Source organism: Stenotrophomonas rhizophila (assembly GCF_003651185.1).
Taxonomy (GTDB): domain Bacteria; phylum Pseudomonadota; class Gammaproteobacteria; order Xanthomonadales; family Xanthomonadaceae; genus Stenotrophomonas; species Stenotrophomonas maltophilia_Z.
On the sequence record NZ_RCDC01000007.1, the window covers coordinates 166149 to 387785 of the forward strand.

Genomic DNA, 221637 nt, shown 5'->3' on the forward strand with positions numbered 1-221637 from the left:
GCGCCCAAGGGCGCTGCGGGTCCAGGGAGGTCGGCACCACGAAGCCGTGTTGTGGATCCCGCCGCAGCATGTCCACCTGCGTGTACAGACCGGTGCCGCCGCTGTAGGCGCTCTGCACCAGGTCACGCTGGCCGTCGCCATCCAGATCGAGCAGGGAGAGCGACAGCTCGCCCATCTCCACCGGCACGGTGTGCTGGGCATCCGTCTCGCGCAGGTAGCGGGTCACCGCGTCCCACTCCGCCGGGGTGACGTTGGCAGGGCGCACCAGCGCGGGCAGCGGCGCATCGCTGTCGCCGGCCACCGGAATCTGCAGGTCGATCCCCGTCTCGTCGCGGTAGCGGGCCAGCACGGTATCGATCGGGGCCGGATCATCGGCGGGCAATGCGGCGATCTCCGCGCGCAGGCGCTCCAGCACGCCGTCCAGATCGCTTGCTGCAGCCAGCGGGGGCAGGCTCAGGGCAGCGAGCAGCGCAGCCCGCACTACCGGGTGCGTCACTTCCGGCGCCAGGCCGGCTTGAGCGTGTCGATGCGCTTGAACACCGGGCAGTCCGGGCGGTGCGCGCCGGGCAGGTAGCCCAGGCTCATGAGGAACTCGCCGGTGATCTCCCCGCCGGTAAAGCGGAAGGTCTTCTTGAACAGCTTCACCCAGCCGGCCTTGTCCAGCGGATGGTGGGCATCCAGCCAGCCGGCGAAACTGCCGTGGCTGGCCCGCAGCTGCTGGATCACCTGGGCGTTGTGGACCGCCGCGTGCACCTTGAGCCGGTTGCGGATGATCCGGGCATCGTTGAGCAGGCGCTCGATGTCGCGCTCGCCATAGGCGGCTACCGTGTCCACGTCGAAACCGTCGTAGGCCGCGCGGAAGCCCTCGCGCTTCTTCAGTATGGTCTCCCAGCTCAGGCCGGCCTGGTTGATCTCCAGGATCAGGCGCTCGAACAGTTCGCGCTCCTCGCGCTGCGGGAAGCCGTACTCGTGGTCATGGTAGTGGCCGTGGACCGGATGGCCGGGGGCGATGAGGCAGTAACCGGACACGTGCAGCTCCTTGCGATGGCGGATCAGGCATGCGGGCCGGAGCGCGCGTGCAGGCCTGCATTATGTCAGCGCGAAAGCGCACATCACGGCCAGCGGCTAGAATGGGGCCATGTCTGAACTGTCCACTTCGCTTGCCCACCACCTGCTGGTCGCGCTGCCGTCGCTGACCGACCCCACCTTTGCCCGTACCGTGGCGCTGATCTGCCAGCACGACGAGAACGGCGCCATGGGCGTGCTGGTCAACCAGCCCTCCGAGTACACCCTCGGCGAAGTGCTGGCCCAGATGGAGATCACCACCACCAGCGACACGCTGCCTGCCCAGATCGTGCTCAACGGCGGCCCGGTGCATCCCGAGCGCGGCTTCGTGATCCATGACGATGCGCGCAGCTGGGATTCCAGCCTGGCCGTGGGCGAGGGCGTGTTCCTCACCACCTCGCGCGACATCCTTGAAGCCATGGCCCGTGGCGAGGGCCCGCGCAACGCGCTGGTCACCCTGGGCTGCGCCGGCTGGAGCGAGGGGCAGCTGGAATCCGAGCTGGCCGAGAACAGCTGGCTGGCCGTGCCGGCCGACGCCGAGCTGTTGTTCAGCACCCCGTTCGAACAGCGTTGGCAGGGTGCGGCGGCACGTATCGGCGTGGACCTGTTCCGCCTCACCGATTACAGCGGTCATGTCTGAGCCGGCCACGCCAGCGCCCGCCGCGCCCGCGCCGCCGACCATCCGCCGTGATGGCACGGTGCTCGGCTTCGACGTCGGTTCGCGCCGCATCGGCGTGGCCATCGGCAGTTCGTTCGGCACCCATGCGCGTGCGATCGCCGTGGTCGATGTCCACGGCAACGGCCCGGACTGGACCGCGGTGGAGCGCCTGATCAAAGAGTGGCGGCCGGACGGCCTGGTGGTCGGCGACCCGCTGACCCTGGACGGCCAGGACCAGCCCAACCGCAAGCGTGCGCAGGGCTTTGCCCGCCAGCTGCGGGAACGTTTCAAACTGCCGGTGGTGCTGGTCGATGAGCGTTCCAGCTCGGTCGAGGCGGCACGCCGGTTCGCGGTCGAGCGCGCCGAAGGCCGCAAACGCCGCCGCGATGCCGCTGCACTCGATGCAGTGGCCGCGGCGGTGATCATCGAACGCTGGCTCTCCTGCCCGGATGACGCCACCCCCGTTTCCTGACCCTCAGACCCTGCCCATGACCGCCTCGCAACTCGATTCCGATGGACGCCTGCGTCACCTGCTGACCCTGGAAGGTCTGCCCCGCGAAACCCTGCTGCAGCTGCTCGACCGCGCCGGCCAGATCCGCGATGCGGCCGTCGGCCGGGTCGGCAACAAGCGTCACGTGCTCGGTGGCTCGGCGGTCTGCACGCTGTTCTTCGAACCGTCCACGCGCACCCGCAGCTCGTTCCAGTTGGCCGCGCAGCGCTTGGGCGCGGACGTGCTGAACTTCGACGCCTCCACGTCCTCCACCCGCAAGGGCGAGACCGCCTGCGACACGCTGAAGAACCTGGAGGCGATGGGCGTGCGCGGCTTCGTGGTGCGGCATCCCGATGATGGCGCGGTGGCGGCGCTGGCCGCGGCGGCGGGCGAGGGCACCGCCCTGGTCAACGCCGGTGATGGCCGCAGTTCGCATCCCACCCAGGGCCTGCTGGACATGCTGACCCTGCGCCAGGCCAAGGGCAGTGATTTCTCGAAGATGAAGGTGATCATCGTCGGCGACGTGAAGCACTCGCGCGTGGCCCGCACCGACCTGCATGCCTTGCGCACGCTGGGCGTCGGCGAGATCCGCGTGTGCGGCCCGCAGTCGCTGCTGCCGGATGATGACACCCTCAAGGGCTGCATCGTTGGTCAGGATTTCGACGCCATGCTGGAAGGCGCCGACGCGCTGATGATGCTGCGCCTGCAGCGCGAGCGCATGGAGGAAGGCCTGGTGCCCTCGCTGGAGCAGTACCACGCGCAGTACGGCCTGGATGCCCCGCGCTTGAAGCGTGCCGGCACCGATGCCGCCGTGTTGCACCCGGGCCCGATCAACCGCGGCGTGGAAGTCACCGACGAAGTGGCCGATGGCCCGCAGTCGTGGGTGCTGCGCCAGGTCGCCAACGGCGTCGCCGTGCGCATGGCGGTGCTGGAGACGTTGTTGGGATAAGACGTCTCGGCCCACGGTAGGCATCGACCGTTGGTCGATGCGCATGACCGGTAGTGCCGGCCGCTGGCCGGCTCCGCAGAAATCCCAACAGCACGCCGGTAGTGCCGGCCGCTGGCCGGCTCCGCAGAAGTCCCAACAGCACGCAGGTAGTGCCGGCCGCTGGCCGGCTCCGCAGAAATCCCAACAGCACGCAGAGTAGTGCCGGCCGCTGGCCGGCTCCCGATGTCTGTTGCGGAGCCGGCCAGCGGCCGGCACTACCGGTCATGAGGCCATAGGGTCCATGCGTACGGGTAGTCTCCGATCTGCTCTGAAAGCCCTGCACGGATCGGATTGCCGAGGATGTAAAGGGCATGCCGATGCAGCGACTCGTCGCAACGCACGGCGTGATCGTGGTAACCGGCTTGCCAGAACGAACCACCACGACCCAGCGATCGATTGATCGCCAACGCAGTCGATGATTTCAAGCGTCGAGCGATATCGGCAAGTGGCTTAGCTTCCAGTTCCACCAACCAGTGCAGATGGTCGGGCATGACGACCCAGGCAAGGGATCGTGCATATCCACGTTCGTCCATTTCCTTCAGGCCGAACATCGCGATCGCGGAAACGTCGGGATCATCAAACCAACGCCGACGGTTGTGGCAGACCATCGTAAGGACGTAGGTCTGCCCTGGAATCGAACAGCGCCCTGCGCGTAGCCGAGAAGAACTCATGGTGCATCGTCATTGATTCCGCAGGCCCGCGGTGTCGGGCAAGGCCGCAAGCGCTTATCGCGGAATACCACGAGAGCGTAGTGCCGGCCGCTGGCCGGCTCTGCATGACCCACAACGTGACGGGGTAGTGCCGGCCGCTGGCCGGCTCCACGGAGCGTCTGCGATCACGAACAGCATGGCGCGATGACGGAATGTTGCAGAGCCGGCCAGCGGCCGGCACTACCTGAAGCTGCGAGGATTTCTGCAGAGCCGGCCAGCGGCCGGCACTACTTGACGCTGTCAGAATTTCTGCGGAGCCGGCCAGCGGCCGGCACTACCGAAAATGCCCATCATCGCTTCTGCGCGAACAGCCACGCCCACATCGCCGCATCGGCATAGGTGGCGTCCCAGGCGTTGTGGTTTCCTTCGGGGTACTCGGTGTAACGCACATCCTTCGCGCCGGCCTGCTGGAACGCGGCGTGCAGCTTGCGGTCGTCGTCCGGCGGCACCACGTCGTCCAGCGCGCCATGGAACATCCAGATCGGGACGTCGCGCAGGCGCTGGGCAATGGCGGCGTACGGATCGGCCTCGTGGGCGACATCCTCGACGAACAGGGTGGGGCGCACCGCGCGCGGGGCCAGCACCGCGCCGCACACCGGCACGATCGCGGCGAAGCGCTGTGGCGCGTCCAGCGCGATGTTCCAGCTGCCGTAGCCGCCCATCGACATGCCGGTCAGGTACTGCCGCCGCGGATCAGCGCCGAATTCGGCGATGGCGGCATCCAGTGCGGCCAGCGCGATGCGGTTGTTCTCGCCCGACCATTCCTGGTCATCCGGCGTCTGCGGCAGCACGACCAGCGCGGGGAAGGTGGCGGCGTGCTGGCGCAGGTACGGCCCCAGCCCGGCCTGGGTCTGGCGGCGGCCGTCGCGGCCACGCTCACCGGAGCCATGCAGGAACAGCACCACAGGCAATTCGCCGCGTGAGGCGGCGGCGTTGCGCGGCACGAATACCTGGTAATACGCGGTCTGCCCATCCACTTTCACCGCACGGCCGACGAACTGGCCACCGGAGCCAGCCGGGGTGCTCGCACAGCCGGCCACCGTCATCATCGCCACCGCCCACAGCAGCCATCCACCCCAGCGTCGTGCCATTGTCGTGCCCTGATTGAAATCGTTTTCAGTCTAGGCCCGGTGGTGCGCCGGAGCATCTTGCAGTGCATCAGTGCGGGCGCGGTGCCGCGGCGAGGATGTCCAGCTGTTCGATCGCCTCGGGGTGACCGTCGGCGGCGGCCGCCTGCACCTGCGCCAGGCTGGGGTGGACCACCAGCAGGATCAGGTTCTCGCACTGCGGGCAGTCGAACTGGGCTTCGTCTTCGTGCAGTTCCATCGGCATCTGCCGCGCGCTGCCCTGCCATTCGCAGGCGGCGCAGGTATAGGTCGCGTCGCGCCAGCCGGGCTGGAAGTATTTGTCGAGGGTCAGGGCCATGCGGGGTCCAGGGTCAATGCAGCAGGATCAGGCTGGCCAGGCCGAGGAAGCTGAAGAAGCCCATGACGTCGGTGACGGCGGTGACCACCACGGTACCGGCCACGGCCGGATCGACGTTCATGCGCTTGAGCAGCAGCGGCAGCAGGACGCCGGCCAGGGCCGCGGCGCAGAAGTTGATGATCAGCGCCATCGTGATCACCAGCGAGAGCAGGAAACTGTGGAACCAGAGGTAGGCGATGATGCCGACCACGGTGCCGATCAGGGTGCCGTTGATCAGCGCGACCCGCGATTCCTTCCACAGCAGGATGCGTGCGTTGCTCTGGCCGACCTGGCCCAGCGCGATGCCACGCACCATCAGGGTCAGCACCTGCACGGCGGCATTGCCGCCCACGCCGGCCACGATCGGCATCAGCACGGCCAGCGCCACCACTTTCTGCAGGGTCAGCTCGAACTGGCCGATCACGCTGGCCGCCAGGAACGCGGTACACAGGTTGATGCCCAGCCAGACCACGCGGCCGCGCACGGCGCGCTTGATCGGCGAGAACAGATCTTCTTCTTCGTCCAGGCCGGCGGCGCCCAGCGCCTGGTGCTCGGCCTGCGAGCGGATGATGTCGACCACGTCATCGATGGTGATGCGGCCGAGCAGGATGTTGTTGTCGTCCACCACCGGGGCGGAGACCCAGTCATGATCGGAGAACTGGCGCGCGACTTCATCGGCGCTCTCGCCGACATCGATCGCCGGCTGCTCGTCATCGATCAGGCGGTTGATCGGGGTGTTGTCCTCGTGCGTCACCAGCGCGGCCAGCGACAGGCGGCCCAGGTATTGATGGCGGCGGCTGACCACGAACAGGTGATCGGTGTGGTCGGGCAGTTCGCCGCGCAGGCGCAGGTAGCGCAGCACCACATCGACATTGACGTCGGCGCGCACGGTCACCACGTCCGGGTTCATGAGGCGGCCGGCGCTGTCCTCGGGATACGACAGCACCTGCTCGAGCCGCTCGCGGTTCTCGCGGTCCATCGACTTGAGCACTTCATCGATGACCGTGTCCGGCAGGTCTTCGACCAGATCGGCAAGGTCATCGATGTCCAGGTCTTCGACCGCGGCGATGATCTCGTCCGGGTCCATGTCGGCCAGCAGGCTTTCGCGCACTTCCTCGCCGACGTGGACCAGCACCTCGCCGTCGTCTTCCGGATCGACCAGGCCCCAGACAATCTCGCGCTTGCCCGGGGGCAGCGATTCGAGCAGGTTGCCGATTTCCGCCGGCGCCAGGGTGTTGACCAATCGACGGACCGGACCCAACCGCCCGCTGTCCAGTGCATCGGACAACAGCCGCAGCTGGCGCGCCGTCTTGTCGTGGCGTACGGCTTCGGCCATGCGCAGCTCCTGCGGAAAAAGAAAAGGCCGCTATCCGGTAGAGGATGCGGCATGGGCGGTGGTCACCGCGTCATTATCGCGCGCTTACATGTCAATCCGGTAGGCCATCACCGTAGGCGATGGCAACCGTCATGCCGTCGCCAGGCTCGCCTTCTCGATCCAGCGTTCGATACCGCGGCGGTCGCGTGCCTGCAGCAGCTTGGGCGCCATTGCCTGCAGCACCGACAGATCGCTCTCGCGCACCGCGCGGCGCACTTCCAGCAGGGTGCCCGGGTGCAGGCTGAATTCCGTCAGGCCCAGGGCCAGCAGCAGGCGGGTCATCAACGGGTCGCCGGCGATCTCGCCGCAGACCGCCACCGGAATGTTGTACGCCTGGCCGGTGCGCAGGATGTGCGCGAGCAGGCGCACTACCGCCGGGTGCAGCGGCGAGTACAGCTCGCCGACCGCCTCGTTGTTGCGGTCGGCGGCGAGCAGGTACTGGACCAGATCGTTGGTGCCGATCGAGAGGAAGTCGACCAGATCGATGAAACTCTCCAGCGCGATCGCCGCGGCCGGCACTTCGATCATCGCGCCGAACGGGATGTGCTCGGCCACTTCGTGGCCTTCCGCGCGCAGCAGCTCGGCCTGCTTGGCCAGGCGCCGGCGGACCGCAAGGATTTCCTCGCGGGTGCTCACCATCGGGATCAGGATGCGCAGCTTGCCGTAAGCCGAGGCGCGCAGGATCGCGCGCAGCTGGGTGTCGGCCACCTTCGGCCGCGCCAGCGACAGGCGCACGCCACGCAGGCCCAGCGCCGGGTTTTCTTCGTTGCTCAGGGTCAGCCCGGTGCGGTCGGCCTTGTCCGCGCCCAGATCCAGGGTGCGGATGGTGACCGGCCGCCCGCTCATGCCGAGGGCGGCATCGCGGTAGGTTTCGAACTGCTCCTGCTCGTCCGGCAGCTCGTTGCGCTGCAGGAACAGGAATTCGGTGCGGTACAGGCCCAGCCCGTGCGCGCCCAGCGCATGCGCCTGGGTGACGTCTTCGCTGGACTCGGCATTGGCGAGCAGGGCGATATCGACGTTGTCGCGGGTGCGGCTGGGTTTGGTGCGCAGGCGCCCGAGTTCGCGCTGCTCGCGCGCGTGCTCGCGCAGGCGCACGCGGTAGTCACGCAGGTCCTGTGCGTGGGGGTTGATGGTGACCGTGCCATCGCTGCCGTCCATGATCAGCACGTCGCCATCGGCCACCTTCTGCAGCACGTTGGGGACGTTGACGATCAACGGCAGGTGCAGGCTGCGCGCCAGGATCGCGCTGTGCGAGAGCGCGCTGCCCCCGGCGGTGACGATGCCGACCACGCCGTGGGCCTGCAGCTGGGCCAGCTCGGAGGGGGCGATGTTGTCGCAGATCAGGATCTCGCCGGCCATGCCTTTGACGTCCGGCGGGCGCTTCTGCAGGAACGCATGGATGCGCCCGATCACATGGTCCAGATCGTCCATGCGGCTCTTCAGGTAGGCATCGTCCATGCCATCGAAGACCTTGGCCAGCCGATCGCGCTGCACGCGCAAGGCGTAGCCGGCGCTGTAGGGGCCACTGCGGATCAGTTCGTCCAGGCCGAACAGCAGCTCGGGGTCATCCAGCAGCAGGGCATGCAGATCGAGGAATTCGCCGACCTCCTGGTTGAGCGCGCCATGCAGGCGCTGGCGCAGCTCGTGCATTTCGCCACGGGCCGCTTCCACGGCCACGTGCAGGCGCTCCAGCTCAGCCTCGATCTTGGCCGGCGCAATGCGCTGCTCGGCCACTTCCAGGGCATGCGGCAGGCGCACCCGGGCACGGCCCAGGGCGTTACCGCGCGAGGCACCGTGGCCGGACAACAGCATCGCCCCGGACGCGGTCCGGGCCGGTGCGGAGGATCCCGATCGCGGCTGCCCCCCCATGCTCAGTTGTCCTCGTCGAAACGCCGCTCGAACAGGGCGACCACCGCGTCCATCGCGGCGACTTCGTCTTCGCCCTCGATGCGCACGGTGACCGGGGTGCCCTGGCCGGCGGCCAGCAGCATGACGCCCATGATGCTCTTGGCATTGATCTCACGGCCTTTGGCGGCCATGGTCACGTTGCAGCGGAAGGGCGCCAGCTCCTGCACCAGCTTGGCAGTGGCGCGGGCATGCAGGCCCAGGCGGTTGGAAACAGTGAGTTCACGTTCAAGCATCGTCGACAATCGCTCCATTGCGAGTGCCTGCCGCGGCTGTGGCAGGCAGTTGATCCAGTCCCTGTTCCGGATAATTCATCACTCGCATCAACATCGGCAGGCTCAGCGCCGAAACCCGGCGTGCCGGGGTGCCCAGACGAGCCAGTTGCCCGGCCAGATTGCTGGGGCTGGCGCCGTACAGGTCGGTCAGGATCAGCACGCCCTGGCCACTGTCCACCCGGCGCAAAGCGGCCGAGGCGAGCGGGAGCAGGACGTCCATATCTGCGTCGAACGGTACTTCGAAAGCTTCGGTCTTCAGCGGCAGGTGCCGCAGCAGACGGGTCGCCACGTCCAGCAGGGCCGTGCCGACACCGGGATGAGTTACGAGGAGAATGCCACAGGTCATTCCCGAACGTTAACAGGTCAACATGAATTGGCGATAGCACGCGTGAAAGACTGCTGTGTTCCGCGGTTCAGCGTGTCGATGCCGGCCGCCGCCGGCAGTGCCGTTTTCAGTCCAGTTCGCGGTGGAAAGTGGCCACTTCCGGCCAGCCCTGGTCACGGGCATGGCGGGCCATGCGCTCGGCCATGTACACCGAGCGGTGCTTGCCGCCGGTGCAGCCGAAGGCGACGGTGACATAGCTGCGGGTGTCATTGCCCAGCCGCGGCAGCCAGGTATCCAGGAAATCGACCAGCTGGCCGGCGTAGCGCTGCACATCGGGCTGTTCGTCCAGGTGCTCGCGCACGCCGGCATCGCGGCCGGACAGCGGGCGCAGCTCCGGGTCCCAATGCGGATTGGGCAGCACGCGCACGTCGAACACGAAGTCCGCTTCGGCCGGCACGCCGCGCTTGTAGGCGAACGATTCGAACAGCAGCGAGAGCTTGTTGCCGTGGGCCAGCGCGAACTCGGTCACCACCTTGCGGCGCAGCTGGTGCACGTTGAGGTGGCTGGTGTCGATCACCGCATCGGCGGCGGCGCGCAGCGGCGCGGTGAGTTCGCGCTCGCGGGCGATCGCTTCGGGCAGCGACAGCCCGAGCTGGCTCAGCGGATGCCGGCGGCGGGTGTCGGCGTAGCGCTTGAGCAGGGTTTCATCGGTGGCATCGAAGAACAGCAGCTGCGCATCCAGGCCGGCCGCCTTGGCATCTTCGCGCCAGTGCGAGAGCTGGGTCAGGTCACTCTGCGCGCGCACGTCGATGCCGACCGCCAGCCGGCGCGGGGCCTCGCGGCCCGGATCACCGAGCAGGCTGCGCACGAAATCGGGCAGCAGGTCGATCGGCAGATTGTCCGAGCAGTAGTAATCGAGATCTTCGAAGGTCTTCAGCGCGACCGTCTTGCCGGACCCGGACAGGCCACTGACGATGATCAGGGTGGCGGCGGTCGGGGCGGAGGCGGGGGCGGGTGTGGTCATGGCGTGCGGCGTTCCAACATGTTGCTGTGGCGGGCGATGAACATCGCGGCCGGGTCGATGCCCTTGGTCCGCAGGATGTGCAGGCGCGTGGCGGCTTCGGTCAGCACGGCCAGGTTGCGGCCGGGCATCACCGGCAGGGTGATCAGCGGCACATCCAGGTCCAGCACGTGGCGGGTACCCGAGTCGCCGGTCAGGCGTTCATAGCCGTAGGGGGTGGGTTCGGTCATCGGCTTGGTCAGGTGGACGATCAGCCGAAGGTACTTGTTCTTCTTTACCGCCGTGTCACCGAACATCTCGCGCACGTTGAGCACGCCCAGGCCGCGGACTTCCAGCAGGTCCTGCAGCAGCTCCGGGCAGGTGCCGTCGAGCACGTCCGGGGCGATCTGGGTGAACTCGGGGGCATCGTCGGCGACCAGGCGGTGGCCACGGCTGAGCAGCTCCAGCGCCAGCTCGCTCTTGCCCGAGCCGGCTTCCCCGGTGATCAGCACGCCGATGGAATAGATCTCCATGAATACGCCATGCAGGATCACCCGCGGCGCCAGCGTGCGCGCCAGGTGGTAGGACAGGTGGTTGAGCAGTTCGTGGCCGCGTTTGGGTGAAATCCACAGCGGGGTCTGCGATTCGTCCGCGGCGGCGCGCAGGTCTTCCGGGCAGGACTGGTTGCGGGTGATCACCAGCGCCAGCGGATGGGACTGCATGATCCGCTCGATGGTCTCCCAGCGCTGGCGTGAGTCCAGCGAGTCCAGCCAGGACAGTTCCTCCGTCCCCAGGATCTGCACTTTGTTGGGGTAGATCGCGTTGAGGTAGCCGGCCAGCGAGGGGCGGCGAGAGACCTTGTTGCCGGCCTCCAGCTCACGGCGCTCGCCCTGCTGGCCGGCGACCCAGCGCAGGCTCAGGCGGTCACGCTGCTGTTCGAACAGTTCGCGCGCGGTGATGCTGGTATTCATGCGGCACTCGCCGGCGGGGGGAATTCGATGACCCGGCGAAGCTCGTCGCCGTCGCGCGCTTCGCGCAGCGCCTGGCGGATGGCCGGCTCGGAGAACAGCTCGGCCAGCTCGGAGAGCAGCATCAGGTGTTGATGGGTGTAGTGCGCAGGGACGGCAATCGCGAAAACCAGGTCGACCGGTTCATCGCCGCCGAATTCCACCGGCGATTCCAGCCGCAGCAGGGCACCGCGGGGGCGTTCAAGCAGGGGGGCACGGCCGTGTGGAATGGCGATGCCGTGGCCGATGGCGGTGCTGCCCAGCGTCTCGCGCTGGCACAGGTTCTGGTAAAGCAGCTCGGCGTTGGCTTCGCGGCAGGCCAGCAGACGGGCTGCGGCCTTCAGCACGCTGTCGCGATCGGCGGCCGGCAGCACTTGCGTGCGGACGGCCGCCAGAAGATCAGTCAGAGGCATGTCGGGGTGGAAACGAGGGCATCAGCCCTCATTGTCGCCCACCGGCAGCGGTTGCGGTGCGTGCTGCTGCTTTTTCTCTTTGTGCTTGATGACCAGGCGGTCGAGCTTGTCGGCCAGGATGTCGATCGCGGCATACATGGTGGGGCCGCTGGCGTCCGCGTGCAGAGTCTGCCCGGGAACATTCACACTCGCATCGGCATGGTGCTCCGGCTTGCGGATCGACAGTTGCACGCGAACCTCGCAGTGCTGGTCGAAGTGCTTCCTCAGCCGTTCCAGCTTGGTCTCCACGTACTCGTTCAGAGCCGGGGTGATCTCAAGGTGGTCCTTGCCAAACGTCTCGATGTGCATCGGGTTTCTCCTTTGTTCGGATGTGCCAATGAACCTTCCCGCCGGGCGCGGTGGAGCGTCAGACGATTCTTACCCTTTCGTGCGAGGCGGAAATGTTCATGGCTTCACGATACTTCGCCACGGTGCGTCGCGCCACCGGTATTCCCGAGGTTTTGAGCAGGTCAGCCAGCTTGGCGTCAGAAAGCGGCTTGCGCGGGTTCTCGTCATCGATCAGCCGGCGCAGCATCGCCTGGATGGCGGTGCTGGAGGCTTCGCCGCCGCTGTCGGTATCGATGCCGGAGGCGAAGAACGCGCGCAGCGGCAGGGTGCCGCGCGGGGTGCGCACGTACTTGCGGGCGATCGCGCGTGAAATGGTGGATTCGTGCAGGCCGAGCTCACCGGCCACTTCACGCAGGGTCAGTGGGCGCAGCGCCTGTTCGCCGAACTCCAGGAAGGCGGCCTGCTGGTCGAGCAGGCAGCGCATCACCCGCAGCAGGGTCTCGCCGCGGGCCTCCAGGCCCTTGAGCAGCCAGCGTGCTTCCTGCAGGTGGGCGCGCATGTAGCCGGCGTCGGCCTCCCCGCAGCGGCGGATCAGCTGCTCGTAGCCGCGGTGGATGACAACCTTGGGCCCGGCATGGCCGGCCAGGGCGGCACGCCAGACGCCGTTCTGGCGCCAGACCACGCAGTCGGGCACCACATAGCTGTCGTGGGAGAGCTCGCCGATCTGGGCGCCCGGGCGCGGGTCCAGCGAGCGCAGCAGCTGCACCGCGACCTCGACCTCGGCCAGTGGCTCGCGCAGCTCGTGGGCGATGCCGGCCACACCGCTGCGAGGCAGGCGCTCCAGCGGGCCATCGGCGATGCGCCGGGCCAGCGCCAGTCCCGGGGTCTGCGCGGGCAGTACCAGCAACTGCAGGTCCAGGCATTCGCCCAGGGAGCGCGCACCGACCCCGACCGGGTCGAAGCGCTGGATCTGGTGCAGCACGGTGAGGATTTCAGCCTCGTCGGCCTGGATGGCCGGGCGCAGGGTCTCGGCGATGGTCGCCAAGGGCTCGCGCAGGTAACCGTCTTCTTCGAAGGCATCGATCAGGGCCGCGCCGATGCTGCGGTCACGGGCCGACAGGTGCGACAGATGCAGCTGCCAGAGCAGATGGTCAGCCAACGATTCGGTCTCGGCCACGCGTTCGGCGGCGCTGCCGTTGTCGTCATCGTCGAAGGAGCCGCCACTGCTGCCGCTGGTCCAGTCGCCTTCGCCGGGCGACCAGTCATCGCTCGCCGAGACCTGATGCTCGCCATCGGCATGGGTATCGGTGGGGGCGGGCGGGGGCGTGTCCTCGCCGGGACTGGCCTCGAGCGCCGGTTCAGCGTTCTCGGCCCAGTCCAGCAGCGGGTTGGTCTCCACCGCCTCGTTGATTTCCAGCTCCAGCTCGGCGCTGGACATCTGCAACAGCTTGATCGCCTGACGCAGCTGCGGCGTCATGACCAGGTGTTGCCCCATCGATGTCTGCAGCCGTGCTTTCATGCCTGTGCCGAACGGAAGGAAGGCGTTGCGGCGGCCGCTGGATCAGAGCTTGAAGGTTTCCCCAAGGTAGACGCGGCGGACGTCGGCGTTGGCCAGGATCTCGTCCGGCGCGCCCTGTGCCAGCACGCTGCCCTCGTTGAGGATATACGCGCGGTCGCAGATTCCCAAGGTTTCGCGGACATTGTGGTCGGTGATCAGCACCCCGATCCCGCGCTGCTTGAGATGGGTGACGATGCGCTGGATTTCACCGACCGAGATCGGGTCGACACCGGCGAACGGTTCATCGAGCAGGATCAGGCGCGGTTTGGCGGCCAGCGCGCGGGCGATTTCACAGCGGCGGCGCTCACCACCGGAGAGGCTGGCACCGAGCTGGTCGGCCACGTGGTTGATCTGCAGTTCGTCCAGCAGGCTGGCCAGTTCCTTTTCGCGGCCGGCCTTGTCCAGATCGTCGCGCAGCTCCAGCACCAGGCGCAGGTTGTCGGCCACGGTCAGCTTGCGGAACACGGAGGGTTCCTGCGGCAGGTAGCCCACGCCCTGCTTGGCGCGGGTGTACATCGGGTCGCTGGTGATGTCCTTGCCGTCCAGCACGATGCTGCCCGCATCGGTCTCGACCAGGCCGACGATCATGTAGAAGCAGGTGGTCTTGCCGGCTCCGTTGGGGCCGAGCAGGCCGACCACTTCACCGGCCTCCAGGGTCAGCCCGAAATCCTTGACGACTTCACGCTGCTTGTAGCGCTTGCGCAGGCCTTTGGCGACGAGCATTACTTCTTGCTCCCGGCGGCGGGCTTGGCCGCAGGCGCCGCCGGCTTGGCGGCCGGGGTGGCCGGTGCTGCGCCCTTGGCCTTGGGCTGGATCACCGTGCGCACGCGCGTGCCGTCACCACCGCTCTGCATGTTGCCGGTGCGCGTGTTGTAGGTCATCTTCTGGCCGCTGTTGGTGCCGCGCGGCGACTCGACCTTGTAGTTGCCGGTGAGGATGATCACTTCGCTGTTGACGTTGTAATCCATGTTGTCGGCCCAGGCATTCATCTTGGAGCCGTCATCCATTTCCTGTTCCAGCGTGGCCTGCTTGCCGGTCAGCACGACGCGTTCGATATCGCCGTTCTTGCGGAACAGATCGGCGTTGGCGGCGTGGATCACCAGGGTGCCCTGGGTGATCACCACGTTGCCGGTGAACGTGCACTTGCCCGCATCATCGGTCAGGTTGCAGTCGTTGCTGTTGGATTCCAGATTCATCGGCTGGTTGCGGTCGGATGACTTGGCCAGCGCCATGCCGGGCAGCAGCAGGGCGAGCAGCGCGAGCTTAGCGGGCAGCGTTCGGTTCATAGCGGGTCTTGACCTGTGAAAGGAGTTTGTACTGCCGGGTTTTCATGTCGGCTTCGAAGCCGACCCCTGTCTGCGACAGGCCCGGGCGGGTCATGGTGACCCGGGCATCGGTCTTGGCACGGTTCTCTTTCGGGAACACGTCCAGGTGATCGGTGCGGAAGGTGGTGGGTGGTGCACCGGCGACCTTGGGGCTGTCGCCGCTGACGTTGCCGATGAGCTTGAGCTGGTCGCCCTTGGCGCTGACCCAGCCGCTGTCGCCACGCATTTCCCAGTGATTGCCGTCCTGGTCGGGCAGCAGGAACACCGGTGTGGTCAGGGTCATCGTTTCATCGCTGCGCGCACGCTCCAGCAGCGGGGCGCGCAGGGTGGTGGATTCCTTGCCCTGTTCGTCCAACGCCACGATCTGGAAATCATGCAGCACGTAATCCTTGGTGGCATCCTCGCCTTCGGCCGCGGGGGCCTTGTCGCGATGGTGCAGGGCCAGCCAGCCGGTCAGCAGTGCGGCGACCAGCAGCAGGCCCCCGATGGCGGTACGTACGTTCATGCGCCGAACCTCTCCAGCACCGCATCCACATGTCCCTGCGCGGCCAGCAGCACGTCGCACAGCTCCCGCGCCGCGCCCTTGCCGCCGTCACTGCGGGTCTGCCAGTGCACACGCTCGGCGATCCAGGGGTGGGCATTGGCCGGCGCAACCGCCAGGCCGACCGCGCACAGCGGGCCGAGATCGGGCAGGTCGTCACCCATGAAGGCCACCTGGTCCAGTCCGATGCCGTGCTGCTCGCACAGCGCCTTGACGCTGGCCAGCTTGTCGCCAACCGCGATCTGGGTATCGATGCCCAGGTCCGCGCCACGCTTGAGCGCGGATTGGCTGTTGCGTGCGGTGATCAGCACCGGGTGGATACCGTGGTGTTGCAGCAGTTTCAGGCCGAGTCCGTCCTGCACGTAATACGCCTTGCTCTCGTTGCCGTCCTTGTCGTAGTAGAGCCGACCGTCGGTGAGCGTGCCGTCCACGTCGAAGCAGGCCAGCCGGATACGGCCGGCGGCGGCATGCAGGTGGGACGGGAAACCGGGCAACGGGGAGTAGGGCATCGTCTGGGGCAGCTCAACTGAATGGAGGAAGGCAACTGTGGTTTAAACCACCCGGGCCCGCAACAGGTCATGAATGTTGAGCGCGCCGACGAGATGTCCTTCGGCATCGACCACCATCAAGCCATTGATCTTGTGGGCTTCCATCAGCTGCGCCGCTTCGGCCGCGAGCTGATCGGCACCGATGGTGCGCGGGCCATGGGTCATCACATCGGCGATCCGCGCGCTGCGCACGTCCAGATCGGTATCCAGGGCGCGGCGCAGATCGCCGTCGGTGAACAGACCGATCAGGTGGTTGTCGGCATCCACGACGGCGGTCATGCCTAGGCGCTTGCGGCTCATCTCCACCAGGGCCTCGCTCAGGCTGGCGTTGACATCCACGCGCGGCAGTTCATCGCCGCTGTGCATCACATCGGTGATGTGCAGCAGCAGGCGGCGGCCCAGGCTGCCGGCCGGGTGCGAACGGGCGAAATCGTCGGCGGTGAAGCCGCGGGCATCGAGCAGGGCCACGGCCAGTGCGTCGCCCATGGCCAACGAGGCGGTGGTGCTGGAGGTCGGGGCCAGCGCCAGCGGGCAGGCCTCGGCCGGCACGCTGACATCCAAATGAACGTCGGCGGCGGTGGCCAGGCTGGACTGCGGGCGGCCGGTCATGGCGATCAGGCGGTTGCCCTGGCGCTTGAGCACCGGCAGCAGCATCAGCAGCTCATCGGACTCACCTGAATAGGACAGCGCCAGCACCACGTCGGCCTCGGTGATCATGCCCAGATCGCCATGCCCGGCTTCACCGGGGTGCACGTAGAAGGCCGGGGTGCCGGTCGAGGCCAGGGTGGCGGCGATCTTGCGGGCGACATGGCCGGACTTGCCCATGCCGGTGGCGACCACGCGGCCCTTGCTCTGCAGGACCAGCTGGCAGGCCTGGCTGAACGCTTCGCCCAGCCGCTCGGCGACCGCGCCCAGCGCATCGCGCTCGATCTCGAACACGCGGCGGCCGCTGGCGACCAGTGCCGCAGCGTCGGCCGGATGGGGGAGTTGGGGCGAGACAGCCATGCGAGCGCCACGTGGAAGAGTAGAATGAGCGCTCATTTTATTAGGAAAGCCCGTTGGACGCCGAGACCATCCGCAATCTGATCGAAACCGGCCTGCCTGGCGCCCGCGCGGACGTGCAGGGTGACGACGGCGTGCACTTCGAGGCCACCGTGGTCTGCGACGCCTTTGCCGGCAAAATGCCGCTGGCGCGCCACCGCATGGTCTATGCGACCCTGGGCGATCTGATGGGCGGGGCGATCCACGCGCTGGCGCTGAAGACCGTCACCCCGGCCGAAGCGGGTTAGTCAGCCCAATGATTGGATCAGCCGACCCACGGTCGGTTCTACCCCCAACATCCGCCGACCGACGGTCGGCTCTACCTCATTCCAAGTAGATTCCATGGCCAAGATCGTAGTGACCGGCGGCAAGCCGCTGCACGGTGAAGTGAACATTTCCGGCGCCAAGAACGCTGTCCTCCCCATCCTGTGCGCGACCCTGCTGGCCGATGCGCCGGTGGAGATCACCAACGTGCCGCACCTGCACGACGTGGTCACCACCGTGAAGCTGCTCGGTGAGCTGGGCGCCAAGGTCACCATCGACCAGGGCACCCTCTCGCGCGGCAGCGCGATCGTGGTCGACCCGCGTCCGGTCAATCAGCACGTCGCCCCGTACGAGCTGGTCAAGACCATGCGCGCCTCGATCCTGGTGCTCGGCCCGCTGCTGGCCCGCTTCGGTGCGGCTGAAGTGTCGCTGCCGGGCGGCTGCGCGATCGGCTCGCGTCCGGTCGACCAGCACATCAAGGGGCTGCAGGCCCTCGGGGCGGAAATCACCGTCGAGAACGGCTTCATCAAGGCCCAGGCCAAGCGCCTGAAGGGTGCCCACTTCACCTTCGACATGGTCAGCGTCACCGGCACCGAGAACGTGCTGATGGCCGCCGTGCTGGCCGAAGGCACCACCGTGCTGGACAACGCCGCAATGGAGCCGGAAGTCACCGACCTGGCGCACTGCCTGATCGCGCTCGGCGCGAAGATCGAAGGGCTGGGCACTGCCCGCCTGGTGATCGAAGGCGTGGAGAAGCTGTCCGGTGGCCGTCATGAAGTGCTGCCCGACCGCATCGAGACCGGCACCTTCCTGGTCGCCGCGGCGATGACCGGCGGCAAGGTCACGGTCAACCGTGCCCGCCCGAACACCATGGATGCGGTGCTGGCCAAGCTGGTGGAGGCCGGTGCGCACATCGAGACCACCGAAGACAGCATCACCCTGGACATGGGCGGCAAGCGCCCGCGCTCGGTCAACCTGACCACCGCGCCGTACCCGGCATTCCCCACCGACATGCAGGCGCAGTTCATGGCGCTCAACTGCGTGGCCGACGGCGTGGGCGTGATCAACGAAACGATCTTCGAGAACCGTTTCATGCACGTCAACGAACTGCTGCGCCTGGGCGCGGACATCCAGGTCGAAGGCCACACCGCGATCGTGCGTGGTGCCGAGCAGCTCAGCGGCGCGCCGGTGATGGCGACCGATCTGCGCGCGTCGGCCTCGCTGATCCTGGCCGGCCTGATGGCCGAGGGTGACACCACCATCGACCGCATCTACCACCTGGACCGCGGCTACGAGAACATCGAAGAGAAGCTGTCCTCGCTGGGCGCCATCATCCGGCGTATCGCCGCATGATCCTGCGCGGCCGGTTCACCCGCCGCCGCAAGGCGCTGCTGGTGCTGGTACTGATCGTGCTGGCGTGGCTGGGCTACGCCTGGTACGCCGGCATCGCGATCACCCAGGGCATCCAGCAGGAAGACATGGACTGGAATGCGGACGGCACCGTCAGCCGGACCGAAGTGTTCCAGTCGTCCTATGCGGTCGGCGTGGACAAGACCGTCGACGGCAACCGGCATTGCAGCACGTACTACTGGCGCGACACGCGCCAGCAGATCCGGGTGGACTGCAAGACGGTATTCGGCGACGCCAAGCCGGAATGAAAAAACGCCCGCGGAAGCGGGCGTTTTTTTGGGTCAATTCATCCCTTTGATCGTCAGATCCAGCGCATCCTTGCCGCTCTCACGCTGCAGCAGACGCGCCGGCACCGGGAACTCCGGCACGATCCAGGCGATCAGCTCCTTGTTGCCGTCCACGCGCGAGACCTTGGTCGCGTCGTAGGACTTGCCCGCCACGGTGATCTTTTCCTTGCCGACCACCTTGTAGGACATCGGCTTGATCCGGCCTTCGTCGACCATGCGGTAGTTCAGCGGCTTGCCGGCGGCCAGATCACGCGCGATCGCCAGGTTGATCAGCAGGGCATCCATGTCGCCGGGCTTGAGCGCCACCGGGCCGCGGCGGTCCGGCTTGACGTCCCCGGTCCAGGTGGCCTGGTTGCTGCTCCAGTTGTAGTTGGCATCCACGTTGCGCTTCTTGACCAGCAGCACCGAGCGGTCGTTGCTGGTCAGCGGCCGCAGGCGGCCGTTGGCTTCTTCGAACACGGTGGTCTGGCTGAGATCGGCCAGCTGGTTCTTCACGTTCAGGCTGTAGCGCCATTTGTTGGCGCCTTCGCTGGCCAGGGTCATGGTCCCGTTGGCCTGCATGCCCATGTAGCTGGCCTGGTAATCGGCCTTGAACGGCTGCAGGGCCATGGCGGGCAGGCTCACCACGGCAAGGGCGCCGGCGGCGATCCAGGTCAGCGGACGGTTCAGTGTGGTCATGCTCAGACTCCTTGATATTCGATCAGGCGCAGATCAATCCGATCTTCGCCGTCTTCGCGTTGCAGGATGCGCACCGGCGTGGGGACACCGTTGGCGATCCAGAGGATGGTTTCGTCATTGCCGCCGTTGGTGCGATACACCCGCAGCGCGTTGTAGGACAGATCGCCGACGGGCACGTTCTCGGTGTCCGGTGCGGCCTGGTAGTCGTGCTGGCGGACGCGGCCCACGTCCACGTAGCGGTAGTGCATCTGCCCGCCGGGGCGGGCGTCGCGCATGATCGCCAGGTTCAGCAGCAGCGCGCTCTGGTCGCCGGGCTGCAGCGGGATGGGCTGGCGGCGCTCCTTCTTCAGATCGCCCAGCCACTGCGCGGTGCCGGCCTGCCAGTCGTAGGTGCCGGTGACCTTCTTGCCGAGGAACAGCCCCTTGCGGACCGTGCTCTGGCTCAACGGCACATAGGTGCCGTTGCGGTTCTCGAACACCGTGCTCTGCTCCAGGTTCAGGCCAAGCACGCTGGCAAAACCGCTGCGCCCGATCACCTGCATGTCCACGCGCCACTGGTCACCGCCGGTGTGGGTGACACGCATGGTCGCGTCGCCAGCCTGTTTGCCCTTGTAGAGGGCCTGGTAGGTTGCGGTGAACGGCTGCAGCGGCGGCGCTTCCCAGCTCATGGCAGGCAACGCGGGCAGTGGTGGGGTGACCGTCTCCTGCGCGTGGGCAAGGGCGGCGGTGCACAGCAGGGATGCCATCAGCAGCACGGGCTTGAACAAAGGCGTTCTCATGCGGGCCGGTCGGTAGAGGAGGGGAAAGGATGCCAGCGCCGGGATCAGCGGCGTGTGTGCGCGGCGCTTATCGGTTCAGCTGTCCGGCGCAATCTAGGCGCAGCGGGCTAAACAGGGGGTGACCATCGAGCTGGAGCTGACCTGCCTGTTCAGTTACGCGGCCGCTGACCAGCAGCGCCAGGCTGGCGATCAGCAGCGGATGCTCCACGGCCAGCACCCGCAGGGCCAGCGCTTCGGGGGTGTCGCCGGCCTGCACCGGCACCCGGGCCTGGGCCAGCACCGTGCCGGCATCCAGTTCGGGCACCACGAAGTGCACGCTAGCGCCGTGCTCGGCATCGCCGGCCTGCAGTGCGCGCGCATGCGTGTGCAGCCCTTTGTAGAGCGGCAGCAGCGAGGGATGGATGTTGACCAGGCGGCCATCGAACCGGGCCACGAAGGCCGGGCCGAGGATGCGCATGTAACCGGCGCAGACGATCCAGTCCGGCGCGAAGGCATCCAGCGCATCGGCCATCGCTGCATCGAACGCGGCGCGGTCCGGGTAGCCCTTGGGCGAGCGTGCCCAGCGCTGTGCCGGGCTCACCTTGAGCAGGGCCGAGGCATCGGGCTTGTCCGAGAGCACGGCCACGACCTGCGCATCCAGCTGCTGCGCGGCGATGGCATCGAGGATGGCCTGCAGATTACTGCCCCGGCCAGAAGCGAGTACGGCGATACGGCTGCTCATGCGGTCTGGAAGGCCGCCTTGACCGCGGGGCGCGACAGCACCACCAGGGTGAACACCCCCAGCGCAGTACCGAACGGCATGAAGATGCAGGCGATGCCGGCCACCACCATGCACAGCAGGTAACGCCGGCGCTGCGCCAGGCACCGCCCGGCATAGGCCATGTAACCGGCCAGCACCAGCCCGGCAGCGCAGCCCAGCCCGCCGATCAGCACGAACACCCAGCCGAGCAGGCGCGGATCGAACGGGGGCGGTGCCTCACCCGGCGCCAGCGGCGCCGGCGCGGCGAAGATCACCGCCACGCCCATCAGCAGGTAGATCAGCGGGAACAGCGAGAACAGGGCGGTCAGGCCAGCCACCACGTAGTGGAAGACCGACAGCAATTGCAGCTGCGAGGTATCCACCGCCGCGGCCGGTACGACCGGCGCCGCTGCGGTGGGCAGCGACGGCGGTTGGGCAGGGAACTCCGGGCCGGGCTCCGTCACCTGGCTCAACCGATCTTGACGCGTTCGGCGCCGTCGGCGCGGGTCACTTCACCGATGGTCCAGTGCTCCAGGCCCTGCGCGGTCACCGCGGCACCGACCGAGGCGGCTTCGTTGGCAGCCACGATCAGTACGAAGCCGATGCCGCAGTTGAAGGTGCGCCACATCTCGCTGTCGGCCACGGCGCCTTCCTTCTGCAGCCACTGGAACACCGGCGGCAGGGTCCAGGCGTCGGCCTTGATGTCCAGGCCCAGGCCGTCGGGTACCACGCGGATGATGTTTTCCGTCAGGCCGCCACCGGTGATGTGGGCCATGCCGTGGATCGCCGCGCCGTGGGTCTTCAACAGCGCCAGGATCGGCTTGACGTACAGGCGGGTCGGCGCCATCAGCGCATCGACCAGCTTGACCCCGCCGTCCAGCTCCAGATCGGCCGGCTGACCGGCGCGGTCATAGATGCGGCGCACCAGCGAGTAGCCGTTGGAATGCGGGCCGGAGGAGGCGATGCCGATCAGCACGTCGCCGGCGGCCACGCTGGCGCCGTCCTTCATGTCACTCTTCTCGACACCGGCAACGGTGAAGCCGGCCAGGTCGTACTCGCCCGGGGCATACATGTCGGGCATTTCAGCGGTTTCACCGCCGATCAGCGCGCAACCGGCCTCGGTGCAGCCGTTGGCGATGCCGCCCACGACCGCCGCAGCGGTATCGATGTCCAGCTTGCCGGTGGCGAAATAATCCAGGAAGAACAGCGGCTCGGCACCCTGGACCAGCACGTCGTTCACGCACATGGCGACCAGATCGATGCCGATCGTGTCGTGGCGGCCCAGCTGTTGTGCGAGCTTCAGCTTGGTGCCCACGCCGTCCGTGCCCGAGACCAGGACCGGCTCGCGGTACTTGTTGGAGAGGTCGAACAGGGCGCCGAAGCCACCCAGTCCGCCCATGACTTCCGGGCGGAAACTGCGCTTCACCAGCGGCTTGATGCGCTCGACCAGCTCATTGCCCGCGTCGATATCGACACCGGCGTCGCGGTAGGTCAGGGGAGAGGGGTTGGACGGGGAATTGGTCACGGGCGTCGGCGCTGCGCTGGGGTGAAAGCGCGATTTTAACAGGCCACGTTGGCGCGCAGGCCCTATTCGGGCAACAATTCCCCCCGGATACGCTCAATGGAAGTCCTGATGCGCCGCAGCCTCTTTTTCATGATGTTCCTCGCGCTTTGCCTGCCGGTGGCCTCGATGGCCCAGAGCGGCCTGCGCACCGAAGGCGATGTGGCCAGTGCCAGTGGCGCTTACGAGGCCGAGGTCCCGGTCAACAGCCAGGCCGATTCGGACCGCAACGGTGCCCTGGCCAGGGCGCTGGGCAATGTGCTGGCCAAGCTCTCGGGCGACCGCAGCGTGATGAGCCGCCCCGGCGTGATGCAGGCCCTGCGCAATGCCAAGGATTACGTGGCCAGCTATGACTACCGCCAGGACCAGAGCACCTCGGCCGGTGGCGCGCCGAGCTACCGCACCATCCTGGTGGCGCGCTTCCGCGAGGATGACGTCGATGGCCTGATCTCGGCCCTCGGTCTGCCGCTGTGGCCGCAGCCCCGCCCGAAGCCGGTGATCTGGCTGGCCATCGACGATGGTTCCGGCCCGCGCCTGGTGACCGTCCAGCAGGCCAATGCGGCCCGCCCGCTGCTCAACCGCGCCATCGAACGTGGCTACAAGCTGGGCCTGCCCTCGGGCAGCGCCGCCGAGCAGGCACTGGTGGGCGCGATCTGGCGCCAGGACACGGCCGCCGTGGCGCGAGCCTCCGCGCGCTATGCCCCGCCGATGCAGCTGATCGGCAAGCTCTACCGCGATGGCAGCGGCTGGGTGGCCGATTGGGTGTTCGTCGATGGCGGCAAAGAACTGAACAAGTGGACCACCAAGGACAGCGACGCCCGCCGCGCGATGGCCAGCGGTGCCGATGGTGCCGCCGATGCGCTGGTGCGCCGGTACGCCAAGGCCGGGGCCGCCACCGGTGCCGCCGGGACCTACACGATCGTGGTGCTGGGCCTGAACAGTGCCGAGGATTACATGCGCCTGGCCGCCGGCCTGCGGGAGACTGCCGTGGTCCGCAACGTCACTCCGGTGCGTGCCTCGGGCGACCGCCTGGAGCTGTCGCTGGAGATGACTACCGGGCTGGCCGGCCTGAACCGCATGCTCGGCGACAACGGCGTGATCGCGCCGACCGCGCCGCTGGCACTGCCGGTGCCGATCGATGAAACCAACCCCTCGGCCCTCCCGCCGCCCGCCAGCAACGAGTACCGCCTGCGATGATCCTCACCCCCGAAGCGGAAATCGCACAGTTCCTCAGGCGGTTGAAATACGTCCTGGTGGCGCTCGCCGCCGGCTGGGTGATCTGGCTGCTCGGCCCGATCCTGACCCCGTTCGTGCTGGCCCTCGCACTGGCCTGGCTGGGCGACCCGCTGGTCGACCGGATCGAGGCCACCGGCCGCTCGCGCAACACCGGCGTGGTGCTGGTGTTCGTGGCGATGATCCTGCTGATCACTGCCGCGCTGTTGATCCTGGTGCCGATGATCGAGCGTCAGGTCGCCACCCTGGTGGCGGCGATCCCGCAGGCACAGCAGTGGCTGATGGAAAAAGGCATCCCGTGGTTCGAGCAGAAGACCGGGCTGGAGATCATGCAGTGGATGGACCCGGACCGCTTGATTGAATGGGTGCGCAGCCACTGGCAGCAGGCCGGCGGCTTCGCCAAGACCTTCTTCGGCTACGTGCAGCGCTCGGGCTTCACCATGGTGACCTGGGTGGTCAACATCCTGCTGCTGCCGATCCTGGCGTTCTACTTCCTGCGCGACTGGGACAAGCTGGTCGAGCGCGTGGCCTCGATGATTCCGCGCAACCACGTCGGCACCATCACCAAGCTGGCGCGTGAATCGGACGAAGTGCTCGGTGCGTTCATCCGTGGCCAGTTCCTGGTGATGATCGCGCTGGGCGTGGTGTACGCCGCCGGCCTGTCGCTGGTCGGCCTGAAGCTGGGCCTGTTGATCGGCCTGGTGGCTGGCCTGATCAGCTTCATTCCGTACCTCGGCGCGACCACCGGCATCGTCATGGCGGTCGCAGCGGCGCTGGTGCAGGCGCAGGGCTTCGATCTGAAGCTGTTGATCCTGGTCGGCATCGTGTTCACCGTGGGCCAGCTGCTGGAAAGCTACGTGCTGACCCCGCGCATCGTCGGCGACAAGATCGGCCTGCACCCGGTGGCGGTGATCTTCGCGGTGATGGCCGGTGGCCAGCTGTTCGGCTTCCTCGGCATGCTGCTGGCCCTGCCGGTGGCGGCGGTCAGCAACGTGCTGCTGCGCTATGCGCATCAGCGCTATCGCCAGAGCGACCTGTATGCCGGTGAGAAATCGGCGATCGTTCTCGATGCCTACGTCGACACGCCCGGGATCGTGGTCGTGGGCAATCCGAAGGGGCCGGACGCGCAGTGAGTGTCGTTCCGCAGTTGCCGCTTGCCCTGCGCTACCCGCAGGACGAGCGGTTGGAGACGTTCATCGGTGCGCCGGATGGCGCGCTGGCGCAGCTGCGCGCCATTGCCGTGGGCGCCGCGCACGACTGGGTGTATCTGGAGGGCGCGCCGGGCACCGGCAAGACCCATCAGGCGCTGGCGATGTGCTCGCTGGCCGAACAGGCCGGCCGCCAGCCGACCTACCTGCCGCTGAAGGCGGTGGTGGGGCGCACGCGCGCCGCGCTGGAATCGCTGGAAGGCCGCGACCTGGTCGCGCTGGATGGGCTGGACGCCGTGGCCGGGCAGCGCGAAGACGAAGTGGCGCTGTTCGATTTCCACAACCGTGCGCGCGCGGCGGGCATCACCCTGCTGTACACCGCGCAGCACGCACCGGACCAGCTCGGGCTGGTGTTGCCGGACCTGCGCTCCCGCCTGCAGCAGTGCGTGCGCGTGGTGCTGCAGCCGCTGGACGATGAAGGCCGCGCGGCGGTGCTGCGCGAACGCGCGGCGCGACGCGGCCTGGCGATCGATGAAGCGGCGATCGAATGGTTGCTGACCCGTACCGGCCGTGAGCTGGGCAATCTGGTCAGCCTGCTGGACTGGCTGGACCGCGAATCGCTGGCGGCACAGCGCCGCATCACCGTGCCGTTCCTGCGCCAGGTCCTGGAAGACGGCCCGCACCTGTTGTAACCATCCGGAAACGGACGGTAGATCCACGCCATGCGTGGATGCATCGGGTGCCGGCTCATCGTTGCCTCAGCCACGCATGGCGTGGCGCTACCCTGGCAGGGTCAGGCGTTCAGTTCCGCATCCAGCTGCGCCAGGCGTTCGGGCGTGCCCACATCGGTCCATCGCCCGCGATGGTGCTGGCCGGTCACGCGGCCCTGCGCCATCGCATGCCGCAGCAGCGGGGCGAGACCGAACTGTGGCGGTGTCGCGCTGGCACCGTCGGTTTCGCCGATCACCGCGCGCCAACCGTCGATGATCGCCGGGCGGTACACGCCGATACCGGCATAGGTGAGCCGCGCGCTGTCACCGTCATCGCTGACGCGACCATCGGCGTGCAGGATGAAATCGCCACGCGGGTGCTGCGCCGGATTGTCCACCAGCACCAGATGCGCATCGCCGGTGGGTGTGCGTGGCAGGGTAGCGACATCCGCATCCGTCCACACATCGCCGTTGATCACCAGGAACGGTGCCTCGCCAAGGATCGGCAGCGCGTTGAGAATGCCGCCGCCGGTTTCCAGCGGCACGTCGCCTTCGTGGATGAAGTGCAGCCGCAGCCCCCAGCGCGCACCGTCGCCGAGTGCGGGCGCGAACTGATCGCCGAGCCAGGCGGTGTTGATCACCACCTCATCGATACCGGCGGCGGCCAGCCGTTCCAGATGCCACACGATCAGCGGCCTGCCACCGGCCACCAGCAGCGGCTTGGGCGTGTGCAGGGTCAGCGGGCGCATGCGCTCGCCTTTGCCGGCCGAGAAAATCATCGCCTTCATGGGCGGGCCAGGACCGGTTCGGCGATACGGGCCAGGGCCGGTTTGATGCGCAGCTCGAACAGATCGTGCAGGGGGGCCAGCGCGGGATGGCGCGGCAGCACTTCATCCAGATAGCGGATGAAGCGCGGCGCATCCTCGAAGTAGTGTCCCTTGCCGTCGCGGTCGCGCAGGCGCACGAACAGGCCGAGGATTTTCAGGTGGCGCTGCACGCCCATCCAGTCCGCGTCGCGCAGGAACTGCGGCCATGGCCGTACCGGCAGACCGGCCGCCAGCGCTTGTGCGTGATAGCGCGCCAACCAGGTATCCACGCGCTCGATCGGCCAGCTCAGGAACGCATCCTTGAACAGGCTGACCGGGTCGTAGGCGATCGGTCCACGCACCAGGTCCTGGAAATCCAGCACGGCCGGCCCGCCGTCGATCGGCATCAGGTTGCGCGGCATGAAATCGCGGTGGGTCAGCACCTGCGGCTGCTGCAGTGCGTTGTCCATCAGCAGGCGATGCATGCGCTGCAGGTTCTCGATCTCGCCACAGTCCAGTTCAAGGCCGAGGTGACGTTGCAGGAACCACTCGTCGAACAGCCCGGCATCGCGCTGCAGCAGTGCCTCGCCGAAGCTGCCCATGCCTTCGGGCACCGGGATGGACTGCAGGCGGATCAGCTGCGCGAAGGCAGCGTCGAACCAGGCATCGGCGTTGTCGGTGTCGATATGGCGGGCCAAGGTCGGGCCGCCCAGGTCTTCCAGCAGCAGGAAGCCGTTGTCTTCATCGCGCGCCAGCACCTGCGGCACGCGCACGCCGTTGGGCTCGAGCAGGTCATGCATGCGCAGCCACGGCCGCACATCCTCCAGCCCGGGCGGGGAGTCCATCACGATGTGGCTGCCGCGCGCGCTGGTGGCGCGCCAGTAGCTGCGGAAACCGGCATCGACCGAGGCACGGTCGAGGGCGGTGGCCGGATCGCCGAGGGCGGCGCAGGTCCACTGCCGGCGGTGTTCGGCGCGCAGCGGATCGGAAGCAGGATCGTTCATGGACGGGTACGTCGAAGCGGCGCCGGACGGCGCGCGGGAAAGAAAAGAGCGGCGATGCTCAGCGCTTGCTGCTGAACAGCCGAAGCACGGCCAGGACCGCGACCGCACCGAGGATCGCGCCGATGAACCCCGCGGGCTCGCCGCGGGCATACCAGCCCATGTACTGGCCGAACCAGCCGGCCAGCAGGGCACCGACGATGCCGAGCACGATGGTCAGCAGACAGCCCATGCGGTTGTTGCCGGGCATGAAGAAGCGCCCGAGCAGACCGACGACGAAGCCGACCAGGATGATGTAGAGCCAGCTGGTGCTGCCAAACAGTCCGTTCATGCCAAAGACGTCAGTAGAGGGTGGACGCAGCCTAGCAAGGCCAGGCTGCGTCCGCCAACGTCAGCAGCAGCCGTGGCCGCCGTGACGGGTGCCGCTGTCGGCGGCGACCGGCGAACCGCTGGTCTCGCCGCGCAGGCTGGCGGCATAGTGCTCGCTGATCACCTTGGACACGCACGAGGTCACGCGCTTGCCCATCGGGATGTGCAGGAACTCGTTCGGGCCGTGTGCATTGGAGTGCGGGCCGAGCACGCCGGTGATCATGAACTGCGCGCCCGGGAACTTCTCGCCCAGCATGCCCATGAACGGGATCGAGCCGCCTTCGCCCATGTACATCGCCGGCTTGCCGAAGAAGGTCTGGCTGGCATCGTCGATCGCCTGGGTCAGCCACGGCGCCATCGCCGGGGCATTCCAGCCGCTGGAGGCTTTTTCCAGGTCCAGCTTCACTTCCGCACCGTTCGGCGGATCGCGCAGCAGGGCTTCCTTCAGCAGCTCGCCACAGGCTTTGCCGTCAGCGGTCGGGGGCAGGCGCAGCGACAGCTTCACCGCGGTATGCGGGCGCAGCACGTTGCCGGCCGAGGCCAGCGGCGGAAGGCCGTCCACGCCGGTGACCGACAGCGCCGGGCGCCAGGTGCGGTTGAGCACCAGTTCGGCCAGGTCGTCGTTCATCGGGCGCAGGCCGTCGACCATCGGGAATTTCTCGAAGATCGCGGTGTCCACCACTTCGGCGGCACGCTTGGCCTGCTCCTGGCGCTCGGCCGGGATCTCGACATTCATGCCGTCGATCAGGATGCGGCCGGTGTTCTCGTCCTCGATGCGCGAGATCAGCTGGCGCAGCAGGCGGAAGCTGGACGGGATCACGCCGGAGGCATCGCCGGAATGCACGCCTTCGTTGAGCACCTTGACCGAGAAGTTGCCGCCGGTCAGGCCGCGCAGCGAGGTGGTGCACCACAGCTGGTCGTAGTTGGCGCAGCCCGAATCCAAACACACCACCAGCGAGGGCTTGCCGATGCGGTCGGCCAGGTGGTCGACATAGGCGGGCAGGTCGTAGCTGCCGGATTCCTCGCAGGCTTCGATCAGGATCACGCAGCGCGCGTGCGGCAGGCCCTGTTCCTGCAGCGCCAGCACGGCGGCCAGCGAACCGAACATCGCATAGCCGTCATCGGCGCCGCCGCGGCCGTACAGCTTGTCGCCGCGCAGCACCGGGATCCACGGGCCCAGATCATCGTCCCAGCCGGTCATTTCCGGCTGCTTGTCCAGGTGGCCGTAGAGCAGGATGGTGTCGTCGCCGGTCTCGGCGCCGGAGGCCGGAACTTCCAGCAGCAGCAGCGGGGTGCGGCCCTCCAGGCGCACGACCTCGACGGTCAGGCCGGGCAGGTTCTGCGCCTTGGCCCAGGTTTCCATCAGGGTGACGGCCTGTTCCATGTAGCCGTTGGCGACCCAATCGGTGTCGAACATCGGCGATTTGTTGGGGATACGGATGTAATCGACCAATTGCGGGACGATTTCGTTGTCCCACTTTTCACTGACGAATTGGCCGAGCTTGGCGCTGTCCATCTGAACTCCGGAGTGCTTTTGACAAGTCCCGCCATTCTACGCCTGCGCTGGGGTAGGTATTTCCCTACACCACGTCGGGTGTTAGGCCTGCTGTGTGAAGGTGCCGTGGACGATAGGCTGTGTGTATGTGGCGAGGGACGCTGGAACCTTCGACAGGATTGCCGGCAGGGGCCGGTTCCGAGCCACAAGGAGTGACACAGTGGGACCTTGGTTTTCGTGCAGGGCGCTGGTGCTGGGACTGCTGTTGAGCGGAATGGCCTTCGCGGCCGATCGGATCAACATCAATACGGCGGACGCGTCGACGCTGCAGCAGGGATTGGCGAACGTGGGGCCGATGAAGGCCGAAGCGATCGTCGCGTACCGGCGACAACACGGCCCCTTCGAACACGTCGAGGATCTGGCGCGGGTGAAGGGGATAGGGACAGCTACCGTCGAACGGAATCGACAACGGATGACGACCGGGGCCAGGCAGGCGCCGGCCGAGGCACCGCCCAGGAGGGCAGCGCCGGCCTCCGTACCAAGGCGCTGAACAACAGGACAGGTCGGGACCGGCAGGAGGCCAGTCACTGGTTGCCACGGCAGGATGCCGTGGCGGCACCGACAGCTGCAGGAGGCAGCACGCACGGAAGCGGCGCGGAAGGATTGGCGCGGACCCACCAGGACGGTGGCATCCAGACCCCGGGAAGGGCTGCGATGGCGGAAGCATATACGGCCGAGTGCAGGATGCATGGCCGGCACCCAGACTGGGCAGGATGCACAGGGGGAAGGCGGGATGCCGACAAGGATGTATCGATTGCCCGGTTCGCACAGGATGTGTGGCCGGGCAATTACTTTTTGGGGCGGCCGAAAACCGGCAGCAGGGCTGCGCGTGGTTTTCGCGAACGCATGCAGGCAGTTCGTGTAGCGTGGCGGCATCTCTTCGAATGGATGCACGACATGGCAGTACGCAGCACGCTGTTGAGTCTGGCACTCGGGACGCTGCTGGCGACCGGGATGCTTCCCGCCACCGCCGCCAACAGTGCGCCGACGGCCAACAAGACGACCGAGGCTCCGCGTGGCCCGACCGATCTCAAGCCCGGTGAATTCCTCTGGCATCCGGAGATCTCCCCCTCCGGCCCGATCGTGCTGGTGGTCAGCCTCGATGAGCAGCGTGCCTACGTGTACCGCAACGGCATCGCGATCGGAATGAGCACGATCAGCTCGGGCAAGACCGGGCATGAAACACCGACCGGCGTGTTCACGATCCTGCAGAAGGACAAGGACCACAAGTCCAACCTCTACAACAGCGCGCCGATGCCCTACATGCAGCGCCTGACCTGGGACGGCATCGCGCTGCACGGCGGCAGCCTGCCCGGGCACCCGGCCTCGCACGGCTGCGTGCGGCTGCCACAGGCGTTCGCGCAGAAGCTGTTCGGCGAAACCCACCGTGGCGATACCGTGGTGGTGGCCGATGCCAAGAGCGCGCCGATGACGCTGGCCTATCCGGCCGTGCTGGCGCCGGTCAGCAGCACCGGCACGCCGCTGGTGGAGAGCACCGACGCACCCGCGCACTACTGGAATGATGCGGCGGCACCGGCCGGCCAGGTCGGCATCCTGGTCAGCCTGCACGACCAGCGCCTGTACGTGCTGCGCGATGGCGTGCTGATCGGCGAGTCGCGGTTGGAGGCCAAGGCCTTGCCGGCGTTCGAGGGCACCACGTTGTTCGTGATGGGCCAGGGCTACCAGGACAACCCCAGCCCGCTGGACCCGCACCGCCCGCTGCACCGCTGGACCGCCTACCCGCTGCTGGGCCAGACCGCCGCCAATGCCACCCCGGACCTGCTCGCCACGCCGAGCCTGCCGATGGCGCTGCCGCCGGAATTCGCCGAACAGCTGTACAGCGTGCTGGTGCCCGGCACCACGCTGCTGGTGACCAGCCTGCCGGCCGTTCGCCCGGTGGCCGATGAACAGAACCTGCAGCCTGTCTTGGAATCCGATGCCGGTGGGTCCACGTTGTAAGGGTTGCCTGCGCCTGGTGAGCTGCCCATGCCCGTTGTGAAATTGCTGCCTGCCGCGTTCTGCGGCCTGATCGCGTCCGCCACGGCGGGCGCGGCCAGCCCCGCGCCGGCCCCGGAGGCGAGTCCGGTGCAGATGGCCGAGATGCTGGCCAAAGCCGCCCCTGCGGCGGACAAGCACGTCCTGCAGCTGGCGGCCCGCGCGATGCGCTGTGCGTTGCGCCGGCCGGAGCTCGGCGTGGACCCGGGCAAGTTGAGCGTGATCGATTACTCGCGGCCGTCGACCGAACCGCGCATGTGGATTTTCGATCTCACGCGCCAGCGGCTGCTGTTCGAAGAGTGGGTCGCGCATGGGCGCAACAGCGGTGACAACCGCACCCAGCATTTCTCCAACAAGGACGGCAGCTTCATGTCCAGCCTGGGCGCGTTCACCGCCAAGGAAACCTACATGGGCGGCAACGGCTATTCGCTGCGCCTGGAAGGGCTGGAGCCGGGTTTCAACGACCATGCCCGCGACCGCGCGATCGTGATCCACGGTGCGCCCTACGTGAATCCGGCGATCGCGCGCCTGCAGGGCCGGCTGGGCCGCAGCCTGGGGTGCCCCGCCGTGCGGCTGTCCGTGGCGCGGCCCCTGATCGACAGCCTGCGCGGCGGCACGATGGTGTTCGCGTATTACCCCGACAAGGACTGGCTGGCGCGTTCGCGCCTGCTGGAACCCGATTGCGGCGGCGTGTCCTGACAGGACTGCGGTACGTCGGCTCAGGCACACTAGCGCCATGTCGACCGATACTGTCCTGAGCGCGGCCAGCCGCGTCATTCCGTCCTTCCAATACCGCCGCGAACGCTGGCGAAACGGCCTGGGCTGGACCCGCGAGATCCTGCGGCTGCCCGACAACGACGACTGGCAGGTGCGCCTGTCGATCGCCGAGATCGAGCAGGACGCCGCGTTCTCGGCCTTTCCCGGCATCGACCGCGAACTGGTGCTGCTGCGTGGCGAAGGCCTGCACCTGCGCTTCGGCGATGGCACGCTGCATACGCTGATGCCGCCGCACGACCGCCTGCGGTTTGCGGGCGAAGCGCAGGTGACCGGCGAACTGATCGACGGGGTGACCCACGATTTCAATCTGATGTGGCGGCGCGATGCCGTGCAGGCCGAGCTGCTGCACCGGCCGCTGGTGGGCAGCATGTTCTTCTTCACCGAACCCGCGGCGGCGTGGGCGATTCACCTGCTGGCCGGCCAAGCCGAGTTTGAGGGCGAGCCGTCGCTGGCACCGCTGGCCGCCGGTGATACCGCCTGGTTGGCGGCCGGTGAGCGCCGCCGGTTCGCGTTGCACGGCGGCGGCGAGTTGCTGGCGATCCGTATCAGTGCGGGTGGCCGCACCGCCTGAGGGCCTGCAGGCAACCCTCAGTACACGTCGCGCCGGTAGCGCCCGGCCACGATCAACGCTTCTTTTCCGTCGCGTCCCAGCGCCTGCTCGATCACCGCATCCACCGCCGGGGCCATCCCCTGCAGGCTGCCGCAGACCAGGATCGTGGCACCGTCGTGCACCCACTGCTGCAGCGTGTGGATCTGCGCCTGCAGCCGGTCCTGCACGTAATGGTGTTCGCCACCGTCTCGACTGAACACCGTATCCAGACGCGCGATCCAGCCGTCGCGCTGCCAGGCGCGCAGGTCGTCGCCGAAGAAGAAATCGTGCGCGGCCGTGCGCTCGCCGAACAATAGCCAGTTGCGGCGCGCGCCGGCGCTGATGCGCTCGCGCAGGTGGGCGCGCAGGCCGGCGATGCCGGTGCCGTTGCCGATCAGGATCAGCGGGGTTGCCGGCGGCACACCGTGGAAATTGGGATTGCTGCGGAAGCGCAGATCGATGCGCCCATCCAACGCAGCGTGATCGCACAGCCAACCACTGCCCAGCCCCGGGGTGCCATCAGGACGCAGCTGCCGGCGCAGCAGCAACTGTACCTGGCCTTCGGCAGGCAGGCTGGCGATGGAGTACTCGCGGTGCGGCAGCGAACGTAACGCGGCGACCAGTGCGTCTGCGTCGGCAAACGTCGGGAGTTCCCCATCACCGGGCAGATGCGCCCGCGCGAGATGTGCGCGCAGCGGCCGTCCATCGATGAGCATATCGCCCTTCCACGGGGTATTTCGCAGCCACGCCTCGACGTCGGCCGGTGCATGCTGCGGCCCGATCTCGACCACGTCGCCGGCCTGCCACGTCGGCAGCACGCCATCGGAGGGCACCAGCGTGATGCGGTACGTCGGTGCGCCCGGGCTGCCCGGGTTTTCCAGATGCCGCGCCTGCAGTTGCCACGGCAGATACTCGGCCGGGGCCCAGTCCGGCAGTTCGGTCGCTTCACCGCCCAGCTGGCCGAGCAGTTGTTGCCAGTGGCGCAGTGCGCCGGGATCGGCATTGTCCACTTCGACGGTATCGAACAGCGGGTGCGCACCGTGCTGGCGCAGCCACGCATCGAGCTGGTGGCCAAACGCGCAGAAATGCCCGTAGCTGCGATCCCCCAGCGCCAGCACGCCGTACTGCAGTTGTGGCAGTTCCAGCGCCTGTGGCATCACCTTGCGCAGGAAGGGCAGGGCATGATCCGGCGCATCGCCTTCGCCGGTGGTGCTGACCACGAACAGCACCTGCCCGCTGCGCTGCAGAAGCTCGGCGGTCACCGCATGCAGTGCGCGGAGGCGGACCGGCAGGCCGGCAGCGCGCAACGCCTGCGCACTGCGTTCGCACAGCTGCTGCGCGAAACCGGTCTGGCTCGCCCAGACCAGCAGGATCGGGGCGGGTCCGTCAGCGACGACGTGGTCTTCGCGCGCGCGCCCGCGCCACCAGATCAGCGTGCAGAACGCCGCATAGCCCACCAGGCTGCCGGTAGCCCAGCGCCACTGCCAGCCCAGCGGTGCGCTCTGCCACCACGCGTCGCCCAGATGCAGGCGCAGCAGCGCCCAGGCGATGACCGCCAGCAACAGCATGACCGCCAGGTTGCCCAGCCAGGCACGGGAAGGACGCAGGCTCATGCCGCGCCTGCGCGGTCGTCGGCGAGCAGCTGTTCGAATGTGGGGCTCATGTGTTCCTCGATACCGTGCGCACCCCGGCTGACAAAGCGTGCGGCCAGTGCATGGGTACGTGCAAATGCGATGCCCTCGCCGGGGCCCATCACCGTCAATGCAGTGGCCCAGGCATCGGCCTGCATGGCGCTGTCGGCGACCACGGTGACCGCCGCCGCAGCGCGCGTGACCGGTGCACCGATGCGCGGATCCAGCGTGTGGCTGAACTGCTCGCCGCCCTGTTCGAAGTGATGCCAGCGATCACCGGAGGTGGCCACCGCCCGATCCCTCAGCGCGAGCACGCGCGGCGGATGGGCTGCCTGTGCATCGTCTTCCGGGGCCGATTCCACCAGCACGCGCCACGGCTGACCGTCGGGCTTGTGGCCGAACCCCTGCAGCTCGCCGCCGACCTCCACCAGCGCGGCGTGCACGCCGTTTTGGCGCAGCCACGTGCTGACCTGGTCGACACCAAATCCCTTGGCAATCGCCGAGAGATCCAGCGCCAGCCCACCGGGTTGCAGCAGGCGGCCGGGCTGCCACTGCAGCCGTTCCCAGCCACACCGCGCACGGGTCGCGGCGAGGGTGGCCGGATCGGGAATGCGCCGGGCCTGTGCCTGCGCACCGAATCCCCACAGCGCCACCAACGGGCCCACGGTCGGATCGAAGGCACCGTCGCTGCGCTGTGCGATGTCCAGTGCGCACTGCATCACGGTGTCGAACAATGGCGGCAGCGCCTGCCACTCACCCGCGGGCGCACGGTTGAAGCGCGCGATATCGCTGTCGGCTTCCCACGTGCTCATCTGCGCCACGATGGCGTCCAGTTGCGCCTGGATGCCGGCATGCAGCGGGTGCAGGTCGCGGCTGCGCGCCGCGACCAGCTTTACCTGCCAGATGGTGCCCATGGTGTGGCCACCGAGGCTGGCGATGTCGAGATCCGGGTTGTTCATGGGGGTGGGCACGTCGGGCCTAGTAAGCCCGATGGCCGGACTGCGTCGGGTGAAAAGCCCCCGTCGTGTCGACGGGGGCGCGATGAGGTGGACGGCGCGTGCAGCGGCCGCGCCGAAGGCCGTTACTCGGGCAGCACTTCCAGCGTGGCCACGTAGCTCAGGCGACGCTTCTTGGCCTCCTTGATCGAGGTCCTGCTGTCTTCGGTGCCGGTTTCCAGCCAGTACATGCCCGCTTCCGGCCAGGTGACGGCGAACTCGCCCTTGGCATCGGTGCTGACCTTGATCTCGTCCTGCGCGTTGCGGTACCGGGTGCCGCCGCGGGTGATCTCGAACGCCAGGCCGGCGGTCGGCTTGCCGTCGACCAGCACGCGGAAGCGCGCGGCTTCACCGGCGACCAGATCGTTCGGGTGGGCCAGCGCGATCATCTCGATGCCCTGGTTGGTCGGCTTGAGCGCGGTGTCGTTCGGCGTGCCGTTGGTGACGAAGGTTTCCACGCGACCGACCGACTGCGAGACCTGCAGGTTCCTGGCGTTCTTCGGCACTTCGGTGGCGAAGGTGGCGGGGGTGCCGCGCCAGCGCTTGGGCTTGCCGTCTTCTTCCCAGCTGGCCGACAGGCCGTTGTTGATTGTGGCCAGGCGGTAAGTGCCCTGCTGGGTCAGCTCGACATCGAACACGCTGCGGAACTTGCCGGTCGCCGCGTTCTGCGGCTGCACGGTGCTGCCGTCCGGCGCGGTGATGACCAGGTTGTCCAGGCGCAGCGGCACGTGGTTGAAGTAGAACAGGTCGTTGGAGACCGCCGCATCGACGGTGATCCACGGGTTGGTACCCGCGATCACGGTCTGCGAGGGCTGCAGCCAGGCCTTGTGGGCCAGGGCGGAGAACGGAAGTGCGGCGGCCATGGCGGCGGCGAGGACGAGCGTGCGCTTCATCGAAAAACTCCAGGTGGATGGGGGGATCAGGGCTTGGCGGACAGGGTGACCAGACCGAGTTCGGTCGCGCCCTGGGCCTTGCCGGACTGGGCGGACGTGGCCGGCCAGGTGAAGGGGATCTTGAGCAGTTCGCGGCCGCCGACTTCGCGCACCGCTTCCACCACGAGGGTGTAGTTGCCCGGGGCGAGCGCTTTGAGCGCCGGCTGCTTGTCGCTGAAGGAGAGCGCGTGCTTGCCGACCGGGCGGGTCGGGCCGGTCACGCCGTCCACCGGCACCTCCAGCGTGCGCCCGCTCTTGCGCCACCACTGGCGCAGGTCGGGCAGCCACTTGGTGCCATGGCCTTCGGCGTTGCCGGTCTGCTGGTACCAGACGGAGAGGTTGGCGGCGACCTTCTGGTCGGCCCCTTCCAGCCACACGGCCACATACGGGCGGTGGTACTCGGCCACGTTGAGCTTGGGCACCTCGACGTTGATGTCCAGGGTGGTGGCATAGGCCGGCGAGGTGGCCAGCAGGCCGCTCAGGGCGATGGTCAGGGTGACGCGCATGGTGCGGCTCCGGAAGGGACGGTCAGTGGATGAGGATCAGGGCGATCAGCAGCGGGATCAGCAGGCCCAGGCCGACCAGCGGCCAGGTCATGCGGCGCTGGCGGGCATGCAGGTGCAGCAGGAACAGGCCGGTGATGCAGAACACCAGGCAGGCCACGGCGAAGATATCCAGGAACCAGCCCCAGGCTGGCCCGGCATTACGCCCTTTGTGCAGATCGTTGAAATAGGACACCCAGCCGCGCGCGGTGGATTCGTACTCCACGTCACCCGTTTCGCGGTCGATGCTCAGCCAGGCGTCGGCCCCCGGGCTGGGCATGGAGAGATAGATTTCGCCATCGGACCATTCGGCCGGGCGGCGGCCGATCGAGATGCCGAGCTGCGCATCCAGCCAGCGGCTGGCCACGCGGGGCAGAGGAGCATTGCCGTCGGCGCGGTCGCCGAGCTTGCCGAGCAGCTCGGCAGGCAGCGCCAGCTGGCGGCTGACCACCTCCGGCTTGGCTTCGATCCTGGCCGCGTGGTTCAAGGTGATGCCGGTCGCGGCAAACAGCAGCATGCCGATCAGGCACACCGCCGAGCTGATCCAGTGCCACTGGTGCAGCGTGCGCAGCCAGAAGCCGCGGCGTTGTTGTTGCACGCTGGAAGAGGGAGCGCTGGTGGCCACGGTCGGGAGAGAGAGTACTGAGGGGCGAATTACACCATTGATGAGAATGATTCGCAATTTGTGCAAAAAGAAGGCAGCGTTCCGTTGCCGGCGCGCTGCCCGAGGTCAAGGCCAGCGGCGGCGTCACCAGGACGCCGCCGCGGTGTGCCTCAGAACTTGGCGTTCAATGAGATCCAGTAGCTGCGGCGCTGATCCTTGGTGGAATAGTCATCCACACAGCTGTAGTCGCTCTCGCTGATCAGCACGCAGGACTGCGAGACGAAGTTCTTGTCGAACAGGTTGTTGACCCGCGCGTTGACGGTCAGCCACTTGTTGATATCCCAGCTGCCGCCGAGGTGGAAGATGGTGTAGTCCTCGTAATAGCGGGTCTGCGAGCTGCTCACGCCGCCCACGTTGCTGACCAGCGTGTCGCGGTAGCGGTCGTAGCGGCCTTCGCCGATCAGCGACAGGCTCACCGCCTCGCTGATCTGCCAGTTCAGGCTGGCATTGGCCATGTGCCTGGCCGGGTTGCCGGTGATCGGCAGGCCCTTGCCGGTGCCACTGGTCTGCTCGCTCTTGGTCCAGGTGTAGTTGCCGCGCAGTTGCAGGTTGTCCAGCAGATCCACCTGGGCCGCCGCTTCCACGCCGCGGGTCTCGGCCTTGTCGATGTTCACGCTCTGGCCGAAGGTGCTGTAGCCCAGCTCGGCCCAGCCCGGGCCGATATCCACGCAGTAGCTGCCATCGTTCGGAGCGACTTCGCAGTTGGCGAAGGTGCCGCCGCTGGCGATCTTGTCGTCGAACTTGTTGAGGAAGCCGGTGAGGTTGAAGCCCCAGCGATCACCTTCGTAGTACGCGGCGATTTCGTAGTTGGTGCTGGTCTCCGGCTTGAGATTCGGCGAGCCGACCAGCGGGATCACGCCCTGGCCGCCGAAGCCGACGATGCCGGGGAACAGCTGGTCCGGACGCGGGGTCTTGTAGCCCGTGCTGACGCCGCCCTTGACGGTCCAGGCATCGTTGGCATTCCACACCAGGTAGGCGCGCGGGCTGACGTGACTGCCGAAGATGTTGTGGTCGTCATAGCGCACGCCGACCGTGGCGGTCAGGGTGTCGGTCAGCGACCAGTTGTCCTCGGCGAACAGCGCCCACATGCGGTGCTGCTGCTTCACGTTGTTCTTGTAGCCGGCGCCGTCCATGCCGAACACGCCGTCGATCATGTCGGTATCGTTGTACTGGCCGCCGACGGTCAGCTTGTGCGCGCCGAAGGTGAGATCGAGCATGGTGTCCAGCACGTTGCCCTTCAGTTCCATCGTGCGCAGCGGGCGCGGCAGGAAGGCCTGCAGGCGCGCCATCTCGGCCGGGTTCAGCGCAGCCAGACCGTTGCGTGCGCTGGCGGCGCAGTTGGCGGCGGCGCCGGTGCGGCGGCAGACGTCGTTCCACAGGCCCTGCAGATCGGCGCGCTCATCCAGCGTCAGCGGCAGCGACCGGCCGAGGTTGTTGCTGGTGATGTGGGTCAGCGTGGTCTGCCAGGTGCCGAATTCATAGCGGCCCTGGTGGGTCAGTGCCAGCTGGTCGCGCTCATAGCGCTGGTAGGCGGTGTAACCCACGCGCGGCTGCACCACGCGGCGGGTAACGTTGCCGGTGCCGTTCGGGTTGGGGATCGTGGCATTGCCCACGCGCCACAGGCTGGCCAGGCTGTCCAGGGTGCCGGTCTGGCCTTCGCTGTTGTCGTACTTCTGGCGCGACACGTCGTAGTCCAGCCACAGCTCGTGGTCGTCATTGACGATGAAGTTCAGGCGCAGGCCGGTGTTCCAGTTGGTGTTGGCCACCGCCTTGCCGCCGGCACCGAAGCCGATGCTGCGCGACCATAGCGTGCCGTCCGGCAGCGGCAGATCGTCCCATTCCGGGTTGGAGGCTTTGGCGTCGTAGTAGCTGCCGCGCACCGACAGGCCCAGGCGGTCCTTGATCAGCGGGCCGCTCAGGTAGACATCGGTGCTGCGTGCATCACCGAACTGGTCGTCCTGCTGCACCGTGAAACCCTGGGTGACCGCGCCATGCCACTCGGTCTGGTTGCGGCGGGTGATGATGTTGATCACCCCGCCCATCGCATCGGAGCCGTACAGCGTGGACATCGGGCCGCGCACCACCTCGATGCGTTCGATCGCATCCAGTGGCGGCATGTAGGAGAACTGGCCACCGCCGAAGTTGTTCGGGTACAGGTTGCCGGCGTTGCTCTGGCGGCGACCGTCGATCAGCACCAAGGTGTAGTCCGACGGCATGCCGCGCATGGAAATGGTGGCGCGGCCGTTCTTGTCGGTCGGCTCCATGCCCACGTCGATGCCTTCCACGTCGCGCAGCGCATCCACCAGGCTGGTGTACGGGCGCTTGCTCAGCTCTTCGCGGCTGATCACGCTGATGCTGGCCGGGGCATCGGCGATCTTCTGCTCGAAGCCGGCGGCCGTGACGACCACCTTGTCCAGCGTGGTCGGGCCGGCCGCGTCGCCGTGGGCGAAGGCCGGGGCGCTCAGCGCACCGAGCAGGGCGATGGACAGGGTGCAGCGGGACAGGGACGTGCGACGACGATGGCGCTGGGCCATGGGGGTAACCTCGAAAAGGAGAACGCGGACGCGACATGGCAGGCCGCAGGGCGGCAGCACGCGCAGGAATCAGGAAGGCCCGGAACGGGCAGAACGTGCGTGACCAGGCGGGGCGCAATGGCGCCGCCGGCCGTGTGGATCAGCCCTGCGGTGGGGCTTGGCCGCGCTGGACGCGCAGGCCGGGTGCGGCAGGCAGCGGCGTGGCCGGTGCCGAATCAATGGCGGGCACGACCCGCGGCGGCTGTGCCACCAGGGTGGCCATCAGCGCATCCAGCGATTCCACGACCGGTGGCAGCGACGGCTGCGGCGGTGGCGTGGAAGCAGGGCGTGCGCTGGCGACCCGGCGCGGCTTGGCCGGGGCTTCTTCCTGCGGGGTGGTCTCGCCACCGCCGGCCGGGCGCTCGTCCATCGGCATCTGCAGGACCATCACGGTGCTGCCGGGGGCAACGCGCTCCAGTACCGGCAGGCCGGCCAGCAGCAGCGACAACAGGCCCAACCACGCCAGCACGGTCGACAACGCCTGCTGCCGCCCGCGCATGGCGGGAGCAAAGCTGCGATGGCGGTGTGGATGGCGCAAGACGAGCCCCTGTCGAAGCGGCCAGTCGATCAGCCGACCGGCAACGCGGCGGGATTGTAGGTGAGATTCGTTAGCGGACGCAAATGAGAATGATTAATGATTCTGCGCCTGCAGGTACGTCAGCCTTTGCAATCAGGCAACCAGCGCCCGGATCGAGGGATGGGGCGAGGCCGCCAAGGTGGGGCGCAGGTGAGCCAGAAACGACGGACTGCCGTGGGCAAGTGCGCGTCGCAGCCACTGCGCCGCAGCGTCGATATCCCCGGCGGCGAGCAGCAACGAGGCATGGCTGGCCTGGCCGCGGAAGTCGCCGGCCTCGGCCGCGCGCCGATACCAGGCCGGTGCCGCAGCCGGATCGGCCGCCACGCCGATCCCGTCCTCCAGGCAGCGACCGACCAGATTCATTGATTTGGCATGGCCGAGCCGCGCGGCGCGCAGATACAGCGCGAACGCAGCGCGTTCGTCGCGGGCCACACCTCGCCCGGTAGCCAGCAGGTTGGCCAGGTTGTACTGGCCCCAGTCCAATTCGGCCTGCGCGGCCTTGCGGTACCAGACCGCCGCGAGCACCGGATTGACCGGCGTGCCGCTGCCGAGTTCATGGCAACGGCCAAGCATGTTCATGGCGATCGCCAGGCCACCATTGGCGGCGCGCTCGAACCAGAGCACGGCGGCGGCGGCATCGGGCGCGATCCCGCGTCCTTCCATCCGCGCCTGGCCGAGCAGGAACTGCGCCTGCGGATCGCCGCGCTGTGCGGTAGCTTCCAGGGTGGCGAGTGCGGCGGCCGGATCGTGCCGCAGCTGCTCGGCCAGTGCCGCCACGTCGAGCGCAGCCAAGGGGGCCTCAGACATCGGCCCACTGCCGCAGCAGGTTGTGATACACGCCGGTCAGGTTCACCAGCGCGGGGTGTTCGGGGTGGTCATGGGTGAGACGGCGGATCGAGACATCCAGATCCCACATCAGGCGCCGCTGGCCGTCATCGCGCAACATGCTCTGGATCCAGAAGAACGAGGCCAGCCGCGTGCCGGCGGTGACCGGGGTGACCTGGTGCAGGCTGGTGCCCGGGTACAGCACCATGTGGCCGGCTGGCAGTTTGACCCGCTGGTTGCCGTAGGTGTCTTCGATCACCAGCTCGCCGCCCTCGTACTCGTCCGGATCGCTCAGGAACAACGTGGCTGACAGGTCGGTACGTATCGGCTGTGGTTGGCCCGCAACGGTGTAGTCGTAGCGCACCGCGTTGTCGACATGGAACCCGAAGGTCTGCCCCGGCTGATAGCAGTTGAACAGCGGCGGGAAGATGCGACGCGGCAAGGCGGCCGAGAAGAAGGTGCTGTTGCGGCCCAGCGCATCGAGGATGGCCGAGCCAACCGCTCGCGCGGCCGGGTCGGACTCGGGCAACTGCAGGTTGTGCTTGGCCTGCGCGGACTGGTAGCCCGCAGTCAGGCGGCCGTCGGTCCAGCCGGCCGTGGCCAGCTGCTGGCGGGCCTGGGTGACCTGCTCGGCGGTGAGGACGTCGGGGATGTGCAGCAGCATGGTGGGCTCCAGCCCCTCCCGCACGAGCGCGCGGGAGGGGGGTATCGCTTAGAACGTGAAATTGAAGGCCAGCGTGGCCGAACGACCCGGCGCGATGGCGGCGTAGTGCGAAGCGTACGCCTTGGTGAAGTAGGTTTTGTTGGTCAGGTTCTGCACGTTCAACTGCAGGCTGTAGCGCTCGCTGAAGGCGTAGCCGACCATCGCATCCCAACGGGTGTAGGAGGGCACCCACTTGGTGTTGTTGACGTTGCCGTAGACCTTGTCCACGTAGTTGGCACCCGCGCCCAGGCTCAGGCCCGGCACGAACGACGGCGCCCACGTGGTCCACAGGCTGGCGCTGTGCTTGGCGGTGTTGGGGAACGCGTTGCCGTTGAACGGCGAGGGCACGTAGACGCCGTTGACCAGCGCGAAGCCGTTGTCCTCGACCACCGCATCCAGGTAGGTGTAACCCCCGAAGACCTGCCAACCCTCCACGATCGTGCCGCTGAAGCCCAGCTCGGCGCCCTTGACCTTCTTGGTGCCGGCGTTCTGCGTGGTGCCTGCATCGCTGGTCACGCGCGCGTTGCTCATTTCGGTCTGGAAGATCGCACCGGTCAGCGACAGGCGGGCATCGAACAGATCCCACTTGGTGCCCAGCTCGATGTTGCGGCTGCGCTGCGGCTTGAGATCCTGGATGGTGGCACTGATGCCGTCGGCGCCGTCGCCGCCGTCCACGCCGACCGGGGTGGAGGAGGTGCCCCAGGAGACGTAGATGCTGCCGTTTTCCACCGGCTTGAACACCAGGCCGGCCTGGCCGTTCCAGAACGAGGTGTCGTTGCGCAGGTGCTGCAGGTTGGCCGCCGCAGTGGGGTTGAACTGGTGGGTGTTGTAGTCGTCCAAGCGCGCGCCCAGGTTCAGCATCCATTGCTCGCTGAAGCTGATCGTGTCGAACACATACGCCGATTTGGTGCGGGTGGTCTGGCGCACATCGCGGGCCGGATCGCTGCGGGTGACGGCATGGGTGGCCGACCACGGATCGTTCGGATTCGGATTGGTCAGATCGGTGCAGTTGTAGCCGGTGGCGGCGCCGGTGGTCGGGCAGCTCTGGTTGCCGGTCAGCGGGTTGTTGGTGCCTGCGGTGGTCTGGCCATTGGGGCGGCGCACATCGGCGATCGCATAGGTGCCGCGCACGGTCTTTTCGCTGCTGTACTCGACGCCGGCGTTGAAGCTGTGGCGCAGCGGGCCGGTTTCCAGCTCACCGGTCACGCTGGTCTGGTTGACGAAGCTGTCGGTCTGCGTGGCGCGTGCATTGGTACGGCGCCAGACGGTGCCGAACAGGTTCGGGTTGCCCTTGCTGTCGTCCGGCTGGGTCCACAGGTAATCGTTGCGGGTATCGCCGTAGCGGGTGATGTTGCGCAGCACGATGCCGCCAAAATCATGCGACAGATTCAAGGTGGTGATGTCCGCCTTGGTTTTCTGGAAGTCGCGGTCGACCAAGCCATAGAACGCATCGCGGTTGGTCACGATCGGGCTGCCGTCACCGTTGAGCGCCACGTTGGGGCCGCTGGTGAACGGGTTGTTGTACGGGAAGCCGCCGGCATCGGGCAGGTCGTCGGTTTCCATGTGGTAGTGGCTGATCACCGCCTGGGTCGGGCCGTTCAGGCCGAATGCCAGCGACGGCGCGATGCCCCAACGGCTGCTGTTCACTTCATCGCGGCCGGCCACGTCGGCATCGTGCTTCATGATGTTCAAACGGGCGGCGATGCCGTCGCCGATCACCTGGTTCGCATCCAGCGTGCCGCGGCGGTAGCTGTCGGTGCCGGCGGCCAGGCTGCCGGACACGAAGTCCTCCAGCTTGGGCGTCTTGCTGACCAGGCTGATGGTGCCGCCGGCCGAACCGCGGCCGGAGTAGGCCGAGCTCGGGCCCTTGACCACATCGATCTGCTCGATGGCGAACACTTCACGGGTCTGGCTGCCGGCATCGCGGATGCCATCCACATAGATGTCCGAGGCCGAATCGAACCCGCGGATGAAGGGCCGGTCGCCGGTCGGGTTGCCGCCTTCGCCGGCACCGAAGGTGATGCCCGGCACGGTGCGCAGCGCATCGAGCAGGGTGGTGGCCGCGGTCTGCTCGATCACCTGCTGGGAGATCACGCTGACCGACTTGGGCGTATCCAGCAGCGGTGCGGTGAACTTGGAAGACTGCGCGCGGACGCGCTCGCCGTGGACATCCACGCCGTCCAGTTCGGTGGCGCGCTGCGGATCGGCGGCAGCGTCGGTCTCTGCATGGGCGATGGCGGGGGCGGCGATGGCCAGCAGCAGGGCGGACGACAACGGAGTCGGGCGGACGGTCATGGTGATTCCTGGGAAGACGGACGAAGGCCGGACGGCACGCGGCGGTCACGGCGGAGCGGAGGCAGGTGGGGAAAACGGACAGGCGGCCGACGGCGGCGCGGTGACGCAGGCGTGGCGGGCATCGACGCGCAGCAGCGTCGACGCCGGGATCAGGCGTAGGGAGGCGCGTGGCCGGGGTTGAGCCGCAGCGAGGGTTCCAGCCGCTGCCAACGCAGCGCGTCGGCGCGCCACAGCGGCACCCGCGCGACCCACGGCCCGCGGCTCAGGCGAGGCAGCACCGCCGGGTGGCCGGCCTCGGGGTCTGGGCCGGTCTCGGCTGTCAGGCTGGGCTCGGCGAACGGCAGCTCCGGCGCAGGCGCGGTGGGCGCGGTGACCCGAAGCGTGCTGCCGGCGTCCACTATCGCCGGGGTCTGGCCCTTCGCCGGGGAGCGCCCGGCGTTACCGGAACTGCCGGCGCTCAGCCAGCCGCAGGCCAGCAGCACCACGCAGAACGTGGCCCACAGGGCGGCGATACCAAGGACGGAGCGGTTGGCGGACACGGCTTACCGGGCAGGAGCGGCCGGGTGGCCGCAATGCCTATGGTAATAGGAACAATTCGCGTTTTCAAAACGCCGGCGTTCAGCCCGGGTCAGTCGCGGTCGTCGCGGGCCCAGACGGCGTCGTGTTCCCGCTTGACCGGGAACTTCGCGACCGGCGAGTAGGCCGGGGCGCACAGCGCGGCCCCGTCGCGGATGTCGAAGCGGGCCCCGTGCAGGACGCACTCGATGCTGGCCTCGGTGGTATCGAAGGTGCCCGAGGACAGCTCGAACTCGTCGTGGGTGCACTGGTCTTCCAGCGCGTACAGCTCGCCGTCCAGGTTGAACACCACGATCGGCGTGCCGGTCACCTCATCGAAAGTGCTCTTCATCTCGCCGGGCAGCAGCTCGGCGCTGGCGCAGACGAAGGTCCAGGTGTCGCTCACGCCGGCACCGCCAGCGGCTTTTCCAGGATCTCGAAGCGCAGATCGTCGCGCTTGGGGATGCCGAAGCGTTCATCGCCATACGGGAAGGGCTTTTTGATGCCGGTGCGCTGGTAGCCGCGGCGTTCGTAGAAGGCGATCAGCTCGTCGCGGATGTCGATCACCGTCATCTGCATGACCGGCACGCCCCACTCGCGCGCGGCGTGGGCTTCGGCGGCCAGCATCACCTGCTTGCCGATGCCGCCGCCCTGCTGGGTCGGGTCCACCGAGAACATGCCGAAGTAGCCTTTGCCCTGGTCATCGGCGATATGGGCGCAGGCCAGCAGCTGGCTCCCGCGCTCGGCCAGCAGGATGGTACTGCGCGGGCGCTCGATGTCTGCCTGAAGACCCTGCGGGTCGATGCGGGCGCCATCGAGGATGTCGGCCTCGGTGGTCCAGCCGGCGCGGCTGGCATCGCCCCGATAGGCGGAGGTGACCAGGGTGACGAGGGCGGGGATGTCGGCCAACGTGGCGGCGCGGTAGGTGAGTGTGCTCATGCGGCCATTTTAGGCTGGCCGGGGCCGGGACGGAAACGACCGCAGCCGGGAACGAAAAACGCCGTGGCAGGCCACGGCGTTCCGGTGAGGCACAGACGGGGCGGGCTCAGCCCAGCAGCTTGCGCACCTTGTTCAGCGCCACGATGAAGCGCTCGATTTCGTCATGCGTGTTGTAGAACGCCAGCGAGGCGCGGCAGGTCGCGGCGACGCCGTAGTACTGCAGCAGCGGGTGCGCGCAATGCTGGCCCGAGCGGACGGCGACGCCTTCCAGGTCGAGCAGGGTGGCCAGATCGTGCGAATGCGCGCCGTCCACCAGGAAGGAGACCACCGCCGCCTTGTCCGGCGTGGTGCCGAAGATGCGCAGGCCGTCGATCTTGTTCAGCTCTTCGGTGAAGTGCGCCAACAGCTCGCCTTCGCGGGCTTCCACGTGCTCCAGGCCCAATGACTCGAGGTAATCCACCGCCACGCCCAGGCCGATGAAGCCGGCGATGTTCGGGGTGCCGGCCTCGAACTTGTGCGGGGCATCGTTGAACACGGTGCCCTCGAAGCTGACTTCCTTGATCATCTCGCCTCCGCCGAGGAACGGCGGCATGGCATCGAGATGCTCGCGCCTGGCCCACAGCGCGCCGGTGCCGGTCGGGCCGCACATCTTGTGGCCGGTGATGGCATAGAAGTCGCAGCCGATCGCGGGGATGTCGACCTTGCGGTGCGGCACCGCCTGCGAGCCGTCCACCACGGTGATGATGCCGCGCTTGCGGGCTTCGCGGCAGATCTCGCGGACCGGGTTGACCGTGCCCAGCACGTTGGAGACGTGGGCAACCGCGAGCAGCTTGACCTCGGGGGTCATGGCCGCGCGCAGCGCATCCAGATCCAATGCGCCCTCCGGGGTGATCTCGGCCACGCGGATCGTCGCGCCGGTGCGCTGGGCGACCAGCTGCCACGGCACGATGTTGGCGTGGTGTTCCATGCGCGAAACCAGGATGACATCGCCGGCCTTCAGCCGCGGCAGTGCCCACGAATAGGCGACCAGGTTGATCGCGAAGGTGGTGCCGCTGCACAGCACCAGCTCGCTGGCGCGCACGTTGAGGAAGCGCGCCAGTTTGTTGCGTGCGCCTTCGTAGGCATCGGTCGCTTCGGTGCCGAGCGCATGCACCGCACGGCTGACGTTGGCGTTGTAGCGGCGGTAGAACTCGTCCACCGCGCCGATCACCTGCACCGGCTTCTGCCCGGTGTTGGCGTTGTCGAAATACACCAGCGGCTTGCCGTGCACTTCACGCATCAACAGCGGGAAGTCCAGGCGCACGCGGTCCCAATCGGGCGCGGCGCCGGTATCGGCGACCGGGCGCGGCGTGGACAGGTTCATGCCACGCCCGCCAAGGCCAGCGCACGGTCGAGCTGGGCGGTGAGCTGCTCGGTCAGGCGTGCGTCGAGCGCGTTCAGCGGTTCATGGCAGAACGCCGCGCTCAGCAGCTGCTGCGCGCGATCGGCCGGCAGGCCACGCGAGCGCAGGTAGAACAGCGCGTTGGCATCGAGCTGACCGACCGTGGCACCGTGGGCGGCCTTCACTTCGTCGGCATCGATCACCAGCGTGGGCTGGGTATCGATCTCGGCATCGGCGGAGAGCAGCAGGTTCTTGTTGGACAGGTTGGCGTCAGTGCCATCGGCGCCTTCGCGGATGTGGATGCCACCGTGGAAGACCACGCGGCTGCGGTTGGCCGCCACGCCTCGCCAGACCATTTCCGAGGCGGTATCACGCGCGATGTGCTCGATGCCCAGGCGGGTATCGATATGGCGGCGGCCGTTGCCAAGCAGCACGCCGTTGGCGGTCAGCTGGGCGTTGTCGCCTTCCAGGCGGACGTTGAGCTCATGGCGGCTCAGCGCGGCGCCCAGCTCCAGATCGATGCGGCGGTACTGCGCGTTACGGGCCAGCACGGCGTCGGTGCGCAGCAGCGAGGTGGCGCGGGTGGCATCGGCCTGCACGCGGGCGTGCGAGAGCACCGCATCCTGCGCCAGATGGACGTGCACCAGGGTGTTGTCCAGGTGCGCGGCATCACCGACATGCAGGTGGTGCTCGACCACGCCCAGCGCAGCGCCAGCACGAAGCTCGATCAGGTGGCGGTGGTGCCAGGACAGGTCGGTATCGCCGGCCACGCTGATGAATACCAGCTGCAGCGGCGCCTCGACCTGCACGCCTGCTTCCACGCGCAGCAGCACGCCCTCATCGGCGAGCGCGGCGTTGAGGCGGGCGAACACTTCCTCGCTGCGCTCGAAGCGGCGGCCGAGGAAGCGAGCGGCTTCATCGCCGGCGGCCAGTGCCGAGGACAGGGTGGCCAGCTGCACACCGGCTGGCACGGCGGCGACATCGCTCAGCGCGCCGGACGGGCGACCATTGACGAACACCAGACGCGGCGACGGGATGTCGGCCAGCAGGGCGGCATCGACCACGGGCGGCGCGAGCGGGGCGGGCTGGAAGCTGCGACGCTCCAGCTGGCGCAGGGAGGTGTATTTCCAGGCTTCGGTGCGCGGGCCTGGCAGGCCGGCCTGCAGGGCGGCGTCCAGCTCGGCGCGACGTGCATCGCTGCCGCAGAAGCCGCTGGCGAGGGAATCGAGCAGGGCGCTCATCAGACCGCTGCCTCCGGCACCACGCGGTCCTTCAGGAAGTGGTAGCCATGGGCTTCCAGTTCCAGGGCCAGTTCCGGGCCGCCGCTCTGCACGATCTTGCCATCGGCCAGCACATGCACCACGTCCGGCTTGATGTAATCGAGCAGGCGCTGGTAATGGGTGATCACGATGAAGGAACGGTCCGGCGAACGCAGCGCGTTGACGCCGTCGGCCACGCTCTTGAGCGCGTCGATGTCCAGGCCGGAGTCGGTTTCATCCAGGATCGCCAGCTTCGGCTCGAGCACGGCCAGCTGGAAGATCTCGTTGCGCTTCTTCTCGCCACCGGAGAAGCCTTCGTTGACGCCGCGGTGCAGCAGCTCGTCCTTCAGGTGCAGCACGGCCAGCTTCTGGCGGACCAGCTTGAGGAACTGCATCGAGTCCAGTTCTTCCTCGCCGCGCGCCTTGCGCTGGGCGTTGAGCGCGGCGCGCAGGAAGTAGGTGTTGTTCACGCCCGGGATTTCCACCGGGTACTGGAAGGCCAGGAACAGGCCGGCGGCGGCGCGTTCTTCCGGCGCCAGCTCGAGCAGATCACGGCCTTCGAACTGCACGCTGCCTTCGCTCACCTCATAGCCGTCGCGGCCGGCCAGGACGTTGCCCAAGGTGGACTTGCCGGCGCCGTTGGGGCCCATGATGGCGTGCACCTGGCCGGGCTTCACGTCCAGCGAGAGGCCCTTGAGGATGTCTTTGTCGCCGATGCGTGCGTGGAGGTTGTCGATCTTCAACATGTCGATAATCGTCTTGTCAGATAGGGGAACTGGAGGCAGCGCGACTCAGAGGTCGTATTCGCTGCGCTCGAGGAATTCGTTGCGCAGGTAAGTGACCCGCGCGGTGGTCAAGGCCGCCTTGGCGCCGGAATACAGCATCGGGTACATCGAGCCGTACAGCAGGCGAGGGTTCTCGTCATCGCCCACCGGGTAGCGCGCGTCCAGATCGGCGTCGCGCAGCTGGACCCACAGGCGCTGCGCTGCTTTCATCTTTGCCAGTGCGACCGGCTCGCCGGCCAGCTTGGCCACGATCTGGCGGTACACCGCGTTCAGTTCGGCATCGGCCTGCTTGAACTCGCCGTCAGCGCAGGCATTGAGCTCGAGCTGGTTGCCACCCGGATCGCATTTCACGTCCTGCGCGGCCGCCGGCGCCACCGCGCCCAGCAGCAGACCCAGGCTGATCAGGATGCGGATCATCCGACCGAGCCTTCCAGGCTGACGTCCAGCAGCTTCTTGGCTTCCACGGCGAACTCCATCGGCAGCTCGCGGAAGACCTGCTTGCAGAAGCCGTCGACGATCATCGACACCGCATTTTCCTGATCGATGCCGCGGGCGCGGCAATAGAACAGCTGGTCGTCGGAGATCTTGGAGGTGGTCGCTTCGTGCTCGACCGTCGCGCTGGGGTTCTTCACCTCGATGTAGGGGAAGGTATGCGCGCCGGACTTCTTGCCGATCAGCAGGGAATCGCACTGGGTGTAATTGCGCGCGCCCTCGGCGCCGCGATCGATCTTCACCAGGCCACGATAGGTGTTCTGGCCATGGCCGGCGCTGATGCCCTTGCTGACGATCTTGCTCTTGGTGCGCTTGCCGATGTGGATCATCTTGGTGCCGGTGTCGGCCTGCTGACGATGGTGGGTCAGCGCAACCGAGTGGAACTCGCCGACCGAATCATCGCCAAGCAGCACGCAGGACGGGTATTTCCAGGTGATCGCCGAGCCGGTCTCGACCTGGGTCCAGGTGACCTTGCTGCGCGCACCACGGCATTCGGCACGCTTGGTGACGAAGTTGTAGATGCCGCCCACGCCGTTCTCATCGCCCGGGTACCAGTTCTGCACCGTGGAGTACTTGATCTCGGCATCGTCCAGCGCGACCAGCTCGACCACCGCGGCATGCAGCTGGTTCTCATCGCGCATCGGCGCGGTGCAGCCTTCCAGGTAGGACACGTACGCCTTGTCCTCGCAGATGATCAGCGTGCGCTCGAACTGGCCGGTGTGGCCGGCGTTGATGCGGAAGTAGGTGCTCAGTTCCATCGGGCAACGCACGCCCTTGGGGATGAACACGAAGCTGCCATCGGAGAACACCGCCGAGTTGAGCGCGGCGAAGTAGTTGTCGCCGACCGGCACCACGGTGCCCAGGTACTGCTTGACCAGTTCCGGGTGTTCCTTGATCGCTTCGGACATGGAGCAGAAGATCACGCCCTTCTCGGCCAGTTCCTTGCGGAAGGTGGTGCCGACCGAGACCGAATCGAACACCGCATCCACGGCGACGCCGGCCAGCCTGGCGCGCTCATGCAGCGGCACGCCGAGCTTGTCGTAGGTGTCCAGCAGTTCCTTGGGCACGTCGTCCAGCGAGGCGTACTTCGGGCCCTTTGGCGCGGAGTAGTAGCTCAACGCCTGCAGGTCGATCTGCGCGATCTGCAGCTTGGCCCAGTCCGGCATCGGCATGGTCAGGAAGTGGCGGTAGGCGTCCAGGCGCCACTGCGTCATCCACTCCGGCTCGTCCTTCTTGGCGGACAGGGCACGGATGGTGTCCTCGTCCAGGCCGGGCGGCAACGAGTCCGATTCGATGTCCGTGATGAAGCCTGCCGAGTACTTGCGGCCGAGCTGCTCATGGATCTCGCGGTTGGGGGTATCGCCGGTGGCGACGGTATCGAGGGTATCGGTGGCCATGGGGGCTGCCTGATCAGGAGACGACATCCGCCGCGATCGCGCGGCGGTGGGCGTCAACAAGGGGAAGAGGGGGCAGGATCTGCGCCAGGGTGACCGCGCGCAGCGCTTCGGACACCACGTCGTTGATCATCCGCCAGCTGCTGCGCGCGCCACACTGCAGCTCGCGGCCGCACTGGCTGTGGTCGTGGGCGCACTCGGTCAGGCCCAGCGGCCCTTCCATGGCTTCCACGATCTCGAACAGCGTGATCTGGTCTGCCGCGCGGGTCAGCCGGTAGCCGCCGCGGACGCCGCGCAGGCCTTCGACCAGACCGGCCTGGGCCAGCGGCTTGAGCAGCTTGCTGACGGTGGGCGGTTCCAGACGGGCGAACTCGGCCAGTTCAGTGGCACTGAGCACCTCGCCCGGGCGGGCAGCGAGCACGGTCAGCACGACGGTGGCGTAATCGGTGAGCTTGGTGACGCGGAGCATGTGGGGTGCAGAACCATAAAGCGGACTGAAATTGTACGCTTTTCTCCGGCGGCATCCAACCCGCCCGTTCAGGCGCCCGCAGGGCGGCCTTGGGCGCGTAGTGAACCGCATCGCTTTGGCAATCACAAAGATTAAGCGAGAATCGGGGCTTCCCACCGCAACGGTCAGCCAGATGCCCAAGAAGATCCAGGCCCGCAAGTCCACCATCCATGGCAATGGCGTGTTCGCGCTGGCGCCGATCAAGAAGGGCGAGCGGGTCATCCAGTACAAGGGTTTGCTGCGCAGCCACGCCGACGTGGACGCCGACGACACCGGGGATGTGGAGAGCGGTCATACCTTCCTGTTCACCCTCAACGACGACTACGTCATCGATGCTAACTACAAGGGCAACGACGCGCGCTGGCTCAACCACAGCTGCGATCCGAACTGCGAAGCAGTGATCGAGGAAGCCGAGGGTGACAACCGCCGCGAGGACAAGGTATTCATCGAGGCGATCAAGGACATCAAGCCGGGCGATGAATTGACCTACAACTACGGCATCACCCTGGCCGAGCGTCACACCGCGCGCCTGAAGAAGATCTGGGAGTGCCGCTGCGGTTCGAAGCAGTGCACCGGCACGATGCTGCAGCCCAAGCGCTGATCCCTCCGGTCGCCACCGGCCATGGGCCGGTGGCTGTCCCGACACGATGTGCACATCGTGGTCACCGCCGCCCAATGCGCCCGCGGCCACACTGAGCGCTCCTACTTACTGGAGCCGCTCCATGGCACACGCACTCAACGGCAAGCACATCGCGATCCTCGCCACCGATGGCTTCGAACAGTCCGAGCTGCAGGAACCCAAGCGCCTGCTGGAATCCTGGGGCGCCTCGGTCAAGGTGATCGCCCCCGGTGACGCCCGCACGATCCGCGGCTGGAAAGACAAGGACTGGGGCGAGGACGTCACGGTCGATGCACCGCTGAAAGGCGCGAAGGCCGGCGATTACGACGCACTGGTACTGCCCGGCGGCGTGATCAATCCCGACAAACTGCGCATCGACACCGACGCGGTCGCGCTGATCAAGGCCTTCGGCGCGGCGGGCAAGCCGGTCGCCGCGATCTGCCACGGGCCGTGGCTGCTGGTCGAGTCCGGCTTGGCCAAGGGCCGCAAGGTCACCTCGTGGCCGTCGCTGAAAACCGATCTGGGCAATGCGGGTGCCGAGTGGACCGATGCCGAAGTGGTGGTGGATGGTGGCCTGATCACCAGCCGCAAGCCGGGGGATATTCCCGCCTTCGCCGATGCGGTGGCCAAGGCATTGGCCGGTTGATCGTGTGGGCACCGACCCAGGGTCGGTGCCCACAATCGCGTTACTTGCTCAGCAACCCGGCCGGCACCAGCGCGCCGAGATCCTGGTTGAAGGTGACCACCAGCTTGCCGTTCTCCACTTGGGCCGACTGCACCTGCAGCGTGCCGAGCACCGCGGCCACGCTCGGGTCGATCTTGTAGATCGGTTCGCGCTGGGCGTAATCGGTGAGCCAGGCATTGAGCAGGCCGCGCGTACGTGAATCCAGCTTGCCGCCGTTGTTGGCCGGGGTGAAATCATCGACCGTCGGCTCCTGCAGGTGGAAGCCCTGTGTCTGCGCGTCGTAGCGCAGGCCGCTGCTCAGCTTCACTTTGCCCAGCGGCGCCGGGTTGCCGCCGGCGGTCGCCATGGCGACATCGAAGCCCAGGTCCAGCCGGCTGCCCTGCGGAAGGGTCAGCTGCGGATGGCTCATCGTCATTGCGATCAGGCCCCCCAGCGCGTTCTGCGTGCGCGGGAAGCTGCCGTCGAGGTACTGCTGCACATCGGTAGCGCCGACGGACAGCTGGCGGCCGGATACGCTGGGCGCGGCCTGCGCGCCGATGGCGGCGGCCAGCAGCACGGTGCAGGCGGCGAGGCGGGACAACAGCGGGCGAACGTTCATGGCGGCAGGCCGTGGGGAATGAGATGCCAACAATAGCGCGCGCGGCTGAATCCAGCTTTGACGTACGCGGTCAGGATGCGATGGCGCGCCCTGCGATGCAGTCAGTTCAGCACCGGCTGGATCGAGGCGCCGTGGATTTCCCACCCGCTCCCATCCGCGCGGGGTTGCAGCCGATACCAGCCCTCGAAACGCAGTGTGCGTGTGTCGGTGCTGACCCGGATCTGGACCGGCACTTCGCGCAGCCGGGAGGGCTGGGCGGTGTCGCGTGCGATGGGCGCGCCGGTCTTGATGCGCAGCCCGCGGAAGTCGGGCAGTGCGCGAAGGGCGGCATCGTCCGGGTGGCCGCCCGGGCCGCCGCCGGTCCACTGCGCGTCGGCGGTCGCGACGTCGCCCTGCGCCAATGCACTCAGGTAGCGATGCACCAGCGAAGGCTCATCCAGTGCGTCCGCGGCCACTGCGCTGAGCGCGGTCGGTGCCGCGGCGGTGGGCGGGGGCGTCGGTGCACTGTGCCGAGGCGGCACGTCATCGGCGTCCGCTGCGCCTTCGGGCGCCGCAGGTGACTCGGTCATGGGCGGCTGCTGCTGGCAGGAGCAGCCGTGCAGGAACAGCAGCGGAAGCAACAGGACGGCGCGGCGCATGCAGGACTCTCCCCGGAGAGCGCCGAGTGTAGCGCCACGCCCGGCGCTTGGCTCAGGGCGCGCCCTGGATCGACTCCAACGCGGCGAGCACCTCGTCCAGCTGCGGTTGCAGCACGGTAAGCGGGTGGCCGGGTTCGTCGGCGTGGCGCTGGGCGAGGTCGCGCAGCAGCTGGGTGGCCACGATGGCCGCGGCACGTTCGTCACCGCTGAGCCCGGTGTTGCGCCGCGCGATTTCCAGCAGGCGCATCCAATCCTGCTGCGCACGGTGCTCCAGCTCGATGGTGCAGCGCCCGCTGCACTGAAGGCCGTCCTTTTCGATCGGGGTGACGGTGATGCGGTAACGCTGGGAAGAAGAGCTGGCCATGGCTGCCTGCGCGGTGGGGGACAAGGCCACCATAGGGCGCGAGGCGTACCGCGACGACAGGCGCGGTCGCACGCAGTGTTCCACCCTGTGCGTTCCGGTCGGTTCTGCTATGCCCTGGATCACGGCAGGGCAGGCATCTGCGCAGGAAGCAGGCGGCGCGAACGTCTTTGGAAACGCTGTGTTTCGCTAGGCACGTCGAGCCCGCAGCGACCGGCACGCCCTCGGCAACTGTCCCCAGGCCGCCGCCTGGAGATGACCAAAAAAAACGGGACGGCTTATGCCGTCCCGTTTAGGTGCTGCAGGAAGCGCGCAGATTAGAGCGCGGCGTCCTTGAGCTTCTTGAGCGGACGCACCTTCAGCTTGGTCGACGCCGGCTTGGCGGCAAACCACTGCTCTTCCTTGGTGAACGGGTTGATGCCCTTGCGCTTCGGCTTGGCCGGCACGCTGACGGTGGAGATCTTCAGCAGGCCCGGCAGGGTGAAGCTGCCCGCGCCCTTCTTGTGCACCGAAGCGGCGACGGCGCCTTCCAGCGAGGCGAGCACGGCGCGCACGTCCTTGGCGACAACGCCGGACGCTTCAACGATGTGTGCAACCAGACCAGACTTGCTCAGCACTTCCTTGATCGGCTTGGGAGCGGCCGGCTTCGCGGCTGCCTTCGTAGCGACTTTCTTTACTGCCTTCTTCGGGGCAGCCTTCTTAGCGGTCTTTGCCATGGTTTCCTGTTCCGTGAACGGTTGGTTGTTTGGTCGCGCCGAACCCCGTCGGCAAGCGAAATGTAGGGCAACTATGGGGCGCCGCCAATAGGCAGACGCATAAAAATTCGTGATTTCCACGCCCTTCGTTACCGCAGTGCATCAGGTCATAGCCAAAAAACAGGGTCCGCCCTCGCGGCGGGTGCCATCGGTCATGGACCGTCGCACCCCGACTGTCGCACGAAAACCACTTGAAAACAGCATCGATCTTGAGGACCGATTCAGCTGCGAGCGCCACCTGCCATGCCGCTGACGGCAGCCAGACATGGCACTAACGCGGCACGGTCTAGGCTGGTGTGGTCATTCACGCCGCAGGAGATCTCACGATGGGTATTTCACGCCACGCCACCGCGCATTGGGAAGGTGACCTCAAGACAGGCAAGGGACAATTGAGCACGCCCCAGAGCGGCTTGATGGACAAAACACGCTATGCCTTCAGCAGCCGCTTCGGCGATGAGAAGGGCACCAACCCGGAAGAGCTGATCGCCGCTGCACATGCCGGCTGCTTCACGATGGCGCTGTCGGCCAAGCTGACCGAGGCCGGTTTCGTGCCCACCTCGCTGGATACCGAAGCCAAGGTGGACCTCTCGATGGAAGGTGGCCCGCAGCTGTCGCAGATCACGTTGAAGGTGAAGGCCGTGGTGCCGAACATCGGGGCCACCCAGTTCCGTGCCATCGCCGATGACGCCAAGCAGAACTGCCCGGTCTCCAAGGCGCTCAGTGCGGTACCGATCAGCCTTGAGGCCGAGCTGGCCGGCTGATCCGCGCCAGCGATTGGTGCACAGCAGATTGTGATGGGAAAGCGGCGGCCGCATAGTCGCCGCTTTCCTGTTGTGGGGTATCCGCATGCGTCCGACCGCTCTTGCCACCCTGATGGCCTGCCTGCTGGCCGGCACCGCGCAGGCCGATGTGCGCCTGCTGACCGCCGCGACCATCCATACCGGGGATCCCGACGCGCCCGCCGCCACTGCGCTGGCGTGGGATACCGACACCGGGCGCGTGCTCGCCGTTGGTGATCGGCAGGCACTGTTGACGCTGTATCCACTGGCGGCGCTGACCGACGTCGGCGAGGCCACCGTGATCCCGGGGCTGATCGATGCGCATGCACACCTGATGTTCCTGGGCGGCACGCTGATGCAGGCCGATCTCACCGGTGCGACCAGTACCCAGGACATCGTGGCGCGCCTGCAGCGCTTTGCGGCCGACAACCCCGAGGGCTGGCTGCTGGGCAGCGGCTGGGACCAGAACCGGTGGCCGGACAAGCAGTTCCCGACCGTGGCCGATCTCGACACGGCGTTCCCGGACCGACCGGTCTGGTTGGGTCGCATCGATGGTCACGCGGGCTGGGGCAACAGCGCGGCATTGCGCGCGGTCGCACGGCAGCCCGGCCAACGCGCGCTGAAGGGCAGCTGGCAGCCGGCCGGTGGTCGCATCGTGCGCGATGCGAAGGGGCAGCCGAGCGGGGTGTTCGTCGATGAAGCCATGACCCTGGTGCAGGCGGCGATCCCAACGCCCAGCGACGCAGCCCGCGAGCAGATGCTGACCCGCGCACTGGATAGAGCGGTCAGCCAAGGCCTGACCGGTGTGCACGACATGGGCGTATCGCGCGCCGATCTGGCTCTGATGCGCCGCTTCGCCGATGCCGGCACGCTGCCGCTGCGTATCGATGCGTATGCCGATGGTAATGGCGATGCGCTGGCTGATCTGTGTGCACAGGGCGCGTACCAGCATCCCGGTGGCCGCCTTGAAATGCGCGGGGTCAAGCTGTTCATGGATGGCGCGCTGGGCAGCCGCGGCGCCGCGCTGCTGGCCGACTACAGCGACGACCCGCACAACCGCGGCTTGCTGGTGACCTCGCCGGCCGAGTTTGAAACGGCGGTGCGCAAAGCCGATACCTGTCATGTCCAGGTCGCCACCCATGCGATCGGCGATCGAGGCAACCGGATCGCGCTGGACACCTACGCCAGGGTGCTGGGCGAGCGTCGCAGCAGCGATCATCGCTGGCGGATCGAGCATGCGCAGGTGGTGGCGCTGGAGGACATTCCGCGCTTTGCCCAGCTCGGCGTGATCGCCTCGATGCAACCTGCCCACGCCACCTCGGACATGGGCTGGGCGCAGGATCGGGTCGGTCCCGAGCGCATCCTCGGGGCCTATGCGTGGCGGCGGATGCTGGGCTCCGGTGCCCGGCTCGCGCTTGGTTCGGACTTCCCGGTGGAACAGGTGGATCCGCGCCTGGGCCTGTATGCCGCGGTCACCCGCCAGGACCGTGCGGGCCAACCGCCGGGCGGCTGGCAGCCCGATCAGCGCCTGACCGCGGCCGAAGCGCTGCGCGGGTTCACCGCCGATGCCGCGTGGGCAGGCCATGACGAGGCCCAGGTCGGCCGGTTGCAGCCCGGCCTGCACGCGGATTTCGTCGTGCTTGATCGCGATCCGCTCAGCATCGCCCCGGCCGACCTGGCCGACCTGCAGGTGCGTTCGACCTGGGTCGATGGCGCACCGGTGTACGACACGACGCGTTGACGCGCCGCCGCCGGGATCACCAGTCCAGCGTGCCGCGGATGACGGTCTGCACCTGGCCGCCGGACCAGACATCGCCATGGTCATCGATGCGCAGGGTCAGGCGCGCATCGTGGCCCACTTCACGGCCCTGGCTGACGACGTAGCCGTGCGCGGTGCCGGGCAGCGCATCGCGGCTGTCCAGCCACGCGGCCAGTACCGCATTGGCCGCACCGGAGGCGGCATCTTCAAAGCGACGGCCATTGCCGACGAACGCACGCACCGCCAGATCCCACGCCTGGCCCTGGCTGCGTGCATAGGCGAATACCCCCATGCTGTCGGTGGCCTCGGCCAAGGTGGCCACGGCATCCCAATCGGGGGTGAGCGCGCGCAGGGCGGCCTCGTCAGCGAGTTCCACCACCCACCAGCTGCGGCCACCGGCCATGCGCGCCGGCGGCAGATTGCCCAGCGGCCAGCCCGCCAGCGCGGCCTGCAGGCGCGGGTCGGCGGCAGTGGTCACTTCGGCCACCGCGGCGCGCGGGGTACGGATCGCGATGGTGCGGGCGTCACCGCTGCCATCCACCCGCAGCGGCAGGGCACCGGCGATGCCGTCCTGGACCAGCACGCCCTCGACCGGTGCGGCCACGCCCAGCTCCAGCACGGCATGCGCGGTGCCCACGCTGGGGTGGCCGGCGAACGGAACTTCCTTCTGCGGGCTGAACATCCGGATGCCGTAGCTCGCGCCCGGGGCGGTAGGCGGGAACACGAAGGTGGTCTCCGGCAGGCGGGTCCAGCGGGCGATGGCCTGCATCGCCGTCTCGTCCAGGCCCTGTGCATCGAGCACGACGGCCAGCGGGTTGCCGGCGCCGGGGTAGGGCGAGAACACATCCAGCTGCAGGAAACGACGGGAGGTCATGGCGGGGCGCTCAAGGAAAAACGGGCGGGCAGCTTACCAACCGGGGCCGCATTGCGGGCCCGGCCCCTGCAACGGGCAGGCTTGGCATAGAATCGGGGGTTCGGCCCGGCGTGCCGGGCGATCCCCCTCACTACCCAAACCTCCACCTCCATGTCAGCTTCCCCCCTTGTCGATCGCTGGATCGTACTGAAGTTCGGCGGCACCTCCGTGTCGCGTCGTCACCGCTGGGACACCATCGGCAAACTGGCGAAAAAACGGGCGGAAGAAACGGGCTCGCGCGTGCTGGTGGTGGTATCGGCGCTGTCCGGGGTGACCAACGAACTCACCGCGATCGCCGATGGCGCCGCCGACAGCCGCGACCGTGTCGCCGCGCTGGTCGCGCGCCACCGCGAATTCCTGACCGAGCTGGCGCTGGACGCCACCGCGCTGGACGTGCGTCTGGACGCGCTGGCCGGGCTGCTGGACGATCCGCGTGCCGCCGCTCGGCCGCTGGAGTGGCAGGCCGAGGTGCTGGGCCAGGGCGAACTGCTGTCCTCGACCGTCGGTGCGGCCTATCTGCGCGCCAGTGGCCTGGATTTCGGCTGGATGGATGCCCGTGAGTGGCTCGATGCACTGCCGCCGCAGCCCAGCCAGAGCGAGTGGTCGCAGCGGCTGTCGGTAAACTGCCAGTGGCGTGCCGAGGCCGATTGGGCCGCGCGTTTCCGCGCCCAGCCGACCCGCATGCTGATCACCCAGGGCTTCATCTCCCGCCATGCCGATGGGGGCACCGCCATCCTCGGTCGCGGCGGTTCGGATACCTCGGCGGCGTACTTCGGTGCGCTGCTCGGCGCCAGCCGCGTGGAGATCTGGACCGATGTGCCGGGCATGTTCAGCGCCAACCCGAAGGACGTGCCCGACGCGCGCCTGCTGACCCGCCTGGACTATTACGAAGCGCAGGAAATCGCGACGACCGGCGCCAAGGTGCTGCACCCGCGTTCGATCAAGCCGTGCCGCGATGCCGGCGTGCCGATGGCGATCCTGGATACCGAGCGCCCCGAGCTGCCGGGCACCAGCATCGATGGCAATGCCGCGGCGGTGCCGGGTGTGAAGGCGATCAGCCGCCGCAACGGCATCGTGCTGGTCTCGATGGAAGGCATCGGCATGTGGCAGCAGGTCGGCTTCCTGGCCGACGTGTTCGGGCTGTTCAAGAAGCACGGCCTCTCCGTGGACCTGATCGGTTCGGCCGAAACCAACGTGACCGTCTCGCTGGACCCGTCCGAAAACCTGGTCAGCACCGATGTGCTGGCCGCGCTGTCGGCCGACCTGTCGCAGATCTGCAAGGTCAAGATCATCGTGCCGTGCGCGGCGATCACCCTGGTCGGCCGCGGCATGCGCTCGATGCTGCACAAGCTCTCGGACGTGTGGGCCACCTTCGGCCGCGAACGCGTGCACATGATTTCGCAGTCGTCCAATGACTTGAACCTGACCTTCGTCATCGACGAGGCGGATGCGGACGGCCTGCTGCCGATCCTGCACGCCGAACTGATCGACAGCGGCGCGATGCCGGTGGAAGAGGGCGAAGTGTTCGGCCCGCGCTGGCGCGAAATCGCCGGCACCATCCGCCCGCGCGAAACCGCCTGGTGGCGGGGCCAGCGCGAGCACCTGCTGACGCTCGCCCAGGCCGGGACGCCGCGCTACGTCTACAACCTGCCAACGGTGCGGGCGCGTGCGCGCGCGCTGAACGCGATCAAGGCGATCGACCAGCGTTACTACGCGATCAAGGCCAACTCGCACCCGGCTATCCTGGAAGTGCTGGAGCAGGAAGGCTTCGGCCTGGAGTGCGTGTCGCACGGCGAGCTCAAGCATGTGTTCAACACCCTGCCGACGCTGTCGCCCAAGCGCGTGCTGTTCACCCCCAGCTTCGCGCCGCATGCTGAGTACGATGCCGCGTTCGCGCTGGGCGTGACCGTTACCCTGGACAACGTGGAAGCGCTGCAGCGCTGGCCGGAACTGTTCAGCAACCGCGAGCTGTGGCTGCGCGTGGATCTGGGCCGTGGCGAAGGCCACCATGCCAAGGTCCGCACCGGCGGCAAGGACTCCAAGTTCGGCCTGCCGATCGCCCGCGTGGGTGAATTTGTCCGCATTGCCGGCGAGCTGGGCACCCGCGTGGTCGGCCTGCATGCGCACCTGGGCAGCGGCGTGGAAACCGCGCAGCACTGGCGCCTGATGTGCGATGAACTGGCCGGGTTCGCCCGCCGCATCGGCAGCATCGAGACCATCGATATCGGCGGTGGCCTGCCGATCCCGTACAGCGCCGACGACGAGCCGTTCGATCTGGAGGCCTGGGCGATCGGCCTGGCCGAAGTGAAGGCCGTGCACCCGGCATTCCGCTTGGCGATCGAGCCGGGTCGCTACCTGGTGGCCGAGTCCGGCGTGCTGCTGGCGCGGGCCACCCAGGTGGTGGAGAAGGATGGCATCCGCCGCGTCGGTCTGGATGCGGGCATGAACACGCTGATGCGTCCGGCCCTATACGACGCCTGGCATGACATCGAGAACCTCAGCCGCCTGAGTGGCTACTCCGAAGCGATGTTCGATGTGGTCGGCCCGATCTGCGAATCCAGCGATGTGTTCGGCAAGCGCCGCCGCCTGCCGGCCTCGACCGCGCCGGACGATGTGATGCTGATCGCCGATGCCGGCGCGTATGGCTACGTCATGGCCAACACCTACAACCAGCGCGAGCTGCCGCGCGAGGACGTCATCGATGATGGCCCTTGACCGCTGCCTGTCGCCTTCCAAACCGGATACACCATGACTGCTTTTGATAAACACCAGGTTGCCGTTTTCCGCTTCGTCCGCTGCGACTTCGCCGCGGACACCGGTGTGGCGCAGCTGGTCTATGCCTTCGATGACGGCCCGGAGCTGATCGAGACGGTGACCATCCCGGGCGCGCCGTTCGTGCTCGACGGTGACCGCGCCGAGGCGGTGCAGCGCGCCCTGCGCCTGCTGCACCTGATGGCCGGGGTGAGCTACTACAAGGCCGGCGTGCCCGAGCAGGTGCGCATCGACAGCTACACCATTGACGCGGCCACCGCGGCGCTGGTCGAGACGGTGTACCTCAACGGCCTGGGCGAATTCGCCTACCGCAATGGCCTGAACCTGCGTGGCCGCTTCCGCCTGCCGGTCGAGGGCGACGCCTTCGCCGCACCGGCGCTGGGCCTGCGCGAACACGCGCTGGTCGCCATCGGCGGCGGCAAGGATTCGCTGGTCAGCATTGAAGCGCTGCGCAGCCTGGGTATCGCCGAAACGGTCACGTGGATTGGCGGTTCGCAGCTGATCCGTGCCTGCGCCGAGCGCACCGGCCTGCCGATCCTCAACATCGGCCGCACGCTGGCCCCGGAGCTGTTCGAGCTCAACCGCCAGGGCGCCTGGAACGGCCATATCCCGGTCACCGCGGTGAACTCGGCGATCCTGGTGCTGGCCGCAGTGCTGCAGGGCGTGGACCAGGTGGTGTTCTCCAACGAGCGCTCGGCCAGCTATGGCAGCCAGATTCCGGGCACCGGCGAGGTCAATCACCAGTGGTCGAAGGGCTGGGCGTTCGAACAGGCCTTCGGTGAGCATCTGGAACGCCACGTCGCCGCGGACCTGCACTATTACTCGCTGCTGCGCCCGCTCTCGGAGCTGGCGGTGGCGCGTCAGTTCGCCAAGAGCGATGTCTACGACGCGCATTTCTCCAGCTGCAACCGCAATTTCCACATCCTGGGCGAGCGACCGGTGAACCGCTGGTGCGGCGTCTGCCCGAAGTGCCACTTCGTGTTCCTGGCGCTGGCCCCGTTCATGCCCAAGATGCGCCTGGTCGGCATCTTCGGCCGCAACCTGCTCGACGATATCGAGCAGGCCCCGGGCTTTGATGCGCTGCTGGAGTTCCAGGACCACAAGCCGTTCGAGTGCGTGGGCGAAGGCCGCGAATCGCGCGCTGCGATGGCGACCCTGGCCGCGCGCCCGGAATGGAATGAAGACGCGCTGGTGAAGCGCTTCGTCCACGAGATCCGCCCGCAGCTGGATGCCACTGAACTGCAGATCGAACCGCTGCTGGCACTGGAAGGCCAGCACCGCATTCCGCCGGCGATCTGGGAGCGTCTGCGTGCGAATTTCGCAGCTTGAAGGCAAGCGCGTTGCGTTGTGGGGCTGGGGACGTGAGGGGCGCGCCGCGTTCCGCGTCCTGCAGCAGCGGTTGCCGTCGCTGCCGCTGACGTTGTTCTGCCCGGAGGCCGAGGCCGCCGGTGCGCGTGAGGAAACCCAGGGGGCGCTGACGGTTCGTTCGGATGTCACCGGCCTGGCGCTGGCCGCCTTCGAGGTGGTGATCAAATCGCCGGGTATCAGCCCGTATGGCGAGGCAGCCCTGCACGCCACCGCGCAGGGCACGCAGTTCATCGGCGGTACCTCGCTGTGGTTCGCCGAGCACGCCGCTGCCGACGGCATCGTGCACGACACCGTGTGCGTGACCGGTACCAAGGGCAAGAGCACCACCACCGCGCTGCTGGCACATCTGCTGCGTGCTTCGGGCGCGCGCACCGGGCTGATCGGCAACATCGGCCTGCCGCTGCTGGAAGTGCTGGCCCCGCAGCCGGTGCCGCAGTACTGGGCAGTGGAACTGTCCAGCTACCAGACCGGCGAGGTCGCGCGCAGTGGCGCGCACCCGCAGGTCGCCATCGTGCTGAACCTGTTCCCCGAGCACCTGGATTGGCACGGCAGCGAAGCACGCTACATCGACGACAAGCTGCAGCTGGTCACCGGGGCCGCGCCGCGGAGCGCGGTGCTCAACGCGGCCGACCCGCACCTGGCGGGGTTGTCGTTGCCGGAGAGCGAGGTCATCTGGTTCAACCAGCCGTTGGGCTGGCACATGCGCGGCGATGTCGTGCATCGCGGCGAGCAGGCCGTGTTCGACACCTCACACACGCCGCTGCCCGGCCGACACAACCGCGGCAACCTGTGCGCGGTGCTGGCGGCGATCGAGGCGCTGGGCCTGGACGCGGTGGCACTGGCCCCGGCGGTGCAGGACTTCCGCCCGCTCCCCAACCGCCTGCAGACCATCGGTACGCGCGAGGGGATCACCTTCGTCAACGATTCGATCAGCACCACGCCGCACGCAAGTCTGGCGGCGCTGGAGTGCTTCGCCGATCGCCGCATCGCGCTGCTGGTGGGCGGGCATGATCGTGGCCTGGACTGGCACGACTTCGTCGCGCACATGGCGCACGACGTGCCGCCGGTGGAGATCGTCACGATGGGCGCCAACGGCCCGCGCATCCACGCGCTGCTGCAGCCGCTGGCCGGTGCAGGCCGTTTCGGTCTGCATGCCGCCGCCGATCTGCCCGAGGCCATGCGGCTGGCGCAGTCCGCGCTCGGCGGGCAGGGCGGGGTGGTGCTGTTGTCGCCGGGTGCGCCGAGCTACGGCGTGTACCGCGACTACGTCGCCCGTGGCCGCCACTTCGCCGAACTGGCCGGCTTTGATCCGGACCAGATCACCGCGATTCCGGGCATCGGGATCGCCTGATCTGCTCTACCCTGGGGCGACGCGGGATACGTCATCCACCCTGGTTACGCCGGTGATGCAGGCATCAGGCTTCTTCTTCATCGATGAACGCGTAGTCCCCGTCGATGAGCTGCTGCAGATAAACATCGAAGCTCGGCGCGATCACCCGGTAGCTGTCCGGGTCGTGCAGGTAGCGCACCACCTGGCCGGCCGTGCCGCCCGGTGCGGGATCGAAATCCAGATACAGCACCGAGGTGCCACCGTTGTTCATGCAGTGCGAGAAGCACAGGCGCTTGCCCATCGGCAGATCCGCGTCAATGCCCTCGCCAAGAATCTCGGGGTCTTCCTCCAGCCACTCCTCGTAGATCGAGCGGATGCTGTCATCCCACTGCGCGCTGTCCTCGAATACCTGCGCTACCGAGCGCAGGTAGTAGGGGTAGTGCCCCTCCTCGACATCCGAGCCCAGCATCAGTACCACCGCCTCGCCACCCGGGTAGGTGCGGAAATGCGTGCCATCGACCCGCGTCAGCAGCGCAACCAGGCTCTCGGGCACCTGCGGCCAGCGCTCGCGCAGGCGCGCCAGATCGGCCGCGCTGGCGCCCTCGACCCAGGCCCACATCCGCGCATCGTCTTCGGGCAGGCGCGGCACCAGGCCGGAAAGGAAGCGGTCGACAAGGCTCATGAGCTGTTCCATGCACAGGGGCCGGCCAGCCTGCCATAACAGGGACGGAGGTAGTTAATTCAGATGAGGTCGGGCGTGGCCGGCCTGTCAGATCACGGGGTTGCACGTCGCGCCGGCGCGTCTACACGGTCCCGTCAGCCGACCGTCATACACTCGGGGCTCTTTCTGTCGGGAGCAGGCGCATGAACACGCAATGGCGGTGGGGTGCAGCGGTACTGTTGGGCATGACGGCGCTGCCCGCGCTGGCGGCGATGCAGGCCAAGCCGGTGGAGTGGACCCAGGATGGCACCACCTTCAGCGGGGTGCTGGTCTATGACGACAGTGACAACGACAAACGCCCGGGCCTGGTGATGGTGCCCAACTGGAAGGGCGTCAACGAGTCGGCCATCGCCAAGGCCAAGCAGCTGGCCGGCGATGACTACGTGGTGCTGGTGGCCGATGTGTACGGCAAGGGCGTGCGCCCGAAGACCGACGCCGAGGCGGGTCCGGTGGCGACCAAGCTGCGCAATGACCGTCCCGTGCTGCGGGCGCGTGCGCTCAAGGCGATCGAGGTGCTGAAGGCGCAGGCCGGCAAGGCACCGCTGGATGCCAGCCGGATCGGCGCGGTCGGGTTCTGCTTCGGCGGCACCACGGTGCTGGAGCTGGCGCGCGCTGGCGCACCGCTGGCCGGTGTGGTCAGCCTGCACGGTGGGCTGGGCTCGCCGCTGCCGGCCAAGGCCGGTGGAACCCATCCCTCCGTGCTGGTGCTCAATGGCGCCGACGACAAGAGCGTGAGCAAGGACGACATCGCCAGCTTCGAGCAGGAAATGAATGCTGCGAAGGTGGACTGGGAGTTCACCAACTACAGCGGCGCGGTGCACTGCTTTGCCGAGTCGGATGCGAACAGTCCGCCGGGGTGCCAGTACAACGAACGCGCGGCCAAGCGCGCGTGGAAGGCGCTGGACGAGTTCTTCGAGGAGCGGTTCGAGACGACACGCCGGTAGGTGCCGACCGTTGGTCGGCACGCCTCCGGTCAATGCGAGCGCTGCACCGCGTAACGGGCCAGCCCGCGAAGAGCGGCCACGGCATCGTTGTCGGCCAGGCCGTCGAGCGCACGCTCGGCGGCATCGGCGTACTCTTCGGCGCGGGCGCGGCTGTAGTCCAGCCCGCCGGTAGCGTGGATGGCCGCCAGCACCTCGGGCATCGCCTCGGCGTCACCGTTCTGCACGATCTCGCGCAGGCGCTCGCGGGTGGTGGCATCGGAATGCGCCATCGCGTGGATCAGCGGCAGGGTGGCCTTGCCCTCGGCAAGGTCGTCGCCCAGGTTCTTGCCCAGCTCCTCGGCATTGGCCGAGTAGTCCAGCACGTCGTCGGCGATCTGGAAGGCGTAGCCCAACGCCATGCCGTAGTCGTACAGCGCCTGCTGGGTGGCTTCGTCCACGCCGCTGGCCAGCGCGCCCAGACGGGTGCCGGCGGCGAACAGCACCGCGGTCTTGCGCTCGATCACGCGCAGATAGGCCGCTTCGTCCGTATCCGGGTTGTGGACATGCAGCAGCTGCAGCACCTCACCCTCGGCGATCCGGTTGGTCGTATCGGCGAGGATCCGCATGACCGGCATGCGGTCCAGTTCGACCATCAGCTGGAAGCTGCGCGAGTACAGGAAATCCCCGACCAGGACGCTGGGAGCATTGCCCCACAGCGCATTGGCGGTGCTGCGGCCGCGGCGCAGGCTGGATTCGTCCACCACGTCGTCATGCAGCAGCGTCGAGGTGTGGATGAACTCGATGATTGCCGCCAGCTGATGGTGTTCCGGGCCGGCCTGGCCGACCGCGTGGCCGGCCAGCATCACCAGCATCGGGCGCAGGCGCTTGCCGCCGGCCGAGATGATGTGGTCGGCGATCTGGTTGATCAGCACGACATCCGAGGACAGTCGGCGACGAATCAGCGCATCGACGGCGTCCATGTCGGGCGCGGCGAGCGTCTGGATCTGGGGCAGGCCCAGCGCGGGGCGGGTGTCTTCGGTGATGGTCATGCGGTCTGACTTTCAGGCTTGGGCGGAATTATAGGCGGTGCGGTCGTATTCCGCCCGCGAAGACGCGCCGGTGGTCCGGTCAAGGCGCGGGGCAGGGCGCCGGATCGTGCCGACCTTGGCCGCCGGCCCCTGCCACATGCCGGGCGCGCCGCGGCCTGACCGGGCGCCCGGAACGCCCCGCGCACCGCGATCCGGCGTGAATACGTATGCAGGCGACCCCACCGCTGGAGGCGCCCCGCTAAGCTTGTCGGGTTCGTTTCTGGCCCCCTCGCGGGTGCCGTGGAAGCCCGAAGGGGGGCCCCAATGTCGCAGTCTCCATGGTGGCGCGGTGCCGTCATCTATCAGATCTACCCGCGCAGTTTCCTGGACGCCAACGGGGATGGCGTGGGCGACCTGCCCGGCATCATCGAGCGCCTGGACTATGTCGCCGCGCTCGGCGTCGACGCGATCTGGGTCTCGCCGTTCTTCAAATCACCGATGGCCGACTTCGGCTATGACATCGCCGACCACCGCGACGTCGACCCGTTGTTCGGCACACTCGCCGATTTCGACGAGTTGCTGGCCAAGGCGCATGCGCTGGGCCTGAAGGTGATGATCGACCAGGTGTTCAGCCATACCTCGATCGACCATGCCTGGTTCCAGGAGAGCCGGCAGGACCGCACCAATCCCAAGGCGGACTGGTACGTGTGGGCCGATCCACGCGAGGACGGCACCCCGCCCAACAACTGGATGTCGATCTTCGGGGGCGTGGCCTGGCAGTGGGAGCCGCGGCGTGAGCAGTATTTCCTGCACAACTTCCTGGCCGACCAGCCCGACCTGAACTTCCATAACCCGGCAGTGCAGCAGGCCACGTTGGACTACGTGCGGTTCTGGCTCGACCGTGGCGTGGATGGCTTCCGCCTGGATTCGATCAATTTCTGTTTCCACGACGCACAGCTGCGTGACAACCCGGCCAAGCCGCTGGAAAAACGCCTCGGCCGTGGCTTCAGCGCGGACAATCCGTACGCCTACCAGTACCACTATTACAACAACACGCAGCCGGAGAACATCGGCTTCATCGAGCAGCTGCGCGTGCTGTTGGACGCGTACCCGGGATCGGTCAGCCTGGGTGAAATTTCCGCGGAAGATTCGCTGGCGACTACGGCCGAATACACCGCGCTGGGCCGCCTGCACATGGGCTACAGCTTCGAACTGCTGGTGAAGGATTTCAGCGCCGGTTACATCCGCGACACCGTGTCGCGGCTGGAAGCGACGATGACCGAAGGCTGGCCGTGCTGGGCGATCTCCAACCACGATGTGGAGCGCGCGGTAACGCGCTGGGGCGGTCATCCGGCACAGCCGCGCCTGGCGCGCATGCTGGTGGCCATGCTGTGTTCGCTGCGCGGTTCGATCTGCCTGTACCAGGGCGAGGAACTGGGACTGGGCGAGGCGGACGTGCCGTTCGAGGCGCTGCAGGATCCTTACGGCATTACGTTCTGGCCGAACTTCAAGGGCCGCGACGGTTGCCGTACGCCGATGCCGTGGCTGGATGCACCGAAGGCGGGCTTCACGACGGGTGAGCCGTGGCTGCCGATTCCGGCGGAGCATCAGGCTGCGTCGGTGGAGACGCAGGAACAGGATCCGCATTCGGTGTTGAATGCGTTCCGTCGGTTCCTGGCATGGCGGCGGACGATGCCGGCACTGTTGGTGGGCGACATCCGTTTTCTTGCGTGCGCTGAGCCGGTGCTGATGTTCGAGCGGGTGCACGGGGAGGAGACGTTGCTGTTGGCGTTCAATCTGTCGGCCGAGACTGCTCGGGTTGCGCTGCCGGTGGGTGATTGGCAGACGATGCATGTGCCTGGTCCGGACGTGGGCGAGGTTGTTGGTAATGAGCTGGTGTTGCCGGCGCAGTCGATGTATTGCGCGCGACGCGGCTGATCGGTGTTCCGGTGGTATTGAGAGGGCGGGGCCAGGTGCCTCGCCCTTTTTTTGTCTTGCGTTCGTGCGTTGGGGTACAGCCACAGCCACAGCCACAGCCACAGCCACAGCCACAGCCACAGCCACAGCCACAGCCACAGCACTCGGGGCTGTAAACGTGCTGGTTTGGGCGGGCAGGGGTGGGTCAGCGGGACCCGCTGCAAGTACGTCCATGTAAGCTCGTATGCCGCCATCCATGGCGGCATACGGTCCCGCCAACCCACCCCTGCCCACCCTTTGACAGGGTGTCGGTGTGCAATGGAAAAGCGGCGCTTGCTTGATGGCTCAGTCAACCTGCCCAGACTTCGCGGTGATCGAAACGCAAAACTGACACGGCGGTAGACGCCTTGCTGTGCCATGGCCACCAACCCACTGTCGAAGGGCGGGGGTGTGTGGGTTGGCGGGACCGTTGTGCCGCATGGATGCGGCTCACGAGCCCCCATGGATGGGTTTACGGCGCGCCCCGCGAATCCACACACCCCCGACCAGCCCACGGACAGCCGGCGCTGACGCTCTTCAGAGTCAGAGAGAAGCCAACAAAAAACCCGCTGCACAAGCAGCGGGTTCCCGATGTCGCCACTAAGTGGCTGACAAGAGCAACATCAGAACTTGTAGTTCACGCCCAGCATGTACGTGCGGCCCCACTCCACGTACTCCAGCGGACGATCCTTCGTGCCAGCGTAGGTGCGATACGGCTCGTTGGTCAGATTGCTTCCCTGCAGCAACAGCGTCAGCCCATGCAGACTGCTGCTGTCGGCGAACGTATAACTGACCTGCGCATCCGTCACGTTCTCACCGACCACATAGCGCAGCGTCCGGTTGCCGTTGAAGTTGCCGATCTCACCGATGAAATCCGAACGACGGCGCTGGCTCACGCGGGCCTCGAACCCACTGCGCTCGTAGTACGCGGTGAAGTTGTACACGCGTTCGGACAGGCCCGGCAGGCTGATCGGATCGCTGCCCACGCTGGAGGCGCTTTCCGGATCCAGGATCTTGATGTCACTGTCGTTGAACGTCGCACTGGCCTGCACGCCGAAGCCACGAAGGCTCTCCGTCAGCATCTCCAGCGGGAACGAGGCGGTCAGCTCCAGGCCCTTCAGCTTGCCACCCTGGCCGTTCTGCGGGGCCGAGAACGTGCCGGTCGGCAGGACCGGGACGATCATGCCCGGCGGCGGTACGTAGCTGGCCAGCAGGTCGCTGAAGTCGTAGTCGTCGCGCGACTGCGTGTAGACGTAGGACTTGAGATCCTTGAAGAACACCGCGGCGGCCACGTAGGCCTTTTCGCCGAAGTACTTTTCGTACGAGAGGTCGATCGCGTTGGCGCGCCACGGATCCAGCAGCGGGTTGCCACCGCTGCCACCGGGCTTGCCGGTGGCGGTGTCCACGCCGAACTCCAGGCCGGCCCGCATCTGGTCCACGCGCGGGCGTGCCACCTGCTTGGCCACGGCGAAGCGCAGCGTCTGCTGGTGCGGGAACATGAAGGCCAGGTTCAAGCTCGGCAGCCAATCGGTGTAGGTCTTGCCGTCATCGATCGGCAGGATGTTCTGGCCATCGGGACGCGAGCGGTCGAAGTAGTTGGACTGCGAGCTCTGGTCGGTGCGCACCATCTGCACGCCGATGTTGCCGCGCAGGCCTACCTCACCGAGGTCGGTGTTGATGTTGGCGCGGATCCACGCGGTGCTGGTCTTTTCCTGCACCGTCCAGGCCTTGGGAATCAGGTAGTCCAGGTTGGTGACCGGGTTGAAGACCATGTAGCGGTCCACCGCAGCCGGCACGTTCCAGGCCGGGATGTAGCCGATACCGGCGAAGCCCAGATTGACCGGTGCGTACTGCAGGTCACCGGCGATGTTGGCATCGCCCTGGTCGCCAAGCAGGATGTTGCCCTCGGCCTGGGTCTTGTCCTTGCGGCGGTCGGCGTAGTTCACGCCCACGTCCACATCGGAGAACCACGGCAGCGAGTCGGGCATCGCGAAGGTGGCCTGCAGGCGGGCGCCCTTCAGGCGGGCGCCCTTCAGGCGGTCTTCGACCATCGGCACCTTGCCGTAGCCGGAGCCGTAGATGGTGTTGGTCAGGAACAGCGCGTCCGGGTTGGAATAGTCCAGGCCCGGGCTGATCTGCGAGAACCCGTCCGGCTTGACCACCACCCCGACCGAATCCAGCTGCGGCATCGGGGTGAGCTGCAGGTTGTTCTCCAGGTTCAGTTCGTTGCGCGTGGCCTTGGAGTAGTTCACATCCGCGACGACCTTGACGCGTTCGAAGTTGAACTCGTTGTTCCAGCCGAACGCGTCGATCTTGTCCTTGCGCTTGTTGTACATGCCGCGCACCAGCGGATACACGCCGGTCGCCACGCCGCCGGCGAAGGTGCCATCGGCGTTGACCTGCGGGTTGGTGATCAGCAGGCCCGGGGTGTAACCGCCGTTGTAGTTGCTGAGGTTGACCTCGAACTGGTTGGCAGTATCGATCTGCTCGGCTTCGGTGTGGAACGCATCCAGGGTGCTGGTCCACACGTTCGACGGGCGGAACTGCACGGTGGCCATCACGCCGTCGCGCTCGTTGTTGCCGGTGCGGCGCAGCGCCTTGATGCCGTCGGAGAACACCGTGCCCGGGGCCAGGCCGGGGCGATTGCCTAGGTCGGTCTGCTCGGTGGTCCACGGTTCGTACAGGCCGACCTGGTTTTCCTGGATGGGCATGTCGCTGTGCGCGTAGCCGATCGAGATGCCCAGCGTGTTGTCGAGGAACTGGTCGATGTAGCTGGCGCTGAAGCGGTTGCCGTACGGGTCGACGTTGGCGGCCTTGCCCAGCGAGCTCTTCTGGTAGCGGCCGCTGATGGCGATCACGCGCTCGGCGAAGCTCAGCGGGCGCACGGTCTGCATGTCGATGGTGCCCGACAGGCCCTGGCCGACCAGCGCTGCATCCGGGGTCTTGTACACGGTCACGCCGTTGACCAGTTCCGAGGGGTACTGATCGAACTCGACGCTGCGGTTGTCACCGGTGCTGACCACTTCGCGCCCGTTGAGCAGGGTGGTGGCGAAGTCCGGCGACAGACCGCGCACGCTGATCACCTGGGCGCGGCCGGCCACACGCTGGGCGGCCAGACCGGGCAGGCGGCCCAGCGATTCGGCGATGCTCACGTCGGGCAGTTTGCCGATGTCCTCGGCCGAAATCGCTTCGACCACCGAGGTGGCGTCCTGCTTGATCGCGATCGCGTTCTCGATGCCGCGGCGGATGCCGGTGACCTGGACGGTGTCCAGATTGGTTGCCGCCGTGCCGGTCGGTGTGGTGGTGGTACTGGGTTCGGCGGTCTGTGCCGACGCCATCAACGGCGTCAGGGCGACGGCCAGCGCGAGACTCAGCGCGCTGCGCTTGCGGTTCAACATTTTCCCCTCCCAGGCAATGTTGCCAATCGATTTTTTGGTTGCCCGGAGGACCCCGGGAGCGTCATGGCGCGGTGGCCGTTGACTGCGTGGCTATGGTAGGCAGCGCATCGGCTGCGGGAATCACCCTGCATACGTATTCAATGACGTTTGCAGCGTTGGAAGCGATTACAGGCGCGTTATCGCAGTCGCGCTGCTGCGCCACGTTCTGCCATGCAACCGTCGATGGTAGTGCCGGCCGCTGCCCGGCATCCCCGGGATGCCATGCAGATGCAGGAGCCGGCCAGCGGCCGGCACTACACGTCATGGGGCGATGTCGAGGCCACCTCTGATCAGGTCTACAGCGGCGTAAAACGGATCGCCTGGCCGCCACCGGGCGCAAGCACCAGCGCCAGCGCGTCGGCGCTGGTGACCTCGCGGGTTTCGCGCACGAAGGCGAAGGGATTGCTGCGGAAATCGGCGCCGTCGCCATCGCGGTAGATCTCCGCGCGGTAGCGCACACCCGGCTCCAGGAAGCCCAGCGAAACGGGCAGCACGCGGCCGTGTTCGTCGGTGATGCTGCCCAGGAACCAGTCGCGGCTGTGGCGGTCCTTGCGCACGATGGTCACGTAGTCGCCCACCTCGCCGTCGAGCACGCGGGTGTCGTCCCAGTCCACCGCGACGTCTTCGATGAAGCGGAAGGCCTCACGGTGCTGCTCATAGTGCTCGGGCAGGTCGGCGGCCATCTGGATCGGGCTGTAGAGCGTCACGTACAGTGCGAGCTGGCGAGCCAGCGTGCTGGGGATCGCCTGACCGCCGCGGCCCTTCAGGCTCAGGATGCCGGGGGTGTAATCCAGCGGCCCGGACAGCATGCGGGTGAACACCAGGTTGACCTCGTGCTCGGGTGGGTTCGGCGGCTGGCCCCAGGCGTTGTATTCCATGCCACGCGCGCCTTCCCGGCTGATCCAGTTCGGGTAGGTGCGGCGCAGGCCGGTGTCCTTGATCGGCTCGTGCGGATTCACCGAGATATGCCGCTTGGCTGCTTCCTGCACCACCTTGAGGTGATGGCGGGCCATGAACTGGCCGTCGTGCCACTCGCGCCACAGCGGGCCACCGGCCGGGTTGCGGCGGTCGACCTGGCCGTCGTCGCAGACGTAGCCGCTCTTGAACGAATCCACGCCCAGCCGCGCATACAGATCCAGCGCCGCGCCGAGCTGATCTTCGTAGTGTTCGATCGCGCAGCCGGTTTCATGGTGGCCGATCAGGTGCACGCCCTTCTTCGCGCCGTAAGCCGACAGGGCCTCGATATCGAAGTCCGCGGTGGGCCGGGTGAAATCGAAGGCGTAGCCATTGCCGACCCAGTCACCGTTCCAGCCCGGATTCCAGCCTTCCACCAGTACGCCGCGGAAACCATGCCGGGCGGCGAAGTCGATCACGCGCTTGGTCTTGGCCGTGGTCGCGGCGTGCCGTGGGCCGGTGGCCCAGCTCTCCTCATCCAGGTGCATCGACCACCACACGCCCAGGTACTTGGAGGGCTTCACCCAGCTGACGTCGCCCAGCACGTTGGGCTCGTTGAGGTTGAGGATCAGGCTGGACTCAACCAGTCCGCCGGCGGTGTCGCTGATCTGCAGGGTGCGCCACGGGGTATTGAAGGGCAGGCTGCGCCGCACTTTCCAGCCTTCCGCCGAGGGCGACAGCTGCGCGCGCAGGCGCTGGCCCTCGGTGCGGCGCAGCCACATGCCGGCGTAGTCCACCAGCGCCGCTTCGTGGATGGCGACATGCAGGCCATCGCGGCTGCGCAGCGTCATCGGCGTATGTGCCAGCGGCACCTGGTCCAGCGGCGTGCGCTGGTAGAGATATTCGTAGTGAATCGGCTCACCGGCCGGAATCCACCAGGCGGTGGAGGTCGGTGCGATCGCGAACTCGGTCAGCTCATCGTCGATGATCGCCTCGCGCATACCCGGCTGCTCGGGGAAGTGGTAGCGGAAGCCCAGGCCGTCGTCATAGACCCGGAACACCAGATCGATGCGACGCTTGGCGCCACTGCGTTCGGCCAGCTGCACGACCACTTCGTTGAAGTGGTTGCGGGTAAGCCGGCGCTCGCCCCACGGCTGTTCCCAGGTTTCATCGACGCTGCGCGACTGCTGGCCAAGCACGGCAAGATCACGGTCCAGACGGCCATCGCGCAGCTGGAAGCCGAGCTTGGAGGTGTCCACCACGGCCTCGCCGAACCGTTCAACCCGGTAGCTGGGGTTCCCGCCGTCCAGTTGCAGTGACACGCGCAGCACCTTGCCGGGCGAGTCGACGCTGGCCACGGTGACCGGCTCGGCAAAGGCGGTGGCGCTGAATGCGCAGAAGATCCAGCCCAGCAGGGGCAGGCGACGACGTGCGTGATGCCCGTCCGTTGGATGCGACAGTGACGGCATTTCCCCTCCCAAGGCGGCCGAAAACACCCTCCGGACTATAGCGACGCGGTCGCGATTGCCGACCGCCCTGGCCATGAATACGTATGCAGCTCGATGCAGGCTGCGGCGTGCCGTCTACCATGGGCCCAAGGCACCCTGGGAGGGGGCCGCGAGCGCATTGCCGCGAGGCGGTGCGGACCTACAACGCGAGCAAAGGGGAGGGAGGCAACAGGCGTGAGCCGGTTCGCCACTTCGATGCTGAAGATGATCTGCCTGACCGTTGCCCTCGGGGCGGCGATGGGGTCCACCGCACGTGCGGCCGACCTGGACTTCGACGGCTGCCATACGCGCGCCGAGACCGCCGCCGAAGGTGGCTACCGTCTGCACGCGCCGCAGGGCGAGGTGCGCGTCAGTGCGCAGCCGATGCGCAGCGAAACCGGCAGTGTGCTGTTCGATGCGCTGTTCGGGTTGGCCCAGCAGGAGATGGAGGCCGACCGCGTCGATGCGATCCGCGACCCCGCCTTCAATCACGGCAAGCCGGTTCCTTGTGCCTGCTTCCAGACCGGCGAACGCTGGCCCTACGTGTGGACCCGTGATGTGAGCTTCGCCGCCGATCTGGCGCTGTCGCGTCTGGATCCCGTACGCACGCGCCAGTCGCTGCAGTTCAAACTGTCCACCGCACGCGATGGGCATACGCCCGGCCTGTTCGTCGCCCAAGACACCGGCTCCGGCGGCAGCTGGCCGATCAGCAGCGACCGCGTGGTGTGGTTCCTGGCCGCAGGTGGGCTGCTGGATGACGCGGCATTTGCCGACCAGGTCTGGCAGGCACTGCAGGCCACTCTGGCGCAGGATCGCGAGGCGGTGTTCGATGCGCGGGTCGGGCTGTATCGCGGTGAGACCTCGTTCCTGGATTGGCGCGAGCAGACCTACCCGGACTGGACCCGCGAGGATGTGCGCTTCATCGGCGAGTCCTTCGCGCTGTCCACCAACGTGCTGCATTACCAGGCGCTGCGACTGGCCGAGCAGCTGGCACGCCAGCACGGCGACGCGCGCGCCACCACCTACGGCCAATGGGCCGATGCGCTGGCCCGCCAGGTCGACACACGCTTCTGGCGCGAGGATGCCGGTCAGTACATGAGCTACATCGGCGAGGCGGCGCACCCGGTGCCGTACGCCAAGTACGACCTGCTCGCGCTCTCGCTGGGCGTGCTGGCCGATGTGTTCCCGGCCGATCGCGCACGCCGCGCGCTGGCGAACTACCCGGCCGTGGCCGGTGGCAGCCCGGTCGTCTGGCCGCAGGAAGCGCAGCAGCCGATCTACCACAACCGCGGCATCTGGCCCTTCGTCAGCGCGTACTCGCTGCGGGCAGCCCGCCGGTTGGATGATGCCCCGCGCATCGCCATGGAGATCGAGTCGCTGATGCGCGGCACCGCGCTGGCCGGCTCCAACATGGAGAACTACGAGATGCGCACGCTGGCGGTGCATGTCGATGAAGGCGTGCTCAGCGGCCCGGTGGTCAATTCGCCGCGGCAGCTGTGGTCGGTGGCCGGGTACCTCTCGATGGTGCTGGAAGGGGTGTTCGGCGTGGAAGACGATGGCCGCATCGCGCCGAAGCTGCCGGTGTCGCTGGTGCCGACGCTGTTCGGTGAGCAAGACCGCATCCGCCTGGACGACGGCAAGCAGCATTACGTGCTGGTGCGACCGAAGCAGCTTGCCGGCGAGCTGCTGGTGGCGGGTGACATCCAGCGCGATGGCAGCATCACCACGGTGCAGCTGGTGCCGTTGCATGCCACGGGCGCGACGCCATCACCAGCGATCCTGCGTCCCTCGGCGGTGTTCGCCCCGGCCACCCCCGCTGCCCCGGTGCCGCGTGAAACGACGGCAGGCTGGCAGATCACGGTGCCCGCCGGGCACGTGCTGTGGCGCGACGGCCAGACGCTGACGCCCACACGGGGTGTCGCCACGATTGCCAGGGACGGTGCCAGTCACTGCCTGAGCCTGACCCGCCGGGAGGGCACTCTGGAATCGCTGCACAGCCCGATGACCTGCATCGGCCCGCAGCAGGTGCTGGCCGGCGACAGGCACTGGCAGTGGACCGCACCGACCGCCGGCCGCTGGCGTGCACGCCTGCGCTACGACAACCCGAACGGCCCGATCAACACCGGTGTGACCGCAGCGGTGAAGGCGCTGGTGCTGCAATGCGAGGGTCAACCGGAGCAGCGCCGCCCCATCGTGATGCCGCACAGCGTGGGCGAACAGGACTCCACGGCGGTTGAATTCGAGCTACCGGCACGCGCCTGCCGCATCACGTTGGACGAGGGCTTCAACATGAGCGCGTTGACCCACTTCGCGCAGTACAACGGCGGCAAGGGCGGCAGTGAGGGCGTGCTCAATCAAGCCCGCGTGTCCGCGCTGACCCTGATGCCGGTCGCGGCCTCGACGGAGCCGCGCCGATGAGCCGGTCGCCCAAACCAACGCTGTCGTTCTGGCAGATCTGGAACATGTGCTTCGGCTTCCTCGGCATCCAGTTCGGCTTCGCCCTGCAGAACGCCAATGCCAGCCGCATCTTCGAGACGCTCGGCGCGCCGATGGATGCGGTGCCTGGGCTGTGGATCGCCGCGCCATTGACCGGCCTGCTGGTGCAGCCGGTGATCGGCTACCTGTCCGACCGCACCTGGACGCGCTGGGGCCGCCGCCGCCCGTTCTTCATGATCGGTGCGGTGCTGACCACGCTCGCCCTGCTGGTGATGCCGAACTCGCCGACGCTGTGGATCGCCGCGGGTACGCTGTGGGTACTGGATGCCTCGATCAACGTATCGATGGAGCCGTTCCGCGCGTTCGTCGGCGATCAGCTGGCTCCACGGCAACGGCCGACCGGCTTTGCGATGCAGAGCTTCTTCATCGGCATCGGTGCGATCGTCGCCAGCTTCCTGCCTTTCATCCTGGCCCAGTTCGGCGTGGCCAACACAGCGGCCGCGGGGCAGGTGCCCGATACCGTGCGCTACGCGTTCTACTTCGGGGCCGCGGTACTGCTCGCGGCGATCACCTGGACGGTGGTCAGCACCCGGGAATACTCACCGGCCGAGCTGGCCAGCTTCGATGATGCCGAGCCGTCCGCGGTGCACCAGAGTGCGCGCGTGGCCGGACCGCCGCCGTGGGCGCAGATCGGCGGCTGGGTGGCGGTGGGCATCGTGTTGGCCGCCGCCATCGCGGCGCGGCAGGGTGACCGCATGCTGTATGTGCTGGCTGGCCTGTGCATCGCCTATGGCGTACTGCTGGGGGTGGCGCGCTGTGTGCCCGGGGCGAACATGCTGGCCACCATCGTCGACGACCTGCGTGCGATGCCGCGCACCATGCGTCGCTTGGCCTGGGTGCAGTTCTTCTCGTGGTTCGCGCTGTTCGCGATGTGGATCTACACCACTGCCGCCGTCGCCGGCACCCATTTTGGCTCCACCGATACTGCGTCGGCCGCCTACAACGAGGGGGCCAACTGGGTCGGCGTGCTGTTCGGTGCCTACAACGGCTTCGCGGCGCTGGCCGCATTGCTGATCCCGGTGATGGTGCGCGCACTGGGCCTGCGCTGGAGCCACTTGGTCAATCTGTGGCTGGGCGGCCTGGGACTGATCTCGATGCTGTTCATCCGTGATCCGCACTGGCTGCTGCTGTCCATGGTCGGCGTTGGCTTCGCCTGGGCCTCGATCCTGTCGCTGCCGTATGCGCTGCTGTCGGACAGCGTGCCGGCGGCCAAGATGGGCATCTACATGGGCCTGTTCAATTTCTTCATCGTGATCCCGCAGCTGGTCGCGGCCAGTGCGCTCGGCTTCCTGCTGCGCACCTGGCTGGGCGGCGATCCGATGCACGTGCTCGCCCTCGGGGGCGGCAGCCTGCTGCTGGCCGGTCTATGCGTGCTGTATGTGCCATCCCAACAGGAGGTTGTCTGATGTTCCGGTATTCGTCGTTGTCGCTGGCCCTGTCATTCGCGCTGTCCGCCAGTCCCGCCCTGGCCATCGAACGCCCGGACTATGTCGGCACGCGTGAGCCGTTCGCCAGCCAGGCGGTCTACTTCGTGGTTACCGACCGCTTCGTCAACGGCGATCCGTCCAACGATCACCGCGATCAGGGCGGCGCGCATCCCACCTTCGATATCCCGGTGCCCTGCCCGGACAAGGTGGATGGCAACATCGGCTACCTCGGCGGTGACTTCAAGGGCGTGCTCGACAACGCCGCGTACATCCGCAATCTGGGCTTCGGCGCGGTGTGGATCACCCCGATCATCGACAACCCGGACCAGGCCTTCACCGGCAGCAAGCCGATCAGCTGCACCAGCACGCTGACCGACCGCGGCAAGACCGGCTATCACGGCTACTGGGGCGTCAACTTCTATACGCTCGACGAGCATCTACCGAGCAGGGACCTGGACTTCGCCGCGTTCACCCGCGGCCTGCATGCCGCTGACCTGAAGGTAGTGCTGGATATCGTCGGCAACCATGGCTCGCCCGCGTGGACGATGCCGGTGGCGCAGCCGCAGTTCGGCCAGATATTCGACAAGGACGGCACGTTGATCGCCGATCACCAGAACCTGCCCCCGCAGCAGTTGGATCCGGTCCATAACCCGCTGCATGCCTTCTACAACAGCATCGGCCCTGTCGACGGGAAGAACGGCTCGATCTTCGATGGCAACCTGGCCGAGCTGTCCGACTTCAACGAGCACAACCCGGCGGTGATGGACTACCTGGTGGGCGCCTACCTGCAGTGGACGGCGCAGGGTGTGGATGCGCTGCGCATCGACACCATCGGCTGGCTGCCGCACCCGTGGTGGCATGCCTTCGTCAACCGCATCCGTGCCGAGCATCCCGGCATGTTCATGTTCGGCGAAGCGTTTGACTACGACGCCAGCAAGATCGCCGAGCACACCTGGCCGGCCAACGCGAATGTCAGCGTGCTGGACTTTCCGCTGCGTGGCGCACTGTCGTCCGTGTTCGGCAAAGAACAGAAAGGCTTTGAAATCCTGGCAGAGCCGCTGCACCTGCTCGATGGGCCGTATGCGAATCCGTACGAGCTGATGAGCTTCTACGACAACCACGATATGGCCCGGCTGGACGCGAACGATGCCGGGTTCATCGACGCCCACAACTGGCTGTTCACCGCACGCGGCATTCCGGTGATCTATTACGGCTCGGAAACCGGCTTCATGCGCAGCCGCGCCGAGCATGCCGGCAACCGCGCCTACTTCGGCCAGGCGCGCGTCGACGACGCGCCGAACAGCCCGATCTACGCGCCGCTGCAGCGCATCGCCAAACTGCGTGAGGCCACACCCGCCCTGCAGCGCGGTCTGCAGGTCAACGAGCGGCTGCAGGGCGATGAAGCGGCGTTCTTCCGCGTGCTGCAGCAAGGCGATACCGCCCAGACCGCGCTGGTGCTGCTCAACAAGGGCGACACCGCCCGCACCCTTGAGGTGCGCCGCTATCTGCAGGCCGGGACTTGGCGCGACGCGCTGGACGGCGCCAACCAGACGGTCAAGGGATCACTGAAGGCCGAGGTGCCTGCGCATGGCGTGCGCGTATTCGTGCTGGATGCCCAGGTCGAACAGGCCGCGCTGCAGGCCCGGTTGAAGGCGGCGGTCGACGATCAGCAGGCACGCACCAAGCGCCTGGCGAAGTAGCCAGATGATGCCCGGCCTGCCGTTCGCGGTGGGCCGGGCACTACAATCGGGCTCGCGATCGCGCAAGGCGATCCTTTCGAGTACGTTCTCCATGTCACGCCTGTCCCTGCGCCCCGCGACGCCCGACGACGCCGAGCGCCTGTTCCACCTGATGCAGTTCTACTACTTCGAGGCGTCGGCCTGGAGCGGAGAAGAAGTTCGCCCTGATGGTCTGTTCGACTGTGACCGGCGCGATGTCGAGGCCTCGCTGCGCGACGATCCACAGTGGGCGCGGTTGTTGTTCGTCGACGAGGCACTCGCCGGCTTCGTGCTGGTGGACCGGGTGGAACGGGACGGCCACCACTATCCTGAACTGGCCGATCTCTTCGTGCTTCCCAAGTACCGGCGGCAAGGCCTGGCGGCCTACGTGGTCAACGCACTGGTGCGCCCCGGCGAGGGGCAATGGCTGCTCGCAGTGTTCCGCGGCGACGTGGCTGCGCATGCCCACTGGCTGCGGACCCTGCCGCGTCTTGGCCTGCCGCATGTCGCGCTGGCCGAGGATGACCCGCGGTTCCACCTCTACCTGATCGGCGGTCCACCGCGCCCGTAATGCCGGCCGCTGGCCGGCTCTCCACAGCCCCGGCGGTACACTAGCGGCCCCCACCCATACCCCTGCATTCCATGAACGATGCCGCCCCCCAGACCCCGATCGAAACGCTGCTCAAGACCGCGATGGATGGTCAGCTGCCGATCGGCCTGTTCATGAAGGCATTCGTGGCGTCCGAAGTGGTGCTGCTCACCGGCAGCCTGGTGACGCCGGATGGCAGCGGTTTCGATCCGCTGCTGTTCGATAAGCAGGGCGTGTTGCACGTGTCCGTGTTCACCGATATGAGCCGCGTCGGTTTCCACAGCCAGCAGGCCCCCCACACCATCCGCATGCTGATGCTGGAGGTGCTAAAGCGCGTCCCCGGCGGCTACGGCGTGGTGATCAATCCGGGGACATCGCTGGGCTTTGAAATCTCGCCGTCCGGCGTCGGCGAAATCCTCAAGGACTTCGCCGACGGCCCGCGCTGAAGCTGCGTTAAAGTGACGTCGTACGTTGCATCGGCACGCTTCTGCGCGCTCGCGGTCAGGACGCGGTTGTCGTAGAAGCTGATTCTCTCGAACAGGTCCGTCACCCGCTGCTGGCGGTCGGCCGGCGTTTCGGCGCGGATGTAGGCGAGCAGTTCGGTGGAGGTGGTGTAGGGCAGTTGCTGGAAGCCCTTGGGTGCTTCTGGACGCGTGTGCGCCAGCGACCGGCCAGCCATGACACGCCCACGCAGCCTGCGACCACCAGCAGCCAGCCGGATGCCGTTGGCCCGGCGCTCTGCTTGATCGCGCCCCACCACGCCGGGCCGAACATCGCCCCGATGGCCAGGACGGCGAGTGCCAACAAGGCAAGCAATACCCGTGACACCCAACGCTCGATACCGGCGTCATGCCGGGCAATGCGCAGCGTGACCTCACGGGCGAAGCGCATCGGCGGCCCACTCTGCGGTGCGGAGGCAATGGCCTGGGCGATGCGCAGATAGTCGGCGGCGTCCGGCGCAGCACGCTGGCCACTCAGCGCCGCGCGCAGGCCACGTTCCTGGGCCTGCCATTCCTCGGGGTCGATACGGGGATCATCTGCGGTGCTCATGCGGGCACTCCAATACGGGATTCGAGCAGCTCGCGCAGCCGTTTCCGGCTGCGGAACAGATGGCTCTTGATGGTGCCTTCGGCCAGGTCGGTCAGGATGGCGATCTCGGCGATGGAGATCTCTTCCAGATGATAGAGGGTGAGCAGCGTGCGTTGCAGCGGGGGCAGGGCATTGATCGCCGCGTGCAGGTGGGTGTTGATGTCCTGCTCGCTGGTGCGTGCTTCCAGATCGATGCCATCGCCGATCCGATCGATCAACGCGGTGCCGTCGTCGCTTACGGTGTTCTCCACCAGCGGAATGCGGCGCCGTTCCAGGTGGCGCTTGGCGATCGAATAGGCGACCTGCGCCACCCAGGATTTCAACGCGCTTTCGCCGCGGTACTGATGCAGCGTCTGATGGATGCGCAGGAAGGCTTCCTGGCACAGTTCGCGGGTGTCGTCGGGGTGGCGGACCATGCGGTCGACCACGCGCCAGCACAGCCCTTGATACTCGCGCACCAGCTGCTCGAACGCGCCGGGCTGCCGCGACAGAATAGCGGCGACCAGTGCCCGGTCGGCGTCCAGACAGTCGGCAGGGGTGGGCGGCGGGATGCGCATCCCCATAGGGATACGTCGAGTGCGCCATCGGTTGCAACCGTGATCCGTGCAACCCATTCCGCCCTGGCCGTATCTCAGTGGACAAGCCCCTCCTCAATGGAACGAACGCCCCATGGATTACAACCTGATTCTTCCCGTCGTCCTGATCCTCGGCATCGTGTATGCCATCAAGAGCGTGGTCGATGGCCACACGCGCCGCCGGATCGTTGAAGCGCGCGGCTCGGAAGAGCTGGTGCGCTCGCTGCTGGCCGGCGATACCACCAAGCGGCGGCTGGCCTCGCTGCATTGGGGCTGCGTGTTGCTGACCCTGGCGCTGGCCTTCGGCCTGGTCGATCTGCTCGGTATCGACCGGGTCACGCCCGGCGCGATCGCCCTGCTGCTCGGTGCGACCGGGCTGGGCAACGTGGTGTACTTCGTGCTGGATCGCCGTTTGAAGTAAGGTCGCCATCCTGCCGCCCGCGTCGCCAGCGGCTCCCCTGCAACAGGACCTCGAATGAAACGCATCCTGGCACTCTGTGCCGGCGTTGCCGTGGCCGTGATGTCTCCGGTGCGCGCTGCCACGCCTGTCGATTTTGCCCCACTGTCCTCCCTCATCGAACAGACCAAGGCGGCCACGGGCCTGCCTTCGGGTACCGCCGTCGTGGTGGTGAAGGGCGGCAAGGTGATCCATGAAGGCTACTACGGTCTCGCGGATATCGGGACCGGCACGCCGGTCACGGCTGACACTGTCTTCTACATCGCCTCGGCGACCAAGCCGTTCTTCGCGCTGAACGCCCTGCAGAAGCAGGGCGCCGGCGAGCTCGACATGGCGATGTCACTCCAGCAGATGTTTCCGCAAACACGCTTCGATGGCCTGGACGCCGAGGCGATCACCGTCCGCGATCTGCTCACGCACACTGCCGGCGTGGACAACACCGCCCTGGTCTGGGCCACCGCCTTCAGCGGCGTGCACGACAGCGCCTCGCGGCGGGCGCTGGTGGCGGGAACCCAACGCGATCCGGACGCGGCGCACGGCACCTTCCGCTATACCAACCTGGGCTACAACCTGCTCAGCATCTGGATGGACCAGCACAACGGCCTGCCGTGGCAGGACCAGCTCCAGCGCACGTTGTTCGAGCCGTTGGGCATGCGGCACACGAGTACCCGGATCAGCACTGCCGAAGCGGCCGGCTGGCCCATGGCCGCGCCTTACTCGCTGGCCAGTGCGCAGCCGACCACGCCCCTGTATCTGCGCAAAGCGGACGACACGATGCAGGCGGCCGGCGGCATGGTCGCCACCGCGCCGGACCTGGCGCGTTTCCTGATCGCGCAGCTACCGGGGGAGGGCAACATCGCCCTTGCCCGGGAGATAATCACCCGCTCGCAGCAGCGTCAGGTCGCGCTGGACTCGAGCTATCTGGATTTCGCGCGCGACGGCTACGCGTGGGGCTGGTACACCGGGCAGTACAAGGGCCACCCACTGTTGCACCACTTCGGTGGATTCGCCGGCTTCCACGCGCACCTGTCGTTCATGCCGGACCAGAACATCGCGCTGGTGGTGCTCAACAACGAGGACGTGCTGGGCGCGCCGCTGACCAACCTCATCGCCGATCACGTATATGGCCTGCTGTTACACGAGCCCGGGATCACGTCGAGCTCTGCCGCCCGCTTCCTGGCGCTGCAGGCCAAGGCGGCCCAGATGCAGGCGAACGTGTCGCGCCAGCGCGAGGCGATCCAGTCACGCCCCTGGCGGCGGTCGTTGCCGCGCGACCATTTCGTGGGCCGATACGTCCATCCGCTGCTCGGCGAGATGCGGGTCGAGGCGGCCGGTGAGCAGGCGCTGCGGCTGCGCTGGGGGCGGCTGGACGCCGTCGCCAGTGCAGGCGAACAGATGGATCAGGGGCGCGTTGAATTCGTCCCCGGTTGGGGGAGCTGGCTGACCTTCCAGGCGGGAGAGGGCCAGGTACGGTCGCTTACGTTCGAGACCCTGACCTTCCAGCGTATGCCCTGAGCCAGGCTCAGCCGCGCAGCGAGGAGTCCCGCAGCACCTGCTTCACCGCGATGCTCTGGCCTTCCACCGGCTGGCCTTCGATCAGCGCCAGCAGTTTTTCCACCAGCAGGTGACCGGCCTGCTTGGTGTCCTGCTGCACGGTGGACAGCGGCGGGGAGACCGAGGCGGCCAGCGGGATGTCATCGAAGCCGGTGACCGCCACGTCCTCGGGCACGCGCAGGCCATGTTCGCGCAGGGCGCGCATCGCACCGATCGCGATCAGGTCGCTGGCCGCGCACAGCCCGTCGATACGCTCGCCGCGCGCCAATAGCGCCTGGCAGGCATCGAAACCGGACTGCTCGGTGGTGATCGCATCGTGCTGCAGGGACGGCTCGGCGGTAAGGCCGCGCGCCTGCATCGCCTCCACGTGGCCGCGGTAGCGCTGCTCGAACTCGGGGTAGTGGCTGGAGGCATGACCGACGAAGGCGATCCGGCGGCAGCCCTGGTCGAGCAGGTGGACGGTGATGTCGAACCCGCCCTGGAAATTGTCGCTGCCGATCGAGACGCCGGGCTGGTCGGGCAGGGACGCGCCCCAGCGCACGAAATGGGTACCTTGTTCGACCAGCCGCTGCAGGCGTTCGCGCGACTCGTGGTAGTCGCCATAGCCCAGCAGGATGATGCCGTCGGCCTTGTTGCTGTCCTCGTAATCGGCCTGCCAGTCGGTGGACAGCTGCTGGAAGGAGACCAGCAGGTCGTAGCCGCGCAGCGCGCAGGCCCGGGTGATCGAGCCGAGCATGGCGTGGAAGAACGGGTTGATCAGCGAATCGTCGTTGGTGGGGTCTTCGAAGAACAGCAGGGCCAGCGTGCCGGCATTGCGCAGGCGCAGGCTGGAGGCGTTCTTGTCGACCTTGTAGTTCAGCTCCCGGGCGATGGCCAGGATCCGCTGGCGGGTCTCGGCATTGACCATCGGGCTGCCACGCAGCGCCCGCGACACCGTCGGCTGGGAGACGCCGGCCAGGTGGGCGATATCGAGGGAGGTGGCTTTGCCGCGGATGGTCATTTCAGCAGGGGGCGAGGCGGTGGAGGGACATCATGCCATGCGCTGCCAGGGCTGGGCCGGGCGGCGGGATGGCCCGGCGGGCCGCCGCCCGGCCGCGTCCGGTGTAACCGCCGTCACCCTTGCGGGGTATGGCTCGAGCAGGTTTCCGGTCGCTGCCGGGCGGAATTCCGACAGGGTCGGGGACGGCGGCGATGATAAGATGGTGCAATCTGGATCCCCCCAATTCTCCCGAGGGTGGCCCGGCAGATCTGCACCCCGCCCGGGGCTGTGATATGACTGCGGCCTGCCCTCGGACAACGGAAGAGCAACCCTATGGCGCGCGGCATCAATAAAGTCATCCTGGTCGGCAACCTCGGCAACGACCCGGACGTGAAGTACACCCAGGGCGGTATGGCGATCACCCGCATCAGCCTGGCCACCACCAGCGTCCGCAAGGACAAGGATGGCAACCAGCAGGAGCGTACCGAATGGCACCGCGTGGTGTTCTTCGGCAAGCTCGGCGAAATCGCCGGTGAATACCTGCGCAAGGGCAGCTCGGTCTACGTCGAAGGCAGCCTGCGTTACGACAAGTACACCGGCCAGGATGGCGTGGAGAAGTACTCCACCGACATCATCGCCGATGAAATGCAGATGCTCGGCGGCCGTGAAGGCGGCGGTGGCGGTGGTGCCGGCGGCGAACGTCCGCAGCGCCAGCAGGCCCCGCGCCAGGAGTACGGCGGTGGTGGCGGTGGTGGTGGCGGTCAGCGCGGCGGCGGTGGTGGTGGTGGTGGCTACGGCCAGCAGCGCCCGCAGCAGCAGGCCCCGCAGCAGTCGGCGCCGCCGATGGACGACTTCGCGGATGACGACATTCCGTTCTGATTTCTGATTTTTACGGGTGTAAATAGAACCCCAGCAAGCCACTGTGCTTGCTGGGGTTTTTCTTTTCTGCACGGGACGTTCTGGTTCCTGCTGGTCTGGCGCCGGTCTTCGATCTCTGGTCGTGGCACGATGGGCCACAACTCAAGGGAGGAGTGACGGCATGCGACTGACGGACCAGGAACTCAAGCACGTGCTCAATGTCGACTGGGGAATGCGGTTCTGGCGTTGGTTCCGCTGGGTGCTGCTGGTCGTCCTGGCAGTGGCCGCGACCGGTGGTTACACCGGCCTGATGAAGCAGGCACCGAATGCGTGGCTGATCGCCGGCGCGGTCTATCTGCTGGTCGCCTGGCCGGGGCTCTGCCGCGCGTACGTCTATCGCTCGCTGCGGCGCATGATCGAGGCCGATCCGGAGGCCCGCGAGCAGTTGCGCCAGGCGATGCATCGCCGGGGATGAGCGCATGCTTGCTGGGCGGCGGCGCTGTCCTGCCGCAGCCCGGTGAACGCGACTACGTGGCACGCCGCCCTCCCATCGCACGAACGCGGCGAGAGGCATCACGCGCGTTGTGCCCCGCAGCATGCGTTTTCGTGCACCGCGTCTTGCAAAAAAATCAGTTCCTCCTCTATGGTGCAATCGATTGCATTGCAGCGGATCGTCAGCGTTTGATACCGGTTGGGAGGCCGGAAGACGGATGTCCATCCATTCGATCAGACCGGCGCCGGTATCGGGGCCGGGGCTCACGCGGCGCGATGCACTGCGCCTGGCGGCCGCCGCGAGCCTTGGTTTGGGTGCTGCGGGCGTGCTGCCGGCGTTTGCCGCGGCCGCGCCGCTCAGGGGCAACCTGAAGCACTCCGTCGCCCGCTGGACCTTTCCGCAGCAGTCGGTCGCGCAACTGTGCAGGATGGTGAAGGACATCGGGTTCGCTGCCATCGATCTGGTCGGCCCGGAGGACTGGCCCACGCTGAAGGCCCATGGCGTGGACAGCTCGATGTGCAACGGTGCGGAGCTGGGCCTGACCAAGGGCTTTGCCGGCCGCGAGTTCCACGACCAACTGGTGGAGCGCTACACGCGGCACATCGATCTGGTCGCCGATGCCGGCTACCGCAACCTCATCTGCTTCTCCGGCAATCGGAACGGCATGGACCCCGAGGAAGGCATGGCCCATGCCGAAGCGGGGCTCAAGCGCCTCCTCCGGCACGCCGAGAAACGCAACGTCGTACTGGTGATGGAGCTGCTGAACTCCAGGGTCGATCATCCCGACTACCTGTGCGACACCTCCGCATGGGGCGTGGCGCTGTGCCAGCGGCTCGGCTCGGACCACTTCGGCCTGCTCTACGACATCTATCACATGCAGATCATGGAGGGCGACATCATCGCCACCATCGGCAGGGATCACGCCTGTTTCAAGCATTACCACACGGCGGGCGTGCCGGGCCGGCACGAGATCGGGGACCAGCAGGAACTCAATTACCCCGCCATCTGTCGCGCGATCCGCGACACCGGTTTCGACGGATATCTGGCGCAGGAATTCATGCCTGCGGCACCGGATCCCGTCGGCTCGCTGCGCGAGGCGATCCGCCTCTGCGACGTCTGAAACGATATCCACCAGGTGAGAGATCCATGGCAGACAATCATTACGACGCGATCGTCGTTGGCTCGGGAATCAGTGGCGGTTGGGCGGCGAAGGAACTGACCGAGAAGGGCCTCAAGGTGCTGATGCTGGAACGCGGCCGCAACATCGAGCACGTTAAGGACTACGTCAACGCGATGAAGGAACCGTGGGACTTCCCGCACCGCAACCGGCCAACCCAGGCGATGAAGGCCGCCTTCCCGGTGCTGATGCGCGACTACGCGCTGGCCGAGAACCTCCAGGGCATGTGGGCCGACGAACAGGAATCGCCCTACATCGAGACCAAGCGCTTCGACTGGTTCCGCGGCTACCACGTCGGTGGACGTTCGCTGATGTGGGGCCGGCAGAGCTATCGCTTCTCCGACCTGGATTTTGAGGCGAACCTCAAGGACGGCATCGCCACCGACTGGCCGATCCGCTACGCCGACATCGCACCCTGGTACGACCATGTGGAGAAGTTCGCCGGCATCGCTGGCACCCGTGAAGGGCTGGACGTGCTGCCGGACGGCCAGTTCCTGCCGCCGATCCCGTTGAACATCGTCGAAAAGGACGTGGCCGCGCGGATCAGGAAGGCCTTCGGCGGAACCCGGCACATGATCCACTCGCGCACCGCCAACATCACCCAGCCATTGCCCGAGCAGGGTCGGGTCAACTGCCAGTACCGCAACAAGTGCATTCTTGGCTGTCCCTTCGGTGCGTACTTTTCGACACAGGCGGCGACGCTGCCGGCGGCCATGAAGACGGGCAACCTGACGTTGCGGCCGTTCTCGATCGTCAAGGAAGTGCTCTACGACAAGGACCGCAAGCGTGCGCGCGGGGTGGAGGTCATCGATGCCGAGACGGGGCAGACCTATGAGTACACGGCCAAGGTCATCTTCCTCAATGCGTCCTCCTTCAACTCCACCTGGCTGCTGATGAACTCGGCCACCGATGTGTGGGATGGCGGGCTGGGCGCATCGTCGGGCGAGCTGGGCCACAACGTGATGGACCATCATTTCGGTGCGGGCGCCTCGGGCCGGGTCGAGGGCTATGAGGACAAGTACTACTTCGGCCGTCGTCCCTGCGGCTTCTACATTCCCCGCTTCCGCAACGTGGCTGCGGACAAGCGCCGCTACCTGCGTGGCTTCGGCTACCAGGGCGGTGCCAGCCGCACGGGATGGTCGCGCGAGATCGCCGAGCTGAACATCGGTGCCGACCTGAAGGAGGCGCTGACCGTGCCCGGTGACTGGCGCATCGGCATGACCGGCTTCGGCGAAATGCTGCCGCACCACGACAACACGATCCGCCTGGACGGCGACCGCAAGGACAAGTGGGGACTGCCGGTGCTGGCGATGGATGTCTCCATGCGCGCCAACGAACTGGCCATGCGCAAGGACATGGCCGCCGATGCTGCTGAGATGCTCGAGGCCGCGGGGGTCAAAGACGTGGAGATGCATGACAATGACTACGCGCCAGGCAAGGGCATCCACGAAATGGGGACCGCGCGCATGGGCCGTGACCGCAGGACGTCCGTGCTGAACCAGCACAACCAGGTCTGGGATGCGCCCAACGTCTATGTGACCGACGGTGCCTGCATGACGTCCAGCGCGTGCGTGAATCCTTCGCTGACCTACATGGCGCTGACGGCGCGGGCCGCCGACCATGCCGCACGCGAACTGAAAGCGGGGAATCTCTGATGGATCGTCGCGAACTGCTGAAGATGATCGTCGCCGCCACCGGTGCGGCCATGATCGGTCTGCCCGCGCTCGGTCAGGCACAGGCTCCTGCCGCAGGTGCGAAGTCGCGCTTCTCCGACGCGGATGTCGGCACGCTGGACGAGATCGCTGAGACCATCCTGCCGCGGACGACAACGCCGGGGGCGAAAGACGCAGGCGCCGGTGCGTTCATGGCGACGTTCGTCAGCGACTGCTACACCGCCCGGCAGCAGGCGACGTTCCGCGCCGGCCTGGCCGATATCGACAAACGCGCGGGCGGCCGCTTCGTCTCGCTCGCGCCGCAGGCACGCACCGAGCTGCTGCGCGCGCTGGATACAGAGGCCAGGAAACAGGCAGTCGAGGTCACCGAGACCGGTACCGCCGAGGAAGGGGAGCCGATGCCGCATTACTTCACGATGTTCAAGCAGCTGACCATCTTCGGTTTCTTCACCTCCAAAGTCGGCGCAACTGAAGTGCTGCGCTACGTCGCGGTGCCGGGGCGCTACGACGGCGACCTCGCCTATATCCCCGGTACGCCGGCGTGGGGGACCAGCTGATGGAGCGCAACAGAATGATCACGCCTGTGCTGATCGCCGTCGCCGTGCTGGTTGCCGCACCCGCGCTCGCGCAGGCCGGTGCCGATCCCGCGCACGATCCGGCGAAGACCGAGGTATGGACGCCCGTGCCTGCAACGGTGGCCACCCCGCCGGGAAAGGCGCCGTCCGACGCCATCGTGCTGTTCGATGGCAAGGACGTCTCGGCCTGGGAGTCGGAGCAGGGCGGACGCGTGCCCTGGCGCGTCGCCGATGGCGCGCTCACGGTGGTTCCGGGCAGCAAGGGCATCCGTACCCGGCAGCGCTTCTGCGACGTCCAGCTGCATGTCGAGTGGCGCACGCCCGTCGAAACCACGGGTTTCGATGGCCAGAACCGGGGCAACAGTGGCATCTTCCTGCAGGAACTGTATGAGCTGCAGGTGCTCGACAGTTACAACAACCCGACCTATGCCAATGGCCAGGCCGGCGCCATCTACAAGCAGGCCATGCCCTTGGTGAACGCCTCGCGCGCGCCGGGCGAGTGGCAGGCCTACGACATCCTCTGGAAGGCACCGCGCTTCTCAGTGGGCGGTGGGCTTGTATCGCCTGCGCGCATCACCGTCCTGCACAACGGCGTGCTGGTGCAGGACGACACCGTGCTGGCGGGCAAGACCGAGTACATCGGCGCGCCCTCGTATTCGCCCCATGCGTGCGCGCCGCTCTCCCTGCAGGAACATGATTCGAAGGTCAGCTACCGCAATATCTGGGTGCGCGAGCTGTAGTGGCACACGGCCGGCGTGGTCGCCGGCCGCTTATTTCGCCAGGTAACTGGCGAGATTGTCGATTTCCTGCTGCGACAGCTGGGAGAAGGGCGGCATCAAGCCGCCGCCCTTGCTGATCTTTTCCTTGATCTGCGCCGGCTGCAACCGCTTTGCGACATCGGTGAGTGCGGGGAACGTCGGCGGAATGCCGGCCCGATTCGCGCCGTGGCAGGCCGTGCAGTGCACGGCATAGAGTTGTGCGCCAGCGGCCGGGTCATCGTTGGACCACGCTGTGGGGGCCAGCACCGTGCCGAACAGCGTCAGGGCCAGCGTCAGGATCTTGTTCACGTGGGGCTCCTTGGCAGGCTAGCGCGGTGCGCTGGCGGGCAGCGTGGCGGTGAGGTGCTGGCGCAGGTAGTCCGCGCCCGTCTTGATGACCTTGGCCGGATCACGAGGGTGGTCGTGCTCGACGATGTACCACTGCACGCCCGCCGCCGCGGCGGCAGGCAGGATCGCGTTCCAGTCCAGAACGCCCTGGCCAACAGCGGCGAAGCCGCCCTCGTCTTCGGCCTGGCCTTTGGGTGCGTTGTCCTTGGCGTGTACCGCGAACACGTGGCCACGGAATTTGCCCAGCATCACCACCGGGTCATGGCCCGCACGGGCTACCCAGGCCAGGTCCAGCTCGGTCTGCAGGTCGGGGCCGGCCGCAGCGAACAGCAGTTCCAGGCCGGTTTTGCCGTTGAAGTCGACCAGCTCGAAGTCATGGTTGTGGTAAGCCAATCGCATCCCCTGGGTGTTTGCCTGCGCCGCGATCCGGCCCAGTTCCTGGCCCAGCGCGGTCCAGCCAGCGGCATCGGTCGGCCGATCCTTCTCGTCCAGGTACGGCACCACCAGAGTGGTGTTTCCGATCGAGCGGTTGAAGGCCACCACCCCGGCCAGGTCGCTGCGCAGATCGGCCAGTTGCACGTGGGAGGAAATGGCCTTGATCGAATAGCGGTCCAGCAGTTGCTTGAGTTCGGCGGCGCTGACATTCTGGGTACCGACTGTCTCCACCGCGCCGACGCCCGCGTCATGCACGATCTTCAACTGCTGGTCGAGCGTGCCGGCGTCGCGCAGCGTGTACATCTGCACTGCGATGGGCTGCTGTGGACCGGCCGGGGCGCCTGCGAAGGCGGGCAGGGCAACGAGCAGCAGCAATGCGAGGGTGGTGGTCCTGCGCGTAGCGATTTTCATCAACACATCCTCCCGGGATTCAACCGATGGTGGTCCAGGCACGGGACCTGGCCGATGCAATCACGCGGTCGACGATCAACGCCGAACGCAGGCCGTCCTCGAAGGTGGGCAGGCCCTGTGGCCGCTCGCCGTCGATGGCGTGGTAGGTGTCGGCGACGAACGCCTCGAAGCAGTGGCCGTAGCCCTGCGCATGGCCAGGCGGCAACACCGACAGCCGGCGTTGTTCGGCACTGCCGGCACCTGGCCCACGCACGAAGGTTTCCTCGCGCTGGTCGGGTCGGCCGATCCACAGCCGTTCGGCGTCCTCCTGGTTGAACGCCACGCTGGCCCGGGCGCCGTCGATCTCGAACCAGAGGCGATTGTGGCGTCCGGCCGAGACCTGGCTGACCGTCAATGACGCCAGCGTGCCTGCGCCGGTCTTGAACATCGCCGCGGCCACATCTTCGCTGGATACGGCCTGCATCGCGCCGCCCGCCGCCGGCGTGGTGAAGCTCTGGCCGGTGAGGGCGCCGCGCTCGGCGAGCACGGTGGCGAATGCCGCACTGACGTCGACGAAGCGCTCGCCACTGACCCATTCCACCAGGTCGCACCAGTGCGAGCCGATGTCGGCGAACACGCGCGACGCGCCGCCCAGCGCCGGGTCCACGCGCCAGTTGTTGCTGGCCGGGTCCAGCAGCCAGTCCTGCAGGTAGCTGCCGTGGATCAGGTGCAGCGGGCCCAGCTCGCCCTGCGCGATGCGTGCGCGCGCCTCGCGCACCACCGGGTGGTAGCGGTAGACGAACGGCACCGTGGCGACCAGCCCGGTCGAGGCGGCCAATGCGGCCAGCGCCTGGGCATCCTCCAGTGTGGTGGCCAGCGGTTTCTCGCAGATCACGTGCTTGCCCGCTTTCAGCGCCGCCTGCGCCATGGCGCGGTGCAGATGGTTTGGCGTGCAGACGTGCACCACGTGGACCTGCGGATCGGTGACCACCTCTTCGATGTCACGATAGGCGCGCGGGACATTCCATGCCTGCGCCACGTCGCGTGCGCGCTGCGGTGACGAGGCGGCCACGCCCCGGATTTCCGCTCCCGCCAGCAGCGCCGCGCGACGATGCACCGCGCCGATCATGCCGGTGCCGATGATGGCGATTCCAAGCGTTGGCATCGGGTGCGGTCCTCAGGGTGTGGAAGGGGCGGCCGCGACCACCGGCCGGTCGCGGAACAGCAGCAGGAAGGCGATCAGCACGACCAGCGCGACGCCCGCCGGGAACAGCCAGATCTGCTGCCAGTCCGGGCCAGCTGCCGTGGTGTAGTGCTCCACCACCGCGCCGGACAGGAACGTGCCGATCAACATGCCCACGCCGTACGTGGCCAGGGTGATGAACCCCTGCGCGCTGCTGCGCGCGGCGGGGCCGGCATGCGCATCGGTGTAGATCTGGCCGGTGACGAAGAAGAAGTCGTAGCAGATGCCGTGCAGCACGATGCCGATCACCAGCAGGGAGAAGCCGCTGCCTGCATCGCCGAAGGCGAACATCGCATAGCGCACTACCCACGCCGCCATGCCCAGCGCCAGCATCGTCTTCACTCCCAGCCGCACGAACAGGAACGGCATGGCCAGCATCAGCAGCACTTCGGAGACCTGGCCCAGCGATTGCAGGCCGGCCGCGCCGCGCACGCCCAGATCGTTGAGGTACGGGTTGGTGAAGTTGTAGTAGAACGCCAGCGGGATGCAGATGGCGATGGAGGCCAGGAAGAACACCAGGTAGGAGCGCGACTTCAGAAGCCGCAGCGAATCCAGCCCCAGGATCTGTCCCAGCCCGGCGTCGCGCTGTTGCGCCAGCGGCGGCGTGTGCGGCAGCGTGAACGCATACAGGCCCAGCGCCAGCGACGCCATCGCCGCCATCCGGAACGTCAGCTCGAGCCGATGCGCCTGTTCCCAGCCCAGCCAGCCGATCAGCACGCCCGCCACGATCCAGCCGACGCTGCCGGCCACCCGCACGAGCGGAAACTGCTTTTCCGGCGACTGCATGTGCCGCATCGCCACACTGTTGGCCAGCGCCAGCGTTGGCATGAACAGCAGCATGTACCCCATGACATAGAAGGAGAAGGTGCTGAAGTCCGTCGCCGTGGACGCCAGCCACATCAGCGCCGCGCCAGCGAGGTGGAGTACCGCGAGGATGCGCTGCGCCGCGAAGTAGCGATCCGCGATCAGGCCGACCAGGAAGGGCGCGACGATGGCGCCGATCGATTGGCTGAGGAACGCCGTCGCGACCTGGCTCGCGCTGGCCTGCAATGGCCCCTGCACCAGGTAGGTCCCCAGGGTGACGAACCATGCCCCCCAGATGAAGAACTGCAGAAACATCATCGCGCCCAAGCGCGACATGGTGTGCGTCATGGCTTGCCCTCCCAGGCAGTGATGGCTCAGATCCCCAGCATGCGGCGCAGTGATCCAGGATCGGTGCCGCTGTCGGCAAAGTCGTCGAAGGCGCGCCCGGTCACGTGGATGATGTGGTCGCGGATGAAGGCGGCCCCTTCGCGCGCGCCGTCTTCCGGGTGCTTCAGGCAGCACTCCCACTCCAGCACTGCCCAGCCAGGAAAGTCGTACTGCGCGAATTTCGAGAAGATCGCCTTGAAGTCGATCTGGCCGTCCCCGAGCGAGCGGAACCGCCCAGGACGATCGATCCAGTCCTGGTAACCGCCATACACGCCACTGCGCGCGCTGGCGTGATACTCCGCGTCCTTGACGTGGAAGATGCCGATGCGATCGTGGTAGCGGTCGATGAAACCCAGGTAGTCCATCTGCTGCAGCAGCAGGTGACTGGGGTCGTACAGGATCTTCGCGCGGGGATGGTGGTCCACCACCTTGAGAAAGCGCTCGAACGTTGCGCCGTCATGCAGGTCCTCGCCCGGGTGGATCTCGAAACACAGATCCACGCCGCAGGTGTCGAACGCATCCAGGATCGGACGCCAGCGGCGGCCGAGTTCGGCGAACGCTTCATCCACCAACCCGGGTGGGCGTTGCGGCCAGGGATAGAAGTAGGGCCAGGCCAGCGCGCCGGAGAACGTGGCGTGCGCGGTCAGCCCCAGGCGCTGGCTGGCCTTGGCGGCCAGCAGCAGCTGCTCCACCGCCCAGGCTTGGCGGGCCGCGGGATCACCGCGTTTGTCCGGTGGTGCGAATCCGTCGAACAGGCTGTCATAGGCCGGATGGACGGCAACCAGCTGCCCCTGCAGGTGGGTGGACAGCTCGGTGATCTGCAGGCCGTGTGCACCCAGCATGCCGGTCACATCGTCGCAATACGTCTGGCTGCGCGCAGCTTCGGCCAGATCGAACAGCGCCGGAGCGCTGGTAGGCACTTGTACGCCAGAATAGCCCAGCCCCGCGGCCCATCCGGCCAGCGTGTCCAGCCGATCGAACGGAGGTGTGTCGCCAATGAACTGCGCCAGGAACAGTGCTGGACCCTTGAGCGTTTTCAAGCGGATTCGCCCTCGATGCAATCGATTGCATTATCCTAGCAGGGGCATTCGAAAGAGCTGTTGTGCACTGCACAGCGGAAGGAAGAGGTAACGCCATGGCCACCATCTACGACATCGCAAAGCACGTCGGTGTTTCCGCCGGCACGGTGTCGCGGGCGCTGTCCCGGCCGGAAAAAGTCCTGCCGGCCACGCGCGCGCGCATCGAACAGGCGGCGTCGGCGCTGGGCTATGTCCCCAACACGGTTGCCCGGACACTCAAGACCCAGCGCAGCGGCAAGATCCTGGTCACCGTGCCGGACATCGCCAATCCGTTCTTCGCCCAGATCCTGCAGGGCGCGGAGGACGCGGCGCAGGCCGTTGGCTACGCTGTCCTGCTCGGCGATACCCAGAACCGGCCCGAGCGCGAGGAGCGCTATGCACAGATGCTCCGGCGCAACGAGGCCGATGGCCTGATCGTGCTGGGGCACCGCCTGCCGCCGACGGCGCGCGAGATCGTCCAGCAGCGCGGCGCCGCCGCGCCGGTGGTCAACGGATGCGAGTTCGATCCCGCGCTGGGCATCCCCAGCGTCCACATCGACAACGCGGCCGCCGCGCGCGCCGTGATGGAACACCTGTACGGGCTGGGGCACGAGCGGATCGCCGTGGTCGGTGGGCCGCGCGACAATCCTCTGCACCAGCAACGACTGGAAGGCGTCCGGACCGCTGCCAAGGCGCGTGGTCGCCTGCGCCAGTTGAGCGTCGTGCCGGGCGACTTCACCATCGAATCCGGGCACGCGGCCGGAATGTCGCTGTTGACGCGCGCGCCCGTGCCGACGGCGGTGTTCTGTTTCAGCGACCAGATGGCACTGGGCGTCCTGGCGGCCTGCCGGGATCTGGGCATCCGGGTGCCGGGTGATCTGTCCGTCGTCGGCTTCGACGACCTGGCATCGTCGCGTTACCTCACGCCTCCGCTGACGACCATCAGGCAACCGATGCGGGAGATCGGTGCCCGCGCGGTCAACCTGCTGCTCGCCATCATCGAACGTGTCGATGTGCCGCTTCAGCAGACGCTGGATTTCAGTTTGATGCTGCGGGGCTCGACTGCCTCGCCCAGGCGTAGGTGAGGGCAGTCCGGTGCCTGGCACCCGCCACGCCGGTTGGTCGAAGCGGCGGGGCAACGTGTCCATCCGCGGTGCCGGTGGCACCGCAGCCTCAGCAGCCATGCACCCAATCGATTCCATTACGCAGGTGCGTCTGCAACGGGCTCCTTGCAGACGAAGTACGCGTAGTAGGCAATGACGCATGCCATCGCTGAGATTATCACGACCGAAGCATAGCTCCAGCGGATGGAAACATGGGCGCCGGATCCGCCGACCAGGCCATACATGACGAGTATGAGAGCGCTGGAGACTGCGTTGGCTGCAGTCTGTACACGCCCCTGCATCCCCTTCTCGGTAAGCCGCTGCGCGGCGGTCGTAACCACCGGCCAAGCGGCCAGGCAGGTGCCGATCACAAAGTAGAGGAAGAATGCCTTCCAGAACGAACTGGTCAGGGCAAAGATTGCAAAAGAGAGGGCCATTACAAGCGTCGCGGCCACCAGCGCAGGACCATAACCCCACCGCGTGGCGGCAGCCGGGAGGACGAACGCCCCTATCACGGCACCTGCCGACAGCGACGCTTCGATTGCACCAAACTGGCCTGAACTGAGGTCCAGCACCACCTTGGCGAACGGCGCAAGCAGGATGCTTGTCGTCATCAGAGTGACGTAAACAAGCATCTGTATGCTGTACAGCAGTACCAGCCTATGCTCTCCCAGCAGGTAGCGGACGCCGTCACGGGTGTCTTGCCAGTAGCTGCCCTTGCTGGTTGGGTCGCAGCGGAACTCCAGGTGTTCCTTGCGCACGAACAGCATGCAAAAAAATGCCGCTGCGAAAAGGCCCGCGGTTATCAGCAGCACCGTCGCCGGTGAAGCGACCATCATGAGTGCTCCGCTGATAGGCATGCCGACGATGAAACCAACCTCGAATGCGATGTCAACCGTGGAATTGGCATGCAGCAGCCTGCTGTCGTCGACCAGCTCACGGACCATGGCCAGCAGGGCTGGTGTGTACAGGGCAGAACAGGAACCCATCACGAACGCCAGAGCCATCAGCGCAGCAACGCCCGGGTGCCTGATGTAGAGTGCAGCGGCAGCAACAAGGGCAACCACGCGCAGGATCTTCGTCGCCATGACGATGTGACGTCTGTCCACCCGGTCGACCAGCAGGCCGATTGCGGGGGCAAGAAGCAGGGAGGGCAGCCAGAAGCAGACCATCAGTCCCGCCAGTGCGGATACGGATGCGTGTTGGTTTACGACCGTCCACGACATGGTGAGCAGCACCATGCCAGCGCCGATGTTCGCCAACAGGCAGCTGACTATGACCCAGCGCACGGCGGGGATACCCAGAAGCGCCATCCGCGCGGTCAAGTGGTTCATTCGTTGCTCCTGCATGGCGTTCAAGAAGGGGTGTAGGCAACATCCAGGACGAAGCCGTCGAGGATCCGTTGCATGCGCTCCTGGACCTCGGCAGACGTCCGTCCTTCGACCTGCACGTAGCCGGCGCAGAATCCGGACGATCGCTTCGGTTGAATGCAATCGCCGATCGCAACGTTCATCTGGCAGCTGAGCACGCCGGGATAGGCCATGAGTTCCCGTGCTGTCGACAACCGGGTCACAACGCCAGCAACCGCCGGCAGCAGAAGATCGCCAACAGCCCTGTCACGCGTGTAAACCAGTTCGGGGTGCCGTCCTACATAGGTATCCATGATCGCGTGCAGAAGATCAAAGCCATACGCGTGGCCATGATTGAGTGGCACTTCGCAGCCGCTCAACCGTGCGGCGATCTCGCTCATGAAGAACCGGCCGTCGTCAGTCATGAAGAGATCAGATGGCCGCGATGGCGGCGGCGATTACAGCGAAGGTGGGATCTTCAGGCGTGCCATCGGCTTGATTGAGCGCTGGATGGCGTTCTGCCGTTGTGCCAAATGTGGTCTCGTTGCGAGACGGTCAATCGGATGGCGTGAAGTGTGCATGGTCGACATCGTGGAGATTCCATCAGGCATCGATACAGCTCCTTGCTTGCTTGTCGAAACACTAACATGGTGACCTGCGCCGGGGCCAAGATGGTGGTCTCATTTCTGATCGCTGAAGCGTATTGAATGACGTACTCCAGCGCCTTGAAGAGATAGCACGCAGCATCATCTGCACCGTTGAATGTGGGCGAGGCGCCGGGGATTCTGCAGCCGAAGTGGCCTGCTTAATGTGCTCGATGCAGACAGCCATCGAGCTCGGGCCGACGCTGCGCGATGGCGGCGAGCTGAACCCGTTCGCCTGGGCCTGTGCAGTTTCTTGATGGCGCTGGGCAGTACCATGGGCCACCCGTCAGGATGCGCCCGCATGTCCATAGTGATCCCCGCGTTGCCCAAGCCGCCCACCGCCCGCATCGCGGCCTGGTTGCTGATGCTGCTGGGCATGTGGCTGACCTTGAAACTCGGGCTCGTGGTCACCCTGCTGTCGGGCCTGCTGGTGTTCCACCTGACCCATCTGCTGGCCTCCACCGTCGAGGGCAAGTTGCCGCCCGGGCGCGCACGGGCCTATTCGGTGATCGTGCTGTCAGCGTTGATCATCGGCGCGCTGACCCTGGCGGCGATCGGCATCGCCTCGTTCTTCCGCAACGAGACCGGTGGCCCGGATGCGCTGTTGATGCGTCTGATGGACATCCTCAACACCTCCCGCCACCAGGTGCCGGACCTGCTGCAGCCCTATATCCCGGAAGACCTGCAGGCGCTGCGCACGGCGATGAACGACTGGGCGGCGACCCACCGCCAGCAGCTCGGTATCGCCGGCACGTCGGCCGTGCAGATCAGCGTGCGGATCCTGATCGGCATGGTGCTTGGTGCGATGATCGCGCTCTACGACGAGCTGCCGCTGCCGAAGATGGGGCCATTGGCGCAGGAGCTGATCGGCCGCACCAGCCGCATGGCCACGGCGTTCCGGCAGGTGGTGTTCGCCCAGGTGAAGATCTCCCTGCTCAATACGCTGTTCACCGCCATCTTCCTGCTCGGGGTGCTGCCGCTGTTCGGTGTGCATCTGCCGCTGTCCAAGACGCTGGTGCTGATCACCTTCCTCGCCGGCCTGCTGCCGGTGGTGGGCAACATCATCTCCAACACGGTCATCACCATCGTCGCGCTGTCGGTGTCGTTCTACGTGGCCGTGGTCGCGCTGCTGTATCTGGTGGTGATCCACAAGCTGGAGTACTTCCTGAACGCGCGCATCGTCGGGGGCGAGATCCAGGCGCGCGCCTGGGAGCTGCTGCTGGCAATGCTGGTGATGGAAGCGGCGTTCGGGCTGCCAGGGCTGGTCGCGGCGCCGGTGTTCTATGCCTACATCAAGCGCGAACTGCTGGATCAGCGCTGGATCTGAGGGGCGGGCTGCCCTACAGCTTCAGGTTCAACGACACGTAGGCCGCGCGCCCCGGTGCGGGTGAGAACATCGGCTGGTCATCGCCGCCCCAGAAGAAGTTGTCGTACCACGCATACGCGTACTCGCGGCCGGTCAGGTTCTTCACCTGCACATCCACGCTCAGCCGCTCGGACAGCTGATACGACGCGCTGGCATCGAGCACCGCGAAGGCGCCGAACGTGCCCTGCGTGTTGCGCTCTTCAATGTAATAGTCACCCTGCATCCGGCCCTGCAGGCCGAAGGTCCAACGATCGTTGGCGCGGTAGTCCACGCCGATGTTGCTGATGTAGCGCGGCGTGGCGATGACTTCGTTGCCGGCCAGAGCGGTACCGTCGGTGGTGAAGGCGCTGACCACCTTGGCCTGCTGGATGGCGTGCGAGCCCCACAGCGTCCACTGCTCGCCCAGGCGCGTGGTGACCTGCAGGTCGACGCCTTCGCGACGGGTCTGGCCCAGGCCGACCGAGGTGCCGGTGGCGGGCATGTTGGCGACCTCGTCAGTGGCATCCTGGCGCCACACCGCGATGCGCGCGTCGGTGCCGACAGCCGGGGTGAACTTGATGCCCACCTCCTTGCCGGTATTGATCGAGGGCCGGAAGGTCGCCTGGCCGGCGGTGAGGTAGGCCGGTGCGGTGGAGCCGGTCAGTACCTGGAACGTCCTGCCCCAGTTGGCATAGACGTTCAGGGCCGGGGTGATCGCATAGACCACGCTCAGCTTGGGCTGCTCGATCGTGCCGTAGTGCTGCAGCGGGGCGGTGGTGCCACCGGGCAGGCGGGTGCTGCCGGAGAAGTGGTCGACGCGGTAGGCCGGCACGATCTTCAGGGCAGGGGTGGGCTGATACACGGCCTGCACGTAAGCACCGAGGTTGTCCAGGGAATAGCGGTCATCGTTCTGGATCCGCGCCGGGGTCGAGAAGTCGGTCGGGACGGCGTGGTTGTAGCGCCGGCGGCGATAGGTGTTGTCCTGATGCTCGGCGTTGAGACCGGCCTCGACGGTGAGCGCAGGTGTGGCCGCCCAGGTCAGCGTGCTGAGGAGGCCGGTCTGTTTCTCGTCCCACTGGCGGCGCTGGCGCGGCGCGTTGCCGGGCACGTAGCCGGTGAAGGTCACCTGCCGATCGTCCTCGTAGCGGTTGTAGTACAGCTTGTTGCTGACATGCACGGTGTCACTCAGCTGCAGGTCCAGATGGGTGCTGAGATGGCGCATGTCGCGGTCGTCGAGATCGTTGGCATTCTTGAGCGCCGATCCGCGGCGGTCAGTGGCCAACTCTTCAGCCGTCATGAAGCCGGGCTCGTCCGCCTCGTGGTGGTACACCCGTGCGATCAGGCCGATGGTGAACAGGTCCTCGCCGCCGCTGTAGAACCACTTGCCGCCGAGCGAGTACTTTTTCGAACGGTCATGATCGCGGTAGCCATCGGAGGCCTGTGAGGCCAGGAAGTAATTCTGGGCGACACCGTCCGCTTCGCGACCGATCGCGACCTGCGCTTCGCGGGTGTTGTAGCTGCCGTAGGTGAGTCGCGCATCGGTGTAGTTGCCGCCCTGGCGGGTGCCGAGGTTGATGTTGCCGCCGATGTTGTGCAGGCCGTAGCGCGGGTCGTTGGTGCCGCGCACGACTTCGATGTAGTCGATGTCCAGCGGGAACACCATGTCGATGAAGCGCTGGTTGCCGCTGTTGACGTTGCTGGGAATGCCGTCGATCAGGATCTTGATGCCGTTGAGGTAGCCCTCGCCGTTGAACGCGCGGAAGGTGGCCTTGCCGGACTCCGCGCCCTGGCGGGTTTCAGTCAATTGCATGCCCGGCATCTGGCCAAGCAGTTCCCAGCTGTTGGAGACGTTCTTCTCATGCACCTGGTCGCCGCCCAGCACATCCACCGAGGTCAGCACGCGGTTCGCGGCGAGGGGACGGCGGGAGCCTTCCCGCACGTGCACGCTGCCCAGCGTGATTGCCGCATCGCTGGACTGCGCGCGCGCTTCACCGGCGCACAGGGTCGCCAGCACGGCGGACACCATTGCCTTGGTTCTCATCTCTTTGTGCCTTTCAGTAGCCGTGGGGACAGGGGTAGCGCAAGCCGACAGAAGTCGCTCGCTGAGGGGACGAGGGTGCTAGAAAAAGCAATAATATAACATTGCATTTATGTTCGCTTCCCCTGAGTTCTGCACCCGTCGCGCCATCGATCTGCACGAGCGCGAAACGATCCACGCGACCGCGTTCAAGGCATTGATCCGCGCCGCGATCGCGCGCAACCAGGCAGCGAAGCCCCTTGCCGCTGCGGCGCGTGCGAAGGCAAGCCAGCGCTCTGCCTGAATCATCACGACCTCCTGTACTGGTACACGCCGCGCGATTCGGCAACGATAAAGGGCTGGGCGAGGCGGCAGCGATGCGGCAGGCCCATTCCCCCACGTTTCCAGGATGTGCCTGTGCTGAGTGTGATCGGCTGTTTGCTTGCGTTGTATCTGGTGTGGCGCGTGATCTGGCCGCTGCGGCTGTCGCGTCCGGTGCGGATCGTACTGGGCCTGCTCGTGGTCGCACTGGCGCTGCACCACCGGATCGTGGCCCAGTTCGCCGGGACCATGGCCTCGCCCGAGATTCCCACGGCGATGATCGCGGTGCTTGCGACCGGGTTCACCACGCTGCTGATCAGTGCGGTGTTCGTGCTGGTGCTGGATGCGCTGCTGCTCATCGCGCGTCTGGTCCGGGCGCAGCGCGTGCTGCCGATGCTGCGCGCGGCGTGGCTGCGCCCTGCAGCGGGCACGTTGGCGCTGCTGCTGTCCGCCTACGGCATCTGGCAGGGCATGGCGGTTCCCAAGCCGCGGCAGATCGAGGTCGCCATCGACGGGCTGCCGGCCGCGTTCGACGGCTACCGCGTGCTGCAGCTCACCGACATCCACGCCAGCCGCCTGCTCACCGGTGCGTGGGTGGAGAAAGTGGTCACCGAAAGCAATGCCCTGCATCCGGATCTGGTGGTGATCACCGGGGATCTGATCGACGGCAGCGTCAGCGCCCGCGCCAACGATTTCGCGCCTCTGGCCAGTCTGCACGCGCCCGATGGCGTCATCGCGATCACCGGCAATCATGAGTACTACGCGCAGTACGCCGAGTGGATGCAGGCCTTTCGCGGGCAGGGCATGCAGGTGCTGGAGAACACCCACACGCAGGTCCAGCGTGACGGTGCGACGCTGACCATCGCCGGTGTCACCGATCCGGTGGCCGCGCGCTACGGCCTGCCCATGCCGGACCTGACCGCCGCACTGGCCGGCGCGGACCCGCAGGCGCCGGTGATCCTGCTCGACCATCGTCCGGTGGAGGCACGCGCGAATGCCGCGAAGGGCGTCGCGCTGCAGCTCTCCGGCCACACCCACGGCGGCCACATCCTCGGCATGGACCAGCTGGTCAAGCGCGCCAATGGCGGCTTTGTCTCCGGGCGCTATGAGGTGAATGGCATGACGTTGTATGTCAGCAACGGTGCCGGGTTGTGGCCGGGCTTCGCGGCGCGTATCGGCGTGCCGTCCGAGATCACCCTGATCACGCTGCGACCGCGCTGATGGTGTGTGGATACGGTATGCCCGGGGTGGTGCTGCCGGACACCGAGGCCTGGACGGTGCGCGATCCGGTGGGCCGCGATTATCCGATCTGGGTGTCGCTGCCGGCCGGCTACGAGCGGGATACACACCTGCGCTACCCGGTGCTGTATGTCACCGATGCGCTGTACAGCTTTCCACTCGCGCGCAGCGTGCGCAAACTGGTGGGGCAGGGCGGTGCGCACCTGGCGCCCTTCATCCTGGTCGGGCTGCCTCCGCAGCAGGGGCTGAGCTCGCAGCAGAGCCGCTCGCGTGATTACACCCCGACCCAGCCCACCCGCAGCCCCGGGGACGACTACACCGATGGCATCACCTACGGCGGCGCTGCGCACTACCGGGATTTCCTGGCGCAGCGTGTGCTGCCACAGGTCCAGGCGCGCTACCGGACCGATCCAGCGCAGCGTGCGTTCGCCGGCCATTCCTACGGCGGTCTGTTCGGCGCCTTCGTGTTGCTGACGCGCCCGGCGATGTTCCAGCGCTACATCCTGTCCAGTCCTTCGCTATGGTTTGATCAGCATGTGATCGAGCGGATCGAGGCGGACTATGCCAGTGCGCATGCGGATCTCGACGCCCGCGTGCTGCTGTCGATCGGCGCACACGAAACCCCGGCGTCCGCTGCGCCCTTCGCCGCCCGCAACGATATGGTCGCGCATACCCGGTCCTTTGCCGACCGCCTGCGCGGGCGCGGGTATCCCGGCCTGCAGCTGGAAACACGCGTGGTGCCGGATGAGGATCACCTCACCGTTTACCCGGCGATGCTCACCCGTGCGCTGTTGGCGCTGTTCCCCACTGGGAGCACGTTCCGGACCGTGTGAAATTTCCGCCAGTGGCTGTGCACGCCTCGGTCACCGGGCAGCGCGGAGGCTGGGCGCACGAGCCCTGACCTGCGGAGATTCCATGACCACTCTGACCCTGCCCGAACTGGCCAAGAAGATGGCCGGCATCGATTTCGCGATGCTGCAGACCCACACCGCCAGCGGCGAGATCGCCGGCCGGCCGATGAGCAACAACGGTGACGTGGACTACGACGGCGACAGTTATTTCTTCGCCTTCGACAATGCTGACATGGTGGCCGAGATCGAACGCGACCCGAAAGTGGCGCTGTCCTTCACCGGCAGCAAATCGCTGCTGGGCAAGCCGCCGTTGTTCGTGGCCGTGGAAGGCCATGCCACGCTCAGCCGCGACCGCGCGACCCTGCAGGCGCATTGGGTCCCGGATCTGGAACGCTGGTTCAAGCAGGGCGTGGATACGCCCGGCATCGTGCTGATCCAGGTCAAGGCGACCCGCATCCACTACTGGTCGGGCGAGGACGACGGCGAGATCCGCCTGTAAACGATGCCTGCCTCGTCGATCAAGATCGGATGCGCAGGCTGGTCGATTCCCAGCCGTTACGCCGCATTGACCGGCGCGGGCGAGAGCATGCTCGCGCGCTACGCAACGCGGTTCCCGGTGGTTGAGATCAACTCCTCTTTCTATCGGCCGCACCAGCAGCGCACGTATGAACGCTGGGCGGCGAGCGTGCCGGCCACGTTCCGGTTCTCGGTGAAGCTGCCCAAGGCCATCTCGCATGAGGCAGCGCTGCGCGGTTGCGGTCCGGCGCTGGAGCGCTTCCTTGAGGAGACGGCCGGCCTGGGCCGCACGCTGGGCGGGCTGCTGCTGCAGCTGCCGCCGAGCCATGCCTTCGATGCGCGGGTGGCGGCCGGCTTCTTCGGCATGCTGCGGCGTCGCACCGATGTGCGCGTGGTCTGCGAGCCACGCCACACCACCTGGTTCACACCGCAGGCCGACGCGATGCTGCAGCGGCATGCGATCGGGCGTGTCGGCGCGGACCCTGCGCGAGTTCCCGAGGCTGCCCAGCCGGGCGGTGACGCCGGATGGCGCTACTGGCGATGGCATGGCGCGCCACGCATGTACTACAGCGACTATGACGACGCAGCACTGCGGGAGTTGGCCAGGACGGTTGCTGCGCGGACAGCAGGTGCGCGCTGGGTGATCTTCGACAACACTGCCCATGGGTTCGCCATCGCCAATGCGTCCCGGCTGCAGGACATCCTGAGCGGCGCTACCCTCCAGGAGCCCGGACATGCCTGAAGGTCCCTCCATCGTCATCCTGCGTGAGGCCGCCGCCAAGTTCCGCGGCAAGACCGTGCGCCTGGCCACCGGCAACAGTTCGTTGGACCTGACCCGCATGGAAGGGCGGCGGGTGGTGGCGCTGCGCAGCTGGGGCAAGCACTTCCTGATCGAGTTCCGTGGCTTCAGCCTGCGCGTGCACATGCTGATGTTCGGCAGCTACCGCATTGATGAGCGCAAGGCGTCGCCACCGCGGGTGTCGCTGCAGTTCGACAACGGCGAGCTCAACATCTATGCCTCGTCGGTGAAGTACATCGAAGGCGCGCTGGAGGACACCTACGACTGGCGCGGGGATGTGATGAACCCGGCCTGGGATCCCGGGCTGGCGCGCAGGAAGCTCAAGCAGCAGCCGGAAACGTTGATCTGCGACGCGCTGCTGGACCAGGATATCTTTGCCGGCGTGGGCAACATCATCAAGAACGAGGTGCTGTTCCGCACGCGTGTGCATCCCGAATCCACGGTCGGCGCGCTGCCACCGCGCAAGCTGGGCGAGATCATCAAACAGGCGCGACAGTACAGCTTCGATTTCCTGGACTGGAAGCAGCAGTTCGTGCTGCGCCAGCACTGGCTGGTCCACACCAAACGGACCTGCCCCCACTGCGGCGGCCCCCTCAGCAAGACCTACCCGGGCACGACCCGGCGGCGGACGTTTTTCTGCCCGGTGTGCCAGGTGCGCTACAGCGCCGCGCCTGCCGGGTGCAAGGCCGCGCCGAACGCACGCAAGGCCGCCCCGAGGCGTTCAGCCAGGTCCTCGCCCATGGCGTAGGATGGGTCCACACGCACGTACGCGCGTCCTGCGCGATCGATACCTGATCGCCTTCGCTCCTTTCTCAGAGTCCTTCATGCCGCCAGCGGAATGAAGGCTCCCGTGTCCCACGGAGCGCTCATGCCGGGCTATACCACCCGCATTCTCACCATCCCGGTCGGCGGTCACGACTTCCGTATCCGCGCGCTCAGCGATCTGCAGCAGTTTTCCGATCCCACCGGACGCGCCCAGCGGGCCGGCATCCACTCCTCGCTGTGGAGCCTGTTCGGTCAGATCTGGCCGGCCGGCCGCGCGCTGGCCGATACCATGAGCCACTTCGATGTGACCGGTAAGCGGATCCTGGAGCTGGGCTGCGGGCTGGGCCTGTCCAGCCTGGTGCTGGCCCATCGCGGCGCGGATGTCGTGGCGACCGACCACCATCCACTGGCCGAATCCTTCCTGGCCTACAACGCCGGCCTCAACGACCTGCCCGCGGTGACCTACCGTGACCTGCCCTGGGAGGTCCCTGACGGTTCGCTGGGGCGCTTCGACCTGATCATCGGCAGCGACATCCTCTACGAACGGGGGCATGCCCATCAGATCGCGGCGATGATGCTGCGGCACGCCAAGCCCGATGCCGAGCTGCTGATCACCGATCCCGGCCGCGGCAACGTGGGGTCGTTCTCGCGTGGCATGGCCCTGCAGGGCTTCGATGTGACCGAGGAACTGGGGCTGTTCGAGGATGAAGGCAATGCGCCGGGCAACGGCCGCCTGCTGAGCTATCGGCGGGGTGCGGTGCGGCCGGCGGCCGTGGCCTGAGCGCAGGCAGGGCGTGTTGCGACACGACCGCTCTGCTGTGACGCGGCGTGCAGATCGACTGGCGTAGGCTGTCGCCGTCCAGATGCGGCCCAGGCGGCCGGGAGTCCCTCGATGCGATCTCGTCCACTGCCGCGCCGCGAAGGCCTGCGTGTTTTCAGGATGCAGGCTTGAGCATGGCCGCCACCGCGCCCACTGCGCGCCCGCAGACGCGCTCGATGATCATCGCCGGTCTCTCCACGGTGGTGGAGTGGTACGACTTCACCCTTTACCTGTATCTGGCCACGGTGCTGTCGCGCGTGTTCTTCGGCGGCGGCGAGAACGCGCTGCTGGCTACCCTGGCCGGGTTTGCGGTGTCGTATCTGATGCGGCCCCTGGGTGCACTGGTCTTCGGCCATCTCGGCGACCGTTTCGGGCGGCGCTACATGCTGCTGGCCTCGATGTTGCTGATGACCGTGGCGATGCTCGCCACCGCGCTGCTGCCCACCTTCGAGAGCATCGGCGCCGCTGCCGGTGTGCTGCTGTTGCTGCTGCGCTGCCTGATGGCCTTTTCGGTGGGCGGCGAGTACACGGGCGTGGTCGCCTATCTGCTGGAAACCGCACCCGTGCGCAGGCGCGGGCTGGTGACCTCATTGGCGTCGGCCGCGAGCGAAGTGGGGGCCCTGCTGGCGGTGGCGTTGTCAGCGCTGACCGTCGCGCTGCTGAGCACGGCGCAGCTGGATGGCTGGGGCTGGCGGATTCCGTTTTTCGTCGGTGCGGCGCTGGCGGGGGCGATCCTGCTGGCGCGTTCGACCATGCACGAATCGCCGGAGTTCGAGCGGCAACAGGCCGAGGGCACCGTGCCGACGTCGCCGATCCGCGATAGCTGGCGGCACCACAAGCCCGCGATTGCGCGCACGTTTGCGATCTCCGCACTGGGCTCGATCACCTATTACGTCGGCATTACCTATGTGCCCGCGTTCCTCGGTTCGGCGGGGCAGGTGAGTGAATCGGAGGCGTTGTGGCTGTCTACGGTCGCGGCGGTGGCGGTGATCGTGGTGACGCCGCTGGCCGGTGCGTTGTCCGACCGGGTGGGGCGCCGCCCCGTGTTGATCGCGCTGGCCGCGCTGTCGGTGCTGCTGCCGTTGACGATGTTCTCGGTGATGGCCGGCGGCAGTACCGTGGCGATCGGGCTGGCGGCGGTGGTGCTGGCGTGTCTGGCCGGTGGGGTGAGTGCGGTGGCGGCCCCGGCCACGGCCGAGCAGTTCCCCGGCGAAGGGCGCCTCAGCGGGCTGGCACTGGGCGTCACCATGGCCACGGCGTTCTTCGGTGGCGCGACGCCGTTGCTGGCCGAACTGCTGGTGCGGCATACCGGCTGGTCGTCGGCCCCCGGGGCGATGATCGCCGTGGTGGCGGTACTGGTGCTGCCGGTGATGTGGACGCTGCGCGAGACGCGACCCAGGTAGTGCCGGCCGCTGGCCGGCTCCACGCAATGCCGGGTCTTCGAGGAGCCGGCCAGCGGCCAGCACTACCGGTATACGGTGGGTTGCACAAAACAGAACAGGCCGCCCGAAGGCGACCCGTTCGTTCAACACAGCGATGTCGTCAGGCCTCAGTACTTCCAGCGCAGGCTCAATGCGACAAAGCGCGGCTCGCCGTAGTTGTTGTAATCCAGGTTGGCCCAATAGGTCTTGTCCAGCGCATTGCGCACGCTCAACGTCGCCGTCCAGCTGTCGCTGATGCGGTAGTTGGCGTTGAACTGCACCAGCGCATACGCCGGCTGGTTCACCGTCACCGTGCCGCCGAGCGGATAGGGGACGTTGTAGCCCTGCACCTTGCTCTGCCACTGCACGCCGGCACCCACGCTCAGGCGCTCCAGTGCACCGCGCAGCCGCACCTGGGTGTTGAGCTGCAGCAGATCTTCGGCCGGGTTGGCGTACAGCAGATCGGTGGCGGCACGGGTCACCTTGACGTGGGTGAAGCCGGCATTGACGGTCCATCCCGGCAGGATCTCGCCGTTGACGTCCACTTCCCAGCCGCGTGCCTTGGTCCCGTTGATGCCGATATACGCAGAACTGCCGTCGCTGAGCGAGCGCTCCGGCACGCTCGTGTCGAGCACCGCGTAGTTGTCCTGCTTGGCCTCGAACACCGCGGCATTGGCGGTCAGGCGGCCGTCGAACCACTGCGACTTGATGCCCGCTTCCAGGTTGGAACCTTCCACCGGCGCCAGCAGGTTTTCGTTGCGGTCCTTGAAGTTCTGCGGGTTGAAGATTTCGGTGTAGCTGGCGTACGCCGCCACCTGCGGAGTGATGTCGTATACCAGGCCTACATAGGGCGTGACTTCATCGGTCACTTTATACGCGCCGCTCGTACCGGTATACGCACCAGCCGCGTTGTAGGAGCGGGACAGCGTTTCCCAGCGGCTCAGGCGCGCACCGGCGATCAGCGCGAGTGGATCGGCCAGGCGCAGGCGGGTGGCCACGTAGACGCCGCTCTGGGTGGTCTTGGCGACGCGGCGTGCGCCGGTGCGCGCGTAGGTCACCTCGGAGATGTCGCCATCCCACGTGCGGATATCCGGGATGTAATAGCAGCGCTCGGTCCCGCAACGTGCCCAGTCGGTGGGATAGCGCAGCGCGATGGTGTTGGTGGTGCCTTCCAGATCCGCCCACTGCCCCCCCACGGTCAGGTCGTGCTCGCGGCCGAACAGGGAGAACGTGCCGCTCAGGTAGGCATCCACGTTGCGGCGGGTGTCTTCGGAATCGCCGGCGGCGGTGCGCAGGAAGATGCCCGCACCGGTGGCCGGATCCGGGTAGCCACTGCCGTACACGCGCACGTTCTGCACGTTACCCTGGGTGTAGGCGGTGTTGATCTTCAGCAGCCAGTTCTCACCGAAGCGCTGCTCCAGGTTGGCGAAGGCGGTGCTGGTCTCGCGCTGCCAGTAGCTCCACTTCGGCGCGACGTTGGTCGAGCGCGGCAGATGGGCGAAGTCGCCCTGGCCGTTGAAGAACGGCACCGTGCCCCAGGTCGAGCCGACCGGATTGTTGTCCTGGGTCTGGTAGCCCACGGTCAGCGTGGTGCTGTCGGTCAGGTCACCTTCCAGCACGGCCATGCCGGCCATCTTGTTCTCGTGGTAGCGGTCGTAATACAGATCGCGGTCGGTGTAGGCGGCAACCACGCGGCTGCGGAAACGGCCGTCAGCGGTCAACGGCGCGGTCACGTCGGCTTCCATGCGCTGGTAGTCCCAGCTGCCGGCGCTGACCGAGAAGGAGGCATCGAACTCCTTGCCCGGGCGCTTGCGCAGCAGGTTGACCGTCGCCGATGGCACACCGGCGCCGCTGAGCAGGCCGTTGGCGCCGCGGATCACTTCGACCCGATCGTAGAACGCGGTGTCATATTCCTGGTTGGTCGAGCCGCTATAGGTGGGGATGCCATCGACCTGGAAATCGGTGATGGCAAAACCGCGCGCGTAGTACAGCGGGCGCTGGGTGTCATAGAAGGAGACGCTGACGCCGGTGACGTTGCGCATCACATCGTTGATGCTGAACAACGATTCGTCCTGCAGCCGCTGCAGGCCGATCGAGGTCGCCGACTGAGGCGTCTCCTGCAGGCTGATCGGCAGACGCGTGGTGCTCGAGGGCATCGCGCGCGCACCCACCACGCTGACCTTGTCCAACGTCTTGGCATCGGCAGCGCTGCTGGCATCGGCCAGCGCATCGGCGAAGGCCTGCGGGGCGGTCAGCACCAGCACGGAAAGCAGGGCCAGGCCCAGCGGGGCACGGCGGGGAAGGCGAAGCGAAGCAGCGCAGGCGTACATGCGGGTCTCGTGATGATATGGGGGTGTGGCCGGGCCCCAAGCCCGGCGGGGTGCAAATGTAAAGCGTTCTCATTCGCTTTACAAATACTGAACATTCAGATTGTCCAGCCCCCAGAACGCAACCGGCCACCGCAAGGGTGGCCGGAGGGAAACCGTGGCCAAGGCCCGAAGGCCCCGCCGGTGCAGGCTTACAGCGCCTGCAGTTCTTCGTTGGCGTTGCGCTTGGCCTCGGCCGGCTTGGCGGCCGGCGGCGGGGTCAGCATCACCGCCGGGCTGGTCTCGACCGGCACCTCCAGGTACGGCAGCTTCAGGGTCTCGCTGGTCAGGCGGCGGATCTCATTGGTCAGCGCCGGGCTGTCGTTGAGCTTGCGGCCGTACGACGGGACGATCTGCTTCAGGCGCGCTTCCCAGCCGGCCGCCATCTGCTCGGGGAAGGCTTTCTTGAGCAGGTCCAGCATGATCGGCGGCGAGGTCGAGGCACCCGGCGAGGCGCCGAGCAGGGCGGCCAGGGTGTGATCCTGGTCGGTCACGATCTCGGTACCGAACTGCAGGATCGCGCCCTTTTCCGGGTCCTTCTTGATGATCTGCACGCGCTGGCCGGCGGTCACCAGCTTCCAGTCCTCGCGCTTGGCGTGGGGAAAATACTTGACCAGTTCGGCCTGGCGGTCATCATCGTTCAGACGTGCCTGGCCCATCAGGTACTTCACCAGGTCCAGATTCTCCAGGCCCACGTCCATCATGCCGGCTACGTTGTTGTGGTTGACCGAGGAATACAGGTCGAACCACGAGCCGTGCTTGAGGAACTTGGTGCTGTACAGCGCGAACGGCCCGAACAGCACCACCGGCTTGCCATCCAGCTTGCGCGCATCCAGATGCGGCACCGACATCGGCGGCGAGCCGGTTTCGGCCATGCCGTAGGCTTTGACCGAATGCCGGTTGGCGATCGCCGGGTCCTGGAAGGCCAGGAACTGGCCACCGACCGGGAAGCCGGCGTAGTTCTTCGATTCCGGAATGCCCGACAGCTGCAGCAGCTTGAGCGCGGCACCACCGGCACCGATGAACACGAAGCGCGACTTGACCGTGGTCTCGTTGTCGGACTTCAGGTCCTTGACGGTCACGTTCCAGCTCTTGTCATCGTTCTGGCGCAGCGCGCGCACTTCATGGTTGAGGTGCAGTTTGAAGTTCGGGCTGCGTTCCAGGCCCGCGGTCAGCTGGCGGGTGATCACGCCAAAGTTGACGTCGGTGCCCAGCGGCATCCAGGTGGCGGCGACCTTCTGCTTCGGGTCGCGGCCCTCCATCAACAGCGGTGCCCACTGCGTGATCTGCGCGGGATCCTCGGAGTACTGCATGCCGTAGAACAGCGGGTTCTTGACCAGCGCCTGCTGACGCTTGTGCAGGTAGGCGATGTTCTCATCACCCCAGACGAAGCTCATGTGCGGGGTCGGGTTGATGAAATCGCTGGGCTGGCTCAGGCGGCCTTCGCGGATCTGGTGCGACCAGAACTGGCGCGAGATCTCGAACTGCTCGGCGATGCCGACCGCACGCTTGGTCTCGATGCTGCCGTCGGGCAGTTCCGGGGTGTAGTTCAGCTCGGCGAACGCGGAATGACCGGTGCCGGCGTTGTTCCAACCGTCCGAGCTTTCCAGCGCGACTCCGTCCAGGCGCTCATAGACCTGGATGTTCCAGTCTGGCTGCAGCTCCTGCAGGAAGGTGGCGAGCGTGATGCTCATGATGCCGCCGCCGACCAGGACGACGTCGACCGGCTTGTCGTTGCCGGCAGCCGGGACCGAGCGCTGATGCAGCGGCCAGTACAGGAACAGTGCCGCTGCCAACAGCAACACTACGAACAGGCCGAGGACGACCTTCGCTAGTTTTTTCATGGGGATCTCAGGTAGGGAGACATGGGAAGGATGCCGCCGCTGCCGGGAACGCCCGTGAAGACGGGCGTCACAGCGGTACCTTGACCGCAATTTTAGCCCTTTCCGGTACGGATTTGGTGCAACGCAGCATCCGGTGGGTGTGCCAGGCCGGGTCAGTCGCTGGCCAAGGTGAAGTATTCAAGGAGGAAATAGCTGGCTTGATAGGCCAGCGCTATCAGGGCCAGGGCCAGGTGCGCGCGGCGCTGGCGCAGGGTCATGCCCAGCCCGGCAATGGCCAGCATCACCACCGTGTGGACCCAGTAGGCGTCGCCGAGCATCTGCCAGCGGCTGTGACCCTTGATGGCGGTATCGACCAGATCCAGCAGCGTGACCAGCGCCAGCATCCCGAAGAAGCCACCGCGCCGCTGCAGCAGGTAGTTTTCATAGCTGCCGAACTCGCGCACATCGTCCGGAAACAGCAGGACGCAGAGCAGGTACCACGCGGCGCAGTAGGCGATCACGAACAGATACAACTCGAAGGTCCACTGCCGGACCTCGCCCAGCCGGAACTCCCACCACCAGAAGGTCACCACCGAGATCAGCGCCCAGACCACCCAGCACAGGTGGATCCACGACCAGCCGCGGCGCTGGGGGTGCTCGATGATCCCCGCCAGCCCGCGCAGCAAGGTGGTGATGCTCAGGCCGAGGATGATGCTGAGCACCACGCGGATGTGCAGGTAGACCGGATCGGTGTCCATCGACGTGCCCGCGGCTGGAATGCGCCGATGCTGCAACGGGGCGGGTCGTCAGGTCGTGTAGGGCGGCTCTACAGGTCGGGGCTTACCGCTTCTTGCGCACCAGCGTCGCCGAGGCCGCCAGCACCGCCCGGGTCAGCAGCGCCATCGTCTGCACATCGCCCTTCCAGTGCTGCCAGTACAGCGGCACGTCTTCCCAGGCGCGCTGTTTCATGTGCACCAGCCGGCCAGCCTCCAGGTGGCGTTTGACCAGCGGCAGCGGGTTCATGGTCCAGCCCAGCCCGCCGAGGTTGGCCTGCACGAACGCGCGGGTGGAGGGAATCCACCAGGTCGGCGCGGTCAGCGGCAGGTCGTTGCCGGCCAGGCGGCGGGCGAACCGGGCCTGCATGTCGTCCTTGCGGTTGAACACCAGCACCGGCGCCTGGGCCAGCGACTGCGCGTTGACGCCCTTGGCGAAGTGCTGCTCATGGAAGGCCGGGGTGCAGGTGGCGGCGTAGCGGATGCTGCCCAGCGCATGGATCTGGCAACCCTGCACCGGCTCATCCAGCGTGGTCACGGCGCCCAGCACGGCCCCTTGCCGGAGCAGGGCCACGGTGTGGTCCTGGTCTTCCGAGCGCAGGTCCAGCGTGGTGCCGGTCTGCCGTGCGAACTGCAGGGCGGCCTCGGGGAACCAGGTTTCCAGGCTGTCGTGGTTGACCGCCACCGGAATGCTGGCGTGGGGCAGGTCCTCATCGGCGATGCCCATCCGGTGCAGGGCATCGTGCTCCAGCAGGGCGGTCTGCTCGGCCAGCTGCACCAGCACCTGGCCTTCGGTGGTGGCCACCGCCGGCGAAGAGCGTTTGACCAGCAGGCGGCCGACGCGGTCCTCCAGCGCCTTGACCCGCTGGGAGACCGCCGAGGCCGTGACATTGAGCGACTGCGCGGCACGGTCGAAGCTGCCTTCGCGGATCACCGCCGCCAGGGCGCGGAGCTGGGCATGGTCGATGCGCATGATCTTAAGTTCCGCTAAAGATGGTTAAGTAAGTTTAGCTCTACTTTTTAATGTTGCGGCGCGACAATGCGCGCCATCCGGTGCTGTACGCCTTGGCGAGGCACCGCCCCCCAGCAAGACACAGGTGGTATCCCATGTTTTCCATCCTTTCCGGCGGCGCCGGGCTGAGCGCGTGGCTCAGTGGTGCCGCAACCGGTATCGGCCTGTTCGCGGTGGTCGGCGCGCAGAGCGCGTTCATCCTGCGCCAGGGCATCCTGCGCAAGCACATCATTCCGGTGGTGGCGACCTGCGCGGCCATCGATGGCATCTTCATCTTCGCCAGCGTGGCGGGCCTGCGCACGCTGACCCAGGCGCTGCCGTGGCTCACCACCGTGGTCCTGTGGGGCGGTGTCGCCTTCCTGGCGTGGTACGCCTGGCAGTCGGCGCGGCGCGCGCTGGCCGGTGGCGGTGGCATGCACGTGGACGACGGCGACAGCACCTCGCGCCGCGCGGTGCTGATCTCGGCGGTCGGGTTCTCGCTGATCAACCCGCATTTCTGGCTGGACATGATGGTCATCGGCGGCATCGCCGAGAACTTCGGCAACGCGCGCATGGCGTTCGCGGCCGGCGTGTTCACCGCCAGCTGCCTGTGGCTGACCGCCCAAGGCCTGGGCGCGCGCCTGCTGGCCCCGCTGTTCACCAAGCCCAAAACCTGGCGCATCCTCGACGGCACCATCGCGGTGATCCTGTCGATCCTGGCGCTCAGCCTCGCGTTCCGCGGCATGCATTGAACTCTCTCCTCGATGCAGGTCCTGGAAATGGCACCGTTCGCGGTGCCATTTTTTTTGCCTAGAATCGCCGTTCCGGACATGAGGTCCGATGCAGCAGGGAAAAGGATGAGGCACGTTCAGGGGTGGGGGTTGCTGGTGTTGCTGGCCATCGCGGGCCAGGCCGGTGCGGTGGATCTGGAGCGCTACCTGCGCCGGGATGCCTTCACCGATATCAAGATTTCGCCGAACGGCGACTACTACGCGGCGACCGTGCCGATGGAAGATCGCACCGCCTTGGCGATTCTGCGCAGAAATGGGGGTGAGGTGGTGGGCTCGTTCGTGCCACCCAGGAACAATCACGCCAACCATTTCGACTGGGTCAGTGGAGAGCGCGTGCTGATCGGCCTGGCCGAAAAGCATGGTTCTCTGGACCAGCCGCGGATGACCGGTGAGCTGTATGCCATGAACGCCAACGGCGGGCGCGGCGAACTGCTGGTCGGCTACCGCGTGCAGGGAAACGGCCCGGGTACCCGCATCCAGCAGAAAAAAGTGGAGGCCGTGGCGGCGTTCCTCGCTGATGACCTGCCTGCGGACGACCGCAACGTGCTGGTCACGATCTGGCCGTTCAACGATGACCCGTTCACCCGTGCCGATCGGCTCGATGTCACCACCGGCCGCCGTCAGACCGTGGCGCGCTCGCCCGTGCGTCGCGCCGATTTCGTCACCGACAACCAGGGCCAGGTACGTTTCGCGCACGGCGCGGGAGCCGACAACGTCAACAAGCTGTATTACCGCGAAGGGTCGGGCACGACCTGGAAGCTCGTCAACGATGAAGCACTGAACGGGCGTATCGAAACGGCGATTGGTTTTTCCGAAGATGGTCGGCTGGCATACTTCAATACCGAGATGCCGCAGGGGCCCGATGCCATCGTGTCCTGGGACCCGGTGACCGACGAGCGCAAGCTCGTGCTCCGCGATCCCGTGGTGGATGTGCACAAGTACATCTACCGGCCGGGCACATCCATCCCGGTGGGGGCGCTGTACCTGGGTGACACGCCGCGCACCCGCTTCTTCGACGAAAAGGGCCCCGATGCCCGTCTGTATCGCAGCCTGGAGGCCGCATTTGGTGGTGATGCGGTGTTCATCACTTCCAGCACCCGTGATGGCAGGCAGCTGATGGTCGAGGCGTGGTCGGGGCGCAACCCGGGCGACTTCTACATCTTCGACAATGAGGCAAAGAAGGCCGACCACGTCATCAGCCGCAGCAGCTGGATCGACCCGGCCGCGACTGCCGTGGTGCGTCCGGTGGCTCTCAAAGCGCGTGATGGGCTTGCCCTGCACGGCTACCTGACGGTGCCGGGTAACGGCAATGCCAACAGGCAGCCGATGGTGGTGATCCCGCACGGGGGGCCTTACGGTCCGTTCGATACCGGCGGCTACGACCCGGTCAGCCAGATGCTCGCTGACGCGGGTTATGCAGTGCTGCAGATCAACTTCCGTGGATCGGGCAATTACGGGCGCGCGCATCGGTCTGCTGGCGCCCGCGAGTGGGGCGGCACCATGCAGGACGATCTCACCGATGCAACCCGCTGGGCCATCAGCGAGGGAATTGCCGATGCCTCGCGGATCTGCATCTATGGCGCCAGTTATGGCGGCTACGCGGCGATGATGGGCGCTGCGAAGGAGCCCGGTCTGTACCGTTGTGCGGCCGGGTATGTCGGTGTCTATGACCTGCCGATCATGTTCACCACCGGCGACATCCAGCGGCGTGGTTCTGGTGAAAACTATCTCAAGGAATGGATCGGTGACCGGCAGCAACTGGCTGCCGTATCGCCGGTGAATCTGGCCGACCGCATCAAGGTGCCGGTATTCCTCGCTGCCGGTGGCGAAGACGAACGCGCCCCGATCCAGCACACCAGGCGGATGGAAGCGGCGTTGAGGAAAGCCGGCGTGCCGGTGGAGGCGCTGTACTACCCTACCGAAGGCCACGGCTTCTACACCGATCCGCATCGCCGTGAGTACTACACCAAGCTGCTGGCGTTCCTGTCGCGCCACATCGGAGGGCAGGCGGCCAACGCCGTGCAGCCCTGACCGCATCGTTGGGCTTAAGAAGACAACGGCACCGTGAGGTGCCGTTGTTGTGTGTGGGGAGGGCTGAACGCGGCAGATTGCAAGTTGTTGCATGGTGCCCGGGCGCGACCCTGCGGGATGCTGGGCAGCTCTCCCTTCGGGTCTTTCCAGCATGCGGCGCTACCTCTCCTCAACGTCCCACCTGCGGCCTTTTTCGTGCTGGTCAGCGCGTTTGCTGCTTGTTCTGTTTTGCAATCCCTCCCGTGCGACCGATATCGATGACGGTCTGCAGTTGACGGTGGAGCAGGCGCTCATGATCGCAGTGCTCTCCGGCGAGGTGGACGAGAGGGCGATCCGGTTGCACGGGTTGATGCGGGGCAGCGAGCCCGTGGGGCCATTGAGCGAGCCCGACGCCGCGGTACTTCATCACACCGTCCAGTTACTGACAATGGGCAAGCTGATGACCGAAAATGTTGTCGCATTTGCGTACGGCAACCGGCTTGAGGGCACAGCGGCAGGTCGTCTACTGGCGGCATCGCCAGCATGGGGATTCGCCGGCGATGGCGCTCGTTGCCTGGCACAGGACGTCCGGCGCGAGCCTGTTGATGGCGCACCTGCCGCCGCCGCATCCACCGATAGGGTGGGATATCGCGTCCAGTACGTTTGCATCGCACCACATATGCACAAGAGTCGTGCGCTTGCACAGCTGATGACGGCTGTCGTGCAGGGACAGGCCGTACCATCGGTAGATGCACTGGAGCGGTCGATGTTGGCCGGCGAGCGCCGCGACGCGACCCGGCCTTGGTCTATCAGCGGCAGTCTCTCCTTGTCCAGCGATGCACACGGACGTAACTGGACGAGCAGTGGTGCCGTCGTGGGCGAACAACTGCTGGCGGAAATGGAGGTGCCGCCGACTGTGTGGATGCCGATGCCGGTGTCGCAGGCCGAATCGGTGCGCATGGCGGTGCGGGAACTGATGCAGCGCATGCAGGTTGCCGGAGAAGCGTCGGCAGACCTGCAGGATGCGATCGCCGCGCACTTCCTGCTGAGCTTTCCGGAAGTGTTGTGGGGTGCCGTGCGCGAGGACGTCACCGGGTTCGCGCGCGCAGTTGCCCGCCGCGCGGCCACGGCCGAATGTCGGGTGCAGGAGGTGCAGCAGGGGGAGGACCGGTATGAAGCGCACACCGTTCGCCTGGCGCAGGCAGCCTTGACATGCACGTTGCCCGCGCTGGAGTGGACGCTTGCACCTCTCGATGCCCACGGTAGTGATGCGACCGCCTTGGCGACACGCTATCGCCAGTTCCTTCAGCGCGCGGCGGAAACGATTGCCACGTCACCTGCCCATGTGGCCGCAACTGCAGTGGACCTTCAGCAGGTGCCCGGACCGAATGGCGACGCATGGCACGCCGAGCCAGGTGCTTTGCCCAAGCTGCTGCTGGAGGGCATCCTGCCCGCGCCGTTGGTGAAAGAACTCGGCGGCCTGGCCCTGAACGCAGATGCGCTCCATCCGGATATGCGTTTCGAGCATCTTGACGGGCGCAATCTGGACGAGTCTGGACGCGTGCTTGTGCGCCGTTTCCTTTATCAGCTGCGCGCGGCCAATGCGCAGAATGAGGTGACACTGCCGGAGCGCTGATTGCCGCGGTTCGGCTACTTCACCCCGTGCATCATCTTCTTCAGCAGCGGCGAGCAGATCAGCGCCACCGCCGCGCAGCCCAGGCCGATCCACATCAGCAGCCAGAACAGGTGTTCGTAGCTGGCGGCAGCGTTGGCGATATCCATGGTCTGGCCTTCCGGCACCTCGATCGCGGCGAGCTTGCCGAACAGCGCCGCCAGCGTTTCCGAGAACGCAGTGGCGAGGAACCAGGTGCCCATCATCAGGCTGACGACGCGCGGTGCGGCGAGCTGCGTGACCGCCGACAAGCCGACCGGTGACAGGCACATTTCGCCGATCTCCAGGATCAGATACGCCAGCACCAGCCACCACACGCTGGCCATCTGTCCGGTCGCACCCACGTGCTGGGCGGCCAGTGCCAAGGGCACGAACGAGAGTGCGGCGAAGATCAGCCCGATCGACGATTTGATCGGCTTGGACGGATCCATGCGGCGACGGTCCAGCCACGCCCACAGCATCGCAAACAGCGGCGCGAGTACGACCAGGAACAGGCCGCCGAGGTAGGTCAGCGAGCCGGCGGTCTGCGGGATCACCAGGCAGTCGCGGATCAGCATCACCAACATCGCGGCCACAATAGCGATGAACAGGTTGCGGGGCGCGGACGAACCCGGGTTTCGCTCCGACAGGCGCGCGGCCACCACGAAGCCCAGCGGCGCCAGCAGCAGCGAGGCGATCGACCAGGGCAGCGGGGTGCCGCCCTGGATCACCAGCGACGGCACCAGATCCTTGTTCAGCAGGCGATCGGTAAAGGTCACCCAGGAGCCGTAGGTCTGCTCGTACAGGGTGAAGAACACCAGGGCCATGAAGATCAGCGCCATCAGCGCGATCATCTGCTGGCGCTGCACCGGCGTGCAGCGGGTACCGGTGAACCAGGCGAACCAGACCAGCACGCCGCCGAGCACGACGATCATCAGCATCAGTGCCAGGCTGATTTCACCGCCGAGCGCGAACGCACCGTTGGCCGCGGCCCACATCAAGGCAGCGACGGGGATCACGCCGAGCACGGCCACCGCATAGATCAGCCATTCGCGGCGGATGCCGAGCACGCGCTGGCGCAGGGCCGGCAGGTCGGATGGTTCGGCGTGGCCCTGCAGATACTTCTGGCCCCACAGGAACATGCCCAGCCCGATCACCATGCCGATACCGGCCGCGCCGAAGCCGTACTTCCAGCCATAGGCTTCGCCGAGGAAGCCGCACACCAGCGAGGCGAACAGCGCGCCCAGATTGATGCCGGCGTAGAACAGCGAGAAGCCCGAATCGCGGCGCGGATCGTTCTCCGGGTAGAGCTTGCCGACGATGGTGGAGATGTTCGGCTTGAGGAAGCCCACGCCCATGATGATCAGGGCCAGCGAGAGGTAGGTGATGCCCAGGGCCGCGTCATCGCGTACCACGGCGCCGTCAATGCGGACCGCCGCGTGGCCTTCGAACGCCATGCCCAGATGCCCGAGCACCAGCAGCACGCCACCGAACACCACCGCCTTGCGCATGCCCAGCCAGCGGTCGGCGAGCAGACCGCCGAACACCGGGATGCAGTAGACCAGGCCACCGTAGGCACCGAGCAGGTCCAGCCCGGCCTTGTCGCCGAACAGGTGGTACTTGGTGAGATACAGCAGCAACAGCGCCTTCATGCCGTAGAACGAGAACCGCTCCCACATCTCGGTGAAGAAGCAGATGTAGACGCCCTTGGGATGGCCGAGGAAGTCGTCGGTAGCGGGGGAGGTTGCGGCGGCGTGCAGGGCGGCTGCGGTCATCGAGGGATCAGGCAGGGCGGACAAGGGGGCGAGTATAGGCCCGGGGTGACGGTGTATCCGTGCCGGGTCTGGCCGCTCCGCTGTCGGGGTGCGGGGCGCTCCGCTGTCGTAGTGCCGGCCGTTGGCCGGCAGCCTCAGCAGCCCGGCATCGCTCGCCTACAGATAGCGAAGCCACGCCAGATCCCGCCGCCGCGCCTTGAACCGCGCGAACGCTCTGGTCGGCCAGTACAGCGCCAAGGCCAGCAGCGCGGTGATCACCCACAGGCTCGCCACGTGGTCCACGGCGAAATACGCGCCGTGGGTGTGTCCCCAGCGTGCTTCGGCCAGCACGTACAGCAGCTTCAGCACGTACAGGTGCAGCAGGTAGAAGAACATCGGTGCCGCGCCGATGTCGGCCAGCGGCGCCAGCGCCCGGGCCACGCGCGGCGGCTCGTACAGGCGCAGCAACAGCAGGCCGATGCCCAGGGTGAGCAGCAGGAACAGCAGCGAAGGCGGGTACTTGGTGACATTGAAGACGCTCATCAGCGTGCTGCCCGGTGTGGCCAAGGACTGCCACGGGCTGTCGCCGTAGAGGTTCACCGCCCGCAGGATGACGAACGCCAGCAGCGCACCGGCGCCGGCCCTCCACAGGCGGCGCTGGCGCAGGAGCGCATCGCCACCGCGCGCGAACCACGGGCCGATCACCCAGCCCAGTGCAATGACGCCGATCCACGGCAGCACCGGGTAGGAGGCGCGCAGGCGCAGCCCGTCGGTCACGGTGATCCAGTCGCGCTGGTGCAGCACCTTCCACAGCACGACCAGCACCCCGTCGCCCTGCACGCGGATGCCATCGAGCAGGTTGTGCCCGGCGATCACGGCCAGCGCCAGCACCGCCAGCGCCCCGCGTGGCAGCCACAGCAGCCCGGCCAGCGCGATCATGCTGATGCCGATCGCCCAGATCACCTGCAGGTACATCACGCTGGGCGGGAACTGCAGCGTCCACGCGACATTGACCACCAGCAGCTCCAGCACCACCAGGAACAGGCCGCGCTTGAGCAGGAAGGCCGACGCGGCCCGGCGCCCATCCGGCTTGCCACTGGCGTACAACCAGGCCGACAGGCCGGTCAGCAGCACGAACACCGGCGCGCACAGATGCGCCAGCAGCCGGCTGACGAACAGCGCCGGCTCGACCTGGTCGACCGCCATCGGGTCGCTGACCTGCTGGTGCATGTAGAAGGTTTCTCGCACGTGGTCGAGCAGCATCAGCACGATCACGGTGCCGCGCAGCTGGTCGATGGAGGTCAGGCGGGAGGTGGGGGAATGCGTCACAGCAGCGCCGGTTGCTTGGTGCGATAGGATATAACATAACCAAATGGATGGGCCCGGCGCGCGACGTTGCCCAGTCCGGCGGGTCGCGGCGGCGGCGGCACGCGAAGGTCAACAGGGGCCTTGATCGGGTGGTGCAGGGTTGCCGGCCAGTGGCCGGCACTACTGGACTTGCCCGTACATGAACGCTAGCGTGGCAGGGATTTTTTGCCAGCAGAGGCTTCCATGAACAACGACGCTGCGCCACGCCAGCTCACTTTCCGCGCGGTGGTGCTTGCCATCGTGCTGGCGGTGATTCTGTCGGCCGCCAACGCCTACCTCGGTCTGTTCGCAGGCCTGACCATCGCCACCGCGATTCCCGCGGCCGTCATCTCCATGGGCGTGCTGCGCCTGCTCGGCGGTGGCACCATCCTTGAAAACAACATCGTCCAGACCGGTGCGTCGGCCGGTTCGTCGATCGCCGCCGGCGTGATCTTCACCATCCCCGCGCTGGTGATCATGGGCTACTGGCCGGACTTCAAGTATTGGTGGGTGCTGGGCATCGCCGGTCTGGGTGGCCTGCTGGGCGTGCTGTTCTCGGTGCCGCTGCGCCGTTCGATGATCGTCGAAGATCCGCTGCCCTTCCCGGAAGGCAAGGCGGCCGCCGAAGTGCTCAAGGCCGGTGAGAACCCGGGCCCGGGCCTGAAGATCCTGGCGGTGTCGGCGGTGATCGGCGCCTTCGTGAAGCTGGCGGCCGAAAGCGGCCTGCGCCTGATTCCGGATGCCTGGGCCACCTCGGCCTACGTGGGCAGCTCGAAGATCACCGCCTTCATCGGCACCAACCTGTCCCCGGCGCTGCTGGGTGTGGGCTACATCGTCGGCCTGAATGTCGGCATCGTGGTGGTGTCCGGCTCGATCCTGACCTGGCATATCGCCATTCCGCTGTACCAGATGTTCTTCATGAACACCGATCCGGCGCTGGCCGCCTCGATCGCCACGGCCAGCTCCACCGAGGCGGCCTTCGCCATCTGGGGCGCGAAGATGCGTTACCTGGGCGTCGGCGCGATGCTGATCGGCGGCGTGTGGACCCTGATCTCGTTGCGCAAGTCGCTGCTCAATGGCGTCAAGAGCGGTTTCGCCGCAGCCCGCAAGAGCGGTGGCCCGGCGCTGGCGCACACCGAGCGCGACCTGCCGATGAAGTGGATGCTGGTGGCCCTGGTGGTGTTCACCCTGCCGCTGCTGGCGCTGTACCAGGCCATCGTGGGCCAGTGGCATGTTTCGATCCCGATGACGCTCATCATGATCGTCGCCGGCTTCCTGTTCGTCTCGGTCTCGGCCTACCTGGCCGGGTTGATCGGTTCGTCCAACAACCCGGTCTCGGGCATCACCATCTCCACCATTCTGTTCGCCTCGGCGGTGCTGGTGGTGTTGCTCGGCGCCGACGGCCTCAAGCCGGTTGGCGTCGGCGGTGCCCCGCTGGGTGCGGTGGCCGCGATCATGATCGGCGCGGTGGTGTGCTGTGCGGCCGCGGTCGGCGGTGACAACCTGCAGGACCTCAAGGCCGGCTACATCGTTGGCGCTACGCCGTGGAAGCAGCAGCTGATGCTGGGCATCGGCGCGTTCTCGTGCGCGCTGATCATGGCCCCGGTGCTGAACCTGCTGGCCACCGCCTACGGCATCGGCGTCAAGTCCGAGCTGCATCCCAACGCGCTGGCCGCGCCGCAGGCCAACCTCATGGCCTCGGTGGCCAAGGGCCTGTTCGGCGGCGAGCTGCCGTGGACCTTCATCGGTATCGGCGCCGTGGTCGGCGCGGCGATCATCGCTTTCGACAGCTGGCTGAAGTCGCGCAATGCACGCTTCCGCGTGCCGGTGCTGGCCGCGGCGATCGGCATCTACCTGCCGCTGGAGCTGATGGTGCCGATCTTCCTGGGTGGCCTGATCGCCTACCTGGTGGAACGCTTCCACAAGGTCCGCGGCGACGACGAAGAAGGCCGCGACCGCGTGCACAAGCCCGGCGTGCTGTTCGCTGCGGGCCTGATCACCGGTGAAGCCCTGATGGGTATCGCGATCGCGGTGCCGATCGTGATCAGCAGCCGCGCGGACGTGCTGGCGCTGCCGTTCCACCTGCCGGGCGCGCAGTGGATCGGTCTGGCCGTGCTGTTCCTGGTCGGCTGGTTGATCTACCGCACCGGCAAGCGCGCGGTGGGTTCAGTCTAAAAAGTCTGCATCTGCGTCATGGCAAACCCCGCTCCGGCGGGGTTTGTCGTTTCTGCCTCCCGTCGAACCACCGGCATGACCGATGGCCTTTGCATCGGTGGCCCCTGCGGCCCTACCATCGGCGTTTTGCCGTTCCGCGGAGACCCCGATGAAACTTCGTTACGCCCTGCTGCCGTTGTGCCTGCTGACCGCGATGCCCTCGCTGGCGGCCACGCGTGGCCTGGATGTGCGCGACATGATCGCGCTGGATCGGGTCTCCAGCCCGCTGCTCACCGCCGATGGCGGCAATGTGATCTTCGCCAAGCGCGTGGTCGGTACCGACAGCAAGGCCAGCACCGGCCTGTACATCCGCAACCTGCGCACCCGGGATCTGGCCCCGCCCAAGCCGCTGACCCCGGCGGGCTGGAACGTGAATTCCGCTGCGCTTTCGGCCGATGGCCAGACCGTGTATTTCCTGAGCGCCAAGAACGGCAGCCAGCAGCTCTACGCGCAGCCGACCACCGGCGGCACCCCGCGCCAGCTGACCGATTTCCCGGTCGATGTGGACAGCTTCCACGTCTCCCCGCAGGGCGACCGCGTGGCCTTCAGCAGCGGCGTGTTCCAGGACTGCGGTTCGGACCTGGCCTGCACCAGCAAGAAGCTGGACGCGCACAAGGCACGCAAGAACACCGGTGAAGTCTTCGACACTCTGTTCGTGCGCCATTGGGACACCTGGGCCGATGGCCGCCGCAACACGCTGTTCGTGGCGCCGCTGCCGGTCGCCAAGGCCGCAGCGGTGAAGGGCGCCTCGGCGATCAGCGCGACGCTGGCCGGCGATGCACCGTCCAAGCCGTTCGGTGGCAATGACGACTTCACCTGGTCGCCGGATGGCAAGAGCGTGGTCGCCGCGATCCGCGTGGCCGGCAAGCAGGAGCCGTGGTCGACCAACTTCGATCTGTACCGCCTGGATGCCGAGGGCAAGCAGGCCCCGGTCAACCTGACCGCGGCCAACCCGGCTTGGGATGCCGGCCCGGTGTTCAGCGCCGACGGCAAGACCCTGTACTACCGCGCCATGAAGCGCCCCGGCTTCGAAGCGGACCGCTTCGGCCTGATGGCGATGGACGTGGCCACCGGCAAGACCCGTGAGATCGCACCCAAGTGGGATCGTTCGGCCGGCGAGATCGTGCTGTCCGGTGACGGCACCCTGATCTACACCAGTGCCGACGACATGGGCGAGCACCGCCTGTTCGGCGTCGACATCGCCACCGGCACCGCCGAAGTGGTGGCCGACGGCGGCAGCATCGGTTCGCCGGTGATCGCCGGGACCACCCTGGCGTACACCAGGAACAGTCTGAAGAGCGGCGATCAGATCATCGTGGCCGCCTTCGATGGTGCCAACCCGCGCGAGATCACCCCGAGCGCCGGTGAGATGCTGCCCGACGTCGCCTTCGGCGATTACGAGCAGTTCCAGTTCAAGGGCTGGAACAACGAGACCGTGCACGGTTACGTGGTCAAGCCGTACAACTACCAGGAAGGCAAAAGTTACCCGGTCGCGTTCCTGATCCACGGTGGCCCGCAGGGCAGCTTCGGCAACGGCTGGAGCTACCGCTGGAACCCGCAGACCTACGCCGGTCAGGGCTACGCGGTGGTCATGATCGACTTCCACGGCTCCACCGGTTACGGCCAGGCCTTCACCGATGCGATCAGCCAGCACTGGGGCGACCGCCCGCTGGAAGATCTGCAGAAGGGCTGGGCTGCGGCACAGAAGCAGTACCCGTTCCTCAACGGCGACAAGGCGTGCGCCCTGGGCGCCAGCTATGGCGGCTTCATGGTCAACTGGATCGCCGGCAACTGGAACGAGCCGTGGAAGTGCCTGGTCAACCATGACGGCGTGTTCGACCAGCGCATGATGGGCTACGCCACCGAAGAGCTGTGGTTCACCGAGTGGGAGCAGGGTGGCACGCCGTACGCGAAGGCCGCCAACTACGAGAAGTTCAACCCGGTCAACCACGTGGCCGACTGGAAGAAGCCGATCCTGATCGTGCACGGCCAGCTCGACTACCGCATTCCGGTGGAGCAGGGCCTGGCGGCGTTCACCGCTGCGCAGCGCCAGGGCATCGAGTCCAAGTTCCTGTACTTCCCGGATGAGAACCACTGGGTGCTCAAGCCGCAGAACAGCGTGCAGTGGCACGACACCGTCAACGGCTGGTTGAAGCAGCACATCGGCGAATAAGCCGGTTTGAAGCGCCGCCCCCAGGGGCGGCGCTTTGCTATCGGTGGTGCCGGTCATTGGCTGGCGGTTGTATCGCGCGTTCCACATCCATGAGGTTGCCGGCCAGCGGCCGGCACTACGCAGGCCATCCCCCGTGAAAGCACCCGCCCTGATCCAGAACGATATCGTCGTCTTCGGCTTGATCGCTGCCACCCTCGGTGCCGTGTTCTGGACCGCCTCGCGCGAGCAGGGGCTGTGGAAGCGGTTCTATACCTACGTGCCCGCGTTGCTGCTGTGCTACCTGATTCCCGGCGTGTACAACACCGTCGGCCTGATAGATGGCCAGAACACCCATCTCTACAACCCGGTCGCGCGCGACATCCTGCTGCCCGCCGCTCTGGTGCTGCTCACCCTGGCCGTGGACATCAAGGGCATCCTGCGGTTGGGGCCGAAGCTGATCGTGATGTACCTGGGCGCCTCGCTCAGCATCATGATCGGCGCCGTGGTCGCCTTCCAGTTGATGAAGTGGCTGCACCCGGCGACGGTCGCCGGTGACACCTGGGCGGGCATGGCGGCGCTGGCCGGCAGCTGGATCGGCGGCGGTGCCAACATGCTGGCCATGCGCGAAGTGTTCGATGTCAACGCGACCACCTTCGGGCAGTTCGCGGTGGTCGATGTCGGTGTCGGTTATGTGTGGATGGCGGTGCTGATCTTCATGGCCGGGCGCGCGGCAAAGATCGATGCGCGCAGTGGTGCCGACACCTCCGGCATCGATGCCCTCAAGCTGCGCATCCAGGCGTTCCAGGCACAGCATGAGCGCGTGGCCAGCCTGACCGACCTGATGCTGATCGTGGCGGTCGCCTTCGGCGTGGTGGGGCTGTCGCACGCGATCGCCGGGCCGGTCTCGGCATGGTTCAAGGGGCATGTCGCCTGGGCCTCGCAGTTCAGCCTGGATGCGCCGTTCGTGTGGGTGGTGGTGATCTCCACCACCTGCGGCCTGGCGTTGAGCTTCACCCGTGCGCGCAACCTGGAAGGTGCCGGTGCCTCCAAGCTCGGCTCGCTGCTGCTGTACTTCCTGATCGCCTGCATCGGCATGCAGATGGACCTGCTGGCACTGCTGGACCGCCCGTGGCTGTTCCTGCTCGGCCTGATCTGGATCGCGGTGCACATCGTGCTGCTGTGGGCGCTGGCGCGCGCGCTGAAGGTGCCGTTCTTCTACTTCGCGATCGGCTCGCAGTCCAACATCGGCGGGCCAGCCTCCGCGCCCGTGGTGGCGGCGGCGTTCCATCCTTCGCTGGCGCCGGTCGGCGTGCTGTTGGGCACGATGGGCTACGCCACGGGCACGTATCTGGCGTACATCGTGGGCATCACCCTGCGCGCGATGGCAGGGCAGGGCTGACCGCACGTGCGGATTTACGCAGGAAGAAGACCGCGTTCGACCAGCCACGCCTTTGCATCTTCCGCATCCTGTTCGAACCACGCCTTCGTCGACCCCAACCGATACGTATACCCCCAAGCATCCATGTCCAGCATCAGGCGGTCGCTGCCCACACCAGGCAGTCTTCCGGCCAGCACGATCTGCAGGTAACAGGTGGCGTCTTCTTCGGGCACCGAATCGGTGGCATCGGTATGCACCAGCGCACGCCGCTCCGGCGGCAGCACGATCAGGTGACAGGCTTCGTGCAGCATCGAGTGCACGGGGGTGTCATCGCGGACGTACACGTCGCTGCCGATGATGCCGGCTTCGGGTTCGCCCCAGTAGCTGCCCGGAATCGGCGCACCATCGGCCACACGATGCAGGTGCAGATCGTGGGTGGCGAGCAGGGCGAGGGCATCGTCGAAACGGATATCGCCGACGCGGGTGACCTGCGGTTCGGCGGTGGGGGCAGCGTCGTTCATGGGTTACCGCTCAACCGCCCCTTCCAACGCGGAAGGGGCGATGTCGATCAGGGCTGCTGCGGGCCTTCCGGCAAGGCGACGGAGATATCGAGCACATCGTGCTCCCCGTCCTTGACCAGATCGACCTTGACCGCATCAGCGTCGATGTTGACGTACTTCTTGATCACTTCCAGCAGCTCGCGCTGCAGCAGGGGCAGGTAGTCCGGGCCGCCGCGGTGGCTGCGTTCCTGCGCGATGATGATCTGCAGGCGGTTCTTGGCCGTTTCGGCAGTGGTCTTCTTCCGGTTCAGGAAATCGAACAGTCCCATGCTTACCCTCCGAACAGCTTGCTGAAGAAGCCTTTCTTCTCCACGGTGGTGAAGCGCATCGGACGCTCTTCGCCAAGGATGCGGCCCACCGCATCTTCGTATGCCTGGCCCGCCGCCGATTCGGGGTCCAGAATGACTGGCTCGCCCTTGTTGGACGCATTGAGCACGTCGCCCGATTCGGGCACCACGCCAATGGCCTTCAGGCCCAGCACTTCTTCCACGTCGGTGATGCTGAGCATCTCGCCGCTTTCCACCCGTACCGGGCTGTAGCGCGTGAGCAGCAGGAAGGCCGGCACGTTCTTGCCGGATTCGGCCTTGTGGGTCTTCGAATCGAGCAGACCGATGATGCGGTCCGAGTCGCGCACCGAAGACACTTCCGGGTTCACCACCACGACCGCACGGTCGGCGTAGTACATCGCCAGGAACGCGCCCTTCTCGATACCGGCCGGGGAGTCGCAGATGACGTACTCGAAGCCGTCGGCGATGAGATCGTCGAGCACCTTGCGCACGCCTTCCTGGGTCAGTGCGTCCTTGTCGCGGGTCTGCGAGGCAGCCAGCACGTACAGGTTGTCGAAGCGCTTGTCCTTGATCAGGGCCTGCTTGAGGGTCGCTTCGCCGTGCACGACATTGACGAAGTCGTACACCACGCGGCGCTCGCAGCCCATGATCAGGTCCAGGTTGCGCAGGCCGACGTCGAAGTCGATCACCGCCACCTTTTTGCCACGACGTGCCAACCCGCAGGCCAGGCTGGCGCTGCTGGTGGTCTTGCCGACGCCGCCCTTGCCGGAGGTGACTACGATGATTTCAGCCAAAGGATTTCTCCTGATTCTTCTGTTTGGGGGCTGCGTCAGTCCAGCGCAGCGATCTTGATCTGGTCCTGTTCCAGCCACACCTGCACGGCCTTGCCGCGCAGGGAGTCCGGAACATCGTCCAGTACCTTGTAGTGGCCGGCAATGGCGACCAGTTCAGCGTGGAATTCACGGCAGAAAATGCGCGCCGTGGTGTTGCCTTGGGCACCTGCCAGGGCACGGCCCCGCAGCGTACCGTAGATGTGGATGCTGCCATCGGCGATCACTTCGGCGCCCGCGCCGACGGTGGCCATGACGGTCAGGTCGCAGTTTTCCGCGTACAGCTGCTGGCCCGAACGGACGTTGGCGGTCTGCATGCGGCCCGGCTTGGGCGCGCCTCCGGTGGCGACAGCGCTGGGCGCCGGCGCCGCAGGCACGGCAGCGGCGGCACGCGCACGGCGCGGCGGCGGTTCGGCGACCGGCACGCGCGCAGGCGCCGGCTCGGCCTCGGCGCGCTCGTACTGGGCGCGGAACTTGGCCAGCAGCGGCAGGCCGAGCTGCTGGGAAAGCAGGTCGGTTTCGGTGGTGCCGTAAGCCAGCGCAACCGGCAGCACGCCGGCCTTGCGCAGGCCGTCCAGCAGCGCCTTGGCGGTCGCCACGTCCGGCATCCTGCTCAGCCCGCCGAAATCCAGGATCACTGCCGCACGCCCGAACAGCTTCGGCGCACGCGCGACACGTTCCTGCATTTCACGGGTGAGGCGCTCGACATCGAGGGTGCGGATGCGCAGATTGGCGATGCCGACCTGGCCGATCTTCAGTTCACCGGCCTGTTCAAAATCCATGTTCGCCGCCACCGATCAGGTCCCCGTCTGCTGCTGCACGCGCAGCGGCTCGCGGCGATGGCCCACCCAAGGCACATCCGGCAGCTGATCGCCGTAGGTGTCGTGCACCCACTGGTAACTGCACAGGTCCTTGAGCAGCATGCTGGCGCGCACATCCACGTGGGCCATGTTGTTCTGCCCGACCTCGCGGAAGCCGAAGCTGCCGTGGAAGAGCAGGGCGGCATCGGCACCGTGATCCAGGAACACCTCGCAGGTCAGCTGCGGGTAGCGCAGCTCGGCGTAGCTCTGCGCATCGGCATAGAACGCACGGCCAACGCCGCCGCCGCGGCGGCGGCTGGCGACCACGATGCGGTCGATATAGAAGAATTTGCTGTCAAGCTGCTGCTTGAACCAGGCGAAGTTGCTGCTGTCGTGCTGGCTGTCGCTGCCGAAGCCGATCAGGAAACCGGCCAGGTTGCCGTCGCGCTCGGCGACGCGGAAATACTCAGCGCTTTCATAGAACAGACGCAGGCGGGCGGCATCCAACGGCAGGATGGCCAGGCCGGCATTGTTGTTCAGGGCCAGGACGGAATCGAGCTCGTGCTCGCGCACGTCGCGGATGACAATCGACATTGTGACTCCGTGGGGTAACGCGGTTGGCCCATCGAGGGGCCCTCGGTCCGATTATTGCATGGGTGGCTTCCCCCCGCGAGCGGACAGGCATGACTTCTGTGGGAGTGCAGGGGAACAGGTTCAGCCTACTATGCGTCCATGTTGGGATACCTCAGCCACACCCGAGTACTGCGACTGGCCGGCCTGTTCACCTGGGTCATGGTCGGACTTCCTCTGGTTTACTCACAGTACGAAGCACTGCTGCGCCGCGGCGGAGGCGTCGATGCCTGGGCGCTGTGGCTGTTCGCGGCGTACCTGGCCTTCGGCGCCGGCTACTTCTGGCTGACCCGCGGGCTGCGCAACGGCGGCCACTCGCGCTGGTACGACCGGGTCATGCTGGTGCTGCTGACCGCGTCGGCGCTGGGCGTGAGCTATCTGAGCGGCTCCGGGCTGGGCAGCATCCTGATGATGGTCGCCGCCGGCGTCATCCCGTGGATGCTGCCGGTGCGCGGTGGCGTGATCTGGCTGCTGCTGAGCCAGCTGGCGGTGCTGCCGGTCTACTACCTCATCCTGAATTTCTCCCTGTTCGAAGCGGTGATGCAGTCGCTGCTGTATGGCGGCTTCTCTATGTTCATCTTCGTGACCAGCCTGGTGGCGCGGCAGCAGACCGATGCCCGTGAAGAGCAGCGCCGGCTCAATACCGAGCTGCGCGCCACCCGTGTGCTGCTGGCCGAAAGCGCCCGCGTCAACGAACGCACCCGCATTTCCCGCGAGCTGCACGATCTGTTGGGCCACCACCTGACCGCGCTCAGCCTGAATCTGGAAGTGGCCGGCCACATCACCGAAGGCCAGGCCCAGGAACACGTGCATCAGGCCCATACCCTGGCCAAGCTGCTGCTGACCGACGTACGCGAGGCGGTCAGCCAGCTGCGCGACAGTGGTGCGATCGACCTGGCCGCCGCGCTGCGCCCGCTGACCGAGCAGGTCCCCTCGCTGGAGATCCACCTGGATATCGACGAGCCACTGAGCGTGGAAGATCCCGAGCGCGCGCACGTGCTGCTGCGCTGCACCCAGGAAATCATCACCAATGCGGTGCGCCACGCCGGCGCGCGCAACCTGTGGATCAAGGTCCGGCGCGAGGCGCCTGGCATCGTGGTGCTGGAAGCGCATGATGATGGGGTGGGCGCCGACGGTATCGTGGTCGGCAATGGGTTGCGCGGGATGCGCGAGCGCCTGCAACAATGCGGTGGTGAGCTGCAGATCGAAACCCGCCGGGGACAGGGCTTCCGCCTTCGTGCCTCGGTACCCGGCGTGCCAGTATTGATGCTGACCGCTGTCATTGAAGGAGTGCGTTGATGATTCGCGTCTGCCTGGTCGACGACCAAACCCTGGTGCGGCAGGGGATCCGCTCGCTGCTGGCGCTCGATGACGGCATCGAAGTGGTCGCCGAGGCCGCCGATGGCCGCCAGGCAGTCGAGGTGGTTCCGCAGGTCCGCCCTGACGTGGTCCTGATGGACATGCGCATGCCGGTGATGTCCGGGCTGGAGGCGCTGCAGATGCTGTCGCGGCTGAACCAGCTGCCGCCGACCATCATCCTGACCACCTTCGATGACGACCAGCTGGTGCTGGCCGGGCTGAAGGCCGGCGCCAAGGGCTACCTGCTCAAGGATGTGACCCTGGACCAGCTGGTGGGCGCGATCCGGACCGTGGCCGATGGCGGCTCGCTGGTGCAGCCGGCGGTGACCCAGCGGCTGCTGTCGGGCCTGGAGCACATGCGCAACGAGTTCGTGAGCCTGGACCGGCCGGACCCGTTGACCGACCGCGAGACCGAGATCCTGCGGCTGATGGCCAGCGGCTTCTCCAACAAGGAGATCGCCAATTCACTGGGCGTGGCCGAGGGCACGATCAAGAACCACGTGTCCAACATCCTCTCCAAGCTGGGCGTGCGCGACCGTACCCGCGCCGTGCTCAAGGCCTTCGAACTGCAGCTGGTCTGAGCCTGCGGACCCGGCGCCAGCCTTCGGGCGGCCACGGGTTCGCAGGTAATTTATGAATTCTGTGAAACCCTTGCAGCGCAAGCGATGCAGGGGGATTTTTGGTCCCAGCGGCCGAATCCGGCAAAGAAATATTGTCCATCCGCTACGTGCTGACACGCGCGATGCGTTATCTTTCCGCTCCTTGTCTATGCAAAACCGCTGCCGACATGGAAACCGGTGTGCCAACCCTGATCAACAACACCGGCGAAGCCTGCTAGGATTGGCGCTTCGCTTCAATCAACCCGGCCGTGGGATCGGCCCCGGAGACTCCTGAATGACCCGTATTATCGAGTTCCTGATCGCCTTGGGGATCGTGGCTGGCCTGTTCGTCATCATTGGCGTATGTCTGCCGGGCGAGCGCCATATTTCCGAAAGCATCGAGACCAACCGCAAGATGACGATCGTGTACGACACGGTCAACAGCCTGCGCCGCTTCAAGGACTGGAACCCGCTCTTGCTGCGCGATCCCGCCGTTGAACTGAAGTACTCCGGCCCCGCTGCCGGCGTCGGCGCACGCCTGGACTACGCCTCCAAGGAAAGCTCCTTGGGCGAAGGTAGCTGGGTGATCACCGAGTCCGAGCAGAACAAGCACGTGGCGATCGAGATCGAGGACGCCTCCAAGGGTCACGACAAGACCACCCGCTTCACCCTGGAGCCGACCGGCAAGGGTGGCCGCAACGTCAAGATCACGCAGGACTACAGCGTCAAGTACGGTTTCAACCTGTTCGGTCGTTACGCTGGCCTGTACGTCAGCCGTCACGCCGGTGACGACCTGAAGCTGGGTCTGTCGCGCATGGCCAACATGCTGGCCACCGTGCCGAACGTGGACTACCGCACCGCCGAAGCCCCGCTGACCGATCTGGCCATCGTGGACGTCCCGGCCGAGGACCTGCTGGTCGTCACCGCCGGCAACGTGGACCGCGGCCAGGAGACCATCACCAAGTCCATCAAGGACAACCAGGAGTGGATCAAGCGCGTCATGGAGGCCAACAACCTCGAAGCCGCCGGTCCGTTCCGCATCATCACCACCGATTTCGGCGCCGAGAAGTACGCCTTCGACGTGGCGCAGCCGGTCAAGAAGAAGGGTGCTGAAGGCGCGACTGCCGAAGCCCTGACGGTGAAGATCGACGGTGGTGCACCGGTCAAGTACGTGCATGTTGCTCCGCACCGTTCGGCCCACGCGGCCTACACCGGCCACATGGCCGGCCTGGACATCGCCCGCAACGCTCTGCGTGCGTGGTCGGTGACCGGCGGCAACGAAGTGATCGACCGTCCGTACGAGTCCTGGAAGGACGGCGTGGAAAAGTCGTTCACTCCGGAAGGCACGTACGACATCTACTGGGCCGTCAAGTAATCCGACGGTTGCCGTGATGTAACGCACGACCTGAAACGCGCCGCTTCCTGCGGCGCGTTTTTTTTTGGGCTCCGGCAGCGGAGCACTGTCTGAAGGACGCAAGCATGCTCAACCTGGAACGACGCACGCGCAAACCCTCCCTGCTGGCCGGCCTGGGCGGCCTGCTGGCGGCCACCGGGGTCGGTCTGTCGGCCTACGCCTCGCACGGCATCGCCGATCCACTGGCGCAGTCGCATGTGACCACCGCGGCCTTGTACGCGTTCGGGCACGGGGTGGCGCTGGCCGTGCTCGGCCCGACCCAGCAGAACACGCTGGGTCGGCTGGCCCTGTATGTCCTGCTGATCGGCACGCTGCTGTTCTCCGGCAGCCTGGTGGCTGGCGCGTTGTGGACGCTCAGTACGCAGTTGGCACCGGTCGGTGGCACCGCGCTGATGGTCGGCTGGCTGGCCTACGGCCTCAACGCGCTGAGGCGCTGACATGCCCCGCTACCGCCGCGGTTTCGATGTCGATGAGGCGCATGACTGGCTGAGCCGGCGCGACCGGCGGCTGGGCACGTGGATGAAGCGGCTCGGCCCGATCCAGGCGCCGCCCGGCTGGGCGAAAACCTTTGATCCGGTCGACGCGCTGGCACGGGCGATCCTGTTCCAGCAGCTCAGCGGCAAGGCCGCCTCGACCATCGTCGGGCGGGTGGAGACCGCCATCGGCAGCACCCGCCTGCACGCCGATACGCTGGCGCGCATCGATGATGCCGGGCTGCGGGTCTGCGGGGTCTCGGGCAACAAGGCGCTGGCGCTGCGAGACCTGGCGCGTCGCGAGGCAGCGGGTGAGATCCCCGACCTGCGTCGGATGTCGGTGATGGACCACGACGCGATCATCGACGTGCTGGTCCCGATCCGCGGCATCGGCCGCTGGACGGTGGAGATGATGCTGATGTTCCGGCTCGGTCGCCCGGACATCCTGCCGGTGGACGACCTCGGTGTCCGCAAGGGCGCCCAGCGCGTGGACAAGGCCGAGCGGATGCCGACCCCGAAGGAGCTGCTCGCCCGCGGCGAGAAATGGGGCCCGTTCCGGACCTACGCGAGCCTGTACCTGTGGCGGATCGCAGATTTCACGGTGGATCCGAAGGCGACGACCAACCGCTCGCAGGGGTGAGGCTACGCGGCCGGTGGCTTCGGCGCGAAGGCCGGGTCGTCGCTGATTCGTGCCCGCGCTGGCTGGCGCTTCTTCGCCGCAAGGTAGCGGTGATGGTGGAAGGTGGCGAAGGTGCCGCGGAGGACCACGACCCCGATCACCAGCATCATCCCCATCCTCCGAAGCGTGTCTGTCAGGCCTGCGGTGTCCTGCCTCAGATGCATCACGAACACCCATGCCCACAACGCAGCGGTCAGGCAGGCCGCAATCCGGCTGCGTTTGTAGACCCCCACTGCCAGACCCAGGTAAACGCAGCCGACCATCGCAGCAGCGATGAAGTTCATCATGGCGAACACGTGCCGGTTCGTGACCCACGTCCAGCCGCCCGTGGCGAGGGTGAACACGGTGAGTCCCGCGCCCAGTAACCAGAGCTGCGTGACTGGCCTGGTGATCCCGCTCGGCACCTGTTCCCAGTGCGGTGCCGTTGGCGGGGTGGGGGGAACCTCACCGGCCTGGTAGGGATTCTGATCGTCCATGGTCGCCCTCCTTGTGGGTCGCGCTGGTCAGGGTATGGCGTCGTGCCAGCACCAGTGCCACGGTTCGTAGACAATCCCATGCGGGTTGTCGCGCGGGTAGCTCAGCTGGAACCCGAAGCGACCGGCATGCTCGCCCAGCCACGCGAACGCGGCAGTCGACTCGAACGATTCTTCCGCCGGCGGTTCGCCGGGTGTGCCGATATCCAGCGCGTAGCCGCTGTGGTGCTCGCTGTAGCCCGGCGCGGCGTTGACCTTGAGGATCTCCTCCACGCTCAGCCCGCGGTTGCGTTTGCGGGCGAATATCCCGAGCTGGTAATCGTGGCTGCGGTAGCCGGAGATCGCCTCCAGGGCGATGCCATCGGCAGCGGCCCGCGCGCGCAGGCGTTGCCAGCTGCGGGCGGCGTCACGCTGCAGCCAGAGTGGCCGCCGGTAGCGGTCGAAACCGGCCAGGTGCAGCTGAGCCGGTTCGGCTTCCAGCGCCAGGCCGCTCGCGGCCTCGTAGGCATCGGCATCAATCCCGAGGGTTTCGAGGCGATGCTGCAGTCCACTCAGGGGCAGCACCGCATCGGGCGCGCTGCCGCGGCGGCGATCCAGCACCTGGCGGTCCAGCGCATCCAGTGCCTCCTCGATGCCCGGCTCGCGCATCAGGCGCGGCACCAGTGGCAACACGCCGTGGGCGGTAGCGACGGCGAGGTAGCGCCCATCGCGCTTGCGCCGCAGGACCCACTGCGCGCGAGCCAGGGCGCGCGCGTCGGCAGAGCCGCGTGCACGCAGCAGGCCGCCAGGCCACAGTTCGATCTCGGCGGTGTTGATCAGCAGGGCAGGGGATCGGCGCATGCTGCCAGCTTAGTGCGCGCGCGGCGGTCCGGCCAGCGCCTGCAAAGCGTCGAGGAGAATGCGGGGACGTTCCGGGCTGATCACCAGGGCGCTGCCATCGCGCAGCGGCAGGTGCAGAACGCGGATGCTGTCGGTGATCAGGCAGAACGCCTTGCTGCGATCGGCCATGCGGTAGTGCCCGGACTGGAAGCCCGGTACGCCGTAGCCGTTGGTCTTGATCGAGGGCTTGTACCGGCCATGCTCGGCGAAGTCGACGATGCGCGCCTCGTCCAGACGCATCGCGCTGACCGGCACGCGCTTTCGGTAGAAGGTCGACAACACCTCCAGCGTGTCCTCATGCAGCACGATGCGACGCCGGCTGTAGGCCCAGGTCAGTACGGCTGCCAGCACGGCCAGGAAGGGCAGCGTGACCATCAGCTCGGTGTGCGAACGCTCCGGTGCGTCCAGCGCGGTGCCGACCATCACGCCGGCGACGAGCAGCAGCGGAACCCACAGCCACAGCAGTCGCCAGCCCGGCGATGGGGCAACCTCGAAGGGATGAGGTGCACTCACTTCATGCCTCCTTTTTGAAGATCAGTACCGACGTCGTGAAGGGAGGTGCCGACACCAGGCTGATCGCGTTGACCAGCTCCCAGCCGAGCTGGCCCTGCCGGGTCAGTTCCTCCTGGATCTGCTCGGCGTTGACGATCCCCATCAGGTTGGGTTTCACTTCAACGGTGAGATAGCTCCAGCGCCTGCTCATGATTTGCTCTCCTTGTCGGCGGTGGGTTTGGGAAGGCGTCCGGCCTTGCGCAGGGCATCGCGCAGCACGTATTCGATCTGTGCATTGAGGCTGCGCAGCTCGTCGTCGGCCCAGCGCTGCGCCGCCGCCAGAACGTCGGCATTGATACGCAGCGGGTACGCTTTCTTTTCGGTCATGCGGGGTCCTTTATCGACAGCGCGTGCCGTCCCCTCGGCGCCGCGTTGCGGTGGTAGCTGCCGACCCTGGGTCGGCACGCTGGTGCATCAATACAGCGAACCGGCGTTGACCACCGGCTGGGTGCCACGATCCGAACACAGCACGGTCAGCAGATTGCTCACCATGTGCGCCTTGCGCTCTTCATCGAGCTGGACCACACCGTTCTTCTGCAGTTCGGCCAGGGCCATTTCGACCATCCCGACCGCACCGGCGACGATCCGCGTACGTGCGGCGATGACCGCATTGGCCTGCTGGCGTTGCAGCATCGCCTGGGCGATTTCCGGGGCATAGGCGAGGTGGCTGATGCGCGCATCGATCACCTGCACGCCGGCATCGGCCAGGCGCTCGGCCAGCTCGTCCTTGAGGTGCTGGGAGATCTCGGCGGCATGGCTGCGCAGCGACAGCTGGCCTTCTTCGTGCTGGTCATACGGGTAGCTGGTCGCCATCGCGCGCAGCGCCGATTCGGACTGGATATGCACGAAGCTCTCGTAGTCGTCCACGTTGTAGACCGCTTCGGAAGCATCCACCACCTGCCACACGATCACCGCGGCGATCTCGATCGGGCTGCCGTCGAGCTCGTTGACCTTGAGCTTGCCGCTTTCGAAGTTGCGCACGCGCTGGCTCACCTTGACCTTGGTGAAGAACGGATTGTTCCAGCGCAGGCCGTTCTCCTTGACAGTGCCGACGTACTTGCCGAACAGGCTGACGACCACCGCCTGGTTGGGCTGCACGGTATACAGGCCGACCAGGCTGAGCAGGGCGGTGGTGGCCAGCACCAGGCTGCCCACGATCAGCGCCGGGTTGCGGTTTCCCTTGTCCACCCCGACCACGAACATCCACACGGCCACCGCGGTCAGGGCCAGCACCAGCAGCAGGAAGGGCAGGCCGGACAGCGAGCGGATCGACTTCTCTTTCATGGCAGGGCGTCCTTGGGTAGTTGATTGGAAGATATCAAATTGATATCACTTCGCAAGTGCCGCCCCAGCCGGCCACGCGGCGGCGGCACCGGCTAGAATGCCCTCCCGCCCCTGTTGCCCGGAACATCGCCATGTCCACGCTCGGTACGCCGCTGTCTCCTTCCGCCACCCGTGTGCTGCTGCTGGGATCCGGCGAACTCGGCAAGGAAGTCGCCATCGAGCTGCAGCGGCTGGGGGTGGAGGTGATCGCTGCCGACCGCTACGCCAACGCGCCGGCGATGCAGGTTGCACACCGTTCGCACGTGATCGACATGCTCGACGCCATGGCGCTGCGCGCGCTGATCGCACTGGAGAAGCCGCATCTGGTGGTGCCGGAGATCGAGGCGATCCATACCGAGACGCTGGTCCAGCTGGAACAGGAGCAGGGGCTGCGGGTAGTGCCGACTGCGCGTGCGGCACGCCTGACCATGGATCGTGAAGGCATCCGCCGGCTCGCCGCCGAGACCCTGGGTCTGCCGACCTCGCCGTACCGGTTCGTTGATACCGACGCCGAGTACCGCGCGGCGGTCGCTGCGATCGGGCTGCCGTGCGTGGTCAAGCCGGTGATGTCCTCCTCGGGCAAGGGCCAGAGCACGCTGCGTCAGGAGGCCGACATCGCGCCGGCCTGGGAGTATGCGCAGACCGGTGGCCGCGCCGGTGCCGGGCGCTGCATCGTGGAGGGCTTCATCGATTTCGAGTACGAAATCACGCTGCTGACCGTGCGTCATGCGGGCGGGACGTCGTTCTGTGCGCCGATCGGGCACTGGCAGAAGGATGGTGATTACCGCGAGAGCTGGCAGCCGCAGCCGATGTCGCCGCGTGCGCTGGCGCGGGCGGAGGAGATTTCGCAGGCGATCACCGATGAGCTGGGTGGCTGGGGGCTGTTCGGGGTCGAGCTGTTCGTGAAGGGCGACGAGGTGTGGTTCAGCGAGGTGTCGCCGCGGCCGCATGACACGGGTCTGGTGACGTTGGCCTCGCAGGAGTTGAGTGAGTTCGCGCTGCATGCGCGCGCGATTCTGGGGCTGCCGATTCCGGTGATCCGCCAGAGCGGTCCGTCGGCGTCGTGTGCGATGTTGGCACACGGTGAGGGTGTGCCGTTCTTCAGCAATGTGGCCGCAGCCCTGGTGCATCCGGATTCGGCGCTGCGCCTGTTCGGCAAGCCGAGTGTGCACGGGCATCGCCGGGTGGGGGTGACGTTGGCGCGCGGTGGGGATATCGAGGAGGCGCGGAAGATTGCGCGTGAGGCGGCTGAGGCTATCGGGATCGAGTTGCGGTCTTGAGGTGGGTTTGAGGCCCAAGCCTAAGCCGAAGCTGGCGCCTTGGTTGCTGTCGGTCTGAGGCGATCGGGCAGCCCGATGCAGGACACGCCGTAAACCCATCCTTGGGGGCTCGTAGTGCGGCATCCATGCCGCACACGGTCCTTCATCGGGCTGCCCGATCACCTCTTCGTGGAGGGTCGGTTGGGCGGATCCAACGGCGGGGCATAAAATGGCAGGACAAAAAAACGGCGAGCCTTGGCTCGCCGTTTTTCGTTGAATACGGAGCAGACTTTATTTCAGGTCGACCCACACCAGGTGGTGGTCGCTGCCGTCGGCGATTTTTGCTTCCGGGCTGTCATTGGCGGGCCAGAACACGCCGCTGCCGATGTAGCTGAAGCCGACCGAGGGTAGGACGTAGTCCAGGCGCATGGTGCCGGATTTCGGGCCGAAGTCGCCGGTGGCGTGGAAGGGCGCGCCTTTGCGGGTGATGCCTTTCTCGGCATAGGCCAGGCTGGTCTGTTCGGCGCCGACGCTGCGCGGGGTGGGGTAGCGCAGGACGCGGGGGTTTTCGATCAGTTCGACGATCGCTTCGTGGCGGCCGTCGCCGTCGACCGGGTCGTTGTTGAGGTCGCCGAGGATGACGAAGCGCGCGTCCTGCGCGAGGCCGCCGCATTGGCCGCGGTCATCGCACAGCCATGAAGTGTCGCGGTCCTTGAGGTAGTCCTGCCACAGGCGCAGTTCGTCGTGGTTGCGGGCGGCGTTGCGCTTCTCCGGGCCGTCGAAGACCGGCGGGGTCGGGTGCGAGACCAGGGCGTGTACGGTGCCGTTCGGGGTGGTCACCGGCACGTCCCAGTGCGATTTGGAGGACAGGCGCAGCTGCGACCAGACGTGGTCGTTGTAGAAGGATTTCCCGGTACGCGGGTCGATCGGGCGCAGGGCGCCGGGCATCGTGCTCCACTTCAGCAGCTGGAAACTGCGGACCTTGGCATCATCGATCGGGTAGCGCGACAGCACCAGCATGCCGTACTGGCCCGGGTGCAGGCCGTAGCCCCAGGCATCGTTGCCACGGGCGCGGCCTTCGCCGCCGATCTCGCCGTTGTTGTCCAGGTCCAGGCCGCTCTGCACGCCGGTGTTCACCGGGGCGAGGTAGCGGTAGGCGTAATGCAGCGGCTCACCGCCGCCCGGCTGGGCGGCTTCCAGGTAGCGCTGCTGGAAAAGGTCGGCGGCGCGATGGGCGTCGTCGTAATCGAACTCGTTGAGCAGCACCAGATCCGGGCGGACCTGCTGCAGGACGGCGGCAATCTTGCGCGCGTGTTCGCTGTCGCCTTCGAGCTCGGCGATCAGCCCGCCGGTCTCGTCGCTGTACAGGGAGGTGTTGTAGGTGGCGATCCGCAGCGGTGCGGAGGCGGTATCCGGCATGGCGGCGGTCTTGGCAGGGGTCTGGGCGCAGGCGCCGCAGAGCAGGGCCAGGGCAAGGATCAGGGGATTGGCTTTCATCCGCCTATTTTGCACCCGGCGCGGTGTCAGTGATGCGTCAGCGGCCGTCCAATTCGTCATCGAAGGCGTGCCAGCGGCGGCCGTCATAGGCCTCCAGCGGGCGGAACCGGCGCTTGTAGTCCATCTTGCGGTGGTCGCGGATCCAGTAGCCCAGGTACAGGTGCGGCAGCTGCTCGCGCTGGGCCCAGGCGATCTGCTGGAGGATCGCGAAGGTGCCCAGGCCGCGATGGGCCTGGTCCGGATCGAAGAAGGTGTAGACCGCCGAGAGTCCTTGCGGGGTCACATCGGTCACGGCGACCCCGAGCAGCGGGCCGCGATGGCCGTCCTCGCCCGGGGCGCGGATTTCGATGAAACGCCCCTGCGACCAGCGCCCGATCAGGAACTGGTCGAACTCGTGCGGGCCGTGCTCGTCCATGCCGCCCTGCGCGTGCCGGTGGGACAGGTAACGGTGGTACAGCGCGAACTGCTCTTCGGTCTGTTCGGCGGCGACGATACGCACTTCCAGATCCGCATTGCGGACCAGGCAACGACGCTGGCTGCGGTCCGGTGCGAAGCGGGCCACGGGGATGCGCACGGCTACGCAGGCGTGGCAGTCCGCGCAATGCGGGCGGTAGACCAGATCCCCAGAGCGGCGGAAGCCCCAGCCCAGCGCCATCGGGTACAGCGTGCCCAGGCGCGGATCGTTGGGATCGAGCACCAGATCGCGTGCGGCCCGTTCCGGCCAATAGCCACAGGGGTGGTCACCGGTCTGGAACAGTCGCAGCTCGTCGTCGCGGTCGCCGTGTATTGCCATGCCCACAGCATAGCCCCGTGCCGTCGCAGCCGCCGCGACTGTCTGCCAAATGAACACGGCTGGCCGGGCTGTCAACGGTGCTGGCGCCCACGCGTTGTTACCGGTGTGGGTGCCATGCACCGCACGCAGTTTCCCTCACAAACCGGAGTTACCCATGCGCAACCGCAAATCCCTCCTGCTGCTGGCCCTGCTGCTGTCCACCGGTGCTGCCGGCCTGGCGGTCGCTGCCGATACCCCCGCCGCCGCTGACAAGCCGGCCCGTGCCAAGCTGGACACCAATGGCGATGGCTTCATCGACCGCACCGAAGCGGCCAAGTCGCCCCGTCTGGCTGCGCAGTTCGACACGCTCGATGCCAACAAGGACGGCAAGCTCTCCCGTGAGGAACTGCCGCGCTGGCACGGCAAGCGCCACGGGCGTGGCCCGGGTGGGCATGGCGACTGGATGGCCAAGCTGGACACCAACAAGGACGGCCGCATCAGCCGCGAGGAGGCCAAGGCCGACCCGCGCCTGGCCGGGCGCTTCGATGCGATGGACGTCAACAAGGATGGTTACCTGGACAAGGCCGACCGCGAGCTGCGCATGAAGCAGCATCGTGATGCCTGGTTTGCCGCAGCCGATACCAACAAGGACGGCCAGCTGAGCAAGGCCGAGTTCGATGCGGCCAAGGGCCCGTTCGGTGGCCCGCGTGGTGATCATCGCGATGGCAAGCATCGCGATGGCAAGCCGCCGATGCCGCCGAAGGCACCGGCCACGAAGTAAGCGGTATGGCGGTGGTGTGTAACGAAAGCGCCGGTCATCGACCGGCGCTTTTCGTCCATCAGATGCGGCCGTTCCTGTACATCGCCCAGACGATGGTGCCGATCACCACAAGGTTCATCACCCACACCGCTTTGCGGCCGTAAAGCGACTCGTATTTCCAGTTCGGACCGGTGCGCCCGTGGCGGGCCGCGTCGCGCGCGATCATCGGCGCCATGATCCGCTGCAGCGGACCCAGACATTGATAATTGACCAGTCCCAGTCCGATGACGAGGGCCATCACCGGGGAGTACCAGCCCGGCTGAAGGTAGGTCAGGGCGAACACAGACATGCAGACCAGCATCGCAGTGAAGGTGCTGTAGTGGACGAACCTGCGGATCGCTGCGCGCTCGCTTTCGTTCTCGGCATATGAGAGCAGATAACGGCCGCCCAGGTAGCTGCCCAGCACGCCGCCGACCATGCCGCCGATGATCGCGCCCCAGGCGAGATCCGGTGGAAACACCTGTGTCTGGCTGGCCGCTGCCGTCAACGAGCCCATTGCCGCACCGCCGGAGACACTGGCACCGCCCAGGCCGAGCTTCCCGGTGCCCAGCCCGGTGCCCAGCAGGATCGCAGCACTGGCCGTGCCCGGGGCGGCGACCAGCACCATCGATACGACGGTCGTGGCGAAGGCGGCACTCGGCGCGCTGCTGCGGGCGAAGTCGCTGAAGCGACGCAGCATCTCCTCACGGACGGTGGCACGTGCACGCGACAGGCGCTTGCGCACGGCGGCATCACTGAGCCCGAGCAGATCGGCGACCTGCTGCGAACTCTGACCTTCGCGGTAATAGAGCAGCAGGGTTTCGCGGCTGTCTTCCGGCAGCGCCGAGATGATGTCTTCGGCGGCCAGTTCTTCCTCTACCCGTTGCAGATGATCCGGGGCACTGGGGCTGGGGTCGGCAGCCATGTTGATGGCGATCTCGGCGGCCTCGCCGGACAGCGGGCGGCCGCGGTTGGCGCGCAGCCAGTCACGGGCGAGATTGCGGGTGATCTGGCGCAACCAGGGCAGGAAGCTGGCATGGCTGTGCAACTGGTTGAGTTGCTGCCAGGCCTTGATGAACGCTTCCTGCGCGATGTCCTCGCTGGCATGCACATCGCGGGTGATCGCCAGCGCGATCGCGGTGACCGTGTTCTGGCAGGCCAGCACGATGCGGCCATACGACTGCTGGCAGCCGCCTGCGGCAGCGGGCAGCTCGCGTTCGAGCGTGGTGGTCAGCGGATGCGTCGTCACGATGTCCTCCCCCGGGGATGGTCCCATCATGACGCGTGCCGGCCCCGGATGTGACCGGGTAGCCGGCCAGCGGCCGGCTCTGCAGGCTTCCAACCGCACGAGGAGCCGGCCAGCGGCCGGCACTACCTGTTACTCGGTGGGCTGGATCCGGACCCGCACTTCCTCTTCTTCCGGCGGGGGGGCTGCCGGTGCGGTCGGCGACGCCGCCGGCTGCACGGTCGGGGTCGGCGCGGGCGCCGCGACCGGGGCGCTGCGGTGGCGCATGACCACCACCATCGCCACGGCAGCGATCACCAGCAGCAGGCCGATACGGATGCGCCAGGCCCAGTTGCGCGGCGCATCGTTCTGGGCGACCTCGTCGCGGAACGCGAACTGCGCGGTCGGGTGATCGCGGCGGGTGGTTTCGAGCAGGCGCGCATCGCGCAGGATCTCGCGGGCGCGGGGCTGGTCATCGGCATGCACCACCCACAGGGTCGGGTGGGTAGTGGCCTTTTCCTTGTCCAGATAGCTGAACTGGCTGCCGCGTTTGCTGTGGTACGAGCGTCCGTTGGTGATGCGCACCTCGATGCCGGCGTCGCGCAGCAACTGGGCCACGCCTTCGACGGTTTCCACGCGCTGGCTGTTGAAGATCTGTCTCATGTCAGTCCTTGGCCGGCACGGCGGCAGCCGCGGCACTGTCGTCGACCACGCGGATCAGGCCTTCCTGCGCCGTGCTGGCGACCAGGATGCCGTTGCGGGTGAAGAACTGGCCACGCGCCAGGCCACGCGAATCCTGCGCGCTGGGACTGTCCAGCGAGTACAGCAGCCAATCGTCGGCGCGGAACGGGCGGTGGAACCAGATCGCATGGTCCAGCGAGGCCATCTGCACATGCGGCTGGTAGTAGCTGATGCCGTGCGGGAAGGTCGCGGTGCCGAGCAGGTGGAAGTCCGAGGCGTAGGCGAGCAGCGCCTGATGCAGCTCCGGGGCATCGCCGACGGTCTCGTTCAGGCGCAGCCAGACCTGGTGGTACGGCGGGCGCTTGGGCGGGTTGAGTTCGTCACGCGGGTACACATGGCGGAACTCGAACGGGCCGCCCCGCGAGAGCCAGCGCTGCACCTTGATCGGCAGACGATCCAGGACCGCCTGCGGCAGCGGCTGGTTCGGTTCGATGTCTTCCGGCTGCGGCACTTCGGGCATCTTGTGCTGGTGCTCGGCACCGGTCTCGGCCTGCTGGAACGAAGCGGCGCAGAAGAAGATCACCTTGCCGTGCTGGATCGCGGTGACCCGGCGGACGGAGAAGCTGCCGCCATCGCGGGTGCGGTCCACGTCATAGACGATGGGGTGGTCGATGTTGCCGGCACGCAGGAAGTAGGCGTGCAGCGAATGCACGTGACGGCCGTTCTCGACCGTCTTCTGGGCGGCCGACAGCGCCTGGCCCAGCACCTGGCCGCCAAAAACATACTTGGTACCGATATCGCGGCTCTGGCCGCGGAACAGATTGTCTTCCAGGCGTTCGAGCGAGAGCAGGTCGATCAGCTCGGAAACGACGGGTTCGTGCGTGGCGGACAAAGGCGGCAACCTGGGTTGGACTGGCGCCGATTATACGGGCTCCGGTAGGGCCGGCTGCTGGCCCGCTCCTCGTCAGGTACAGGTGTAGGGAAGCCGGCCAGCGGCCGGCACTACCGGTGTGCGCGGGCGCGCTTCAACCGTGGTGGGTCATCCCTTTCCCAGCCGCGCGACCAGTCCCTGCAGCGCCTGCTGGGTGTCCGGGGCGTACCAGGCCTCGATGAAGCGATCCAGCTGGATCAGATCGGCGTGCAGGGCCTCGTGGAGATCGGCACGGGCGATCGCGCGGGTCAGCAGCATCGGCTGGCGCGGCAGCGTGAGCAGGCCCTGCAGCCAGGCCACGGCACGGGCAACCACCAGATTGGCGTCGACCACCTCATCGACCAGCCCGATCTGCAGCGCACGCTCGGCCGGCACCATTTCGCCGCCGACCAGCAGGGTGGTGGCCCGGTGGTGGCCGACCACGCGGCGCATCAGGCGCTGGATGCCTTCCGGCGCGACCAGCCCGACCTGCACTTCGTTCAGGCCGATCACCGTGGGATGGGCGGCGTCGGGGCTGCGGGCGATGATCCGATAGTCGCAGCACAACGCGAGCACGCAGCCGCCGGCCGGGGCGTGCCCGGTCATGGCGGCGACCACCGGCACGCGGCACTCGGCCAGGGTGCGCACGGCGCCGAAGAAGGCCTGCCAGCTGTCCAGCAGCTTGTGTTTGTCATCGCCGTGGCCGAGCAGGTGCGGCACGTCCATGCCGGCGCTGAAGATGCGCTCGCTGCCGGACAGCACGATGCCGTGCACATCATCGGACATCGCCTGGTTGATCGCGTGGATCAGGTGCCGGCACAGCTCGGTGTCCAACGCATTGACCGGTGGCCTGGCCAGCCGCAGTTCGCGGATGGGGCCGTGGTTGATCACCTCGATGAGCGTCGTCATGCTGCAGTCTCGTTGCGGACAGGGAACGAAGCCGATGATAACCAAACCATTCGTGTGCGTATTGTTGGGATTGTGTGCGTTCGCAACATCCGCGTGGGCCGCAACGCCGGCCTGTGTGTCACTGCGCGATGGGTGGGTGCGCCTGCCGCCCGGTGCGATGCCGATGGCGGCCGGCTACGGCCAGATCCACAACGACTGCCGCGAGGCGGTGGTGGTGGTCGCCGCCGGCAGCAAGGCGTTCGGCGATGTCTCGCTGCACGAAACCACGCTGGTCGACGGCGTCAGCCGCATGCGCGCGGTCGAACGCCTGCCGATCGCGGCGGGGGCGACGGTCGTGCTGAAACCCGGTGGTCTGCACCTGATGTTGATGCAGCCGGAGGTGGCGCTGAAAGAGGGGGTGCAGCTGCCGTTGCGGCTGAGCCTGGAAGATGGGCGCAAGGTGGATGGAACGTTGCAGGTGCGCAGCGCGGTGCCGTAAAGATGCATGGGCCGTGGTAGTGCCGGCCGCTGGCCGGCACCCACGCAGTCCATCGTTGCCATGAAACTGCCGGCCAGTGGCCGGCACCACTTTTCAGTTCGGCTCGGCGGAACCTCTCAGCTTGACGCGGTCCGGATCGCCTCGGGCAACGGCGCGCTCTTGCCGGTCTGCGTGTCCATCCAGACCACCACCACGTTGCCATCCGAATACAGCGTGCTGTCGTTCTTCTCGTCCACGATGCGGTGGCCGATGGTCACGCTGCTGTTGCCGAGACGCTCGACGAACAGCTCCACCACGATGTCGTTGGGCCACACGATCGGCAGGCGGTAGTTGACGTTGGTCGCCGCCACTACCGGTGCGATCCGGTCGGTCATCGAAACGCCCTCCACGCCCAGCATCCAGCGCACGCGCGCTTCTTCCAGGTAGGAGATGTACTTGGCGTTGTTCACGTGGCCCATGCTGTCCATGTCGCGCCAGCGGACGCTGATCGGCACGCGGGCGAGGATCTTGTGCTCGTTGCTCATGCGGTCTTCTTCTTGGTCTTGCTGGGGGCTTTGGTCGCGGCGGTCTTGCGCACGGCCTTCTTCGGTTCCGGCTTGGCCTTGCGCGGCGGGCGGGCGTCGGGCTTGTTGGCCACGGCCGCCGGCTGTTCCGGACGCGCGCTGGTGGAGGGCAGCATTTTGGCCAGGAACTGGCCGGTGTACGAGGTTGGGCAGGCCGCCACGTCCTCCGGCGTACCGGTGACCAGGATGGTGCCACCGCGATGGCCACCTTCCGGACCCAGATCGACGATCCAGTCGGCGGTCTTGATCACGTCCAGGTTGTGTTCGATCACCACCACCGTGTTGCCTTCGTCGCGCAGCTTGTGCAGCACGCCGAGCAGCGCCTCGATGTCGTGGAAGTGCAGGCCGGTGGTCGGCTCATCCAGGATGTACAGCGTGCGCCCGGTATCGCGGCGCGACAGTTCCTTGGACAGTTTCACGCGCTGCGCTTCACCACCGGACAGCGTGGTCGCGCTCTGGCCCAGCTTGATGTAGCTCAGGCCCACATCGACCAGCGTTTCCAGCTTGCGCGCGATGCTCGGCACCGGCTCGAACAGCTTCAGGGCATCTTCGACGGTCATCTGCAGCACGTCGTTGATGTTGTAGCCCTTGTACAGGATCTCCAGCGTTTCGCGGTTGTAGCGCTTGCCGTGGCAGACATCGCAGGGCACGTACACGTCCGGCAGGAAGTGCATTTCCACCTTGATCAGGCCATCGCCCTGGCACGCTTCGCAGCGGCCACCGCGCACGTTGAAGCTGAAGCGCCCCGGCGAATAGCCGCGTGCACGCGCTTCGGGCACCTGCGCGTACAGCTCGCGCAGCGGCGTGAACAGACCGGTGTAAGTGGCCGGGTTCGAGCGCGGGGTGCGGCCGATCGGCGACTGGTCGATGTCCACCACCTTGTCGAACAGATCCAGGCCGTCGACTTCCTTGTATGGGGCGATCGGGTGCGAGGAGCCGTTGATCTCGTTGGCGGCCAGCGAGAACAGGGTGTCGTTGATCAGGGTCGACTTGCCCGAGCCGGACACGCCGGTGATGCAGGTCAGCAGGCCCGAGGGAATATCCAGGTCCACGCCCTTGAGGTTGTTGCCGCTGGCACCGCGCAGGTGCAGGGTCATCTTCGGGTTGGGCTTGTGCCGGCGCGCCGGGATCTCGATGGCGCGCTTGCCCGACAGGTACTGGCCGGTCAGCGAACGCGGGGCATCCAGGATGTCCTGCAGCGTGCCCTGGCCGACGATCTCGCCGCCGTGCACGCCCGCGCCCGGACCGATGTCCAGCACGTAGTCGGCCAGACGGATCGCGTCCTCGTCATGCTCGACCACGATCACCGTGTTGCCGAGGTCGCGCAGGCGGGTCAGGGTGCCGAGCAGGCGTTCGTTGTCGCGCTGGTGCAGGCCGATCGAGGGCTCATCCAGCACGTACATCACGCCGACCAGGCCGGCGCCGATCTGCGAGGCCAGCCGGATGCGCTGGGCTTCGCCACCGGAGAGGGTATCGGCTTTGCGCTCCAAGGTCAGGTAATCCAGGCCGACGTCGACCAGGAAGCCGAGCCGTTCGCCGATCTCCTTGACGATCTTGCCGGCGATCTCGCCGCGCCAGCCGGGCAGGGTCATGCTGCTGAAGAACTTCAGCGCATCGTCGATCGGCATCACCACCAGTTCCGGCAGCGCACGGTCGGCCACGAACACATTGCGCGCGGCCTTGTTCAGGCGCTGGCCCTGGCACTCGGGGCAGTTGCGCTCGCTGATGTACTTGGCCAGCTCTTCGCGGACGGCCGAGGATTCGGTCTCTTTGTAGCGGCGCTCGAGGTTGGGAATGATGCCCTCGAAGCGATGCTTGCGCTGGGTGCGGCCACCGGCTTCGGTGAAGTAGGTGAAGGTGATCGTCTCTTCGCCGCTGCCGTACAGCACGGCCTGGCGCACGTCCTCGGGCAGGCTCTGCCAAGGGGCGTCGGTGTCGAACTTGTAGTGCTTGGCCAGCGAGGCGATCAGCTGGAAGTAGTACGCATTGCGGCGGTCCCAACCGCGCACGGCGCCGGCCGAGAGCGACAGCTCCGGGTGCACCACCACGCGCGAGGGGTCGAAGAACTCGGCCATGCCCAGGCCATCGCAGCCCGGGCAGGCGCCGACCGGCGAGTTGAACGAGAACAGGCGCGGTTCCAGCTCCGGCAGCGAGTAATCGCAGACCGGGCAGCTGTACTTGGAGGAGAACAGATGCGCAGGCGCATCCTCCACATCCAGCGACTGCACCGAGACCATGCCGTCGCCAAGCTTGAGCGCGGTTTCAAAGCTCTCGGCCAGGCGCTGCTTGATGTCCTCGCGCGGGCGGAAACGGTCGATCACCGCTTCGATGGTGTGCTTCTGGCGCAGTGCCAGCGGCGGCACCGCATCGATTTCATGCAGCTGGCCGTCCACCCGCACGCGCACATAGCCCTGCGCGCGCAGCTGGTCGAAGACCTGGGCGTGCTCGCCCTTGCGCTCGCGGATCACCGGCGCCAGCAGCATGTAGCGCTGCTCGGCATCCAGGGTCAGCACGTGGTCGACCATCTGGCTGACCGTCTGCGCTTCCAGCGGGTAGCCGTGGTCCGGGCAGCGCGGGCTGCCGACGCGGGCGTACAGCAGGCGCAGGTAGTCGTAGATCTCGGTGATCGTGCCGACGGTCGAGCGCGGGTTGTGCGAGGTCGATTTCTGCTCGATCGAGATCGCCGGGGACAGGCCCTCGATGTGGTCCAGGTCCGGCTTTTCCATCACGCTGAGGAACTGGCGGGCATAGGCCGACAGCGACTCCACGTAACGACGCTGGCCTTCAGCGTAAATGGTGTCGAACGCCAACGAGGACTTGCCCGAGCCGGACAGGCCGGTGATGACAATCAGCTTGTCGCGGGGCAGGTCGAGATCGATGTTCTTGAGATTGTGCGTCCGCGCGCCGCGGATGCGGATGAAATCCATCGCCATGGGGGATCCGTTGTGGGGCTTCGGCTCAGGGAGCCGGCAAGCGGGTGGGGCAATCGGAAACGGCAATCGGTCAGCCTACCGAGCTTGGGATTTGGGGGCAATCGCGGACTTTGCCACCCCCATGTCTCATTCCCTGAGACCCCACGAGCCGGTTTCCTGAACCGTATTCAGCCAAATCCGGGTCAGAGCAGGGGGTGGGTTGACCCGAAGTGGTTGAAGTCATTAAAATTCCGCTTCTGTCCGCCCTCGATGGCGGCAGTCCATAGACCACAATAACTACAGAGGAAGTCTGGTCATGTACGCAGTACTGGTAACCGGCGGTAAGCAATACCGCGTGGCGCAGGGCGAAACGCTCCGCGTTGAAAAGCTCGAAGTCGAAGTCGGCAACGAGATCAAGTTCGACAACATCCTGATGCTGGGCGACAGCGATGGCATCAAGCTGGGCGACGCGCTGAGCGGCGCTTCGGTCACTGCCAAGGTCGTGTCCCAGGGTCGTGCCGACAAGGTCCGGATCATCAAGTTCCGTCGCCGTAAGCACCACATGAAGCGCCAGGGTCACCGTCAGTACTACACCGAAATCGAGATCACCGGCATTGCCGGTGGCAGCAAGTAATAAGGAGAAGCAGTCATGGCACATAAGAAGGGCGTAGGCTCATCGCGCAACGGTCGCGACTCCAACCCGAAGTACCTCGGCGTCAAGATCTTCGGTGGCCAGGCCATCGATGCCGGCAACATCATCGTGCGTCAGCGCGGCACCCAGTTCCATCCGGGTACCGGCGTTGGCCTCGGCCGTGACCACACCCTGTTCGCGCTCGTCGACGGCAAGGTGGAGTTCTCGGTCAAGGGCCCGAAGAAGCGTCGTACCGTCAGCGTCGTCGCCGAAGCCTGATCTTCAGCGGTACGCAGGCGCCCACGCCACGGCGTGGGGTCGCTGACGAAAGCCCCGCTTCGGCGGGGTTTTTCGTTGGTATCAACTATCGGGCGGGACATTTCCCGCCGCCGGCCCTGGATCGTACCGGGGCCGTTAGACTCTGCGGTGGGGTGCACCTCGCGCCCGCCGCCTCCAGATTGGCATCCAGAATCATGAAACTTGTAGACGAAGCAGAAATCCAGGTGATCGCCGGCAATGGCGGCAACGGCTGCATCGGTTTCCGTCGCGAGAAGTTCATTCCGCTGGGCGGGCCGGACGGTGGCGACGGCGGTAATGGCGGCAGCGTGTGGATCCGCGCCGACGAGAACCTCAACACCCTGGTCGATTTCCGCCATGACCGCATCTTCAAGGCGCAGCGTGGCGAGAACGGCATGGGCCGCCAGGCCTATGGCAAGGGCGGCGAAGACCTGGTCATCACCGTGCCGATCGGCACCGTGATCATGAACGTCAGCACCGATGAAGTGATCGGCGATCTGACCAGCCATGGCGACCGCCTGCTGGTGGCCAAGGGCGGCCGCGGTGGCCTGGGCAACATGCATTTCAAGAGCTCCACCAACCGCTCGCCGCGCCAGGCGCTGCCGGGTGAAGAGGGTGAAGAGCGCCTGCTCAAGCTCGAGCTGAAGCTGCTGGCCGACGTCGGCCTGCTGGGCTTCCCGAACGCCGGCAAGAGCACGCTGATCCGTGCGGTGTCGGCGGCGACCCCGAAGGTCGCCGATTACCCGTTCACCACGCTGTACCCCAATCTGGGCGTCGTGCGCGTGGAGAACTACCGCAGCTTCGTGATCGCCGACATTCCCGGCCTGATCGAGGGTGCGGCCGATGGCGCGGGCCTGGGCGCGCAGTTTCTGCGCCACCTGCAGCGCACCCGCCTGCTGCTGCACCTCGTGGATATCTCCCCGATGGAAGGGGGCGTGGAAGGTGTCTCGCCGATCGAGCAGGTCCGTGCGATCGAGCGCGAGCTGGAAAAGCACGACCCGGAGCTGCTGAACAAGCCGCGCTGGCTGGTGCTGAACAAGGCCGACCTGATGTTCGAGGACGAGGCCAAGGCCGCCGCCGAGAAGATCGTCGCCGAGCTGGGCTGGACCCAGCCGTGGTACCTGGTCTCGGCGCTGGGCCGTGAAGGCACCTGGCCGATCATGAACAACGTGATGGCCTTCTTCGATCGCCAGAAGGAAGACGAGGCGCAAGCGCGCGATGCGTACTGAGCGCACCCGCGCGCCCCTGAGAAACCCGGCTGCGGCCGGGTTTTTCTGTGGGGCCGTCGTCACCGCCGACCGGGCTGGCCGTCGCAGATCGCAGGCAACAAAAAACCCGGCCGGGGCCGGGTTTTTCTCTGCGGCTGGATCGAAGCCACGCGGGGCGTGGCTCTACGACACCCGCAGCGCCGTATCAGGCGGCCTTGATGGCCTTGATGCGCGCGGTCAGGCGGCTCTTATGGCGAGCAGCCTTGTTCTTGTGGATCAGACCACGCGAGCTGAAACGGTCGAGGATCGGCTGGGCAACAGCGAAGGCTGCCTCGGCGCCGGCGGCGTCATTGGCATCCAGAGCCTTGATCACCTTCTTGACAGCGGTGCGCAGCATCGAACGCTGAGCCGTATTGCGCGCGTTGCGCACGACGGTCTGCTTGGCGCGCTTCTTGGCGGACTTGATATTGGCCACAGTGGTGGTTTCCTGAAAAATCGGTGTAATGGGAACAGCAAGCTGGAAAGTATGATGGCTCGAAAAATGTACGTCAAGTCAATTGTCAAGAGGGAACACGGGTGAGTTCACCAAGGATGTTGCGGGGCCTGCTGTCTTTCAGCAGCATGACCATGATTTCGCGGGTGTTGGGGCTGGTTCGCGACCTGGTCATCACCACCACGTTCGGCACCAATGCGGTGACCGACGCCTTCTGGGTCGCCTTCCGGGTGCCCAATTTCCTGCGCCGGCTGTTCGCCGAGGGCTCGTTCGCCACCGCGTTCGTCCCGGTGTTCACGGAGGTGAAGGAAACCCGCTCGCATGCCGAACTGCGCGAACTGATGTCGCGGGTGGCCGGCACGCTGGGCGGGGTACTGCTGCTCGTCACCGCGCTGGCGTTGATCTTCGCGCCGCAGCTGGCGACCCTGTTCTCCAGCGGGGTGGATACCGACCCGGCCAAGCACGGCCTGCTGGTGGACCTGTTCCGGCTGACCTTCCCGTTCCTGCTGTTCGTCTCGCTGACCGCGCTGGCCGGCGGAGCGCTCAACAGTTTCCAGAAGTTCGCGATGCCGGCGCTGACCCCGGTGATCCTCAACCTGTGCATGATCGCCGGTGCGCTGTGGCTGGCCCCGCGGCTGGGTGGCACCCCGGAGAAGCAGATCCTGGCCCTGGGCTGGGCGGTGCTGGCCGCGGGCCTGCTGCAGCTGCTGTTCCAGCTGCCGTCGCTGAAGGGCATCAACCTGCTGACCCTGCCGCGCTGGGGCTGGCAGCATCCCGGGGTGCGCAAGGTGCTGACCCTGATGGTGCCGACCCTGTTCGGTTCCTCGATCGCGCAGATCAACCTGCTGCTGGATACGGTGATCGCCGCCAAGCTGACCGATGGCTCGCAGTCCTGGCTGTCGCTGGCCGACCGCTTCCTGGAACTGCCGCTGGGCGTGTTCGGCGTGGCGCTGGGCACGGTGATCCTGCCGGCGCTGGCCCGCCACCATGTCAGTACCGACAAGGCCGGCTTCTCCAGTGCGCTGGATTGGGGTCTGCGCACGACGCTGTTGATCGCCATCCCCGCCATGCTGGGCCTGCTGCTGCTGGCCGAGCCGCTGATTGCCACCGTGTTCCAGTACGGCCGCTTCACCGCGTTCGATACCCGCATGACCGCGCTGTCGGTGTATGGCCTGAGCTTCGCCCTGCCGGCCTTCGCGCTGCTCAAGGTGGTGCTGCCGGCCTTCTACGCCCGTCAGGACACCCGCACCCCGGTCCGCGCCGGTGTGGTCGCGCTGGTGGCCAACATGGTCTTCAACGTCATCCTGCTGGCCGTGCTGTACCACGTGATGGTGCCGGAGGCGCTGAAAGCGCAGGGCGTCTGGGTCGCGTTGGGCAAGCAGCCTGGCCTGCATCTGGCGCTGGGTATCGCCAGTGCGCTGTCCAGTTATCTGAACCTTGGCCTGCTCTGGTACTGGCTGGGCAAGACCGATGTCTACCAGCCCAAGGCGGGCTGGGGCGGCTATGCGACCAAGCTGGGGCTGGCCTGCCTGGCCATGGTGGCGGTGCTGCTGGGCCTGCGCTACGGGATGGCGGACTTCACCGGCATGGACAAATGGCACCGGATCGGCAACCTCGCGCTGCTGGTCGGCGGCGGTGGCCTGACCTATCTGGTGGCCCTGGTTGCCATGGGCTTCCGCCCGCGCCACCTGCGGGAGCATTGATCCGGGGGCAGCCCGGCTATACTTCATGGCTATCTCTTGCAAAGCATCGGCCCTGGTGGGCCGCATTCCACGTAGATGAGCAGGCTGTTTAGAAACGTCGAAGGCGGGCAGTTGTTCCCGCACGGAAGCGTGGTCTGCATCGGCGCATTCGACGGCCTGCACCTGGGTCATCGTGCGTTGGTGCGCCACGCCGTTTCGCGCGCGCGCGCGCTGGGCGTGGCTGCCGTGGCGGTGGCTTTCGAGCCGCTGCCGCGCGAGTACTTCGCCCAGGGCGAGCCGCCGCCGCGATTGACCCTGGCCCGTGACAAGGTCGCCATGCTGCGCGAACTGGGCGTGGATGCGATCGGCCTGCTGCGCTTCGATGCGCGCATGGCCGCGATGCAGGCCGAGGCGTTCGTCGAGCAGCTGCTTGTGCACCGGCTGAGCGCGCGCGAGGTGTGGATCGGGCCGGAGTTCTGCTTCGGCAACCGCCGCAAGGGCGATCTGGCCCTGCTGCAGGCGATGGGCCGCGAGCGTGGCTTCAGTGCGGGGGAGATCGAGCCGGTCGACCTGCACGGCGAGCGCATTTCCAGCACCCGCATCCGCCAGCTGCTGCGCGCCGGTGATTTCCGTCATGCCGGCGATCTGCTGGGCAGGCCGTATACGATTGGGGGCAGGGTAGTGCGCGGCCGCCAGTTGGGCCGTACGCTGGGGTTCCCGACCGCCAACCTGCGCTTTCCGAAGACGCCGGCGCTGTCGGGGATCTACGCGACCTGGGTCCACGGTGTGTTCGACCAGCCGTGGCCCTCGGTCTCCAGCTTCGGTACGCGTCCCACCGTGGATGGCGTGGAGCCGCTGCTGGAAGCGCACCTGTTTGATTTCCAGGGCGACCTGTACGGCCGCCACATCGATGTCGAGTTCGTCGCCAAGCTGCGCGATGAAGAAAAGTTCCACGATCTGGCTGCGTTGACCGACCAGATGCACCGTGACGCCGAACAGGCCCGTCACATCCTTTCCGAACACAGATTGCGAGCCACTGCGTGAGCCAGGACTACAAAGCCACCCTTCATCTGCCGGCAACCGAATTCCCGATGCGCGGCGACCTGCCCAAGCGCGAGCCGGGCATTCTGTCGCGCTGGGAGGACGAGGGCCTTTACGCCCGCCTGCGCGACAACGCGCAGGGCCGCCCGCTGTTCGTGCTGCACGACGGCCCGCCTTACGCCAATGGCCAGATCCACCTGGGCCACGCGGTCAACAAGATCCTCAAGGACATCATCGTCAAGTCGCGCTACCTGGCCGGCTTCGATGCGCCCTACGTACCGGGCTGGGATTGCCACGGCCTGCCCATCGAGATCGCGGTCGAGAAGAAGTGGGGCAAGGTCGGCGTCAAGCTCGATGCGGTCGCGTTCCGCCAGAAGTGCCGCGAGTTCGCCGAAGAGCAGATCGAACTGCAGCGCCGCGACTTCAAGCGCCTGGGCGTGATCGGCGATTGGGACAACCCGTACAAGACGCTGAGCTTCGATTTCGAAGCCAACGAGATCCGTGCGCTCTCCAAGGTGTTCGCCAACGGTCACATCGTGCGCGGCGCCAAGCCGGTGCACTGGTGCTTCGACTGTGGCTCGGCGCTGGCCGAAGCGGAAATCGAATACCAGGACAAGACCTCGCCGGCGATCGACGTGGCCTACGTGTCGCGTGATTCGCAGCAGCTGGCCGAGCGCTTCGGCGTGACGCTGCCGGCCGATGTCGAGGTAGCGGTGCCGATCTGGACCACCACCCCGTGGACGCTGCCGGCCTCGCTGGCGGTGTCGCTCGGTGCGGAGATCGAATACGTGCTGGCCGAAGGCCCGGCCCACCACGGCAAGCGCCGTTGGCTGGTGCTGGCCGCCGCGCTGGCCGAACGTTCGCTGCAGCGCTACGGCGTGGACGGCCTGGTCGTGCACGGTCGTGCCACCGGCGCCGCGCTGGAAAATCTGCTGCTGGCCCATCCGTTCTACCCGCAGCGCGACATCCCGCTGCTCAATGGCGACCACGTCTCCGACGAAGACGGTACCGGTGCGGTGCATACCGCCCCGGGCCATGGCCAGGAAGACTTCGTGGTCAGCCAGCAGTACGGGCTGATGGACAAGTACAACGCCGGCCAGATCAACCCGGTCGACGGCCGTGGCGTGTACCTGTCCTCGACCCCACCGGCCGGCGATGTCGAGCTGGCGGGCCTGCACCTGTGGAAGGCGCAGCCGCTGATCGTCGATGTGCTGCGTGCCTCCGGTGCGCTGCTGGCGTATGTCGAGATCGTGCACAGCTACCCGCACTGCTGGCGCCACAAGACGCCGGTCGTGTTCCGCGCCACCCCGCAGTGGTTCATCTCGATGGACAAGGCCAACCTGCGCCGCGATGCGATGGCCGCGATCGACAACGTCGGCTGGTTCCCGAGCTGGGGCAAGGCGCGCATCGGCTCGATGGTCGATGGCCGCCCGGACTGGTGCATCAGCCGCCAGCGCACCTGGGGCGTGCCGATCGCGCTGTTCACCCACCGCGAAACCGGTGAGCCGCACCCGCGCACCGTGGAATTGATGCAGCAGGTCGCCGACCGCGTGCAGGCCGAAGGCATCGACGTGTGGTACTCGCTGGACAGCGCCGAACTGCTGGGCGAGGAAGCGCCGCACTACGAGAAGGTCACTGACATCCTCGATGTCTGGTTCGACTCGGGCGTGACCCATGAAGGCGTGCTGCTGGCGCGTGGCTTCGGCAAGCCGGCCGATCTGTATCTGGAAGGCTCGGATCAGCACCGCGGCTGGTTCCAGTCCTCGCTGCTGACCGGCGTGGCCATCGACAAGCAGGCCCCGTACAAGCAGTGCCTCACCCATGGTTTCACCGTGGATGAGAAGGGCCGCAAGATGTCCAAGTCGCTGGGCAACGGCATCGAGCCGCAGGACATCATGAAGACCCTGGGCGCGGACATCCTGCGCCTGTGGATCGCCTCGGCCGATTACAGTAATGAAATGTCGCTGTCGCAGGAAATCCTCAAGCGCAACGCGGATGCCTACCGGCGCCTGCGCAACACCGCGCGCTTCCTGCTCGGCAACCTGGACGGCTTCGACCCGGCCCAGCATCTGGTGGCCCCGGCCGACATGGTCGCGCTGGACCGCTGGATCGTGCATCGCGCCTTCGAGGTGCAGGAGAAGATCAAGGCGGCGTACACCGGCTACAACATGGCCGAGATCGTGCAGCTGCTGCTGAACTTCTGCAGCGTGGATCTGGGCTCTGTGTATCTGGATGTCACCAAAGACCGCCTGTACACCATGCCGGTGGACTCGCGCGGCCGCCGCTCGGCGCAGACCGCGATGTACCACATCGCCGAAGCGTTCACGCGCTGGATCGCGCCGATCCTGAGCTTCACCGCCGATGAGCTGTGGGGGTACCTGCCGGGCGAGCGCAAGGAGAACGTGCTGTTCGCCACGTGGTACGACGGTCTGGTTCCCTTGCCGGCCGATGCACCGCTCAACGCAGCCGACTTCGACCAGCTGCTGGCGCTGCGCGAGCAGGTCGCCAAGGTGCTTGAGCCGATGCGCGCCAACGGTGCGATCGGTGCGGCGCTGGAAGCGGAGATCACCGTCGCCGCCGATGCCGAGACCGCCGCGCGCTGGCAGCCGCTGGCCGAGGAGCTGCGCTTCCTGCTGATCAGCGGTGACGTGCAGGTGCGCCCGGCGACCACCGACGAGGTGTTCGTCAGCGCCCAGCCGACCGGCAAGCAGAAGTGCGTGCGCTGCTGGCATTACCGCGCCGATGTCGGCTCGGTCGCTGCGCATCCGGAACTGTGCGGCCGCTGCGTGACCAACATCGACGGTGCCGGCGAAGACCGGCGGTGGTTCTGATGACCGCCGCCCGTCCGCGTCCGAACGCGCTGATCTGGCTGCTGCTGTCGGCAGCGATCATCATCGCCGACCAGTGGAGCAAGGCCTGGGTGCTGTCCAGCCTGCCCGAGTACGAGCCGGTGGTGGTCATCGAGGGCTTCTGGAACTGGTACCGCACCTACAACACCGGCGCAGCATTCAGCTTCCTGAGCGATGCCGGTGGCTGGCAGCTGTGGTTCTTCACCGCGCTGGCGTTGGGCATCAGCGGCCTGATGGGCTACTGGATGTGGGGCACCGCGCGCGGTGCCTGGCGCAGCGCCGTGCCTTACGCGCTGGTGATCGGCGGGGCGATCGGCAACGTGATCGACCGCCTCATGCACGGTCACGTCGTCGACTTCATCCAGTGGCATATCGGGGACCATTACTGGCCCTCGTTCAACATCGCCGACTCGGCGATCGTGGTCGGCGCGGTGGGTATCGCCCTGTTCGGCCTGTTCGACGGCAAGGCTGCCAAAAAAGCGGGATAATTCCCTCCTGTATCCGTAACAACCCGGCTCACGCCGGCCGGAGTATCTGACCGATGGATGTGTTGCTCGCCAATCCGCGTGGTTTCTGTGCCGGTGTCGATCGTGCGATCGAGATCGTCAAGCGCGCGATCGAGACCCTGGGTGCGCCGATCTACGTGCGCCACGAGGTCGTGCACAACCGGTTCGTGGTGGATGACCTCAAGGCCCGCGGCGCGATCTTCGTCGAAGAACTCGACGAAGTGCCGGACGACAACACGGTGATCTTCAGCGCGCACGGCGTCTCCCAGGCCGTGCGCCAGGAAGCCGACCGCCGTGGTCTGAAGGTGTTCGACGCGACCTGCCCGCTGGTCACCAAGGTGCACCTGGAAGTGGCCCGCCACTGCCGCGCCGGCCGCGACGTGGTGCTGATCGGGCACGCCGGGCACCCGGAAGTGGAAGGCACGATGGGCCAGTGGAACCGCGAGCGCGGCACCGGCCAGATCTACCTGGTGGAGGGTGTGGAGGACGTCGCCACGCTGGTCATCGACCAGCCGGAGAACTTCGCCTACACCACCCAGACCACGCTCTCGGTAGATGACACCCGCAGCATCATCGACGCGCTGCGCACCCGCTTCCCGGCGATGCAGGGCCCGAAGAACGACGACATCTGCTACGCCACGCAGAACCGCCAGGACGCCGTGCGTGACCTGGCCAAGCGCTGTGACCTGGTGCTGGTGGTCGGCTCGCCGAACAGCTCCAACTCCAACCGCCTGAGTGAACTGGCGCGCCGTGATGGCGTGGAGTCCTACCTGATCGACGGTGCCGACGAGATCGACCCGGCGTGGGTGGCCGGCAAGAAGCACATCGGCTTGACCGCCGGTGCCTCGGCACCGCAGGTTCTGGTGGATGGTGTGATCGCGCGCCTGAAGGAGCTCGGTGCCACCGGTGTGGGCGAACTGGAGGGCGAGCCGGAATCGATGGTGTTCGCGCTGCCGAAGGAACTGCGGCTGCGGTTGGTCGACTGACCGCGCAGCATTCCGCCACGCATGCCATGGCGCTGCCCCGGTAGTGCCGGCCGCTGGCCGGCAGCGCACCCCGGTTGGCCCTGATCGCGACCGGCAGACAGAACGTCACTGCGCGCCGCTGTGCCAATCATGGCCGCAACGCGACGTATGACCTTTGGCCATGGGGCAGGGCGCTGGCGGAGGACTAGGATCAAGGGCTTCCCCCGCTGGAGCCTGCCTGATGAAGATGCGTGCCATTGCCCTGTCCATGTTGCTGGCTGTGTCCGCAACAGGCGTGCAGGCGCAGACACCGCCGCCGCAGGACGTGGCCTTCCCGGGCCTGCTGCGCATCGACGTGGACGCGCGCGACATCGGGCGACGCATCTTCAAGGTGAAGGCCACGGTGCCGGCCAAGCCCGGCCCGCTGACCCTGCTGTACCCGCAGTGGCTGCCCGGGGCGCATTCACCGAGCGGCCCGATCGACAAGCTCGCCGGCCTGGTTGTCACCGCCAACGGCACGCCGCTGCAGTGGACGCGCGATCCGTACGACGTCTATGCCTTCACCGTGCAGGTGCCGCAGGGCGCCAGCGAAGTGGTGGCCGAGTTCAAGTTCCTCTCTTCGCAGGGCACCCAGGGCCGCGTGGTGATGACCCCGGACATGCTCAACCTGCAGTGGAATGCCAATTCGCTGTACCCGGCCGGGGTGATCACCCGCAACATCCAGGCGCAGGCCACCGTCACGCTGCCGCCGGGCTGGTCGTACGCCACCGCGCTGGATACCGAGCGCCGCGAGGGTGACACGGTGGTGTTCAAGCCGATCAGCTATGACCACCTGGTCGACTCGCCGCTGTTCGCCGGCCGCCACTTCCAGCGCTTCGATCTGGACCCCGGTGCGAAGGTGCCGGTGCACCTGAATGTCTTCGCCGATGAGGCCAAATCGCTGGCCGCCAAGCCCGAGCAGATCCAGGCGCATCGCGCGCTCGTGCAGCAGATGTACAAGCTCTACGGCGCACGCCACTTCGACCGCTACGAGTTCCTGCTGGCGCTGACCGACAAGCTCGGCGGCATCGGCCTGGAGCACCAGCGCTCCAGCGAGAACAGTGGCGAGACCGGCTACTTCACCGAGTGGGACAAGACCTGGCTGGGCCGTGATCTGCTGCCGCACGAGTTCAACCACTCCTGGAACGGCAAGTACCGGCGTGGCGCCGATCTGACCACGGCCAACTTCAACGTGCCGATGGGCGACAGCCTGCTGTGGCTGTACGAAGGCCAGACCCAGTTCTGGGGCCAGGTGCTGGCCGCGCGCTCCGGCCTGTGGAGCCCGCAGCAGACCCGCGACGTGCTGGCCAATGTGGCGGGCACCTATGATCGCGGTCGCCCCGGCCTGGCCTGGCGCAACCTGCAGGACACCACCAACGACCCGACCATCGCCCAGCGCCGCGCATTGGCCTTCCGCAACTACCAGATGAGCGAGGACTACTACTCCGGCGGCCAGATGGTCTGGCTGGAGGTGGAGGGCAAGCTGCGCGCGCTGACGGGTAACAAGCGCGGCCTGGACGACTTCGCCAAGGCGTTCTTCGGCATGAACGACGGCGACTGGAATGTCCATCCGTATACCTTCGAAGAGGTGGTGAGCACGCTCAACGGCGTGGCGCCGTTCGACTGGGCCAGCTTCCTGCGCGAGCGCCTGGACGGGCACGGGCCGCTGACCGGTGGCCTGGAAGCGGCCGGCTGGAAGCTGGTCTATACCGATACGCCGAACGAGGCGTTCAAGGCGCAGGAAACCCGCGGCAAGAACAGCAACCTGCTGTACTCCATCGGCCTGTCGGTCAGCGAGTCCGGCTACATCGGCGATGTGCTGTGGGACAGCCCGGCCTTCAACGCCGGTCTCATTCCCGGCATGAGCGTGGTCGCACTCAATGGCCGCGTGTTCAAGGCCGAGCAGTTGAAGGAGGCGATCACCGCCGCCAAGACCGACAAGGCGCCGCTGACGCTGCTGGTGAAGAGCTTCGATCGAATCGATACGGTGACGCTGGATTACCACGATGGGCTGAAGTACCCGTCGCTGGAGCGCATCGCGGGCAAGCCGGACCGGTTGGCGGACTTGTGGAAGGCGCGGTGAGTGCGCTGCGTGGAGGCCGCTGGATCAGTCCGCGGCGTCCACATCCTGGGCGCTCTCGCACGCACGCTTCGGCGCACACAGGCGATCCAGCAGCGCCAGCGTGACCCCGTTGCTCCAGCCGAAGCCATCCTGCAGCGGGTACTCGCCACCGCCGCCGCCGGTGGCCGAACCGTCGACCACGTACTTCTCCACCAGCTTGCCCTCGCGGTCATACACGGTCTGCACGGTGCGCAGGAAGCGCGTGCCGATCCGGCGGGCGAGGGTGTCCTGTCCATAGCGCTGCAGCCCGTCCACCGCGACCCACTGCAACGGTGCCCAGCCATTCGGGGCATCCCATTGCTGCCCGGTTGTCACGGTGGTAATCAGCAGCCCGCCATCGCGGAGCAGCTGCGAATCGACTGCCTGGGCGGTACGGCGTGCCTGCGTGCGCCCGGCGACGTCCAGCCACAAGGGGAACAGAGCGGCTGCGGTCAGGGCGGGGCGGGTCTGGCCACGCTCCAGATCGCGGTCCACGTACCAGCCTTGCTGGTCATCCCAGAGCAGTTGGTTGATGGCGTGCTGACGCGCCTTCGCCAGTTGGGTGAAGGTGCGTGCGCCGCTGCGATCACCGGCCGCCTTGCTGGCGCGGGCCACGGTCGTTTCCAGATGGAACAGCAGGCTGTTCAGATCGACCGGCACGATCGCCGTGGTATGGATGCTCGCCAACGCAGACGGCTCGGCGAGCCAGCGTGAGCTGAAATCCCAGCCCGATTCCGCACCGGCGCGCAGGTCGCGATACACCTGCGAAGGGGCGCGCTGCGGCGCCAGGGCGGCCGTGGCCACATCGTCCATCCAGGACTCTGTGCGTGGCACCGCGCGGTCGTCCCAGTAACGGTTGAGCAGTTGCCCGCCCGCCAGCCTGACCACCCGTTCGCGTGCCTCGCCCGGCGCCAGCGTTTCCGCGCCGCGCATCCAGAATGCACGCTCGATGCGCAGCTGCGGCAGGTAACGGCGGTAGGCGTCATCGCCTTCGTGGGTGGCGAGTAGATCCACCATCAGGCTGAAGAACGGCGGCTGCGAGCGGCTCAGGTAGTAGCTGCGGTTGCCGTTGGGAACATGGCCGTAGCTGTCGAGCTGGAACGCGAAGTTGTCCACCATGTCGCGCACCTGCTGCCAGCGACCACTGGAGGCCAGCCCGAGCAGGGTGAAATAGCTGTCCCAGTAGTACACCTCGCGGAAGCGCCCGCCGGGCACGACGTAGGGCTTGGGCAGCGGCAGCAGCGAGCCGTTCGGATCCACCGTGTCGATGGTGCGGGTCAGCACGGGCCACAGCCCCTCGATGTGCGCGCGCAGCGTCTCGCCCGCTGGTGGCACGTAGGGCTGGGTGTCACCGGGCACCGCGAAGTGCTCGGCCACGAAGGTTGCCAGATCGAATCCAGGTTGGGTCTTGGCGCGCTGCCACTCGGCGAGGAGGGGTGCGCTGGGCTGGCGGGGCACTGCATCCGCGAAGGTCTTCTGATCCTTGAACAGGTGTGCGCCCTGGACCTGCTGGAACAGGGGCTGCCACTGCTGGTCCGGTGTCTGCGGCGTCGGTGCCGTGTCGCGTGCCAGCGCAGTGGCACTCAGCAGCAGGGATGACAGCAGCAGACCGGCCAAGCGGGGACAGGGGCGCATGGGATGCCTCCGGAGGTGGGAAATCCACTGTACGGGGCGGCGCGTCAAGGGCTGGTACTTCCGGGGCAGCGCGCACGCGGTCATTGGGGTGCGGGCCGTTTGACGGTGCGGCCGCTTCCCTGATTGACCAAAGTGGTCCGCACCCCCTAGAATTCACGACCTCGCCGGAATAGCTCAGTTGGTAGAGCGGCGCATTCGTAATGCGTAGGTCGTAGGTTCGATTCCTATTTCCGGCACCAGATACAGCAAAAAGCCCCGGCCTTGGCCGGGGCTTTTTGTTTGGGGCGTTCGAGGCGATCAGCCTGCTGGGTGCACCGGATGCGAAGACCGCCGCCGGAACTTCCGCGACAGCCAATTCCCCGCATCATCCACCACGGTGAAGGCCGCGGGAATCACGATCAGGCTCAGCAGCGTGGAGGTGATCAAGCCCCCGATCACGGCGATCGCCATGGGCGCACGGAAGCTGGAATCCCCGGCAAAGCCCAGCGCGATCGGCATCATGCCCGCGCCCATTGCCAGGGTGGTCATGATGATCGGCTGTGCACGCTTGCGGCAGGCATCGATCAGCGCGTCGTGCTGGCTCATGCCGTGCTCGTCTTCGGCCATCACCGCGTAATCCACCAGCAGGATGGAGTTCTTGGTGGCGATGCCGATCAGCATCAGCAGGCCAATCAGCGCCGGCAGCGAGAGCATGTTCTGGGTGATCAGCAGCGCGCCGAACGCGCCGCCGGCAGACAGCGGCACCGCAGCCAGAATGGTGACCGGCATCAGCGCGTGGTTGAACAGCAGCAACAGCACCATGTAGATGCAGATCAACCCGGCGGCCATCGCAAGCATGAAGCCGATGAACAACTCGACGAACACCTCCGCATCGCCGGTGTTGAGGAAGGTCACGCCCGGCGGCAGCTGCTTGACGCCCGGCAGGGCCTGCACCTCGGTCATCACATCGCCCAGCGGACGACCGTTGAGTTCGGCGGTGAGGGTCACGTTGCGCTGGCGCTGGTAGCGCGTGATCTGCGAGGGGCCGCTGCCTTGCTGGATATCGGCGACCGCCGCCAGCGGCACCGGGCCATTGCGGCCGGGCACGCGCAACTGGCTGATCAAGCCTGGGTTGGCCAGGGTGGCTTCGGCAAAGCCGACCCGGATCGGTACCTGGCGGTCGGGCAGGTTGAGCTTGGCCAGGCGCTGTTCGTAGTCGCCAGCGGTGGCGATGCGGGCGGCTTCGGCGATGTCGGCGGTTGCGACGCCCAGGTCCGCGGCGCGGGCGGGATTCGGCACGATCTGCAGTTCCGGGCGCAGCAGCGAGGCGGTGGAGGTGACGCTGCCCAGGCCCTGGATACCGCGCAGGTCGCGTTCCAGTGCGGTGGCGGCATCCTGCAGGCGTTGCGGGTCGTCACCGGAGAGCACCAACTGCAGCAGGTTGCCGGGCTCGGAGCTGACATAGCTGACGCGCACGCCGGGCAGATCGGCCAGGCGCTCGCGCGCCTCACGTTCCAGCACGCGCTGGTCGCGGTCGCGTCCGTCGGCGCTGCCCCAGTCGAGCACCAGGGTCGCCTTGCGCGGCTCCCCGACGCCGGTCGCACCCGGATCGCCCAGGTCGAGCACGCTGCCGACCGCGGTATAGACCTGTTTGAGTTCGGGCATGTCCTTGAGCAGCCCGCGCGCGTGTTCGGCGACGGCCACGGTTTCCTGCAGGCGCGTGCCCGGCGGCAGTTCGAGATTGAGGTTGCTGCGGCCCAGATCGGACTGCGGGATGAAGGTGGCCGGGATGAACGGCACCAGCGCCAGTGACGCGACGAACAACCCGGTGGCCAGCCACAGGGTGCGGCCGCGATAGCGCAGGGCGGCGTCCACCCAGCCCAGGTACCACGTCATCAGTTTGGATTCCGGCTTCTCCTCGCCGTGCGGCTTGAGCAGGTAGGCGGCCATCATCGGGGTGAGCAGGCGGGCCACCAGCAGCGAGAACAGCACGGCGGTGGCAGCGGTCCAGCCGAATTCGCGGAAGAACTTGCCGGCGATGCCGGGCATGAAGGCCACCGGCACGAATACGGCGGCCAGCGTCAGCGAGGTGGCGATCACCGCGTTGCCGATCTCGCCGGCGGCCTCGCGTGCGGCTTCCAGCGGTGGCTTGCCCATGCGCAGGTGGCGCACGATGTTCTCGATCTCCACGATCGCATCGTCCACCAGGATGCCGACCACCACGGACAGCGCCAGCAGCGTGATGATGTTGAGGGTGAAGCCGAAGAAGTACATCACCGCGAACGTCGGGATGATCGACAGCGGCAGCGCCAACGCGGACACCCACGTTGCGCGCCAGTCACGCAGGAACAGCCACACCACCAGCAGCGCCAGCAGCGCGCCTTCCCAGAGCATGGTCATCGAGGAATCGTAGGAGCGGTGCGTCTCATCGATCGCCGTGGTGACCAGGCGGAAGTCGATGCCGGGATGCTCGGCCTTGATCTTGTCCAGCGCGTCATGCACGCCGGCCTCCACCTTGACCTCGCTGGAGCCGCGGGTGCGCGACATTGAGAACGCCACCACGCCCTTGCCGTCCAGCAGGGCGGCCTCGGTGGGATCGGCAGCGCCATCAGTGACCGTGGCCAGCGTGGACAGCCGCACGGCGCGCCCGTCCGGCAGGGCGATGGAGTAGTCGCGCAGCGCCTGTGCGTCACCGACGGTGCCCAGCGTGCGGATGGTCTGCTGCGCGCCCTCGACCTCGGTCTTGCCGCCGGCACGCTCCACCTGGATGCGGGCCAGCTGCTGCGATACATCGCCGGCGGTGATGCCCATCGCGATCAGGGCATTGGGATCCAGATCCACGCGTACCTGGCGCTGCACGCCGCCCACGCGGGTGACGCGCGCCACACCGGGCACGCCGTACATCGCACGTGAGATGTCACGGTCGACGAACCAGCTGGCTTCATCGGTGGTCATGTGCGGGGCGACCAGCGCGTAGGTCATCAGCGAGCCGCCGATATCGACCTTGGAGATCACCGGTTCCTGGATGTCCTGCGGCAGGTCGGTGCGGATGCGGGTGACTGCGTCGCGGGTGTCATCCAGCGCGGTGGCAAGATCGGCTTCCAACTGGAATTCGATGGTGGTGGTGCTGACGCCTTCGCTGACCGAGGACATCACGCGCTTGACGTTGTTGACCGTCGCCACCGAGTCCTCGACCTTGCGGGTCACTTCCGCTTCCAGCTGGCTCGGCGATGCGCCCGGCTGGGTGACGGTGACGGTGGTCATCGGGAAGGCGATGTCCGGGAAGCGGGCTACCGGCAGCTGATGGAAACCCCACAGGCCGGCCACGCACAGCACGAAGAAGATCAGCAGCGCAGGCAACGGGCGGTTGATCGCCCAGGCAGAGATGTTCATCGGGCGGCGGCCTTGGCATCGGCCACCACGCGCACGCGGTCGCCCTCACCGAGGAAGCCGGCGCCATCCACCACCACCTGATCGCCCGCCTTCAATCCTTCAAGGATCGCGGTACGGCCCTTGACGGCCTGGCCGGTGCTGACGCGGTGGCGGGTGGCCTGCTGTGTGTCGTTCACGGTGAACACGTAGTTGTGGCCATCGCGCTGCACGATTGCTGCGGTCGGGATGGTCAGCACCTGGCCGTCGCCGGTGACGATGCGGCCATCCACATAGATGCCCTGTTTGAGCGGGCCGGGCGTGGGCAGGTCGGCGTAGATCGTGCCGGTGCGGGTCTGCCCATCGACACCCGGGGTGACCGCGCGGATGCGGCCGCTGACCACCTGGCCGCCGTACGGCAGCTCCACGGTGTTGCCGACGGCGACATCAGCCAGCTGGTTTTCCGGCAGCTCCGCGCGCCATTCCAGGCGGCCATCGCGGATCAGGCGCAGCAGCTCGGTACCGGCGGAGACCACCTGGCCTGGCTGCACCAGGCGCTTGGAAATCAGGCCGTCGGCCGGCGCGCGCAGGTCGGCGAAATCGCGGCGCAGCTTGGCGGCGTCGCGCGCGGCACGGGCGGTGGCGGTCTGCGCCTCGGCATTGATGCGCGAGGCACGCAGCTCATCCAGGCTGCTTTCGCTGATCAGCTGCTGGGCGGCCAGCTTGGCGCTGCGCTCGAAGTTCATGCGGGCCAGCTCCTGCGAGGCCTGCGCCTGCCGCAACGAGGCATCGGCCTGCGCCAGCTCGCTGTCCAGGGTGCGATGGTCCACCTGCAGCAGCACCTGGCCCTGCTTGACCCATTGCCCCACGTCCACCAGCAACGCGGTGACGCGCTGGCCGCTGATCTCCACGCCCAGCTGCATTTCCTCGTAGGCGGTGACCGGCCCGGAAACCAGCACCGTGCGCGCCATGGTCTGCTGCTGCGCGGGCGCCAGCGAGACCGGCAGCGCCGAGCTGGCAGCGGCGGCGTCGGCCGAGGCCTTGTCGTCCTTGCCGCCACACGCGGACAGCAGCGCAGCGACCAGGATCAGGGAGAAACTGCGGAAGGAGGGTGCACGCATGGAGTGGCTTTCCGGGTCGGAACAGCGGGAAAAGAAAGGAAGGGGGCAATCAGGATTCGCGGGACAGGCGCAGTGCGATGCCATCCAGCATCAGGCCCAGCCCCTGCTCGAAGCGGGCGTCGAAATCGACCTCGCTCCACACGTCACGGGCCTGCCAGCAATGGGGAAAGCGGGCCTCGGCCAGCGCCATGAACGCCTCACCCAGCGCCTCCATGCTGCCGTCGCCGGGCCAGGACTGCTCCTCGATGACAAAGCCCATCGTGTAGTACACCAGGTCCATCGAGGTGGTCGCGGCAAAGCGTGCCGGCGCGCCGGCGCCCATCAGCGCGGCGATGCTGGCCTCACCCACCCGCAGCACGTTCTCGGTCGCCAGGAAGGTGCCGGCATACACCCGCGCACCGTCACGGCGGGCCTTGAAGGCCAGGCGGAACTCGCGCCCGATCTGCAGCAGGGTCTGCCGCCATGGCTGCCCGGCGGGGATCGTACGGGCGACGTCGCCGATCATGGCGTCGGCCATGGCGTCGATCAGCGCCTGCTTGCTCTTGAAGTGCCAGTACAGAGAGGGCGCCCGGATGCCCAGCGAGCAGGCCACCTTGCGCAGGGTAATACCCTCCAGGCCGGCCTCGTCGAGGATCCGGAAGGCCGCCTCGACGATGTTTTCCCGCGCGATGGGTTGGCGCACTGTGCTCTGGCCTAACGTTGTTAGGGGGCGAATCTAACAGTGTTAGGCTGGCGCGGGCAAGTGCCGCCCGCGTGCCTCAGAGGTCGATCAGGTCGGCCTGCAGCGCCGCCATCCGGACCCGGTTCCGGCCACTCGTCTTGGCGTCGTACAGCGCCTCATCCGCCCGGGCGATCAGCGCCTCCAGCAGCCGCTGGTCGCCGCCCGGCAGCGCCTCGCCGATCGCGCCACCGACGCTGACGGAGACGGCAATGCGCTCGCCGCCCACGAGGATGGGTTCGGACGCCACCGCACTGCGCAGCCGTTCGGCGGCGGCGGGGATCTCGTCCACCGCGGACGCCGCCAGCAGGGCAATGAACTCCTCGCCGCCGAAGCGGGCGAACAGATCGCGCTCCCGCAGGGCGTCCCGGCAGCGCTTGGCGACCACCTTGAGGACTTCATCGCCGACCGGATGGCCGTAGGTATCGTTGATCTTCTTGAAGTGATCCACGTCCACCATCAGTACCGCGACGGCGCGGCCGTTGGCTTCGCGCGCGGCGATGATCTGGGCCGAGCATTCTTCGAAATGACGGCGGTTGGGCACGCCGGTCAAGGGATCGGAGGAGGCGAGGCGGCGCAGCTCGGCGGCCATCAGCAGATCGGCGGTGACATCGGTGAACAGCCAGATGCGCCCATGTGCGCCGTTGCCGCGCACCGGGTGGGTATCCACCTCGAAGGTGCGCTCGCCCAGTGTCCAGTTCTGCTTGGCCGCGAACTGGTCGTTGTTGATCTGGGCGCTGTAGGCCAGCTCCAGTTCGCCATGGTTGTCGCACCGTTGGCGCAGGGCGCGCATCGGGCCGGCGAGATCCGCGGCGCGGTGATCACCTGCCGTGCAACCCAGCAGTTCCGCTGCGTGCTCGTTGACCGCAGCACCTACGCCATCGCCATCGATCAGGACGATGCCCGCGGGCACACTTTCAAACAGATCGAGGAACTGATTGCGGACGATGGCGCCGCGTGCGGCTTCCCGCCGCGCGGACAACAGCCGCGCCACGCTCGTTGCCAACAGCGGCACCTGCGCCGTCAACGCTGCGGGCGCAGGGGCGCTTCGCCAAACCAGCAGCAGGCCGCTCAGCGGCGCCCCGTGCGAAGGCGCCGGGACGTACAGCAGGTGGGCGGGGAGGCCTTCCAGGGCATGGATGATCGCCGTCGGCAGCCTGAACCCCGCCGCGTCCATGGCTTCGCCGTTCCAGCGGCACTCGAGGATGCCGCTGCGTGCCAGGTTGAAGCTCGGCGAGGGCAGTGCCGGGGCCGAGACCGCCCAGGTCGCCCGGCCGCCGGCGTCCACTTCCACCGCCATCACCAGGTCGGCGTGGGAGGCGAGGCGGGCGAACTGGCACAGGGCGGCCAGCGCGTCACTGTCGGACGTGGTCACAACGCGGTGCCTGCCAGTCGCTGTTCGAGGATGCGCATGACGTCATCCGGCGCGGTCATGTGCGGAAGATGCCCTGAGGCATCGATCACATCCAGGGTGGCGCCCTCGATCGCGTTGGCCAGCCAGTGGCCGACGGCAACCGGTACCGCCACGTCGTGTGCGGTCTGGATGAGGTGGACCGGGCGTGAAACCCGCGCGGCCAGGCTGCGCAGATCGGAGGTGAAAATCGTGCGCGACGTGTTGAGTGCGATGTCCGGGCGCATCTGGAACAGGGTATTGGAGAAATCGGCGACAACCGCGCTGTCCTCCACGCCGACGACCATCGGGGCGAAACCGGCGATCCAGGCCTGGTAGTTCGCACGCATGCTCTCGAACAGCTGCTCCAGGTCCTGCGGCTTGAAACCGCCGGTGTAGCCGGCGTCGTCGAGATAGCGCGGCGACGCACCGATGATGACCAGGCGCTCGAACAGCTCCGGCCGTGCAACGGCGGCGGCCGCGCCGATCATGCCGCTCATCGAGTGGCCGATGTAGGTGCAGTCACGCACGTCCAGTTCGTCCAGGATGTCGATCAGATCGTCGGCATAGCCGAACAGCGAGCCGTGCCGTTCGAAATCGTAGGTCTGCGCACCGTGCGGACCGCAGCCGGCGAGATCGAAGGAGATCACATCAAAGCGTGCTTCAAACCAGGGGCGCAGGGCGTTCCATGCGGTCTGATCGGTACCAAAGCCGTGTGACAGGATCGCGACTGATTTGCCCGCACCGGTACGGCGCCCGTTGAACCGCTCGAAACTTTCCACGCACATCCACCCATGGCGTCCTGCAAGGGCCGAATACTAGGTCACGGGCGCGCGCGGGTCCAACGCGCGCCCGTGCCGAAGACCAGTTGCCGCAGATAGCCGCCGATGAAACCTGCGATGGCCCCTGTGAGCGCACCGAGCAGCAAACGGGCGGCGACGCGGGCGATACGGCCGCCATGCAGCCGCACCCACGGCAACAATGTCATTGCCTGGGCACCGATCAGCAGGACCAGCACATCCAGCCCCAGCGCATCCACCACGGGCAGCAGTGGTGCAAGCAGTGGATTGCAGGCCATCAGGGTCACGATCGCGGCAGTGAGCGCGAACAGGGTGCGCCGGCCCATCGGCGTGGCGGTCCAGCGGAGAAGGCGGGCAGTCAGGGACACGGCAGGCTCCAGGCAGTTGGCCGGAGTGTACTGCGGTATCGTCATGCTCGAACTCCCGGGGATCACCCTCATGAAGATCGCAGTATTCAGCGCCCGCCCGTACGACCAGCAGTTTCTCGATGAGGCCAACCAGCGCCGCGGGGCAGGGCAGCCGTTCGAGTGTCTGTACTTCGATGCCGCGCTGGATTTGCATACCGCGCCGCTGGCGCAGGATTGCGAGGCGGTCTGCGTGTTCGTGAATGACCGGCTGGATGCCCCGGTACTGCAGGCGCTGCACGCGATGGGCGTGCGTGCGGTCCTGCTGCGCTGCGCCGGCTTCAACAATGTCGACCTGGCGGCGGCGGGGCAGCTGGGCCTGTTCGTGGCCCGCGTGCCCGCGTATTCGCCGGAGGCCGTGGCCGAACACGCGCTGGCGCTGGTGATGACGCTCAACCGCCGGACCCACCGTGCCTACAACCGCGTGCGCGAGGGCAACTTCATGCTCGATGGCCTGCTGGGCCGCACGCTGCATGGCAAGACGGTGGGCATCGTCGGCACCGGGCAGATCGGCCTGGCCACGGCCCGCATCTTCAAGGGCATGGGCTGCACCGTGCTGGGCCACGATCCGTATCCGTCGGCGGCCTTCGCCGCGATCGGCACGTCGGTGGCGCTGGATGAGCTGCTCGCCCGCTCGGATGTCGTCTCGCTGCACTGCCCGCTGACGCCGGACACCCATCACCTGATCGACGATGCGTCACTTGCCGGGATGAAGCCCGGGGCGATGCTGGTCAATACCTCGCGCGGCGGGCTGGTGGATACCCATGCGGTGATCCGCGCGCTGAAGTCGCGCCGCCTGGGGCATCTGGCCATCGATGTGTACGAGCAGGAGAGCGGGCTGTTCTTCCAGGACCGGTCTGGCGAGATCATCGACGATGACGCGTTCCAGCGCCTGATGACCTTCCCCAATGTGCTGGTGACCGGGCACCAGGGCTTCTTCACGGTGGAGGCGCTGCAGGAGATCTCGGCGATCACGCTGCGCAACCTGGGGCAATACGCCACTGGTACGCGGTGCCCGAATCTCGTACCACCGCCCGGCGGGTAACCCCCAAACGCACGCGGCCACCCCAGTGACGGGGCGGCCGCGTGCGTTCTGACACCTGTCGCGTTCGCAGCTGCGGTCAGGGCGAGCCCTGCAGCAGCTGCTTTTCAATCAGCTCCAAGGTGAAATGGGAGCCTGCCGGCGTAAGGTGGACGATATCCAGATAGAACGTTTCACCGCTCTTTGAATCCGAGCGCGTGAGGCAGCCATCGTCGTTGCACAGTACCTCGGTCAGCGAGATATATTCCACGCCGGTCTGCTTGGCAATTTGGCGCATAAGCTCCTCGGCCGTGGCGGTCCGGTAGTCGGCAGCTCCGGTCGCGTGGTCGCCCTGGCCCATGCCGTACTTGCTGTAGTCCAGACGCGACGAAGGTGTGGCATGCAACGGATCATCGCGCCAGATGTTGAACACGATCCGCGACGGAGTGTCCTTCCACGACGGCGGCGGGCCCAGCATGACCACGCGACGAACACCCAAAGCCTTGAGGCGAGTGAGCGTCGCAGGCAGATTCGCCTTGTCGTAGTAGTGCCACATGGCGGCCATCAGCACGGTATCCGGCTTGAGTCGAGCGATGGAGGCCAGGGCCCAGTCGTTGTTATAGGTACACGCCGGATTGGTGCCCGCGAAGTCGGCCATCGGCGGGCAGGCTGAAGACGTGAACTGCGCCAGACGCATCTGGTCGCTACGCTGCTGCAGGCCGCGGATGCCGGTGTACAACGAAGCAGCAGACGAGTCACCCCACAGCACCCAAAGCGGCTTGGTACCCTGATCCACGCATTCCGAAGCGTACTTGTCGGCGTTGTCGCCCAGCTCCATGAAGCAGACATGGTTACGCAGGCCAGCACGATAGGCCTCCAGGTCGTACTCGGTGGCGCGCTGGATGATCTCGGGATAGCGGGACGGATAACCAGCGTTATTCCAAGCCCTGTAACCGAGGACGCCGATGATGGCCATGCCCACCAGCAGCGCGGCGACCTTGATGCCGCCGTGCCGCGACGACCGCAGCGGCCGCTCGACCAGACGCCAGGTGAGCCAAGCAAGAGCAACGCTGGCCAGTAGCAGGCCGGCGCGGTCCAGGCTGCTCAGATCGCCGTAGGCATTGCGGGTCAGCGTCAGCAGCGGCCAATGCCAGAGATACAACGGGTAGCTGATCAGACCAACCCATACGAACGGGCGGCTGGAGAGGATCCACCGTGCAACCGGCGTGGACGGGCCCGCGCCGATTAGCAGGGCGGTGCCCAGCGTCGGCAGAAGGGCGCGTACACCGGGGAAGGGCATGGTGGAACGGATGCTCAGCATGGCGATCACGAGCAGCGCCACGCCCACCCATGCAGCGCAGGCGCGTACCAGTGCCGCTGTTCCGGCAGGTATCACCACGCCGGAATGGCTCAACCTGGCCGCCCACCAAGTACGCTCGCGAGCGCCTTGGGCCGAGCTCCAATGCGCGAGCATGCCACCGATCATCAGCTCCCAGGCTCGGGAGAGGGGGGAATAGAACGAAGCGGTTGGATTACCGCCCTGATGGTGCAGGTTCACCACGAAGGAGGCGGCGGCGGTGGCGATGATGACCGGCATCAGAGGCAGGCGCATCCGCCACGCCGACCACAGCAGCAACGGCCAGGCGAGGTAAAACTGCTCTTCGATGCCCAGCGACCACAGATGCAGCAGCGGCTTGCTGGCCGAGGCAGCGTCGAAGTAGCCCGCTTCGCTCCAGAGCACCAGATTGGCGACGAACCCGGCGCCACCGGCGGTATGTTTGCCCAGATGGGCGAGATCTTCGGCCAGCATCGTCTTCCAGCCGAACGCGAAGCAGGCCGCCAGGACCAGCAGCAGGGCGGGGAAGATCCGTCGCACGCGGCGCGCGTAGAAGTCCCCGATGCTGAAGCGGGACTGATCCAGGCCATCCAGGATGACCCGGGTGATCAGGAAGCCGGAAATGACGAAGAACACATCCACGCCGACGAAGCCGCCGGGCAGGAGTTTCGGAAATGCGTGATAAAGCAGAACGCCTATGACCGCGATGGCTCGCAGCCCGTCAATGTCTGCGCGATACGGTCCATGCGCCTTGACGGCAACCGCAGTTGCCGCATCCTGATGTTGCATCGTGGTCCCCTGTTAAAAAAGCGTCAAGATTGTAGCTTGGAGTTGTGAAAATAATCGACTTGAGCCACCAGCAAGGGTATGCAGGCACGGGACGGATGAGCTGAACGCCCCAATTGTCTATACCTGAACGACGGAAACTGTGCCGATTCGGGCGCCCTGCGCGCACTGCGACAACGTGTCGCAGCCTAAAACAGGCCTTTTCTGCGCCGGATCATTGTCAATGCCTTTCTTAAATGATGCGTGACGGCCTAAAATTGGAAGGCTGACATGATCGTCCTTCGTGCCTGTCCCCTTGGACCGGCACCACCGGCTTTGGCTGGGACGGAGGCGGGCTTGAACTGGCATTCCCTACGCAATTGGATCGACCGATGATTCCGTTGAAACCCCTTGGACGCTTCCTGCGTCCGGGCCTGCTGTTTGCGTTGTCCGTGTTCCTGACGGGCTGCAACTCGGCCATCCTCAACCCCAAGGGCCAGATCGGCCACGACGAGAAGACCCTGCTCATCACGGCGACCGTGCTGATGCTGCTGGTTGTCGTGCCGGTCATCATCATGACCCTCACCTTCGCGTGGAAGTACCGTGCGACCAACACCAAGGCCCGCTATGAGCCGAAGTGGTCACACTCCACGGCCATCGAAGTGGTGGTCTGGTCGATCCCGTGCATGATCGTGCTGGTGCTGGCCGTGCTGACCTGGCGTTCCTCGCACGCGCTGGATCCGTACCGTCCGCTGGACTCGGACAAGAAGCCGGTGGTGATCGAAGCCATCTCGCTGGACTGGAAGTGGCTCTTCATCTATCCCGAAGAGAACATCGCCACCGTCAACGAGATCACCTTCCCGGTGGATACCCCGCTGAACTTCAAGATCACGTCCGATTCGGTGATGAATGCGTTCTTCATCCCGCACCTGGGCAGCATGATCTATTCGATGACGGCCATGGAGACCAAACTCCACCTGATCGCCAACGAGACCGGTGAGTTCCCGGGCATGTCCTCGCACTACAGTGGCGCGGGCTTCAGCAAGATGCATTTCTCCGCGCACTCGGTGACCGAGGCGGAGTACCAGCAGTGGCTGACCAAGGTGCGTGCCGAAAGCGCGACCCTGGACAAGACGGCCTTCGCTGCGCTGGTGGCCGAAAAGAACCACGACTGGCACCCGGTGACCTATTACGGCACCACCGAGGCCGGCCTGTTCGACTGGGTCATCGCCAAGCACATGGGCGACAACCAGCACTACGGCATGAAGCACGACCACAAGGCCATGAAGCATGACGGCGCCGAGGGCGAAAGCCATGAAGGCCACGACATGCAGGCCATGAGCGGAGCCCACGACGAAGCGGCCAAGCTGCCGGTCCATGCCGACCAGCCCGCTGCCGCGGACGCCGCACACACTGCAGACGAGCACGCCGCAGCCGGCCACGCCGGTCACGACGGCTCGGGAGAATGACCATGAATCTGTTGGGTAAACTGACCTTTGCCGACATTCCGCATGACCCGATCATCATCACCACGTTGATCGGTGCTGGTATCGGCGGCCTGCTGGTGTTGGCCCTGATCACCAAGTTCAAGCTGTGGGGCTATCTCTGGAAAGAGTGGTTCACCTCGGTCGACCACAAGAAGATCGGCGTGATGTACCTCATCGTCGCCTTCGTCATGCTGCTGCGCGGCTTCGCCGACGCCATCATGATGCGTGTCCAGCAGGCGATGGCCGCTGGCGGCAACGAGGGCATCCTGCCTCCGCACCACTACGACCAGATCTTCACCGCCCACGGCGTGATCATGATCTTCTTCGTGGCGATGCCGCTGATCACCGGCCTGATGAACGTTGTCGTGCCGCTTCAGATCGGCGCACGCGACGTCGCCTTCCCGTTCGTCAACTCGCTCAGCTTCTGGCTGTTCGTAGCGGGCGCGGGCCTGGTGATGATCTCGCTGGGTGTCGGTGAGTTCGCGCAGACCGGCTGGCTGGCCTTCCCGCCGTTGTCAGGCAAGGAATACAGTCCAGGGGTAGGTGTCGATTACTACATCTGGGGCCTGCAGGTCGCCGGCCTGGGTACCACGCTGAGCGGCATCAACTTCTTCATCACCATCTTGAAGATGCGCACCCCCGGCATGAAGCTGATGCAGATGCCGATCTTCACCTGGACCGCGCTGGTCACCAACGTGCTGATCATCGCCGCCTTCCCGGTGCTGACGATCACCCTGGTGCTGCTGACCCTGGATCGTTACCTGGGCACGCATTTCTTCACCAATGACGGTGGCGGCAACGCCATGCTGTACATCAACCTGATCTGGATCTGGGGTCACCCGGAAGTCTATATCCTGGTCCTGCCGGCCTTCGGCGTGTTCTCCGAGGTCATCGCCACGTTCTCGCGCAAGGCGCTGTTCGGCTACAAGGGCATGGTCTACGCCACCGCCTGCATCGGCGTGCTGTCGTTCCTGGTCTGGCTGCACCACTTCTTCACCATGGGCTCGGGTGCCAACGTCAATGCCTTCTTCGGCATCACGACGATGATCATCTCGATCCCGACCGGTGTGAAGATCTTCAACTGGCTGTTCACCATGTTCCGCGGTCGCGTGCAGTTCACGACCCCGGTGCTGTGGACGATCGGCTTCATGGTCACCTTCACCATCGGCGGCATGACCGGCGTGATGCTGGCGATCCCGGCCATCGATTTCGTGCTGCACAACAGCCTGTTCCTGATCGCCCACTTCCACAACGTCATCATCGGCGGCGTGGTGTTCGGCATGTTCGCCGGCATCACCTACTGGTGGCCGAAGATGTTCGGCTTCCGCCTCAATGAAACCTGGGGCAAGCGCGCGTTCTGGTGCTGGTTCATCGGCTTCTATGTGGCCTTCATGCCGCTGTACATCCTGGGCTTCATGGGCATGACCCGCCGCATGCAGAGCTACCCGAACATGGAATACCAGCCGCTGCTGATCGTCGCCATGTGCGGTGCCTTCATCATCGGCGCCGGCATCCTGTGCCAGGTGATCCAGATCGCCGTGTCGATCCGCGACCGCAAGAAGACCGCCGACCTGACCGGCGATCCGTGGGACGCCCGTACGCTGGAGTGGGAAACCTCTTCGCCGCCGTCGTTCTACAACTTCGGCTCGCTGCCGCGCGTCAACGAACTGGACGAGTTCTGGGAGCGCAAGCAGCGCGGTGAGGCGTGGGAGCGCCCGGCCAAGTACACCGACATCCACATGCCGCGCAACACCGGCACCGGTGTGGTGATCGGCGCCTTCAGCCTGGTGTTCGGCTTTGCGATGATCTGGCACATCTGGTGGCTGGCCATCGTGGGTCTGGTCGGCATGATCGGCACCTTCATCTGGCGCACCTTCGACAAGGACGTGGATTACTACGTGCCGGCCGCGGAAGTGGAGCGGATCGAAAATGAGCACCGTCGCCACCTGGTGGCGCAGGGCCTGGTGAAATCGGAGCTGAAGGCATGAGCACCACTATCCCCAACACCATGAACCCTGGGCACGCCGCGCACGCGGCGGCCCACGGCCATGACGACCACGAGCACCACGACACCGGCGGCAATACCGTCTTCGGTTTCTGGGTGTACCTGATGAGCGATTGCCTCATCTTCGCCACCCTGTTCGCGACCTACATCGTGCTGTCCGGCGGCACCGACGGCGGCCCCGGCCCGAAGGACCTGTTCGAACTGTCCTTCGTCGCCTGGGAAACCACGCTGCTGCTGGTCTCCTCGCTGACCTTCGGCCTCGGCATGATCGCCATGCACAAGCAGAAGGTGGGCCAGATGTACGCATGGCTGGCCCTGACCTGGCTGCTGGGCTTCGGCTTCATGTGCATGGAAGTGTGGGAGTTCAACCACCTGATCCACCAGGGCTACGGTCCGGACCACAGTGCGTTCCTGTCGGCGTTCTTCGCGCTGGTCGGTACCCACGGTCTGCACGTGAGCGCGGGTCTGCTGTGGCTGCTGATCATGTTCATCCAGATCAAGCAGAACGGCCTGACCCAGACCAACAAGACCCGCATGGCGTGCCTGAGCCTGTTCTGGCACTTCCTGGATCTGATCTGGATCGGCGTGTTCTCCGTCGTCTATCTGAATGGAGCGCTGTAATGGCCGCACATGACAATCACGCACACGATCATGGCCACAGCGCTGCCGGCGAAAGCCATGGCAGCGTCAAGTCCTACCTGATCGGCTTCGTCCTGGCCGCCGTGCTGACCATCATCCCGTTCTGGGCGGTCATGCATGGCGACCTGCCGCGCTTCACCACCGGCGTCATCATCGTCGTTGCCGCGGTGCTGCAGATCCTGGTGCACCTGGTGTTCTTCCTGCACCTGGACCGCTCCTCGGAACAGCGCTGGAACGTCAGCGCGGCGGCCTTCACCGTCGTGGTGATCGGCATCATCGTCGCCGGCTCGCTGTGGGTCATGCACAACATGAACGTGCACATGATGCACTGACGTCTTCGCGACGTTGCCACACGCAGAAAGGCCGCCCTCGGGCGGCCTTTCTGTTTGGTTCGCCCTCGCATCCGTATGAGAAGCCGCGGCGGGGCTCGGCTACCGGAACCGAGGCGCCGAGCCGCGCGCTACGCTGCTTTCGCCAGCCGCATGAACTCCGCCGCATCCACCGGCCGCCCGAGGTGGTACCCCTGCAGCTGATCGCAGCCCATGTCGCTCAGGTACTGGCGTTGGCCGGCGGTCTCCACGCCCTCGGCGACGATCTGCAGCTGCAGCGAGCGGCCCAGCGCGATGATCGAGGAGACGATGGCGGCATCTTCAGCGTTGTCTTCCAGATCGTGCACGAAGGCGCGATCGATCTTCAGCTCGGTGGCCGGCATGCGCTTGAGGTAGAGCAGGCTGGAGTAGCCGGTGCCGAAGTCATCGATGGAGATGTTCACGCCCATCGCGGTCAGTCCATGCAGGATCAGCAGGCTCGCTTCCACATCGCGCATCGCAGTGGTTTCGGTCACCTCCAGCGTCAGCCGCTTCGGGTCCAGCCCGTGTTTCTCCAGCGTGCGGCGCACGGTCTCCAGCAGCGTGCTCGAGCCGAACTGCAGCGGCGACAGGTTCACCGCCATCGTCCAGTCCGGATGCCCGGCATCGTGCCAGTGGCGCAGCTGCGCGCAGGCCCGGTCGAGCACCCAGTCGCCGATGGACAGGATCAGCCCGCTGCGCTCGGCGATCGGGATGAACGCATCCGGCGACAGCAGGCCCAGTTCGGGGTGCTGCCAGCGCACCAGCGCCTCGGCCCCGATCAGCGCGTTGCCGTTGGCCTGGAACTTGGGCTGGTAGTGCAGCACCAGCTCGCTGCGGCTGACCGCCTTGCGCAGCTCCTGCAGCAGCTTCAGCTGGCGGTTGGCGCTGACGTTGAGTGACTGGGTAAAGAAGGTATAACCGTTCCGGCCCGAATCCTTGGTGTGGTACATGGCCGCATCGGCGTGGGCCATCAGATCGCGCTCGGTGGTGGCATCGGCCGGGTACAGCGCGATGCCCAGGCTGGCGCTGACCTGCAGTTCCAGCGCATCGATCTCGAACGGTTCGGCCACGCTGGCGATGATCCGTTCGGCGACCACCGCTGCGTCTTCCGGATCTTCCACCTGGAACACGATGACGAATTCGTCTCCGCCCAGCCGCGCGAACGTGTCCTGCGCACGCAGCAGCGCGGTGATCCGCTCACTGACCTGGATCAGCAGTTTGTCGCCGAGCTGGTGGCCGTAGGCATCGTTGATCGCCTTGAAACCATCGAGGTCGCAGAACATCACCGCGAAGCTGAACTGCCGGCGTTGTGCCTTCTCGATGGCCTGCTCGATCCGGTCCTGCAGCAGCATGCGGTTGGGCAGCTGGGTCAGCGGGTCGTGCAGGGCGGCCTGCATCAGCTTCTCGTTGGCCTGCGCCAGCGAATCGGCGAGCAGGCCGGTACGGGTACGCATCTGGCGATCGAACACCGAGGCGATCAGCGCGATGCCCAGCGTGGCCAGTGTCGTCACGATCACCAGTACGGCCAGCCATTTGGTATCGATGCCCTGGCCGTAGGCCGCGCCGCACAGCGCGCCCTCGGGGAAGTTGGCTGCGGCCATGCCGGTGTAGTGCATGCCGACGATGGCCAGGCCCATCACCAGCGAGGCCAGCCCGCGCAGCAGGAACGGCCGGCGCTGCTCCAGGCGCAGCCGGAAGGCGATCCACAGCGCCGCACCGGCCGCGCCGATCGCGATCAGGATCGAGGCGGCAAACCACACTGGGTCGTAGTCGATGCCCGGCTGCATCTCCAGCGCGGCCATGCCCAGGTAGTGCATGGCCGCGATGCCCAGCCCCATCAGCACCGCGCCCGCGCACAGTCGCGACCACGGCAGCTGCGCACGCGAGACCAGCCACAGCGCATACGCCGAGGCGCCGACCGACACCGCCAGCGAGTACAGGGTGATGGCCAGGTCATAGCCGACCGGGATCGGCAGGTGGAAGGCGAGCATGCCGATGAAGTGCATCGACCAGATGCCCAGGCCCATCGCACCGGCGCCACCGGCCAGCCACCAGCGGGCGACCCGGCCGCGGGTACTGGCCAGGCGACCGGCCATGTCCAGCGCGGTGTACGAGGCGAGGATGGCGACCAGCAGCGAGAACACGACAAGACTCTGGCTGTAGGTGCCGGTCATGGAGAAGCCTGGAAAAGGTTGAAGGAGGGCAGTGGCCCGCCGGAGTATCGGCATCGCGGCCGGAATCTTGAGCAGGGGCGCTCGGCGTCTCGGTTGCTGCGACGCGGCTCGGCTATCCTGCCCCATCGATTCTGAAGCGGAAGTGGACATGGCCAAGCGACTCACCGCTTACGTCTGCAGTGAATGCGGCGCCGAATACAGCAAGTGGCAGGGCCAGTGCACCGAGTGCGGGGTCTGGAACACGCTCAGCGAAATCACACTGGAAAGCGCGACGCCCACCAAGTCCTCGCCGGCGTCGCGCCGTTCCGGCTGGGCCGGCAAGGTCGATGCGCCCAAGATCATGGCGCTCAAGGACGTGCAGCAGACCGAGCACCTGCGGGTGAGCACGGGCATCGGCGAGTTCGACCGCGTGCTCGGCGGTGGCCTGGTCGAAGGTGCGGTGGTGCTGGTCGGTGGCGATCCGGGTATCGGCAAATCCACCCTGCTGCTGCAGGCGGTGGCGAAGATGGCGGCCAGCTTGCCGGTGCTGTACATCACCGGTGAGGAATCGCTCTCGCAGGTCGCTGGCCGCGCGGTGCGGCTGGATCTGCCGCTGGACAACGTCAACGCGCTGGCCGAAACCCAGGTCGAGGCGATCCTGCAGCATGCCAGCGTGGCCAAGCCGCGGCTGATCGTGGCCGATTCGGTGCAGACCCTGTGGACCGAATCGCTGACCGCCGCGCCCGGCTCGGTCAGCCAGGTGCGTGAGAGCGCCGCGCGGCTGGTGCGCTTTGCCAAGGAAACCGGCACCGCGGTGTTCCTGGTCGGCCACGTCACCAAGGAGGGCGGCATTGCTGGCCCGCGCGTGCTCGAGCACATGGTCGACGCGGTGCTGTACTTCGAAGGTGAGAGCGGCAGCCGATTCCGCCTGCTGCGGGCGTTCAAGAACCGCTTCGGCGCGGTCAACGAGCTGGGCGTGTTCGCCATGGGCGAGAAGGGCCTGAAAGAGGTCTCCAATCCCTCGGCGATCTTCCTCTCCGGCGGCAGCACCCAGCAGCCGGGCAGCTGCGTGATGGTCACCCGCGAAGGCACGCGCCCGTTGCTGGTGGAAGTGCAGGCACTGGTGGATGCCTCACCGCTGTCCAACCCGCGCCGGGTGGCGGTGGGGCTGGAGCAGAACCGCCTGGCGATGCTGCTGGCGGTGCTGCACCGCCATGGCGGCGTGCTGGTGGGTGACCAGGACGTGTTCGTCAACGTGGTGGGCGGCATCCGCGTGCAGGAGACCGCCGCCGATCTGCCGGTGCTGCTGGCGGTGCTGTCCTCGCTGCAGGACCGGCCGCTGGCCGAGAAGACGATCGCCTTCGGCGAAGTGGGCCTCTCCGGCGAGATCCGCCCCGTGCCCAACGGTGAGGACCGCCTGCGCGAGGCGGCCACGCATGGCTTCAAGCGCGCGATCGTGCCCAAGGCGAACGCGCCGAAGACCGGCAGCGTGAAGGGCATGGAGGTGATCGCGGTGGAGCGGTTGTCGGAGGCGATCGACGCGCTGTGACCGGGGCCGGGCCGAGGCTCGGTTGTCGCGCCCCTGTGAGCTGAGCCCATGCTCGGCTCACCCATGACGAATGGGTCTGCGGTCAGCCAGCCTGTGCTAGTTTTCCGGGCTCGACGAAGGCGCCCTCCGGCGCTTTTCCGTGGCAAGGAGTAATCGATTACATGCAGGACCCGATGTTCAGCACCCCCGCTGCCGAAATCCGCCGCGCCGGGGTCGATCTCAATGGACTGATGACGGTGCTGGGCAAGCACCTGTATTCCACCCCGATGGTGGCGCTGCGCGAACTGGTGCAGAACGCGCACGATTCGATCATCCGTCGCCGTATCGAGCAGCCGGGCATCCCGTGTGTGTCGCGCATCGACGTGCAGGTCGATGCCGCCGCCGGCGTGCTGCGCATCACCGACACCGGTGCCGGCCTGACCCGGCAGGAAATCCACGATTACCTGGCCACGGTCGGCGTGGGTTACACCCGGGGCCTGCGCCAGGAGGGCGAGGACAATGACGGCTTGATCGGCATGTTCGGCCTGGGGTTCCTGTCGGCCTTCGTGCTGGCGCGCCGTGTCAGCGTGCGCACCACCTCCTACCAGGCGCCGGAGCTGGGCCACCTGTACGTGTCCAGCAACGCCGAGCAGTACACCGTCAGCGACGTGCCGGCACGGGTGATCGGCACCGAGGTCGAGCTGGAGCTGCATCCGGACTTCCTGCCGCTGGCCAACGAAGCGCGCCTGCACGAGGTGCTTGGCCGCTACTGCGCGCTGCTGTCCGAACCGATTTTCATCGGCGCTGCCGCCGAGGCCATCAACCCTGAACCGCCGCCGTGGCGCGGGCAGGGTGATGTCGCGCTGCATCCCGTGCAGGCGCGTCGCCAGGCGCTGCAGTTCGCTGCCCGTTTCGAACACGATTTCGAGCCCATCGTGACGATGCCGCTGCAGTCCGATGGCAGCAGCGATGCCATCGGCATGCTCTGGGTGCAGGATGGTGCCACCTACGGCACCAGCGACAACCGCAACCTGTCGGTGTTCGTGCGCGGCATGCTGCTGGACGACGATGCACGCGACCTTTTGCCGCCGTGGGCCGGTTTCATCGGCGGGGTGATCGAGTCGTCGAAGCTGACCCCGACGGCCAGCCGCGAGGATCTGCAGCGCGATGATCACTATCGCGCCGTGCAGCACGCCCTGCTGGAAGCGCTGATCGATGGCCTGGCCGACGTCGCACGCCAGCAGCCCGAGGCCTGGCGGCGTGTGCTCAGCCGGCACAATGAAGCCCTGCTGGGCGCAGCCCTGTGCGATGAGCGCCTGTTCGACCTGCTGCTGGAACACGTGCGCGTGCCGACCTCGCAGGGTGACCTGCCGGCCAGCGCGTTGCCGGCGCGTGGCGCGGTGCATGTGATCCTCGACAACGGTGGCGGCTTCGAGGAAATGCTGTTCCGTGCGATGGGCGTGCCGGTCGCGCATGGCCATCGCTATGCAGTGGTGCCCTTCCTGCGCCGCTGGGCCCAGGCCAAGGGCCTGCGCCTGGTTGAGCTCGGTACCGAGCAGGGCAATCGCGCACTGTTCCGCACTGACCACAGCCTTGACGATGCGCAACTGGCCTGGCTGCGTGAACACCTGGGCGATGGCGAACAGCTGCTGCCGGCGCGCTTCAGCCCCGAGGCGCTGCCGGTGGTGGCGGTGCCCGACCGCGAAGCCGAGCTGAAGCAGCGCCTGGAAGACGACGAGAACGACAAGCGCGTCTCGATGGCCGCCTTGCGCCTGGCGCGCCAGTTCACCGCGCGAATCGAGGCGCGTGCGCCGTCACGGCTCTACCTCAACCTGGACAATCCAGCGGTGCAGGCATTGCTGCAGGCCCAGCGCGATGGCCACCCGCAGGCCGCCTCGGCCGCACGCCTGCTGCGCTCGCTGAAGATCATCGTGTCCGCACAGGGCCGGCCGTTGCAGCGGGCTGCGGCAACGCCGGGCCCCGATCTCAATGGTGCATTTACCGATATTGCCGGTGCCCTGCAGCAGATGCTGCGCTGAGCACCGCCCCCTCTCATCCAGCCTTCGCTAGACAGGAGCATTCCCCCATGGATATCTGGAACTGGGTTGAAAAACTGCAGGAAGACCTGCGTCAGGCCGGGCAGGCACAGAACGCCCACCTGCTGACCCGCCTTGCCGATGACGTCAGTGAACTGCAGGTCGACCGCGTCGATGCACTGCTGCCCGAAGCGCGCGCGCTGGGCAAGGCACTCGACAATCCCTGGGTCGACGTCTATGTCGGCCATTGGGCGCTGCGCAACCGCGTCGGCAACCGCATGGAAGGTGAAAGCGCACTGGGCGAGTCGGTGGCGCTGTTCGAGCGCGCACACCGTGCCGATACCCTGGACTGCCCACAGTCGATCTGCGTCACCCAGGATCTTGCCGCCTGTTACGGCAACATCGATGGTCCGGGCTGGGTGCCCGAGCGCATCGAGGTCTGCGACGAGACGCTGGGCCGCATCGACCCAAGCTGGGCCTGCTTCCAGTGCCTGAGCTGCGAGAAGGCGGACGCGCTGCTGGACGACGGCCGCGGCCAGGACGCGCTGGAGTACCTGCAGGTGCAGGCGGCGGCGATCCAGGCGCGTGGCAAGGAGGTGTTCGACAGCTTCCCGGAAATGCAGATCAAGATCCTGCTGGCCAGCGGCCGTGCGGAGGAGGCGCTGGCACTGATCGAGCAGCGCGAGGCCGAAGTGGCTGCTGCAGGCGACTACGAGCCGGCCAACTGCACAGTGCCGCGCCGTCTGTCCAAGGCCTGGGCGCTGGCGCAGCTGGGACGTGATGAAGACGCACTGCAGCAGCTGGTGGCATGGAACGAGCTGACGCCGAACCACTGGCGGTTGTGGGCCAATACCGCCTCGACACTGTGCAGCCGGGATGGTGCACGCAATACCTGGGATCTGGGGACGCGGTTCAACACGATCATCGAGCACTTCGCCGCGGTCGGCGCGCATCGCTTGGTGATCGAGATCGCTGCATTGAGCCTGGAACTGGCCCTGCAGCGTGGTGCGCGCTGGGTGGCGCAGCGCCAGCTCGGTCTGGCCCGGACCCATCTGGCGCAGCTGCGGCAGGATCGTGGCGCTGCCGCGCTGGTGGCCGGCTTGGCCGCACGGATCGAGGCACTGCCGGAGATGGCACCGCTGCCGGTGCCCGCCGATGAACTGCTGGCATGGCTGCAAGCGCAGGGCGAACAGCACCAGTCGCGCGATCCCGAGCGTGAAGCGCAGTGGCTGCTGCAGGCGCACGCCGAGCAGCCCGACGACGACGCACTGGCCGAGGTCGCAGCCTCGGCGCTGCACGCCTGCGGCGCTACCACCGAAGCCATGGCGCTGCTGTGGGACTTCGTGCGCGGCCACGCGCAGGAAGATGGCGCGGCGGCCTACACCCTGATGCGTTGGCTGGCCGAGCAGGGCGATGATGATGGCCTGCGCCGGCTGGCCGCGACCTATCGCGACAGCGTGCCGGTGTTCGCGCACTGGTGCGAAGTACAGCGTGCACGGCGCGCGTCCGACTGGCCGGCGATGGAACAGGCCGCGCAGGCGTTGTTGGCGTTGTCGCCGGGCTCGAACGGCGCACGCCGGACGCTTGCCAGCATGTACATGGAGACCGGCCGTTTCAGCGATGCGCAGGCCTGCTACGCGCAGTTGGTGGAGACGCTGGAGGAGCCGAATGCCGCGCACTGGGACCACATGAGTGCCGCCAGCGCGGCGCGCGACTGGGATGCAGTGCGCCGCTCGGCGGCCGCGATCGGCATGGAATTGTCCAGCCAGCAGGGCGTGGTCGAAGAGCCCTGGGGCTGGGTGATCATCCGCAGCGAAGACGGCGGCGAGCCGGTGGAGTACTACGCCCGCCGCAGCGGGCCGGTGACCGCGCGCATCGTCGAGAACGCACCGGCCAACCGCGCGCAGCAGGTGGGTGACTGGGTGGTGTTCGACGCCGGCCTGGTGCACCCCGCACCAGAAGATGAAGCCGAGCGCGAGCACTTCATTCCGACCTATGCGCAGGTGCACGTGCTGGAGCGGGGTGGATTCGCCCGCAGCTGGCTGGTCGACGGCGCGCATCCGGGCGAGGCGGCATGGAACGCGCTGGTGGAAGCGGCCGAGGCGCAGGGCTGGAAGGTGTGGTCGCACAGCCGTGCGGACTACACCGTGACCGATCCGGATGCCGAAGACGGGGCGCTGCCGGGGCTGCTGTTCACGGTCGCCCAGCCGCAGGATCACGCGCCGCTGGCACTGCATCGCTTCCTGCAGCAGGCGACGGCGGAGTGGGCGCACCCACACTGCTGGCTGCGCCTGGCCGAGGCCTGCGACCAGGACCGGCAGCCGCATCTGGATGCGATCGAACGGTACGGGTTGTAGTCAGAGGATAGCGGGTGGGTGCCGACCGTTGGTCGGCACGCCGCTATCGCGTGCGTCCGAACACCAGTTCGATCACGAACTGGCTGCCGAAGAACGCCAGCAGCAGCAACGCCATCGCGGTCAGGGTCCAGTGCACCGCCTTCGCGCCGCGCCAGCCGTAACGGCGGCGCCCGATCAGCAGCGTGCCGAACACGATCCAGGACAGGATGCTGAGCACGGTCTTGTGCACCAGCTTCTGGGCCAGCAGGTCATCGACGAACAGCACGCCGGTGACCAGGGTCAGCGTCAACAGCGCAAAGCCGACCGCGATCACCCGGAACAGCAGCGCTTCCAGGTCCGCCAGCGGGGGCAGGGCGCGCAGCCACGGGCGGAAATCACGGCGGCGCAGGGCGCGTTCCTGCAGCCACAACATGATCGCCAGCAACGCGGCCACGCTCAGGGTGGCGTAGGCGAGCAGCGCCATCCACGCGTGCGTGGCCAATTGCCAGCCCAGCGGCTTGCTCGGCTCGTGGCCGTAGGCGTGATAGATCCACAGCACTACGGCGGCCATCGGGAACACCAGCACGCCAAGCGCCGCCATGCGCCCGCGCGCGGCGACCAGCGAGGTCAGCCACGCCATGCCCAGCCCGACCAGCGACAGGGCGGCGAAGAAGTGCATGTCCGGGCCGCCGCTGGTACGCATCGCCACCAGCACGTGATAGCCGCCGTGCAGCAGCATCGCCGGCAGCGCCGGCCACAGCCAGGCCGGGGAGGTCACCGCATCATCGCGGACGACCGCGCGCACCAGCAGGCCGGTGGCGGTCAGGTACAGCAGGGTCGCGATGAGAACGATTGTCATCGTGTCAGTTTCGCATACCCCCGGGGTGCTGGCGATGCCCGCAGCGCCGCCGCCGGGGCCGGTCCGGGAGCCGGGGCGGAACCGTTATACTGGCGGTCTCATTGTCTTTTGTTCTGAACAGGTCGCTTCCATGTTCGAGTCCCTGACCCAGCGCCTCTCCGGCACCATCGAGCGGCTGCGTGGCCGCGGTCGCCTGACCGAGGAAAACATCCGCGAGGCCACCCGCGAAGTCCGCATCGCGCTGCTTGAAGCCGACGTGGCGCTGCCGGTGGTGCAGGCGCTGGTCGAACGTATCAAGGTGCGTGCGGTGGGCCAGGAAGTGCTCAAGTCGCTGACGCCCGGCCAGGCGCTGATCAAGGTCGTGCGCGACGAGCTGACCGCGGTCATGGGCTCGGCCGCCTCGGACCTGAACCTCAACGTGCCGGCGCCGGCGATCATCCTGATGGCCGGCCTGCAGGGTGCGGGCAAGACCACCACGGTGGGCAAGCTGGCCAAGCACCTCAAGGAAAAGCGCAAGAAGAAGGTGATGGTGGTCTCGGCCGACGTCTATCGTCCGGCCGCGATCGAGCAGCTCAAGACCCTGGCCGACCAGGTCGGCGTGCTGTTCTTCCCGTCCACCGCCGACCAGAAGCCGGAAGCCATCGTTCGTGCTGCGATCGATGATGCGCGCAAGTCGTTCGTGGATGTGCTGATCGTCGATACCGCCGGTCGCCTGGCCATCGACGAAGCGATGATGGCCGAGATCAAGGCGCTGCACGCCGCGGTCAACCCCGCTGAAACGCTGTTCGTGGTCGATGCCATGACCGGCCAGGATGCCGCCAATACCGCCAAGGCCTTCGGCGATGCGCTGCCGCTGACCGGCGTGGTGCTGACCAAGACCGACGGTGACGCCCGCGGCGGTGCCGCGCTGAGCGTGCGCTACATCACCGGCAAGCCGATCAAGTTCGTCGGTGTGAGCGAGAAGCCGGACGGCCTGGACGTGTTCCATCCGGACCGTATCGCCAGCCGCATCCTGGACATGGGTGACGTGCTGTCGCTGGTGGAGCAGGTCGAGCAGCAGGTCGACAAGGACAAGGCCCAGAAGCTGGCCGAGAAGGTCGCCAAGGGCAAGAAGTTCGATCTGAACGACATGCGCGACCAGCTGGAGCAGATGCAGAACATGGGCGGCATCGGCGGCCTGATGGACAAGCTGCCGGGCCTGGGCCAGATCCCGGAGCACCTCAAGCAGCAGGTCAGCCAGGGCAAGGAAGTGCCGCGCATGATCGCGATCATCAACTCGATGACCAAGAAAGAGCGCCGCAACCCGGGCCTGCTCAACGGCTCGCGCCGTGCCCGTATCGCGCGCGGTTCCGGCCTGACCCCGGCCGACGTCAACAAGCTCATGAAGCAGTTCCAGCAGATGGAAAAGATGATGAGCAAGATGGCCGGCGGCGGCATGAAGGGCATGATGCGCAGCATGAAGGGGATGATGGGCGCCATGGGCGGCCGCGGCGGCATGCCGTTCCGCTGAGTCCTGCGCACGTGCATTCCGGGCAGGGGCGGTGCAGCGTATGCTGGCACCGTCTCCTTCCACAGGTGCGCCGCGCGTGAATGGTTCCCCGCTTCTCGAACGCGCCGACAACTTCTGTCGGCGTTTTGCATTGCAGGCCCCGATCCTGCTCGCACCGATGGCTGGGGCCTGCCCCGTGCCGCTCTCGGCCGCGCTGGCCAACGCGGGCAGCATGGGCGCGATGGGCGCGGTGCTGTCCCAGCCGCAGGACATCGTGGCGTGGATGACCGATTTTCGCGCGCAGTCCGCCGGGCCGGCGCAGGTCAACGTCTGGATACCCGACCCGCTGCCGTCGCGCGATGCCGATGCTGAAGCGGCGACACGCCGCTTCCTGGCGCAGTGGGGCCCGGAAGTGCCGGCCAGCGCTGCCGATGCCGGGCCGGCCGATGTCGACGCGCAGTTCGATGCCTTGATCGAGGCGCGCCCGGCGGTGGCCTCCACCATCATGGGCGTGTTTTCTCCGGCACAGGTGCAGCGCCTCAAAGACGTGGGCATTGCCTGGATCGCCTGTGCGACCACCTTGGCCGAAGCGCGGGCCGCGCAGGCGGCCGGTGCCGATGCGGTGGTCGCGCAGGGGTTCGAGGCGGGCGGCCATCGTGGTGCGTTCGATCCGGACGCGGCCGAGCGGCAGCTGGTCGGATTGTTCGCGCTGCTGCCGCGGCTGGCCGATCATCTGGATATCCCGGTCATCGCGGCCGGTGGCATCGCCGATGGGCGCGGCATCGCAGCAGCCCTGACGCTGGGGGCGAGTGCGGTGCAGGTGGGCACCGCGTTCCTGCGCACCCCGGAGTGCCATCTGAATCCGGCATGGTCACAGGCCTTGGCCAGTGCCGAACCGGAAGACACCTGGCCGACGCGCGCCTTCAGTGGTCGCCTCGGCCGTGGCCTGGCCACCGCGTATGTGCGCGCCGCGGCGTCTGCTGATGCACCACCGCCGCGGCCGTATCCGGTGCAGCGTGGACTGACCGCGCCGATGCGCGCGCAGGCGGGCCGCGACAACGCGCTGGATGCGATGCAGGCCTGGGCGGGGCAGTCCGCGTGGATGGCCCCGGCGCGCCCGGCGGCCGAGGTGCTGCAGCAGATGTGGGCCGATGCGAAGGCGTTGCTCGGATGAGGCTGTACTGCAATGGCCGCGTTGCCAGCGCCGATGATCTGGCCGGCGCACTGACCAACTACGGTCATTTCACCTCGCTGCAGGTGCGCAATGGCGCGGTGCAGGGGCTGGATCTGCATCTGCAGCGTCTGCAGGAGGGCACGGTGGAGCTGTTCGGCACCGCACTGGATCCGCTGCAGGTGCGCGCCTGGATGCACGCCGCGCTGCAGGCCGAAGGTGGGCTCGATGCCTCGCTGCGGGTGACCGTGTTTTCACGGCAGTTCGATTTCCGGCAGCCGCTGCAGCCGGTCGCCGTCGATGTGCTGGTCGCCGCCGCGCCACCGGTCGATCTGCCGGTGATAGCGCGGCGGCTGCGGACGGTGCGCTACCAGCGTGAGCTGCCGCACGTGAAGCACGTCGGCACGTTCGCGCTGTTCCAGCAGCGCCGCGAGGCCTTGCTGGCCGGGGTGGATGACGCGCTGTTCGTCGGCGACGACGGCCTGGTCAGCGAAGGCACCACCTGGAACATCGCCTTCGCCTCGGGTGACACGTTGATCTGGCCGCACGCGCCGGCGCTGCGCGGTACCCAGGAGCGCCTGCTGCAGGCCGGGTGGGGCAGTGATCAGCAGGCGCGGCCGGTCGCGCTGGCGGACCTGGCCGGGTTCGATGCGGCCATCGCCTGCAACGCAGCCGGCATCTGGCCGATCGCGGTGATCGATGGGGGCGTACTGACCAACTCGGCGGCGTTGTGCGCCAAGGCCCGGCAGGTGCTGGCGGCCGCGCCCTGGCAGCCGTTGGTGGCCTGAACCGCCTGATCTGCAGGCCCTGTTCAGCTTTCCCGGTCTTCACAGGCTTGGAATGACCGGAGGCCGCCGCTATAATCGCCGGCTTACCGCGCCATCCTGGCGACTGGGCAATTGAGGAAACAACACCATGGTCAAGATTCGACTGACCCGCGGCGGCGCCAAGAAGCGTCCGTTCTACCACATCATCGTGACCGATTCGCGCAGCGCCCGTGATGGCCGCAACATCGAGCGCGTCGGTTACTACAACCCGGTTGCCCAGGGTGCCGAGTCCCGCATCGTGCTGGACCTGCCGCTGGTCGACAAGTGGGTCGCCAACGGCGCCCAGATGACCGACAAGGTTCGCAACCTGTACAAGGAAGCGACCAAGGCCCAGGCCTCCGCGGCCTGATCCTGAAGGGCCGCGCCTGCCGCGGCCCATCGGTCTATACAGATGAAAGATACCGAGCGCCGCATCCTGCTGGGCAGGATTGTCGGCGCTTTTGGTGTGCGAGGCGAGATCAAGCTCGAGTCCTGGACCGAGCCGCGTACCGCCATTTTCCACTATCAGCCCTGGATCCTGCGGACCCCCGCCGGCCAGGAGAGCACGCTCACCGGTGCACGCGGACGTCAGTCCGGCAAGCATCTGGTCGCCGTGTTTCCCGATATCACCGACCGCGATGTGGTCGAGGCGATGTACGGGACCGAAGTCTATGTCGCGCGCAGCGCGCTGCCGCCCCCGAAGCCCGATGAGTATTACTGGGTCGATCTGGAGGGCTTGCAGGTGCGTACCGTTGAAGGTGTCGAACTTGGGCGGGCGTCACACCTGTTCTCGACCGGCTCCAACGACGTGCTCGTGGTGCAGGGGGATCGTGAGCGGATGATTCCGTTCGTGCAGCCCGAATTCGTCGTCTCGGTGGATTTCGAGGCCAACCTGATCGTGGTCGACTGGGATCCGGAGTTCTAGGCCGGATGCGTATCGACGTCGTCACGTTGTTCCCCGAGTTCATGGCGCAGTCGGCCGCGCTGGGCGTGGTCGGCCGTGCTGCCGAGCGCGGTCTGCTGGACCTGCACGGCTGGAATCCGCGTGACTATGCCGAAGGCAATTACCGCCGGGTGGACGACCGTCCATTCGGGGGTGGGCCGGGCATGGTCATGCTGATCGAGCCGCTGCGGGCCTGTCTGGCGGCCGCGAAAGCTGCCGATCCGGCGCCCGCGCCGGTGATCTACCTCAGCCCGCAGGGCAGGCCGCTGACCCAGGCCAAGGTCCGGGAGCTGGCGGCACTGCCGCGCATGATCCTGCTCTGCGGCCGCTATGAGGGCATTGACGAGCGCTTCCTCGATGCCGAGGTCACCGAGGAAATTTCCCTCGGCGATTACGTTCTGTCCGGCGGTGAGCTGGGCGCGGCGGTGATCGTCGATGCGGTGACCCGCCTGCAGAACGGGGCCCTCGGCGATGCCGAATCGGCCGCGCAGGACAGTTTCGAAGGCCCGCAGGGGCTGCTGGACTGCCCGCATTACAGCCATCCGGCCCAGCATGAATGGGGCACTGTCCCGGACGTGCTGCGCTCGGGCAACCATGCCGCCATCGCCCGCTGGCGCCGGCAGCAGTCGTTGCTGCGCACGGCGCTGCGGCGGCCGGATCTGCTCGACGAAGGCCAGTTGTCCAAGGCCGACCGCGTCCTGCTGGAGCAGGCACGGCAGGCCGTTGCCAAGGATCCAACCCCCTAGCGCGGGGGCGGGATCTTGTTTACAATTCGGGATTGCCATCGGCCTTTTGGGGCTCGTTGGCAGGAACCCCTACAAAAAACGTGCAGCACAGTCCGGTGACTGCATGAGCCCACGTTGTCGAACGACACGATCACCCGAACATTATCGGTGCACCCATGAGCAAGCTGAACAAATCCATCCTCTCGGACTTCGAATCCGCCCAGATCACCCGCGAGCTGCCGAAGTTCAGCCAGGGTGACACCGTCGTCGTCAACGTGAAGGTGAAGGAAGGCAACCGTGAGCGCGTGCAGGCTTACGAAGGCGTCGTCATCGGCACCAAGAACGCCGGCCTGAACTCCGCGTTCACCGTCCGCAAGATCTCGCACGGCTACGGCGTCGAGCGCGTCTTCCAGACCCACAGCGCCATCATCGACTCGGTCGAAGTGAAGCGTCGTGGTAAGGTCCGCGCCGGCAAGCTGTACTACCTGCGTGGTCTGGAAGGCAAGGCTGCCCGCATCAAGGAAGATCTGGCTGCTGCTGCGCAGGCCAAGGCCGCGCGCCTGGCTGCCAAGGCTGCCCAGTAATTCCCGGCCGACAACGTTGGTTGTCGCCTCAAACGGCCACCTTCGGGTGGCCGTTTGCGTTTGTGGCCTGCATCGCGGGCTGACGCTGTTTTTTTGCTGGCTTTCCCTTCCTGCTGAAGAGACCGAGATGGACCGTTATCCCGCCGATGTTCGTCACGCGTTGCAGGCCATGGCCGACGCCAACGTGCCCGCCGGCATGCGCGCACCGCCGATGCATCGGCTGTTGTGGCGCATGGGGCTGCGCGTGCCGCCACCGCTGCTCGCCAGCTTCAGTGCCAACCTGTTCGTGATGGGTGGGCTGTTTGGCGTGTTGTGGGGCGTGTTGTGGCGCGCCTTGATGTGGCTGGTCCTGGACCTTGGCTCGCTCACGCTCGGCATCACCGTTGGCAGTGCTGTCATGGCCGGGCTGTTGTTCGGCGTGATGATGGCGCTGCTGATGCGCTACCAGCGCCGGCGCTACCAACTGCCTGCCTGGAAGACCCTGCTGCAGGGGCGCGTGGCTTAATCCGGGTGGGCAGTGCCGGCCCGGGCCGGTTGCAGCGGGGTGGTCGGGTTCGGGTCCGCCACCGGGGAGGGCGGCGAGGCGGGCACCTCGGCCGGGGCGGCCAGTTCCTCGCGATGGCTGGGCAACATCCGCGCCTTGCGCCAGCCGCCCCAGCGGTAATACGCCAGCGACATCAGCATCGCGCAGAACGAGCTGACCGGGAAACTCCACCACACCGCGTCGGCCCCCCAGCGGTCCTGCAGCAGCTCGGCGAACGGCACGCGGATGCCCCACAGCGAGGCCGCCAGGATCAGCAGCGGGGGAATCACCGCGCCGGTCGAGCGCACCACGCCGGAGATCACGAAGTTCACGCCGAAGAACAGGAACGACCACACCGCGATGTGGTTGAGGTGGCGCGCTACCTCCAGCGCCTGGCTGCCCTCGGGCAGGAACAGGGCGAGCGTGTAGCGGTCGAGCAGGATCAGCGGCAGGATCAGCACGCCGGTCAGCAGGAAGTTGTAGAGCACGCCGCTGCGGGCGGTGCCGCGCACGCGATCCCAGCGCTGCGCGCCGACGTTCTGCGCGGCCATGGTCGAGCACGCCGCACCGATCGCCATCGCCGGCATCTGTACGTACGTCCACAGCTGCAGCGAGGCGCCATACGCGGCGGCGGTGTCGGTGCCGTAGCTGTTGACCATGGTCATCATCAGGATCATCGACAGCGAGATCAGCACCATCTGCAGACCCATCGGTACGCCCTTGACCACCAAGGCGCGCAGGATCTCGCCATCGATCTTGAACAGCGCCATGTCCTTGCGGCCCAGCCACAGCACATGGCGCTTGTTGCGCATGTACCAGAGCAGGCCGAGCAGCGAGAGGGTCTGCGCGATCAACGTGGCCCAGGCCGCGCCGGCGATGCCCAGCTGCGGGAACGGGCCGATGCCGAAGATCAGCAGCGGGTTGAAGCCGATATCCAGCACCACCGAGAGCAGCAGGAAGCGGAACGGCGTGCGTGAGTCACCGACGCCGCGCAGTGCCGAACTGAGGAACGCGAAGGCATACAGCGTGGGCATCGCCAGGAAGATGATGCGCAGGTAGGCCTCGGCCAGCGGCAGCGATTCGGCCGGTGTGCCCATCGCCGCCAGCAGCGGATGCGACAGCCACCAGCCGGCGATCGCGATCACCACCGACAGGCCGATGAAGAAGGTCGCACTGGTGCCCATCACGCGGCGGGCCTGGGGCAGGTCGCGCGCGCCCATCGACTGGCCGATCAGGATCGAGGCGGCCATGCCGATCCCGAACACCGAGCCGATCAGGAAGAACATGATGTTGTTGGCGTTCGCGGTGGCGGTCAGCGCCGCCTCGCCGAGGAAGCGGCCGACCCAGATCGCGTTCACCGAGCCGTTCATCGACTGGGCGATGTTGCCGGCCAGGATCGGCAGGGCGAACAGGAACAGATTGCGCCCGATCGGGCCCGTGGTCAGGTCAAGCGGCGCTTTGGCCATGTGCGCTGGAGATCAAGCTCAGAGAGCGGCACACTAGCACCAAGCCCATCAAGGGGATATCGCGATGCGCACTTCATCGTCTCACCGCACGTCAGCCACTCCCCCGGTAGTGCCGGCCGCTGGCCGGCTGCAGATGCTCCCGGCTGACCGGTTCATCCCCGCCGCGATGGCCCTCTTGATTGGCGCCGCGCTGACCGCATGTTCGAGTACGGACGACCGCCTGCGCGATGCGCAGGTGCGGCCGATGGACCGACCGGAATGCCAGGTCGGCAGCCAGCGCCGCGATCTGGATGCCGGGGTACCGGCACTGATCGGTGGCACCGGGTGCCGCGGTAATCCGGACGCGACGCACCCCCTGAACCGACAACCGGCCAACGCCGTGGAGCTGGGTAGAAAGCATGACTGATGCAATACCGGTGGCCGCCGTGCGGCTGGATGTGTGGCTGTGGGCCGCACGGTTCTATCGAACCCGCAGCCTGGCCAAACAGGCGGTGGAAACCGGCAAGGTGGATGTCGCCGGGCAGCGCCCGAAATCCTCGCGCGCGGTGCGCGTGGGCGAAGCGCTGCAGATCAGCCGTGGCGATGAAGTGTTCGATATCGAGGTGCGTGGCCTGAGCGAGATGCGCGGCCCGGCGCCGGTGGCGCAGCAGTTGTATGCCGAGAGCGAGGCCTCGCTTGCACGCCGGGCGGAACTGCGCCTGCAGCGAGCGGCAGCGAACAACGGTTACCAGCCGCCGGAGCACAAGCCGGACAAGCGTGCGCGTCGGTTGATCCGCGCGCTGGGGGATCTGGACGCGCTGTGATCTGCGTGCTGCACGCATGAAAAACCGGGCCATGCGGCCCGGTCTTTGTCTGTGCCTACGGTGTTGAATCAACGCAGGTCGTAACGGTCCAGCTCCATCACCCGCGCCCAGGCGGCCACGAAGTCGCGGACGAACTTCTTCTCGCCGTCCGCGCTGGCGTAGACCTCGGCCAGGGCGCGCAGCACCGAGTTCGAGCCGAACACCAGATCCACGCGGCTGCCGCTCCAGCGCTGCGCGCCGGTACTGCGGTCGCGGCCGCTGTAGCCATCGCCACTGGCGACCCACTGCGTGCGCATGTCGAGCAGGTTGACGAAGTAGTCGTTGCTCAACGTGCCGACGCGATCGGTGAACACGCCCTCCTTGCTGCCACCGAGGTTGGTGCCGATCACCCGCAGGCCGCCGACCAGCGCGGTCATCTCCGGTGCGGTCAGTGTGAGCAGCTGCGCACGGTCGATCAGCAGCGCCTCGGTGGGCACGCTGTAGCGACCTTTGACGTAATTGCGGAAGCCATCGGCATACGGCTCCAGCACGGCGAAGGACGCCACATCGGTCTGCTCCTGGCTGGCATCGGTGCGGCCCGGGTTGAACGGCACGCTGACCTCATGGCCACCGGCCTTGGCCGCCTGCTCGACGCCGACATTGCCGGCCAGCACGATCAGATCGGCCAGCGAGACCTGCGCACCGCCGTCGCCGGTGAAGCCGGCCTGGATCTTCTCCAGCGCGGCCAGCACCTTGCCCAGCTGCTGCGGCTGGTTGACCGCCCAGTCCTTCTGCGGGGCCAGGCGCACACGCGCACCGTTGGCGCCGCCGCGCTTGTCCGAGCCGCGGAAGGTCGAGGCCGACGCCCACGCGGTGGAAACCAGCTCGCCCGCGCTCAGCCCGGCCGCGCCGATCTGCTGCTTCAGCGCGGCGATGTCCTGCGCGCTGAGGGTGGTCTGCGGGGCCGCTGGCACCGGGTCCTGCCAGACGAATTCTTCGGCCGGAATTTCCGGGCCGAGGTAGCGTGCACGCGGGCCCATGTCGCGATGGGTCAGCTTGAACCACGCACGGGCAAAGGCATCGGCGAAGGCCTGCGGATCGGCCAGGAAGCGGCGCGAGATCTTTTCGTAGGCCGGGTCCACACGCAGCGACAGATCGGTGGTGAGCATGGTCGGGCGGTGCTTCTTCGAGGGATCGTGCGCGTCCGGAATGATCGCCTCGCTGTCCTTGGCCACCCACTGGTGCGCACCGGCCGGGCTCTTGGTCAGCTCCCACTCGTGGCCGAACAGGATCTCGAAGAAGTCATGGCTCCACTGCGCCGGGGTGCGCGTCCAGGTCACTTCCAGGCCACTGGTGATGGTATCGCCGCCCTTGCCGGTGCCGAATCGGTTGGCCCAGCCCAGGCCCTGGCTTTCCAGGCCCGCCGCTTCCGGTTCCACATCGACGTTGTCGGCCGGGCCGGCGCCGTGGGTCTTGCCGAAGCTGTGGCCACCGGCGATCAGCGCGACGGTTTCCTCATCGTCCATGGCCATCCGGCCGAACGTATCGCGGATGTCGAAGGCCGCCTTGAGCGGATCGGGATTGCCGTCCGGGCCTTCCGGATTGACGTAGATCAGGCCCATCTGCACCGCGGCCAGCGGGTTCTCCAGATCGCGCGAGTGGATGTCGCCGTCGGCGTCATCATCGGAGACCAGCACGCCGTGGTCTTCCTGCACGCCTTCGGAGCCATGCGTATAGCGCACGTCGCCGCCGAGCCAGGTGGTCTCGCGGCCCCAGTACACATCCTGGTCGGGTTCCCAGGTATCCGGGCGGCCGCCGGCGAAGCCGAGTGTCTTGAAGCCCATCGATTCGAGCGCGACGTTGCCGGTGAGCACCAGCAGGTCAGCCCAGGAGATCGCCTGGCCGTACTTCTGCTTGATCGGCCACAGCAGGCGGCGTGCCTTGTCCAGGCTGACGTTGTCCGGCCAGCTGTTGAGCGGGGCGAAGCGCTGCTGGCCGCGGCCGGCGCCGCCACGGCCATCGCCGATACGGTAGGTGCCGGCGCTGTGCCAGGCCATGCGCACGAACAGGCCGCCGTAGTGCCCGAAGTCGGCCGGCCACCAGTCCTGGGAATCGGTCATCAAGGCCTTCAGGTCGGCCTTGAGTGCTGCGTAATCCAGGCCCTTGAAGGCCTCGGCGTAATCGAATGCCTCATCCAGCGGATGCGAGCGGGTCGAGTGCTGGTTGAGCAGGTCCACCCGAAGCTGCTTGGGCCACCAGTCGCGATTGGTGGTGGCATCGCCGACGAGGGCGTGGTTGAACGGGCACTTGGCTTCGCTTTTCATGGGTATCTACCTGTGTACTGGCGAACGTGGCCGCCATCGGCGTGGGGGAGGCGATGGCGACGTCGGGAAGGTTGCCTGCACATCGGGCCGTGAGGCACCGGGATGAAGGCGTGCCCACACGTTAATCACTGCTGTTCATTCGGTACATTCGAATGAATCAACTAATGCGATAGGCGCAGGCTATTTCGAGCGATGGCCTTCAGCGCTTGCCGAACAGCCCGCCACCGAGCTTGAGCAGGTCGCCGACGCCCAGCTGCCCATCCCCGTCCTGGTCCAGCACGGAGGTCAGCAGGCCACCGCTGTTGGCGCTCTGCGCTTCCTGGCCGAGGGCCTGGCTGAGCTGGTTGGGATTGGCGTTGCCGCCGCTGGCGAAGCGCTGGGCGAGATAGGACATGACAATCGGGGCGAGGATGGCGAGCAGCTGGCTGGTCTTGCTGCTGTCCAGCCCGGTGGCTTGGCTCAGGCCCTGGGTGGCGCGGTCGGTGTTGCCGCCGAAGACATGGCCGAGGATGCCGGCGCCATTGCTCGCATTGCCGCCCCCGCCGCCCAGCACGCTGCCCAGCAGCCCACCCAGATCGAAGCCGCCCCCGGCACTACCCGGTGCATGGTCACGCTGCAAGGCGCCCAGCAGTGCCTGTGCGCCTTGAGGTTCCTGCGCATTGCGGCCCATCGCGCCGAGCAGCAGCGGCAGGGCAGCGCCCACTGCGCTGCTGGCCTGGTTGGGGTCGATGCCCAACTGCTGGGACACCTGCTGCAGGCCTTGGCCCTGCTGCAGTTGCTGGAAGAGGGACGCGGCAAGTGATTCGGTATTCACGGCGGACTCCAGGGCAGGGATGGGAACCGCCCGAGCATAGCGCCGTGTTCACTACGGGAATGCGAAGAATTCACGCGGGCCCGCGCGGACACCCGACCAACGGTCGGGTGCTACCGGCTCCGTGGGGAGCCGGCCAGCGGCCGGCACGACCGGCATGGTTAGAGTAGCGTCTTCAACCGGTACAGCGCTTCCAGTGCCTGCTTCGGGGTGAGCTCGTCCGGATCGATCGCGGCCAGCGCATCCTGCGCGGCGGTATTGGGCGCGTTGAACAGGCCGAACTGCTGCGGTGCATCCAGCGCCTGCGCGGCCACCACGGCGGATTGTGTCTCGTGGCTGCGCTGCTCCAGCTCGGCCAGGCGACGCCGCGCCTGGGCGACGGTCGACTTCGGCAGGCCGGCCAATGCGGCCACCTGCAGGCCGAAGCTGCGGTTGGCCGGGCCATCCTTCACGGCGTGCATGAACACCAGCGCGTCGCCGTGTTCCACCGCATCCAGGTGCACGTTGGCGATGCCGCTGGCGCCGCCTTCGTGCTGTTCGTCGGCCAGCGCGGTCAGTTCGAAGTAATGCGTGGCGAACAGCGTGTAGCAGCGATTCTGGTAGGCCAGATGCCGTGCGACCGCATCGGCAAGTGCCAAGCCGTCATAGGTGGACGTACCGCGGCCGATCTCGTCCATCAGCACCAGCGACTGTGCGCTGGCGTGATGCAGGATGTAGCTGGTCTCGGCCATTTCAACCATGAAGGTCGACTGCCCACGGGCCAGATCGTCGCCGGCGCCGATGCGGGTCAGGATGCGGTCGATCGGGCCGATCACCGCGCGGGTGGCGGGCACGAAGCTGCCGATGTGGGCCAGCAGCACGATCAGTGCGTTCTGGCGCATGTAGGTGGATTTACCGCCCATGTTCGGGCCGGTGATGACCAGCATGCGGCGGTCCGGATGCAGGTCCAGATCGTTCGGCTCGAACGGCTGCTCGCGTACCGCTTCCACCACCGGATGACGCCCGCGCTCGATCTTCAGGCACGGCCCGGTTTCCAGTTCCGGGCGCGCCCAGTCCAGCGCCTGCGCGCGTTCGGCGAAACCGGCCAGCACGTCCAGTTCGCTCAGCGCGGCGGCGCACTGCTTGAGCGGCTCCAGCCCGCTGGCGAGGATGTCCAGCAGTTGTTCGTACAGGAACTTCTCGCGGGTCAGCGAGCGTTCCCGCGCGGACAGCACCTTGTCTTCGAACGACTTCAGTTCTTCGGTGATGTAGCGCTCGGCATTGGTCAGCGTCTGGCGGCGCGTGTAATGCACCGGCGCCTTCTCGGACTGGCCCTTGCTGATCTCGATGTAGTAGCCGTGCACACGGTTGTAACCGACCTTCAGCGTGGCGATGCCGCTGCTGATGCGCTCGCGCTGTTCCAGATCGATCAGGAACTGGTCCGCATGCGTGGAGAGGCGACGCAGCTCGTCGAGCTCGGCGTCGTAGCCTTCGGCGATCACACCGCCATCGCTTAGTTTCAGCGGCGGGGTCGGGGCGATCGCGCTGGCCAGCAGATGCGCGCATTCGTCATGCGAGCCCAGTGCATCGTGCAGCGCGATCAGCCGTGGCGAATCCAGCGGTGCGAGCACCGCGCGCACCTCGGGCAGCAGGCCCAGGCCATCGCGCAGCGTGGAGAAATCGCGCGGGCGCGCCGAACGCAGCGCCACGCGGGTGAGGATGCGTTCCAGATCACCCAGTGCACGGAAGGCATCGCGTACGTCGCCCTCGGCGCCGCGATCGATCAGCGTGGCGACCGCATCGTGGCGGTGCACCAGCACCTCGCGCAGGCGCAGCGGGCGGTGCAGCCAGCGCCGCAACAGGCGACCGCCCATCGGCGTCACCGTGGTATCGAGCACGCCGAGCAGGGTGTTGCGGGTATCGCCATCGACGCGCGTATCCAGCTCCAGATGGCGGCGCGTGGCCGCGTTCATGGCGATGGCCTCGCTCGCGGTTTCGGTGGCGATCGCGGTGAGGTGCGGCAGGCGTTGCTTCTGGGTTTCTTCGACATAGCCGAGCAGGGCGCCGGCCGCCGCGGTGGCGCGCGGCTTGTCGTCGATGCCGAAGCCGGTCAGGTCATGCAGCTTGAAGAAATTCAGCAGCTGGCGGCGGCCGCTGTCGGCATCGAACAGCCAGGGCGCGCGACGGCGGATGCCATTGCGGTACTGCAGGAAGGCCGGCCAGTTTTCTTCATCGGGCACCAGCAATTCGGCCGGCTCCAGGCGGGCCAGCTCGGCTTCCAGCGCATCGTCCGAATCGACCTCGTTGACCAGGAAACGGCCGCCGGCCAGATCGGCCCACGCCAGGCCATAGCCGTTCTTCCCCCGCGAGAGGGCCATCAGAAGCGTGTCGCGGCGCTCGTCCAGCAGCGCCTCATCGGTGACGGTGCCGGGGGTGACGATGCGCACCACCTTGCGTTCCACCAGGCCCTTGGCCAGCGCCGGGTCGCCGATCTGCTCGCAGATCGCCACCGACTCGCCCAGCGCCACCAGCCGCGCCAGGTAGCCCTCGTAGGCGTGCACCGGCACACCGGCCATCGGAATCGGCGCGCCGCCGGAGCTGCCGCGCTGGGTCAGGGTGATGTCCAGCAGCCGCGCCGCCTTGCGGGCGTCGTCGTAGAACAGCTCGTAGAAGTCGCCCATCCGGAAGAAGAGCAGCAGGTCCGGGTAGTCGGACTTGGCGGCGAAGAACTGCTTCATCAGCGGGGTGTGTTCGGGCTGCTTCTCTGTCACGCGGGGTCCATCACAGTCGGGGGCAGCCCGGAAGGCCGCCTGGTCGGCCATTGTAGGGGAGGGGGCGGGCAGGGCGAAGGGCGCGCCGCGCAGCCGTGCCTGGTGCCTGAGGCGTGCACAGGCCTCCCGTCATTCAATCGCGAACCCGGCAACATGGCCTGTCTCGTCAAGCCGGACCGTGTAGCCGACGAACGCACCCGGACCAAACTCGGCCACATAGCTGTAAAGCGTGCCCTTTTCGCCTTGGCTCGTGCCCTTGAACACCATGTCGGTCGGTTCGCCGTAAGGCCCCACGGAACTCATCAGGCCGGCACCGATGCCAGCGGCCAGCTTGCCACGCAGGTCGTCGCTGAAGGCGCTGTAGTCGGTGCCGTTCTGCAACTGGCGGAACGATGCCTTTGCGCTGTCGCGGACGGCGGCAACCTCGCCGGCAACCGGACGTTCCCACGCCGCGACGATGTCCGGGTGCAGGGCGGCGAACACCAGATTGGTCATGGTGACGCCGGCCTCGGGCTTCTTGTCGCCCAGGTTGGTAAAGGCCAGGATGCGCAGGCCATGATCAGGGTAGTACTCATCGGCGGTGGTGAAGCCCTGCGCGCCGCCGGTGTGACCGACGCGCGCCTGCCCGTACACGGCATCCACGAACAGGCCGAGGCCGTAGCCCACGGGCTTGCCATCGGCCGTAGCGAAGGAGGTCTTCATCTGCGCATAGCCGGCTGCGGATACCACCTTGCCACCGCTCAGAGCGGCGTCCCACCGAGCCAGATCATCTAGTGTGCTGACCAGGAAACCGGCCGCACCGCTCCAGTCGGGGTGGAAGTACGGCGAGCGCTGCAACGCGCCCTGCTCATGCCGGTAACCAACGGCCATGCCGGCCAAGCGGTCGCTATCAGCCAGGGTAAAGGTGTGGGTCATGCCCAGCGGCGCCAGCATGTGCTGCTGCAGGTAGTCGCGGTAGTGCTCGCCGGAGACGGTTTCGATCACCTTGCCGAGCAGCGCGTAGCCGGTGTTGGAATACGACCAGCGCGTGCCTGGCGGGAAATCCAGCGGCTGGCCGGCAATGCGCGCGATCAGGTCATCGAAATCGATGGGGCGTGTCACCAGGTCATCGACCTCCGCTTCGGGCCCATCGAAGTACTCGTGCAGGCCGCTGGTATGGGTCAGCAGGTGGCGCAGGGTCACCTCGCTGGCGTGAGGCGCGTGCGGCAGGTAGCGCGCCAATGGGTCGTCCAGTTGCACCTTGCCCGCTTCCTGCAGCTGCACGATGGCGGCGGCGGTGAATTGCTTGGTGATCGAACCGATCTCGAACGGCGTATCGGTGCGCACCGGCAGCGCGCGCTCACGGTCTCGCAGGCCGTAAGCACGGGAATAGAGAGGCTTGCCATCAACGATCACCGCGATGGCTGCGCCGGGCACCTGGAAGCGTTGCATGACCTGCTGCACATCGGCATCGATGCGCCGCGTCACAGCGGGGTCGAGGTCGGCGGCATTGCCGCCACCGCCGCCGCTCTGCAGGGCCGGCAGCGTGGATGAGGCCGACGCGCCGCCGCAGATGGCAATGGCAGCGACCAGGCCGCCGGCAACGATCCGCAGGTATCGAGTACGCATGTACGAATCACCAATTATTCAATTTTGATCTATAGTTTGAATTATGAGCCAACCCCTAGCAAGCCCTCATGCACCGCGAGCCCTGGAACTGACCCCCGACCAGCTGGGCGCCATGGCGTCCTCACCGCGGCTGGCGATCCTGCAGCGGCTGGATATCGACGGCCACGCCACCGTGCGCGAGCTGGGCGAGCGTCTGGGGCGCCCGGTTACCGCGCTCTACCACCACCTCGAGCGGCTGGAAGAGGCGGGCCTGGTGCAGGTGGTGGAACGGCGCAGCACCGGTCGCCGGCCCGAAGCGGTCTATGCCGTGGTATCGCGGCAGCTGTCCTCGGCCGCCGCACTGCGCACGCCGGGCGGGCGCAGGAACCTGATCAAAGTGGCCAGCAGTGCGGTGGGTGCCAGTTTGCGCGCGTTCTCGGCCGCCGCCACGCAGGCGGCGGCGCGCTTCGACGGCAGCCAGCGCAACTGTGCCGTGCGCCATCTGTCGTTCCGTGCCGACGCTGCCCAGTTGGCGCGCATCAACGCGCTGATAGGCGAGCTCGAACAGGCCAGCCTGCAAGCCGGTGACGAGGCCGAGGATGGCCAGCCCCTGCTGCTGACAGTGGTGCTGGCCAGCGTGACGGACAAACGCAAGGACTGACGGCGGCTCGGCACGATCGTCGGGCGTGCCGCGGCGAGAGCGCGCGTGCGCGATGCACAGCCGGTCAGTCCGTGCGCAGGTGCAGGGTAGGGTGGGCCGCGAACACGTCCATGATGAGGTCGAAATAGGTCTGGCCGGCGCCGCGTTCCAGCGCATCCAGCTGGGTGGCGATTCTCGCGGCATTGAACACGCCGGGTCGCGCCTGTTTTTCCTGCAGCCAGGCGCGGGTGGCCGCCACCCCGAGCGCGGCGCGGCTGTGTGCGATGTGCGTCCAGTGCACCGGTGCGCCGTAGCCGCCATAGAGCAGGTCATCCAGTGCATCCAGGCTTGGGGCCAGCTGCCAGTCCTCGCTGGTCATGAACACGCGGTTGATTTCAGCGTAGAAGCCGGCGATGTCGTGGATGGCGCTTCCGTCCAGCACCAGGGTGGGACCGGTCATCCCCGGGTCCGCGCGTCCAGGTGCGGTGCGCACCGGGCGGTGGTTGTCGGCGGCAGAGTGGGTTCATGCATCGGCAACAGTCCTCGTGACGCGTTGGTTGGGTGGCTGCCCGAGGCGCGACGTGGGTGGTCACCCCGGCAGGTTGCAGCAATCGATTGTGCGTGCAACACGGTGATGTCCGACGCTTTTCTTCTCGTGGTGCACTGCAGCGCATTCGGCGGTCGAAACAAATGCTATCCAATGAATGTCCGGGACCGCACTTTTAAAGGGCTTCCAATTCTGCAGACTGCGCGGGTTGATGAGGGAAAACCATGCGTAGCAAGCTGTTCGTCCCCGGCGCCCGGCCGGAATTGTTCGACAAGGCCATGGCCGGCGAGGCCGATGCGCTCTCGTTCGACCTGGAAGATTCGGTGCCCGAGGCCGGCAAGGCCCAGGCCCGCGACCAGGTCGCCGGCTTCCTGCGCCGCGTTCAGGGCGGCGCCGGTGACAAGCAGTTGATCGTGCGCAGCAACGGGACGGACAGCGCCCATTTCGGCGCGGACCTGGATGCGGTGGCGCTCCCCGGTGTGGACTTGCTCAACCTGCCCAAGATTGAATCGGTGGCTCAGCTGCTGGCGGCCATCGCCCGGCTGGAACGGGCTGAGCAGCGCAACGGCGTGACGCGCCCGATCGGGCTGCTGATCAACATCGAAACCCCCAAGGCCCTGCGCATCGCCGCCGAACTGGCCGGCGCGCACCCGCGCGTGGCCGGAGTGCAGTTGGGGCTGGGTGACCTGTTTTCGCCCAATGGCATCGACCGGGAGCCGAGCAACGTGCATGCCACGCTGTTCGCGCTGCGGTTGGCGGCCGCCGAAGCCCAGGTGTTCGCCTGCGACGGTGCGTTTCCGGACGTGGCCGACAGCGACGGTTTCCTGGCCGAGGCGCAGATGGCCCGGCAGTTGGGCTTCATCGGCAAAAGCTGCATCCACCCGCGCCAGGTTGCCCTGGCCAACGCCACCTTCAGCGTGCCGCCGGCGATGCTCGCGGAGGCGCAGCGGATTGTTGCCGCCGCCGCCGGTGCCGAAGGGCAGGGACACGGCGCGTTCCTGTTTGAAGGCCGGATGATCGACCTGCCGTACCTGCGCCGTGCTCAAGCCCTGCTGGCCGCATCTTCTCCCCCGCTTGCCTGATTGCGGTATCGGGATGCATCGACCACTGTCTCCTACCTGCGCTCTTGCCGGCTTCGGCGTTGCCGCACTTCTTCCGGGTAATTTCATGCACAAGCCTGCACCGTCCGCGTTCCTCTCCACTGTGCTCCGGCGCTGCGCGCGCAGCGTGCGGCTGGTTGCCGCCGCTGTCCTGCTTGCCGGCAGTGGCGCCGTGGCCGCCGAGAGCCTGACCACGGTGGCGGCCGGCAACCTGCCGGCACTGCCGGCGCAGATTGCGCCGGGCGGGCTGGTACATGTGGACGGGCGCCTGGTGGCACTCAGCCGTGACGGTGCCTGGGAGCTGCGCGCCGACAACAAGGCGTGGGAGGCGTTGGCGGCGCCGGCCGCAGGGCAGCTCGGCGGGCTTGAGGGCAGCGTCAGCGCAGCCGGGCGCACCTATCTGTTGCAGGGCCGGGATGCGCTCGGCGACCGCCTCCAGCCGGTGGTCCTGAACAACGGCGCGCTGGTGTTCGGCGCGGCCATTGCGCTGCCCGCGCCGCTGCGCAACGCGCGGGCGGCCACCTTCGGTGACGCGCTGTATCTGGTGGGCAACGATGCGGCTGGCAGCGCCCAGCTCTACCGCCGCACCGCGGCGGCAGGCACCGCCGCCTGGCAGCCTCTGGAGGATCTGCCCCAGCAGGGGGTTGCCAGCGCATTGCAGGCGCAGAAAGGCGCGCTGTACCTGGGCCTGGGCACCGGCACGGGCAGCGACCAGCTGTGGCGCCGCAATGCGGACGCCAGCTGGCAGCAGGTCGCGTCGCCGGACGGCACGATCGTGGCCGGCTCGATGCGCGCGCTGGGCCAGGCGCATCTGCTGATGCTGGTGAAGGACGGCAGCGGCGTGACCCAGGCGCGTACGTTCCACACCATCACCGACGCATGGACGACACTGGACACGCCGATTGCCGCAGCACCGCAGGCCGTCACGGCGTGGGGCAACGGACTGGCCTGGGCCACCGCGGGCGCCACCGGCAGCCAGCTCCAGTACGCCGAACTGCAGGGCGGCAAGCACCTGCTGCGCTGGCTGGACTGGACGGTGATCGGCGTCTATCTGCTGGCCATGCTTGGGATGGGCTTCTACTTCTATCTCAAGGACCAGAACGCCTCCACGGCGGACTTCTTCGTCGGTGGGCGCTCGATTCCGTTCTGGGCGGCCGGCATCAGCCTGTATGCCACCAACACCAGTTCGATCAGCTTCATCGCCATCCCGGCCAAAGCCTTCGATACCAACTGGCAGTACCTGACCAACAACCTGATCGCGGTCGTCGGCCTGATGTTCGTGGCGGTCTGGATCGTGCCGCTGCTGCGCCGGCTGGACCTGATGAGCGTGTTCTCCTACCTCGAAACGCGCTTCCATCCGGCGATCCGCATGCTGTCCAGCGCACTGTGCATCGTGATGCAGATCGGCAGCCGCATGAGCGTGATCCTGTTCCTGCCGGCGCTGGCGATCTCCACCATCACCGGCGTGGACGTGGTCTGGTCGATCATGCTGATGGGCGTGTTCACGATCATCTACTCCACTGTGGGCGGCTCCAAGGCGGTGATCTGGACCGACGTGGTGCAGGTGATCGTGATGTTCGGCGGCGCGCTGTTCGCGATCGGCTTCATCTTCCTGCAGACCGGCGGCGACATGCCGCAGCTGCTGAGTGCGGCCGCGGCGGAGGACAAGACCAAGCTGTTCGATTTCAGCTTCGACCTCACCAAGGCCACGGTGTGGGGCTTCATCTTCCTGGTGGTGTTCGATGTGGTGCTGACCTTCCCGAAGGACCAGGTGCTGATGCAGCGCACCTTGTCCACGCGCTCGGACAAGGAAGCCGGGCGATCGATCTGGGCATTTGCCGCCATCATGATTCCCGGCGGCTTCGTGTTCTACGGCATCGGTACGGCCCTGTGGATGTACTACCGCAACAACCCCGAACGCCTGAATCCCCTGCTGCCGATCGATGCGACCTTCCCGCTGTTCATCGCCGCCGAGCTGCCGGCCGGTGTCACCGGGCTGATCATCGCCGGCATCTTCGCCGCGGCGATGTCGACCCTGTCGAGCATCATCAACTCGATCTCGACCCTGGTTTCGGTGGATTTCTACCAGAAACTGGTCAAGGACCCGAACGAGAAAACCGCCGTGCGCGTGGCCGAATGGTCCGGCGTGGGCGTGGGCCTGATCGGCATCGGCATCGCGCTGGTGATGAGCCGCTATGACATCCATTCGCTGTTCGATGTCTCCATCGAACTGGCCGGCCTGCTCGGCGGTGGTTTTGCCGGTGCCTACACGCTGGGGATGTTCACCCGCCGCGCCAACGCGCCGGGCGTGGCGATCGGTGTGGCCGGCTCGATCCTGATCACGCTGGTCTGCTGGAGCATGGACCTGGTGCACCCGTACTTCTATCTGGCGATCTCGATCCTGCTGTGCATCGTGATTGGCTATGTGGCCAGCCTGTTCTTCCCGGCACCCACCCGCTCGCTGAAGGGGCTGACCATCTACCGCGATACCCCGGCCGAAGCGGCAGCTCCATGACCAGCACCGTTGAGGCGCCGGCGCACGGGCCATTGGTCCAATCGCATTGCGCCAGTGGCTCGTGTAGGTTGCTCACGCGCTGAGAGGTAATCCGTGGAAACCCAGTTCCTGAGTACGTTCGTAACGGTGGTGGACCGCGGCTCGATGGCTGCCGCGGCCCGCTCGCTGCATATCACCCCGGCCGCGGTCGCCCAGCAGATCCGCACGCTGGAACGTGAACTCGGCGCGCCGCTGATCGCCCGCGCCGGGCGCACCGTCAGCGTCACCGAGGACGGCGCGCGCATCCTGCAGCGGGCGCGCGACCTGCTGCGCCAGGTGGCCGACCTGCGCAGCGTGGCCAACGAAAACGACCTGGCCGGCGAGTTGCGGTTGGGCGCGTGCCCGACCGCACTGGCCGGCCTGCTGCCGGACATCCTGTCGCGGATGGTGGCGACGTTCCCGCAGATCAACGTCTTCATCAAGCCGGGCTACTCGGCCGATCTGTACCGGGCGGTGGAGGCTGGCGATCTGGATGCGGCGATGGTGCTGCAGGCCCCCTTCGCGCTGCCCAAGACCTGCAAGTGGCAGCAGCTGCGCGAGGAGCCGCTGGTGGTGCTGGCGCCGGCCCATCTAGGCAGCCGTGACCCGCACGAGCTGCTGCGCGAGCAGCCGTTGATCCGCTACGACCGCCACGAATGGGGCGGTCGCCTCGCCGATGACTACCTGCGACAGGCCGGGATCGTGCCGCGCGAGCGGTTCGAGCTCAATGCACTCAACGCCATCGCGGTCATGGTCGACCGCGGGCTCGGCGTGTCACTGGTGCCGGATTGGGCCAAGCCATGGCCGGAAGGATTGAATGTCGTGCGCATTCCCTTGCCGCAGTGCAGCGAACCGCGCCGGATTGGCGTGGTCTGGTCGCGTTCGTCGGTGCGCATCCGCCTGGTGAACGTGCTGCTGGAGGAAGCGCGTGTCGCATTGACCGAGCCGCAACGCTGACACCACGGGTTTTCGCGCGGTGCGCCGTGCGAAGCGAAACAAATCCTAGGCTTTGAACATACCTGAGCACAGTTCTATCGCCATGACGCCGCGCCTAGGCTCTCGCCTCGTTGCCGGACAGGACGTGGAGACCCGCAAGGGAACCGCATCGACCGGCGGAAGGGCGAAAGCCCACGCGCGTCATCGGTGGCGACGGCTCCCCGGCCGGCTGTCCCGCATTTCCTTTTTTGGGGGGGAGAAACGAATGATCAAGCCACTTTCCGCGGCCATCAGCACTGCACTGTTCGCCTGTGTCATCAGCCCTGTCATGGCGCAGAGCACGACGCCCACCGATCTGGACCAGGTGATCGTGACCGGCAGCCGGACCCCGATCTCGATCGAGAAGGTCCCCGGTGCAGTGACCGTCGTGAACCAGGAACAGGTGCAGCGCACCCTCAACCTGACCGAAGACGCCACGGCCGTGCTGGCACGCATGGTGCCGGGCTACTCCGAATCCTCCCAGGCAATGAGCAACAGTGGCGAGACCCTGCGCGGCCGTGTCGCGCTGCGCCTGTTCGACGGTGTGCCGCAGGGCTCCCCGCTGCGCGAAGGCAGCCGCAACGGCACGTTCACCGACATGGGCGTGATCGGCCGCATCGAAGTGATCAACGGCCCGTCGGCCGCCGAGGGCATCGGTGGTGCCGGTGGCGTCATCAACTATCTCTCCAAGAATCCTGAAGTGGAGGGCCACCAGACAACGGTCAGCACGCGCTACGGCACCCAGTTCAAGGATGACAGCGGGCAGTCCAAGATCGGCATCACCCACACCTTCAAGGGCGATGCGGCGGACTTCCTGATCAGCGGCGCCTACATCGACCGCGGCATCGCCTACGACGGCGACGGTCGCCGGGTGGGGTTGAACACCTCCGGCTCGCTGTCCGACTCCTACAGCAAGAACCTCTTTCTGAAGGGCGGCTACAACTTTGGCGAGGGCCAGATGCAGCGCATCCAGGCCAGCTACAGCAACTTCCATATCGGTGGGAAGCACAACTACATTCCGGTCGAAGGCTGCCGCTACGACGCCGTGGAGTGCCCGATTCCGAGCACCAATACCGCCGAGAAGGGCTCGATCAAGGATTCGCTGGCCGAGTTCAACGATTTCGAACAGTTCGCTGCCAAGTACACCCATGCCGACTTCTTCGGCGGTGACCTGAGCGTGGATCTGTACTGGGCCAAGCAGGCGATGCGCTATGTGCCGGAGAACGGCGCCGACCGCCAGCTGGTCAAGCCGGCCCCGCCGGAAGCCGACCGCATCTGGGACCAGTCGGAGATCAACTCCGAGAAGAAGGGGCTGCGTGTGGCTTACGCCTACAGCGGCCTGTTCGCGGTGGAGGGCCTGCGCCTGCGTACCGGCCTGGACCTTGTGGAAGACACGGCTGAACAGCGCCTGGCGTTGACCGACCGGGTCTGGGTGCCGCCGATGAAATACACCAGCCTGGCGCCGTACGCGCAGCTGAGCTGGGACATCGGCCCGGTGACGCTGGATGCCGGCATCCGCCGCGAAGACGGTGAGCTGGAAATCGACGGTTACACCACCACCGCCTACCGCGACTTCACCCCGGTGCAGGGCGGCAAGCTCGACTACAAGGCCAACCTGCCCAACTTCGGTGCGATCTGGCGCATCACCGATGCGTGGTCGGTGTTCGCCTCGTACTCGGAAGGCTTCGGTATCGCCAACGTGGGTATCCCGCTGCGCAATATCCAGGCCAACAGCCCGTGCAAGGCAGTGGCATGCATCGCCGATCTGCAGCCGCTGATCACCAAGAACAAGGAAGTGGGCTTCAACTGGCGCGGCGAGCAGGCACAGGTCGGCATCTCAGGCTACCGCTCGACCTCCGAGTTCGGCTCATCGCTGACCGTGGACAAGGTGACCGAGGACTTCATCCTCACCCGCGCGCCGACCCGGATCGAAGGCGTTGAACTGAACAGCGCCTGGACCTTCAACGACCAGTGGAAGGCGACGCTGCTGTACTCGCGGATCCGCGGCCAGACCCAGTACTACGACGGCTCGGGCCTGAACAAGGAGATGGGCATCCTCGATATCTCGCCGGACAAGGTCAATGCCTCGCTGACCTGGACACCGAATGATCGTTTCGATGCGACGCTGGGCGTGAGCCGTACCTTCAGCCGCGACCTGCGCGAAACCTTCGTCAATCCGTCCAACGGCGCGGTGTACCGCAATGACGAGGATACCTACGGCTACGCGTTGTGGGATCTCAGCATGAACTACGACATCGGCACCTACGGCAAGCTGTCGCTGGGCATCGAGAACCTGCTGGACAAGCAGTACGTGCTGACCTGGTCGCAGTTGCCGGGTTGGCAGAACTTCTTCTCCGGCCGTGGCCGCATGGTGTCGCTGACCCATACCTTCACGTTCTGACCGTCACTGCGGACCGGTGCTGCGAACCACTGCAGCGCCGGTCCGTTTTTATTGCCTTACCCTGTCACGACGTTACCGCCACTGACAGCAGGAGAGCGGATGTACTGGCCATCGCACGGACCGGCCCACGCCCGTCATTGCCGCCCCCGGGCACGCCTGGCCGTGCTCGCGTGGCTGATGCTGGCCGTGGGACAGGCCACGGCGTCGTCGCCGGAACGTCCCGCCTCACCGCCACGGCTGCCGGCGGTCGATGCTCTCCTCCGCGAATCGACCGGCCGCCAGGGCTACACCGGCGCGGTCGCGCTGGTGATTCACGACGGCCGCATCGTGCATGACGCCGGCTACGGTTGGCAGGATCTGGCGCATGCCACGCCCATGCAGCGTGACAGCATTTTCCGCATCTACTCGATGACCAAAACGGTGGCCTCGGTGGCCGCCTTGATGCTGGTGGAAGAGGGTCGGCTGGATCTGGATGATCCGGTGGCGCGCCATCTCCCTGAGTTCTCAGGCCTGCAGGTCTTCACCGGGGGCACCGCCGCGGCGCCACAGCTGCGGCCGGCGAGGCAGACGCTGACCGTGCGGCACCTGCTCACCCATACCGCCGGTTTCGCAGCGGGTGGGGAGGGATTCGAGGCCGTCACCGAGCTGCTGGAACAGCAGCACGTGCAGGCTGCGGACAGCCTGGCCGCCTACACCACGCGCCTGGCCCGCGTGCCACTGGCGACCGAGCCGGGCACGCGCTTCCGTTACGACAGCACGTCGATAGAGGTTCTGTCGCGCGTGGTGGAAGTGGTGGGGGGGCTGCCATTCGAGCAGTTTCTGCAACAGCGCATCTTCCGCCCGCTGGACATGCGTGACACCGGGTTCGTGGTGCCGGTGCGCGATCGCCCACGCGTGGTGGCGTTGACCACCATGGGCGGGCACGGTGATCTGGTGCTGGCCGATGAGGTACATGCACGGATGCCCGGCAGTGCGCTCCGGCCGTATCCAAGCGGTGCCGGTGGTCTGTATTCCACGGCCGGCGACTATGGCCGGTTCGCGCAGATGCTGCTGGACGGCGGCCGCTGCGGCGAGGTGCAGTTGCTTCGACCGTCCACCGTGGCCCTGATGATGCAGAACCAGCTGGTGCACACCGCCTTGCCCCGCCCAGTGACCGAGTTCAGCGATGCCGAGGGCTTCGGCCTGGGCGGTTCGGTGTTGCTGGATCCGGCCCTGAAAGGACGCACCGCTTCGGTGGGTGCGTTCGGCTGGTCGGGCGCGGCCTCGACCTATTACACGATCGACCCGGCACGCCGCCTGGTCGCGATCCTGATGCTGCAGCATCTGCCCGGCGGCAATGACGATCTGCCGCGCATCAGTACGACGTTCTACAACCGCGTTGATGAGGCGATAGACCCATGAGTAGTGCGGCACGTTCCACCGTCCTTGTCGCCGGCTCGGCCAATCTCGATTTCGTGGTGCGCGCCACGCATGTGCCGGCGCCCGGTGAGACGGTGCTGGGCCGTGGCTTCAGCACGTTCCCCGGTGGCAAAGGCGCCAACCAGGCCGTGGCCTGCGCGCGGGCCGGGGGGGCGCCGACACGGATGCTGCTGGCCGTGGGCGAGGATGATTTCGCCGCACCGATCGAGGCGTCCCTGCGCGATGCCGGCGTGGCCCTGTCGACCGTGCGCGATCCTGCGCTGCCTACGGGCACCGCCTTCATCTGCCTGGCCGACAACGCCGAGAACGCGATTACCGTTGCACCCGGCGCCAACCTGGGCCTGCGCGAGGAACACCTGCCTGCGCTGGACGGGGTCGGCTGGCTCTTGCTGCAGCTCGAGACCCCGTTGCCCACCATCACTGCCTATGCCCGCCGCGCCCGCGCGGCAGGGCTCAAGGTCGCGCTCAACGCCGCGCCGGCGCAGGTGCTGCCCGACGCGTTGCTCGCCCTGCTGGACGTGCTGATCGTCAACGAAGGGGAACTCGAGGTGGTGGCCGGTCATCCCCCGGACCTGGCCACCGGGCTGGCACGCGTGCCGGTGCCCTGTGTGATCGTGACCCTGGGTGCGCGTGGCTGCCTGGCCCGGGTGAACGGGGAGGTGCTGCTGCAGCCGGGCTTCCGTATCGACCCCTTGGACACCACCGCGGCCGGCGATACCTTCTGTGGCGCCCTGATCGCTGCGCTGGCGGACCATCAACCGATGGCCGAGGCGTTGCTGGCCGCCACCGCAGCCTCCGCGCTGACCTGCACCCGGCTGGGCGCACAGGCGAGCATTCCCACCCGCGCCGAGGTGCAGGCGCTGCTGGCCGATCCCACGCGCGTTCCCGATGTCGCCGCCCATGCCGCGCTGGTGGCCGGGTACGCGCGCTGATGTACCTCCTTTCCGTTTCCTGCTGGATGCCTTGCCCATGACCACGCCGTATCAGAGCCCCGACTACGACACCGATGCAGCCGACTACGGGCGTGAGGCGATCCGCACCGAGTACAAGTTCTCGCACGTGACCACCGGGCGTTACCTGCCGACGCCCGGCAAGGCGCCGGCGTGGCCCTTCGCCGATATCGGCAGCTGGATGATCGATGCCAATGCCAGCGCGGGCGATTGGCTGGAAGAACTCAAGGACTGGCGCCGCGAGCACCTGGTCCGGATCGGCTACACCGATGTGAACTATCGTCGTCCGGAGCTGCAGTGGGCGCAGCGCAACTTCGTGCATGCGCAGATGATGGTCGAGGACCGCTACTTCTTCGATGCGGCCACCGGGCAGTACACCGTCGATCGGTATCTGGACGATCTGACCGCACGGTTCGGCGGGCTGGATTCGGTGCTGATCTGGTACATCTACCCCAACATCGGCATCGATGACCGCAACCAGTTCGATCTGGCGCATGACATGCCCGGCGGCCTGGCGGGATTGAAGACAGCGGTGCAGGCCTTCCAGAAGCGCGGCGTCAAAGTGTTCCTGCCGGCCAAGCCGTGGGACCACGGCACCCGCGACCCGGGCGTGACGCACTGGGATGGGCTGGCCGAGATCGTCAAGGCGGTCGGTGCCGATGGCATCAACGGCGATACCTTCAACGGTGTGCCGCGGGCGTTCTTCGATGCCTGCGATGCACGCGGCAATCCAGTGGTGGTGCAGCCAGAATCCACCATCAGTTCCGAAGAGCAGTTGATCTGGAACGTGCAGAGCTGGGGCAAGAAGGCGCCCGATGGCCCGGTGCCGCCCGTCTCCAAGTGGAAGTGGCTGGAGCCCCGCCATATGGTCAACTACGAGAACCGCTGGGGTCGCAACCGTAATCACGACCTGCAGTACTGCTTCTTCAACGGCATCGGCTACAACGCCTGGGAGAACATCTGGGGCGTCTGGAACCAGTTCACCCCGCGCGATGGTGAAGCGCTGCGCCGGATCGCCACGCTGTACCGGCAGTTCCCGCAGCTGGTGGTCTCGATGGACTGGGAGCCGTACCAGGTCTGCCTGCAGGGCGGCATCTTCGCCAGCCGGTTCCCGGGCGAGGGGATAGCGCTGCACACGTTGATCAACCGCAACGAGTACGCCGTGGACGGCGAGCAGATCGCGCTGGCGCATGCACAAGGCACGCGTTACTACGATGCGTGGCATGGCCGCGCGTTGACGCCGCGGGTCATCGACGGCGCGGCGTACATCGCGCTGCCGATGGAAGCGCGCGGCTTCGGTGCGATCCTGAGTGTGGCTGCATGTACCGCGGTCGAGGGTCTGGACGATTTCCTGGCGGCGACCGCCGAGCGCGCGCAGCAGCCCCTCAACAGCTACTCCGCCGCGTGGAAGGCCGCTCCGCAGGCGCTGCTGGCGATCGCCAGCACGCCCCCCCAGGCCGAGGCGCCGAGTGGGATGGTCACGATCCCCGCCGGCGAGTTCCTGTTCCAAGTGGGCGGTATCGAGATCGAAGGCTTCACCTGGGCCGGCCTGGATGTGCAGTACCCGTGGGAAGACTGCGCGCGCCGCCACCATCGCCGGCGCATGGCGCTGCCTGCGTTCCACATCGATCGCCACCCGGTCACCAACGCCGCGTTCAAGCGCTTCCTCGATGCCAGCGGCTACCGGCCGGCCGATGACCACAATTTCCTGGCCGACTGGAAGGACGGCGCGCCGCGTGCGGGCTGGGACAACAAGCCGGTTACCTGGGTCTCGATCGAAGACGCCCGTGCCTATGCGGCGTGGGCCGGCAAGCGGCTGCCGCATGCGTGGGAATGGCAGTACGCCGCGCAGGGGACCGACGAGCGCCTGTACCCGTGGGGCAACGCGTGGGATGCCAGCTGCGTGCCGCGGGTCAATCGCGGCCGTCGGCTGACGCCGCCGGCCGATGTCGATGCGCATCCGCAGGGGGCCAGCCCGTTCGGCGTGGAGGACATGGTCGGCAATGTGTGGCAGTGGACCGATGAATTCAGCGATGCGCACACCCGCGCAGCGGTACTCCGGGGGGGCAGCAGTTATCAGCCGCAGACCTCGCACTGGTACTTCCCGCAGGCCTACCGCCTGGACCAGCACGGCAAGTACCTGTTGATGGGGCCGTCCAAGGACCGCTCGGGCACGGTCGGCTTCCGTTGCGTGGTGGACGCGGCATGAACCGTCTGCATCCCGCCGCCCGCGGCATGACGTTGGTCCCGCCACAGCAGGTCACGTTGCAGGGTCTGCTGGGCGACGCCCTGGCGGCGAACCGCAACGGGCGCCTGAGCACGTTCATCGTTGATGAGCACAGTGCGCCGATCAGCATCTTCGGCCAAGCGCACAAACACCAGAATCATGAGGGCGACTGGTACGGCGAGCACGCCGGCAAGTGGCTGTCGGCCACGGCACGCGCCGTGGCCCAGGGCGGACAACCACCGCTGGAGGCCGCGTTGCGCCGCGTTGCGGATTGGTTGATCAGCCAGCAGGACGATGACGGGTATCTTGGCAACTATGCGCCCGAGCGCCGCTTCACCGTGCCGCAACCGCCCAAGCCGGAGAGCTGGAACGGTGAGCCGGCGCTGCGCACCTGGGACATCTGGACGCACAGCTATCTGATCCTGGGCTTCCTGGAAACGTGGCGCGCGCTGGGCAATGCGGCCTATCTGCAGGCCGCGTGCCGGATCGCCGATCTGTGTTGGCAGGCGCTGGAATCGGGAATCGACATCACCACACTGGGCAACCACCACGGCATGTCCGCCACGGTGCTGCTCGATCCAGCGGCGGATCTTTATCTGGTCACCGGCGAGCCGCGCTACCTGGCGCTGGCCGAACGCATCCTGGCACAGGCCAACGCCAACCCGCGGCTGGCGCTGCTGGACAAGGCGCTGGCCGGTGAGGATGCGGCCTTCATCGCAACCGGCAAGGCCTATCAGCTCAGCTGGAACCTGGTCGGGCTGGCCAAGTTGTACAAGGCCACCGGGCATGACGACCATCGCCGGGCGCTGGATCAGCTCTGGCACAACATCCGCGAGCAGCACCTCACGCTGGGCGGCGGGCCGTGGGGTGGGGTAGCGCACCGGTCGCGCGAGGTATTCAACGCGCCGCGCACCTTCTTCCCGCAGGCCTACGTGGAAACCTGCTCGGTACTGGCGTGGATGCAGCTCAACCGTGAGCTGCTGGCCATCACCGGCCACGCACGCTACGCCGACGAACTGGAGCGCACCGCCTACAACGACCTGCTGGCGGCGATGGCCGCCAATGGCGAGGACTGGTGCTACTACACCTATCCCAACGGCCGGCGCGTGCACACCACGTACTGGCGCTGCTGCAAATCCAGCGGCGCGATGGCCGTGGAAGAACTGCCACAGGTGGCCTATGGCATCGCAGCCGATGGTGGGCTGCGGGTCAATCTGTACGGGCCGGGCGAGGCCACGCTGCTGCACGCGCAGGCCGGTGCGGTCACCCTGCTGCAGGCGACCCGATTCCCCTTCGAGGGTACGGTGACGATCACCGTGCTGCCCGAGTGCGTCGCCGAGTTCAGCATCGGCGTGCGGCTGCCGGGCTGGGCGACAGGTGCACGGATCGAGGTCAACGGACAGCCCGAGGCGGCCGAGGCGGGCGCGGATGGGTTCGTGCACGTGCAGCGCACCTGGCAGTCCGGCGACACGCTCTGCGTGCAGCTGCCGATGCAGCCACGCCTGCACCGGGCGGCCAACATCAACGTGCAGGAATCGCGCGCGCCGGATGGCTCGCCGGTCGCGCAGGAGGTCCTGCGCTGGGAGTACGTGGGGCTGAGCTACGGCCCGCTGGTGTATGCCACCGGCCTGATCGACGGGTACAAAACCGATGAGACGGTGCGCTTGCCGGACCGGCCACCCTCGCAGTGGCTGCAGGTGGGCGACGACACGGGCGAGGGCGCGCCGATCACCGTGCAGTTGGAGTGCCGCGGCCCGCTGACGTTCGAACCCTACTACCGGTGTGGTGGGCGCGATCACGGCAGCTGGCGGTTGAGCTGGCTGTCGCTGGCGCCTTCGGGCTGACGTCTCGGCGGGGTTCGGCGGCGGTGGTGCCGCCGACGCCGCAGCGTGCTTTTTGTCCACCCAGAACATACCCACACGATCTGTTTCTTCCCGTTGGCCAGGAGGAAACTTCCCTCAAGGTATCGAGTGTATTGACCATGACCGGAAGCAACCCCAGTTCTCCATTCGCCATCGCCCAGCGAGAAGGTGCCACCGGACCGTTGAGCGGCATTCGTGTGCTGGACCTGAGCGCGTACATCGCCGGTCCCTACGGCTGCACGCTGCTGGCCGACCAGGGCGCGGAGGTGATCAAGGTGGAGCCGCCGGTCGGCGACAACCTGCGGCGCTATCCCTCCACGCTGGAGGCCGAGAGCCGCGCATTCCTCGGTGTGAACCGCTCCAAGCGCGGCGTGGTGCTGGACCTGAAGCAGCCTGACCAGCGTGCGGTGCTGATGCGCCTGGTGCGCGAGGCGGACGTGCTGGTGCACAACTTCCGGCCGAGCGTGCCGGTACGCCTGGGCATCGATTTCGAGAGTCTGCACAAGCTCAACCCGCGCCTGGTGTATTGCTCGGTCACCGGCTACGGCGAGCAGGGGCCGCTGAAGGAGAAGGCAGGGTACGACCAGGTGCTGCAGACCATGACCGGCATGTGCACGATGCAGGGCAAGACGGGCGGCGCCCCGGAGATCCTGTACGGCTCGGTGGTCGATTACTACGCTGCCGCGCTGGTGGCGGCCGGTGTGTCATCGGCGCTTTACGAGCGCGAACGCAGCGGCGAGGGCCAGTTCGTGGGCGTGTCGCTGCTGCGCAGTGCGCTGACGATGCAGTCGGCGCGGATGGTCTGGGCCGAGGGCGAGCCGGCGGCGGTGGGCCGCGATATGCGCTCGGGCGGTGTCACCGGCATCCATCCCACCGCGGACGGATATCTGTACATCTCGGCCAATACCCCGCGCTTCTGGCAGGCATTGTGCGAGCGGATCGGGCGACCAGAATTGGCGGCCGACGCGCGGTACGACACCGTGCGCAAGCGCGCCGCGCAGGCCGAGGTGCTGCTGCCGCAGTTGCACGCCGCACTGGCCACGCGCAGCGCGCTGGCGTGGGAAGCGTTGTTCGGCGAAGAAGTGCCGTGCGCAGCGGCACGCCAGGTCGAGGACATGTTCGAGCATCCACAGGTGCAGGCAGAGCAGATGATCACGTCGCTGCCGCACCCGCTGCTGGGCAGCTACCGCGGCATCACCCGGCCGATCGTATTCGGCCGCACACCCGGCCCGGAGCCGTTCGCCGCGCCGGTGTTCGACCAGGACACGGCAGCGGTCAGCGCGCTGCTCGACGCGTGCTCTGATGATTGATGCCAAGGACTCCGCCATGACGTCGCTGTCCAGACTCTCCCAGCTGCGTGATCTGTCCGTGGTGGTTGCCGATACCGGCGACTACGAGGCGATCAAGCGCTTGAAGCCGGTCGACTGCACGACCAACCCCACCCTGGTGAAGAAAGCGCTGGACCTGCCGGTATACGCCGATCTGATCGAGAACGCGCTGGCCTGGGGCCGCGGGCAGGCGGGCGAACGCGAGACCATCGTGCACGCGGTGGCCGATCGGCTGACCGTGGGCGTGGGCACCCTGCTCAGCACGCTGGTGCCGGGCCGGGTCTCGACCGAGGTCGATGCCGACCAGGCACATGACACCGCGGCCACGGTGGCCAAGGCGCGCCAGTTCATCGCCATGTACGAAGCGGCCGGCGTGCCGCGCAGCAAGGTGCTGATCAAGATCGCGGCAACCTGGGAAGGCGTGGAAGCGGCGCGCCAGCTGCAGGCCGAAGGGATCGACTGCAACCTGACGCTGATCTTCAATCCGACCCAGGCGCTGGCCTGCAGCGAGGCCGGGGCGTTCCTGATCTCGCCGTTCGTGGGCCGCATCCTGGATTGGTACGTGGCCAACGGCCA

206 protein-coding genes, 1 tRNA gene and 1 pseudogene (1 of these 208 cut by a window edge) are annotated in these 221637 nt (G+C 66.8%); 98 read left to right on the top strand and 110 right to left on the bottom strand.

Features of this window, described 5'->3' with window-relative positions; all coding sequences use genetic code 11:
- Window positions 1-496: the start of a hypothetical protein gene (locus BCL79_RS16870; RefSeq protein WP_147433920.1), read on the bottom strand. It extends 644 nt beyond the left edge of the window; the window shows 496 of its 1140 coding nt (coding positions 1-496); the start codon lies at window positions 494-496; the stop codon falls past the left edge of the window.
- A complete protein-coding gene (locus BCL79_RS16875; RefSeq protein WP_121043121.1) occupies window positions 493-1029 on the bottom strand; it encodes a DNA-3-methyladenine glycosylase I in 537 nt (178 codons plus the stop codon). Before BCL79_RS16875 ends, BCL79_RS16870 begins: the two co-directional genes overlap by 4 nt.
- Before the next feature lie 109 nt (window positions 1030-1138).
- Between BCL79_RS16875 and BCL79_RS16880 the strand changes: the two genes are divergently transcribed.
- Genes BCL79_RS16880 through BCL79_RS16890 form a run of 3 tightly spaced genes read left to right on the top strand, consistent with a single transcriptional unit; the run spans window position 1139 to window position 3162 of the window.
- Complete coding sequence (locus BCL79_RS16880) at window positions 1139-1705, top strand: YqgE/AlgH family protein (RefSeq protein ID WP_121043123.1); 567 nt, start codon at window positions 1139-1141, stop codon at window positions 1703-1705.
- Window positions 1698-2195 carry a Holliday junction resolvase RuvX gene (gene ruvX / locus BCL79_RS16885; protein ID WP_121043125.1) on the top strand — a complete coding sequence of 166 codons (498 nt, stop codon included), beginning with the start codon at window positions 1698-1700 and terminating at the stop codon, window positions 2193-2195. The genes BCL79_RS16880 and ruvX overlap by 8 nt, the downstream gene beginning before the upstream one ends.
- Window positions 2196-2211: 16 nt before the next feature.
- Entirely contained in the window at window positions 2212-3162 is a 951-nt protein-coding gene (locus BCL79_RS16890) for an aspartate carbamoyltransferase catalytic subunit (RefSeq protein ID WP_121043128.1), read from the top strand.
- A 254-nt stretch (window positions 3163-3416) separates the two neighbouring features.
- Here BCL79_RS16890 and BCL79_RS16895 read toward each other — a convergent pair whose 3' ends face one another.
- The 17 genes from BCL79_RS16895 to BCL79_RS16975 all read right to left on the bottom strand — a co-directional run bounded on the left by BCL79_RS16895 (window position 3417) and on the right by BCL79_RS16975 (window position 16979).
- Window positions 3417-3872, bottom strand: coding sequence for an REP-associated tyrosine transposase (locus BCL79_RS16895; protein WP_121043130.1), 456 nt, complete (start codon window positions 3870-3872; stop codon window positions 3417-3419).
- 329 nt (window positions 3873-4201) lie between these two features.
- On the bottom strand, window positions 4202-5002 hold the full coding sequence (locus BCL79_RS16900; RefSeq protein ID WP_121043132.1) for a prolyl oligopeptidase family serine peptidase: 801 nt from the start codon (window positions 5000-5002) through the stop codon (window positions 4202-4204).
- A 67-nt stretch (window positions 5003-5069) separates the two neighbouring features.
- Window positions 5070-5336, bottom strand: coding sequence for a hypothetical protein (locus BCL79_RS16905; protein ID WP_121043135.1), 267 nt, complete (start codon window positions 5334-5336; stop codon window positions 5070-5072).
- A gap of 13 nt (window positions 5337-5349) precedes the next feature.
- Window positions 5350-6711 (bottom strand): magnesium transporter, encoded by a 1362-nt coding sequence (gene mgtE / locus BCL79_RS16910; protein WP_088432828.1) that lies wholly within the window; start codon window positions 6709-6711, stop codon window positions 5350-5352.
- A gap of 129 nt (window positions 6712-6840) precedes the next feature.
- Window positions 6841-8562, bottom strand: coding sequence for a phosphoenolpyruvate--protein phosphotransferase (ptsP, locus tag BCL79_RS16915; protein ID WP_121043137.1), 1722 nt, complete (start codon window positions 8560-8562; stop codon window positions 6841-6843).
- A 59-nt stretch (window positions 8563-8621) separates the two neighbouring features.
- Window positions 8622-8891, bottom strand: coding sequence for an HPr family phosphocarrier protein (locus tag BCL79_RS16920; RefSeq protein ID WP_121043139.1), 270 nt, complete (start codon window positions 8889-8891; stop codon window positions 8622-8624).
- Complete coding sequence (locus tag BCL79_RS16925) at window positions 8884-9276, bottom strand: PTS sugar transporter subunit IIA (protein ID WP_019185401.1); 393 nt, start codon at window positions 9274-9276, stop codon at window positions 8884-8886. Before BCL79_RS16925 ends, BCL79_RS16920 begins: the two co-directional genes overlap by 8 nt.
- A gap of 106 nt (window positions 9277-9382) precedes the next feature.
- Window positions 9383-10279 carry an RNase adapter RapZ gene (rapZ, locus tag BCL79_RS16930; protein WP_183073811.1) on the bottom strand — a complete coding sequence of 299 codons (897 nt, stop codon included), beginning with the start codon at window positions 10277-10279 and terminating at the stop codon, window positions 9383-9385.
- Complete coding sequence (gene hprK, locus BCL79_RS16935) at window positions 10276-11226, bottom strand: HPr(Ser) kinase/phosphatase (protein ID WP_019185403.1); 951 nt, start codon at window positions 11224-11226, stop codon at window positions 10276-10278. The genes rapZ and hprK overlap by 4 nt, the downstream gene beginning before the upstream one ends.
- Complete coding sequence (locus BCL79_RS16940) at window positions 11223-11675, bottom strand: PTS sugar transporter subunit IIA (RefSeq protein ID WP_121043141.1); 453 nt, start codon at window positions 11673-11675, stop codon at window positions 11223-11225. The genes hprK and BCL79_RS16940 overlap by 4 nt, the downstream gene beginning before the upstream one ends.
- 21 nt (window positions 11676-11696) lie before the next feature.
- Window positions 11697-12023: a ribosome hibernation-promoting factor, HPF/YfiA family gene (hpf, locus tag BCL79_RS16945; RefSeq protein ID WP_046274055.1), complete on the bottom strand. Its 327-nt coding sequence runs from the start codon at window positions 12021-12023 to the stop codon at window positions 11697-11699.
- Between the two features lie 58 nt (window positions 12024-12081).
- The gene (locus BCL79_RS16950; protein WP_121043143.1) at window positions 12082-13521 is read right to left on the bottom strand and encodes an RNA polymerase factor sigma-54; all 1440 of its coding nucleotides are present in this window, start codon (window positions 13519-13521) and stop codon (window positions 12082-12084) included.
- A gap of 42 nt (window positions 13522-13563) precedes the next feature.
- Window positions 13564-14283 (bottom strand): LPS export ABC transporter ATP-binding protein, encoded by a 720-nt coding sequence (gene lptB / locus BCL79_RS16955; protein ID WP_121043145.1) that lies wholly within the window; start codon window positions 14281-14283, stop codon window positions 13564-13566.
- Window positions 14283-14846: a lipopolysaccharide transport periplasmic protein LptA gene (gene lptA, locus BCL79_RS16960; protein ID WP_121043147.1), complete on the bottom strand. Its 564-nt coding sequence runs from the start codon at window positions 14844-14846 to the stop codon at window positions 14283-14285. Before lptA ends, lptB begins: the two co-directional genes overlap by 1 nt.
- The gene (gene lptC / locus BCL79_RS16965; protein WP_121043149.1) at window positions 14824-15390 is read right to left on the bottom strand and encodes an LPS export ABC transporter periplasmic protein LptC; all 567 of its coding nucleotides are present in this window, start codon (window positions 15388-15390) and stop codon (window positions 14824-14826) included. The genes lptA and lptC overlap by 23 nt, the downstream gene beginning before the upstream one ends.
- Window positions 15387-15935 (bottom strand): KdsC family phosphatase, encoded by a 549-nt coding sequence (locus tag BCL79_RS16970; protein ID WP_121043151.1) that lies wholly within the window; start codon window positions 15933-15935, stop codon window positions 15387-15389. Before BCL79_RS16970 ends, lptC begins: the two co-directional genes overlap by 4 nt.
- Before the next feature lie 42 nt (window positions 15936-15977).
- Window positions 15978-16979 (bottom strand): KpsF/GutQ family sugar-phosphate isomerase, encoded by a 1002-nt coding sequence (locus BCL79_RS16975; RefSeq protein WP_121043154.1) that lies wholly within the window; start codon window positions 16977-16979, stop codon window positions 15978-15980.
- Between the two features lie 53 nt (window positions 16980-17032).
- Here BCL79_RS16975 and BCL79_RS16980 point away from each other — a divergent pair, with 53 nt between their 5' ends.
- The 3 genes from BCL79_RS16980 to BCL79_RS16990 all read left to right on the top strand — a co-directional run bounded on the left by BCL79_RS16980 (window position 17033) and on the right by BCL79_RS16990 (window position 18937).
- Complete coding sequence (locus BCL79_RS16980; RefSeq protein WP_088432818.1) at window positions 17033-17263, top strand: BolA family protein; 231 nt, start codon at window positions 17033-17035, stop codon at window positions 17261-17263.
- A 94-nt stretch (window positions 17264-17357) separates the two neighbouring features.
- Window positions 17358-18632, top strand: coding sequence for a UDP-N-acetylglucosamine 1-carboxyvinyltransferase (gene murA / locus BCL79_RS16985; RefSeq protein WP_121043156.1), 1275 nt, complete (start codon window positions 17358-17360; stop codon window positions 18630-18632).
- Window positions 18629-18937 carry an EF-hand domain-containing protein gene (locus tag BCL79_RS16990; RefSeq protein WP_121043158.1) on the top strand — a complete coding sequence of 103 codons (309 nt, stop codon included), beginning with the start codon at window positions 18629-18631 and terminating at the stop codon, window positions 18935-18937. The genes murA and BCL79_RS16990 overlap by 4 nt, the downstream gene beginning before the upstream one ends.
- Before the next feature lie 33 nt (window positions 18938-18970).
- On the opposite strand, the gene BCL79_RS16995 is transcribed toward BCL79_RS16990, so the two are convergent.
- From BCL79_RS16995 to purM, 5 genes are all read right to left on the bottom strand, one after another.
- A complete protein-coding gene (locus BCL79_RS16995; protein WP_121043160.1) occupies window positions 18971-19654 on the bottom strand; it encodes a DUF3108 domain-containing protein in 684 nt (227 codons plus the stop codon).
- A gap of 2 nt (window positions 19655-19656) precedes the next feature.
- Window positions 19657-20433: a DUF3108 domain-containing protein gene (locus BCL79_RS17000; RefSeq protein ID WP_183073812.1), complete on the bottom strand. Its 777-nt coding sequence runs from the start codon at window positions 20431-20433 to the stop codon at window positions 19657-19659.
- 67 nt (window positions 20434-20500) lie between these two features.
- Window positions 20501-21154: a phosphoribosylglycinamide formyltransferase gene (gene purN / locus BCL79_RS17005; RefSeq protein ID WP_121043164.1), complete on the bottom strand. Its 654-nt coding sequence runs from the start codon at window positions 21152-21154 to the stop codon at window positions 20501-20503.
- Window positions 21151-21636, bottom strand: a complete 486-nt coding sequence (locus BCL79_RS17010; protein WP_428999473.1) for a hypothetical protein — start codon at window positions 21634-21636, stop codon at window positions 21151-21153. The genes purN and BCL79_RS17010 overlap by 4 nt, the downstream gene beginning before the upstream one ends.
- A 5-nt stretch (window positions 21637-21641) precedes the next feature.
- Window positions 21642-22667, bottom strand: coding sequence for a phosphoribosylformylglycinamidine cyclo-ligase (gene purM / locus BCL79_RS17015; RefSeq protein ID WP_183073822.1), 1026 nt, complete (start codon window positions 22665-22667; stop codon window positions 21642-21644).
- Between the two features lie 138 nt (window positions 22668-22805).
- Here purM and BCL79_RS17020 point away from each other — a divergent pair, with 138 nt between their 5' ends.
- From BCL79_RS17020 to hda, 3 genes are read left to right on the top strand one after another with little or no spacing between them, the layout of a single operon-like run.
- Entirely contained in the window at window positions 22806-23930 is a 1125-nt protein-coding gene (locus tag BCL79_RS17020; RefSeq protein WP_226956679.1) for a DUF2066 domain-containing protein, read from the top strand.
- The gene (locus tag BCL79_RS17025) at window positions 23927-25099 is read left to right on the top strand and encodes an AI-2E family transporter (protein ID WP_121043170.1); all 1173 of its coding nucleotides are present in this window, start codon (window positions 23927-23929) and stop codon (window positions 25097-25099) included. The genes BCL79_RS17020 and BCL79_RS17025 overlap by 4 nt, the downstream gene beginning before the upstream one ends.
- Window positions 25096-25806 (top strand): DnaA regulatory inactivator Hda, encoded by a 711-nt coding sequence (hda, locus tag BCL79_RS17030; RefSeq protein ID WP_121043172.1) that lies wholly within the window; start codon window positions 25096-25098, stop codon window positions 25804-25806. The genes BCL79_RS17025 and hda overlap by 4 nt, the downstream gene beginning before the upstream one ends.
- Before the next feature lie 101 nt (window positions 25807-25907).
- Here hda and murU read toward each other — a convergent pair whose 3' ends face one another.
- From murU to BCL79_RS17050, 4 genes are read right to left on the bottom strand one after another with little or no spacing between them, the layout of a single operon-like run.
- Window positions 25908-26612: an N-acetylmuramate alpha-1-phosphate uridylyltransferase MurU gene (gene murU, locus BCL79_RS17035; RefSeq protein WP_121043174.1), complete on the bottom strand. Its 705-nt coding sequence runs from the start codon at window positions 26610-26612 to the stop codon at window positions 25908-25910.
- Entirely contained in the window at window positions 26609-27634 is a 1026-nt protein-coding gene (locus tag BCL79_RS17040) for an aminoglycoside phosphotransferase family protein (RefSeq protein WP_121043176.1), read from the bottom strand. Before BCL79_RS17040 ends, murU begins: the two co-directional genes overlap by 4 nt.
- Window positions 27635-27692: 58 nt before the next feature.
- Entirely contained in the window at window positions 27693-27962 is a 270-nt protein-coding gene (locus tag BCL79_RS17045; protein ID WP_019185648.1) for a GlsB/YeaQ/YmgE family stress response membrane protein, read from the bottom strand.
- A 60-nt stretch (window positions 27963-28022) separates the two neighbouring features.
- Entirely contained in the window at window positions 28023-29516 is a 1494-nt protein-coding gene (locus BCL79_RS17050) for a M20 family metallopeptidase (protein WP_121043178.1), read from the bottom strand.
- A gap of 253 nt (window positions 29517-29769) precedes the next feature.
- Here BCL79_RS17050 and BCL79_RS17055 point away from each other — a divergent pair, with 253 nt between their 5' ends.
- The 4 genes from BCL79_RS17055 (at window position 29770) to BCL79_RS17070 (ending at window position 32898) form a co-directional block, all read left to right on the top strand.
- Window positions 29770-30045: a ComEA family DNA-binding protein gene (locus BCL79_RS17055; RefSeq protein ID WP_121043558.1), complete on the top strand. Its 276-nt coding sequence runs from the start codon at window positions 29770-29772 to the stop codon at window positions 30043-30045.
- 407 nt (window positions 30046-30452) lie between these two features.
- Window positions 30453-31514, top strand: a complete 1062-nt coding sequence (locus BCL79_RS17060) for a L,D-transpeptidase (RefSeq protein WP_121043180.1) — start codon at window positions 30453-30455, stop codon at window positions 31512-31514.
- Window positions 31515-31541: 27 nt separating this feature from the next.
- Window positions 31542-32249, top strand: coding sequence for a murein L,D-transpeptidase catalytic domain family protein (locus tag BCL79_RS17065; protein WP_121043182.1), 708 nt, complete (start codon window positions 31542-31544; stop codon window positions 32247-32249).
- A 37-nt stretch (window positions 32250-32286) separates the two neighbouring features.
- Window positions 32287-32898 carry a HutD/Ves family protein gene (locus BCL79_RS17070; RefSeq protein ID WP_121043184.1) on the top strand — a complete coding sequence of 204 codons (612 nt, stop codon included), beginning with the start codon at window positions 32287-32289 and terminating at the stop codon, window positions 32896-32898.
- Window positions 32899-32915: 17 nt separating this feature from the next.
- On the opposite strand, the gene BCL79_RS17075 is transcribed toward BCL79_RS17070, so the two are convergent.
- From BCL79_RS17075 to BCL79_RS17165, 19 genes are all read right to left on the bottom strand, one after another.
- A complete protein-coding gene (locus BCL79_RS17075; protein ID WP_121043186.1) occupies window positions 32916-34529 on the bottom strand; it encodes a sulfite reductase subunit alpha in 1614 nt (537 codons plus the stop codon).
- The gene (locus BCL79_RS17080; protein ID WP_121043188.1) at window positions 34526-35506 is read right to left on the bottom strand and encodes an FAD:protein FMN transferase; all 981 of its coding nucleotides are present in this window, start codon (window positions 35504-35506) and stop codon (window positions 34526-34528) included. Before BCL79_RS17080 ends, BCL79_RS17075 begins: the two co-directional genes overlap by 4 nt.
- Before the next feature lie 122 nt (window positions 35507-35628).
- Entirely contained in the window at window positions 35629-36435 is an 807-nt protein-coding gene (locus BCL79_RS17085) for a DUF4198 domain-containing protein (protein WP_121043190.1), read from the bottom strand.
- 26 nt (window positions 36436-36461) lie between these two features.
- On the bottom strand, window positions 36462-36980 hold the full coding sequence (locus tag BCL79_RS17090) for a DUF2271 domain-containing protein (protein ID WP_121043192.1): 519 nt from the start codon (window positions 36978-36980) through the stop codon (window positions 36462-36464).
- A 22-nt stretch (window positions 36981-37002) separates the two neighbouring features.
- Window positions 37003-37641 (bottom strand): PepSY-associated TM helix domain-containing protein, encoded by a 639-nt coding sequence (locus tag BCL79_RS17095; protein ID WP_152153521.1) that lies wholly within the window; start codon window positions 37639-37641, stop codon window positions 37003-37005.
- Window positions 37642-37790: 149 nt separating this feature from the next.
- Window positions 37791-40214, bottom strand: coding sequence for a TonB-dependent receptor domain-containing protein (locus BCL79_RS17100; protein ID WP_121043194.1), 2424 nt, complete (start codon window positions 40212-40214; stop codon window positions 37791-37793).
- Window positions 40215-40353: 139 nt separating this feature from the next.
- Window positions 40354-40791, bottom strand: coding sequence for a hypothetical protein (locus BCL79_RS17105; protein WP_147433921.1), 438 nt, complete (start codon window positions 40789-40791; stop codon window positions 40354-40356).
- Window positions 40792-40923: 132 nt separating this feature from the next.
- Window positions 40924-41637, bottom strand: coding sequence for a tetratricopeptide repeat protein (locus tag BCL79_RS17110; protein WP_121043198.1), 714 nt, complete (start codon window positions 41635-41637; stop codon window positions 40924-40926).
- On the bottom strand, window positions 41630-42319 hold the full coding sequence (locus BCL79_RS17115; protein WP_121043200.1) for a Fe2+-dependent dioxygenase: 690 nt from the start codon (window positions 42317-42319) through the stop codon (window positions 41630-41632). The genes BCL79_RS17110 and BCL79_RS17115 overlap by 8 nt, the downstream gene beginning before the upstream one ends.
- A 48-nt stretch (window positions 42320-42367) precedes the next feature.
- The gene (locus BCL79_RS17120; RefSeq protein WP_121043202.1) at window positions 42368-44653 is read right to left on the bottom strand and encodes a TonB-dependent receptor; all 2286 of its coding nucleotides are present in this window, start codon (window positions 44651-44653) and stop codon (window positions 42368-42370) included.
- Between the two features lie 149 nt (window positions 44654-44802).
- Window positions 44803-45192: a hypothetical protein gene (locus tag BCL79_RS17125; RefSeq protein ID WP_121043204.1), complete on the bottom strand. Its 390-nt coding sequence runs from the start codon at window positions 45190-45192 to the stop codon at window positions 44803-44805.
- 89 nt (window positions 45193-45281) lie between these two features.
- On the bottom strand, window positions 45282-45614 hold the full coding sequence (locus BCL79_RS17130) for a non-heme iron oxygenase ferredoxin subunit (RefSeq protein ID WP_121043206.1): 333 nt from the start codon (window positions 45612-45614) through the stop codon (window positions 45282-45284).
- Complete coding sequence (locus BCL79_RS17135; RefSeq protein WP_121043208.1) at window positions 45611-46147, bottom strand: GNAT family N-acetyltransferase; 537 nt, start codon at window positions 46145-46147, stop codon at window positions 45611-45613. Before BCL79_RS17135 ends, BCL79_RS17130 begins: the two co-directional genes overlap by 4 nt.
- Before the next feature lie 106 nt (window positions 46148-46253).
- Window positions 46254-47510 carry a cysteine desulfurase gene (locus tag BCL79_RS17140; RefSeq protein WP_121043210.1) on the bottom strand — a complete coding sequence of 419 codons (1257 nt, stop codon included), beginning with the start codon at window positions 47508-47510 and terminating at the stop codon, window positions 46254-46256.
- Entirely contained in the window at window positions 47507-48769 is a 1263-nt protein-coding gene (gene sufD, locus BCL79_RS17145) for a Fe-S cluster assembly protein SufD (protein WP_121043212.1), read from the bottom strand. The genes BCL79_RS17140 and sufD overlap by 4 nt, the downstream gene beginning before the upstream one ends.
- Window positions 48769-49533, bottom strand: a complete 765-nt coding sequence (gene sufC, locus BCL79_RS17150) for a Fe-S cluster assembly ATPase SufC (RefSeq protein ID WP_121043214.1) — start codon at window positions 49531-49533, stop codon at window positions 48769-48771. Before sufC ends, sufD begins: the two co-directional genes overlap by 1 nt.
- Before the next feature lie 45 nt (window positions 49534-49578).
- The gene (locus BCL79_RS17155) at window positions 49579-49989 is read right to left on the bottom strand and encodes a lysozyme inhibitor LprI family protein (protein WP_226956678.1); all 411 of its coding nucleotides are present in this window, start codon (window positions 49987-49989) and stop codon (window positions 49579-49581) included.
- Entirely contained in the window at window positions 49986-51461 is a 1476-nt protein-coding gene (sufB, locus tag BCL79_RS17160; RefSeq protein ID WP_121043216.1) for a Fe-S cluster assembly protein SufB, read from the bottom strand. Before sufB ends, BCL79_RS17155 begins: the two co-directional genes overlap by 4 nt.
- A 13-nt stretch (window positions 51462-51474) precedes the next feature.
- A complete protein-coding gene (locus tag BCL79_RS17165; protein WP_026070170.1) occupies window positions 51475-51927 on the bottom strand; it encodes an SUF system Fe-S cluster assembly regulator in 453 nt (150 codons plus the stop codon).
- Between the two features lie 172 nt (window positions 51928-52099).
- Between BCL79_RS17165 and BCL79_RS17170 the strand changes: the two genes are divergently transcribed.
- Entirely contained in the window at window positions 52100-52567 is a 468-nt protein-coding gene (locus BCL79_RS17170; RefSeq protein ID WP_121043218.1) for an SET domain-containing protein, read from the top strand.
- Window positions 52568-52688: 121 nt separating this feature from the next.
- Window positions 52689-53231, top strand: coding sequence for a type 1 glutamine amidotransferase domain-containing protein (locus BCL79_RS17175; protein ID WP_121043220.1), 543 nt, complete (start codon window positions 52689-52691; stop codon window positions 53229-53231).
- A gap of 40 nt (window positions 53232-53271) precedes the next feature.
- Here the strand turns inward: BCL79_RS17175 and BCL79_RS17180 are convergent, their stop codons facing one another.
- The 4 genes from BCL79_RS17180 to BCL79_RS17195 form a co-directional block, all read right to left on the bottom strand.
- Complete coding sequence (locus tag BCL79_RS17180; protein WP_088432783.1) at window positions 53272-53868, bottom strand: DUF1439 domain-containing protein; 597 nt, start codon at window positions 53866-53868, stop codon at window positions 53272-53274.
- Window positions 53869-53969: 101 nt separating this feature from the next.
- On the bottom strand, window positions 53970-54506 hold the full coding sequence (locus BCL79_RS17185) for a hypothetical protein (RefSeq protein ID WP_121043222.1): 537 nt from the start codon (window positions 54504-54506) through the stop codon (window positions 53970-53972).
- A 52-nt stretch (window positions 54507-54558) separates the two neighbouring features.
- Window positions 54559-54870 carry a DUF3861 domain-containing protein gene (locus BCL79_RS17190; RefSeq protein WP_259462203.1) on the bottom strand — a complete coding sequence of 104 codons (312 nt, stop codon included), beginning with the start codon at window positions 54868-54870 and terminating at the stop codon, window positions 54559-54561.
- A 314-nt stretch (window positions 54871-55184) separates the two neighbouring features.
- The gene (locus BCL79_RS17195) at window positions 55185-55583 is read right to left on the bottom strand and encodes an HU family DNA-binding protein (RefSeq protein WP_019185677.1); all 399 of its coding nucleotides are present in this window, start codon (window positions 55581-55583) and stop codon (window positions 55185-55187) included.
- Window positions 55584-55948: 365 nt separating this feature from the next.
- Between BCL79_RS17195 and BCL79_RS17200 the strand changes: the two genes are divergently transcribed.
- Both BCL79_RS17200 and BCL79_RS17205 read left to right on the top strand, forming a co-directional pair.
- Window positions 55949-56383, top strand: a complete 435-nt coding sequence (locus BCL79_RS17200) for an OsmC family protein (protein ID WP_121043226.1) — start codon at window positions 55949-55951, stop codon at window positions 56381-56383.
- 85 nt (window positions 56384-56468) lie between these two features.
- Window positions 56469-58142, top strand: coding sequence for an amidohydrolase (locus tag BCL79_RS17205; protein ID WP_259462204.1), 1674 nt, complete (start codon window positions 56469-56471; stop codon window positions 58140-58142).
- Between the two features lie 16 nt (window positions 58143-58158).
- On the opposite strand, the gene BCL79_RS17210 is transcribed toward BCL79_RS17205, so the two are convergent.
- Window positions 58159-59034 (bottom strand): PhzF family phenazine biosynthesis protein, encoded by an 876-nt coding sequence (locus BCL79_RS17210; protein WP_121043230.1) that lies wholly within the window; start codon window positions 59032-59034, stop codon window positions 58159-58161.
- 150 nt (window positions 59035-59184) lie between these two features.
- Between BCL79_RS17210 and BCL79_RS17215 the strand changes: the two genes are divergently transcribed.
- The 3 genes from BCL79_RS17215 to murD are packed head-to-tail and all read left to right on the top strand — an operon-like array spanning window position 59185 to window position 64564.
- Window positions 59185-61788: a bifunctional aspartate kinase/diaminopimelate decarboxylase gene (locus tag BCL79_RS17215; RefSeq protein ID WP_121043232.1), complete on the top strand. Its 2604-nt coding sequence runs from the start codon at window positions 59185-59187 to the stop codon at window positions 61786-61788.
- A 33-nt stretch (window positions 61789-61821) separates the two neighbouring features.
- Window positions 61822-63174, top strand: coding sequence for a UDP-N-acetyl-alpha-D-muramoyl-L-alanyl-L-glutamate epimerase (gene murL, locus BCL79_RS17220; RefSeq protein WP_121043234.1), 1353 nt, complete (start codon window positions 61822-61824; stop codon window positions 63172-63174).
- Window positions 63155-64564: a UDP-N-acetylmuramoyl-L-alanine--D-glutamate ligase gene (gene murD, locus BCL79_RS17225; protein WP_121043236.1), complete on the top strand. Its 1410-nt coding sequence runs from the start codon at window positions 63155-63157 to the stop codon at window positions 64562-64564. The genes murL and murD overlap by 20 nt, the downstream gene beginning before the upstream one ends.
- 64 nt (window positions 64565-64628) lie before the next feature.
- Here the strand turns inward: murD and BCL79_RS17230 are convergent, their stop codons facing one another.
- On the bottom strand, window positions 64629-65225 hold the full coding sequence (locus BCL79_RS17230) for an SMI1/KNR4 family protein (protein ID WP_121043238.1): 597 nt from the start codon (window positions 65223-65225) through the stop codon (window positions 64629-64631).
- 182 nt (window positions 65226-65407) lie between these two features.
- On the opposite strand from BCL79_RS17230, the gene BCL79_RS17235 reads away from it, so the two are divergent.
- Window positions 65408-66208 (top strand): dienelactone hydrolase family protein, encoded by an 801-nt coding sequence (locus tag BCL79_RS17235; protein ID WP_121043240.1) that lies wholly within the window; start codon window positions 65408-65410, stop codon window positions 66206-66208.
- Between the two features lie 29 nt (window positions 66209-66237).
- Here BCL79_RS17235 and BCL79_RS17240 read toward each other — a convergent pair whose 3' ends face one another.
- A complete protein-coding gene (locus BCL79_RS17240) occupies window positions 66238-67236 on the bottom strand; it encodes a polyprenyl synthetase family protein (protein WP_121043242.1) in 999 nt (332 codons plus the stop codon).
- Window positions 67237-67539: 303 nt separating this feature from the next.
- Between BCL79_RS17240 and BCL79_RS17245 the strand changes: the two genes are divergently transcribed.
- Window positions 67540-69153, top strand: a complete 1614-nt coding sequence (locus tag BCL79_RS17245) for an alpha-glucosidase (protein WP_121043244.1) — start codon at window positions 67540-67542, stop codon at window positions 69151-69153.
- 641 nt (window positions 69154-69794) lie between these two features.
- On the opposite strand, the gene BCL79_RS17250 is transcribed toward BCL79_RS17245, so the two are convergent.
- Both BCL79_RS17250 and BCL79_RS17255 read right to left on the bottom strand, forming a co-directional pair.
- Entirely contained in the window at window positions 69795-72569 is a 2775-nt protein-coding gene (locus BCL79_RS17250) for a TonB-dependent receptor (protein ID WP_183073813.1), read from the bottom strand.
- A gap of 335 nt (window positions 72570-72904) precedes the next feature.
- The gene (locus tag BCL79_RS17255; protein ID WP_259462205.1) at window positions 72905-74971 is read right to left on the bottom strand and encodes a glycoside hydrolase family 97 protein; all 2067 of its coding nucleotides are present in this window, start codon (window positions 74969-74971) and stop codon (window positions 72905-72907) included.
- 234 nt (window positions 74972-75205) lie between these two features.
- Here BCL79_RS17255 and BCL79_RS17260 point away from each other — a divergent pair, with 234 nt between their 5' ends.
- The 5 genes from BCL79_RS17260 to BCL79_RS17280 all read left to right on the top strand — a co-directional run bounded on the left by BCL79_RS17260 (window position 75206) and on the right by BCL79_RS17280 (window position 81665).
- Window positions 75206-77407 carry a Six-hairpin glycosidase-like protein gene (locus BCL79_RS17260; RefSeq protein ID WP_121043249.1) on the top strand — a complete coding sequence of 734 codons (2202 nt, stop codon included), beginning with the start codon at window positions 75206-75208 and terminating at the stop codon, window positions 77405-77407.
- The gene (locus BCL79_RS17265) at window positions 77404-78891 is read left to right on the top strand and encodes an MFS transporter (protein WP_121043251.1); all 1488 of its coding nucleotides are present in this window, start codon (window positions 77404-77406) and stop codon (window positions 78889-78891) included. Before BCL79_RS17260 ends, BCL79_RS17265 begins: the two co-directional genes overlap by 4 nt.
- Entirely contained in the window at window positions 78891-80612 is a 1722-nt protein-coding gene (locus BCL79_RS17270) for an alpha-amylase family glycosyl hydrolase (protein ID WP_121043253.1), read from the top strand. The genes BCL79_RS17265 and BCL79_RS17270 overlap by 1 nt, the downstream gene beginning before the upstream one ends.
- Window positions 80613-80703: 91 nt before the next feature.
- A complete protein-coding gene (locus tag BCL79_RS17275; protein WP_183073814.1) occupies window positions 80704-81201 on the top strand; it encodes a GNAT family N-acetyltransferase in 498 nt (165 codons plus the stop codon).
- A 71-nt stretch (window positions 81202-81272) separates the two neighbouring features.
- Window positions 81273-81665 carry an SseB family protein gene (locus tag BCL79_RS17280; RefSeq protein ID WP_121043258.1) on the top strand — a complete coding sequence of 131 codons (393 nt, stop codon included), beginning with the start codon at window positions 81273-81275 and terminating at the stop codon, window positions 81663-81665.
- Window positions 81666-81673: 8 nt separating this feature from the next.
- Here the strand turns inward: BCL79_RS17280 and BCL79_RS20530 are convergent.
- From BCL79_RS20530 to BCL79_RS17290, 3 genes and pseudogenes are all read right to left on the bottom strand, one after another.
- Window positions 81674-81856: pseudogene (locus tag BCL79_RS20530) on the bottom strand (hypothetical protein); the annotation flags it as partial.
- Window positions 81766-82269, bottom strand: coding sequence for a hypothetical protein (locus tag BCL79_RS20145; protein WP_147433922.1), 504 nt, complete (start codon window positions 82267-82269; stop codon window positions 81766-81768). The pseudogene BCL79_RS20530 and the gene BCL79_RS20145, both read right to left, overlap by 91 nt.
- Window positions 82266-82865: an RNA polymerase sigma factor gene (locus BCL79_RS17290; protein WP_121043260.1), complete on the bottom strand. Its 600-nt coding sequence runs from the start codon at window positions 82863-82865 to the stop codon at window positions 82266-82268. Before BCL79_RS17290 ends, BCL79_RS20145 begins: the two co-directional genes overlap by 4 nt.
- A 112-nt stretch (window positions 82866-82977) precedes the next feature.
- On the opposite strand from BCL79_RS17290, the gene BCL79_RS17295 reads away from it, so the two are divergent.
- Both BCL79_RS17295 and BCL79_RS17300 read left to right on the top strand, forming a co-directional pair.
- Window positions 82978-83304, top strand: coding sequence for a hypothetical protein (locus tag BCL79_RS17295; RefSeq protein WP_121043262.1), 327 nt, complete (start codon window positions 82978-82980; stop codon window positions 83302-83304).
- Between the two features lie 54 nt (window positions 83305-83358).
- A complete protein-coding gene (locus BCL79_RS17300; RefSeq protein ID WP_121043264.1) occupies window positions 83359-84855 on the top strand; it encodes a serine hydrolase domain-containing protein in 1497 nt (498 codons plus the stop codon).
- 7 nt (window positions 84856-84862) lie between these two features.
- On the opposite strand, the gene BCL79_RS17305 is transcribed toward BCL79_RS17300, so the two are convergent.
- On the bottom strand, window positions 84863-85894 hold the full coding sequence (locus tag BCL79_RS17305) for a LacI family DNA-binding transcriptional regulator (RefSeq protein ID WP_121043266.1): 1032 nt from the start codon (window positions 85892-85894) through the stop codon (window positions 84863-84865).
- A 312-nt stretch (window positions 85895-86206) separates the two neighbouring features.
- Between BCL79_RS17305 and BCL79_RS17310 the strand changes: the two genes are divergently transcribed.
- The 6 genes from BCL79_RS17310 to BCL79_RS17335 all read left to right on the top strand — a co-directional run bounded on the left by BCL79_RS17310 (window position 86207) and on the right by BCL79_RS17335 (window position 91389).
- Complete coding sequence (locus BCL79_RS17310; protein WP_121043268.1) at window positions 86207-86752, top strand: single-stranded DNA-binding protein; 546 nt, start codon at window positions 86207-86209, stop codon at window positions 86750-86752.
- A 160-nt stretch (window positions 86753-86912) separates the two neighbouring features.
- On the top strand, window positions 86913-87206 hold the full coding sequence (locus BCL79_RS17315) for a hypothetical protein (protein WP_121043270.1): 294 nt from the start codon (window positions 86913-86915) through the stop codon (window positions 87204-87206).
- 235 nt (window positions 87207-87441) lie between these two features.
- On the top strand, window positions 87442-88344 hold the full coding sequence (locus BCL79_RS17320) for a hydroxypyruvate isomerase family protein (protein ID WP_183073815.1): 903 nt from the start codon (window positions 87442-87444) through the stop codon (window positions 88342-88344).
- A 26-nt stretch (window positions 88345-88370) separates the two neighbouring features.
- A complete protein-coding gene (locus BCL79_RS17325) occupies window positions 88371-90056 on the top strand; it encodes a GMC oxidoreductase (RefSeq protein WP_121043272.1) in 1686 nt (561 codons plus the stop codon).
- Complete coding sequence (locus tag BCL79_RS17330; RefSeq protein ID WP_121043274.1) at window positions 90056-90631, top strand: gluconate 2-dehydrogenase subunit 3 family protein; 576 nt, start codon at window positions 90056-90058, stop codon at window positions 90629-90631. Before BCL79_RS17325 ends, BCL79_RS17330 begins: the two co-directional genes overlap by 1 nt.
- A gap of 14 nt (window positions 90632-90645) precedes the next feature.
- A complete protein-coding gene (locus BCL79_RS17335; protein ID WP_259462206.1) occupies window positions 90646-91389 on the top strand; it encodes a 3-keto-disaccharide hydrolase in 744 nt (247 codons plus the stop codon).
- A 30-nt stretch (window positions 91390-91419) separates the two neighbouring features.
- Here the strand turns inward: BCL79_RS17335 and BCL79_RS17340 are convergent, their stop codons facing one another.
- The 5 genes from BCL79_RS17340 to BCL79_RS17360 are packed head-to-tail and all read right to left on the bottom strand — an operon-like array spanning window position 91420 to window position 96054.
- The gene (locus tag BCL79_RS17340; protein ID WP_428999472.1) at window positions 91420-91716 is read right to left on the bottom strand and encodes a c-type cytochrome; all 297 of its coding nucleotides are present in this window, start codon (window positions 91714-91716) and stop codon (window positions 91420-91422) included.
- An 18-nt stretch (window positions 91717-91734) separates the two neighbouring features.
- Window positions 91735-92601 (bottom strand): sugar phosphate isomerase/epimerase family protein, encoded by an 867-nt coding sequence (locus BCL79_RS17345; RefSeq protein ID WP_121043276.1) that lies wholly within the window; start codon window positions 92599-92601, stop codon window positions 91735-91737.
- A gap of 19 nt (window positions 92602-92620) precedes the next feature.
- A complete protein-coding gene (locus tag BCL79_RS17350; protein ID WP_121043278.1) occupies window positions 92621-93745 on the bottom strand; it encodes a Gfo/Idh/MocA family protein in 1125 nt (374 codons plus the stop codon).
- Between the two features lie 12 nt (window positions 93746-93757).
- Entirely contained in the window at window positions 93758-94975 is a 1218-nt protein-coding gene (locus BCL79_RS17355; RefSeq protein ID WP_121043280.1) for a nucleoside permease, read from the bottom strand.
- A 26-nt stretch (window positions 94976-95001) separates the two neighbouring features.
- Window positions 95002-96054 carry a sugar phosphate isomerase/epimerase family protein gene (locus tag BCL79_RS17360; RefSeq protein WP_121043282.1) on the bottom strand — a complete coding sequence of 351 codons (1053 nt, stop codon included), beginning with the start codon at window positions 96052-96054 and terminating at the stop codon, window positions 95002-95004.
- Between the two features lie 95 nt (window positions 96055-96149).
- Between BCL79_RS17360 and BCL79_RS17365 the strand changes: the two genes are divergently transcribed.
- The gene (locus BCL79_RS17365; protein WP_121043284.1) at window positions 96150-97157 is read left to right on the top strand and encodes a LacI family DNA-binding transcriptional regulator; all 1008 of its coding nucleotides are present in this window, start codon (window positions 96150-96152) and stop codon (window positions 97155-97157) included.
- A gap of 116 nt (window positions 97158-97273) precedes the next feature.
- Here BCL79_RS17365 and BCL79_RS17370 read toward each other — a convergent pair whose 3' ends face one another.
- Window positions 97274-98509, bottom strand: coding sequence for an MFS transporter (locus BCL79_RS17370; protein WP_183073816.1), 1236 nt, complete (start codon window positions 98507-98509; stop codon window positions 97274-97276).
- Between the two features lie 20 nt (window positions 98510-98529).
- Window positions 98530-98949, bottom strand: coding sequence for a hypothetical protein (locus tag BCL79_RS17375; protein WP_121043287.1), 420 nt, complete (start codon window positions 98947-98949; stop codon window positions 98530-98532).
- A 520-nt stretch (window positions 98950-99469) separates the two neighbouring features.
- Between BCL79_RS17375 and BCL79_RS17380 the strand changes: the two genes are divergently transcribed.
- Window positions 99470-100495 (top strand): AI-2E family transporter, encoded by a 1026-nt coding sequence (locus BCL79_RS17380; protein ID WP_121043289.1) that lies wholly within the window; start codon window positions 99470-99472, stop codon window positions 100493-100495.
- Between the two features lie 13 nt (window positions 100496-100508).
- On the opposite strand, the gene BCL79_RS17385 is transcribed toward BCL79_RS17380, so the two are convergent.
- Entirely contained in the window at window positions 100509-102554 is a 2046-nt protein-coding gene (locus tag BCL79_RS17385) for a TonB-dependent receptor (RefSeq protein WP_121043291.1), read from the bottom strand.
- 109 nt (window positions 102555-102663) lie between these two features.
- Between BCL79_RS17385 and BCL79_RS20340 the strand changes: the two genes are divergently transcribed.
- The 8 genes from BCL79_RS20340 to BCL79_RS17420 all read left to right on the top strand — a co-directional run bounded on the left by BCL79_RS20340 (window position 102664) and on the right by BCL79_RS17420 (window position 109244).
- Window positions 102664-102834 carry a hypothetical protein gene (locus tag BCL79_RS20340; protein WP_183073817.1) on the top strand — a complete coding sequence of 57 codons (171 nt, stop codon included), beginning with the start codon at window positions 102664-102666 and terminating at the stop codon, window positions 102832-102834.
- Window positions 102835-102947: 113 nt separating this feature from the next.
- On the top strand, window positions 102948-104072 hold the full coding sequence (locus BCL79_RS17390; RefSeq protein WP_121043293.1) for a metallophosphoesterase: 1125 nt from the start codon (window positions 102948-102950) through the stop codon (window positions 104070-104072).
- 17 nt (window positions 104073-104089) lie between these two features.
- Window positions 104090-104923: an alpha/beta hydrolase gene (locus BCL79_RS17395; protein ID WP_121043296.1), complete on the top strand. Its 834-nt coding sequence runs from the start codon at window positions 104090-104092 to the stop codon at window positions 104921-104923.
- Window positions 104924-105005: 82 nt separating this feature from the next.
- Window positions 105006-105440, top strand: coding sequence for a pyridoxamine 5'-phosphate oxidase family protein (locus BCL79_RS17400; protein ID WP_121043299.1), 435 nt, complete (start codon window positions 105006-105008; stop codon window positions 105438-105440).
- Window positions 105441-105443: 3 nt separating this feature from the next.
- Window positions 105444-106199: a DUF72 domain-containing protein gene (locus tag BCL79_RS17405; protein WP_121043302.1), complete on the top strand. Its 756-nt coding sequence runs from the start codon at window positions 105444-105446 to the stop codon at window positions 106197-106199.
- Window positions 106192-107004: a DNA-formamidopyrimidine glycosylase family protein gene (locus BCL79_RS17410; protein ID WP_121043305.1), complete on the top strand. Its 813-nt coding sequence runs from the start codon at window positions 106192-106194 to the stop codon at window positions 107002-107004. Before BCL79_RS17405 ends, BCL79_RS17410 begins: the two co-directional genes overlap by 8 nt.
- Window positions 107005-107124: 120 nt before the next feature.
- On the top strand, window positions 107125-107802 hold the full coding sequence (locus BCL79_RS17415) for a class I SAM-dependent methyltransferase (RefSeq protein WP_121043308.1): 678 nt from the start codon (window positions 107125-107127) through the stop codon (window positions 107800-107802).
- A gap of 173 nt (window positions 107803-107975) precedes the next feature.
- Window positions 107976-109244: an MFS transporter gene (locus tag BCL79_RS17420; protein WP_121043579.1), complete on the top strand. Its 1269-nt coding sequence runs from the start codon at window positions 107976-107978 to the stop codon at window positions 109242-109244.
- A 146-nt stretch (window positions 109245-109390) separates the two neighbouring features.
- On the opposite strand, the gene BCL79_RS17425 is transcribed toward BCL79_RS17420, so the two are convergent.
- The 4 genes from BCL79_RS17425 to BCL79_RS17440 form a co-directional block, all read right to left on the bottom strand.
- The gene (locus tag BCL79_RS17425) at window positions 109391-111592 is read right to left on the bottom strand and encodes a TonB-dependent siderophore receptor (RefSeq protein ID WP_121043311.1); all 2202 of its coding nucleotides are present in this window, start codon (window positions 111590-111592) and stop codon (window positions 109391-109393) included.
- A gap of 188 nt (window positions 111593-111780) precedes the next feature.
- Window positions 111781-113472, bottom strand: coding sequence for a malate dehydrogenase (quinone) (mqo, locus tag BCL79_RS17430; RefSeq protein WP_121043326.1), 1692 nt, complete (start codon window positions 113470-113472; stop codon window positions 111781-111783).
- Window positions 113473-113624: 152 nt separating this feature from the next.
- Window positions 113625-114209 (bottom strand): hypothetical protein, encoded by a 585-nt coding sequence (locus BCL79_RS17435; RefSeq protein WP_121043329.1) that lies wholly within the window; start codon window positions 114207-114209, stop codon window positions 113625-113627.
- A gap of 82 nt (window positions 114210-114291) precedes the next feature.
- Entirely contained in the window at window positions 114292-115197 is a 906-nt protein-coding gene (locus BCL79_RS17440) for a LysR family transcriptional regulator ArgP (RefSeq protein WP_121043332.1), read from the bottom strand.
- Between the two features lie 134 nt (window positions 115198-115331).
- Between BCL79_RS17440 and BCL79_RS17445 the strand changes: the two genes are divergently transcribed.
- The 3 genes from BCL79_RS17445 to BCL79_RS17455 all read left to right on the top strand — a co-directional run bounded on the left by BCL79_RS17445 (window position 115332) and on the right by BCL79_RS17455 (window position 119652).
- Window positions 115332-115967: a LysE/ArgO family amino acid transporter gene (locus tag BCL79_RS17445; RefSeq protein ID WP_121043335.1), complete on the top strand. Its 636-nt coding sequence runs from the start codon at window positions 115332-115334 to the stop codon at window positions 115965-115967.
- 105 nt (window positions 115968-116072) lie between these two features.
- Window positions 116073-118037 carry an alpha/beta hydrolase family protein gene (locus BCL79_RS17450; RefSeq protein WP_121043338.1) on the top strand — a complete coding sequence of 655 codons (1965 nt, stop codon included), beginning with the start codon at window positions 116073-116075 and terminating at the stop codon, window positions 118035-118037.
- Between the two features lie 211 nt (window positions 118038-118248).
- Window positions 118249-119652, top strand: a complete 1404-nt coding sequence (locus tag BCL79_RS17455) for a hypothetical protein (protein WP_121043341.1) — start codon at window positions 118249-118251, stop codon at window positions 119650-119652.
- Between the two features lie 14 nt (window positions 119653-119666).
- On the opposite strand, the gene BCL79_RS17460 is transcribed toward BCL79_RS17455, so the two are convergent.
- A complete protein-coding gene (locus BCL79_RS17460) occupies window positions 119667-121442 on the bottom strand; it encodes a peptide MFS transporter (protein WP_121043344.1) in 1776 nt (591 codons plus the stop codon).
- Between the two features lie 156 nt (window positions 121443-121598).
- Window positions 121599-122750 (bottom strand): DUF1624 domain-containing protein, encoded by a 1152-nt coding sequence (locus BCL79_RS17465; RefSeq protein ID WP_121043347.1) that lies wholly within the window; start codon window positions 122748-122750, stop codon window positions 121599-121601.
- Window positions 122751-122972: 222 nt separating this feature from the next.
- Between BCL79_RS17465 and BCL79_RS17470 the strand changes: the two genes are divergently transcribed.
- From BCL79_RS17470 to BCL79_RS17480, 3 genes are all read left to right on the top strand, one after another.
- Window positions 122973-124943 carry an OPT family oligopeptide transporter gene (locus tag BCL79_RS17470; protein WP_121043350.1) on the top strand — a complete coding sequence of 657 codons (1971 nt, stop codon included), beginning with the start codon at window positions 122973-122975 and terminating at the stop codon, window positions 124941-124943.
- A 148-nt stretch (window positions 124944-125091) separates the two neighbouring features.
- The gene (locus tag BCL79_RS17475; RefSeq protein WP_121043353.1) at window positions 125092-127155 is read left to right on the top strand and encodes an alpha/beta hydrolase family protein; all 2064 of its coding nucleotides are present in this window, start codon (window positions 125092-125094) and stop codon (window positions 127153-127155) included.
- Window positions 127156-127288: 133 nt separating this feature from the next.
- The gene (locus BCL79_RS17480) at window positions 127289-128533 is read left to right on the top strand and encodes a DUF819 domain-containing protein (RefSeq protein ID WP_183073818.1); all 1245 of its coding nucleotides are present in this window, start codon (window positions 127289-127291) and stop codon (window positions 128531-128533) included.
- Between the two features lie 14 nt (window positions 128534-128547).
- On the opposite strand, the gene BCL79_RS17485 is transcribed toward BCL79_RS17480, so the two are convergent.
- The 5 genes from BCL79_RS17485 to BCL79_RS17505 are packed head-to-tail and all read right to left on the bottom strand — an operon-like array spanning window position 128548 to window position 131583.
- Window positions 128548-129033, bottom strand: coding sequence for a hypothetical protein (locus BCL79_RS17485; protein WP_121043356.1), 486 nt, complete (start codon window positions 129031-129033; stop codon window positions 128548-128550).
- 47 nt (window positions 129034-129080) lie between these two features.
- Complete coding sequence (minE, locus tag BCL79_RS17490; RefSeq protein WP_017355894.1) at window positions 129081-129341, bottom strand: cell division topological specificity factor MinE; 261 nt, start codon at window positions 129339-129341, stop codon at window positions 129081-129083.
- Between the two features lie 2 nt (window positions 129342-129343).
- Window positions 129344-130153: a septum site-determining protein MinD gene (minD, locus tag BCL79_RS17495; protein WP_088432112.1), complete on the bottom strand. Its 810-nt coding sequence runs from the start codon at window positions 130151-130153 to the stop codon at window positions 129344-129346.
- A gap of 35 nt (window positions 130154-130188) precedes the next feature.
- Window positions 130189-130971, bottom strand: a complete 783-nt coding sequence (gene minC, locus BCL79_RS17500; protein WP_121043359.1) for a septum site-determining protein MinC — start codon at window positions 130969-130971, stop codon at window positions 130189-130191.
- 15 nt (window positions 130972-130986) lie between these two features.
- Window positions 130987-131583: a GNAT family N-acetyltransferase gene (locus BCL79_RS17505; protein ID WP_088432114.1), complete on the bottom strand. Its 597-nt coding sequence runs from the start codon at window positions 131581-131583 to the stop codon at window positions 130987-130989.
- A gap of 138 nt (window positions 131584-131721) precedes the next feature.
- On the opposite strand from BCL79_RS17505, the gene BCL79_RS17510 reads away from it, so the two are divergent.
- From BCL79_RS17510 to BCL79_RS17530, 5 genes are all read left to right on the top strand, one after another.
- Window positions 131722-132918 (top strand): sensor histidine kinase, encoded by a 1197-nt coding sequence (locus BCL79_RS17510; protein WP_088432115.1) that lies wholly within the window; start codon window positions 131722-131724, stop codon window positions 132916-132918.
- On the top strand, window positions 132918-133559 hold the full coding sequence (locus tag BCL79_RS17515) for a response regulator (RefSeq protein WP_019184539.1): 642 nt from the start codon (window positions 132918-132920) through the stop codon (window positions 133557-133559). The genes BCL79_RS17510 and BCL79_RS17515 overlap by 1 nt, the downstream gene beginning before the upstream one ends.
- Window positions 133560-133872: 313 nt before the next feature.
- Complete coding sequence (locus BCL79_RS17520) at window positions 133873-134952, top strand: SRPBCC family protein (protein WP_121043362.1); 1080 nt, start codon at window positions 133873-133875, stop codon at window positions 134950-134952.
- A 104-nt stretch (window positions 134953-135056) separates the two neighbouring features.
- Window positions 135057-135428, top strand: a complete 372-nt coding sequence (locus BCL79_RS17525) for a DUF423 domain-containing protein (RefSeq protein ID WP_121043365.1) — start codon at window positions 135057-135059, stop codon at window positions 135426-135428.
- A gap of 1 nt (window position 135429) precedes the next feature.
- Entirely contained in the window at window positions 135430-136104 is a 675-nt protein-coding gene (locus BCL79_RS17530) for a DNA-3-methyladenine glycosylase family protein (RefSeq protein ID WP_121043368.1), read from the top strand.
- A gap of 2 nt (window positions 136105-136106) precedes the next feature.
- On the opposite strand, the gene BCL79_RS17535 is transcribed toward BCL79_RS17530, so the two are convergent.
- From BCL79_RS17535 to BCL79_RS17560, 6 genes are all read right to left on the bottom strand, one after another.
- Complete coding sequence (locus tag BCL79_RS17535; protein ID WP_121043371.1) at window positions 136107-136619, bottom strand: hypothetical protein; 513 nt, start codon at window positions 136617-136619, stop codon at window positions 136107-136109.
- Between the two features lie 27 nt (window positions 136620-136646).
- Window positions 136647-137456 (bottom strand): M15 family metallopeptidase, encoded by an 810-nt coding sequence (locus tag BCL79_RS17540; protein WP_121043374.1) that lies wholly within the window; start codon window positions 137454-137456, stop codon window positions 136647-136649.
- Between the two features lie 9 nt (window positions 137457-137465).
- Window positions 137466-138008 carry a PH domain-containing protein gene (locus BCL79_RS17545; protein ID WP_121043377.1) on the bottom strand — a complete coding sequence of 181 codons (543 nt, stop codon included), beginning with the start codon at window positions 138006-138008 and terminating at the stop codon, window positions 137466-137468.
- 1 nt (window position 138009) lies between these two features.
- Window positions 138010-138198, bottom strand: a complete 189-nt coding sequence (locus BCL79_RS17550; protein ID WP_121043380.1) for a DUF4177 domain-containing protein — start codon at window positions 138196-138198, stop codon at window positions 138010-138012.
- The gene (locus tag BCL79_RS17555; protein WP_121043383.1) at window positions 138195-138374 is read right to left on the bottom strand and encodes an Arc family DNA binding domain-containing protein; all 180 of its coding nucleotides are present in this window, start codon (window positions 138372-138374) and stop codon (window positions 138195-138197) included. Before BCL79_RS17555 ends, BCL79_RS17550 begins: the two co-directional genes overlap by 4 nt.
- An 87-nt stretch (window positions 138375-138461) precedes the next feature.
- Complete coding sequence (locus tag BCL79_RS17560) at window positions 138462-139331, bottom strand: SPFH domain-containing protein (RefSeq protein WP_088432124.1); 870 nt, start codon at window positions 139329-139331, stop codon at window positions 138462-138464.
- 131 nt (window positions 139332-139462) lie between these two features.
- On the opposite strand from BCL79_RS17560, the gene purT reads away from it, so the two are divergent.
- Window positions 139463-140650 carry a formate-dependent phosphoribosylglycinamide formyltransferase gene (purT, locus tag BCL79_RS17565; protein WP_121043386.1) on the top strand — a complete coding sequence of 396 codons (1188 nt, stop codon included), beginning with the start codon at window positions 139463-139465 and terminating at the stop codon, window positions 140648-140650.
- A gap of 270 nt (window positions 140651-140920) precedes the next feature.
- On the opposite strand, the gene BCL79_RS17570 is transcribed toward purT, so the two are convergent.
- Both BCL79_RS17570 and BCL79_RS17575 read right to left on the bottom strand, forming a co-directional pair.
- Entirely contained in the window at window positions 140921-142126 is a 1206-nt protein-coding gene (locus tag BCL79_RS17570; RefSeq protein WP_121043389.1) for an endonuclease/exonuclease/phosphatase family protein, read from the bottom strand.
- A gap of 37 nt (window positions 142127-142163) precedes the next feature.
- On the bottom strand, window positions 142164-142919 hold the full coding sequence (locus tag BCL79_RS17575; RefSeq protein WP_121043392.1) for an arginyltransferase: 756 nt from the start codon (window positions 142917-142919) through the stop codon (window positions 142164-142166).
- 154 nt (window positions 142920-143073) lie between these two features.
- Here BCL79_RS17575 and BCL79_RS17580 point away from each other — a divergent pair, with 154 nt between their 5' ends.
- Window positions 143074-143679 carry an EF-hand domain-containing protein gene (locus BCL79_RS17580; RefSeq protein ID WP_121043395.1) on the top strand — a complete coding sequence of 202 codons (606 nt, stop codon included), beginning with the start codon at window positions 143074-143076 and terminating at the stop codon, window positions 143677-143679.
- Window positions 143680-143737: 58 nt separating this feature from the next.
- Here BCL79_RS17580 and BCL79_RS17585 read toward each other — a convergent pair whose 3' ends face one another.
- The 4 genes from BCL79_RS17585 to BCL79_RS17600 all read right to left on the bottom strand — a co-directional run bounded on the left by BCL79_RS17585 (window position 143738) and on the right by BCL79_RS17600 (window position 147422).
- Window positions 143738-144946, bottom strand: a complete 1209-nt coding sequence (locus BCL79_RS17585) for an RNA polymerase sigma factor (protein WP_259462207.1) — start codon at window positions 144944-144946, stop codon at window positions 143738-143740.
- 129 nt (window positions 144947-145075) lie between these two features.
- Window positions 145076-145585 carry a putative signal transducing protein gene (locus BCL79_RS17590; protein WP_121043398.1) on the bottom strand — a complete coding sequence of 170 codons (510 nt, stop codon included), beginning with the start codon at window positions 145583-145585 and terminating at the stop codon, window positions 145076-145078.
- Window position 145586: 1 nt separating this feature from the next.
- Window positions 145587-146495: an acyl-CoA thioesterase II gene (gene tesB / locus BCL79_RS17595; protein WP_088432131.1), complete on the bottom strand. Its 909-nt coding sequence runs from the start codon at window positions 146493-146495 to the stop codon at window positions 145587-145589.
- A 147-nt stretch (window positions 146496-146642) separates the two neighbouring features.
- A complete protein-coding gene (locus tag BCL79_RS17600; RefSeq protein ID WP_121043401.1) occupies window positions 146643-147422 on the bottom strand; it encodes an enoyl-CoA hydratase/isomerase family protein in 780 nt (259 codons plus the stop codon).
- A gap of 34 nt (window positions 147423-147456) precedes the next feature.
- Between BCL79_RS17600 and BCL79_RS17605 the strand changes: the two genes are divergently transcribed.
- The gene (locus BCL79_RS17605; protein WP_121043404.1) at window positions 147457-147900 is read left to right on the top strand and encodes a copper chaperone PCu(A)C; all 444 of its coding nucleotides are present in this window, start codon (window positions 147457-147459) and stop codon (window positions 147898-147900) included.
- Window positions 147901-148016: 116 nt separating this feature from the next.
- Here the strand turns inward: BCL79_RS17605 and BCL79_RS17610 are convergent, their stop codons facing one another.
- The gene (locus BCL79_RS17610; protein WP_088432134.1) at window positions 148017-148424 is read right to left on the bottom strand and encodes an acyl-CoA thioesterase; all 408 of its coding nucleotides are present in this window, start codon (window positions 148422-148424) and stop codon (window positions 148017-148019) included.
- Window positions 148421-151396 carry an excinuclease ABC subunit UvrA gene (uvrA, locus tag BCL79_RS17615; protein WP_121043407.1) on the bottom strand — a complete coding sequence of 992 codons (2976 nt, stop codon included), beginning with the start codon at window positions 151394-151396 and terminating at the stop codon, window positions 148421-148423. Before uvrA ends, BCL79_RS17610 begins: the two co-directional genes overlap by 4 nt.
- A 295-nt stretch (window positions 151397-151691) precedes the next feature.
- Between uvrA and rplU the strand changes: the two genes are divergently transcribed.
- The 3 genes from rplU to obgE all read left to right on the top strand — a co-directional run bounded on the left by rplU (window position 151692) and on the right by obgE (window position 153532).
- On the top strand, window positions 151692-152009 hold the full coding sequence (rplU, locus tag BCL79_RS17620) for a 50S ribosomal protein L21 (RefSeq protein ID WP_019184518.1): 318 nt from the start codon (window positions 151692-151694) through the stop codon (window positions 152007-152009).
- A 15-nt stretch (window positions 152010-152024) separates the two neighbouring features.
- Window positions 152025-152285, top strand: a complete 261-nt coding sequence (gene rpmA / locus BCL79_RS17625; protein ID WP_019184517.1) for a 50S ribosomal protein L27 — start codon at window positions 152025-152027, stop codon at window positions 152283-152285.
- Window positions 152286-152479: 194 nt separating this feature from the next.
- Window positions 152480-153532: a GTPase ObgE gene (gene obgE, locus BCL79_RS17630; protein ID WP_121043410.1), complete on the top strand. Its 1053-nt coding sequence runs from the start codon at window positions 152480-152482 to the stop codon at window positions 153530-153532.
- Window positions 153533-153716: 184 nt separating this feature from the next.
- On the opposite strand, the gene rpsT is transcribed toward obgE, so the two are convergent.
- A complete protein-coding gene (gene rpsT / locus BCL79_RS17635; protein WP_019184515.1) occupies window positions 153717-153986 on the bottom strand; it encodes a 30S ribosomal protein S20 in 270 nt (89 codons plus the stop codon).
- 116 nt (window positions 153987-154102) lie between these two features.
- Here rpsT and murJ point away from each other — a divergent pair, with 116 nt between their 5' ends.
- The 6 genes from murJ (at window position 154103) to BCL79_RS17665 (ending at window position 163169) form a co-directional block, all read left to right on the top strand.
- The gene (gene murJ / locus BCL79_RS17640; RefSeq protein WP_121043413.1) at window positions 154103-155707 is read left to right on the top strand and encodes a murein biosynthesis integral membrane protein MurJ; all 1605 of its coding nucleotides are present in this window, start codon (window positions 154103-154105) and stop codon (window positions 155705-155707) included.
- A gap of 75 nt (window positions 155708-155782) precedes the next feature.
- The gene (locus BCL79_RS17645) at window positions 155783-156730 is read left to right on the top strand and encodes a bifunctional riboflavin kinase/FAD synthetase (RefSeq protein WP_121043416.1); all 948 of its coding nucleotides are present in this window, start codon (window positions 155783-155785) and stop codon (window positions 156728-156730) included.
- Entirely contained in the window at window positions 156727-159558 is a 2832-nt protein-coding gene (gene ileS, locus BCL79_RS17650) for an isoleucine--tRNA ligase (RefSeq protein ID WP_121043419.1), read from the top strand. Before BCL79_RS17645 ends, ileS begins: the two co-directional genes overlap by 4 nt.
- Window positions 159558-160064, top strand: coding sequence for a signal peptidase II (gene lspA, locus BCL79_RS17655; protein WP_121043422.1), 507 nt, complete (start codon window positions 159558-159560; stop codon window positions 160062-160064). The genes ileS and lspA overlap by 1 nt, the downstream gene beginning before the upstream one ends.
- A gap of 53 nt (window positions 160065-160117) precedes the next feature.
- Window positions 160118-161068, top strand: a complete 951-nt coding sequence (gene ispH, locus BCL79_RS17660; RefSeq protein WP_121043425.1) for a 4-hydroxy-3-methylbut-2-enyl diphosphate reductase — start codon at window positions 160118-160120, stop codon at window positions 161066-161068.
- A 220-nt stretch (window positions 161069-161288) separates the two neighbouring features.
- Window positions 161289-163169 (top strand): M61 family metallopeptidase, encoded by a 1881-nt coding sequence (locus BCL79_RS17665; protein WP_121043428.1) that lies wholly within the window; start codon window positions 161289-161291, stop codon window positions 163167-163169.
- A gap of 24 nt (window positions 163170-163193) precedes the next feature.
- Here BCL79_RS17665 and treA read toward each other — a convergent pair whose 3' ends face one another.
- Window positions 163194-164822, bottom strand: a complete 1629-nt coding sequence (gene treA, locus BCL79_RS17670) for an alpha,alpha-trehalase TreA (RefSeq protein ID WP_121043431.1) — start codon at window positions 164820-164822, stop codon at window positions 163194-163196.
- Window positions 164823-164985: 163 nt separating this feature from the next.
- Here treA and BCL79_RS17675 point away from each other — a divergent pair.
- A tRNA-Thr gene (locus tag BCL79_RS17675) sits at window positions 164986-165061 on the top strand.
- Window positions 165062-165119: 58 nt separating this feature from the next.
- On the opposite strand, the gene BCL79_RS17680 is transcribed toward BCL79_RS17675, so the two are convergent.
- The 6 genes from BCL79_RS17680 to BCL79_RS17705 form a co-directional block, all read right to left on the bottom strand.
- The gene (locus tag BCL79_RS17680; RefSeq protein WP_121043434.1) at window positions 165120-168194 is read right to left on the bottom strand and encodes an efflux RND transporter permease subunit; all 3075 of its coding nucleotides are present in this window, start codon (window positions 168192-168194) and stop codon (window positions 165120-165122) included.
- Window positions 168191-169291, bottom strand: a complete 1101-nt coding sequence (locus tag BCL79_RS17685) for an efflux RND transporter periplasmic adaptor subunit (RefSeq protein ID WP_121043437.1) — start codon at window positions 169289-169291, stop codon at window positions 168191-168193. Before BCL79_RS17685 ends, BCL79_RS17680 begins: the two co-directional genes overlap by 4 nt.
- A 49-nt stretch (window positions 169292-169340) precedes the next feature.
- Window positions 169341-169973 (bottom strand): TetR/AcrR family transcriptional regulator C-terminal domain-containing protein, encoded by a 633-nt coding sequence (locus tag BCL79_RS17690; protein ID WP_121043440.1) that lies wholly within the window; start codon window positions 169971-169973, stop codon window positions 169341-169343.
- A 76-nt stretch (window positions 169974-170049) separates the two neighbouring features.
- Window positions 170050-171384, bottom strand: a complete 1335-nt coding sequence (locus BCL79_RS17695; protein WP_121043443.1) for a GGDEF domain-containing protein — start codon at window positions 171382-171384, stop codon at window positions 170050-170052.
- Window positions 171381-172187 (bottom strand): alpha/beta fold hydrolase, encoded by an 807-nt coding sequence (locus tag BCL79_RS17700; RefSeq protein WP_121043445.1) that lies wholly within the window; start codon window positions 172185-172187, stop codon window positions 171381-171383. The genes BCL79_RS17695 and BCL79_RS17700 overlap by 4 nt, the downstream gene beginning before the upstream one ends.
- Before the next feature lie 35 nt (window positions 172188-172222).
- Window positions 172223-172567, bottom strand: a complete 345-nt coding sequence (locus BCL79_RS17705; protein ID WP_121043588.1) for a hypothetical protein — start codon at window positions 172565-172567, stop codon at window positions 172223-172225.
- 70 nt (window positions 172568-172637) lie between these two features.
- Here BCL79_RS17705 and BCL79_RS17710 point away from each other — a divergent pair, with 70 nt between their 5' ends.
- Window positions 172638-173648, top strand: a complete 1011-nt coding sequence (locus BCL79_RS17710) for a 2-hydroxyacid dehydrogenase (RefSeq protein ID WP_121043591.1) — start codon at window positions 172638-172640, stop codon at window positions 173646-173648.
- Between the two features lie 76 nt (window positions 173649-173724).
- On the opposite strand, the gene BCL79_RS17715 is transcribed toward BCL79_RS17710, so the two are convergent.
- Window positions 173725-175749 (bottom strand): acyltransferase family protein, encoded by a 2025-nt coding sequence (locus BCL79_RS17715; RefSeq protein WP_121043448.1) that lies wholly within the window; start codon window positions 175747-175749, stop codon window positions 173725-173727.
- A 368-nt stretch (window positions 175750-176117) separates the two neighbouring features.
- Here BCL79_RS17715 and cyoA point away from each other — a divergent pair, with 368 nt between their 5' ends.
- Genes cyoA through cyoD form a run of 4 tightly spaced genes read left to right on the top strand, consistent with a single transcriptional unit; the run spans window position 176118 to window position 180188 of the window.
- Window positions 176118-177194, top strand: coding sequence for a ubiquinol oxidase subunit II (gene cyoA / locus BCL79_RS17720; protein WP_121043451.1), 1077 nt, complete (start codon window positions 176118-176120; stop codon window positions 177192-177194).
- A gap of 8 nt (window positions 177195-177202) precedes the next feature.
- Window positions 177203-179200 carry a cytochrome o ubiquinol oxidase subunit I gene (gene cyoB / locus BCL79_RS17725; protein WP_121043594.1) on the top strand — a complete coding sequence of 666 codons (1998 nt, stop codon included), beginning with the start codon at window positions 177203-177205 and terminating at the stop codon, window positions 179198-179200.
- A gap of 20 nt (window positions 179201-179220) precedes the next feature.
- Window positions 179221-179838 carry a cytochrome o ubiquinol oxidase subunit III gene (gene cyoC, locus BCL79_RS17730; protein WP_121043454.1) on the top strand — a complete coding sequence of 206 codons (618 nt, stop codon included), beginning with the start codon at window positions 179221-179223 and terminating at the stop codon, window positions 179836-179838.
- Window positions 179838-180188 (top strand): cytochrome o ubiquinol oxidase subunit IV, encoded by a 351-nt coding sequence (cyoD, locus tag BCL79_RS17735; RefSeq protein WP_121043457.1) that lies wholly within the window; start codon window positions 179838-179840, stop codon window positions 180186-180188. The genes cyoC and cyoD overlap by 1 nt, the downstream gene beginning before the upstream one ends.
- 128 nt (window positions 180189-180316) lie before the next feature.
- On the opposite strand, the gene BCL79_RS17740 is transcribed toward cyoD, so the two are convergent.
- Window positions 180317-182380 (bottom strand): putative bifunctional diguanylate cyclase/phosphodiesterase, encoded by a 2064-nt coding sequence (locus BCL79_RS17740; RefSeq protein ID WP_121043460.1) that lies wholly within the window; start codon window positions 182378-182380, stop codon window positions 180317-180319.
- Between the two features lie 148 nt (window positions 182381-182528).
- Between BCL79_RS17740 and radA the strand changes: the two genes are divergently transcribed.
- The 3 genes from radA (at window position 182529) to BCL79_RS17755 (ending at window position 188280) form a co-directional block, all read left to right on the top strand.
- Window positions 182529-183908, top strand: a complete 1380-nt coding sequence (radA, locus tag BCL79_RS17745) for a DNA repair protein RadA (RefSeq protein WP_121043463.1) — start codon at window positions 182529-182531, stop codon at window positions 183906-183908.
- 161 nt (window positions 183909-184069) lie between these two features.
- Window positions 184070-185926 (top strand): ATP-binding protein, encoded by a 1857-nt coding sequence (locus BCL79_RS17750; RefSeq protein WP_121043466.1) that lies wholly within the window; start codon window positions 184070-184072, stop codon window positions 185924-185926.
- Window positions 185927-185973: 47 nt separating this feature from the next.
- Window positions 185974-188280 (top strand): tetratricopeptide repeat protein, encoded by a 2307-nt coding sequence (locus BCL79_RS17755; protein WP_121043469.1) that lies wholly within the window; start codon window positions 185974-185976, stop codon window positions 188278-188280.
- Between the two features lie 43 nt (window positions 188281-188323).
- Here the strand turns inward: BCL79_RS17755 and BCL79_RS17760 are convergent, their stop codons facing one another.
- A complete protein-coding gene (locus BCL79_RS17760) occupies window positions 188324-189118 on the bottom strand; it encodes a cytochrome C assembly family protein (protein WP_121043472.1) in 795 nt (264 codons plus the stop codon).
- A 130-nt stretch (window positions 189119-189248) separates the two neighbouring features.
- Here BCL79_RS17760 and ffh point away from each other — a divergent pair, with 130 nt between their 5' ends.
- From ffh to BCL79_RS17800, 8 genes are all read left to right on the top strand, one after another.
- Complete coding sequence (ffh, locus tag BCL79_RS17765) at window positions 189249-190628, top strand: signal recognition particle protein (protein WP_019184491.1); 1380 nt, start codon at window positions 189249-189251, stop codon at window positions 190626-190628.
- Between the two features lie 76 nt (window positions 190629-190704).
- Complete coding sequence (locus BCL79_RS17770; protein ID WP_121043475.1) at window positions 190705-191781, top strand: NAD(P)H-dependent flavin oxidoreductase; 1077 nt, start codon at window positions 190705-190707, stop codon at window positions 191779-191781.
- The gene (locus BCL79_RS17775) at window positions 191778-192566 is read left to right on the top strand and encodes an aminotransferase class IV family protein (protein WP_121043478.1); all 789 of its coding nucleotides are present in this window, start codon (window positions 191778-191780) and stop codon (window positions 192564-192566) included. The genes BCL79_RS17770 and BCL79_RS17775 overlap by 4 nt, the downstream gene beginning before the upstream one ends.
- Window positions 192567-192693: 127 nt before the next feature.
- Entirely contained in the window at window positions 192694-192954 is a 261-nt protein-coding gene (gene rpsP / locus BCL79_RS17780; protein WP_017356068.1) for a 30S ribosomal protein S16, read from the top strand.
- Between the two features lie 42 nt (window positions 192955-192996).
- Window positions 192997-193509, top strand: coding sequence for a ribosome maturation factor RimM (rimM, locus tag BCL79_RS17785; protein ID WP_121043481.1), 513 nt, complete (start codon window positions 192997-192999; stop codon window positions 193507-193509).
- 5 nt (window positions 193510-193514) lie between these two features.
- The gene (gene trmD, locus BCL79_RS17790) at window positions 193515-194273 is read left to right on the top strand and encodes a tRNA (guanosine(37)-N1)-methyltransferase TrmD (RefSeq protein ID WP_121043484.1); all 759 of its coding nucleotides are present in this window, start codon (window positions 193515-193517) and stop codon (window positions 194271-194273) included.
- A 155-nt stretch (window positions 194274-194428) separates the two neighbouring features.
- Complete coding sequence (gene rplS / locus BCL79_RS17795; RefSeq protein WP_019184486.1) at window positions 194429-194836, top strand: 50S ribosomal protein L19; 408 nt, start codon at window positions 194429-194431, stop codon at window positions 194834-194836.
- Window positions 194837-194963: 127 nt separating this feature from the next.
- Entirely contained in the window at window positions 194964-195341 is a 378-nt protein-coding gene (locus BCL79_RS17800) for a DUF6404 family protein (protein ID WP_121043487.1), read from the top strand.
- On the opposite strand, the gene BCL79_RS17805 is transcribed toward BCL79_RS17800, so the two are convergent.
- Window positions 195338-196825 carry an MATE family efflux transporter gene (locus tag BCL79_RS17805; protein WP_121043490.1) on the bottom strand — a complete coding sequence of 496 codons (1488 nt, stop codon included), beginning with the start codon at window positions 196823-196825 and terminating at the stop codon, window positions 195338-195340. The genes BCL79_RS17800 and BCL79_RS17805 overlap by 4 nt on opposite strands.
- 166 nt (window positions 196826-196991) lie before the next feature.
- Here BCL79_RS17805 and BCL79_RS17810 point away from each other — a divergent pair, with 166 nt between their 5' ends.
- Window positions 196992-197231, top strand: coding sequence for a hypothetical protein (locus tag BCL79_RS17810; RefSeq protein ID WP_259462208.1), 240 nt, complete (start codon window positions 196992-196994; stop codon window positions 197229-197231).
- Window positions 197224-197628, top strand: coding sequence for an RNA-binding S4 domain-containing protein (locus BCL79_RS17815; protein WP_121043493.1), 405 nt, complete (start codon window positions 197224-197226; stop codon window positions 197626-197628). The genes BCL79_RS17810 and BCL79_RS17815 overlap by 8 nt, the downstream gene beginning before the upstream one ends.
- Window positions 197629-197696: 68 nt before the next feature.
- Here the strand turns inward: BCL79_RS17815 and katG are convergent, their stop codons facing one another.
- From katG to BCL79_RS17835, 4 genes are all read right to left on the bottom strand, one after another.
- On the bottom strand, window positions 197697-199931 hold the full coding sequence (katG, locus tag BCL79_RS17820) for a catalase/peroxidase HPI (RefSeq protein ID WP_121043496.1): 2235 nt from the start codon (window positions 199929-199931) through the stop codon (window positions 197697-197699).
- A 199-nt stretch (window positions 199932-200130) separates the two neighbouring features.
- A complete protein-coding gene (locus BCL79_RS17825) occupies window positions 200131-200745 on the bottom strand; it encodes a DUF937 domain-containing protein (protein ID WP_121043499.1) in 615 nt (204 codons plus the stop codon).
- A gap of 158 nt (window positions 200746-200903) precedes the next feature.
- The gene (mutS, locus tag BCL79_RS17830; protein ID WP_121043600.1) at window positions 200904-203459 is read right to left on the bottom strand and encodes a DNA mismatch repair protein MutS; all 2556 of its coding nucleotides are present in this window, start codon (window positions 203457-203459) and stop codon (window positions 200904-200906) included.
- A gap of 162 nt (window positions 203460-203621) precedes the next feature.
- A complete protein-coding gene (locus BCL79_RS17835) occupies window positions 203622-205100 on the bottom strand; it encodes a serine hydrolase domain-containing protein (RefSeq protein ID WP_121043502.1) in 1479 nt (492 codons plus the stop codon).
- A gap of 112 nt (window positions 205101-205212) precedes the next feature.
- Between BCL79_RS17835 and BCL79_RS17840 the strand changes: the two genes are divergently transcribed.
- On the top strand, window positions 205213-205740 hold the full coding sequence (locus tag BCL79_RS17840; protein ID WP_183073820.1) for an ArsR/SmtB family transcription factor: 528 nt from the start codon (window positions 205213-205215) through the stop codon (window positions 205738-205740).
- A gap of 64 nt (window positions 205741-205804) precedes the next feature.
- On the opposite strand, the gene BCL79_RS17845 is transcribed toward BCL79_RS17840, so the two are convergent.
- Entirely contained in the window at window positions 205805-206179 is a 375-nt protein-coding gene (locus tag BCL79_RS17845; RefSeq protein WP_121043508.1) for a barstar family protein, read from the bottom strand.
- A 311-nt stretch (window positions 206180-206490) separates the two neighbouring features.
- On the opposite strand from BCL79_RS17845, the gene BCL79_RS17850 reads away from it, so the two are divergent.
- From BCL79_RS17850 to BCL79_RS17895, 10 genes are all read left to right on the top strand, one after another.
- Window positions 206491-207348 (top strand): HpcH/HpaI aldolase/citrate lyase family protein, encoded by an 858-nt coding sequence (locus BCL79_RS17850; protein ID WP_121043511.1) that lies wholly within the window; start codon window positions 206491-206493, stop codon window positions 207346-207348.
- Window positions 207349-207433: 85 nt separating this feature from the next.
- Window positions 207434-209881 carry a sodium:solute symporter gene (locus BCL79_RS17855; protein WP_121043514.1) on the top strand — a complete coding sequence of 816 codons (2448 nt, stop codon included), beginning with the start codon at window positions 207434-207436 and terminating at the stop codon, window positions 209879-209881.
- Between the two features lie 93 nt (window positions 209882-209974).
- Complete coding sequence (locus BCL79_RS17860) at window positions 209975-210856, top strand: LysR family transcriptional regulator (protein WP_102789143.1); 882 nt, start codon at window positions 209975-209977, stop codon at window positions 210854-210856.
- Between the two features lie 244 nt (window positions 210857-211100).
- Window positions 211101-213275 (top strand): TonB-dependent receptor, encoded by a 2175-nt coding sequence (locus tag BCL79_RS17865; protein ID WP_121043517.1) that lies wholly within the window; start codon window positions 211101-211103, stop codon window positions 213273-213275.
- 99 nt (window positions 213276-213374) lie between these two features.
- The gene (locus tag BCL79_RS17870; protein ID WP_121043520.1) at window positions 213375-214676 is read left to right on the top strand and encodes a serine hydrolase domain-containing protein; all 1302 of its coding nucleotides are present in this window, start codon (window positions 213375-213377) and stop codon (window positions 214674-214676) included.
- Window positions 214673-215626 carry a ribokinase gene (locus tag BCL79_RS17875; protein ID WP_121043523.1) on the top strand — a complete coding sequence of 318 codons (954 nt, stop codon included), beginning with the start codon at window positions 214673-214675 and terminating at the stop codon, window positions 215624-215626. Before BCL79_RS17870 ends, BCL79_RS17875 begins: the two co-directional genes overlap by 4 nt.
- A 37-nt stretch (window positions 215627-215663) precedes the next feature.
- Entirely contained in the window at window positions 215664-217853 is a 2190-nt protein-coding gene (locus BCL79_RS17880) for a formylglycine-generating enzyme family protein (protein WP_121043603.1), read from the top strand.
- Window positions 217850-219715 carry a glycoside hydrolase family 127 protein gene (locus BCL79_RS17885; RefSeq protein WP_259462209.1) on the top strand — a complete coding sequence of 622 codons (1866 nt, stop codon included), beginning with the start codon at window positions 217850-217852 and terminating at the stop codon, window positions 219713-219715. Before BCL79_RS17880 ends, BCL79_RS17885 begins: the two co-directional genes overlap by 4 nt.
- Window positions 219716-219915: 200 nt before the next feature.
- Window positions 219916-221043, top strand: a complete 1128-nt coding sequence (locus tag BCL79_RS17890) for a CaiB/BaiF CoA transferase family protein (RefSeq protein ID WP_259462210.1) — start codon at window positions 219916-219918, stop codon at window positions 221041-221043.
- 16 nt (window positions 221044-221059) lie between these two features.
- Window positions 221060-221637: transaldolase family protein (locus tag BCL79_RS17895; protein WP_310793647.1), on the top strand; the 578-nt coding region annotated here is incomplete at its 3' end.

What these genes read in the sequence shown, in the direction of transcription:
- BCL79_RS16880 (WP_121043123.1), top strand. Translation starts at nt 1,139, where the DNA reads ATGTCTGAACTGTCCACTTCGCTTGCCCACCACCTGCTGGTCGCGCTG.
- ruvX (WP_121043125.1), top strand. Translation starts at nt 1,698, where the DNA reads ATGTCTGAGCCGGCCACGCCAGCGCCCGCCGCGCCCGCGCCGCCGACC.
- BCL79_RS16890 (WP_121043128.1), top strand. Translation starts at nt 2,212, where the DNA reads ATGACCGCCTCGCAACTCGATTCCGATGGACGCCTGCGTCACCTGCTG.
- BCL79_RS16895 (WP_121043130.1), bottom strand. Translation starts at nt 3,872, where the DNA reads ATGAGTTCTTCTCGGCTACGCGCAGGGCGCTGTTCGATTCCAGGGCAG.
- BCL79_RS16900 (WP_121043132.1), bottom strand. Translation starts at nt 5,002, where the DNA reads ATGGCACGACGCTGGGGTGGATGGCTGCTGTGGGCGGTGGCGATGATG.
- BCL79_RS16905 (WP_121043135.1), bottom strand. Translation starts at nt 5,336, where the DNA reads ATGGCCCTGACCCTCGACAAATACTTCCAGCCCGGCTGGCGCGACGCG.
- mgtE (WP_088432828.1), bottom strand. Translation starts at nt 6,711, where the DNA reads ATGGCCGAAGCCGTACGCCACGACAAGACGGCGCGCCAGCTGCGGCTG.
- ptsP (WP_121043137.1), bottom strand. Translation starts at nt 8,562, where the DNA reads ATGCTGTTGTCCGGCCACGGTGCCTCGCGCGGTAACGCCCTGGGCCGT.
- BCL79_RS16920 (WP_121043139.1), bottom strand. Translation starts at nt 8,891, where the DNA reads ATGCTTGAACGTGAACTCACTGTTTCCAACCGCCTGGGCCTGCATGCC.
- BCL79_RS16925 (WP_019185401.1), bottom strand. Translation starts at nt 9,276, where the DNA reads ATGACCTGTGGCATTCTCCTCGTAACTCATCCCGGTGTCGGCACGGCC.
- rapZ (WP_183073811.1), bottom strand. Translation starts at nt 10,279, where the DNA reads ATGACCACACCCGCCCCCGCCTCCGCCCCGACCGCCGCCACCCTGATC.
- hprK (WP_019185403.1), bottom strand. Translation starts at nt 11,226, where the DNA reads ATGAATACCAGCATCACCGCGCGCGAACTGTTCGAACAGCAGCGTGAC.
- BCL79_RS16940 (WP_121043141.1), bottom strand. Translation starts at nt 11,675, where the DNA reads ATGCCTCTGACTGATCTTCTGGCGGCCGTCCGCACGCAAGTGCTGCCG.
- hpf (WP_046274055.1), bottom strand. Translation starts at nt 12,023, where the DNA reads ATGCACATCGAGACGTTTGGCAAGGACCACCTTGAGATCACCCCGGCT.
- BCL79_RS16950 (WP_121043143.1), bottom strand. Translation starts at nt 13,521, where the DNA reads ATGAAAGCACGGCTGCAGACATCGATGGGGCAACACCTGGTCATGACG.
- lptB (WP_121043145.1), bottom strand. Translation starts at nt 14,283, where the DNA reads ATGCTCGTCGCCAAAGGCCTGCGCAAGCGCTACAAGCAGCGTGAAGTC.
- lptA (WP_121043147.1), bottom strand. Translation starts at nt 14,846, where the DNA reads ATGAACCGAACGCTGCCCGCTAAGCTCGCGCTGCTCGCCCTGCTGCTG.
- lptC (WP_121043149.1), bottom strand. Translation starts at nt 15,390, where the DNA reads ATGAACGTACGTACCGCCATCGGGGGCCTGCTGCTGGTCGCCGCACTG.
- BCL79_RS16970 (WP_121043151.1), bottom strand. Translation starts at nt 15,935, where the DNA reads ATGCCCTACTCCCCGTTGCCCGGTTTCCCGTCCCACCTGCATGCCGCC.
- BCL79_RS16975 (WP_121043154.1), bottom strand. Translation starts at nt 16,979, where the DNA reads ATGGCTGTCTCGCCCCAACTCCCCCATCCGGCCGACGCTGCGGCACTG.
- murA (WP_121043156.1), top strand. Translation starts at nt 17,358, where the DNA reads ATGGCCAAGATCGTAGTGACCGGCGGCAAGCCGCTGCACGGTGAAGTG.
- BCL79_RS16990 (WP_121043158.1), top strand. Translation starts at nt 18,629, where the DNA reads ATGATCCTGCGCGGCCGGTTCACCCGCCGCCGCAAGGCGCTGCTGGTG.
- BCL79_RS16995 (WP_121043160.1), bottom strand. Translation starts at nt 19,654, where the DNA reads ATGACCACACTGAACCGTCCGCTGACCTGGATCGCCGCCGGCGCCCTT.
- BCL79_RS17000 (WP_183073812.1), bottom strand. Translation starts at nt 20,433, where the DNA reads ATGAGAACGCCTTTGTTCAAGCCCGTGCTGCTGATGGCATCCCTGCTG.
- purN (WP_121043164.1), bottom strand. Translation starts at nt 21,154, where the DNA reads ATGAGCAGCCGTATCGCCGTACTCGCTTCTGGCCGGGGCAGTAATCTG.
- BCL79_RS17020 (WP_226956679.1), top strand. Translation starts at nt 22,806, where the DNA reads ATGCGCCGCAGCCTCTTTTTCATGATGTTCCTCGCGCTTTGCCTGCCG.
- BCL79_RS17025 (WP_121043170.1), top strand. Translation starts at nt 23,927, where the DNA reads ATGATCCTCACCCCCGAAGCGGAAATCGCACAGTTCCTCAGGCGGTTG.
- murU (WP_121043174.1), bottom strand. Translation starts at nt 26,612, where the DNA reads ATGAAGGCGATGATTTTCTCGGCCGGCAAAGGCGAGCGCATGCGCCCG.
- BCL79_RS17040 (WP_121043176.1), bottom strand. Translation starts at nt 27,634, where the DNA reads ATGAACGATCCTGCTTCCGATCCGCTGCGCGCCGAACACCGCCGGCAG.
- BCL79_RS17045 (WP_019185648.1), bottom strand. Translation starts at nt 27,962, where the DNA reads ATGAACGGACTGTTTGGCAGCACCAGCTGGCTCTACATCATCCTGGTC.
- BCL79_RS17050 (WP_121043178.1), bottom strand. Translation starts at nt 29,516, where the DNA reads ATGGACAGCGCCAAGCTCGGCCAATTCGTCAGTGAAAAGTGGGACAAC.
- BCL79_RS17055 (WP_121043558.1), top strand. Translation starts at nt 29,770, where the DNA reads ATGGCCTTCGCGGCCGATCGGATCAACATCAATACGGCGGACGCGTCG.
- BCL79_RS17060 (WP_121043180.1), top strand. Translation starts at nt 30,453, where the DNA reads ATGGCAGTACGCAGCACGCTGTTGAGTCTGGCACTCGGGACGCTGCTG.
- BCL79_RS17065 (WP_121043182.1), top strand. Translation starts at nt 31,542, where the DNA reads ATGCCCGTTGTGAAATTGCTGCCTGCCGCGTTCTGCGGCCTGATCGCG.
- BCL79_RS17070 (WP_121043184.1), top strand. Translation starts at nt 32,287, where the DNA reads ATGTCGACCGATACTGTCCTGAGCGCGGCCAGCCGCGTCATTCCGTCC.
- BCL79_RS17075 (WP_121043186.1), bottom strand. Translation starts at nt 34,529, where the DNA reads ATGAGCCTGCGTCCTTCCCGTGCCTGGCTGGGCAACCTGGCGGTCATG.
- BCL79_RS17080 (WP_121043188.1), bottom strand. Translation starts at nt 35,506, where the DNA reads ATGAACAACCCGGATCTCGACATCGCCAGCCTCGGTGGCCACACCATG.
- BCL79_RS17085 (WP_121043190.1), bottom strand. Translation starts at nt 36,435, where the DNA reads ATGAAGCGCACGCTCGTCCTCGCCGCCGCCATGGCCGCCGCACTTCCG.
- BCL79_RS17090 (WP_121043192.1), bottom strand. Translation starts at nt 36,980, where the DNA reads ATGCGCGTCACCCTGACCATCGCCCTGAGCGGCCTGCTGGCCACCTCG.
- BCL79_RS17100 (WP_121043194.1), bottom strand. Translation starts at nt 40,214, where the DNA reads ATGGCCCAGCGCCATCGTCGTCGCACGTCCCTGTCCCGCTGCACCCTG.
- BCL79_RS17110 (WP_121043198.1), bottom strand. Translation starts at nt 41,637, where the DNA reads ATGTCTGAGGCCCCCTTGGCTGCGCTCGACGTGGCGGCACTGGCCGAG.
- BCL79_RS17115 (WP_121043200.1), bottom strand. Translation starts at nt 42,319, where the DNA reads ATGCTGCTGCACATCCCCGACGTCCTCACCGCCGAGCAGGTCACCCAG.
- BCL79_RS17120 (WP_121043202.1), bottom strand. Translation starts at nt 44,653, where the DNA reads ATGACCGTCCGCCCGACTCCGTTGTCGTCCGCCCTGCTGCTGGCCATC.
- BCL79_RS17135 (WP_121043208.1), bottom strand. Translation starts at nt 46,147, where the DNA reads ATGAGCACACTCACCTACCGCGCCGCCACGTTGGCCGACATCCCCGCC.
- BCL79_RS17140 (WP_121043210.1), bottom strand. Translation starts at nt 47,510, where the DNA reads ATGAACCTGTCCACGCCGCGCCCGGTCGCCGATACCGGCGCCGCGCCC.
- sufD (WP_121043212.1), bottom strand. Translation starts at nt 48,769, where the DNA reads ATGAGCGCCCTGCTCGATTCCCTCGCCAGCGGCTTCTGCGGCAGCGAT.
- sufC (WP_121043214.1), bottom strand. Translation starts at nt 49,533, where the DNA reads ATGTTGAAGATCGACAACCTCCACGCACGCATCGGCGACAAAGACATC.
- BCL79_RS17155 (WP_226956678.1), bottom strand. Translation starts at nt 49,989, where the DNA reads ATGATCCGCATCCTGATCAGCCTGGGTCTGCTGCTGGGCGCGGTGGCG.
- sufB (WP_121043216.1), bottom strand. Translation starts at nt 51,461, where the DNA reads ATGGCCACCGATACCCTCGATACCGTCGCCACCGGCGATACCCCCAAC.
- BCL79_RS17165 (WP_026070170.1), bottom strand. Translation starts at nt 51,927, where the DNA reads ATGCTCCGCGTCACCAAGCTCACCGATTACGCCACCGTCGTGCTGACC.
- BCL79_RS17170 (WP_121043218.1), top strand. Translation starts at nt 52,100, where the DNA reads ATGCCCAAGAAGATCCAGGCCCGCAAGTCCACCATCCATGGCAATGGC.
- BCL79_RS17175 (WP_121043220.1), top strand. Translation starts at nt 52,689, where the DNA reads ATGGCACACGCACTCAACGGCAAGCACATCGCGATCCTCGCCACCGAT.
- BCL79_RS17180 (WP_088432783.1), bottom strand. Translation starts at nt 53,868, where the DNA reads ATGAACGTTCGCCCGCTGTTGTCCCGCCTCGCCGCCTGCACCGTGCTG.
- BCL79_RS17185 (WP_121043222.1), bottom strand. Translation starts at nt 54,506, where the DNA reads ATGCGCCGCGCCGTCCTGTTGCTTCCGCTGCTGTTCCTGCACGGCTGC.
- BCL79_RS17190 (WP_259462203.1), bottom strand. Translation starts at nt 54,870, where the DNA reads ATGGCCAGCTCTTCTTCCCAGCGTTACCGCATCACCGTCACCCCGATC.
- BCL79_RS17195 (WP_019185677.1), bottom strand. Translation starts at nt 55,583, where the DNA reads ATGGCAAAGACCGCTAAGAAGGCTGCCCCGAAGAAGGCAGTAAAGAAA.
- BCL79_RS17200 (WP_121043226.1), top strand. Translation starts at nt 55,949, where the DNA reads ATGGGTATTTCACGCCACGCCACCGCGCATTGGGAAGGTGACCTCAAG.
- BCL79_RS17205 (WP_259462204.1), top strand. Translation starts at nt 56,469, where the DNA reads ATGCGTCCGACCGCTCTTGCCACCCTGATGGCCTGCCTGCTGGCCGGC.
- BCL79_RS17210 (WP_121043230.1), bottom strand. Translation starts at nt 59,034, where the DNA reads ATGACCTCCCGTCGTTTCCTGCAGCTGGATGTGTTCTCGCCCTACCCC.
- BCL79_RS17215 (WP_121043232.1), top strand. Translation starts at nt 59,185, where the DNA reads ATGTCAGCTTCCCCCCTTGTCGATCGCTGGATCGTACTGAAGTTCGGC.
- murL (WP_121043234.1), top strand. Translation starts at nt 61,822, where the DNA reads ATGACTGCTTTTGATAAACACCAGGTTGCCGTTTTCCGCTTCGTCCGC.
- BCL79_RS17230 (WP_121043238.1), bottom strand. Translation starts at nt 65,225, where the DNA reads ATGAGCCTTGTCGACCGCTTCCTTTCCGGCCTGGTGCCGCGCCTGCCC.
- BCL79_RS17235 (WP_121043240.1), top strand. Translation starts at nt 65,408, where the DNA reads ATGAACACGCAATGGCGGTGGGGTGCAGCGGTACTGTTGGGCATGACG.
- BCL79_RS17240 (WP_121043242.1), bottom strand. Translation starts at nt 67,236, where the DNA reads ATGACCATCACCGAAGACACCCGCCCCGCGCTGGGCCTGCCCCAGATC.
- BCL79_RS17245 (WP_121043244.1), top strand. Translation starts at nt 67,540, where the DNA reads ATGTCGCAGTCTCCATGGTGGCGCGGTGCCGTCATCTATCAGATCTAC.
- BCL79_RS17250 (WP_183073813.1), bottom strand. Translation starts at nt 72,569, where the DNA reads ATGTTGAACCGCAAGCGCAGCGCGCTGAGTCTCGCGCTGGCCGTCGCC.
- BCL79_RS17255 (WP_259462205.1), bottom strand. Translation starts at nt 74,971, where the DNA reads ATGCCGTCACTGTCGCATCCAACGGACGGGCATCACGCACGTCGTCGC.
- BCL79_RS17260 (WP_121043249.1), top strand. Translation starts at nt 75,206, where the DNA reads ATGCTGAAGATGATCTGCCTGACCGTTGCCCTCGGGGCGGCGATGGGG.
- BCL79_RS17265 (WP_121043251.1), top strand. Translation starts at nt 77,404, where the DNA reads ATGAGCCGGTCGCCCAAACCAACGCTGTCGTTCTGGCAGATCTGGAAC.
- BCL79_RS17270 (WP_121043253.1), top strand. Translation starts at nt 78,891, where the DNA reads ATGTTCCGGTATTCGTCGTTGTCGCTGGCCCTGTCATTCGCGCTGTCC.
- BCL79_RS17275 (WP_183073814.1), top strand. Translation starts at nt 80,704, where the DNA reads ATGTCACGCCTGTCCCTGCGCCCCGCGACGCCCGACGACGCCGAGCGC.
- BCL79_RS17280 (WP_121043258.1), top strand. Translation starts at nt 81,273, where the DNA reads ATGAACGATGCCGCCCCCCAGACCCCGATCGAAACGCTGCTCAAGACC.
- BCL79_RS20145 (WP_147433922.1), bottom strand. Translation starts at nt 82,269, where the DNA reads ATGAGCACCGCAGATGATCCCCGTATCGACCCCGAGGAATGGCAGGCC.
- BCL79_RS17290 (WP_121043260.1), bottom strand. Translation starts at nt 82,865, where the DNA reads ATGCGCATCCCGCCGCCCACCCCTGCCGACTGTCTGGACGCCGACCGG.
- BCL79_RS17295 (WP_121043262.1), top strand. Translation starts at nt 82,978, where the DNA reads ATGGATTACAACCTGATTCTTCCCGTCGTCCTGATCCTCGGCATCGTG.
- BCL79_RS17300 (WP_121043264.1), top strand. Translation starts at nt 83,359, where the DNA reads ATGAAACGCATCCTGGCACTCTGTGCCGGCGTTGCCGTGGCCGTGATG.
- BCL79_RS17305 (WP_121043266.1), bottom strand. Translation starts at nt 85,894, where the DNA reads ATGACCATCCGCGGCAAAGCCACCTCCCTCGATATCGCCCACCTGGCC.
- BCL79_RS17310 (WP_121043268.1), top strand. Translation starts at nt 86,207, where the DNA reads ATGGCGCGCGGCATCAATAAAGTCATCCTGGTCGGCAACCTCGGCAAC.
- BCL79_RS17315 (WP_121043270.1), top strand. Translation starts at nt 86,913, where the DNA reads ATGCGACTGACGGACCAGGAACTCAAGCACGTGCTCAATGTCGACTGG.
- BCL79_RS17320 (WP_183073815.1), top strand. Translation starts at nt 87,442, where the DNA reads ATGTCCATCCATTCGATCAGACCGGCGCCGGTATCGGGGCCGGGGCTC.
- BCL79_RS17325 (WP_121043272.1), top strand. Translation starts at nt 88,371, where the DNA reads ATGGCAGACAATCATTACGACGCGATCGTCGTTGGCTCGGGAATCAGT.
- BCL79_RS17330 (WP_121043274.1), top strand. Translation starts at nt 90,056, where the DNA reads ATGGATCGTCGCGAACTGCTGAAGATGATCGTCGCCGCCACCGGTGCG.
- BCL79_RS17335 (WP_259462206.1), top strand. Translation starts at nt 90,646, where the DNA reads ATGATCACGCCTGTGCTGATCGCCGTCGCCGTGCTGGTTGCCGCACCC.
- BCL79_RS17345 (WP_121043276.1), bottom strand. Translation starts at nt 92,601, where the DNA reads ATGAAAATCGCTACGCGCAGGACCACCACCCTCGCATTGCTGCTGCTC.
- BCL79_RS17350 (WP_121043278.1), bottom strand. Translation starts at nt 93,745, where the DNA reads ATGCCAACGCTTGGAATCGCCATCATCGGCACCGGCATGATCGGCGCG.
- BCL79_RS17355 (WP_121043280.1), bottom strand. Translation starts at nt 94,975, where the DNA reads ATGACGCACACCATGTCGCGCTTGGGCGCGATGATGTTTCTGCAGTTC.
- BCL79_RS17365 (WP_121043284.1), top strand. Translation starts at nt 96,150, where the DNA reads ATGGCCACCATCTACGACATCGCAAAGCACGTCGGTGTTTCCGCCGGC.
- BCL79_RS17370 (WP_183073816.1), bottom strand. Translation starts at nt 98,509, where the DNA reads ATGAACCACTTGACCGCGCGGATGGCGCTTCTGGGTATCCCCGCCGTG.
- BCL79_RS17375 (WP_121043287.1), bottom strand. Translation starts at nt 98,949, where the DNA reads ATGACTGACGACGGCCGGTTCTTCATGAGCGAGATCGCCGCACGGTTG.
- BCL79_RS17380 (WP_121043289.1), top strand. Translation starts at nt 99,470, where the DNA reads ATGTCCATAGTGATCCCCGCGTTGCCCAAGCCGCCCACCGCCCGCATC.
- BCL79_RS17385 (WP_121043291.1), bottom strand. Translation starts at nt 102,554, where the DNA reads ATGAGAACCAAGGCAATGGTGTCCGCCGTGCTGGCGACCCTGTGCGCC.
- BCL79_RS20340 (WP_183073817.1), top strand. Translation starts at nt 102,664, where the DNA reads ATGTTCGCTTCCCCTGAGTTCTGCACCCGTCGCGCCATCGATCTGCAC.
- BCL79_RS17395 (WP_121043296.1), top strand. Translation starts at nt 104,090, where the DNA reads ATGCCCGGGGTGGTGCTGCCGGACACCGAGGCCTGGACGGTGCGCGAT.
- BCL79_RS17400 (WP_121043299.1), top strand. Translation starts at nt 105,006, where the DNA reads ATGACCACTCTGACCCTGCCCGAACTGGCCAAGAAGATGGCCGGCATC.
- BCL79_RS17405 (WP_121043302.1), top strand. Translation starts at nt 105,444, where the DNA reads ATGCCTGCCTCGTCGATCAAGATCGGATGCGCAGGCTGGTCGATTCCC.
- BCL79_RS17410 (WP_121043305.1), top strand. Translation starts at nt 106,192, where the DNA reads ATGCCTGAAGGTCCCTCCATCGTCATCCTGCGTGAGGCCGCCGCCAAG.
- BCL79_RS17415 (WP_121043308.1), top strand. Translation starts at nt 107,125, where the DNA reads ATGCCGGGCTATACCACCCGCATTCTCACCATCCCGGTCGGCGGTCAC.
- BCL79_RS17420 (WP_121043579.1), top strand. Translation starts at nt 107,976, where the DNA reads ATGGCCGCCACCGCGCCCACTGCGCGCCCGCAGACGCGCTCGATGATC.
- BCL79_RS17425 (WP_121043311.1), bottom strand. Translation starts at nt 111,592, where the DNA reads ATGTACGCCTGCGCTGCTTCGCTTCGCCTTCCCCGCCGTGCCCCGCTG.
- mqo (WP_121043326.1), bottom strand. Translation starts at nt 113,472, where the DNA reads ATGAAAAAACTAGCGAAGGTCGTCCTCGGCCTGTTCGTAGTGTTGCTG.
- BCL79_RS17435 (WP_121043329.1), bottom strand. Translation starts at nt 114,209, where the DNA reads ATGGACACCGATCCGGTCTACCTGCACATCCGCGTGGTGCTCAGCATC.
- BCL79_RS17440 (WP_121043332.1), bottom strand. Translation starts at nt 115,197, where the DNA reads ATGCGCATCGACCATGCCCAGCTCCGCGCCCTGGCGGCGGTGATCCGC.
- BCL79_RS17445 (WP_121043335.1), top strand. Translation starts at nt 115,332, where the DNA reads ATGTTTTCCATCCTTTCCGGCGGCGCCGGGCTGAGCGCGTGGCTCAGT.
- BCL79_RS17450 (WP_121043338.1), top strand. Translation starts at nt 116,073, where the DNA reads ATGAGGCACGTTCAGGGGTGGGGGTTGCTGGTGTTGCTGGCCATCGCG.
- BCL79_RS17460 (WP_121043344.1), bottom strand. Translation starts at nt 121,442, where the DNA reads ATGACCGCAGCCGCCCTGCACGCCGCCGCAACCTCCCCCGCTACCGAC.
- BCL79_RS17470 (WP_121043350.1), top strand. Translation starts at nt 122,973, where the DNA reads ATGAACAACGACGCTGCGCCACGCCAGCTCACTTTCCGCGCGGTGGTG.
- BCL79_RS17475 (WP_121043353.1), top strand. Translation starts at nt 125,092, where the DNA reads ATGAAACTTCGTTACGCCCTGCTGCCGTTGTGCCTGCTGACCGCGATG.
- BCL79_RS17485 (WP_121043356.1), bottom strand. Translation starts at nt 129,033, where the DNA reads ATGAACGACGCTGCCCCCACCGCCGAACCGCAGGTCACCCGCGTCGGC.
- minE (WP_017355894.1), bottom strand. Translation starts at nt 129,341, where the DNA reads ATGGGACTGTTCGATTTCCTGAACCGGAAGAAGACCACTGCCGAAACG.
- minC (WP_121043359.1), bottom strand. Translation starts at nt 130,971, where the DNA reads ATGGATTTTGAACAGGCCGGTGAACTGAAGATCGGCCAGGTCGGCATC.
- BCL79_RS17505 (WP_088432114.1), bottom strand. Translation starts at nt 131,583, where the DNA reads ATGTCGATTGTCATCCGCGACGTGCGCGAGCACGAGCTCGATTCCGTC.
- BCL79_RS17510 (WP_088432115.1), top strand. Translation starts at nt 131,722, where the DNA reads ATGTTGGGATACCTCAGCCACACCCGAGTACTGCGACTGGCCGGCCTG.
- BCL79_RS17515 (WP_019184539.1), top strand. Translation starts at nt 132,918, where the DNA reads ATGATTCGCGTCTGCCTGGTCGACGACCAAACCCTGGTGCGGCAGGGG.
- BCL79_RS17520 (WP_121043362.1), top strand. Translation starts at nt 133,873, where the DNA reads ATGACCCGTATTATCGAGTTCCTGATCGCCTTGGGGATCGTGGCTGGC.
- BCL79_RS17525 (WP_121043365.1), top strand. Translation starts at nt 135,057, where the DNA reads ATGCTCAACCTGGAACGACGCACGCGCAAACCCTCCCTGCTGGCCGGC.
- BCL79_RS17530 (WP_121043368.1), top strand. Translation starts at nt 135,430, where the DNA reads ATGCCCCGCTACCGCCGCGGTTTCGATGTCGATGAGGCGCATGACTGG.
- BCL79_RS17535 (WP_121043371.1), bottom strand. Translation starts at nt 136,619, where the DNA reads ATGGACGATCAGAATCCCTACCAGGCCGGTGAGGTTCCCCCCACCCCG.
- BCL79_RS17540 (WP_121043374.1), bottom strand. Translation starts at nt 137,456, where the DNA reads ATGCGCCGATCCCCTGCCCTGCTGATCAACACCGCCGAGATCGAACTG.
- BCL79_RS17550 (WP_121043380.1), bottom strand. Translation starts at nt 138,198, where the DNA reads ATGAGCAGGCGCTGGAGCTATCTCACCGTTGAAGTGAAACCCAACCTG.
- BCL79_RS17555 (WP_121043383.1), bottom strand. Translation starts at nt 138,374, where the DNA reads ATGACCGAAAAGAAAGCGTACCCGCTGCGTATCAATGCCGACGTTCTG.
- BCL79_RS17560 (WP_088432124.1), bottom strand. Translation starts at nt 139,331, where the DNA reads ATGAAAGAGAAGTCGATCCGCTCGCTGTCCGGCCTGCCCTTCCTGCTG.
- purT (WP_121043386.1), top strand. Translation starts at nt 139,463, where the DNA reads ATGTCCACGCTCGGTACGCCGCTGTCTCCTTCCGCCACCCGTGTGCTG.
- BCL79_RS17570 (WP_121043389.1), bottom strand. Translation starts at nt 142,126, where the DNA reads ATGAAAGCCAATCCCCTGATCCTTGCCCTGGCCCTGCTCTGCGGCGCC.
- BCL79_RS17575 (WP_121043392.1), bottom strand. Translation starts at nt 142,919, where the DNA reads ATGGCAATACACGGCGACCGCGACGACGAGCTGCGACTGTTCCAGACC.
- BCL79_RS17580 (WP_121043395.1), top strand. Translation starts at nt 143,074, where the DNA reads ATGCGCAACCGCAAATCCCTCCTGCTGCTGGCCCTGCTGCTGTCCACC.
- BCL79_RS17590 (WP_121043398.1), bottom strand. Translation starts at nt 145,585, where the DNA reads ATGAGACAGATCTTCAACAGCCAGCGCGTGGAAACCGTCGAAGGCGTG.
- BCL79_RS17600 (WP_121043401.1), bottom strand. Translation starts at nt 147,422, where the DNA reads ATGACGACGCTCATCGAGGTGATCAACCACGGCCCCATCCGCGAACTG.
- BCL79_RS17605 (WP_121043404.1), top strand. Translation starts at nt 147,457, where the DNA reads ATGATAACCAAACCATTCGTGTGCGTATTGTTGGGATTGTGTGCGTTC.
- BCL79_RS17610 (WP_088432134.1), bottom strand. Translation starts at nt 148,424, where the DNA reads ATGAGCAACGAGCACAAGATCCTCGCCCGCGTGCCGATCAGCGTCCGC.
- uvrA (WP_121043407.1), bottom strand. Translation starts at nt 151,396, where the DNA reads ATGGCGATGGATTTCATCCGCATCCGCGGCGCGCGGACGCACAATCTC.
- rplU (WP_019184518.1), top strand. Translation starts at nt 151,692, where the DNA reads ATGTACGCAGTACTGGTAACCGGCGGTAAGCAATACCGCGTGGCGCAG.
- rpmA (WP_019184517.1), top strand. Translation starts at nt 152,025, where the DNA reads ATGGCACATAAGAAGGGCGTAGGCTCATCGCGCAACGGTCGCGACTCC.
- obgE (WP_121043410.1), top strand. Translation starts at nt 152,480, where the DNA reads ATGAAACTTGTAGACGAAGCAGAAATCCAGGTGATCGCCGGCAATGGC.
- murJ (WP_121043413.1), top strand. Translation starts at nt 154,103, where the DNA reads ATGTTGCGGGGCCTGCTGTCTTTCAGCAGCATGACCATGATTTCGCGG.
- BCL79_RS17645 (WP_121043416.1), top strand. Translation starts at nt 155,783, where the DNA reads ATGAGCAGGCTGTTTAGAAACGTCGAAGGCGGGCAGTTGTTCCCGCAC.
- lspA (WP_121043422.1), top strand. Translation starts at nt 159,558, where the DNA reads ATGACCGCCGCCCGTCCGCGTCCGAACGCGCTGATCTGGCTGCTGCTG.
- ispH (WP_121043425.1), top strand. Translation starts at nt 160,118, where the DNA reads ATGGATGTGTTGCTCGCCAATCCGCGTGGTTTCTGTGCCGGTGTCGAT.
- BCL79_RS17665 (WP_121043428.1), top strand. Translation starts at nt 161,289, where the DNA reads ATGAAGATGCGTGCCATTGCCCTGTCCATGTTGCTGGCTGTGTCCGCA.
- treA (WP_121043431.1), bottom strand. Translation starts at nt 164,822, where the DNA reads ATGCGCCCCTGTCCCCGCTTGGCCGGTCTGCTGCTGTCATCCCTGCTG.
- BCL79_RS17680 (WP_121043434.1), bottom strand. Translation starts at nt 168,194, where the DNA reads ATGAACATCTCTGCCTGGGCGATCAACCGCCCGTTGCCTGCGCTGCTG.
- BCL79_RS17685 (WP_121043437.1), bottom strand. Translation starts at nt 169,291, where the DNA reads ATGCGTGCACCCTCCTTCCGCAGTTTCTCCCTGATCCTGGTCGCTGCG.
- BCL79_RS17700 (WP_121043445.1), bottom strand. Translation starts at nt 172,187, where the DNA reads ATGTGCGTGGAAAGTTTCGAGCGGTTCAACGGGCGCCGTACCGGTGCG.
- BCL79_RS17710 (WP_121043591.1), top strand. Translation starts at nt 172,638, where the DNA reads ATGAAGATCGCAGTATTCAGCGCCCGCCCGTACGACCAGCAGTTTCTC.
- BCL79_RS17715 (WP_121043448.1), bottom strand. Translation starts at nt 175,749, where the DNA reads ATGCAACATCAGGATGCGGCAACTGCGGTTGCCGTCAAGGCGCATGGA.
- cyoA (WP_121043451.1), top strand. Translation starts at nt 176,118, where the DNA reads ATGATTCCGTTGAAACCCCTTGGACGCTTCCTGCGTCCGGGCCTGCTG.
- cyoC (WP_121043454.1), top strand. Translation starts at nt 179,221, where the DNA reads ATGAACCCTGGGCACGCCGCGCACGCGGCGGCCCACGGCCATGACGAC.
- cyoD (WP_121043457.1), top strand. Translation starts at nt 179,838, where the DNA reads ATGGCCGCACATGACAATCACGCACACGATCATGGCCACAGCGCTGCC.
- BCL79_RS17740 (WP_121043460.1), bottom strand. Translation starts at nt 182,380, where the DNA reads ATGACCGGCACCTACAGCCAGAGTCTTGTCGTGTTCTCGCTGCTGGTC.
- radA (WP_121043463.1), top strand. Translation starts at nt 182,529, where the DNA reads ATGGCCAAGCGACTCACCGCTTACGTCTGCAGTGAATGCGGCGCCGAA.
- BCL79_RS17750 (WP_121043466.1), top strand. Translation starts at nt 184,070, where the DNA reads ATGCAGGACCCGATGTTCAGCACCCCCGCTGCCGAAATCCGCCGCGCC.
- BCL79_RS17755 (WP_121043469.1), top strand. Translation starts at nt 185,974, where the DNA reads ATGGATATCTGGAACTGGGTTGAAAAACTGCAGGAAGACCTGCGTCAG.
- BCL79_RS17760 (WP_121043472.1), bottom strand. Translation starts at nt 189,118, where the DNA reads ATGACAATCGTTCTCATCGCGACCCTGCTGTACCTGACCGCCACCGGC.
- ffh (WP_019184491.1), top strand. Translation starts at nt 189,249, where the DNA reads ATGTTCGAGTCCCTGACCCAGCGCCTCTCCGGCACCATCGAGCGGCTG.
- BCL79_RS17775 (WP_121043478.1), top strand. Translation starts at nt 191,778, where the DNA reads ATGAGGCTGTACTGCAATGGCCGCGTTGCCAGCGCCGATGATCTGGCC.
- rpsP (WP_017356068.1), top strand. Translation starts at nt 192,694, where the DNA reads ATGGTCAAGATTCGACTGACCCGCGGCGGCGCCAAGAAGCGTCCGTTC.
- rimM (WP_121043481.1), top strand. Translation starts at nt 192,997, where the DNA reads ATGAAAGATACCGAGCGCCGCATCCTGCTGGGCAGGATTGTCGGCGCT.
- trmD (WP_121043484.1), top strand. Translation starts at nt 193,515, where the DNA reads ATGCGTATCGACGTCGTCACGTTGTTCCCCGAGTTCATGGCGCAGTCG.
- rplS (WP_019184486.1), top strand. Translation starts at nt 194,429, where the DNA reads ATGAGCAAGCTGAACAAATCCATCCTCTCGGACTTCGAATCCGCCCAG.
- BCL79_RS17800 (WP_121043487.1), top strand. Translation starts at nt 194,964, where the DNA reads ATGGACCGTTATCCCGCCGATGTTCGTCACGCGTTGCAGGCCATGGCC.
- BCL79_RS17805 (WP_121043490.1), bottom strand. Translation starts at nt 196,825, where the DNA reads ATGGCCAAAGCGCCGCTTGACCTGACCACGGGCCCGATCGGGCGCAAT.
- BCL79_RS17810 (WP_259462208.1), top strand. Translation starts at nt 196,992, where the DNA reads ATGGCCCTCTTGATTGGCGCCGCGCTGACCGCATGTTCGAGTACGGAC.
- BCL79_RS17815 (WP_121043493.1), top strand. Translation starts at nt 197,224, where the DNA reads ATGACTGATGCAATACCGGTGGCCGCCGTGCGGCTGGATGTGTGGCTG.
- katG (WP_121043496.1), bottom strand. Translation starts at nt 199,931, where the DNA reads ATGAAAAGCGAAGCCAAGTGCCCGTTCAACCACGCCCTCGTCGGCGAT.
- mutS (WP_121043600.1), bottom strand. Translation starts at nt 203,459, where the DNA reads ATGAAGCAGTTCTTCGCCGCCAAGTCCGACTACCCGGACCTGCTGCTC.
- BCL79_RS17835 (WP_121043502.1), bottom strand. Translation starts at nt 205,100, where the DNA reads ATGCGTACTCGATACCTGCGGATCGTTGCCGGCGGCCTGGTCGCTGCC.
- BCL79_RS17840 (WP_183073820.1), top strand. Translation starts at nt 205,213, where the DNA reads ATGGCGTCCTCACCGCGGCTGGCGATCCTGCAGCGGCTGGATATCGAC.
- BCL79_RS17845 (WP_121043508.1), bottom strand. Translation starts at nt 206,179, where the DNA reads ATGACCGGTCCCACCCTGGTGCTGGACGGAAGCGCCATCCACGACATC.
- BCL79_RS17850 (WP_121043511.1), top strand. Translation starts at nt 206,491, where the DNA reads ATGCGTAGCAAGCTGTTCGTCCCCGGCGCCCGGCCGGAATTGTTCGAC.
- BCL79_RS17855 (WP_121043514.1), top strand. Translation starts at nt 207,434, where the DNA reads ATGCACAAGCCTGCACCGTCCGCGTTCCTCTCCACTGTGCTCCGGCGC.
- BCL79_RS17865 (WP_121043517.1), top strand. Translation starts at nt 211,101, where the DNA reads ATGATCAAGCCACTTTCCGCGGCCATCAGCACTGCACTGTTCGCCTGT.
- BCL79_RS17870 (WP_121043520.1), top strand. Translation starts at nt 213,375, where the DNA reads ATGTACTGGCCATCGCACGGACCGGCCCACGCCCGTCATTGCCGCCCC.
- BCL79_RS17875 (WP_121043523.1), top strand. Translation starts at nt 214,673, where the DNA reads ATGAGTAGTGCGGCACGTTCCACCGTCCTTGTCGCCGGCTCGGCCAAT.
- BCL79_RS17880 (WP_121043603.1), top strand. Translation starts at nt 215,664, where the DNA reads ATGACCACGCCGTATCAGAGCCCCGACTACGACACCGATGCAGCCGAC.
- BCL79_RS17885 (WP_259462209.1), top strand. Translation starts at nt 217,850, where the DNA reads ATGAACCGTCTGCATCCCGCCGCCCGCGGCATGACGTTGGTCCCGCCA.